Genomic DNA, 230,686 nt, shown 5'->3' on the forward strand with positions numbered 1-230,686 from the left:
AGCCGTGATGAAAACGCTGATGGTTGAAATTGAAATACACACAAAGCATAAGGCTCAATTCAAACTCGGTTTCCTCCGTGAAACTCCTTGTTCTCTGTGCCCTCCGTGGTTCAAGATCTGGGTTTTACCATCCACCTAAACAGCATGATGCCTCGCTTTGCGGCGGATAAATAAGCCGAAGGGGGCGAAGAGCAGCGACAGGCAGTACAGCCCGCCAGCAATTAAAACAATGGCGGGGCCTGAGGGTAAATCCCATTGGTAAGACGCGACTAGCCCTGCGACGCAGGCAAAGAGGGCGATCAGCCAAGATACGGCAAACAGCATCGACAAGCGTTCCACCCAGAGGCGGGCGGTGGCGGCGGGTAGCATCATCAGGCCTACGGCCATCAGCGTGCCCATCGCTTGAAATGCGGCCACAAAATTAAGCACAGCAATCACCATAAAGCCAATATGAAAGCGCATGCCGTTGCCGCTGGTGGCGGCGATAAAGCCAGAATCGGCGCATTCCAGCACAATGCCGCGATATTCAATCGCCAGCCAAAGCAGGGTAATGCTGGCCACGGAGCTAACAATCAAGAGCGATGGATCATCAATCGCCAATACTGAGCCAAATAAAAGATGAATCAGATCGACGCTGCTGCCCCATTTAGAAACAATCAGCACACCAATGGCGAGGGCCAATAAATAAAACCCGGCAAAGCTGGCATCTTCATTTAAACGCGATTTTCTAGCCACCACACTGGCAGCAAGGGCAACGAGCAGGCCAGCGATCAAGCCGCCTCCGGCCAGCCAGGGTAAGGTGAGCCCGCCGAGTAAAAAACCAATGGCCGCACCGGGTAAAACGGCGTGCGATAGCGCATCGCCAAATAAAGACATGCGGCGTAGTAGTAATAAAACGCCGACAGGGGCGCAGCCGATAGCCAGCGCCATGCTGCCGATCAGGGCGCGGCGCATAAATGCAAATTCGCTGACCGCGCTGATGATTTCAAATTGAGCCATTATTCGCATACCTCGCACCAAGCGGCATCATTACGCCAGTGCTGGGCGCGACGATTGGCCTCGGCCAGCAGCGATTCGGTCAGTACATCTGAAGTGTTGCCCCATGCGATGGCCGATTGGGCCAGTAGCAGCGTTTGTGGATAATGCGCCCGTACTTGCGAAATATCGTGCAAAACGGTGATCTGTGTTTTACCCATGCGATGCCAGTTGTGTTGCACTTCTAAAAGCTTATCGATGGTGGTGCTATCTACATTGGCAAAGGGCTCGTCTAGCAGCAGCACATCGGCGTCTTCTACAATCAGCCGTGCAAAACGCGCTCTTTGCAGCTGCCCGCCCGATAGATTGCTGATGGGGGCATTGGCAAAGTCACTTAAGCCGACTTGCTCTAAAGCACTATCGGCTTGCTCACGATCTTGCTTAGACAAGCCACGCCAAGCGCCGCGCCGGGACCAAGCACCCGCCAAGGCCAATTCTCTGACCATTAAGGGAAATTGTTTATCCAGTGTTGAAAGCTGTGCTAAATACGCCACCTTGCCGTGGGCATGGATATGGCCTTCATCCGGCGTTTTGATGCCCGCCAAGGCAGAGAGCAGCGTTGATTTACCCGCGCCATTGGGGCCGACAATCGCGGTGTGGCTGCCGGTTTCAAAGCGGCCAGATAGCGAGTGAACAGCAGCCCTGTCGCGATAGCACAGGGTAAGGTGGTGGACTTCCATCATGCTTGCAAAGCCCAATCAGTGAGTGCCCAGAGTAGTAATAATAAGGGCAGCACACACAGCACCCGCTGCCACGCTGCCATTTCAAATAAACCTTTCACTTGCTTTTTCCTTTTTGCGGAACGCTGTTTCTTTTTTACAATAGCAATTTATTGCCCGTTTGTGCAAGTCAGTTGCATTTGACGTGAATATTGTAGATGCATAGGGTGGGTAAGTTGGGTGCGTAGTATGCGTGAGAGGTTTACTAAGCTTAGATATATCGCGTAACCCAACATTCTTTTATGCCTAAATGTTGGGTTACGCAGGTTTGTTTGTCTCAAATCGGCGAACAAACCCGCTAACCCAACCTACAGGAACATCACTCCGGTGGATTTTACCTCGTGAGATTCCTTACAATCTAGCTCAAACGATAGCGGTTTACTTCGTTTTGCATGGTGTTTGCCAGTTTACGTAATTGCTTGGCCGAATCGGCTTCGTGTTTGGCGGCGGCGTGGGCTTCTTCGGCCATGCTGGCGGTGCGTTCTACTTGCAAGGCCATGGCGTGGCTGGCCGCGCTTTGCTCGTTAATGGCCAGAGAAATATCGCTGACTTGCGCCACCACATGATGCGATGCGCTGCGAATTTCCCGCATGGATTTTCCTGCGTCGCCCACCATGGCCACGCCTTGATCGACTCGGCCCACTACATCCAGCATGCGTTCTGCCGCGCGGTTTGCGCCCTGATGGATGCGCTCTACCGAGCCTACAATCTGCTGGGTAGAGCGGGCCGTGCGTTCGGCAAGCTTACGTACTTCATCGGCTACCACGGCAAAACCACGGCCTTCTTCACCGGCGCGGGCGGCTTCGATGGCGGCATTGAGCGCCAGCAAGCTGGTTTGATCGGCGATTTCTTTAATGATTTGCACCATGTTCTGGATTTCTTTATTGCTGTCTTGCAGCTCGCCAAGCTCTCTGGACGCTTCGTCTACTTGGGCGGCAATGCCGTAAATCTGCTCCACCGTATTATCAATCACAGTAATGCCCAGCTCGGCCTGCATGTGTGCCGCTTGGCTGATCTTACGGGTATCCTGGCTGCGCTCGGCGATCAGGCTAATGCTGCTGCTGACTTCTTCTACTGTGGCCGCCATGGCCGAGGCCGTTTCACTGGCGATTTCGGCATTAATCGATTGTTGTTCGGCCATTTGGGCCAGCCCTGTTGCTGCTTGATGAACATCGCTGCTGTTTTTTTGAATTTGCTGAAGAGAGCCTTGAATATGCGCCAGCACCTGATTAATGGTTTGCACCATCTGGCCAATTTCGTCCTTGCTGGTGTGCGGAATGCGTAAGGAAAGATCCAGTTTGTCAGCAATGCTTTGCATGGTATTGACGGTATCTTGTAAAGGCTTACGTATTTGTTTGTAGATATAGCTGCCAAGGCTGAGTAGCAGCAGGCAGCTCAGTAGCACAATGCTTAAGAAAACCAGCTTGGCTTGCTGTTGATCGGTATTAAATTGCTCGCGGGCCTGATTAATGGTGCGCGTGTTGTCATCGGCTAATTTTTTTAGCGCGGTATTGACTTGCATGCCCACTACAGTGCCGTACTGCTGCACATAAGTTTGGGCTTCTTCTTCATTGTTTTCTCTGGAAAGTTTGAGCACTTCAGTGAAAACAGGATCGTATGCGGCTAGTGCGGCGGATAGCTCGCTGCTGCTTATCCATTTGCTGGTATTGAGCTTTTGTACGGCGTCGTTAATTTCTTGTGATAGTGCTTGAATACGCGGCTCGTACTTCTTTTTGCCTTCTGCATCGTGGGCCATGATGTGCTGATAAAGCTGCACGCGGCGCTCTTTAAAAGAGAGGCTGATTTGATTGAGGGTATGAATAGCAGGGATATTTTGTTCAGTGATTGTTTGCAGAGATTCATTTGCACTATTTAATTGCTGCCAAGCAATGCTGGCAATAAGTAATGAAGATGTAAGTGAAAGTGCAATCAGGAAAATAAGTCGTTTAGAAATCGTCATGATAGGGTTTTTATGGTTTTAGTGCCAAACAAGGGGTGGATCATAGCGTTTTATTTATAAATATGTCATATGTTTAATAATGACAATTGTTATCATCTTGATTTTGATCGCTATTTAAGTTTGTAATAACAGTAAACTAGTAAGTATTTTGATTTATGTGGTGGGTGTTCAATTTCCGGAAAATGCTTGGAATTTATGGTGGGATTGTTTTGTTGTGTAAATTAATTGAAAGAATATCAATCATTAGCTTTTGTTAGTATTTATTCTTGTGTTTTTAATGGCGGTGTTTGCCAGATTGAAGCCGCAGCATAGCCGCGTAAAAATGCCCTTGGCTATATAAGCACAAGTGCCGGGCAGGTGAAGATTCGATTGATTCAATTCCGCTATTCCCGAGCTGTCGGGAGCTTGATATTGGCGCTTAATCGCTAGCAAAAACATGCGGGGGTGGCGACAGGAAGGGGCTTTTTTTGTAGCAGCAGTTTTAGCCGCGAAAGCCTCTGCTATTAAAAGTATTCGCGGCTAAAGCGCATCACTTCAATGGATAGGATGAAGCGGATGCGCTGCAAGGGCCTAAGCCTTAGACAATTTTGGCCGAGTAAAAGCATTTGGCACACATGGCTTGGTATCTGGAATTGCCGCCAATCAAGATTTGCTCGCCCGAGCCTTCACGGCAGCCTTGCGCATTAACGCGTGGATTCATAGTGGCTTTCTTGCCGCACTGACAAATGGTTTTCATTTCTTCCAAATCATCGGCCAGCGCTAATAAATAGGTGGAGCCTGGAAATGGCTCGCCTGAGAAATCAGTGCGAAGACCATAGCAAATCACCGGAAAATTGCTTTGGTGGGCCAGAATATGCAGCTGTTTGACTTGTTCCGGGCTAAGAAACTGCGCTTCATCAATTAAAATACAGGCGACTTTTCTGCTGGCAAATAGCTGGTTAAAATCGGTATCCGCATTAAAAATCTCTGCTTGCCGGGTCATGCCAAGGCGGGAAGCCACGGTACCTACGCTATGCCTGTCGTCAATCGCTGCGGTAAACAGGGCAATTTGCATATCGCGTTCTTCGTAATTATGGGCAACTTGCAGCATGGCCGTAGATTTACCCGCATTCATTGCGGAATAGCGAAAATAGAGTTTGGCCATGGTAGCTCCCGACGAAAAGTGCCGCATTCTACGCTGCAATAAGCGTGTTTGCGAGCGGCAGTGTTTAGCGCACGGTTTGCATTGTCTGTTGCGCGGGCAATCACATCATTGATATGCGCCGTAAACTAGCTTGCAGCAAACGCAGCTCTTACGTCGGCAAAGGGGTAATCCGCCAGTTTGCCAAAATAGGCCATTTTACTGGCGCGATATTTGGTGAGTAGTGGCAAGGTGATGCCGCACAGAAAACAGCTGAGCAAATGGGCGCTGAGTGGCTTGCCTGCCTTGATAAGCAGATCGGCACACATGGCTTCTAAGTCTAAATCATCAACCGGCACAAGTGCTGGTGGGGCGGGTAGCGTGGCTGGCTTGCCGTGGCATACGCTGCAATGACCACAGGCGGCAGGGGCGGCTTCGTCACCAAAGTAAACGGCTAAGGTATGGCTCAGGCATTGCGTGCTTTCAAAGAGCGCCAGCATTTGGGCGAGGCGGCCAATTTCTTTTTGCTCTTTGGCATTAAATTGCTGGTAAAAGCTGAGCGATAATTCATCCGGATTAATCGGCGTTAATACTTGATAAACGTCGGTCATTTGCTTGGTTTCCAGGCGCAAATAGCCGCTCTCATCCAGATACTCTAAGGCTGCAACGGCACGCTGGCGTTGAGCGGGGAATTCGCCGAGGAAAGAATCAAAATCAAAGCTATACCATGTGCGGGCGAGCTTGGAATGCTTGAGTAAAGATGTAATAAAGTCGCGGCGCTCTTCTTTAAAATTCCCCAAAAGATCGGCTTCGCTCATTTGTAATACAAAACGGTATTCGCTGTAATAGCTATATAGGGGCTGGATTTTTCCCTGCATATTTAAATAAACCAACAGCGTTTTTAATGGCAATTGGCGAATATTGCTTTGCGAGGATAAATCGTACAGCGTCATTTCCCACTGGCCGTTTTCTGTGTTGCTCACAATATTTTGCAATACTTTGGCAATCGATGCCTGCTCTGGCGTATCGCCATACACAAAGTTTTGCAGTAGATTCAGGCCATCCTGGCTGCCCAGTAAAGTACAGAGCGATTTTTCACCATCACGCCCGGCGCGGCCAATTTCCTGGCTGTAGTTTTCTACCGATTTAGGTAAGTCGTAGTGAATCACCTGACGGATATCGCTTTTATCGATGCCCATGCCAAAGGCAATCGTCGCTACAATCACTTGTGACTCGCCTCGCATAAAATCGTCTTGAATCTGCTGGCGGACCACATTATCCAGCCCCGCATGGTAGGCGGTGGCGTGAATGCCCTTGCTCTGTAACATGGTCGCGACCACTTCGGCGGTATTTTGCTGGGTAACATACACCACACAGGGCGCATTGGGTGTTTTGCCAAGCACATGAATCAGCGTGGCGTCTTTATGGGTGCTTTCTGTGGGGCGAATATGCAGATGCAAATTAGAGCGATAAAAGCCGGTAACGGTAATGTGCTCGTCCTGAATAGCAAATTTGGCCGCCATATCTTTAATCACCGCCGGGGTGGCCGTTGCAGTCAGCAACAGCGCCTGCGGGATGTTTAATTCGCGTTTGTAATCAGGTAGCTTCAGATAATCGGGGCGGAAGTTATGGCCCCATTCAGAAATACAGTGCGCCTCGTCGATCACCAAAAGCGAGACGGGGATTTGCGCAATAAAGCGCCGGAATCGCTCATTTTTTAAACGCTCTACCGACACCATCAAAATCTTAAGCTTGCCTTCCTGCGCATCTTTCATAACCTGCTGGGTTTCTTCGCGGCTTTGGCTGGAATCAATGGCGGCCGAGGCGATGTCCTTACTTTGCAGAAAAGCCAGCTGATCGCGGATTAAAGCCAAAAGCGGGGAAATAACCAGAGTGAGATGGGGCATTTGTAAGGCAGCAAGCTGATAACAGAGCGATTTTCCTGATCCAGTCGGAAAAATCGCCATCGCCGAATGCCCGTCCACTAGTGCTTCAACGACTTCACGCTGACCATTACGAAACTGGCTAAAGCCAAAATAGTGTTGAAGTTGTTCAGAAAGCGGTACGGCGTTAAGCATAAGACTTTGATTCCAGAGTGCAAGATAACAAGCTAAAACGATAAGCGTAATGGGAGCGAATATTAACAGAGTTGTAAGATTTTTGCCGAGTTATTGATGGCTTGTTGGGCCTATTCAATGGCGATGGCAGGATTGGATTTAAGAGGCTCCCGTGCTAGCCATCTGTATTGATCGCTGCCGAGTATAAAAATCGCCATTCCTGCTTGATTTCTGGGGAGTTTAAACAGTAGCTCACCTGTCGCAGAGATGACTGCACTTTCGCCAAGATAACAAGCGTCTGGCGTATTGAGCGAGTTAGGCCAGTTACATTGAATAAGATGGGCTGCTGATTGCTTTGCAAGCTGCTGAGCCATAGGCAGGTAATCTATTTCAAAAGGATCTGGCGGATTGCTGGGGGCGTGTCCAATGAGACTAGGCCAAAAAATAATATCGCAAATGCCTGGAGTGAGTTGCGTGCTGATGGACTCTAAATCCTCTACTTCACGGCAAAGCACTGATGTGCAGCGAGTTTGGTGTAAATGAGCAATAGTGCGGCTTGATCCCGCAGCAAAAAAGCTAGCTTCGCTAGCTGTAAGGCCGATTTTGCTGATCACAGCAGCGATTTCACCAAACTCGTTAATATGAATATGGCTGTTAAATGGCGGCTTATCCTGAGTAAAAGTCGGGGTGCCAACCACGCAAGCAATTGATTTTTCATTACAAAGGTTGCGTATCTGGCGTAAGGCGTGCTCGACACGAAGCGGCTCTGCTTCTGTTTTAATCAAGCGGTGAAAACCCGTGATCGCCAGTTCCGGAAAAACACATATGTGCGCCCCTGCCTCTGCCGCTTGGGCTAAATTTTCCAGAATAGCAATTGTGTTTTCTTCGCAGCGCCAATGCATTTTGGATTGAACGATGGCAATGCGGGGAGAACGATGGGCTCTATTCATATTCATTTTTTGCATATTAAGGGGCTAAGAAGGTTGCTTGCAGGGAGGGTAAAGCCTCATGTGCGCTAACTAAAATACAACTGGGCTGCACCCTCCCTGAATATTGGCGTAATTAAACTAGCGAAGTGCGCTGTTCCGCACGCTTAATCATGCCTCTGAGCAAAAGCGCCTGCACAATGGTCGCGGCATTTGAGCTGGCCCAATAAACACCGATCGCGGCGGGTAAGGAGAGGAGGGCGATGATGGAAATAATCACCGGAATCATCAGCATTAGCATGCTGCTAGTGTCGCTCGTTGCGCCAGGCATGAGGATCAAGCCGAGGAACATCAGAGCACCCACTAAAATGTTCAGTACAAAATTGGGCTTGGTTAAGCTGGCAATCCATAGAAACTTTGAGGTAATACTCATGCGGCTTAAAGCATGGAAAAACCCTATGCCAAACACAGTACGTGAAGTCAGGTTGACCAGCATGGCCTTACTAAAAAAAGAAATGCCATGCTCGCGATACAGCGCCATAGTTTGCTTTATGAGTTCGCGTGGGTTGCTCTTGTGTCGCTCGCTGAGCTTGGCCTGCATGGGCTTTAGCTTAGCTATTGCTAATTTGTTTTTATGCATTTGATGCGCTGAGGCGAGCGATAGCGGCATCATGGCGGCGCGAACGCAGAGCGTGAGCAGTATAATGGCGAGCGCTTCAGATAGGCCCAGATGGGATGTCAGCATGCTGATACTTACTGTAAATACATTTGTCCATAAGGCCCACAGCTCCATTGCATATCTCCATCGTGTTTGAGCCCTGCAAGCAGTGGCTGGTTTTAACTGCGGCTAAATAAGGCGAGTTTGATGCCGAAAGAAATAAAAATCGCGCCGATCGCTCTATTCATCCAGCTAGAAAAAGCGCTGCTGATTTGAATGCGCTGGCTGATTCTTGCCGATGAGATGGCTAAAAAATGACACCATAGCATGCCATTGGCATTGAATATGCAGCCAAGTAAGATAAATGCAAGAGCTTTGGAAGGAGAATCGTTGGAAATAAATTGCGGTACAAAGGCGAGAAAAAAGAGGGCTACTTTGGGATTAAGTAAATTACAGAAGAAGCCTTGCAGAAAAACCGCCCGGTAAGCGAGTGTTTGCACTGGCTGGCTAATGGCAGGTGCTGATGCCCGGCTCAATAAAAGCGTGCAGCCCATATAAAGTAAATAAGCTGCGCCTATATATTTCACAAGCGTAAATGCCATTGCCGAAGTGGCTAAGAGGGTTGACAAGCCCAAAGCCGCGGCAAAAACATGCACCAAAGTGCCGCTGCCTATCCCCAGCGCTGCGGCCGAGCCAGATCGCCAGCCTTGCGCAGCACTACGGGAAACAATCAACAAAGAATCCGGCCCCGGCGCCATATTGAGTAGCAGACCAGAAATAACAAACAAGCCTAAATCATGAATGCCAAACATATGCGCGCCTTAATTTATAAAATTAAGGCGCGCATTTTAGCATTTTGCTTGCGTTAATGTTGCGTTTGACGACAGTTTTGCCTGTGTTTCAATCGTTACTTTTTTTCCTCAATTCTAAAACTTCCTCCATCGCGATCGCTAATCGCCTCTTTCTCGCCCCTGCCACCACCACATAATTTGCACCGCTGGCTTTTAAATCTGCTTCGTAAAGATCAAATAAATAGTCTCTGTCGTTGGGGTTTTCGCGCAGGGGGTCGGGCTCCCATGGGAGGTCCGGGCGGGTGAGCAGGTGGAGGGCGTAGTCTTGGGGGTGGTAGAGGGCAGTGAGTGCGTCGGGGCAGTGGCCGTAGCGCACTTGTGCCCATATTTTGCACACGAGTGCGGTGGTGTCACAGATCAGTAGCGGGGCATTGTGGGCCGCCTCGGCTGCAAGCTGGCCTTGGGCGATGGCGATGATGTCGCTTAGCTGGTAATCATTTGTGCCTTTTTGGGCGAAGTACTCACGCACGTATTCGGCCACCCACGGTGCATTGAGCGCCGCGGACAGATCTTGCGCCAAGGTGGATTTGCCGCAGGATTCCGGGCCGACGATGGCGATTTTCATACCTTGGGCATCTCTTTTGCGATCTCTTTGCGCCAGCTTATCCAGCCGGAGATGGCCAGTGCGGTCAGGATGATGTAGAGCACGGCAGTCAGGTGCAGACCTTTATAGGCGTAAACGCCGGAGGCAATCAGATCGAGGGCAATCCAGTAGGGCCAGTTTTCGATTTTTTTGCGCGCTTGCATCCATTGGGCGATCAGGCCAAATACAAAAATGCCTGAATCAAGCAAGGGCAGATCGGTGGGTAAAAACTGTACTTGAAAACGGGTAACAAGCAGGGTGAGCAGCAGGCCGCCGCCATTAATCAGTAACCATTCGCGGCGGCTGAGTTTGCTGATTGGCAGTGAGTGATCCGTGGCGCTACGCTTCCACATCCACCAGCCATAAATAGCAAGTGCGGCGTAGACAAATTGCAGCAGGCTTTCACCAAACAGCTTTGCATCAAAAAATAGCCATACATACAGTAAGCTAGCGATCAGTTGCAGCGGCCAGGTGAGCACATGGCTACGTGTTGCAAGCCAGATTCCCAGTAAGGAAGCGATAAAACCAATGATTTCTAATATAGACACAGACAATAGGCTCCTGATTTAAGCGCGCTAAGGCTATATTGCTAAGAAGAAAAAGGAAAGCGTCGTTATGAAAGAATTTGGAGGTGGCCGGTTTAAAGTCGTCAAGGAACTAGGGCAGGGTGCGCAGGGCTTGGTATTTCTTGCGAATGATACGCAGTTGGATCGGTTGGTGGCGATTAAGGTGTTGCACAGTCATTCGGCAGAGTGCGCACATGAGGCCAAAGTGGTTAGCCAACTGCAGCACCCCAATATCGTGGCGCTTCATGATACATTGGTCAGCAATGGCCATCCTTGTTTGATCTTTGAATATGTAAAAGGCCAGACACTGGCGCAATACCTAGATACCAAAGGCGCGATGCAGCCTGTGCGCGCGGTAGAAATCATTTGCGGCGTGCTTGAGGGGCTGGCCTATGCGCACAGCCAAGGGCTGATTCACCGCGATATCAAGCCGCACAATGTGATGCTCGACGAGCAAGATCGTCCCCGGCTGATGGATTTTGGGATTGCCGCTAAACGGGGCAGCAAAGAGCCGGGCGAGATGATTGGCACTGCGGGCTATATGGCGCCCGAAATGATGCAAAATCTGCCGGTGGATGCCGAAGCAGATGTCTTTGCGGTGGGTATGACGCTGTATCAGATGCTAACCGGCCGGCCCGCTGCCGAGGGTGAATCGGTTTATACCCTTTTGCACCGTGTAGCCAACGAGCCTTTTGTGCCGCCTTCCAGCTTAAAAGAATGTGTGGACGAGAAGCTCGATCATTTGGTGATGGTGGCGCTCTTCAAAAATCCGCAAGAGCGCTATAACGATGCGCATTCTATGCTGCTGGCGCTACGTGACTGGCTGGGCGGCCAGCACGCTCAGGAAGGCGGCGAGGGCAGCGGCAATAGCACGCTGGATTTCTTGCTGAGGCGAATGCGGCATACGGCGGATTTCCCTGCCTTATCGCAAGCCGTAACCGCCATTAATAAAATCAGCGAGGGCGATGCCGAGCGCTTGCAAGTGTTATCCGAAGTGATTTTGCAAGATTTCTCGCTGACCAATAAATTATTGCGGATTGTAAACTCCGCCAGTTATGGTCATTTTGGCGGCACGATCAGTACGATTTCCAGAGCGATTGTGATTTTGGGTTTTGATGCGATTCGCAATTTGGCGATTACCCTGCTGCTATTTGAGCATATGCATAATAAGGCGCAGGCCTCGGCATTGAGGGATGCCGTATTGAGCGCGTTTTTTGGTGGCATTTTATCGCGGGAGTTGGGCAAAAAAAGCGGCGCGCGTGATGTGGAGGAAGGCTTGATCTGCGGCATGTTTACCGCGCTGGGTAAATTACTCACGGTGTATTATTTTCATGAAGAAAATATTGAAATTAATAAACGGCTGCAAGCAGGAAGCAATGAAGATGTCGCTTCGGTGCAAGTGCTGGGCTTAAGCTTTAGAGAATTAGGCATAGGCGTGGCGCAAAGCTGGAATTTTCCTGAGCGTATTATTGCCAGCATGCGTCATTTGCCGGAAGGCGCAATTAAGCCGCCGCAAAATCAAACTGAGCGTTTGCGCTTATTTGCTAATATGGGGGCCGATTTAGTGCCCCTTGCGCAAATGCCCAAACCCGATGCTGGGCGGGTATTGATCGAGATGGAGAAAAAACTGAAGCCCGCCTATGCCTGGAGCGCGCGTGAATTGGGTGATTTATTAAAAGAAGCGGCACAAATGTATTTAAGCTATCTGGGTATTTTGGGTGTGGATACGCGGCAGAGTGATTTTGCCAATCAATTGCGTGTATTAACCGGTGTATTAGGCGAAAAAGCCAATGCACCGCAAGTAGCCGATACCATAGACAGAGCCCAATTGCACACCCGGCAGTTTGATCTGGAATCAGAAGTCGTGCCGCCCGACGAGGCTTTGGTGCCTGCCGCAGAATCACTTGCGGCAGGGGTGCAGGATATTACTAATACGCTGGTGACTTCTTTTAAATTGAATGATTTACTTAGAATTATTTTAGAAACCATGTATCGCAGTATGGGTTTTGAGCATGTGTTAATTGCTACGCGTGATCCAAAGAAAAATCAAATTGTAGGGCGCTTTGGCTTTGGTGCAGATATTGGCGAAATTATTCCGCGCTTTCAAATTAGCTTGGATAAAGCAGTGGATGTATTTCAGGTGGCAATGGAAAGAAACGCTGATATTTTTATCGAAGATATCAATGTGGAATCGATTAAATCCCGAGTTCCCAACTGGTATCGAAGCGCACTGACATCACAAACCTTTATTATTTTTCCACTGGTTTTAGAAAAACGCACCATCGGCCTGCTTTATGCCGATAAAACCAAGGCTGGAGATTTAAAAATAGCAGGTAAAGAATTAAACCTGCTTAAAACGCTGAGGAATCAAGCGCTGTTGGCGATCAGGCAAAAACAGATGGGGCTGTAGGGCTGCTGAGTGGGCACAAATGCGTGCCCACCCTACATTTCTAAGCCACTAACTTGCCCGTAAACCGATCCCGATTCGCCCAATAGGCACACTTCGGGCATTTCTCGCCAATAGGATAATCGCTGCCTTCTTCGTGCGGACAGCCTAAAATGCGCTCGGGTGAAATCACTGAAAACGTGCTGTGCTTAGCAATAAACGCCAAGACTTCAGCAATAACAGGCCCATTTTTACGAATATCACCGACCTCATCCAGCCAGCGTTCCAGCGCAGTCACTTCGCCGTTTTCTTCCTGAATGATCCCTACAGATACTTTGCTCGCCAGCTGATCGTTCGGCCCATAAAAAGTAACGGTTGCGATTGGATAGCCTTGAAAGCCGCGTTTGGCTTTTTTCTTTAGCTTGTCCTGATACCACGTGGCTTTGAGCGACATATTTAACTCCCAGTTTTGAGCTGCGCAGTTTACTCAGCTTGGGGTGAGGCGTCACCTTTCAGGCCGTGAGCACCTCGCCTCGTGAGCTGACAGGGCGAATCTCGGTGGCCTGAGACCAGACCACTTGCCAGATATCATCGCGCATCTCGTAAAAATCGGTATGCCAATACTGAGCGGGCGGCACGGTATAGCCACCAAAGATCACAGAAAGGCTTGAGCGATAGCGGATGATGGCGGCAGAGCCAAATACGCGCACCTCAATTGTGGCAGGCTCCCAACTTAAATACTTAATATGCCCTGCAGCAATTGCCCCTAAATACTGGGCTTTGCTCAATGTATCGCCAATCGGGGTGATAAGCTGAAAGTCTGGCGCGTGTAGAGCGCTGGCGGTTTCGATATGGCCCTGAACCAGTGCAGATAATCGGGCATGTTCTGTTTCGCGGATGAGGTTGGCAACGCTATGTGTCATGAAAAGGCTCCAAGGGTCTTTAGCTTTGGGGCTATAGCTTAGATCTGTAAATGTTGCGCTGATGCTATTGTAATAAAAATGATTGCTTTGCGCAGTACAGACCTATGCTCACCTTGCGACATCTATGTATTCCTTCGCCCTTAGCCCGTGAGTGGGTGTAAGCTTTGTGCTTGGCTTGGGGGTGTTTATGCAAAATTTTAGTTTCTACGCGCCGACGCGCATTCATTTCGGGCAGGGGCAGGTAGCGCAATTGGCGGCAGAGATTCCTGCGGCTAGTCGTGTGCTCCTAGTTTATGGTGGCGGTAGTATTAAGCAAAATGGCGTTTATCAGCAGGTGATGGCCGCTCTATCACAGCATGAAGTTTGTGAATTTGCAGGTATTGAGGCTAATCCCGAGTATGAAACGCTGCTGCTTGCCGTTGCACAGGCCAAAACCGCCAAGGTGGATTGGGTGCTGGCCGTGGGCGGTGGATCTGTGATTGATGGGGCTAAATTTATTGCCGCTGCAGCGCTGCTCGATGAGAAGATTGATCCTTGGCTGATTGTGGGTAATCGCACGCCTATCAAGCGCGCCTTGCCGATTGCTGTGGTGCTGACCTTACCCGCAACAGGGGCGGAGAGTAATTTTGCATCGGTGATTTCCCGCCGCGCTACCCAAGACAAAATGTCGTTTAAAAACGCCATGGTATTCCCACGCTGTGCCGTGCTCGATCCTCTGCTGACACAAAGTTTGCCAGCGCGGCAGATTAGCAATGGCGTGGTTGATGCGTTTATTCATACCACCGAGCAATATCTCACCTATCCCGCCGAAGCGCGCTTACAAGACCGATTGGCCGAGGGGATTTTATCGACCTTGATTGAGGTCGGGCCGACTACGCTGGCAAGCCCAAACGATATCGACGCTCGGGCTAACTATATGTGGTGCGCCAATCAGGCGCTGTTTGGCTTGGTGGGGGCTGGGCAACCGCAGGATTGGGTCAGCCACGCCATCGGCCATGAGCTGACCACGCTTTATAATCTGGATCATGCGCAGACACTGGCCGTGGTGCTGCCAAGCTTACTGCGCTATTGCTTTGACGATAAATTGCTCAAGCTTGCTCAATATGGTCGGCGTGTGTGGGGCTTGTCAGGCAGCGATAGCGAAGTGGCCCATGCGGCCATCGATGCAACGGTGGATTTTTTTGAGCGAATGGGCTTGCCAACGTATCTGGCTGCTTATGGCTTAAATGCCGATGAAGTGGCGCTGGCCGTTGGCGATTTATTACCCAAGCACAAGGCTTTTCCACTTGGGGAGCGCGGCAAGCTGACATTGGCGGATTGTATGGCGATTGTGCGGATGGCGGGGTAGAGAGTGGGATGCGACGCGGAGCTAAATCTTTAAGCACAGAGGGCGCAGAGTTCCACATTTATTTTGGGCTTGCTTCAGCCGGAATTGCAACGGGTATCGAAGCGGGATCGGCTTCAGGCTGTTGATTGCTTGCGGCACTGACTCCCGTGCTTTTTTCAAATAGGCCAGTAAAGTGAGCTAAACCTTGGTAACCCATAATCATCATGCCAATCAGCAGAATGGTGCCAAAGTTGACGGCCAGATTGCCGCCCACATCCCGTACCCAGCCCCAGAAGCCTTTTTTACCATTTAATTCTGAAGCCACAGCATCTAGCTTGCTTTCTAGCACCTGTTTTGCGTTATTTACTTCTCTGCTGGTATCCAGCGCGGCTCTTTTGACTTCCTCAACCGTGACCGATTGGCGGAGTAAGGTTTCAGCCTGTTGTAATTTAGTCGCGAGGGCAATTTCAAGGAACTGATCGGCAAGCGCTTCTGCCCTGTCGGTAAAGCCTTGCAGCGTTTCAGGAAGCAGGGTGTAGGTATGAAAGCTGCGCAGCTCGTCCTCGCTCGGTTCACGGTTTAAATCCGTGTTGATTTTTTCAAGAAACGCGATTTTTTGTTGTTTGTAGAGCACATAAGCCAAAGCCCCGACAACATCATCGGGGCCTTGTACGAGTTCTTTGTATACCCAACTGTACTGGTCTTGGCTCACTTCGATCCTTCAAGGCGCTGATGGGCTTGCCGAAACGCGGAGTTGATCTCACTGCGGGAAAATGAAGTCTCTCGTATTATTTTTCGGCTAGTCGCAGACAGTCCCTCATCTGCTGCTTTGCCGCCTGAGGCCATCATTCTTTGGTTGATCTGCCGAACGTCTGCACGATTAAAGAATTTCATCGTTATTTCCTCCTTGGGCAATTGACGAATTAAATCAGAAATAAATTCATTGAACAATAGTTCAGATTATATGCCCTTGCCGCGGTGCTTGATCGCAATTTTATTTGCTTTAGGGGCAATCTAGTTACTTGCTTTATCGCATAGCTCCCCTATTTCCCCTGATTATAAAGCGGCTTTAGTTTTAAGCTCAGTGAAAAATATCGCCCCCTTGGATCCCTAAGCATTTCACAGAAAAAACGATAGATTTGATGGTTTTCTCTACGCCTTCTGTGCTCTCGTTTTACTCTGTGCTTCAAGGTTTAGCGCTCTGGCAAACTTCTGGAAAAGCGTTATAAGCTTGTCTTTTGCATATTACTTCGCCAAATAACGCTTTCTGGTAGCAACGGCTGTATCGCTAAAGTCAGAGAATACGCCATCTACCCCCAATGCGAAGTAGGTAAGGTATTCTGCCTCCGGGCTGCCTTTAAAATCAGCGGCAAGCAATTTGGCTTCGTTGCGGAAAGTAAACGGATGCACCAGTAGGCCTGCTTTGTGTGCATCTTGCACCACACTGGATGGGGGCAGGAGGGTAGCGTCGCGCTGGTCGATTTCTTTATCACCGTTAACGTCGATCTTTTTGCCATCCGCATCAGTTTTAAACTTCCAGCTGATCAAATAAGGCTTCCACGGGCCGATGCCATCCGCAAATTGCTTGATTTCTTTGAGGCCTGCTGGGCTTAGCATATCGGCAAAGCCGCGCGGGTCGTCGTTTACTACAAAATCGTAAGGTTTGCCCGAATCAATGCTGCCATCGGCACGCACATCGTTGCCATCAATTAAAAACACCAGTTTTACAGGTGTGAGCTTACGCAGTGTTTTAAGGTTGCTGGTTTCAAAAGACTGAATAAAAACAGGGGCATTTTTGCGGTTTAAATTGTATTTCTTAAGCGCGGCAATCAGTTTTTCTTCCAGTGGCAGGCCCAGTTGCTGATGCAGGGTGGGATGCTTGGTTTCCGGGTAAACCCCGATCTCACGGCCTGTTTCTTTTGATTTTGCTGCGCGTAAGGCCAGCACTTCATCAAAAGTCACAATTTCAAACTGCCCGTTATAGGCGGCAGAGCGATCAGCGCGGGGCTGAATGGCTTTGAGTGTTTTGATTTCGGCTAGGGTAAAGTCAAACGCAAACCAGCCTTCTTCTTCTACGCCATCAATTTTAAATTTACGTTTGCGTTCAGCAAATTCGGGGTGAGATGCAATATCGCTGGTGTCTTTAATATTGGGCTCGTGGCGCACGATCAGCACGCCATCTTTAGTGGAGACCAAATCAGGTTCAATATAATCAGCGCCCATTTCAATCGCTTTGCTGTACCCGGCCAGCGTATGGTCGGGTAAATATCCTGCAGCGCCACGATGCCCAAGTACCAAGGGTGGTTGACCCGTTAAAGTAGGCGCTGCCAACGCTTGCCCCGCGCCCATTGCCGCGATGATTGCCGCTAATACTGACCATTTTTTCATAACACGCCTCATTAAAAAAATAATAAATCAACAAAAAACAACGCAAAGCAACAGTGTTATGTTTTTTATAAAAGGATGCTATTGCTTTAAACCACAATGCGGATGGCGTGTTTGTGCGACGTGAGCCGTGCTCATAGATTTTGATGCGTTTAAAAGAAGCCCTTTCGTATTTATGACAATTGCGACTTATCACTCAGATGATCAGGATCAAGAAAGCTTTAAGTCAATGGCCCTACATTGATTGCTTCTGATTTGATTCGCCAAGCATGGCGTAGGCGTTGAGGTATGCGGGTATTTAAAGCGGATGTGGTGATTGTAGGGGCGGGCGGTGCGGGTTTGCGAGCGGCGATTGCCGCGGCCGAGGCCGACCCGACTCAAACGGTGGCGCTGTTATCCAAGGTTTATCCAATGCGCAGCCACACGGTGGCGGCAGAGGGTGGCTCAGCGGGGGTGGTGCAGGCGCACGATAGCCTAGAGCATCATTTTAATGACACGGTCTCTGGCGGCGATTGGCTGTGCGAGCAGGATGTAGTCGACTATTTTGTTGGCGAATGCACACGTGAAATGGTGCAGCTAGAGCATTGGGGTTGCCCGTGGAGCCGTAAGGAAGACGGCCATATCAATGTGCGCCCCTTTGGCGGCATGAAAATCGAGCGCACATGGTTTGCTGCAGATAAAACTGGCTTTCATATGCTGCACACGCTATTCCAAACCTCGATGAAATACCCTTCAATTACGCGTTTTGATGAGTATTTTCTGGTCGATTTAATCGTGGCCGATGGCCGCGTGCAGGGCATCTTGGCGATTGAAATTGCCAGCGGCGAATTTATTCTGATCGAAGCGGGCGCGGTGGTGATGGCCACCGGTGGTGCTGGGCGGGTGTTCCGCGAAAACACCAATGGCGGGATTGTCACAGGCGACGGCATGGCGGTTGCTTATCGCCATGGTGTGCCGCTGCGCGATATGGAGTTCGTGCAATACCATCCCACCTGTATGCCCGGTACGGGTCTGTTGTTTACCGAGGCTTGTCGTGGCGAAGGCGGCTTACTGGTGAATAAAGATGGCTATCGCTATCTGCAAGATTATGGCCTAGGCCCTGCCGAAGATAAGCCGCGCAATAAGGCGATGGAACTTGGCCCGCGCGACAGACTATCGCAAGCGTTCTGGCATGAAATGCAAAAAAATCGCACGATCGAGGGCCGCTATGGCGCGGTAGTGCATTTAGATTTACGTCACTTGGGCGCAAAAACACTGCACGAACGTCTGCCACAAATTTGCGAGCTGGCCCGCGAATTTATGGATATCGATCCGGTAACCCAGCCGATTCCTGTACGCCCTGCGGTGCATTACACCATGGGTGGCATTCCTGTTGATATCCACTGTGCGGCATCACTACCTGGGCTATTTGCCGCAGGTGAATGCTCCAGCGTGGGGATTCATGGCGCGAATCGTCTGGGTTCAAATTCACTTGCCGAACTTTCAGTGTTTGGCAAAGTAGCGGGCGAATCGGCCACGCGCTATGCCAAAAATGCCGCGCCTAAAAATAGCGATGCATTATTGAAATTGGCCGAAGCCGCGACCTTGCCTGCATTGCAAATCCGTCAGCAGGCGGGCAGCGAGCGTGCGGCCGATATCCGCCGCGAAATGGCGCAAACCATGGAAGACGGCTGCGGTATTTATCGCTTAGAAGCCAGCATGCAAGCCACTTGCCACAAATTAGCCGAGCTAAAACAGCGTTATCAAAATATCCGTGTTGAAGATAAATCCACCGTGTGGAATAGCGAATGGCTACTGGCCATCGAGCTGGGTTATCAGCTGGATGTGGCCGAGGCCATGGCGCACTCTGCGCTGCACCGGCGAGAATCACGCGGCGCGCATCAGCGCCTCGATGGCTTTGAAGAGCGCGACGATGTGAATTTCCTTAAACACTCCCTGGCGCATTACCAGGGCAGCGCAGCACCAACGCTCACTTACGGCGATGTAAAAATCACCCGCTCAGCACCCAAAGTGCGTGCCTATGGCGCGGCAGGGGAAGCCGCCGAAAAGATGGAGAAAAACGCATGAATACCAAAGTAACTGTATCCATCCTTCGCTACCGCCCCGAGCAAGACGAGCATCCGGTCTGGCAGGATTATGCTGTGCCCTTTAGCGATGATTTATCCGTGCTGGGCGCGCTGAACTATATCAAGGACGAGCTGGATGGCACATTAAGCTTTCGCTGGTCTTGCAGGCAAGCCATTTGCGGCAGCTGCGGCATGATGGTGGATGGTAAGCCCGCCTTGGCGTGTAAAACCTTTCTGAGGGATTACCCAAAGGGCGTAAAAATCGAAGCGCTGGCGCATTTTCCGATCGAGCGTGATTTGGTGGTGGTGATGGACAGCTTTATCGAAAAGCTGGAAAGCGTGAAGCCCTACCTCATCCCGAAAGAAGCCAAATCTTTGCAGGAAGGAGAATACTTACAAACACCTGCCGAAATGGATGTGTACTCGCAATTTGCAGGCTGTATTAACTGCATGCTGTGCTACGCCGCCTGCCCACAGGTGGGCTTAAACCCCGACTTTATCGGCCCCGGCGCAATTGCACTTTTACAGCGCTACAACCTTGATTCCAGAGATGGCGGGGCGGACGAGCGCAAGGCTTTGATTAACTCGCAAGTCGGCGTATTTAACTGCACCGCCGTGGGTTATTGCTCTGAAGTTTGCCCAAAAATGGTCGACCCGGCCAATGCGGTGAATATCAATAAGATGGCGAGCGCGCGCGACTTTTTCTTTCGCTTCTTACCCTCCCCAGATCAAAAAGGCGGCTGCAAATGAATGCCAGGAAACCCTATATCCGCCCTATGGCTGGCTGGTGGCGGCACAATCCTTTTTTCCTTGAATATATGGTGCACGAAGGCACGGCCTTTTTTGTGCTGGCTTACGCGCTGGAGTTGCTCGCCGGGCTGATTTGCCTTACTCAGGGTGAAGCAGCATGGAATAGCTACCGAGCCTTCGTTGCCAGCGGGCCAATACTGATCATCAATCTGGCGATCTTTGCCGCAATGCTTTACCACGGCTACACATGGTTCAAAATCATGCCGCGCACCTTGCCGCCTATGATAATTGGCGGACAAAAAGTCGCCGCAGCGACCATTACCACGGTAGGTATTGCTGCAGCGGTGGGTGCGAGTGCACTGGTGTTTATCGCGCTGTGGTTTATTGCGAGGGGATTGTGATGAAAACGAGTTTAAAGCGTTCTAACGAGCCGATCTTTTGGTTGCTCTTTGGAGCAGGTGGCATGTTGTCTGCACTGATCGGGGCCATGCTGGTCTTGATCACCAGCTTCGCCGCGCCCTTAGGCCTGCTGCCTGCCGAGCTATTTTCTTACGCCAATATGCAGGGTTTTGCTCAGCATATCGTCGGCAAGGCTTTGATCTTGGCGATCATCGCGCTGTTTATGTGGCACGCGGTGCATCGTATTTTTCATAGCCTGCACGATGTTGGCATTCACGCTGGCCCTGTGGCGCGGCTGCTTTGCTATGGCATTGCCATGGTTGGCTCGCTAGCCACGCTTTGGGGGGTATTAGTCATCGGTTTTTGATGGCATTGGCCTTGTTACAGATGTGCTCTTCTGCTGGAGCTTGAAATGCAGCCTTTTTCCCTATGATTTACGGGGTAAATAGTGCCATGTGTGAGCTATGCTTCCTGTAAAGTATATTTTTATCTGGCGTTAAATCTGGGGTTTATTTTATCAATAAGGTGAGGTATTTATTTTCAAGGTAAGTCATAGATAATACAGGGGCATGGCAAGGTAAAGATTCGTGTAATATTATGAGCTTCATGTAAGTCCTTGAGTTTGTTATGAATCTAAACGATTTGCTCGCTTCTTTTGCCGCAGCTTTTTCACAAAATCAGCGGCTTATTTCTCTGCAACTTGGCGATGGCGGGGCGTGGGGCGAGCAGTTGTTGCCGCAACGAGTGGAGGGCAGCGAGGGGATTAATCAGGCTTACCGCTATCAGATCGATTGCTTATCCCCCGATGGCGCTCTAGAGCTTAAATCCTTACTTGGTCTGCCAGTTGTTTTAGCGGTCGCTGATGCGAATGGTAGTGAAATTGAGCGCTGCGGTGTCGTCTCGCAAGCCCAGTTACTCGGCTCTGACGGTGGCTTTGCCAAATATGCGCTGACGGTAGAACCTCCATTTGCCTTACTCAGATACCGTCGCACCTCACGCGTGTTTCAGGATTTATCCATTCCGGACATCGTGAAGCAAGTCTTGGCCGAACATCAGGCCAAAAACCCTGTTTTTGCCGCCGTGCAAACGCTAGATTTCAAGCTATCCGGCACGCATGGCCCGCGCTCCTACTGCCTGCAATACCGCGAATCAGATTTTGATTTTCTGACGCGATTACTAGCTGAGGAAGGTTTAGCCTGGCGATTTGAACATTTAGCAGGAGATAACCCGCAAGTTCAGCTGGTGATTTTCGACGACGCCTTTGCGCTTCCTGAAGCACAGGAAATGCAGGTGCGTTTCCACCGCGCTGACGCCACCGAAGAGAGTGATTCACTGACCGAGTGGCATAGCCAGCGTCAGGTGGGCAGCAGCTCGGTCTCTTTGGCGAGTTTTGATTACAAAGCCACCAGTACTCAACAAAGCTTTGATGAGAGCCGGATCGACCAAGGTGACGGCGGCCAACAGCTGCAGGCTAGCTTCGAAGATTACGACCCGCAAGCCCTTTATTACGCCAGCGATGCTGAGGGCCTAAGCCACTACGCACAGCTGCGTCAGCAAGCATCGGATGCAAAAAAGAAATCGTTCATCGGCTCTGGCACTTTACGTGCCCTGCAAGCTGGGCAGTGGTTCCGCCTAGAAGATCACCCCGCACACGAATGGGATTCTGCCGAGCAACGCGAATTCGCCGTAACCGAGCTAAAATTCACAGCGAACAATAATTTACCAGCGGATTTAACCCAGCAACTTGGCTTGGTTGCCCCCAGCTTGCTGGCATTCACTTCCGCGGCCGTAGGTTGGGCTGAGCCTGCGAAGCCCAACACTGCGCCTTACCAAGTTCAATTCACAGCCCAAAGACGCGGCCAGCCGATTACGCCTAACTTTGCTCATTCAGAACACAGCAAACCCAAAAGCCGCGGCGTACAAACCGCCACCGTGGTGGGCCCTGCCGGATCAGAAGTCCACACCGACGAGCAAGGCCGGATCAAGGTGCAGTTCCACTGGCAGCGTGCCGCCGAGCATCCAGAATTTGGCGCAAACCTGGATGACAAATCATCTTGCTGGATACGCGTTGCCTATCCATCGGCAGGCGCAGGCTTTGGGCATCAGTTTATTCCGCGCATCGGCCAGGAAGTTTTGGTGAATTTCCTCGAAAGCGATATAGACCGCCCCATCGTCACTGGGGTGGTCTATAACGGCAGCCATCCAGTGCCGGCGTTCAGCGGCTCAGGCGCATTGCCCGCCAATAAAACCCTATCTGGGATCAAAACCAAAGAGCATGAAGGCGGCCAATACGGCGAGCTGCTGTTTGACGACAGCAAAGGCGAAGTTCGCACAAAATTATCCAGCGAGCACGGTAAAACCCAGCTTAATCTGGGCTATTTAATCCACCCAAGGACCGATGGCAAAGGCGAGCCACGCGGTGAAGGCTTTGAGCTACGCAGCGACAAACAAGGTGCGATTCGCGCCAACGGCCTGCTGATCAGCACCGAAGCCAAAAACGGCGCAAGCGGCAAGCAACTCGACCATAGCCCCGCCCAAAGCCAACTCGAATCAGCGCTTGCACTGGCCCAAAGCCTTGGTGAAACCGCCACTAATCAGCTTGCCGATACCATAGAAACTGGCGAAGGCGATAAAACCGTCAAGCCCGACAATAGTGCAGGTGAGAAAGCCGCTACAGGCCATCTGCACCACCACGTGCATGCCAGCAAAAGCCTAGAAGCAAGCAGCAACACAGACAAAGACGGCAAGAGCAAATCTAAAGATCAATCCGGCCAGCAAAAAATCATCCTGCTACACGGCGAAGATGGTGTGGCCATCACCAGCCCGCAAAGCCAAACGATTACCGCAGGCACCAACCTTGATCTGGTTGCGCAGCGTGACACAAATCAAACCTCCGGCCGCCGCTGGATACATAACGTCGGATCACACATCAGCCTATTTGTGGCCGGGGTAAAAGATAAAGTCGCGCTAAAACTGATCGCAGCCAAAGGCAAAATACAACTACAAGCGCAAAGTGACGATATCGAAATCACCGCCGACAAAAACGTCAAAATCACCGCCTGCAAAGAAAGCATCACCGTAACGGCTAAAGACGAAATTTTGATGACGGCGGGTGGCGGCTATATCCGCTTAAAAGGCGGCAATATCGAGATTCATTGCCCGGGAACGGTGAGCATTAAAGGGGCGAGCCATGAGTTAAGTGGGCCTGCAAGCATGAACCCGCTCTTGCCGCAATTTCCTAATTCGGTTTGTATTCCATGTTTATTAGCAGCGATGAAATCAGGTAGCCCTTTTATCGCTTAAGGAGTATTACAAGCATGACTAATTTAGTTGAAGTCATTCATGATTCTGCCGTGCTTTATGAAGATATTGACGCTAGTGTGGGGTATGGCGCACTTTATGCAATTGTGGATTCTGCATTTGATTTGAAAATAATCAAGAAATTAAAAAAATGGCCGTCCATTGCGCTTTATCAAAATACCGAGCTGGCTGAATTAGGCCCCTATTCACCTACTTTATATTTAATTGGTGAAGATAATTGTGCCGCGCATATCGCTAAATTGATAGAGCTATGCGAGGGGCAACCCATGCTGAGCTTTATTCGTAGCGCATGTGATTTGGCCGGATTAAAGCAGCATTTAGAGTGTTTATTAAAAGTGTATTGCGAAGACAATACAGAGTGGCCATTGCGCTACGCTGATATACGCATTTTAGTGCCACTGTTTGATGTATTGACTGTAGGGCAAAAAAAGATATTGCTCGGGCCTATCCATAGCTGGTTGATTCCAGATCGATTTGGAAAAATACAAAATCAGTTTGGAGAGAATAAAAACACTGCACTTTGGAATTTTGAAGCGGGTGTATTGAAAATGGATGAAAAGCAATTTGCTGAAATGATTGATGCAGCAGTGCCAGATTCTATTTTAGCCACAGTGCGGGATCAATACAGCAGCATTTTATTACCCTATACCAGCGGTGAGCAATTCAAACGGGTTGAGCAAGGGGTAAAAGATGCAAAAGAGCTGCAGCTTAATGGCGCTCAAGAAATACTGCAAATTGCCCTGCTGCAATTAATGGCGGCAGAAACCACGAATCAGTCCGTGGATTACGCGATGTTCAAAAAAAGAATACACGATGGGCAAGAGCTAGCCGATGCAATTAATCACCTGCCCGCTGCTTTTTGGCGATAAGTGTATGTTATTTATTGATGGCAACGAGATATGAAAATTAAACACTATTTTTTACCTAGGGCGGCGATTGCAGTCATTGCCCTGCTAATAATTAGCGCTTGTAGTAGTTATGAGCGCTTTCCTGGGCAGAATCAGATCGCTGAAAATAAAGCGCGGGCTGCGGCTGAGTTAGATAAGGAAATACCGATGTTGGGCGTGGGGACCATGTGTATTGAACACCCTAATACTGATTATATTCATACATATTATGTGCAAGAACCATTTAGCAGCAATATGGAAGGGGGGGAACTGCGGGAAATTGGTGGCAGCTGGCTATAGATTGCCAGAAAAATGGCAACCCGGTATGAAGGTAAAAGTGCGCTGGAATCGCCCAATAAAAGGTAAAGATAATTGGATAGAAAAATATACGACAATACTACACCTTACAATGAAGCAGGCCTTTTATACGTTCATTTCTTTGAAAATGACCAAGTCCGTGTAGTTTCTTCGGCAAACTATAGGCCTTCAAGTCCGAATCACCCCATTCCAAGAAATACCATTACGCCTCCGCCTGAAGAGGAGTAACACTAAATATGCCTTTTTCAACAATTAGACTGGATACTTTATATGTTACGTAGAAAAAATTTATTACCCCGTGCTTTGTTGATGATCTTTACCCTATTTACAATTAGCGCTTGCAGTAGTTATGAGCGCTTTCCTGGGCAAAACCAAATTGCCGAGTATAAAGTAAGGGCTGCGGATGAGTTGGAGAAGGAAATACCGATGCTGGGTGTATCGATGATGTGTATTGAACACCCAAATACTAGTTACATTTATTCTTACTATATCAAGGAGCCGTTCAGCTCTCGCATGGCAGGCGGAGGGAGTTGTGGCGGGTTGGTAGCGGGGGGGTATGATTTACCAAGAAAGTGGCAGCCAGGTATGAAGGTAAAAGTACGTTGGAATCGCCCAATAAAAGGTAAGGATAATTGGATAGAAAAATATACGACTATTATGCCTTATGAAAAAGCTGGGACTTTATATGTGCATTTCTTTGAGAATGACCAAGTACGTGTTGTATCTTCGCCATATGATAGGCCGTCGAGCCCGGATCATCCTATTCCAAGAAATGCCATCACACCACCACCGGAGGTGGAATAATGGCTTTAATTCATTCTGCTCCAAAGGTTATTGAAGACAGCGCTGAAAAAGAGTTAGCTTTACCAACGAGTGAAATTATAAAAAGAGTTTGCTCCTCAGAGCCTGCCTCTCCAACCTCATGCAAACTAGATGTAGCAATTAGTCTTTTTTTTGACGGTACAAATAATAATATGGAACGTGATGAAGCTGATTTGTCACATAGTAATATTGTTCGTTTGTATAAAGTACATAAAGCAAGCGATAGAGTAAGTGCATTATTTAAATCTGGATGTTATGCCATCTATATTCCTGGCGTAGGGACACGTTTTAAGGCAAATGATGAGCTAAGAGAAACCGCTGATGGTAAGGCAATGGCCAAAGGTGGGCAAGCGCGTATTTTATATGCACTCCTCCATACCTATAATGCTGTATACGATGCAATTGTCGGTGGCAAAGATTGGCTTAATGAAGATGATATCGCCGAAAAAATAAAAGCCTATAAACGCGATGTAGAACAACAGAATAATTACGATCCGCAAATGCGCCAACCTAGGCCGAATCGCAAGAGCTGGTTTGCCGATTTACGAGAGGAATTAAATAAAAAGCTGGAAGAAGCGCGGCAAGCTAAGCCTAAGCCGATGATTCCGGCCATTAAGGTGGCGGTATTTGGTTTCTCTCGCGGGGCGATTGAGGCGCGGGCTTTTTGTTATTGGCTGGATGCCGCTTTGGATCATGGCCGCATTTGCGGTATTCCGGTGGAAATCAATTTTTTGGGTTTGTTTGATTCGGTGGCGTCGGTTGGCTTGGCTAATTCTGCCTCTGAAACCACAATACTTTGGTTTGCCAATGGCCACTTTGATTGGGCAGCAGAAACGCTGAAACCATTGCCGGGCTTAGTTAAAAAAACCGTGCACTATATTGCTGCGCACGAGCAACGGATGAATTTCCCGATTACCCGTGTATTGGGCGGCAATGTTAGCGAGTATATCTACCCCGGCGTGCATTCGGATATTGGCGGGGGCTACGGCATGAAGGATCAGGGGCGCGCGGGCAGTATAGGCAAGATGCTCTCTCAAGTGCCTTTATTGCATATGTATAAGGCGGCGGTAATGGCGGGTGTGCCGCTGGCGCTGTATCAGGAAATGGACGACAGGCTAAAAGTTGATTTTGAACTCGATGCCGAATTAGCAAAGCGCTGGAATTTATATATGGCAGCCGATGCATGGTCGGGCAGTTATGAAGAATTAATCAATGCCAATATGCGTTTGTATTATCGCTACCGTCGGTTTTATTTAAATGGCTTTGAAAGCTCGAAAGCATTTCAGGGCGCAAGCGCACAGGATCAAGAAGATTTACGCAGCTATAACGCACTCTTGCTGGGCGATTTAAAGTTATTAAAAGAGCGTGAAAAAGGCGGCAGGCCAAGGCCGCCTGAGCGTGATCGTTTTCCAATCAATGACAATATTGATTTTCAGGCAAATGCCAAATTGGCAAATAAGCGGGCCTTGTCCAGATCAGATCATCGCAGCAAACCTGATGCGATAGAAAATATAGCATTAAAAGTATTTGATGCCCCAGCTGATGCCACATTGCCACCCGAATTGCAATTATTGGATGAGCATGTGCATGATTCTTTGGCAGGTTTTTATTTGGCGGGTTATGTAACTAAAGAAGAGAAGGCCGATCGTTTATTAGAAATGCAAAAAAAACCACCTTCAACTAATGATCCTTATGATAGAAAAGTATACGAAAATGCTCAGGCTGATGCAGAAGTCAGCGCTTTGTTGAAAACAAAAGGAGCGTTTAGAAAAGATCGTGAACGGGTTTTTTCGCCTGGAGAGCAGGATAAATTAAAAACCGACAAGGTCTTTCCGGTGCTCACCGATGCGGATGCGCCTGAATTAAGGAATCGACTGATTACTTCTCAAACCTGGACGCGGCGTGAAGGAGGTGGGTATTTGAAGGAAAGATACGTTTTTCCTGATTAATGTCTTCTGTTCTTGCAATAATACATAATTGCGATGACATGTTTTTCAGAAACAAGGCATTTTTTGATTGTTTTTGTGTTTTTATTAAATATATATTAAATATTACTTATTCTGTTGTGGCCCAATGCGAAAGAAAACACAATCTAAATCTGTATTTGTGCAAGCAAATACGCCAATTCGAAGTCTAAATGTAATTCAAACGAATCATGTTCTGACCTGGGGAGAGAAAATCACACAATGGTTGGGTGTTTCACTGCTGTTTTTAAGTGTTCTCTCTTTATTACTGGGTTTGGCTGGTCTGGGGATGATCTTGATTCAGCTGGATTGGTTGCAGTGGTATGCGCCGGGTGATTGGCTAAAATATCAAGTGATCAGTATTTTTGTTTTAATGCTGGGAGGCTGGTTTTTTCTTGCATATTCTGAGCGAAAATTGATTTTTCGTTTTAATAAAAGTGGCTGCTGGTTTAATTATCATAGTGATCCGCTTGTCTGGTCTGATTTAGAAATATCGTTTCTGATGAGAAATCTCATTCAGGCGCAAACCACGCAATCGGAGCAGGCTAATACATTTGAGCTTAAAATTGGCTCGCCGGATCATGGTGTATTTCATTATTCTGGTAGGGGGGCAGATGTTGCTGTTTTAAAAGAACTGCTTCAATTTTTGCCCCAAGGTGCATTGAGCTGCCCGACTACAAATTGGACTACGCCTGCTTCGGAGAATAATCGATGGCGCGCGCATAGTGTGGCCAATAAAAGCAGAAAGTATGCAGCCATTTTTGGATTTATATCCTTATTTTTATGGATGATGGCAAGCATTGTTTTTATGCCGGATTTAATTAATAGTGAAAAACTGGCATTTATTCCCTATTTCCCACCGCCTGATTTATCTGCCCGTTCTGATGAATATATGGGCTATAGCATGGCTTTAATATTAACGGGAAGCGCTTTAGGTGCATGGCTAATAAATTGGGGGCTAAAATTTACGCGGGATAATTTATCTGCTGATCCAAATGGCCTGTATAGCAAGCAGCATGGTCTGATTCCATGGGGAAGGATTACTTTTATAAAAAGCTTTGGTTTAAGTAATCGCAATGGGGAAGAGCTGCAAATCTCATTCTTGAATCATGATTCAGTATTGATCACTCACCGATGGCAAGTCGGTTTGTTCAGCAGTGTGGCTAAGTTCGCAGAAATTTGCGAAGCGGGTTGCATTGAGTTTGGTCAGTTAAGGCCTGATTGATGCCAGTCAGGCCGGTCTTTCACTGGTGATTGTTTGTTTGTTCAGGGGAGGAGGGCGTCTCTGCCAAATCCCGTTTCGCCCTTCTTTCCGTCATCTTGTTGTCGTAAGCGCTTTTATGGGCGATGTATAAGACGCGCTCTACTTCGGCGCAGACATAGCCTTTTTGATCAATGAGTTGCACGGGGTAAACGCGGTCTATTTCTGGGGTGAGGGCGAGCAGGTCGCGGATTTCGGTGAGCTCGGATTCGTCTACTTTAAATTCGGCCACTAGCGTGCCACGGCCTGGGCGCTTAAAGCGGATGGTGCCGCCTTTATCCCACACTACATAATCGTCCCCCAAATTAAAATACAAGATGCTCATATAAAACGGGTCGGTGGCAGCAAACATGCTGCCACCAAAAATCGTGCCATTGATATTGCGCGTCTTCCAATTAAGCGGCAGCTCCACGCGGATATAGCGCACATCGGGGGATACGGCGGTCACTTTGCAGCCGGTGCGGCGAATGGCAGGGAACCAATTCAAGCCAAATTTCATCAGCTTTGCAACAAGGCACGGGCGGGCGACGATATAGAGGACGATTTTTCTGAAGAAAGGCGACATGCACAAGTCCGATGGGTGAGGTATGCGAAAAAAACCCAAATCTTAAAGCACGGAAGGCTCAGAGCTACACGGAGAAAATCGGTAAACCGGCTTGGTTTTGTTCGCGATTTTCATGGGCGCCGGCTTTGGGCCTTGAGTGCGATGAGGTACTAGCCTAAATGAGTATGCCGCTCCGGGGTATTGCTGACTTCCATATTGTTTAAGCCTTGCACAATCCCGCAGTCTTGTACTGCTTGCTCGCTCTGGCACTGCTGTCTGAGCGTTTTAAGCTGTATTTCTAGCTTTAGTAGCTCTTGAATTCGGATGCTGACATGCTCGATATGCGCGTCGAGCAGGGTGTTTACCGAGTGGCAGTTGTCTTCGGGTTGATCCATGAGTTGCAACAGCGCACGGATTTCCTGATGTGTCATATCGAGCGCACGGCAGTTACGGATAAAACTTAAGCGCTCCAGATGCAGCTCACTGTAATCACGGTAATTGCCACTGGTGCGGGCGGGCTCGGGCAGTAGCGATTCCTTTTCATAATATCTGATGGTTTCCACCGTACATTGTGCCGCTTGGGCGAGTTCACCAATTTTCATTGCGTTCTCTGTGCTGGGTTTTGTATGGCGAGGTACTTTTTAAAAGGCAGGCCCGATTTCTGTTCTTTTATATGGGGCTATTTATCAGAAGTTAAATAGGGTTGCACTCAAAGACTTGCCTGTTCCTTGAGTGCGGAGATGGTATGAGGATGATTTTGTTGATGTTATATATGCAGATATGCAGCGGCGGCTAGTACGCCGCGCAGGGTGGGACGGGACTTTAGTGCCGCTTGCCGAAAAGGATTCGGTTTATCGATCCTGAATACGGTAAACATTGGATGACAATTGCAAAGTAGCATCAAAGCTAACGGGGGGGCGGTGTGGGTGTACTTTGAGCACGGCATCTACCCTAAAGCGTAAGTGTCGCTCTAATTCACGTGGCGCATCCAGACTGATTTTTACGCGCGTTAAGCGTGGCTCATGCCGCTCGATGGCGCGGCGCAGACGATCGCGCAGCATTTCTCTATCGTCCGGGTTGAGTAAGCTAATGCCGGATAAATCGGGAATACCAAATTGCAGCATCGAATCGTTGGCGAGCGGATAGGGCTCAAATAATTCCGGCATATCCATAATGCGCGTATTGAGCAATGCTTCTAAATCACGCGCCAGAGCGCGGCGAAATTGTGGCAGCTCGAATAGCATCGCAGACGATGCGTGGCTGATATCTGGCTCGTTATCCAGTAGCCGGTCAAGTACAGAGGGTAGGGTAAGGGTCTGGCGGCGGGGCGTGCTCATAATGGCCTATCTAATTCCTATGTGTTTTGCAGGAGCGATCGGGCAAAACGGGAACTGTAAATGCAAAAAAGGGCGGGTTTAAGCCGCCCTGTCTGTGGTGGGGCTTAGCCAATCACTTTGCCGAGCTCTTGGGCTAGCAACAAGCGATAGGCAATAAAAATCCCTGCACCTACTAGAGCCAATAGTGCGAAATACAGCCAAAGCGGCAATTCATGGCGTACAAAGGCTTGAAAGCGCTGTGGCAGCTTCCAGTTAGGGGCGAAATCAGCTTTGCCGCCCCTGACTTGCTGAATTTCTTGGCCTACACGGGCGGTTAAGTAGCCGAGTTTTTCCTGGCCTTCGAGCAGGTATTTACCTTGGAAACCCAATAAAAGGCAGGTGTGGAACACTTCCATGGCCTCGAAATTATTATTGGGATCGCGGCGTAATACTTCCAAGCGATCAAAGAAACCTTCACCCGCCAAATGCTCGCCAAAAATGCGTAGTTGCAATGGCATGCGTTCCCATTCTTCGCGCAGGCTAAATTCTGATGAAAGAATAATTTCATCCATCAAAGCACAAAAAGCATATTTTGCTTCGTTGATGCCGGGTACTTCTTTGCCAAAGTTGCGGGCATTTTTTTCAAACTGGGCGAGGAAATGATCGACGCGGCGGTTGAATTCAGCGGCGCTGCTCGGGGCGTTGCCGTCTCTGAGTAAAAACAGCAGATAAACACCGTCTTCTAGTAACTCACGCAGGCTGGGGGCGGATGGCTTGGCAACGGCCAGCGGATGCGCTTCTGTAGTAGCAGTTTGACTCATTTTTTAATCTCAGCGAAAGACAGCAATTAGCTCAATTTTTAAATCCGACAACGATTGCGGAACATAAATACAAATGCTGCGTGATTGCAACATGCGTTGATAAATATCGCCCCTAGGCTCAAAAGCGAAATATTGATTACCCACGCGAATAGGAATGGCAGAAGGCGTTTGAGCTGCGTAAGAAATGCTTACACCGCGCATGGCCGAGTTCAAAATCTTATCCACATCATCTGGCGCGCCAATTTTGAATTTAAGCGGCACGGTTTCGATGATGTTGACTGCTGATTGTTCGCTCTGGATCGATAGATAGAAATCGACATTCTCAAGGAAACGATCGCTCTCGAGTCGGCCGATATGGAAGGAAGGCTTCGGTGATGTGAGCGGGATCACAGCATAACGCGCTGAAATCACGGTATCGAGCAGCTCACGAATCTGTACATCCAGCACCAGCAGGCTTTCGTGCAAGGCGTCGTGACGATAGATCGGAATATCGGCCAGCGTATAAACCGATGAGAATGTTTGTAATTCGCCACAAAATTCGGCCAAGGCACGATAAAGCTCTTCAGGGTGAAGTGGCTCACATTTTACTAAGTGATTGATACGGGCAAAGTTGCGGTTCACCGTATGTAGCAGCCAGAAAGAAGCGATATCGGTGGTGCCATATTCCATCACATTCTTGGCGCGCTCGCGGTGAGCACCGGCCAGGGCCTGGCTTTTCACCAGCAAAATATCTAATAGGCGGCGCAGATTCTGGCTGAGCTCGGGAATGGCGCTGACGGTGGTGGCAGGCGGGTAAAAGCCTGCGCCTAAGGACCACTGGCCGGTGGCGTCTTTTACTAAACGCCCGAGTGGCACAGCTTCATAACCATCGCGGTTTTCTTCTTCCACCATCAGGCGGACATCCAGCTCCAGCGTGGTGAGATCTGCTTCTAAGGCCTGCGTAAATAAATCGGCCACACCTTGGTGAGCGCTACGGTAGCGGGTAGAGCGCGAGGCGGTGTTTTCGTTGGTTTGTGTGTTGCCACCATAGGGTTGCAGCTCGGCAAGGCAAGCATAAAGCGTGGTGCTTACTCCGACTTGCGGCAAGTCATTCAGGTTGCGTGATAGTGGCAGTGGCTCGGATTGCGGAGCCTGGAATAAGCTGCCGTCTCTGAATAGCAGCGAGAGCGAATCTAAACGAACTTGCCCGCCACGCAGGGCGACTTCATCAATCTGAAACTTCTGCAAACCCCAGCTATGGCGGCTGAGCAAATTACGGATTTCGGCTTGTTGGTAATCTTGTAGTAAAGATTGCTGCTGGAAATGCTGCGGGCGAAGGAACATTCCTTCGCCCCATAAAACACGTTTTGCTTTCAACATAGGGTAATACTCCGGCAAGCCGCTGCCTCAGTGCAAACGGCTGACCTCAATAGATAGAAATTTACTTGGTTTTTGGCGCTGGTTTTTTGTGGCTAAAGCCGCAGTCTGCTTTAAATGAAGCAGATTGACCTGGGATCAGCTGAGCCTTAGGGCGGATCACTTGCAAGTAGCAATCTTGAGCCTTAAAGCTAAATTCTTTCTCGTCACGCACATCTTCTGCATTCACTAGTACGCGCCAGAACTGGGAATCAGGCTTGCGGAAAAACCCAACCACGCCGATGTATTTGGCTTCTTCTAAAATTTTGTCGTCCAGAGTAACGGTTTTGCCTGGCAGCAAAACAAATTCATTTTGCGAAATAAGCGAGCTGCCAAGTAACTCAGCATCTGTTTTGCCGCTGGCCAAAGAATCAAAAGTGAGCCGGTTGAATTCTTCAAGTCCTTTAAGCTGATACAGCCTAAGTACCAAAGATAAAGGTCGGCCGCTGGAATCACGGTTGAGTGATGGCTCTGCTTCGCCCTGAATCTTGAATGGCTTAGGTCCACTGCTGGCGCAAGCAGTAAAGAGAAGCAGGCAAGACATCATCAATATGATTTTGGCGTGTTTTTTGATTGAATTAATTGGCATCATCTTTTGTTTTTTGACTAAAAATGTTTAAAAAATGGCGAGATCAGCGGGGCCGAAAATTAAGTCATTACCACTTGAGGATGCAGATATATAACACGAGAACGCATAGCGTGCATGGGCAATAAGAACCATTGGTAAAATAAGTTGATGAGTTATGCTTTTGCTTTGCTTAAGGGTAGAATAACGCCTCAGTAAGTATCCGAGGTTCTGGTTTTGTTTGCTATCTTTATGATTTTAATAGTAATATTTTTCGTATTGGCTTGGGTTGGCTGGTATTTTTTTGTGCGTGATCCGGGCAGAAAAATAGTATTGAAAGAAAATAAGGTAAAACCCGCGGGTTGTGAGGATGCAACAAAAAAGAAGAGAAAAGATGTTGTAAGTATTTCACCCGATGTGCCTGAACGTAAAGAATCTTTATTAAGTCGGTATTTCCTGCATAGAAAAATGAAATTAAGTCTGCTGCCTCTGGCCAGTCTTGTTTTGGTTCTACTGGTTGTTGGTATCACATTACGTTTTAACTCACGGCATGCCATTGCGCCTTTTTTGCCTCAGGAATATAGCCAGGTTGCTCATATACAAGGGACGTTTACAGAAGCAAAACTTGAGCCGCCTCCTGCTTTGCCTCCCGAAGTGTTTATTAATGCAGCCGCTGCAGCTGCCCGCCCCGGTATTGCTACCGCAGACCGAGATTGGAGCAAGCTGGATCCTCATTTTGTGCAGACGGTTTTGCAGATTATGAAAAAGATGGCGGAGCGGGGTTATCCAATGGCGCTGCTTGAAGGCTATCGCAGCCCGGAGCGCCAGGATGGTTTGGCTACTCAGGCAACGGTGGTTACCAAGGCAAAAGGCGGGCAAAGCAAGCATCAATATGGTTTGGCGGTGGATTTAGCGCCAATGAAAGATGGAAAAATTATTATTTCAGAGCGTGATAAGTGGGCTTTTGAGGCTTATCAGGCGCTGGGTGAAGAAGCCGTTGCTGCGGGGCTGACGTGGGGCGGAGTTTGGTCATTTAAAGACTATGGGCATATCGAAAAGGCGGGCTCTTTAGCCGCTTTAATGCGAAATAAGTAATTCTTGTAGTTCATTTTGTATGGAGATTCATGTTCATGAAGCATTGGCTGCGTAACGCCAAAGTCACGTCAGCAATCGGGTTTTTAATCTTGATTGGTTTGATCTGGTTTTTAGGTCCATGGTTTGGATTGAAAACAGCAGAAGTTCGTTTTGGCTGGATCTTCGCTGTGATGTTGCTGTGGGTCTTTACCCTGCTGGTTGGCAAATTAATTGCGAATCGTGCCGGGGGCCTGATCGAAAAAATGCTGCTCAAACAAGCAGATGACGCTGTGATTGGCGCCAGCGTGGATAAGCGGGCCGAGGTTAATCTCTTGCGCCAGCGCATGCTGGGCGCGATTGATACACTCAAAACCTCGCAACTGGGCAAATCGCGTGGCAATGCGGCACTGTATGAATTGCCGTGGTACATGATTATTGGCCATCCTGCTGCCGGTAAAAGCTCGGCTATTTTGCAATCCGGCCTGACATTCCCATTTAGCGATAAAGGCGGTGTGCAAGGGGTAGGCGGCACGCGCAATTGTGATTGGTTCTTTTCTACCGAAGGCGTGTTGCTCGATACCGCGGGGCGCTATGCCACGCAGACCGAAGATCGCGTGGAATGGCTGGAATTTTTAAAATTACTGAAACGCCATCGCTCTAAAGCGCCGGTGAACGGTATTTTGGTGACGATCAGCCTGCCAGAGTTGGCTCAACATCATTCCGAAGGCTTTGCGCTGTACGCTCGCCAGATTCGTGAACGTATTCATGAAATTGAAGCCACTTTTGGCCTGCAAGTACCGATTTATCTGATTTTTACCAAGCTCGATTTACTGGGTGGCTTTTCGCAGTTTTTTGAAGAAATGGCTGAAGAAGAGCGCCATCGGGTATGGGGCGCAACGCTGAGCGCAGAGCAAGGCTCGGGCTTTGATGCCAGCCATGTGGTGAGCATGCAGTTTGATGCCATGTACCGTGGTTTGGTGCAAATTGGCGAAGAAAAGCTCGCTGCGCATCGCGGTAATCAGAATAAACCCGCTTTCTTTGCGTTTCCGATTGAGTTTCATGCTTTGAAAGAAGCGGTGACTAAGTTTGTTAAGCTGCTGCAAGAAGAAGACCCTTACCATGCACGCCCTTTGCTGCGCGGCTTTTATTTCTCCAGCGCTTTGCAAGAGGGAATTCCGCGTATCGGTGCGGCAACCCATGTATCTAATCAGTTCGATTTAAGCCGTCAGGGCTTTGATGCACGCCAGGTGCCTGCGTCATACAGCTATTTCCTGCGTGATCTATTCAGAGAAGTGGTTTTCCCGGATCAGCATTTGGTTTCGCGCCAGACGCGTCCGGCGGGTAGCCGTTGGCGCATGGTGGGCATGGTGTCTGGCCTATCTGCACTGGCGCTTTGTGCTGGGCTTTGGACTTGGTCGTATATCGGCAATCAGAAGCTGATGGCGACGGTAGCAAGTGACCGGATTGCCGCACAAAAGCTGGCATCGTCCGGCCAGCTCTACGATAAGTTGATGTCGCTGGGTATTTTACAAAAGCGGATTGAAGAATTGCAGTCGTATCGCAAAGAAGGTCATCCGTGGCAGGTTGGTTTAGGGCTGTATCAGGGTAAGGAATTAGAAGCAGCACTGCGCAAAGAGTATTTTGCGGGTTTAAAGGAGTCGATGCTGGTTCCGGTGAAAAAGAATCTTGAGTTGTCGCTTGAGCAGCTGGCTTCAAACCAGCCTGCAGAGCCTGCTCCTGCACCCGCTGTTGTTGCGCCAACGCCTACACCAACGCCCACTCCCACACCTGCGCCTGTAGCGCCTAAGCCCGCAGAGCCTACACCACCTAAAGAGCCAGTAAAAAAACGTGCACCTGCGCCGCATAAAAAAGGCCTGCCGAATATCCAGCTAAGTGCTTGGCATATTCCGCAGCGTGCAACGGCTTTAACCGTAAAAGAAACACCACCGGAAGCCAGCCCAGCCGTGCAGCCTAAGCTGGATCAGGGTTATAACGCGCTGAAAACCTATCTGATGTTGCATGATCGGTCCCGTATGGACGAAGCCCATCTGACCGATCAGATTCCGCGTTACTGGCGCAGTTGGCTAGAGGCAAATAAAGGCAATCGTAGCAATGAAGAAGTGATTGCTGCGGCAGAGCGTTTGGTGGCGTTTTATGTCAGCCAGATCAAAGAGCCGGATTTACCTTTAATTAGCAACGATGAAAAAACGGTTGCCGCTGCGCGTGAAGTATTACGTGCCTCGCTGAAGCGTTTAAGTGCCACAGAGCGTGTTTATAACGAAATTAAAGCACGTGCTAATACCCGCTTTGCCCCGTTGACTGTGCCGCGCATTTTGAATAATAAAAATGGCGATGTGATTGCGGGTAGCCAGATGGTGGCAGGTGCATTTACCCGTGAAGCCTGGGATAACTTTATCCGTAATTCGATTGACGAAGCCAGCAAGGGCGAAGTGAAGAGCGATGACTGGGTATTGGCGTCTTCGGTACAGGATAACTTGGGCCGGGATGGCAATATCGAGAAAAACAGGGCCGATCTGGAAGCGCTTTACCGGCTTGAATATGCCGCAGAGTGGAAGAAATTCTTGCAAGGCATTGTGATTCGCGATTTCAACGATCTGCCTTTCGCAGGGAATGCAATCGGTCAATTAGCTGATATGCAGAACTCCCCTGTGAAGCTTATTCTGGCACGCGCTGCATTTGAAACTGCTTGGGATAATCCATCCGAGCTTTCACGCAAGCTGGAAAACGCCAAGCAATCGGTATTGGAAAAAACCACTGCACTACTTAAAGGGACTAATCAGCCTGCTGTTGCAAATGCCGCAGAATTAGGCGAAGTGGGTAAGCAGTTTGCTGGCATTACCCGTTTAGTTCAGGCCGATAGTGCAGGAGCTGCGCCGATTAATAGTTACCTGGAGCAACTGGGTAAGCTCAAAGGCAAAATGAATCAGATTGCCAGCAGCGATGAGCCCGGTGCGCAAGCGCGTCCTTTAGTGCAAGCCACCCTGAATGGCAGCGGTTCGGAGCTAGCAGACACCTTGCAGCAGGTGGATAACGCATTGTTGACCCCCCTTTCACAAGAAACGCGTGAAATGGTAAGGCCAATGCTGGTGCGTCCTTTAATCCAGACCTATGCCGTGTTGCTTGGGCCGGTAGAGAATGACCTGAATCAGGCTTGGCAAAAAGAAGTGTACGGGCAGTGGAAAGTGCTTTCGGCTAAATATCCATTTAGTGATTCAGCCAATGAAGCACCGATGGCCGATATCGCTAAATTTGTAAAACCTAAAGAAGGCACGGTCGATAAGTTTACTGAAAAGTATCTCAATGGCTTGGTCACACAAAAGGGCGACAGCCTGACTCCGCGTACCTGGGCTAATTTGGGGATTCGTTTTAACCCTGCGTTTTTGGCAGGAATGGGCCGCTTAAGCAGTATGGCTTCCAGCCAGATGGCGGATTCCTCTAGCGCTAAGTTTGAGTTGCAAGCGATTCCTACGTCAGGTTTATCAGAGATTTTGATTGAAGTGGATGGTCAGGAAATGCGTTATCGCAATGGGCCTCAGCCTTGGCAATCATTTAACTGGCCTGGCACGGGTAATGCGCAGGGCGCCAGAATTCAGGTGGTGGCATTTAGTGGTGTAAGCGCCGTGGTCAGCAATCAGCAGGGTCGTATGGGCTGGATGCGTTTGCTTGCTCAAGCGCAAGTTGAGCAACAGGATGCGGATTCGGCAACGCTCACTTGGAAGATTCGTCGGGGAGATGCAGGTGATGCGGATGTCGTTCGTTTTAATTTCCGTGCAGTAAGTGGTGTCAACCCTCTGCAACTCTCTGGTTTACGTAAGCTGTCATTGCCAGACCGCGTGACAATGTAAGGTGTGCCATGCTAAATAATTTTAAACGGGCTCAGGATTTGCCGATGCAATACGCTATTTTTGGCAAGTTACCACGGCGTGCCGATTTTATTCGTATCAATGCCAGCCATCCTGTTGCTCTGGGCGTGGATCAATCGCTTGCGGATAGTTTAAAAGCGATTGCTCTACAGCCAGATTGGCAGACAAGGTATATGCAAGCGCCTGCCAGTGAGTTTTTGTTTCATAGCAGCGATTTGCGGGGCGCCTTTTTAGGTGTCACCTTGCCTAGCCATGACGAGGCTCAGCGCTACTACCCACTGGTGGCCGGGATCTGCATTCCCAGCGACATTCTGATGGGAAATGAAGCTGAGTTTTTATTGGCGAATGAGTTGTTTTTTTCTGGTTTAAAAGATCAGCTCAAAAGCGCGGTAGATAACTCGGTAGAAATGATTGCCTGCCGCCAGTTTATGGAAGAGCAGATGTCATTTGGCAGCCGGGCTGCTGCTGATCTGGGATTGGCAGCACAATTGCTCGAGCGGCATATGGCCAATACCCCTGCTGCAGTGCTTGAGCAGGCGTTATTGAGGACTGAACGCGGCGATCTGGAATCAACGCTGCTCGCTTTTGCTTTTTACTTGCAGCTATCGCGTCGATACGGCAGCAGCATGGCTTCGCAAGTCTTTTTATTGCCGCTTCCTTCTGGTGCAGGCGAAGAAATCCTGGGTGCAGCGGTGTGGTTGTCCTTATGTCGTGCCGCTATTCAAGCTCAGGGTGTAAGTCAGATTAATTTTGCCTTTATTGAGCAATCAGGCTGCCGTTATTTAGCTTTAGCGCTTAACCCGATGACAGAACGGCAATTGACTATGCTTTGGGGGGATAAAGCGGATCCTCTTCAGTTAGTGAATGTGTGTGATTTGCATTCTCCTTGGCGTAGTCATCAATCCTATGCTGAAGCGTCGTACATTTTAGGGAGGCAATTGAGTGATCCGACGTTGTCGCTATTAAAATTGCGTGAAATTGTCGTTAAAATTACTTACGGAATCAGTTAGTTCCGTGTTTTAATTATGCAACTTATTTTATTTAGGAATGGCAATGGCTAAGGAAAGCACACAGAAAAAACTATCGCGCGTTCGTCCTCCTCGCGTTCAGATTACTTATGACGTTGAAATTGGCGATGCAATTGAAAACAAAGAACTCCCTTTTGTTTTAGGCGTAGTGGGGGATTACACCGGCAATACACCGCAAGTCAAATTGAAAGAACGCAAGTTTATTCAAATTGATCGCGATAATTTTGACGATGTATTGAAAGGCATGGCACCCAGCCTTGCAATGAAAGTTGAAAACAAATTAAAAGACGACGATTCGCAAATGTCGGTTTCTTTGCAATTTGAATCTTTGGCTGATTTCGAACCACAAAACGTGGTGAATCAAGTTGAGCCATTGAAAAAACTGCTGGACGCACGCAGACGCCTTTCTGATTTGCGTAATAAAGTGGTTGGCAATGACAAATTAGAAGAGCTGCTGGATGAAGTGGTTCGCGATACCGAAAAATTACATCAGATTAGCCAGGCTAGACCAGCCTCTGCAGAGGAGTAACCGTTATGTCAGATCTACAGAAGCTTGATGCCAGCACCGTTGAGCATAGCGAAGCCAGCAGCTTGCTTGATTCGATTATTGATAACAGCCGTATCGCCAATAATGAACAGGAAAAAGACCGTACCCGTGATTTGATCAGCGAATTAGTGGATCAGGTTTTGGCAGGTACAGTGACTATTTCCCGCGATTTAAGTGCCAGCATGGACGTGCGGATTGCCGAAATTGACGCGCTGATTTCAGAGCAGCTTAATGAAATTATGCACCATGCTGATTTCCAGAAGCTGGAATCCTCATGGCGTGGTCTGAAATACCTGACCGCCGAATCTGAAACCAGCACCATGCTTAAAATTAAGGTGCTGAACGCGTCGAAAAAAGATCTGTTAAAAGACTTTAAAGCGTCGGCCGAGTTTGACCAAAGCGCCTTATTTAAAAAGATTTACGAAGAAGAATACGGCACCTTTGGTGGCGCACCTTATGCAGGTCTTGTGGGTGATTTCGAGTTTGGTCGCCACCCGGAAGACTTCTATTTGCTGGAAGAATTATCCCATGTGGCTGCTGCTTCACACGCGCCGCTGATTACTTCGGCAGGTGCAGGTCTATTTGGCCTAGAAAGCTTTACCGATATCGGCAAGCCTAGGGACTTGGCCAAGATTTTTGATACGGTTGAATACACCAAGTGGAAATCATTCCGTGAATCTGATGATTCCCGCTATGTGGGCATGGTCTTGCCGCATGTATTGGGCCGCCTGCCCTATGGCCGCGAAACGGTGCCGGTTGAAGATTTTGATTTTGAAGAAAACGTCGATGGCACCGATCACAGCAAATATCTGTGGACCAATGCGTCTTATGCCTATGCCGCGCGTTTAACCGCTGCATTTGCAGAATACGGCTGGTTGGCAGCGATTCGCGGTGTAGAGGGCGGTGGCTTGGTAGAAGGCTTACCAGCGCACACCTTTAAAACCGACGATGGCGAAGTGGCTCTGAAATGCCCTACCGAAGTGGCGGTAACAGATCGCACAGAAAAACTGCTGTCTGATCTGGGCTTTATTTCTTTGGTGCATTGTAAAAACACCGATTACGCGGCTTTCTTTAGCGGCCAGTCATCGCAAAAAGCCAAGACCTATAACACTGATTCGGCCAATGCCAATGCGCGTTTGTCTACTCAGCTGCCTTATATTTTCTCGGTTTCGCGCATTGCGCATTACATGAAATCAATTATGCGCGACAAGATCGGTAGCTTTGCTTCCCGTCAGAATGTGCAAGATTTCTTAAATACATGGCTTGCGCAATATGTGCTGCTGGATGATTCGGCTAGCCAGGAAGCAAAAGCGAAATACCCATTGCGTGAAGCACGTGTTGACGTGGTTGAAGTACCTGGTAAGCCAGGTGTGTACCGCGCAGCAGCGTTCTTGCGCCCACACTTTCAGCTCGATGAGCTAACTATTTCCTTGCGTCTTGTGGCTGAGTTACCTAAACCAACCCGTTGATGCAGTGAAGCGTAGAAGTAACTTTTATTAACTGTAAGGAGTTTTGCAAATGGCTTTTGATGCATTCTTGAAAATTGATGGTATTCCTGGCGAATCAACTGATGACAAGCATAAAGACTGGATTGAAATCCAATCTTTCTCGCACAAAATTGAGCAGCCAGCTCAAGCTACTGCCAGCTCTGCTGGTGGTGCAACGGCTGAACGTGTAAACCACGCTCAGTACGTTATTACTCACTTCTTGGATAAAGCCAGCCCAAAGATCTACGAAGCATGCTGCACTGGTAAGCACATCAAAGAAATCACTATCGAACTTTGCCGTTCAGGTGGCGATAAAGTGAAGTATATGGAAATCAAAATGGAACAAGTTTTGATTTCTAAAGCAGAGCCACATGGTTCAGCCCAAGACGAAGGCTTCCCAAGCGAATTGGTTAGCTTTAGCTACGGCAAAATCAAATGGACTTACACTCAGCAAAAACGTACTGATGGCGCCGGTGGCGGTAATGTTAGCGCAGGCTGGGATTTAACAGCCAATAAAACGATTGCCTAAATGATTTAGATATCACCATTCGGGTGATGGGCAATAAGTAGCAAACTGATCTGCTGAAAGGCAGATCAGTTGTTTTAAAAAAAGGGATTTAATAATGAAACGTTCAGGATTTGTTTGTGCCGCATTACTTGTAATTGCCGCTGGTGTGACCGGCTGCGCAGAGAACCCAACTGCACAGAGCACGGCCCCTGCGACTACTTCTTGGAAAAATGCGCCAGCAGTTGCTACATCAACAGCGACAAAAGCTGCAGAAACTGCCGCAGCAGCAGCGGCCGCACAAGTCGCAGTTGATCCGTCTTTTCTAAAGTTTGACAAAATGTCAGCCAAGCTGACCGCTGAGCATGAGCTGCAAATTATGAGCCAGCTGCCAAAATTAAAAGAAGCCAAGGTGATTACCTTGCGCGGCTATTGCTACAAGAAAGATATTGGCAATGCTAAATCAGCTGCCTTGGCACGGGCCATTAATGTAGAAAAATTCCTTGTTAAACAAGGGATCTCAAAAAAGAAAATGAATCGCCGCTTTAATATTGAAGATGCAGAGCACGCAGTGCGCATTGAGATCGGCAACTAATCTACTTCCCCTTTGCTATTCACTCGTTTTTCCTGGACTACTCATGATTTCCCCCATGCCCCTGTCGCAACTACTGAGCAGCTTTGCTGCTGCATTTAATCAAGACCAGCGCTTGATCTCTTTACAGTTAGGCGATGGCGGGGCGTGGGGCGAGCAGTTATTACCGCAACGAGTGGAGGGCAGCGAGGGGATTAATCAGGCTTACCGCTATCAGATCGATTGCTTATCCCCCGATGGCGCTTTAGAGCTTAAATCCTTACTTGGCCTGCCAGTTGTTTTGGTGGTCGCTGATGCAAATGGTAGTGAAATTGAGCGCTGCGGTGTCGTCTCGCAAGCACAATTACTAGGCTCTGATGGTGGTTTTGCCAAGTATGCGCTGACGGTGGAGCCACCGTTTGCCTTGCTTAGATACCGGCGCACTTCACGGGTCTTTCAGGATTTATCCATTCCGGACATCGTGAAGCAAGTCTTGGCCAAGCATCAAGCCAAAAATCCCGTCTTTGCCGCAGTGCAAACGTTGGATTTCAAACTATCCGGCACACACTCACCGCGTTCCTACTGCTTACAATATCGCGAATCAGATTTTGATTTTCTGACGCGATTATTAGCCGAGGAAGGTTTAGCGTGGCGATTTGAACATTTGGCAGGAGATAACCCGCAAGTTCAGCTGGTGATTTTCGACGACGCCTTTGCGATTCCTGAAGCACAGGAAATGCAGGTGAGGTTTCACCGTGCGGATGCGACTGAAGAGAGCGATTCATTGACCGAGTGGCATAGCCAGCGTCAGGTGGGCAGCAGCTCGGTGTCGCTCGCTAGCTTTGATTATAAAGCCACCAGCACTCAACAAAGTTTTGATGATAGCCGTATCGATCAAGGTGATGGCGGGCAACAGCTACAAGCCAGCTTTGAAGATTACGACCCGCAAGCGCTGTATTACGCTAGCGATGTGGGAGGCCTCAGCCACTACGCACAATTACGTCAGCAAGCATCGGATGCAAAAAAGAAATCCTTTACCGGCTCCGGCACATTACGCAGCTTGCAGGCAGGGCAGTGGTTCAGATTAGAAGATCACCCCGCTCACGAATGGGATTCAGCCGAGCAGCGCGAATTTGCCGTCACCGAGCTGAAATTCACTGCCAATAATAATTTACCAGCGGATTTAACCCAGCAACTTGGCTTGGTTGCGCCTAGCCTACTCGTAGGAGCGGCTTCAGCGGCGAAGAACACCCCTTATCAAACTAGCTTCACCGCCCAGCGACGTGGCCAGCCAATCACGCCTGATTTTGCCCATGTGGAACACAGCAAGCCCAAAAGCCGAGGCGTACAAACCGCCACGGTAGTGGGCCCTGCCGGATCAGAAGTCCACACCGATGAGCAAGGCCGGATCAAGGTGCAGTTCCACTGGCAGCGTGCCAGCGAACACCCCGAGTTTGGTGCAAACCTTGATGACAAATCATCCTGCTGGATCCGCGTGGCCTATCCATCGGCGGGCGCAGGCTTTGGGCATCAGTTTATCCCGCGTATCGGCCAGGAAGTGCTGGTGGACTTTATCGAAGGCGATATCGACCGTCCGATCATCACTGGCGTGGTCTATAACGGCAGCCACCCTGTGCCAGCGTTCAGCGGCGCAGGTGCATTGCCCGCCAATAAAACGCTATCCGGTATCAAAACCAAAGAGCATGAAGGCGGCCAATACGGCGAGCTGCTGTTTGACGATACAAAAGGCGAAGTCCGCACTAAATTATCTAGCGAGCACGGCAAAACCCAGCTTAACCTTGGCTATTTAATCCACCCAAGAACTGATGGCAAGGGCGAGCCGCGCGGCGAAGGCTTCGAGCTGCGCACCGACAAGCAAGGCGCAATTCGCGCTAATGGTTTGCTGATCAGCACCGAAAGCAAAAGCGGCGCAAGCGGCAAGCAGCTAGACCACAGCCCCGCCCAAAGCCAGCTTGAATCAGCGCTTGCACTTGCCCAAAGCTTGGGTGAAACCGCCACCAACCAGCTCGCCGATACCATCGAAACCGGCGAAGGCGATAAAACCGTTAAGCCCGACAATAGCGCAGGCGAAAAAGCCTCCACCGGCCATCTGCACCACCATGTGCATGCCAGCAAAAGCCTGGAAGCGGGCAGCAATACCGACAAAGACGGCAAGAGCAAATCAAAAGATCAAGCAGGACAGCAAAAAATCATCCTGCTGCACGGGGAAGACGGCGTAGCCATCACCAGCCCGCAAAGCCAAACGATTGCCGCAGGCACCAATCTAGATTTGATCGCTCAAAGAGACAGCAACCAAACCTCCGGCCGCCGCTGGATTCATAATGTCGGCCAACACATCAGCCTATTTGTGGCAGGGGTAAAAGACAAAGTCGCGCTGAAACTGATCGCAGCTAAAGGCAAAATCCAGCTGCAGGCGCAAAGCGACGACGTAGAAATCACCGCAGACAAAAACGTAAAAATCACTGCCTGCAAAGAAAAAGTAGAAATCGCCGCAGGCGACGAAGTGCTCCTCACCTCCGGCGGCGGCTATATTCGCTTAAAAGGCGGCAATATAGAGATTCATTGCCCGGGGGAAGTGAGTATTAAGGGGGCGAGCCATGAGTTGAGTGGGGGGACTAGCCTTGGTAAAACATTTAATGCAATGCCAAATACCAAATTCAATGATAAGTTTTTATTGAGAGATCAAGCGACAGGAGAAGTCCTGCCTAATAAGAAATATATGATTCAGCGTGGGTTTGGAGAGAAAGAATATGGGATTACTGATGCAAGTGGTTATACCCATGAAGTTAAAAACCCTGATTCAACGGAAAAAGTTGAAATATATTTGAAGGATTAGTATGGGTAAGTCACAGAGTAGTTTATGTAAAGTTGGTGAAAAAACACTCACAGGCGAAGCTAATAAAAAAGATAAGGAAATAGAAGTACCCTCGAAGAGGTTTATAGCATTTTTTATTGGAGGGGCTGCGGATAAAAAGTCATATTATGGGCAGGGACCAACGGAATTAGTTAATTATGCTCGACTTTCATTTGTATACAAAATGGAGTCGCTGGGCTTTGATCAAAGTGATCTTAGAAGTAAACTTACACATCATATTGGTTATGATGACGCAAAAGGCGAGGAAGATATTAAATCTTCTATTTTAAATAAAATTGAAGATAAAGATAATACTTACATTTATTTGATAGGCCATAGTTTAGGAGCATGGAATGCTGCCCATTTATCCTCTTATCTGATGAGTGAAGGATATAAGGTTGAATATTTGGTTACTTTAGATCCTGTTGGTGAAGGTGTTCTTGTTGGGATGTTTTCAGATATATACTGGGGAAAACCGGAACCCAAGTATGCAGAAAAAAACTGGATTAATATTAGGGCTGAATTTACATCAGGTGACTTAGATGTATCAGATAAAGTTGCTGATTTTGGTGAGCAATGGAATGTCATTAGTGGCCCAAATATCAATGAAACTATAAATATACATCACGCCAATGCGGATTTGATGTTTAGCACAGCTTTGTCGGGTGGTCGGTCTGCTTTAGATTTTATTTCTGCTAATATTTCAAAAAAGGTAAAGGTAAAAAATATTGCAGATGAAAAATGTAACGATGAAAAAAGACCCAATATAGAATTTTAATTTAATGATGAGTTAAAGTGTATGAAAATAATTAATTCTTTCTTGGTTGTGCTGTGCTTAGCTTTGAATGCATGTGCAAGTCAAAATGTGCAGGAAGCTAATTTGATGTACGTATCCTTAAATAAAAATAGAAGCATGGCTAGATTGTTTTTTAAAAGTGATGTGGACTTTTCTAAAGTTATTGATGAGAAAAAAGGTCAATCTATTGGTTCAAGGACGGTGCAATGTTCGTTGACTGATGATGTGGATTTTACCCCCGGGCATTCGCTTCAGTATTTTTTAGAAGGAAAGTTAAGTGGAAATGAGGGGCAGGACAGTGTTGGATTTATCTATTTCAGTGATCTTTTGTTTGCACTGTCTGATGAGGAAAATGAGAAATATAGAGTTAATAAAAAAATACATGGAATGGTTTTGAAAGATGCATTCAAGGCTATGATTGTTAATAGAGAAAAAATACCTTGCAAGGTTGTTGTTACAGTCGTATATGGTCCTCCATATATGTCAAAGATTATGTATGTTCCTAGCAAAGATCTTATCGATTCATTTTTTAATAAATAATGCGCAAATGAAAACTGGGTCAAAAATACAGAGTCAGTTCTGGAAAACTGGGGATAGACCACGGTTTGTTGTTGATATCTACTTATTATGTTGACGCTCTTTAAAAATACATAGTTAAAATTTCAAATGAGCCTTTTGGGGTCAGGTCTTTTATTTTGAATCAAAACAAAAGACATGCCCCCAATTAATGATGGCGAATTGATCAGGGTCGTAGCAGCCTGTTCGGAATTGCCGCACTTTATTGTGTCACTATCAAAAGATTGCCCAAGACTTGCATCGCATGGGTGAATGCACCATCGATGGATTTTGAATAAAACCCTCAGCCAAAATGTATGAAATTGATCCCGCAGATCATGATGGGTACAAGCGGATGAGAATGTGGGAAGTGGATTGGATTGTGCTCGCTGGAACGCGCAGTTCGGAGAGCGATTTAGGCTATCACGGGCTGGAATCGGGTAGCTGGGATCAATATGCCGCCATCAATTGGCCAGGAATGATGGACAATTTGGTCAAAAAAATTGGCGGATTTAAACAAACTAAAAGCGTGAATGTTGGCTTGGCAACACCACTTTTTCAAAACCTATTTCTTAGTAAGAGTCATGATCCTGTAGAAGATTTGCTCAAGCTGGATGAAATGGACAAGAGCTATCGCGAGGGAAAGCAAATATTAATGATGATCGATGCGAATATGCTGTCTGACACTCCAGGCTACAAACTAGGCGATATTGCTCAATCACACTGGATTGTTTATGAAGGGTCTTTATCTAAAGATGAGATAAAAAATACTTTATCTTTTGAAGTATATACATGGGGGTTCGACCCAAAAACGCTGAAGAAATATAGTATTCGCGGCGGGAAAATATTAGAGCCAGATTTATATGCGGTAAAAACAAAGCAAGGTATAAGCAAATTATCATTCGGGAGTAATCATTATGGTCATATTGAAGCAAGTAATTAAAGTAGTATCATTCTGGGTGGTTTTTAGTTCATTGGCTACAGCGGATGACAATAGATGCTCCAATGTGTCCAATGAAATAATGATATTTGACTGGGTAGCTTCTCCTCCTAAATCCTTGACCCTCTTCAGATATGAGAGAAATACAAACTACAAGAATATTTTACAAGTCAGTAGTGATAATTATTCTAAAGAATTACGCCATAATGTAGAAAATAAGACACCGACTCTTTTAGTTAGGTTCTCAGACTACTTGCCGTTGGGTATGCCAATTAAAAATGATTATAAACTAGTAATTGATGAGAAGATCGAAGTGATATTTTCTAATGTTCAAAATTCTCGCCCAAATACAGGTTGTCAAATTATGAGTGGGAAAGCAAACCAGTGTGAAATAGACTTCGGAGGAAGTCGATTAAGTACTGACATGAAGTGTTTGAGTGTTAAATGAAAATTACCCATGGAAAGTAGTGTATGTACATGCATATAAATGGGGTTATAAATGGGGTCAGAGCAAACTTAAATCCTGCTATTCTTTTATGCTCAAATAAACTGGGAGCAGGCCACAGTTTGTTTTTATTTCTACGTATTAGATTTATGCTCTTTAAAATACAAAATTAAAATTTCAAATAAAGGCAAGAGAACCGTGTAAGGTGGCTCTTGATCCGAGCTTAATTGTCGGTGAATCAAGGGCTGATTCTACTACTTGGAAAAATCCATACTCAGTGATACTGAGGTTGGTAAAGATATGACAAAGAATGCTTGGAATTCTGCAAAAGTTGCATTTGATAAGGTATTAAACCGGTTGATGGAGCTGTTTAAATGAAACTGATTTCAATAATGATGATGAAGTTAGTTAAATGGCTGGTATTGGGTTTTTTTTGTTTGGTGGTTTTAATTGCGTCTATTTATGGCTTATACAAGGCATTTTCTATATGGACGTTTGAAAAAGAAATTATGCGCAATGACAAACCATATGGTGGTGGTGATTTGCGTGTCAAGAATAGAGATTTGCTGGTATTTAAGCCAATTGAACCGCTGACAAAAATTAAAGAAGTTAAAGACTGGAAAGACCCCAATGTTGCAGAATTTGCAGAGCCTTGGATGTATGATGTTAAAGAAGTTAGTAATCGTTCAAGTGTACGTTTATTACGAGGCGCAATTGAAAATGATGTAAAGAGAATTTTTGAGCAGCGTGGTCAAAATGGTGGGTGGTGGGTTTCTCCTGATTGGAAAACTATTTATGTAACAACAGAGTGGATGAATTATAAGTTGCCAAATGGTCCCGATGGTTACGGGCAGGCTTGGCATACGCTGTGGAGATCTCAAGATGGTGGTGATAATTGGCAACAATTGAAATGGCCGGAATTGATTAATGCAGGTCAGCCTTTGTTTTTGGCAGATGGAAAGCGTGGTTATTTAATTGCTTGGGATATGCGTGTATGGCGCACTCAGGATAGTGGAGATCATTGGGAAGAATTGAAGCTACCTGCATGGGCGAATCAACAATTACACCCTAATCCTGACGGAAATGGGTTTTCTCCTTGGGTAAAAGATACACGTGCTCGGTTTGATGCCTTCGATTTAGCGTCCAATGGTACTTTGAGGTTGTCTTTTTTCGTAAAGAAGGCACAATTAGGTAAACAACTAATTAATAATTCAAGCTTGGTCTATGCATTGCCGTGGGGTATCTCTGAAAATGATTTATTTAATAAATGGATAAATCCAGAAACTATTTTACCAATGGAAGTTGTTCGGGATATAAAGTCTGATAAGCAAGAAGGTCAGCACCTTATTACTTTACAGGGCATGCCGATTGACTGGCAAAAAACAGGGGACGTTCAACGTATTCGTTTAGCTAATTATGTCTATTTAAATAAAGGGAAAGAAGTGTTGCGACATGTTTTTCCTGAGTACGTTAAACCAGGAGCATTGTTTATTGGTAATAAAAACGAGCTTGTTTTGGCTGCAGATAAAAAGAAAAAAGGACAAATTATGAGTGATTCCATGACGATGGTGAGTAAAGATATGGGGAAAAGCTGGGATGAATTTGTCGATGGGTCTGCTTACGCTTGGTATTATGAGGCAGAAGTTAATCGGATATGGAAGTATGAAACCTATTCCTTATATCGCCGTGATTTATAATCAAATGAGCCGTTTTTAGTTTTTTGTAATTTATGCCTAGGTTGAAATATAGCCGCGTTAGGGTGGGTCTTGACCCGCGCAGAGTTGCTGCGGTTCAATCTCGTTCGCGAAAACGGGGTCAGATCTAACATTCCAATGTTTTTGTTGGAATGTTAGATCTGACCCCCCGCGATTTTTTAACGGTGGTTGATTGAAATGAAATATATACTAATATTTTCTTATATGTTGTCGGGTTTTGCTTGTGCAGAACCAGCCGTTGGTGTGTTTGCATATTTACCTTACTATCCAAATCTCAGAATTAATAAGCTGCCCACAGTAATTGAAATGCTTTTTTTATGGCGTTAAAGTTAGAGAAGCCAATAGTACTTTATTTTTTAGGACTGTAGCCCGAGAAACATTTGATCCCGCATACTGTGTTGAGGTTGTCGATCTTAATCAGGTATCTATTGATGAATTAGTTAATAAATATGCAGCAGATCGAGAATTTGTTGATTTATTAAAGGGGGTTAAGGGGTATCAATTTGTATGTCGGGTAAAAGTATTGGATGCAGGGGAAAATAAGGCGCAAAAATTATTATTAACAAATGAAGACTCAATGTAGTCTGACTTGATTTAATTGCTCGAAACCCGGCAGTTCGGTAAATAGATTAAATTATTGCTTGCTGTTTCTAATCTGTGTATTTATTACTGTAATTAATTTTAGACTCCTATAACTCTTCGGGACCCATCCCATGTCTACCCCCCTTAAAGCTCTTATCTCCCGTCTTACTCCTACAGCCCGTCGTGCGGTAGAGGAGGCGGCTAGTCGTGCTTTGTCGCGCACTCATTTTGAGATTGAAATTGAACACGTTGTGCTGGCGATTCTGGCTCAGGACGATAATGCGGGGGTGGCGGCTTTGCATTCCTTGGGTTTGAGCCTAGATCAGCTGGAAAAAGAGCTGGATGCGGCGCTAGATCGCTTTCGCACCGGCAATACGCGTAATCCGGTGTTGTCTACTTGGCTGCCAAAGTGGTTAGAAAAAGCATGGATGCTGGCGAGTGTAGAGCTAGGGCAGGATTCGGTTTCTACTTTGGATTTGCTGCTGGCGCTGGTGCAGGATGATGCTTTGCGCGCCACCTTACAGGGCAGCTCGGCCACGCTGGCTAAGATGGATGGCAAGCGCGCTTTGCAGGGCTATGTGGCTTTGCGTCAGCATGGCAATGAGGCGGCGACTAGTTCAGAGAACCTGCCTTCTGATGAAGCGCCAGATATGAATCTGGATCAGCCTGCGCCGCGCCGTGGTAGCCCGGGGCTGGATAAATATACGATTGATTTAACTGCGCAAGCGCGTTTGGGCAAGATTGATCCGGTGCTGGGGCGTGAGACCGAGATTCGCCAGATGATCGATATTCTGCAACGCCGCCGCCAAAACAACCCGATTTTAACCGGCGAGCCGGGCGTGGGTAAAACCGCCGTGGTGGAAGGCCTGGCGCTTAAAATTGTGAGCGGTGAAGTACCACCGGTGCTGAGCGGTGTGACTTTACGTACCTTGGATTTGGGCTTGCTGCAAGCGGGTGCTTCGGTAAAAGGCGAGTTTGAAAACCGCTTACGTCAGGTGATTGATGAAGTTAAAGCCAGCCCTGTGCCGATTATTCTATTTATTGATGAGGCGCATACGCTGATTGGTGCGGGCGGTGCGGCCGGGCAAAATGATGCGGCTAATCTGTTAAAGCCTGCCTTGGCACGTGGTGAATTACGCACGATTGCGGCCACTACATGGGCAGAATATAAAAAATACTTTGAAAAAGACGCCGCGCTGGCGCGACGTTTTCAAGTGGTAAAAGTGGACGAACCCGCACCAGAAATTGCGGTGCAAATGGTGCGCGGCCTGACCGATGCGATGGCTACGCACCACGAAGTGGTGATTATGAATGAGGCGGTGGTGGCCGCGGTGCATCTATCTAGCCGCTATATCACGGGCCGTCAGTTGCCGGATAAGGCCATCAGCGTGCTCGATACCGCCTGCGCCCGCGTGGCTTTGTCGCGCTCTGGCCGCCCAGCGCCGATCGAAAATGTGGAAGTGCTGATCGCCAATATCGAACGTGAAATCAAGGCGCTTCAAACCGAAGAAGGCCATGGCGAAAGAATTGCCGAGCTGACTGGTCAGCGTGAAATCTTAGAAGGTGATTTACAGCAGTTGCAATCTGCATGGGCGGTGCAACAGCAGGTGATTAATGAAATTGAAGCACTAAAAGCTGCGGCGGCCGATGCAAAGCCTGCCAAGGGCAAGAAAGTCAGCCCGCTGCAAGCCAAGCGCACCTCGCTGCGCGAGCTGCAAAAGCAGCATCAGCTGGCTTACGAATGCGTGGATGAAAGCGTGATTGCCGATGTGATTTCCGGCTGGACGGGCATCCCATTGGGCCGCATGGTCAGCAATGAATTGGTGCAGGTGCAAAAGCTGGCGAGCTTGCTGGCGGAAAGGGTGATCGGTCAGGATCATGCCTTAGAGCAAATCGCCGAGCGCGTGCAAATTGCCAAGGCCAATCTGGATGATCCAAGCAAGCCTAAGGGCGTGTTTATGCTGGTTGGCCCTTCTGGCGTGGGTAAAACTGAAACGGCGCTGGCTTTGGCTGAATCTTTATACGGTGGTGAGCGTAATCTGATTACGATTAATATGTCAGAATACCAAGAGGCGCATAGTGTGTCGGGCCTGAAAGGCTCGCCTCCGGGTTATGTGGGTTATGGCGAGGGCGGTGTGCTGACTGAAGCGGTGCGTCGTAAGCCTTATTCGGTGGTGTTGCTGGATGAAGTCGAAAAAGCCCACCCTGATGTGATGGAGTTGTTTTTCCAAGTGTTTGATAAGGGCCTGCTGGAAGACAGCGAAGGGCGCGAAGTCGATTTTAAAAACACCATCATTCTACTGACATCCAATACTGGCACCGATCTGCTGATGCGCGCTTGCGAGCATGGCGTCACAGTTGAAGATGTAACGCGTGACCCAACGGCTGATGATCTGATTGAAATTCTGCGCCCAACCTTACAAAAAGCCTTTAAGCCGGCGTTTCTTGGCCGCCTGACGATCGTGCCTTACTTCCCGATTTCGGATGAAGTATTACGTAAGATTGTGGCGCTGAAGCTGGCAAAAATCGCCCGCCGTATCGCGCAAAACCACGGCGCTGTATTGGAGTATCCAAGCGAGCTGGTTGAATCCATTGCCAACCGCTGCATGGATGTAGACAGCGGCGCACGCGATGCCGATGCGATTCTGACTCGCACCGTGCTGGCGCAGATTTCTACAGATTTGCTGGCCAGAATGTCGGTAGGCAAGCCGGTGAAAAAGATTGTGCTTTCACTGAAAAATGATGAAGTAAAAGTAAAAATTAGTTAATAACGCAAGACAGGGGCAGGTGGCATCAGCGGCTTGCTCTTGATGGCGTTTCATTTGTTTAAGGAATTCAATATGTTGGGAACACTGGGGCTGTTTGGCGGGCTCTTTGCTGGCTGGTGGCTATTGCTGTGGTGGGGTTTACCTATTAGCTTTCAGAAAATGAGCCCAACGGCCATGTTGCTTACCCATCTGGCCCCGCCCGTGATATTTGGTATGGCTTGGCGTATCTGGCAAAGGGTGCGTGAATCACGGCTTGTTCAGGCGCAAACGGCAGGGCAGGAAGCGGCGGAAGCAGACCGGCAGGCCCAGCGTGAGGCGGCCCGGCAGCAGCATTATGCCGCACTGGCAGAAAGACAAATAAAAGTGCTGTGCCGCGGCGTGTGGGCGCAGGCTTTGCCGGTAAAAGACGTGCCCGCGTGGCTGGAGGAAATGCCGGGCGGTGCTTACTGGACGGCATTAGGGCGGGATGAGGTCGCTACTGATGCAGAATCTACCGAGCAAGTTCAGCAAGCCTTGCAGCAGCTATTAAGTGATGTTTACTCCGCAGCGCCGGGGGCGGCTTGGTTGCCGCATTACTTTGAAGCCAATCCGGAGCTGGAAGGGCGTGAGCAGCTGGAAATGCTGAAACAGGCTCAGTTGCAAGCGATTGCAAACCAGAGCTTTGAAGAAAGCTCGCCCAATCCGGAGCCACGTTTTTTTCCTGGCTCTGGCGCTTTAATGAGCCGGGTGCAGCAACTTTTCCAGCAAGACCCTAGCTTGCCCGGCATGGTGATCTATGCAGCCGATGCGCCGCTCTTAACACGTGGCATGTTAGAAGATGAGTGGGATGAGCCGGGGCCAGAGCAGGGCTCCATGGATAAATGGCGAGGGATGCCGGGCTATGCGGCGGCGGCCATGATCTTTTTGCGCGATAATTTGCCCGTGCCTGAACCGGCGAGCACGCAAGAAGCCAGTCAAGATGCTTACACGCCTTATTGGGAAAAGCAGCAGCACTACGGTGATGAGCGCTGGGGCCGTGTGCCTTTGCAATGGCAGGATACGCTGGCGCAACTGCCGGTACTGGCCGAGCTGCGCCTTGCTGAGCAAGCCATTATTGAGCAAAAACAATTGCTTCCTATGGCAAGGCAAATCCATACCTTATTTGATAATGCACTGGTGAATGCTGGTTTGCGCGATTACCCTTTTAGCAGCGAGGATAAAGACGAGGCTAAAGATCAGGCAGGAAGCATTTTGTGGCTGGTTCATAATAGCGGCGATGTAGATGTGGGGGCGACTCGTCTTGCTGCTGTTTCTACTGCATTGCAGCAGTATGCGGTGCCTTTGAATCCGATTGATGATGCCAGTAATTCTATTCGCGAATGGGGCGATGTGGGCTCGGCCCGTTCTGTGTTGCAAACGGTCATTGCCGTGGTACACAGCGCCCGTTTATCCGCACCTACCGTATTAATTGAGTTTGATCGTCGTGGTGAAACAGAGCATTTTAGCGTGGCAATGATCAAGCCTCAGGAGCAGTCAGCATGAAAAAAGTGATTCGCATCGGCGATCAGAGCAGCCATGGCGGCGTGGTGATTAGTGGTGCATCCAAAACCGTGCTGTTTGGCAAGGTCGTTGCACTATTAGGGGATAAAGTAAGCTGCCCTATTCCGGGGCACGGTGTATGCCCGATTATTGAGGGCGATTCCAGCTGGCTAGTAGATGGCAAGCCTGTGGCGCTGGAAGGCCATAAAACAGCATGTGGCGCGGCATTGATTTCATCGATGCCAGAAGTGGGAAAAGGCTAGCGGTGTACACCGCTTGGCTGCAAAATTATCTGAGTGTCCGTTATACTTTAGTGTTGCTGACAAGATGAATCTTGTTAGTATTTAAATCATCGCTTAAATGTTTTAAATATCACTAATTCGGGTGATAAGCGATGAGTACTAAACTGAGCTGCTGAAAGGCAGCTCGCTTGCTTTAAATAAGGGATTTAACGATGAAAAACTCAGGGATTATTTTGGCTTGCTCCGCTGTACTTGCAGCGGCTGTCATGACAGGGTGTGCAGAGAACCCACCTGCTGCAACTGATTCTGCATCAGCTACATCATGGGCAAAGCCCCCCGTTATTGTGGCGATAGGCAAGCCATATATGCTTCAGTTTGAAAAAATGGCTGCCAAGCTAACGCCACAGCAAGAAGAGCAGCTGATGGCGCTGTTACCTCAGCTTAAAGACGTTAAAAGCATTATTTTGCGCGGGTACTGCAATAAAAAAGACATTGGCAACGCTAAAGATTCTGCCTTGGCTCGTGCCGTTAATGTAGAAAAATTCCTGGTAAGCCAAGGCGTTCCAGATCACAAAATGAGCTTGCGTTACAACACCGATGATGCAGAGCATGCTGTTGAGCTGGAAATCGGCGGTTAATTTTACTAAGTATTCCCTTGCTCGCTCTTTTTGACTCTTAATGAGTGCCCCCATGCCCCTGTCGCAACTACTGAGCAGCTTTGCTGCTGCATTTAATCAAGACCAGCGCTTGATCTCTTTACAGTTAGGCGATGGCGGGGCACGGGGCGAGCAGTTGCTGCCGCAACGAGTGAGGGCAGCGAGGGGATTAATCAGGCTTGCCGCTATCAGATCGATTGCTTATCCCCCGATGGTGCTCTAGAGCTTAAATCCTTGCTTGTTCTGCCAGTGGTTTTATCGGTCGCTGATGCGAATGGTAGTGAAATTGAGCGCTGCGGTGTCGTCTCGCAAGCATAATTACTAGGTTCTGATGGTGGCTTTGCCAAGTATGCGCTGACGGTGGAGCCACCGTTTGCCTTACTCAGATACCGCCGCACTTCACGCGTGTTTCAGGATTTATCCATTCCGATATCGTGAAGCAAGTCTTGGCCGAGCATCAAGCCAAAAATCCCGTCTTTGCAAACAAGATGAGGTAAACATCTCGGCAGGGAATCAAAGGGGAGGTGGATTTAGCCAATCCCATACTCAAAAGCTTAAAGAATTAGAGGTAGCAAGGCAGAATTTAGCGAAGGCAGAAAAAGGGCTTTGATTTAAATAAAGGCTTGCCGTGCCACAGCACCGCAAGCCTCTGTTGTTTTAATCGCGCTTAATATCTAGTAATTCATTGAGCTGGCCTAGCGTTGCGTCGTCTTTGATCACCGAGCCTAGCCATTCTTCCAGGCTCATTTCTGCCCACTTGGCGGCGCGTTCGGCAAGGAGAGCTACGGGGCTGTGGGGCTCGTGCTGGCGGAAGTAGCGGGCTACTTCTACCAATTGGCGCACGGCGTCTGTGCGGCTTTGTAGCGGACCTTGGCGGGCTGGGCTAGATGATTGGCCGCTGTGGGGTGTGGCGGCATGGTGGTGGCTGGCTGGTGCTTCATGGCTGGTCATCATGGGCGTTAGCTCTGGGCTATGTGCGGGGGCGTGGTGTGTGCTTGGTTCGCCCCATTGCAGGCGCAGGCGGTTGACGACTTCGAGGCAAGCGTTGAGTGCGTTTCGTAGCTCGGCAAAGTTGGGCGCGGCAAAGCCAAAGCGGGCATCAATGCGGCTATCCAGAGCCTGATAGGCCTGCTGGGTGTGTTCCAGCTGTGTATGTAGCTGCTTAAACCAGCTGGCACCGCTGGCATTTACGCTTTTATCAAAGACGTCCCCAGCCAGCTTGCCTTCGGCCAGTGCCGCTTCTTTGGCTTGGCTATCTTTTAATCCCATGTTTTCTACTTCGCGGGATTCTTGCCATTGTTGCCAGTTATAGCCGCCGTGCAGCGGATCGGTCAGCGGTACTTCGCGCAGTGCAATGCCCATCTGATTGTTAAACCATTCCAGCTTGCCCACTCGCTCGTCTAAGTCGTTGGCATCGTACTCCGGGTAGCCAGTTTCCCAGTAATTCTCAAGTAGCCCGTCCAGTACCTGCAAAGCCAATTGAGCTCCTGCAAAGCCGCGCGTTTTTACCAAGGCTTCGCCATACCATGCGGCCAACTGTAAATCTTTACTTTGTTGGCTGAGGGCTTGCTTGCAGAGCTGGATTACTTTGCCCCAGTCGGCACTTTTTAATTGCTGGCCCCAGTCGCCTTGAGAAAGGCTGGGATCATCCGCCCGGCGTGCTTCACGGATTTGATCGAAGAGGGTTGAATAGCCTAGATCTTCGCCTGCAGGTTGATCCGGGCTAATGGGGGCCAGTAATGTGGCCAGTTTTTCTTGGGTCGTCATGGCGTTTAAAGGGCTCTCGGTGATAATAAATTAATCTGTCAATATGGTATTTTAATTACTTGAACTTGTCGTGAAACGAATGCTTTAAAAAGTAACAAGGTTAACAATTGCTTTCATTATTACTCAGTATTGCCTGATAATGTCAGCTTAATGCAGGCCGCTAAGCTATTTATTGGTGCAGGATCTGCTGGTTCTACTTATTCACTCCAGAAAGACAGTGTCCGCATGCTAGATTCATTATTGCCTTATTACGAGCGCGAGCTCAGTTTACTACGCGAATTGTCGGGTGAGTTTGCCCGCCGCTACCCCAAAATTGCCGGTCGCCTGCAATTGGAAGGGGATCAGTGCGAGGATCCGCATACCGAGCGTCTGATCGAATCATTTGCCTTTCTGGCGTCACGTATCCATAAAAAACTCGATGATGAATATCCGGAAATCGCATCCAGTTTTCTGGACGTGCTTTATCCGCATTATTTGCGGCCTATTCCATCGTCTAGCATCGTGCAGTTTGAGTGCGATCCGCTGCGCCCTGAAATCGCCAAGCGCTATGTAATTGAGCGCGGTCAGCCGGTGCATGCGCCCGCTATTCAGGGGGTGACATGTAAATTCAGAACGTGCTATCCGGTTGATCTTTATCCGCTGTCTTTATCAGATGCCAAGCTGGAGCTGAGCAGTAGCTCGCCTAGCTTGCGCCGTATCGCACCCGATGCTGCCGCAGTATTAACGCTGGAATTCAACACCCACGGCAATTTACCGATCAGCGGGATTAATTTGCAGTCGCTGCGTTTATTTCTGGATGGCGAGCCCGCCTTAATGCATCTGGTGTATGAGCTCTTGCTATCAGGCACAACGCGTTTGCGCGTGGGTGACGGAAGCGATGATCCTGCGTGCACCCGATCATTGCCTGCTGCTGCGATTGCGCCGGTGGGTTTTGGCCGGGATGAGGGCGTGCTGGAATACGATGAGCGCTCTTTTCTGGGGTATCGCTTGCTCACTGAGTATTTTAGCTGCCCGGATAAATTTCTATTTGTTGATATCCAGCAGCTGGGCGATGTGGCGCTTAAAATTCAGGGCAGCAAATTGGTTATTCAGTGCCTGATTCAACGCTGGCCAGATACCGAGCGCCATGCGCGCTTGCTGCATCATTTACAAGCCTCGCACTTTAAGCTGGGTTGCACGCCGATTGTTAATCTGTTTGTGCAGGCGGGCGAGCCGATTCGGGTGACTCATCAAAAAGCAAGCTACCCTGTTGTGGCCGATGCGCGCAAGCAACATGCTTTTGAGGTGATGCAGCTCAGGCGTGTAGTGAGGGTGGAAAAAACCGGCAGCCAGGAAAGTAGCGAAGAAGTCTTGCCGTTTTATGCAATCCGGCATGGTGTAAATAAAGATGGGCCAAAGTTTTATTGGCATGCCAGTCGCGAAGCCTCGCCCCGTCAGGATGATAAGGGTACAGATTTAGAGCTGCATCTGGTTGATCTTGATTTTAATGCCGTGCGGCCGGGGGCCGAGGTGTTGAGCTTGGAATTACTTTGCAGCAATCGAGATTTACCCGAGCTCATCCCTTTTGGGGGGAGCCAGTCCGGCCAGCATATCGATTTCAGCTTGCCGGGGCATTCGGTGGTTAAACGTGTGAAGCTATTGCGTAAACCGAGCAACAGCTTACGTCCGCCGCAAAAACGTGGCTTGCAATGGCGTCTGGTTTCGCACCTGTCGCTTAATTATTTGTCTTTGATTGAGTCTGGCCGCTCAGCCTTGCAAGAAATGCTGGTGCTCTATAACCAAACTGATTCGCCGGTGAATACAAGGCAGATTCAGGGGATTAGCGCCATTAGCAGCGCACCCGCCGTTACCCGTGTATTGGGTCGTGATTTTGCGGGCTTTGTACGCGGTACCGAAATCACCCTGACGTTGGATGAGGAGTACTACGTGGGCGGCAGTATTTATCTGTTTGCTAGCGTTTTAGAGCGCTTCTTTGCGCTTTATTGCTCGCCCAATAGTTTTACCCGTTTACGGGTTAAAACCAAGCATGAAGAGCTGGCTGCATGGCCGGCCCGTGCGGGTGAGGCCTTGGTGATTTAATCATCTGCCTCGCTGAATTACGGTGCTTCTTTTGCATCGTGCTGTGGCGAGGCGGATGTTGTCTGCTCAGCGGTTTGCGGCTTTTCTTGCCTGCGCCGCGCTGGATAAAACAAATAATAAGGAATTAGCTGCATGGCCAGCTCTAAACTGCCTCGTCATTTAGATGAGGAGCTGTTAGCCAATCCTACAGGCTACGGTTTTTTTCAGGCCGTCAGGCTGTTGGGTCTTGCGGCCAGAAAGCGGGGCGATCGACGTGGCCCTTTGCCTGCCGGTTTGCGATTTCGTACTTTAGCTAATTTGTCTTTCCCTGCCAGTGAAATGACGCGTTATACCGCCGTGCAAACTGAAGATGGCGAGCTGCATGAGCTGGAAGTCGCTTTTATGGGCTTAACGGGGCCGAGCGGTGTTTTGCCCACCAGCTATACCGAGCTACTGATCGAGCGCCGCCAGCAGTTTCGTGACCCTACCCTACATGCTTTTTTAGATATTTTTAGCCATCGCTCGATTGCTTTGTTTTATGGCGCTTGGAAAAAATATCGCTTCTGGCTGCAAGTGGAAGGGGGCGAGCAAGATGGCTTTAGCCGCAACCTGCTTGATTTGGGCGGAATGGGGCTGAGCGCACTACGGGCACAAATGGGGCAGGGCGCGCTGCATAATGAAAACCTGTTTATTTATTATGCAGGGCTATTAAGCCAGAAGCCGATGTCCAGCCAAGCCTTGGTGACGCTGATTGAGGGCTTTTTTGGCTTCAGGGCCGAGCTGGTGCAGTTTACTGGGCAGTGGATGAATTTACCGGAAGAAGAGCAAAGCCAGCTGGGTGGTGCTTCTTGCGAGTTAGGTGTTTCCGCGTTTGCGGGTGATCGGGTGTGGGATAGGCAGACTAAGCTTAATTTGCGCTTGGGGCCGCTACGCTGGTCACAGTTTTCTGCTTTGCAGCCCAATGCGGCCGCTGCACATTCGCTTAGGGATCTGCTTAAGTTTGCGCTGGGGCATAGCCTAGCGTGTGATGTGACTCTGATTCTGGATCAGCGTGATGTCCCCGATGCAGAGCTTGCTGAAGAGCCTGTGGTTCAGCTAGGGGGGAGCTGCTGGCTGGGTAAGCTGGATCATGATCCGAGTGATATGACGTTTTGTTTATTGCACTAGCAAATAAAATGGCCCGGATAATTATCCGGGCCATTTTTTAATTCAGGGCGGGCGCTGTTTGCTGTCTGGATTTCGGCGCGCTATGCGCCTTATTCCCTAGCTCATTCAGTAAGGCAATCACCATGAGTGCTGAGTGGTAGCCCGCCTTGATAATGTATTGATCAAAATCGACCGGTGAATCGTTGTTTGCATTATCTGATAGCGATCTGATAATCACAAAAGGCAGATCGTGCTGATGGCAAACTTGCGCAATGGCTGCGGCTTCCATTTCGCAGGCTGCCATGGTTGGGAAGTTTTTGAGCATGGCGGCGGTGCGGGTGCTGTCGCAAATAAAGCTATCACCAGTGCAAATCAAGCCATCGATGGCACGCACCTGGCCAAGGCTGGCTACGGCGCGGTGTGCGGCGGCTACCAAGCTCGCATCCGGCGTAAAGGCGGCAGGTTGCTGGGCCATCTGGCCGATTTCATAACCAAAAGCGGTGACATCCACGTCGTGGTGGCGCACTTCGGATGAAATCACAATGTCGCCAATCGATAAGTGATCAACAAAACCGCCCGCGGAGCCTGTATTGATAATGGCTTCGGGCTGATATTTAGCGATTAAAAGCGTGGTGGCGATGCTGGCTGCGACTTTGCCAATGCCAGAGCGGGTGACGATCACTTGGTGGTTCGCTAGAGTGCCGCTGTAAAAATCGATACCGGCGACTGTTTCCTTGCTGCTGTTTTCCATAGTGGCAATCAGGTGGGCCACTTCAGGCTCCATCGCTCCGATAATTCCGATTTTCATTTTTTTCCTAGCTTACAAAGTGTACAGGGTAAGGTGGCGGATAATGCCTTAGCTGAGGCGCTATGCCAAATGAAATAATCACTTTTCAGGGCTTAATAAGAAATACTTCTAAGTGAAGGTGCTGATGTATAAATTTAGCGGTCACTTTCTTGTCATCTAAGGGTTTTAGTCTGAATGATTTAAGGATCGTTAACGCTTATGGCTCAGCCCTTTTTAAAAATAGTCGTCGTTTTTTGTGCTTCATGGCTGGTGAGTACCGCTTATGCCGCACCCCAGCTGGTTGCGCATCGGGGCGGTACGGCAGATGCGCCAGAAAACACCCTACTGGCTTTGCAGAGCGCGTTGGAAAACGGCGCGGATATGCTGTGGATTACAGTGCAAATCTCAAGCGATGGCGTGCCTGTGCTCTATCGCCCTGCTGATGCATCCACACTGACTGATGGCCGCGGGCCGTTGAATTCTTTGAGTGCAGCTCAGTTGGCGGGTTTAAATGCGGGCTATGCCTTTAGTCAGAGTGACGCTTCGGGTAATAAAATATTTCCCTATCGCCTACAGCCCCTACGTATTCCTACGCTTAAAGAGGCATTGCACGTTATTCCAAAATCAGTGCCTATCTTGCTGGATATGAAGCAATTGCCCGCTGCGCCCTTGGTGGCTAGCGTGGCAAAAGTACTGGATGAGGAAAAAGCATGGCAGCGAGTGCGTATTTACTCGACGGAGAAAGATGTTTTAACCCTGCTCGCCGATTATCGTGAAGCAAAGGTGTTTGAATCCAGAGATGCAACACGGCAGCGCTTGAGTGGCGTGGCATTAAGCGGCAGCTGCGATGCCCCGCCGGCGGCAGGCGCATGGGTAGGGATGGAATTAGAGCGAACGGTAACGGTAGTAGAGAAATTTACTTTAGGCGAGGGGCGCTCAGAAGTGAAGGCGCGCTGGTGGACGCCTGCAGCGGTGAGCTGCTTTAAAACCAATCCTGATGTAAAAATTGTTGTCTTTGGTGTGGATACACCGGCCGCCTATCAGGCAGCAGAAAAACTAGGTGTCGATCATGTGATGAGCGATTCGCCAATCAAAATGAAGGCAATTCGCCTGAGTGTTAAGCCTTAGTGATATTGCCAGCTCAGGCTTAAGGCTTGAGCTGGCGCTCGTCTTACCCTAGGCGCTGGCGAATAAACTGCCCGATGGCCTGGATTTCCGGCATGCAAACTGAATGCTGCATCGGCCATGTTTGCCAGCTAATGGTGAAACCTAGCTCGCTCAGCTTGTCTTTTGCGGCTTCGCCAAGGGAAAGGCCAACAACAGGGTCGGCGCTGCCGTGTGCGGCAAAGATGGGGGTGTCTTGGTTGCTTAGTCCTGCCTGAATCAACTCAGGCGCAGGCAGGTAAGTCGATAGCGCCACAATCCCGGCTAGTTTTTCCGGGTGCAGCGTACCTGCCGTATAGGCAATCGCGCCGCCTTGTGAAAAGCCAGCCAGAATAATGCGATTACTCGGTACACCGCGCTGGTTTTCACGCGCAATCAGGGTGCGGATCATGTCTACCGAGGCCTTTACACCCGCCACATCGGCCTGACGGCTAATTTGATCGAAATGCAAAATATCGTACCAAGCCCGCATCACATAGCCGTTGTTGCAGCTGATGGGCATATTCGGTGCGTGCGGGAAGACAAAACGCACTGCTAATTGTGCCGGTAGCTGCAAATCAGGAACAATGCCCGCAAAATCATTGCCGTCCGCGCCAAGGCCATGCAGCCAGATTACGCTGGCGTTTGGCTGATCGGCGGTTTCAATTTCTACGCATTGCAGTAATTCGGCGGTGCTCATGGTTTATTCCTGATGGGTTTAACGTTGGGTGCATTGCACCTTTAGATGAGGCGTTAACTTTTAATGGCTAGGTTCAACGTCGGGTTCATGACGTCGCCAATGGCCTTAGTTCTTAATGGCAGATTTAGGTCTGAAACTCGCAACGATGGCGGCGTGGGTTTCGATATATGGGCCGTCTAATAGCTGAATGCAGTAGGGTACGGCGGCAAAGATGCCGTTGACCAAGACTTTGCCGTCTTCATCTTTTACGCCTTCCAGCGTTTCTTTGATCGATTTAGGCTGGCCGGGCAGATTTAAAATCAAACACTGCTTACGAATTGCGCCGACCTGACGGCTAAGAATCGCCGTGGGTACATAATGCAGGCTGATCTGGCGCATTTGCTCGCCAAAGCCAGGCATCACGCGATCTGCAATAGCTAGTGTGGCATCCGGCGTAACATCACGCAGCGCAGGGCCAGTGCCGCCGGTGGTCAGAATAAGGTGACAGCCTTCTGTATCGACCAAGTCCTTTAGTGTGGCTTCGATTAGCGCTTGCTCGTCGGGGATCAGGCGGCTAATGGTGTGATGCGGGCTGCTTAGCGCGCGTCCCAGCCATTCTTCTAAGGCGGGAATGCCTAAGTCTTGATAGACACCGCTTGAGGCACGATCAGAAATAGAAACAAGGCCAATTTTTAGCGTATTCATCGCTGGGCAAGTCCTGAGATCACAATGCGCTCGCCTACTTTAAGGGTGAGCGAGTGGTAATTAGTAATGATGTGCTCAGCATGACTGAGTTCTTGGGCGGAGTGCGATGAGGTGAGCGCAATCACGGGAATGCCCGCTGTTTGCGCCGATTGCACGCCGCTGAGCGCATCTTCAAAGGCCACGCATTGCTGTGGGTCTAAGCCAAACAGCGCCGCGCCTTTTAAAAAAGCTTCGGGGTGCGGCTTGCCTTGGCTTACATCGTCTGCCGAAATCAGCCTTGTTGGCGCAGGCAGGCCCGCATAAGCTAATTTAGCTAAGGCGATGTCGCGTGGAGCAGAGGTGACAACGGCCCATTGATCTGGGCGCAGCTGAGCTAGGAAATCCGCCGCACCATCAATGGCCACTGTGCCGTCTAATTTACGGGCTTCTTCTTGTAGTAATACGGCCACTTCGGCCGCGGCATCAAGGTGCGGGGCGACGAGGGCAATGGTTTCTATGCCGCGCCGTCCATGCACATGCTGCATCACAAAGTCTGGATCTAAATGTTGGCGAACAGCCCATCGTCGCCATAGCCCTTCGATACAAGGGGTTGAATCAACTAAGGTGCCGTCCATATCGAACAGCAGTGCAGTGCATTCGATTTGCCAAGTCATTTATTCTTCGTCTTCTTCTTCAGGGGCAGATACTTCAAGGCCGGGTAAGGCTGGCTCTGGAATATATTGCTTAATGAGCTTAAATAATTCGCGGAACGCTTTGGCTGGTTTTTGTAGCTCACGCTCTTTTAATGCATTACGAACCAGCTGGCGCAATTGCTGAATTTCTACCGTTGGATGATCGGTAACGAAATTTTCAACAGTTTTAGGGTCGGTCAGCATGCTTTCACGTAAACGCTCTAAGCGATGCAACCAAGCGCTGTGCTTGTCAGAAAGGCCTGCTAATTTAGCCAGTAGCTCGTTAATTGGCTCTGGATCGACATCGCGCATTAGCTTGCCGATAAATTGCTTTTGTCTGGCCGTCGCACCATTTGCGGTGATTTTTTTCGCTGCAATAATGGCGTCATAAAGCCGTTCTGGTAGCTTGAGCGTGGCCAGTTGCTTTTTATCGAGCGGGATCAGTTTTTCGCCAAGTTTTTGCAGGGCGGTCATTTCTGACTTCATTTCTGTTTTGCTGACGTACTCGATATCGTCGTCAGGAAGGTCGTGTTTTGGTCTTGCCATGATAGGGCTACTTGCTTGCAAAACCGGTATGATACCAAAGACTGCCTCTTTTTCTGCCATAGAGTGCATAGAAAAAAGAACAGAGGCTAAAGCTTAGTGTGTAAAAGTGGTTTGCTAGCCTACTCAAAATATATATTTCGACGCCCCTCGCGTCGTCGATGTGCTTTATAAACAACGAATCGCTAAACAGGGAATCAAAGTGTCCGAATTTAGTTTTGATCAGCAAGAATTATGTGATTTAGCCGCTATGGTGCTTGAGCAGGCAAAAAATCAGGGCGCAACAGCCTGCGATGTGGATGTGTCTGAAGGCTACGGGCAAAATGTGTCGGTGCGTTTGGGTGAAGTGGAAACCATCGAATACAACCGCGATAAAGGCGTCGGCGTCACTGTTTATCTTGGTCAGCAAAAAGGCCATGCCAGCAGTAGCGATTTTTCACCCAATGCGATTAAAGAAACCGTAAAAGCCGCGCTGGCGATTGCCCGTTTTACTGCTGCCGATTCTTTTGCGGGCTTGCCGGATGCAGATCGATTAGCCACTTCTTTCCCTGATTTTGATTTGTACCATCCCTGGGATTTATCAGTAGAGGGCGCCATTGCCTTGGCTACTGAATGCGAAGACGCGGCTCGCGGCGTGGATAAGCGCATTACTAACTCGGAAGGGGCGTCGGTTTCGACCGGCGCGAGTCGCTTTGTGTATGCCAATTCCTTGGGCTTTATGGGGGCGGAGTGCAGCTCGCGCTATAGCCTGTCTGCTGCGGTGATTGCCGAGGATGAATCGGGCATGCAGCGCGATTACTGGTATAGCTCGGCCAGATCTCACTTAGATTTAGATTCGGCTGCCGCCGTGGGCCAGCGAGCAGGCGAGCGATCCTTACGCCGTCTTGGCGCGCGCCGCGTTAAAACCGGTGAGTATCCGGTGTTGTTTGAAGCGCCGGTTGCTTCGGGTTTGATCGGCACCTTTGTGCAGGCCGTTAGCGGTAGCAGCCTTTACCGCAAATCAAGCTTTTTGCCAGATAGCCTAGGACAAACTATTTTTGCGCCTTGTGTCAGCATTAAAGAAGACCCATTCCTGAAAAAAGGCATGAGCAGCGGCGCATTTGATGCCGAAGGCGTAGCCACCGTGGCGCGTGATGTGGTCAGCCAAGGCGTGCTCAATGGTTATTTCTTATCCAGCTATTCCGCACGTAAATTAGGCATGAGTACTACCGGCAATGCAGGCGGCTCGCATAATCTGATCGTTGCGCCGACTCATACCTTTGCTCAATTGCTTGCAGAATTGGGTACAGGCTTATTTGTTACCGAATTGCTTGGCCACGGCACTAATATGGTCACGGGTGATTATTCCCGTGGTGCTGCAGGCTTTTGGGTAAAAAACGGCGTGATTCAATACGCAGTAGAAGAAATCACCATTGCCGGTAATTTGCGTGACATCTTTAAAAATATCGTCGGCATCGGCGACGACAGCCAGCCTTGGTCTAGCCGCAAGGTCGGTTCGATTTTAGTGAGCAAGATGACGGTTGCTGGCGAGTAATTTGCTGATGTAAGGCGGAAGGGGGGCGAAGCTTACACCCCTTCTTCCGCCATTTTTTTGCCCGCTGGATAAGTTTCTGCTTTGCAATGGCATGGCTAAGAGAGAATCAAATGAGCGCTATTTACGGAAAGCCTGCATATTGGGACCAAGCCACTGCGGCGCTGGCTGCTGCCGATCCTGTGATGGCCGGTTTAATTGCCAGCTATCCCGATATCAGCCTGGAAGGGCGAGGTGAGGTGTTTCATACACTGGCCCGCGCCATCGTCGGCCAGCAAATCTCTGTAAAAGCTGCCGATTCGGTATGGGCTCGCTTTGCCGCGCATCTACAAAAGATTGAAGCTGCGCGCGTATTGGAAAGCAGCGTAGAAGAATTACGCACCTGCGGCTTATCGGCCCGTAAAGTGGAATATCTCTACGATTTGGCTAAGCACCAGCAGGCTGGCCTATTGGATGTAGCGCTTTGGCATGATTTGGATGACGAGGCTGTGATAGTCAAACTGGTGGATATTCGCGGTATAGGCCGCTGGACCGCCGAGATGTTTTTAATCTTCTACCTGCTCCGCCCCAATGTGCTGCCACTGGATGATATCGGCTTACTCAAAGCCATTGCGCTGCTCTACCACGATGGAGAGCGCCTACCACGAGGGGATATTAGTGACTTGGCGCATAATTGGCAACCTTGGTGCACTGTCGCCACATGGTATCTATGGCGCAGCTTGGATCCGGTGCCGGTGGAGTATTAGATGGATGGCTAAAAAGATCTGTGGACACAGAGGCCGGTGAGAGCACCGAGCTCACAGAGAAAAGAAAAAGAGGAAAGGCGAGTTACCCATGATAGCCATGCAGAGGTCTGAGTTGATTGTCATAAGAATCTTTATAGGAGATAACTGTGAGCAACGTAGTATCTGTGTTGAAAGATAAGCACGGCCAGCAACCGGTTCCATCTGCATGGAGGAATACCTTTTCTGAAATCGTGGAGGCATTTAAGGATAAAGACTTTACACTTGCACGAGGGATAGCATGTGTGCGCCCGATTTCAGTAGAGGATGCGGAGGGAATCGCTGACAATATCCAGAATTATGGCGCTCTATTAATCAGCTTGCCAGAAGAAGCATGGCAGACATCTGTATGCCAATGGCAAGAGGGTCATTGGAGCGTTATGGTTGATCTGTTTACGGAGAGTGAGGGCGCTAGTGACTTGGTTCTGCATGTTCGAGTTTATGAGAATGGCTCGGCTTTTGTTTTTGAGGTTCACTTAGTGTATGTACCATGACTGGCATTGAGCTTGTAACTTTTGGCAATCAATTGGAACCCTTGATGTGAGATTTACTCGAGGAAAGGCATTTACACCATCTTAGTTAAATGCTCATTGCAGACCTGTATACAGAAAGATTTACAGGTTTTCGTTTTTTTCTCAAGGGTTTTTCGGTGCTCTGCTTTTAACCTCCGTGTTCTCTGTGTCTACAGATCTTTCTATCTTTATCTAAAAAACCTCACTCAAACGGCAAATCAAGCGATAGCGAGATGAGGTTTGATTCGATCAGCTCATCCAATAAGAAAGTGAAATCAGCCGCTGCGCCAGAAGTAGGGGCGAAGTCGAAGATGTTTGCGCCGCTGCCCACCGCTGCCGAGAGCGCTTCTTGTTCTCTGATCCGTGTTTTAAGCACTTCGCCCGGGAAATGCTTGGTGAGCTGGCCCGCTACCGTTTCGGCGGTGATTTGCCCCGGTGTGTAGCGGTTAATTAAAAAGCGTCTTGGTTTTCTGGCTTGAAACTTCTCGAGCCCTTTTAGTGTTTGCGCCAGTTGTAATGCGCCGTTCAGCGCAAGGTATTCAGCGGCAACGGGGGCTAAGATGATGTCGGCGGCAAACATGGCCGAAAATGACAACACGCCCAATGTGGGAGTGCAGTCGATAATAATCGGCAGGCCAAAGCCAGAGAGCATTTCTGCTGTGAGTGCCAGCTTCAGCCGCCATACATGATCTTTGTGGCGTGTAAGCTGCGCGTCTACTTTTCCAAGCTCTAAATGCGAAGGCACAAAATTGATGCCGTCATCTCTGCTAATAATAAGGTCAGATAAAGAACTGGCGCCCTGAAAGAAGCGATAAATACTTTGGCTGCTTTTGGGTTTAATGCCGTAGAGCGAGGTGAGATGGGCTTGCGGGTCTAAATCAATAAGCAGCGGCTCTACGCCATTTTTGGCGATGGCGGCGGCTAGGTTGGCGCTGACTGTGGTTTTGCCTACGCCACCTTTTTGATTAAAAACGACAATAACCGTCATAAATCTCACCGGGCTGATTGATTGAAGGACTGATTAGTCGACTAGGCGACTGTTGCGCTAAATGGTGCTATGCGATTCTAACTCGAATCTTTGTTTTAAAGCAGGGTGACAGGGTTACTTAAGTTTTTGCTAAGCTTTCTTCGTGCCGGAGTGCGCTGCTAAGGTACGGCTGTTTTTACACGAAGGGCTGCTAAACTCATCAGACGGCCATAGGTTTCTCTTCATTTAAGCAAATTTAGGTGCGTTGCAGCATTTTTTTATGACATGGAACAAAGTTCGTGCTTGAGGTGTGAAAGTTGCCGACCTAAAAGCGACGCTTTGTTCTACATTGACGGCCTTTGCGGGCATTACAGTCTGTTGCCATGCGCCGCCAGTCTTTTTTCTTATTGGATTTGTTTTTTTTAGTAGCAAAGTTTGTTACGTGCTGAGGATGATCTATGCAAACCTTTTTTGTGGCTCCAACCCGACAAAATGTCGGCCTTACTTCGGTTTCTTTGGGTGTGGTTCGTGCCCTGCAACATCAAGGCTTAAAAGTAGGCTTTGTAAAGCCGGTATCCCAAGAGCCGCAGGGTATTGAGCGCTCCACGCATTTTGCCGCACAAATTTGCCAGATTGAATGCCCACAATCCTTATCGATTGCGCAAGTGATTGCCCGCGTGTCTGCCGGGCAGAATGATGAACTGCTGGAAGATATTGTCAGCCTTTGCATGGGCGCTGCTCACGATGTAGATGTGTTGGTTGTGGAGGGGATGCACCTTGATCCAAGCAATTCTTTTACAGCAAGGCTAAATAATGAAGTAGCGCGTAGCTTACAGGCAGAAGTCATTCTGGTGGCCAATGCTCGTGCCACAGGTGCCATTGCAGAGTCCCGTCTTGCCGCAAGCCAGCTTAAAAATGAAGGCTGCAAAGTGGCAGGGGTGATTTTTAATAAAGCACCAGCGCAATTTGATGCGGCATCTGTGCAGTATGAGCTGGATGGTATCCCGCTCTGGGGCGTGATTAAATTTGATCCCGCTTTGCTCGCCCCACGCACCCTAGATATTGCTCGCCATCTAAATGCTGAAATCCTGATCGAAGGCGATATCGCTAATCGCCGTGTATTAGAGACTGTGATTGCTGCGCGCTCTGTGCCTGAAGTGATTGAGCGTCTAAAAGCGGGAGCCTTGGTGATTAGCGCAGGGGATAGGGACGATGTGATGCTGGCAACGGCCTTGGCCGCGAGTACGGGCGTGCAATTGGCCGGCTTGCTGCTTACGCATTCGAGTAAGCCTGATGATCGTATTTTAGAGCTGGCCCGTCAGGCATTAACCAGTGGTATTCCGGTACTGCGTACCGATAGTGATAGTTTTAATACGGCGATTCGTATTACCCAGCTACCGCCTGCTGTGGCCGAGGACGATAGCGAGCGCATGAATCTGGTGCTAGATGCGGTCGCTGAACAAATTGATATGAGTATGCTAATGAATGCGGTGCACGTGCCGCCATCGACTCGCATGTCACCACCGGCTTTCCGCTATCAGCTGATTCAAAAAGCGCGCTCTGTACGTAAAACCGTAGTCTTGCCCGAGGGTGAAGAGCCGCGCACTATTCGTGCTGCCATTATTTGTGAAGAAAAAGGCATTGCCCACTGCGTATTGCTCGGTAAGCGCGCCACCATCGAAGCCATTGCTGCGGCACAAGGTGTAGTGCTGCCTGCTAGCTTGGAAATTCTTGATCCCGATGTGGTGCGCCATGAGTATGTGGCGCCGATGGTTGAGTTGCGTAAGAGCAAAGGCTTGACCGCAGGGCAGGCTTTGCAGCAGCTTGAAGATACCGTGGTGCTGGGCACAATGATGTTGGCCGTAAATAAGGTTGATGGCTTGGTGTCTGGTGCCATTCACACTACCGCCAGCACCGTGCGCCCAGCCTTGCAGCTAATTAAAACAGCGCCGGGCTCGTCGATTGTATCGTCGGTATTCTTTATGCTGATGCCAGAGCAAGTCTTGGTTTACGGCGATTGCGCGATCAACCCTAATCCAAATGCCACACAACTGGCAGAAATCGCCAAGCAAAGCGCCGATAGCGCCCGTGCTTTTGGTGTAGATCCTAAAGTGGCGATGATCAGCTACAGTACCGGTATCTCAGGCGCTGGGGCGGATGTTGATAAGGTGCGTGAAGCCACTGCACTGGCGCATAGCCTTTATCCTGATCTGGTCTTGGATGGCCCATTGCAGTATGACGCGGCATCGGTATCCGAAGTGGCCGCTCAAAAAGCGCCAAGCAGTGCGGTGGCAGGTAAAGCGACAGTCTTTGTGTTCCCAGACCTGAATACCGGCAATACCACTTACAAGGCCGTACAGCGTAGCGCCCATGTGGTGAGCGTTGGCCCGATGTTGCAGGGCTTGCGTAAACCGGTAAATGATCTGTCGCGCGGCGCTTTGGTCGACGATATTGTCTTTACCATTGCCTTGACCGCTATTCAGGCTCAGGATTTGGCTGCGTAATTGTGCTTTTCCAAAAAAGCCGAGCTTTTGCTCGGTTTTTTTTGGTCTAAATAGGGCGGCCTGCTTCAATCCTATCAACTTAAGGTAAAAAATAGGGCAAGGTTTCGCTTCGGGTGTGCAAGTCGTTTTTCTTGCGCACCACTCTCGGTGCGCAACGACTACGTTGTTGTACATCCTACGAAATCCCGATTCATCTTAAGACAAAAGCTGAAGTTGATAGGATTGGACCTTGCTTGGGCTGCAGGCCTATTTTTTGGATTCAATTGAACTGCTTGCATAGGATTAAGTCAGAGCCTTGAATTTCAATAAAAGAAGATAAATGTAATCTACTTAAAAGTAGAATAGGCCGACTAGAAAGATTTGTTCGTCTGGTACTTTCAATGAAAAAAAGCTGGAGACGCCCCAATGAGCCGTCGACGTATGCCTTATCTACCTGAATTTATTGCCCCGACCCGCCATACAGATCCACGCGATGCCCTTGCGCAGGTGCGCTTGATTTATGAAAGCAGTGTGGCGCATTTGCGCGATGCCATGCAGCGTTTTGTGGCGGGGGAAGCCTTGCCCGGCCATGTTCGAGCCTATTATCCATTTGTAAGAATTCAAACCGATACCGTTGCAAGGCTCACTAATGAAAGTGCGCATCTAAGCTATGGCTTTGTGGCGGGGCCGGGGAGTTTTGAAACCAGCTTAACCCGCCCTGATCTTTACGATAGATATTATCTTGAGCAATTTACTCTGCTCTTACAAAGCCATCAGAACGAGCTGGAAGTTGGCGTAAGTACCCAGCCCATGCCAGTGCATTTTTCTTTTGCCGAGCACGATCATATTGAAGGCACACTCACCGCCGAGCGCCGCCAGCTGATGCGCGATATGTTTGATTTGCCTGATTTGTCGGCGATGGATGATGGCATTGCCAACGGCACTTACGAGCCTAAGCCGGGCGAGCCGGAGCCGCTGTCTTTGTTTACTGCAGCGCGGGTTGATTACTCCCTGCACCGCTTGCGTCATTACACGGGCACCGTGCCCGAGCATTTTCAGAATTTTGTGCTGTTCACCAATTACCAGTTCTATATCGATGAGTTTGTGCGCCTTGGCCATGAATGCATGCAAGACGCGAATAGCGAATATGTTGCCTTTGTAGAGCCGGGTAATGTGATTACTCGCCGTGTGGGGCTGAGTGCCGAGGTGATTGATGCGCTGGGTGCGGCACCACCGCGCCTGCCGCAAATGCCTGCTTATCATTTGATTCGCCGCGACAATACCGGCATTAGCATGGTGAATATCGGCGTTGGTCCCGCTAATGCCAAGACCATCACCGACCATATCGCCGTCTTGCGTCCTCATGCGTGGATCATGCTCGGCCATTGCGCTGGCCTACGTAATTCGCAGCAAATGGGTGATTACGTACTGGCGCACGGCTATGTGCGTGAAGATCATGTGCTCGACGAAGATTTGCCACTCTGGGTGCCGGTGCCCGCTCTGGCAGAAATTCAGCTCGCATTAGAAGCCGCCGTATCGCAAATCACCGAAATGAAAGGGGCTGAGCTCAAACGCATTATGCGCACCGGCACCGTGGCGAGTACCGATAACCGCAATTGGGAATTGCTTCCTGACAATCGTCCACAAAGACGCTTTAGCCAAAGCCGTGCCATTGCGCTAGATATGGAAAGCGCCACCATTGCCGCCAACGGTTTCAGATTCCGCGTGCCTTACGGTACTTTGCTTTGCGTCAGCGACAAACCGCTGCATGGTGAAATCAAACTCCCCGGCATGGCGAATCACTTCTACCGCGAGCGGGTCGATCAGCATTTACGAATTGGCATTAGAGCGATGGAATTGCTGCGCGATCAAGGCGAAGGCCAGCTGCATAGCCGTAAGCTAAGAAGTTTTGCTGAGGTGGCGTTTCAGTAAAGCGAATGTAGGGTGGTGCCTGTGGGGTTTGTGTTGGGTGTGTGAGCTTGAAGCGAAGCATAGTGCGCCGCTGATGGGCAATAAAAAACCGGTGCCGGATTATCCCGCACCGGTTTTTTATTGCCCACACCCTAGATGCCAACGGGCATATCTGGCAGCAAAGTCGGGATGGCAAAGTACAGCGCTATTTCTATGTACTTGATGATCAGGGGCTGTCGATCTGGCTTCGGCTTTTGCCCACGACTTTCACGTGGAACTCCTCAAAGATTGCGAGAAAATTCTACTTAAAAATGAGCTGGTTTTGTGGGGGATTACCTAACAATAGTCGTCCCCGGTAGGTCCCCCTTATCTGGAAGCAAAATTTTATGAAAAATCATGATGTTTGGCATACTATTAATGACAGCTAGGTGTTAGCGTCCTGAAATTTAGGTCGTGTAGCCACTACGATCAATCACACATCGCCAAATGGAGTGACATGAGTCATGCGATCTTCCCTGAGAACAAAAATTGCCTTGATTTCTCATGGCATCGACTTCGATATTGACATGTTCGCCGCTACCAGCCGGCGCTATTACGAAAATACATACGGCTACTGCATCACTAACCGCAACGTCAAACGTGAGCATCGCATTCCACAGGTGCTGTTGCTGGGGGACGAACTTGTGGTTTCCGTTTTACGTCGCGAAGGCTCACCTTGGCGCCTTCGCTTCGAGGGAGACCGGCTGGCGCTTTACTACGAGGATGAGTATCGTCAGGATGTCGATTTGCCCGAGGCCCTGCCATTTTTCGGAAAAACACTCAAGGATGGTGCACGAACCGACGATGTGATCTCCGCCTATGGCGCCGTGACGCCGGGATTTTTTCTTTATCCGGATTGCCACTATTTCGACAAGGGAAAACCCTGCGGTTTCTGCTCGTTGCGCAAGGCTCGCCACACAGTTGGGAAACCACTGGTCACGGAGCTCAGTCGTGAACGGGTGATGGAGACGACTCAGATAATCCAGAATTCCGGCTGGAATATCCCAATGATTACCAATACCTGCGGTACACCACCTGACGACGAAGGCACTCGGCGCGCGATTCTCGAACCGCTGCAGGCAATACGCGATGCACGCGCCCCTGGTATTCGCATGCACGTCCTAGCTCATCCTCCCAATGACTTTCATCTGATCGACGAATACAAAGCAGCTGGCGTCACTTCAATCGCATTCAATCTCGAAGTGTATGGGCGCGAAGACTTCGCCCGTATTTGCCCAGGAAAAGATCAACACTACGGTTATGACCGCTGGTGGGATGCGCTGGAATATGCGAAGGATGTCTTCGGCCCCTACGAAGTCTATTGCGGGTTGGTATGGGGCGTAGAGCCGATTCAAAGTAGCATGGAAGGGATGGAAGCGATTTTATCCCGCGGCATTGGACTTGCCACCAATGTGTTTCATGCTGACCCAGGTTCTGTCATGGCAAAACACCCGCACCCCTCTGAGGACGACATTATCGCGTTGGCACAATGGGAGGAAAAGCTGTACCAGAAGTACCCCAAGGCAAACACCATTTACGACATTAGCATGAGAAATACCATCGATTGGGAAATCCACAATCACTATATGGAGTCAGCGAAATGAAGAAAATTGACCACTACAGCTGGGAAACGATCGACCTTTTGACGCGACAGCTTGCATCAAGCATCAAAGAGCCGTTTGACGCAATGGTGTGCGTGCTACGTGGTGGCGCCGTTCCGGGCGCGATACTCGCCAACGAACTGGGTATCGACTTGATGATGGGCATGAAGGTTGTTCAGAACGGCCAAATTAGCGGTGTTAACAAGGCTGGAATGGCTTACGAGGCAGAAAAAGCCGTAATCCGGGTCCCGTTGAACGATGTCAGCCTTGCTGGCAAGCGTGTGCTTGTTGTTGACGACGTGCTGGACTCTGGTGAGACCGCGGCATTGGTAGTCGAGGAAGTGCGACGGCGCGGCGCGGTGGTCGTCAAGCTTGCGACATTGCAAGTCAAGACCTACTCGCGCTTCAAGCCAGATTATTTCGTTGAGGAAACCTGCAATTGGATTTTCTACCCATGGATGTCCATGCGTGAGCTCGGAGAGATGGAGGAGCGCTTGCAGGCGCCGTTACGGGAGAATCGGGAGTGATAACTCTTCTGTTCTCAATGCTATTCGCGGCCATCCTGTTGATCGGATTCTTCCAGGCGTTCTATCTGATACATTCAACTTTCTTGCGACCATCGCCCCCTCATTCCGAAATCTCGAACACAGTTCACAGGCAGGGGCCGGTGTCCATCCTGATTCCATTGTTCAATGCAGCATCCACAATCGAACGATGCCTAGAAGGAATTCTATCGAACGATCTTGGCCAGGTTACTCAGGTCGTGCTGGTGCTTGATCGTTGCACAGATGACAGCGAACAAGTGGCGCGTCGTTTTGAGGCTAGGCTTGCACAGTTTGAAGTGTCATTATGCATCGTTTCGCTGCCTGAGTTCCAGGCCGGAAAAGTTGCGGCGATCTTATATGGGGGGCAATTTCTGACCGCGCAAACGGTATTGCTGTTGGACGCCGACATCGTGCTAGCGCCAAGTGCGCTGGCAGAGCTGTTTGAATTTCATTCACGATCAACAGCGCCATTCAGCTCCTGCTTGATCTATCCACTCCAAGAACCGGGTCAGAGGCAGACGCTCTCGTCGCATATCGTTTGCAATAATCGTCTATATAGACAAAGCGTTCTGCAATGGGTCAAGAACGAAAACTCGGTCGCGAACTTTCCTGGTGGTTTGCATCTGATTGATTTTGCCAGTTACCGTGAACTCCTTGTGGAGGGGTTTCTTGAAGATCTGAGCGCGACATACCAAGTACTCAGTTCCGGCGGGAGTATTCCAATATTACCGCGTGTACTGGCTTGGGAGATCGAAAGACAGACGATCCGTGGTCTATTTCTACAGCGTCTACGCTGGACCATCGGAGCGATCCAACATTTGCCCGTACAAATGCGTACCGCGCGGATGCAGCCCACGCTGAAGCGTAGAATTCTCGTGAACTCTTATCATGTTATGTGGGAATTTCAGCACTATGTGATTGCCGTGGCAACTTTCGCAGCGCCGTTTTCTGGTCGTTTATGGCCTGTCATGTTGCTGCCGCTAGCATTGTATTCGTTGCAAATAGCACGTTCGGTCTATCTGACGCGTAACGACTACAGAAACTCGCTTGTCGGCATTGCGCTGCATTGTATTGTATTTCCGATGGTGATCTCGGCGGCTTTGCTTGGGTCCGCCTTATTACTCCTAAAAACGCGACGCTTCTTCTTCGACACGTCATTGCTTTTTCGCCGCGACTGAACGTCAATGGCTGTTGTTTTGCCTAGCATCCGGTTAGCCAGAGAGCAAGGCAAGGCACCACTGAGGTAGCCCGAAATCTGTAGATATACCTCTTTGGTAAATTTGAACCAACAGGAGTGTGAGATGAGTGGGAGGGTAACGCAAAGCTATGTCTCAGAATTTCGGGAAGAGGCGATCAAGCTGGTGCTTGAATAAGGGATGCCACCCTTGAGGCGGCCTCCCGTCGCGCTTTGGCAATTTGTCACCTGCAGTATTTGCGCAAAAATTTAGCAAAAAAGCGGTGTGTATTTGAAGTGGGTGTGTCTATGGCGGTAAGGACAGGTCAGTGCTTCGTATGTAGTAAATCGAAAAGCCGGTGTTGGATTATTCCGTACCGGCTTTTTATCGCCTTCACTAATATCATAATATCGCCTATGTTTTTGTCAGGCCATAGGCGTTTGCTCAGGCGATACATTGGTTATTGGCCTTGTAAAGCTGGCATGGTGCGAAGCGTTTTGCATAGGCAAGAAGAAGGGCCTGCAGCGCAGGCCCTTCTTCTTTGTCCCACTTGCTACAGAGCCTCTGCCGCGTAATCCGCCAGTCTGGATCTCTCACCTCGGGTGAGGGTGATGTGGCCGGAGTGCTCCCACGTTTTAAAGCGATCGACCACGTAAGTCAGTCCCGAGCTGCCTTCGGTGAGGTAGGGCGTATCGATCTGGCTGATGTTGCCTAAGCACACCACCTTGGTGCCGGGGCCGGCGCGGGTGATGAGGGTTTTCATTTGCTTAGGGGTTAAGTTTTGCGCCTCGTCGATAATCAGGAATTTCTTGAGGAAGGTACGGCCGCGCATAAAGTTGAGCGATTTCACTTTGATGCGTGAGCGAATTAAATCGCGCGTGGCGGCGCGGCCCCAGTCCCCAGCTTCTGCATCAGATTGGTTGAGTACATCCAGATTGTCTTCGAGTGCGCCCATCCACGGCATCATTTTCTCTTCTTCGGTGCCGGGTAGGAAGCCAATGTCTTCGCCTACAGGCACAGTGACGCGAGTCATGATGATTTCACTGTAAATCTTGGATTCCAGCGTTTGCGCAAGGCTGGCGGCCAGTGTCAGTAGCGTCTTACCCGTGCCTGCCTGCCCAAGTAGCGAGACAAAATCGACATCGGGGTTCATAAGCAGGTTGAGTGCGAAGTTTTGCTCGCGATTGCGGGCGACGATGCCCCAGATGGCATTTTTGTGGTGGCTGTAGTCTTTTAGGCTTTCGATGAGTGCTGTTTTACCTTCCACATTGACGACGCGGGCAGATAAGGGCGTGTCGCCCGCCTGATAAAGGAGCTGGTTGACGTAAAGCTCGCTGCAATCTGGTCCTTTGATTTTCCAGTAGCTGCGGCCGCCTTCTTGCCAGCTTTGTAGGTCTTTGCCGTTGCGCTCCCAGAACTTCTGGTTGATTTCGCGCATGCCGGTGTAAAGCAGATCGGTATCTTCTAAAACTTTATCGTTAAAGTAATCTTCCGCCGCCAAACCCATCGCCCGCGCTTTGATGCGCATATTGATGTCTTTGGAAACCAAGATCACTTGGCGGGCGGTGTGCATTTGTTGCAGGTGGTGAACGACGCCCAGAATCTGGTTGTCGGCTTTGCCCATAGGGAGTTGGGCTGGCAGGACGCTGGTAATGGCTTCGGTCTGCATAAACAGCCGTCCTAGCGCTTGCCCTTTGCTGGCTAGGTTGAGTAAAACACCGCCATGCAGATCAAGTTCTTTGCCGGAAATGAGTTCTTCCAGAAAACGGCTGGCTTGCCGAGCATTGCGGGCGACTTCGGATGTGCCTTTTTTGTTGTTGTCGAGCTCTTCTAAAGTCATCATCGGTAGAAAGAGATCGTGCTCCTCAAAGCGGAATAAGGAGGTGGGGTCGTGCATTAAAACATTGGTATCCAGAACGAAGAGCTTGGTGACACTCGCGGCTTTTGTCTTGCGGCTTGCCATGATGAAACTCCTAGAACGGAAGAGTGGATGTGTTGTTGCCCGCGTGGCAAGTACAGGATGATGTGTTTGATAACAACAGCCTGCCTTGCTCTGCATTTCAACTTACAACGTTTTTACAAACTCCAGTACTTCTGCTACATGACCCGGCACTTTGACGCCGCGCCATTCTTTGGCGATTTCTCCTTCCTTGTTAATCACAAAGGTACTGCGCTCAATTCCCCTTACATCTTTACCATACATCTTCTTTTGCTTCATGACATCAAAAGCGAGGCAAGCTGTCTCTTCCGGGTCAGAAACCAGCTCGAAAGGATATTCTTGTTTGGCTTTGAAGTTTTCGTGGCTCTTAAGGCTGTCTCTGGAAATGCCGAAAATGGTGCATTGGGCGGCAAGGAACTCGGCATGATGATCGCGAAAATCACCGCCTTCGGTGGTGCAGCCTGGGGTGCTGTCCTTGGGGTAGAAATAGAGCACAAAGGCCTGGCCTTTCAGTGCGGTGGTATCAAAGTGCAGATTGGATGTGGTGGCGAGTTTTAATTCTGGACAAAGCTTGTTTGGCATCAAGAGAATCTCCGTTGTTGTGATGATTATAGATGCGTGGCTGATGCTCCGCAGCTACAATACCCCCAAATATGTGAAGGGGATGTGACAGTAATGAGTATCAAATCTGATAAGTGGATTCGCCGCATGGCCAGCGAGCACGGCATGATCGAGCCGTTTGTGCCCGGCCAGGTTAAAGAAGTGAATGGCGAACGTATTGTTTCTTATGGTACTTCCAGCTACGGCTACGATATTCGCTGTGCCGATGAGTTTAAGGTTTTTACCAATATTAACTCGACGATTGTTGACCCAAAAAACTTTGATGAAGGCAGCTTTGTGAATGTTTCTGGTAAGGGATATTGCATTATCCCGCCAAATTCTTTCGCATTGGCACGCACTGTGGAATATTTCCGTATTCCGCGTAATGCCTTGACTGTGTGTTTGGGTAAATCCACTTACGCGCGTTGCGGCATTATTGTGAATGTCACCCCGTTTGAGCCGGAGTGGGAAGGTTATGTGACGCTGGAATTCTCTAACACCACGCCGCTCCCTGCCAAAATTTACGCTAACGAAGGCGTGGCGCAGGTCTTGTTCTTTGAGGCGGACGCAGATGATGTATGCGAAACTTCCTACCGCGATCGCGGCGGTAAATATCAGGGCCAAAGTGGCGTAACGCTGCCTAAGACCTAAGCTTTATGATTCTTTTCTGCAGGCCCGTATTCGTACGGGCCTGTTTTTTGATTAATACCCCAAGGATTGCTGATGACTCCGCTTATTTCTGCTTTGCAATTACAGGAACAACTGGCCGATGTGCTGCTGATCGATTGCCGTCATGATCTGGCTAATCCAGAGGCGGGACGCTTGGCCTATGCAGAGGGCCATTTGCCGGGCGCGTATTTTTTGCACCTGGATGACGATCTTTCCGGCCTTAAAACAGGGGCGAATGGCCGTCATCCTTTGCCTGATCCGCAGGTCTTGGCGGATAAGCTGGCAGATATGGGGATGAGTCGTTCGCGCCGTGTGGTGGCATATGATGCACAGGGTGGTATGTATGCAGCCAGATTGTGGTGGCTGCTGCGCTGGTTGGGGCACGATCACGTGCAGGTTTTGGATGGCGGAATGGCCGCATGGCAGGGGGCGCTGGTCAAAGACTTGCCAAAACCAGTAGTGGCGGAGTTTGTTGCAGAGCTGCGCCCCGCGCTGATGGTGGGTGTGGAGGAGGTGCTGGCGAATATCAAACTGCCGATTTTTACGGTGGTGGACGCTCGTTCTCCTTCCCGTTTTATGGGCGAAGGTGAAACGATGGACCCGGTAGGCGGGCATATCCCCGGCGCGATTAATCGTTTTTTTCAGAATAATTTGCAGGAAGACGGCCGTTTTAAATCTGCTGAAGTTCTGAAGGCTGAGTGGCAGCAACGGCTGGCCGGCTTTGATGCAAGCCATACCGTACAGCAATGCGGCTCGGGCGTAACAGCCTGTCATAATTTGCTGGCACTGGAAGTGGCTGGCTTAAGCGGGGCCAGACTTTATGCTGGCTCATGGAGTGAGTGGTGCGCGGATGCGGCAAGACCTGTTGCCTGATCTGTTGCTTAAGTGTTGACGCTGGGTTTGTGGGCGAATACCCGCTGGTAAAAAACCAGCGGGTTTTTTCTTGTTGTTTTATACATAAATATACATTATGTATTTATGTTATGTATTTATGTATTTTAAAAAAAGAAGAAATGAGTCACTGCTACAAAGAAGTCGTTAATGACATCAGCGCTCAGCTTGCCCAAATGAATAAAGCGATTCCGGCAACTATGGCGGGGTTTGGTCAAATGGCCAAAGCCACCCATAGCGATGGTGCGCTGGATAAAAAAACAAAAGAACTGATCGCAATAGCCATTGGTATTGCCGCCCATTGTCAGGGCTGTTTAGGTTTTCATGCCAAGGCGTGTGTCAGTATGGGCGTGACCCGTGCGGAGTTTATGGAAATGCTGCAAGTCGCTATCTATATGGGCGGCGGCCCCAGTGTAATGACGGGGACAGAGGCTTTGCAGGCTTATGAGGAGTTTGACGGGGAAAAGGCGGCTTAAGCGGTGAAGTGATGTTGATTAAAAACGGCTTTGAATTCATTCAAAGCCGTTTTTTGTGCCCGGTTTATTTCGGTGGCTTCAGCCATCTTTCCGTGGTGGTGGTCGCACGTAACCAACCACGCAAAATATCGACTTCTTCGCGCTCCAGGTTGGCGCGGGTAAACATGCGGCGCATTCTGGGCATGAGGCGCTGGGGGGCGTCTGGTTTAAGAAAACCAATCGTAGTCAGTGTTTCTTCTAGGTGAGTGAAGAAATGTTCCAGTGCATCGTGCGTGGCGCTGTCACGGCTTTCGGCAAGATAGGACACATCGTCAGCCAGGGTGGCGAAGATTTCGTAGGCAAATACTTGCACGGCTTGCGCTAGATTCAGGCTGGAGTAATCCGGATTAGTGGGAATGGTCGCCATGCGGTTACAAAGCAGCACTTCGTCAATGGTCAGGCCAGACATTTCTGTGCCAAACACCAGCGCAATATCGTGGCCCGCCTGGATGGCCTGAATAATTTCTGGGGCGAGCTGTCTTGGGGTTTGCAGTGGATGGGCGAGTTCTCTGCGGCGTGCGGTTAGTGCGATTTGCAAAGTGGTGCCCGCTAAGGCTTCTTCCATGCTGCTCACAACGACAGCGGTATTAAGTACATCGTCGGCATTACTGGCTAAAGCGGTGGCAGTGTCCGAAGGAAACTCCTTGGGATTGATCAGGTAGAGCTTGTTGATTCCCATGGTTTTCATGGCACGGGCGGTAGAGCCGATATTGCCAGGGTGGGAGGTATGAGAAAGCACAATCCGAATGCGGGAGAGACATTCGGCGGAAGAAATATTGATAGTTTGTTTATTCATTTTGAGAGCACAGGTAGAATAGCGGCCAATCTTATATCGGGTAGCCCTGTGATGGGCTTGGGATGCGATTTTGATTCGCACGAATATATACTGTGATTCATGCTGTGTCGCGTTTTTTAAGCCCTTTTGCGCTGCCCCGTTGGTCGATCTTTTACTTTTAATCAGGAATTCGCCATGCATCCAATGCTCAATACCGCTGTGCGCGCTGCGCGCCGTGCTGCTTCTATCATCCAACGTGCTTCCAGTAATCTGGACCATTTAGCCGTTGAGAAAAAAGGTCATAACGACTTTGTATCCGAAGTAGACCGCGCAGCTGAACAAGCGATTATTGATACCATCCTCGAAGCGTATCCAACGCACGCCATCATGGCCGAAGAGTCGGGAAACCGTGGTCAGTCAGAATACACATGGATTATTGACCCATTGGATGGCACCACCAATTTCTTGCATGGCGTTCCTCAGTACGCCGTATCGATTGCGCTGGAACATAAAGGCGTGATTACCCAAGCCGTGGTTTATGATCCTTGCCGCAATGATTTGTTTACCGCAACGCGTGGTGTAGGCGCTTACCTGAATGATCGCCGTATCCGTGTTTCTAAAGTACGTGAATTAACCGATGGCCTGATTGCTACTGGTTTTCCGTACACCCGTTTTGACAATCTTGAAAACTACATCAATATTTTCCGCGATATGACGCAAAAGTCCGCTGGCTTGCGTCGTCCGGGCGCTGCCGCCTTGGATCTAGCCTATGTGGCTTGCGGTCGTTATGATGGTTTCTTTGAATTTGATCTTAAAACAGTCGATATCGCTGCTGGCTCCTTGTTGGTGCAAGAAGCGGGTGGTTTGGTGACTGATTTGAATGGCGAAGAAGGCTTCTTGCAATCTGGCGATATTCTGTGTGGAACACCGCGTGTATTCGGCCAGATGTTGTCGGTAATTCGTCAGCACAATAAATAATTAACGCTTTATCTTAGCGTTTTTAAAAAAGCGTCATCTCGGGTGGCGCTTTTTTTATGGTTGGCGGTTATTTTGCCGCTAGCCTTCGTGGACTTGCCGCTGCCCTGATTGGATAATGGCGGCCATATATAGAAATGTTTTTTTGAATTAATATTTCAGCAAGGAAATACAAAAATGGCGGAAAAAAAACCAAGCGCTAGCGCCAAACCAACGCACACGCCATTTATGCAGCAATACCTGCGTTTAAAAAGCGATCATCCAGATAAGCTGCTTTTTTATCGCATGGGCGATTTCTATGAGTTGTTTTTTGATGATGCAGTTCGCGCGGCCAAATTACTCGATATCACACTGACCACCCGTGGCCAGACGGCGGGAGAGCCGATTCGCATGGCAGGTGTGCCTTATCACGCCGCCGAGCAATATCTGGCCCGCCTCGTCAAGATGGGTGAATCGGTGGCGATTTGCGAACAGGTTGGCGAGGTTACGGGTAAGGGGCCGGTTGATCGTAAGGTGATGCGCGTGGTGACGCCGGGTACGCTCACAGATACCGCTTTACTCGATGTAAAAACCGAGAATCGGCTGCTGGCGCTGAGTTTCTCGCGTGGCAAGATGGGGATGGCGTGGTTGTCCCTCGCATCAGGTGATTTTGCCCTGATGGACACGACGGCGGATAAGCTGGCTTCAGAATTAGAGCGTTTACGCCCAGCCGAAATTCTGGTGGCCGACGATGCAGGTTTGGCCTTGTTTGATCAGGCCTCCGCCGTGGTGCGTAAATTGCCGCCTTGGCAATTTGAAAGCGCCGCTGCCGTACGTAATTTGTCCCGCCATTTTGAAACCCACGATTTAGCAGGTTTTGGTGTGAGTGAGGGCATGCTGGCACTTGGCCCTGCTGGGGCTTTGCTGGAGTATGTTCGCAGCACGCAAGGCGGCGCATTGCCCGTGTTGGCTGGGCTGCGTTGTGAATCGCAAAGCCAATATATCGAGCTGGATGCGGCTACTCGCCGCAATCTGGAAATCACTGAAACTATTCGTGGTGAAAGCTCACCCACTTTATTCTCCTTACTGGATCAATGTGCCACTGGCATGGGTTCGCGCTTGCTGCGCCACTGGCTGCATCACCCGCTCAGATCTAGCGGCAAAATTATGCAGCGGCAAAATGCCATCGCGGCGCTGCTGGCAACGGCCTCGTTTGCTCCAATTCATTCGGCTTTGGATTGTGTGGCAGATGTAGAGCGGATTACCGCGCGTATTGCTTTATCCAGCGCAAGGCCGCGTGATTTATCCAGCCTGAGGGATAGTCTCGCTGCGCTGCCTGCCTTGATTGCGGTATTGCCGCAGGATGATTTCTTTGCCTCGCTGGCTAAGGCTTTGTCGCCTGATGCGCAAATTCTTGCCTTGCTGAGTGCGGCGATCAAGATCGAGCCTTCTGTGGTGCTGCGCGAAGGTGGGGTGATTGCCGATGGTTATAGTAGTGAGCTGGATGAGCTGCGTACCATTCAAACGCATGGCGGTGAATTCTTACTGGAGCTTGAAGCGCGCGAGCGTGAGCGCACCGGCATTCCTACGCTAAGGGTCGAATACAACCGCGTTGCGGGCTATTTTATCGAGATTACTAATTCCTACGCAGGGGCGGTGCCGGACGATTATCGCCGTCGTCAAACCATGAAAAACGCCGAGCGCTATATTACGCCCGAGCTGAAATTGTTTGAAGACAAAGCCTTAAGTGCCAAAGAGCGATCCTTGGTCTTGGAAAAAGCGCTTTATGATGATTTGCTGCAGCGTTTGCAGCCCTTTCTGGGTGCTTTGCGTTTAGCGGCGCAAGCACTGGCAACGGCCGATGTATTGGCTAGCCTTGCCGATCGAGCCGAACGGGGTAACTATGTTGCGCCACAATTTGTGGATAAAGATCTGCTGCAAATCGAGGCGGGTCGCCACCCGGTGGTTGAGGCGCAGATTGATGACTTTATTCCTAATAACGTGGATTTCTCGGTGGCGCGCAAGCTGCTATTGATTACCGGCCCCAATATGGGCGGTAAATCGACTTATATGCGGCAGGTGGCCTTAATTGTGCTGCTGGCACATGTGGGGAGCTTTGTTCCGGCACAAAGTGCCACGATAGGCAGGCTGGACCGTATCTTTACTCGTATTGGGGCATCGGATGATTTGGCCGGTGGGCGTTCGACCTTTATGGTGGAGATGACCGAGACCGCCAATATTCTCAACAACGCTTCAGAGCATTCATTGGTCTTGATGGATGAAGTAGGGCGCGGTACGTCTACTTTTGATGGCTTGGCGCTGGCTTGGTCGATTGCGAAAGCATTAATCGAAAAAAATCGTGCTTACACACTGTTTGCAACCCATTATTTTGAACTGACACGCTTGGCGCAAGAATATCCTGTGGTTGCTAATGTGCATCTGGATGCCGTTGAGCATAAAGATCGCATTGTATTTTTGCATGCTGTACAGGAAGGCCCTGCCTCGCAAAGCTATGGCGTGGCGGTGGCCCAGCTGGCGGGCGTGCCAAAAGATGTTGTACGTCAAGCCAGAAAAAAATTGCTCGAGCTAGAATCCAATAGTGTGCAAGGCGGTATGCAGGGTGATTTGTTTGCAACTGCGCCGATTTTGCATGTGGAGGCAGAATCGCACCCCTTGCTTGATGCCCTGGCAGAGGTGGATCCGGATGGCTTAAGTGCAAGAGAAGCGCACGATTTGCTCTACCGTCTTTGCGCGATGCTATAGGTTTAACTGGCACATAGTGCAGAGTAAGGGGAATGGTTTTGAGTATCATGCGCAAAAAATTAGGTTTTTTCGTGTGATTTTCTATAATCAGAATACCTTACTTTGTGCGAGGTTTTTTTGCCGGTTGTAAGCGGCTTCCGGGGGTGGATTGAATTTTTACGCATAATTTTTTCTGTTTTAATCAGTGCAACGAAAAAATTTAGTAAGAATGTAAATTTTACCGATTAGAATGCAATGCTGTTTGCTAATATTAATTGCTAAGCCAATGTGCTTTTCCAATGGGGAGTGGCTGTGAATACGGTGTCTGATCTTGCTGCAGTGAGTGGTGATCTACAGGGAAGTACCCTGCTCGAGATTGCTTCATTTTTATCGGATGGTTCGCCAGAAGAGGGGTTTTCTTTAACGGAATTAAACGCTAAAGCGGCTTCAGAGCTCAAGCGATTTGGCGTGGATTTGCAATCACACTTAGGCCTGATTGGCGTGACGATTCCTCCTGCTTTGCAATTGAGGGGCGACAATGTTGGCGCGTTGCATGTTATTGGTGAGCATGCTTTAAAAGCCGAGATTGAAGCTTTTTTAAATGACAACACACGGCTTTTGAAGTGGTATAAAGAAATCGAAGTGATGTATGAAATTTTACGCCGCACCGAGCTCGCCCCGGGGCAGGGCCTGGAGGGGCAAGTCTTTAATTTGGGTTTGACCAGTTTGGGTTGTGTTGCTTTCTTTTCAGTGCTGTAGCTGGCGTTGCTTAGCTAAAGCATGAATAGCTAAATCAAAGTTATTTTTTTGTGCTCGTTTTATGCCGCTTAATGTTTGAAATATTGTCAATATAATCCCTGCAGCCGCCGATCAAGCTATCGGCGGTTTGCTATTGTGAGGGATGAATATGCTGTAAGACGCGTATTCAGGTTATAATCCTCTGTTTTTTTGGAAAGAAACGCACATGAAAACCACCCGATCACGTCGCCCCCAGCCCGCCATAGCAGAACGTAAGGCGAGCGAGCGCAGCGCGCAGGCTGCTGGTGCTGGCAAACGTACGGGTGGCAAAGCCACTGCTGAGGAATTCTCTACCCGTAATCCTGCTTATGAAAAGCCTTCAGCAGCAGGTGCAAAACCACGCGGTGGCAAAGCCACTGGTGAAGTGATCTCTGCTCGTAACCCCGCTTATGAAAAGCCTTCTGCCGCGGGTGCAAAACCACGGAGTGGCAAAACCACTGGCGAAGTTTCTGCCCGTAATCCTGCCTATGGCAAGCCTGCTGTAACAGGTGCTAAGCCACGCGGCCGCAATGCTGCTAGTGGTTTTGCTGAAGCGATGCCTGTGCAAAGCCGTGGTGGTCGTAGCGGTCGTGGTGCACCAAGCCCCGCCGCGCCAGAAGCGCGTGTACCACGCGCTCCACGCTCTAGGCCAAACCCTCAGGGTGGTAAGGCAGAACGCCCAACATTTGAAGCCTATAAAGCCGTTGCCGCTGCGGGTGGCCTTGTTGCTGCCGATGGCGATAGCCGTAAAATTAAATACAAAACGGTAAGCCGTGCTCGCCGTATGCAATTGCGTCAAGGCTCAGTACGTGAGTTGCAAATGCAAAAAGAATTGCGTGAGCGCCGCGTTGCCACTACAGAAATCCCTGCTGAACGCTTACAAAAAGCCCTTGCCTTTACTGGCTACGGCTCACGTCGTGCGATGGAAGACGCGATTGCTGCCGGTAAAGTATCAGTCAATGGCAAAATCGCTGCTTTAGGCAGCAAGGTAAGCCTTGGTGATGATGTTCGTTTTGATGGCAAAAAAGTGGTACTGAAATGGCCGGATCGTTTGCCGCGCATTGTGATGTATCACAAACAAGAAGGCGAATTGGTTAGCCGTGATGATCCGGAAGGCCGCGTCACCGTATTTGATCGTTTGCCGCGCCTGAAGTCCAGTAAATGGGTCGCAGTGGGTCGTTTGGATTACAACACCAGTGGTTTATTGCTGTTTACCACGTCAGGTGAATTAGCTAACCGTATGATGCACCCAAGCTTTGAAGTGGAGCGCGAATACGCGGTGCGTGTGTTTGGTGAGCTGACGCAAGAACAAATCAGCACCATGCTCAGCGGGATTGAGCTTGAAGACGGCAACGCTCACTTCGCACGCTTAGAGCGTCGTGGGGGGGAAGGCTTCAATCACTGGTATCACGTGGTACTCAAAGAAGGCCGTAATCGTGAAGTGCGCCGGATGTTTGAGTACTTCGGTCTGATCGTTAGTCGTTTGATTCGTGTTCGCTTTGGTTCAATGACGCTGCCTGGCCGCTTGCGTCGTGGTCAGTTCCATGAGCTGACCGAGTTGGAAATCTTGGGCATTATGCGCTGGGCGGGCCTGAAAATTAATGGTCGCCAAGCGGACGAATAGGTTGTAAGTGATGAGTAAAGCGTTTGTTCGTGAGTCCGAGACCGATGATGATGAAATCCCTGCCGAGCTACGCGTTCCGGCCGGGAGTAAAAATTATATGACTCCGGGTGGCTGGCGAAAAATGAAAGCAGAATTCGCCCAGCTGGTGCAAAAAGAGCGCCCCGAACTCACGCTGATGATCAACTGGGCGGCCTCCAACGGAGATCGCTCAGAAAATGGCGATTATATTTATGGCAAAAGACGTTTGCGCGAGATTGATCGGCGCATTCGTTTTTTGACCAAACGCCTTGAATTGGCCGAAGTCATCGACCCCGAATTACGCGAAGCCACCGATCAAATTTTCTTTAGTGCAACAGTCAGTTATCTGCGTGAAGATGGCCGCACTGAAACGGTAGCGATTGTGGGCGTTGATGAGACGGATATGAAACGCCACCATATTAGTTGGACTTCCCCGGTTGCTCGGGCGCTCATTAAGGCCAGAGAAGGGGATGTGGTACTCCTACGTACTCCCGCAGGCACAGAGGAGCTAGAGATTACTGACGTTGTATATCAGGCTCTAGACACCGAGCTACCTAGCTTTTAAGTCATCTTGCTGAATTGGTACTTTGCACATTTCCTTGTGTGCGGTATCTTTCTGGCATGGATCCCTTACATCAACCCCGTGATAGTCTTTTTCGCCGCGTTTTTCGCAATATGGTTCTGCGTATTGCCATTGCAGGCGTATTTGTTTCTGCACTGAGCTATTACTGGAGTTATGTTAATTTTCAAGAAGAAGCGCTTGCCAATTTAGCGCAGTACATCACGGCCCGTAGTCAGCTAGAAAGTGAATTATTTGTACAGGCCGAGGGCAATACCAAGATAGTTCGTGATGAATTTCTGCGCCGCTATGTTTTATTGGGTGAAGAAGACCCGAGCCCCGCTTTTCATTCCCTGATTGCTCAGGACAAAGATGGAATGTGGCGGGTAAGAGTGCAAAAAGATGATTTCGAACGTAAGGCAATGATCGCCATATTGCCTGATGCAAAGCAAACGCTTGTCTTTATGCGACAAGTCTTATTGGGCTATGAAGTATTGTCGCAATATGGCCCTGCATTTAGAAATCGTTATTACGATACTTTTATTGATTTAAATGTATCGGATGCCAGCTTGATGTATCTGCCCGATTTAAATTATGCCCGTAACGGGTCAGTTGCTGATTTTGAAATGGATTTAGAAGTAGAACTGGGTGCAACGCCTGCTCGCAATCCTGAACGAAAAACATTCTGGACTGGAATATATTTTGACCGGCAAGCCTTGCATTGGATGGTTTCTGTCGTCACGCCGCTTGATTATCTGGGCCAATATATTGGCGGCATCGGGCAGGATGTTTTATTAGATCAGCTTATAGAGCGCAATAATAAAGTTAATATCCCCGGTACTTATAATATAACGATGACACGGCAAGGGGTGCTTATTGCCCATCCCGATAAAATGGATAGAATTCATGCGAGTAAAGGCCAGTATCGCGTTCAACAAGACCCGGCATTAAAAGGGATTTACGAGGCAACGCTCACGGCCACACGTGATCGGCGTTTTGTAGAAACACCAGACGGATTAAACTGGCTGGGGGTTGCGCCTATTGAGGGGGCAAACTGGCTGTTTGTGACGGTGTACCCTAAGCAATTGCTGCAGGATAAAGCGGCTAAAACCACCAGTGTTGTTCTTTTACTGGGGATGCTGGCCTTGGTGCTGGAATTGTTTTTAATGGCGTGGGTATTAAAGAGAGATGTAGCCTTGCCTTTAAGGCGGCTTAAAAATGCAATGAATGCAGTGGCTGATGGAAAGTCGAGTAATGAGTTAGATATTACTCGTAATGATGAACTCGGTGATCTGGCGCGTAATTTCTTAGATATGTCGCAAACTGTTCGGCTGCATCGCCAACATTTGGAAGCGTTAGTTGATGTTCGTACTGCCGAGCTGGCTACACGTAATGGACAATTAGAAGTCTTAAATGATTCATTAAGGCATCTTAATACCGAGAAAAATGAATTACTGGCTATTGCTGCTCATGATTTAAAAAACCCGGTGGCAAGTATTCAGGGTATGGCGCATTTAATTGCGCTGCGTTTGGATGACTGGCCAAGAGAGCGGGTGCTGGACAGGCTTTCTGGTATTGGTTTATTGGCAGATCGCACGCAATGTATTTTAAGTAATTTACTTGATCATGAGGCTTTAGAAAGTGGCTCGGTGCAAATTCATATTGAGTCACTTTGTTTGAATGATTTATTAAAAGAATTATTGTCCAGCTGGGAAGAGCGTTTGGCCGCAAAACAGCAGATTTGTCAGCTCTCTATAAGCGGGACTGCTGTGCAGGCAGACAGGCAAGCTTTATGGCAGGTCTTGGATAATTTACTTTCTAATGCCTCTAAATACGCACCACATGGCAGTACGATTGTGCTCAGCAGTCAGCAAGAAGGGTCTTTGCTGCGCATTATGGTGACAGATCAGGGGCCCGGTGTGGCGCCACATGAGATGTCTAAGCTATTTTTGAAGTTTAGCCGGCTTTCTGCGCTGCCTACTGGAGGTGAGCACACCACTGGCTTGGGCTTGTCGATTGTGAAGCGGCTGGTTGAGGCGATGCATGGTCGTGTTTATTGCCAAAGCCAATTTGGAAGCGGGGCGACCTTTGTGCTTGAACTGCCTTCTTCGGGCTGATCCGATCTGATAAACTTCGTCCCTTGTTTAAAATAATCTTGGTTCCTTCTTATGCGTCAATATCTTGATCTTCTGCAACATGTTTTAGATCATGGGGTCAGGAAAGAAGATCGCACCGGCACCGGCACGATCAGCGTATTCGGGCATCAGATGCGCTTTAATCTGGCGGATGGTTTTCCGCTGGTCACAACAAAAAAAACGCATTTAAAATCGATTACTTACGAGTTGCTGTGGTTTTTGCGTGGCGAGACTAATGTAAAGTGGTTGCAAGATCGTGGTGTGCGTATCTGGAATGAATGGGCTGCAGCGGATGGCGAATTAGGCCCTATTTATGGCTCGCAATGGCGCAGCTGGCCAACGCATGATGGCCGTCATATTGATCAGATCAGCCAAGTGGTTCAGCAGCTAAAAAACAATCCGGATTCACGCCGTATTATTGTTTCTGCTTGGAATGTGGGCGAAATCGAAAACATGGCCTTGCCGCCTTGCCATGCGTTTTTCCAATTTTATGTGGCCCCAGCCGCCGCAGATGATCTTGATCAGCGCGGCAAGCTCTCTTGCCAGCTTTATCAGCGCAGCGCGGATATCTTTTTGGGTGTGCCCTTTAATATTGCTTCTTATGCCATGCTGGTGATGATGTTGGCACAGGTTTGCGATTTGCAATTAGGTGATTTTGTTTGGACGGGCGGCGATTGCCATATTTACAGCAATCACTTAGATCAAGTACACGAGCAATTATCCCGTACGCCGCGTGCCTTGCCGGTGCTCAAGCTTAATTCGCTCAAAAAAGATATTTTTGATTTCGAATACGAAGACTTTACATTGGAAGCTTACGACCCTTATCCGGGAATCAAAGCGCCGATTGCGGTTTAATCTGGGGTAAATATAGATATTGCAATTATTGCAGTTGTCGGGAAAAACGGCGTGATCGGTATATAAAACGGCTTGCCTTATGACCCTTACCTTGAGATTAAAGCGCCAATTAAAGTTTGATGAGTGAGATGAAAGTGGATATTGCAATTATTGCGGCAGTTGGGCAAAACGGCGTGATCGGCATAGAAAACCGCTTGCCGTGGTCCTTGCCTGAAGATTTAAAAAACTTCAAAGCGCTGACTATGGGCTCGCCCATGCTGATGGGGCGTAAAACCTTTGAGTCGCTACCTGGTTTATTGCCAGGCCGGCCGCATTGGGTGATCACGCGTAATAAAGAATGGCAGGCGGCAGGTACTACGGCATTTTTAAGCGTTGAAGCGGCTTTGGAAGCGGCGGCTGAGGCGGGTTTGGAAAAATTATTTATTATCGGCGGCGGCGAGATTTACAGCCGTTCTTTGCCTTTAGTAAATACCCTGTATTTAACCGAGGTGAGCTTAAGCCCTGAGGGAGATGCCTATTTCCCCGCCTTTGATCGCTCTGAATGGCAAGAGGTGGCAAGAGTGCCTCAGCTAAGCGCCAAGGGGATTGAATTCTCTTATGTAGAATATCGGCGGATCTAACCGTCGCCCCAAACCCACTACTCAAAAAGTAGTGGGTTTTTTCTTGCTTGCGTAATTGCTTAATCCTGCGCTTCCAGCCAGTTCATCAGCTCATCAAAGCGCGCCAGCGTGACATCGGCTTCCGGGATGGTTTCTGCCGCGCCGTAGCCGTAGTTTACAAAGGCCACTTTGCAGCCTGCGGCACGGGCTGCCAGAATGTCGTTCTTTGAATCGCCGACCATTAAAAATTCATTTGCGCTTACGCCCAGCTTGTCCATTACATGCTGCAATGGCTCGGCGTTTGGCTTGCGGCTGGCGAGGGAATCACCGCTGACAATCACTTCAAATAGATTGCCAATACCCAGCTCTTTTAAGAGTGGCAAGGTAAAGCGTTCTGGCTTATTGGTCACAATAGCAAGGCGATAGCCGCAATCGTGCAATTCATTCAGGGTATTGGCCACACTAGGGTAGAGCTTGGTCTTGAGGGTGAGGCCTTCAAGGTAATGCTGATCAAAGCGGGCCAGTGCTTCTGTTTGCTTGGCGGTACCAGTAAAGCTGGCGGCCATATCGGCGGCCATCGCGCGTGCGACGAGGCTTTCTGTGCCATCGCCTACATAGCTTTCAATCAGCGCTTCTTCAAGCTGGGCAAGGCCTGCATCGCGGCGGGCGGCATTGGCTGCGTGGGCGAGATCGGGAATTGAATCGGCAAGGGTGCCGTCTAAATCAAAAGCAAAGGCTCTGATGCTCATGCGGGTGTATCCAATAGGGTCAGAATATTTTCAAGTGGTCTGCCAATCGCTGCCCGGTTCTGGTGAATGAGAATCGGGCGTTCAATCAGCTTGGGGTGCGCCGCTAAAGCGGCAATGATGGCATTGTCGTCTAAAGGAGCTAGGGAAAATTGCGCCTGCCATAGCGCTTCTTTAGTGCGAACAAGCGCTAATGGTGCAATGCCCAGTTGAGCAAGGAGGGTGCGAATGGCTGCTTCATCCAGTGGATGGGCTAGATAATCAATGATTTCTGGCTGCAAGCCTTTTGCCATCAGCGCAGCAAGAGCTTCGCGGCTTTTGGAACAGCGTGGGTTATGCAGTAGCTTCATGCCTTAACCTTGGCTAGCTCAAGACGCATCTGATCAATCACCGCTTTGTAATCGGGTTTGCCAAAGATGGCAGACCCAGCCACAAAGGTATCTACACCCGTTGCGGCGATTTCGGCGATATTGTTAGCGTTTACGCCACCATCAATTTCCAGCCAGATCTCACGTCCAGTTTTGGCGGTATAAGCATCAATGCGGGCACGCGCTTCTTTGGCTTTTGCTAATACGCCAGGAATAAAACTTTGCCCGCCGTAGCCCGGGTTGACCGACATCAGCAAAATCATGTCGATTTTATCCATGACATAATCTAAATAATGTAGAGGTGTGGCCGGATTAAACACGAGGCCCGCTTTACAGCCGTGCTCTTTAATCAGCCCCAAGGATCGATCAATATGTTCGGATGCTTCTGGGTGAAAGGTGATGATATTGGCACCGGCCTTGGCAAAATCGGGAATGATGCGGTCAACCGGCTTTACCATTAAATGCACATCAATTGGCGCGGTGGTGTAAGGGCGGATGGCCTCACAAAACATCGGGCCCATAGTCAGGTTCGGGACGTAATGGTTGTCCATTACATCAAAGTGGATAATATCCGCGCCTGCTGCGATGACATTTTTAACTTCTTCGCCCAAACGGGCAAAGTCAGCGGCAAGAATGCTGGGTGCAATGCGAAAATTTGACATAACAGCCTCTAAAGTCAGGGTATATAACTCATTTTAACGGATACCTTACCTCTATAGCCTCTGGCTTGGTAATATTGTCTTCATCAATGACAAAAAGAACCGCTAAGAATGAGTGATTCCCCTGTTTATAGCGTGCTCGTTCACGCCGAAGCCTTTTATCTTCCAGAGCAATCTGATGAAGTCGCTGATCGATATGCTTTTGCCTACCGTATTACCATCACCAACACGGGCACCGCTGCAGCGCAGCTATTGAGTCGCCATTGGGTGATTCGGGATATGGAAGACCGTGTGCAGGAGGTGCGCGGCGATGGTGTGGTGGGGGAGCAGCCGGTGCTTGAGCCGGGTCAGCATTTTGAATATATGAGCAGCGCCAGCATTGCAACGCCCGTGGGCTCTATGCAAGGAAACTATCGAATGCAAGCGGCAGATGGTAGCCAGTTTGATGCAGAAATTCCCTCGTTTGTTTTGGCAATGCCGCGTATCTTGCATTAATTGCCGTAGCTGCTTGTAAGTGGCATCGATGGGCGTTGAGTCTTGATCAACGCCCTTTTTTATTTTTACTTATTAATGGATTTTCATGAGCGAAACCCGCCGCAACGATTGGCAGACGCTGTCTACGCTGCTGCCTTATCTTTGGCAGTATAAGAACCGTGTTATTTTGGCGTTATCGCTGCTTATTCTGGCTAAATTTGCCAATGTTTCTGTCCCTCTGATCCTAAAAGACATTGTCGATAGCTTGGATCCTAAGCACATGCCATTAGTGCTGCCGCTTAGTCTGGTGCTGAGCTATGGCGCGCTGCGCCTCTGTGCTTCTGTTTTTGGCGAAATGCGCGATGCCGTGTTTGCCAAGGTGACGCAAGGTGCTATCCGCAAAGTAGCCATGCAGGTGTTTGAACATTTGCACCGCCTTAGTTTGCGCTTTCATCTGGAGCGGCAAACAGGCGGGATGAGCCGGGATATCGATCGCGGCACCAAGGGTATTTCATTCTTACTCAACTTTACCCTTTTTAATATCTTGCCCACTTTGGTTGAGATTTTGCTTGTTGCCGGTATTTTATTAAAAAAATACGATATTTGGTTTTCGTTGATTACGTTTGGCACGATTGTTTTATATATCGCATTTACGCTGGGCATTACCGAATGGCGTATGAGCTTTCGCCGCACCATGAATGATATGGATTCAAAAGCCAATACGCGTGCAGTAGACAGCTTATTAAACTATGAAACGGTTAAATATTTTAATAATGAGCGCTGGGAAGCGGCTCGTTATGATGCCAGCCTTAAGGTGTGGGAAGAGGCCGCAGTTAAAAATCAGGTTTCACTTTCATTTTTAAATGCAGGGCAAGCGATTATTATAGCCTTTGGTGTCACACTCTTAGTGGGGCTGGCTGCGGATGGCGTAGTAAAAGGCACAATGACATTGGGTGATTTGGTCTTAGTGAATGCTTTTCTTTTGCAGCTGTATGCACCGCTTAATTTCTTAGGTTTTGTTTATCGTGAAATCAAACATTCTTTAGCCGATATGGAAAAGATGTTTACTTTGATGGGGCAAAGCGCAGAAGTAAAAGATGCAGATAAGGCTATTGTTCTTGCTACGAATTCAGCCTCTATTCATTTTAAGCAGGTTGATTTCTCGTATGAAGCAAATCGGCAAATTCTGCATCATGTGGATTTTGAGATTACAGCGGGTAAGACTGTGGCAGTGGTCGGCAGCTCAGGAGCAGGTAAGTCGACTTTATCTCGTTTGCTTTACCGTTTTTATGATGTGAGCCAAGGCTGTATTACCATTAATGGCGTAGATTTACGCCAGCTTAATCAAGTGAGCTTACGAGCGCATATTGGCATTGTGCCGCAAGATACGGTGCTGTTTAACGATAGCATTTATTACAATATCGCTTATGGTCAACCCGATGCCACGCGGGATGAGGTGATTCAAGCAGCAAAGTCAGCGCATATTTACGAGTTTATTCAATCTTTGCCAGAGGGCTTTGAAACTTTAGTGGGTGAGCGTGGGCTTAAATTATCGGGCGGGGAAAAACAGCGTGTGGCTATTGCACGCACTATTCTAAAAAACCCGCCTATTTTAATTTTTGATGAAGCAACTTCAGCACTTGACTCGCGCACAGAAAAAGCCATTCAAGCTGAGCTTAAAGAAATCTCAGCAAATCGTACAACTTTAATTGTGGCTCATCGTTTATCCACAGTGGCGGATGCTGATGAGATCCTTGTGATGGAGCAAGGACTTATCATAGAGCGTGGCCGACATCGTGATCTATTGGAGCTGGGGGCAAACTATGCACGCATGTGGCAGCTGCAGCAGGGCGATGAAGAAAACAATTAATTAAATAGGCGCTTAAAACGCAGACCAAGGAAATTGTTGCTGGGTTTGCGTTTTAAGTGCCGCCTGTTCTACCACCCATTCATATAAATCATCAGCATCAAGGGAGAGTTGAACGGCTCTGCTGCTGATTTTTTCCCATACTTCACGCCTTAGCTGTTGGCGGGCCAGTTTCTTGGCCAGAGCGGATTCATCCGTTTGGCGCATGACATGCCAGGCTTCTGGTTCTGGACGTTCTTCGTCGGGGCTGTAAAAAAGAACAGATGGGTGTGGAAGAACTTTCTTCTGATTTAAGTCTTTCAAATTACTGAATGCCTTTGTAGTGCTATACGCAAAAAAAATCGGCTTTAGAAGCATCGAATAAAAGATCGGAAATGAAAGGAGCTTGCCTTTTGATCTTAGGGTTTTCTTGCGATGGCGAATTGAAAACAATGTAGCTAAAAATAGCGCATTAAACGGGCTGATGCTTGGCTGGCTATGATGAGCTGCGGGTGATTCATTTATATATAAGCGCTAAGCGCTCATTTTGGAATTTTTTTTAGCAAGGATTGATCAAAAGGTTGATTAGGGCTGGCGGATACAATGCTGACGTCTATCAAGGGGGCTTTTGATGTCCTTAGTATGAGCATATTGCCCATCATTGAACAGTAGATTTTTAATCCGAGCTGTTCCTTTAAATTGGGGGCGATTGTATAAGGCTCTTTCACTTACTGCATCAACTCAATGTCTTTCTTGGTAAAAAAACCAAAAAAACATCAGTTTTTGTATCCTATTTGTTGAAAGAAATGCTTTCTTTTTTGTAAGAAATTAATTGATTGTCATTAGCCTAGAGGGTGCAGGGTTTTGAAGTATCGCCAGTTTGGCGATTTAGCTATTTATCCCTAGTGAAGCTTAATGCTCTAAAATGCAAAAAAGCCACGATCTTGATCGTGGCTTTTGTATAGTCCGTGTATAAATTAATACACGGTAAAGTGCGGCAAATTAAACAGCAGCAGCGCTGCTTGCACCGTTGGTTTTTTTCGCTGCGGTTTTTACTGCATCAGCAGTGGCAGTACCTGCTGCTTTTACTGAAGCATCTGCAAAGTCAGCAACTTGCTTAGCCGCTTTAGTTAAGCTGTCTACCGCAGCTGCAGTTGCTTGCAGTGTTGATTTAACAGCAGCAACAGCAACATCAGTACCAGCAGGTGCTGATTTAACAAATTGATCTAAGCCAGATACAACGTGCTTGTTAAAAGCTGTTGTGCGTTCTTCAATCAGTTGTGATGTTTCAGCTTGTGCTTGCGAAGTGATTTCGTACAGGCTGCGGGAATAGTTAGTTGCTTGTTCGATAGAGGCTTCTGTGAGCTTCTGACGCAGTGTCAGTGCTTCTTGTGCGTCTTTAACTGCAACCAGTGCATTAGCGTTTTTTGCACCAGTTTCAAGATTGTTCTTTGCGATTTCAACTTGCAGCTTCATGATCCGTTCGGCAGAATCGATGGAAATGCGTGCGAAACGCAATGCCACTTCAACTTGCTCGGTAGCGAACGCGGAGAATTGTTGTTGTGCAGTAGTCATTTTCAAGGATCCTTTCTGTTGATCAGTTTAATTTAAAGTATTGCCAACGAGTTGTACGCCGTCATAGTTATGATGCAGTGCACAATCAGCGCTTATTCTGGAAGAGGATTATTCGCTTGTCAAATAAATTGTGCATCGCAACATGTTGCATGAAAAGATAGTCCAGACTATCCTCATCCCACAACAATTATATATACACACGAGGCAGCAAAATGAGCGTGGAAAAACGCGTGATCAAGAAGTATCCGAATCGCCGTCTGTACGACACGGCCACCAGCTGTTACATCACGCTTGTGGATGTGAAACAGCTGGTTTTGGATAATATTGATATCCAGATCGTGGATGCTAAAGGGGGAGAAGACATCACCCGCAGTGTGCTGCTACAAGTCATTATGGAAGAGGAAGCTGGCGGAATGCCTATGTTTTCTTATGATGTGCTGACGCAAATCATTAGGTTCTACGGAAACGCCATGCAAGGTGTGATGGGGAATTACCTAGATAAAAACATGCAATTGTTTGCAGAAATGCAAGGTCGCTTACAGACGCAGGCTAAGTCGGTGATGACGGGTGAAAACCCGATGCTTTCGAATGCTAACCTTTGGGGCGACTTTATGAAGTTTCAGGGCCCTGGTATGCAAAGCATGATGAATAATTATCTTGAAAGCAGTACCTCGATGTTTGTGGATATGCAGCAACAGTTGCAAGATCGCGCCCGACATTTATTCACAGGCATGGGAATGCCCGGTTATGGAAAAGAAGGTTCGGTTTTATCTGAAGATGAATTACAACCGACTGATCCGCCCGCTTCAAAAGAGCCGCCCGAGCCTGAAGTTGCCGTCAGTAAGCCCGCACCACGGCGGCGTGCAACTAAAGGCTAAACTTATTTATCCGATTTAAAGAGCGCCCTGAGGGGCGCTTTTGTATTTGGCTCAGGTAAAATAGCGGCTGTTATGTAAAAGGCTGAATTTTGGATACTTCTTTTGAACGTCGTTTTGGCGGTATTGCCCGTTTGTATGGATTGCCCGCATTAGAGCGCTTCCGGCAGGCTCATGTTTGTGTGGTTGGGGTGGGTGGTGTGGGATCTTGGGCTGCCGAGGCCTTGGCGCGCTCGGGCATTGGCCGTATCACGCTGATTGATCTGGATGATATCTGTGTATCCAATACCAATCGTCAACTGCCTGCGCTGGAAGGCAATTATGGGCGAATGAAAGTGGCGGCACTGGCGGAGCGAATTGCCCAGATTAATCCAGAATGTGTCGTGGATAGGATTGAAGATTTTGTCAGTATTGATAATTTTGAAGAAACATTAGGCCGAGGCTACGACGCGATTATTGACGCGATTGATTCGGTTAAAACCAAGGCGGCGATGATTGCCTGGTGCAAACGTCGCAAAATTCGCCTCGTGACGACCGGTGGCGCGGGCGGGCAAACGGATCCGACGCAAATTGCCGTCGTCGATTTATCCAAAACCATTAATGACCCGCTGGCATCTAAAGTGCGCTCGATCCTGCGCCGCGAATATGGCTTTGCTCAGCAGGGCAAAAAAATGGGCGTGGAATGCGTGTATTCTACCGAGCAGCTTGTCTATCCCCAGCCCGATGGCAGCGTATGTGGTCAAAAGCCTGATAGCAGCGAGGCGCCGCTGGGCTTGGGTTGTGAAGGCGGTTTTGGGGCCTCGGTGGCGGTCACTGGCTGCTTTGGTTTTGTTGCGGCAGCGCAGGTGTTAAAGCATTTGGCTAAGTCTGTTGTCGTGACGACAGAATAAAAAGGGGGCGTATCGTTGCTATGCTTTTATAGCGAAATTTGCATCGCGCTAAACCCCAGCTGCTGACTACTGCTACGGCTGATGCACCCCATCGCTCGGTAAAATAAAATCGCATTCGGGGCGGCATTGAGCCAGATGGCCTGCTTTTCACTTTTGCCTTTGCATTGATCGATCGCTGCAAGCATCAAGGCTTGGCCTAAGCCTTGGCCTTGGTATTCGGGGGAGACAAATAGGCTGCAAAGATTCCAGAATTTTTTAACCAGAATCACGCCAACAATTTCCCCGTCTAGGGTGCACTTTAGATGGCAGCCTTGATCTGGATTGGCATTCCACCAGTGCAAATTATCTGCAACATTGCTGATGAATTCTTGCTGCATCTCTTGCGAAAAATCTAATGTTGCAATGGTTGCAGACATCAAAAATAAAAGCGCCTTGCTGTCGTCTGCGTGGATGGTTTCGATTTTCATATTGCGCTCTCATCGCCTTGGCTAAAGCTGGATCCCCGATAAAAGCCCTCGAGGATGACGGTAGATATTGTTTCAGACTAGCCAGCTTAGTCATTCACCTTGCCCCGCAAGGCCTTAATACTTCCTCGCTTATTTTTACTATCTAGCCGCCTTGTTTGCGAGCCCTTGGTGGGGCGGGTGGCTTTGCGTGGCGCTGTGACGGTGGCGACGCTTTCTACTAATTCAAATAAACGCAAAATACCATCGGCGCGGTTTTGTTCCTGGCTGCGGTATTGCTGCGCCTTAATCACCACCACGCCTTCTTTATTGATGCGCTGATCGCCAAGCGCTAACAGCCGCTCTTTTAGCGGCAGGGGCAGGGATGAGGCGGTGATATCAAAGCGCAAATGCACTGCACTCGATACCTTGTTCACATTCTGCCCACCCGAGCCTTGAGCACGGATGGCGGAGAACTCCATCTCGGCTTCGGGAATGTTAAAACGGATTGTCAGCATATTGAATGACTACTCATAAAAAACGACAGCTTATGCCACGGAAAAACAGGGATGTGAGCAGGGAAATACATTGGTTTTCGGTAACTCAAAAGAAATAACGCGCTTGTAGGGTGGGCAAGTTTTTATGCCCACGCGGCAGTGCTACCGCGTGGGCACGATAAAGCGCTGTGCCCACCCTACGTTTTGTATGATCACGATTCCATCGCTGGTGGGGCTAATACCGTGCGATTGCCATTACTTTCCATCTGACTGACGATGCCGGCGTTTTCCATTTGGTCGATCAATCTTGCTGCGCGGTTATAGCCGATTCTAAGCTGGCGCTGTACTGCTGATATTGATGCGCGGCGGCTTTTTAGCACCAAGGCCACGGCTTCGTCGTAAAGCGGATCGCTTTCGCTGCCTTCATTATTGTTATTGATATTGGATGCGCTGGCTTCGGCATCAAAGCCGCCATTTAAGACGCCATCAATATAATTTGGTTCGCCAAATTGCTTGAGATGCTCCACCACGCGGTGTACTTCATTGTCGTCAACAAAAGCGCCGTGAATGCGCTGTGGATAGCCAGAGCCGGGGGGCAAGAACAGCATATCGCCTTGCCCAAGCAGCGCTTCTGCGCCCATTTGATCGAGAATGGTGCGGCTATCGATCTTGCTGGAGACTTGAAACGCTAAACGCGTTGGGATATTGGCTTTAATCAGGCCAGTAATCACATCCACTGAGGGGCGTTGCGTCGCCAAGATCAGATGAATCCCTGCGGCGCGGGCCTTTTGCGCTAGGCGGGCAATCAGCTCTTCAATTTTTTTGCCGGCCACCATCATCAGGTCGGCAAATTCATCGACTACCACCACAATAAACGGCAGATGCTCAAGCGCTTCTGGCTCGTCGGGTGTTAATGAGAATGGATTAGTCAACCGCTCACCACGTTGCTCGGCTTCGCGAATCTTTTGGTTGAAACCTGCCAGATTGCGTACGCCAAAAGTGCTGAGTAAGCGATAGCGTTTTTCCATTTCGGCCACGCACCAGTTCAAGGCATTGGCGGCCAGCTTCATATCGGTGACCACCGGCGCAAGCAGGTGAGGGATGCCATCGTAAACCGATAATTCCAACATCTTTGGGTCGACCATAATAAAGCGCACTTCTTCGGGGGTGGCCTTATACAGCAGCGATAAAATCATCGCATTCACGCCAACTGATTTACCCGAGCCAGTCGTACCTGCCACCAACATATGCGGCGCTTTGGCGAGATCAGTGACCACGGGTGCGCCGGTAATATCTTTGCCCAGTGCAATGGTCAGCTTGCTTTGATTTTGCAGATAAACATCGGAGGATAAAATCTCGGATAAGCGAATCATTTGCCGTGTGGGATTGGGTAATTCCAGCCCCATGCAGGTTTTGCCCGGAATGGTTTCGACCACACGGATGGAAACGAGGCCCAAGGCACGCGCCAAATCTTTCATTAAATTGACAATCTGCGCGCCACGCACCCCAACGGCAGGCTCGATCTCGTAGCGGGTAATCACGGGCCCAGCGTAAGCATCGAGCACCGAGGCTTTTACTCGAAACTCGGCCAGTTTTTCTTCAATCAAAATGCCACGGTCTAAAAGATCGTCCTGGCTGATGGTTTCAATCGCAGGGTCTGGCGGGTGCAATAGGCTAAGGGACGGCATAAAGTCGTCGCTATAGTGCACAGGCTCGGCAGGGGGTAGTGGAGCGGGTGTAGGCGGCTTAGACCAAGTGAGCGCATTCTCTGGTGTACTAGAGAGTGTTGCTTGAACTGTTGCTGCAACGATAGGGGCAGGCGTGTTGGCTGGAATAGGCGCTGGAATGGCTGCCGCTTCCGGTGGCTCTGGAATCGTGCTTGTTGCTACATCAGGCTCGATCAGCAATGACGCCATTGTTGGTGCTAAAGGGGCTTGGTAAAGCTCAGGCGGCGGGCTGATGGCCTCTGGTTCTTCTTCTAGCAAGAAAACGGCTGCCGGAGTCGGGCTGGGTAGAGGTTCTGGCTCAATAATGGCTTGCAGCGTAATGGTTTCGCTAGGCTCCCAGTGAAGCGGCACAGGCGCTGTTATCGTGTCGGCGGGCGGAGCGACCGATAATGCGCTGGTCAGAGCAATTTCTTGCTCGGCTATGTTTGCAAGCGGCGGGGAGAGGGGTAAATCACTGAACGTGGGCTCAGTGCGTGTCACAAGGGGCGGGGCGATTTTTGGCTCAAGCTGAAATAGGCGCGGGCTGGCTTTAATGGGTGTGCTAACTTTTGGGCTGCGGCTCGGAAGCGGTGCAGGCTCTGCTGTTTTGCCGTGTATGGCAGACAAGCGCTGATGAATTTCTTCACTCGCAATCAGCGGTAAGGCAGCAGGCGCACTTGGGCGAGGCCGTTCGATATGGCTCTTTACCCGATGATCACTTTGTAAATGTTGCCGGATTTGGGATAAATCAATCAATGGAAGCGGGTTGGCTGCTGGCGCAGCCGTTGGTGTTGTGTTTTTAAAGTGCTGAAATAGCTCGTCCTTATGGATGGGCGGCTGACTATTGAGCGTAATAGGGCTGGCTGGCTGTGCATGTGGTGGCAATGGAGTGGGCACAGCAGTTGCTGCACCGCGCTGAGCACGATGCGGGCTTGGGCTTGTAGAGGGGGCAGTAGGCTCTGCAATGGCGGCTTCTTTGATCTCTTCATCATCCCAGCCTGCTTCGCTTTCTTCTTCACTTGCTTCAGGCGCGTCAAAATCATCGTGATGGTTCGGGTCAAATTGCGCTTTAATCCCTTCAATGATTGCTTGCCAGCCTGTTTCAATGGCGAGGCCCGTACGCTCAAGGATGTCGCTCCATGGTTTATGTCGCCATAGCGGTACACCTAAGCCCAGCCCGACTGAAAAAAGCAGCGCTGATAAAATAGCCGAATAGCCCAATAAGCTTTGCCCGCCCGCCAGCGTGGCAAGGGTGATGGCAAAGCCGATATATTCAATTGTGGATTGTTTTTGTGGCTTCCATACCCGCTCTAATGCAAAAAATGCGCAAAGCCAGGCGGCGAGGCCAATATGCGGATTGAACCCAAGTAGCACGATTAAAATAAAAGCAGGGCAAAGCCAGGCTAAACGGGCCGTTTGCAATAGGTGGTTGATTCGGGAAATGAATCGAATAGGCATGTTTTTACAAATCCAAGACAGCAGAAATAGGCAGAACCGGCATTATCCACTTCCTCAGGGATAACGCCAATCAGCAAAAAGGCCAGAGCTTACTGCACTTGTTTTTGTGGGGCGAGCTAAAAAACAGATCAACGCTTTTTTATAGGGCATTCAGGCGCAAAAGCGCCCAAATTCCTCGTGTTTTTATACGCAGCTGAGAAATTATGCGCTCTTTTGTAAATCCAGTTTTTCTGCCACGACTAAATCAAATAGCTCGGGATGTTGTGTGGCGTACCAGTTTTTTACTTCGTGGTGATCTAAGGCTAAAAAGGCCCGGACATTAGGCAGTAAGGGGAAGGTGATCGCGACTAAAAAAATACCGAGGCCAAATGTGGCATAAACCGCATCAATATCAACTATGCCAAGCGCGATGCCTGCAATAGCTGGCCCTAGCATGCTTGCCAGATTCATTACCATAAAGTTAACCGAAGAAAACCGGGCGCGAAAATGGTCCGGTACAGCGAGTTGTCGATGGGTTTGGCCAACAAGCTGGCTGATGGATAAAGCAAAGCCTGTTATGCCAAAGCTTAAAACCAGCATCCAGCCTTGGTTGCTGAAGGCGGTGGCGCAGATGCCTAGTGCCAAGGTGAGGATAGCTGCAAGCGCCGCGCGAAATCGCCCCTGCCACTCGATTACTTTAGCCGCTCCCCATAAAGCACCGAGTAACATCCCCATGCCTAGTGCGGCTTCGGTACCACCTAGCCACTGGGCGCCTAGCTGCAAAGAATGGATTTTTAGCGGCAGTAACATGCCGATGGCCGGGGAAAAAAACAGCATGGTAAAAAAGCCAAAAATCGTCCAGCTGCGATCAATGGGGATTTTCCATTTTGCATGTAAACCAGCGCGAACTTCGGCACTCCAATGGCTTTGCATCGCTTTATTTGAGGGCGTGATGGCAGGAATGGCAAAGGCCGAGAGGGCTGCAATGAACAGCGTGGCCGTATAAACCCATAAAGCGAAAGAAATGCTACTGAAGGCCACGACCAGCCCGCCCACTACTGGCCCGGCTAGCCGCCCGAGTGATTGCGCACTTTTTTGCAGGCTTAAAGCATCTGCTAAGCGCTTGGCGCTGACTAAATCGGCGGCGATGCTGGATACGGCAGGCAAGACCATTGCGAATGCAATGACGTCAAACGAGTAAATAAAAATAATCAGCCCAATATGATACAAGCCCAAGCTTGCCATTACAGCCAAGCCAAGTGCGGTTATCACAGCGGCAAGCAGGCCCCAGGCAATGATGCGGGATTTAGGCAGGCGATCTCCGTGAGCAGAAAGCAGCGGCAGGGCAACCAGCATGGTGAGTGCGGCTGTTACGCCAAAAATCGATAAATCGGCCGCACCACCATGCGTCACGATCCACCAGCTAATTGCCACACTACCTGTGGTGAGCGAGAGCACCGCTAATACATCACATAGCAAAAGAAAAGGAAAAGCATGGCCCAGGCCTTGCCATTTATTGCGAAAAGAAGCGGGCATAGGAATCACGTCTGAAAGTGGAAATTGATTCTAACAGCTTACTGTACGATGACAAATTACTTTATTTGTTTGGCATTTTTTGCTGGGTGGATAGAAATTGTTGTGGTTGTTCAGCATTTATAAAGAGACTTTAGGAGGGTGTTATCACTGCGTTTTACACCAAACACCCCTCTGTCATGCGTCATGTCTTATACGGCTTGTCTTCCCCCCCTCTGTGGCATTTGCTCAACTACAGCCTGCTGGAGTGCGCATGATGGATACGGAATACAGAATAAAGCGCATTGCTTTTTGGATGTTGCTGGCAAGCCAGTTTTTATATGCAGTTTTCTTTATCTGGATGTGTGTTCGTTGGGGGCCGCTAGAGCAGCATAAGGCGATTGCGGATGTTTTATTTACTCTTCCCTTAGTGCCGGCTTGCGTGGTGGTTTGGTGTGTTTTTGTGTTGCGCCCAAGCCAGCGCAGTATTCTGTTTATTGGGCTTGCGGTGAGTAGTTATTTGCTGGCGTCGGTGATTTGGGATTTTATTGAAATTGTTTTGAATGAAAAGCCTTTTCCATCGGTAGCCGATGTGTTTTACCTGATGAGCAATGTATTTATCATTTTTGCGATAGCATCTTTGCCACAAAAAAGCCGGCAGGATACGGGGCATCAGCTGCTGGATGTGGCAATTGTTGTGGCAGTAGCGATTATTTTTTCTTGGCACTTTATCTTGCGACCGACGTTTACGACCTTGGGCGGGGAGATGCTGTCTGTCTCGGTGGCGCTTGCTTATCCGGTGATTGATCTGGTGTTTTTTGCGCTGCTTTTACGTCATCTTGCCTTGCAGTCATCTCCTCTTACCCTCGATCAACTGCTACTTAGTGCTGCTGTCGGCATGGCGATTGTTGGTGATGCTTGTTACTACCTTTTGGTGGCTTCTGCTACAGATGTCACGATTTCCTGGGCTAATTTATTACTCGCTGGGTTTAATTGTCTGCTGGCGGCAGCATGCTATACCAGCCTGTCGCCGCGTAAGCTCTGGCAGCGCACCTTTGTTTTGGCTGCGCCGGTCAAGCGTACCTTGCCTTATCTTGCCGTGCTGGCGTGCTATAGCTTGCTTTTGTGGCTGGGGCCGCAGGCCAGTGATGTGCAGTGGGGAACCGCGCTCGTCACTTTACTTGTGGTCATACGGCAAATCATCACTCTGGATGCCAATGCTAAGCTTAATCAGGCTTTACAGCAGGCGATGGAGCAGGCTGAAGTGGCCAATGAGGCTAAGGGGCGCTTTCTGGCTAATGTAAGCCATGAACTACGCACGCCGCTGACTTTGATTCTGGCTCCTTTGGAATCCTTACTTTGCGCCTTGCCGCCATCAGAGCGTGGTCAATTTGAGCGGGTAAAGCGTAATGCGCTGCTGCTTATGAACCGGGTCAATGATTTATTGGATTACTCCAGATTAGATGCCGGGGCTTTTGTGCCGCGCTTTGAGAAAATTAATTTGCAGGAGATGCTGTTTAATCTTACTGATTCGGCGAAAGAATTAGCCAAAAGCAAGGCTTGTACTTTAAATGTGAAGCTTGATCCTGCTTTAGAAATCGTGGTGGCTGATCGCAGTGCCTTAGAAAAAATACTACTGAATTTATTAAGTAACGCCCTGAAATTTACCCCCGATGGCGGTGAAATCAATATCACGGGCAAAGTAATCAATGATGCTGCTTTTCAATTACAGGTTGCAGACAACGGAATGGGTATTTCCAGTGAGCAACAGGTACTGTTATTTAAGCGCTTTCAGCAGCTAGATGCCGGGGAAAATCGTCGTTATCACGGGACGGGCATCGGGCTTGCTTTGGTTAAAGAGCTGGCAGAGCAAATGGGCGGAAGCGTGGCATTGGTCAGCCAGTTAGGGGAAGGCGCTTGTTTTAGTGTGAATTTGCCTCGCAATGTAGAAGCCTCGGCCGCATCTGCTCCCTTGCCAGATACAGATACTTTGCGCCGCGCGCGGTTTCAGGTGCTGGCACCATTGGTGGGCAATAAGCTCCGGCAGGCTAGTCCTGATCGCGTGTTGGTCATCGATGATAATCCCGATATGTGCGCCTATATCGCTGATTTACTTCGTGATGATTGCACGGTATTTGTGGCAGCTAATGGCCGTGATGCATGGGGTATTTTGCAGCATCAGGCGCTTGATCTGGTGCTCTCCGATGTGATGATGCCCGAAGTAGATGGCATTGCTTTGCTGGCCAGAATTAAAAACACGCCTGCTTTAGCACATCTGCCTGTTATTTTATTAACAGCAAGAGGCGGAGACGAGGCACGGGTATCTGGCTTAGCCAGCGGGGCCGATGATTATATTTCCAAGCCTTTTTCTGCTGAGGAGCTGCGGGCGCGGGTTCGGGCTGCTTTGCGTACCTGCCATATGCATCAGCAATTGCAGCAGGCGGCTCACGATGGCGGTGTAAGGATGCTGGCTTCAGGTATGTTGCATGATTTGGGCAACGCCCTGAATGGCGTAACGGTGACGACCAGTGGGTTGCAGGATTATGTAAGTAGCTCAAAGCTGCAATTGCTGCATCAACTGGCCGATTTATTAGATCAAAACAGTGAAAATCTGGCTGAGTTTTTGCAAAACGATGAGCGTGGTAAGGCCATCCCTGCTTTTATCCGGCAGCTTTCCCAGCAATTAACGCTGGAGCATCAATATATCGAGCATAAATTAGGCGTATTAGCCCGCAGCGCTAATCATGCAAGCAAAGTCATCACTGATCAAAGAAATGGCATGGTGAAATCAGGCAGCCATTTGTGCGAATTTATCCCGCTTGATGCTTTGCTTGAACATGCCATTTTGCTGGCAGATTCCTTGTTTGATTTTAAAGACGTGCAGATTGAAAGGGATTATCAAGATGCGGTAGCCGTACTGGCTGATCGGCATAAATTATTGCAATTATTAATTAATTTATTGCATAACGCCTTACAGGCTTTAGAGCTGTCTGCAGCCAGCCCCAAAAAAATTATTCTGCGTACGTGCAGCGATGGCGGGCGGGTTAGCCTGCGTATTCAGGATAACGGTGTAGGAATGAGCGTTGATCAGCTAGCTACACTCTTTGATCAAGGGAGTAGCAGCAAGGGAGAAGGTCATGGCTGGGGCCTGCATAGTGCCGCTAATTGGTCGCTGGAGATGGGAGGTAAATTGCGGGTAGAGAGTGCAGGTATTGGCTTGGGAGCGTGCTTTACGCTGGAGTTATCGGCTTGTTTGGATGAAGTAATCAAACAGCCGCAGGGAGTGGTCGATGTCTGAGATTCGTATTTTAGTAGTGGATGATAATCAAGATAATCTGGCGCTGTACCGGGATATTCTGGTGCCTGATTTGCCTGTGGTGAGTGAACGTCTATCTGCTTTGGAAGCCACACTCTTTGCGACTGTTGAGCTCACTGTGAATGCACCACAGTTTGTACTTGATTTAGAATCCGATGGGGAAACCGCTTGCCAGCGTGTGCAGTATGCGTGGCGCTGTGGCTGGTTTTATGACCTGGCTTTTGTCGATATGCGTATGCCTGGCGGCTGGAGCGGGCTGGAAACCATTACACAATTATGGCGGCAAGACCCGCGTTTGCCGGTGGTGATTTGTAGTGCTTATAGCGATTACTCATGGGAAGATATTACTCAGCTTTTGGGGCATGCCGGCCAGTTAAAAATGCTCAGAAAACCATTTGAACGCCAGCAGGTGCTGGAGCTAGCTTTAGATGCAAGCAAATAATAAAAGCCGCTTGCGCGGCTTTTATTATGGGTGAAGACGGTTAATTAATTAACCAGTTCACGCGCTGCAGCCACTTGATCTTTATAAGCATCAAAGATGCCACGCAAAGAGTCTTCCATAGACGTGCTTGGTGCCCAGTTCAGGTCAGCCTTGGTATTGTCGATTTTAGGTACGCGGTTTTGTACGTCTTGGTAACCCTTGCCGTAATACTCGCCAGAAGTGGTTTCCAGAACGGTTACTTTGGCTGCCATTTCTGCGTATTCAGGATAGGTTTTAGCCAGATCCAGCATCATGGTTGAAAGCTCACGTACCGAATAGTTATTCACTGGATTGCCGATGTTATAAATCTGGCGAGTGGCTTTGCCGTCTTTATTGTCGATAATCTTAACCAGCGCTTCGATGCCGTCGGTGATGTAAGTGAACGCACGTTTTTGCGCGCCGCCATCCACCAATTTAATTGGCTCGCCACGAACGATATGGCCTAGGAATTGGGTAATCACACGGCTAGAGCCTTCTTTTGGTGTGTGGATGCTATCCAGACCCGCACCAATCCAGTTAAATGGACGGAATAGGGTGTAATCCAAGCCTTCTTGCTGGCCGTAAGCGGCAATCACACGATCCATCAGTTGCTTAGAGCATGCGTAAATCCAACGTGGCTTGCTGATCGGGCCATAAACCATATTGGATTCTTCTGGATCAAATGCTTCGTCTTCACACATGCCATACACTTCGGATGTAGAAGGGAAGATCACGCGTTTTTTGTATTTAACGCACCATTTGATAATCGGCAGATTGGCTTCAAAATCCAGCTCAAATACACGCAGCGGCGCTTGTACATAAGTCGCCGGTGTTGCGATCGCAACCAGTGGTAATACCACATCACATTTCTTAACGTGATATTCAATCCACTCTTGATTAATGGTGATATCGCCTTCAAAAAAGTGAAAGCGTTTGTTATCCATAAATTCAGAAACTTTATCGCTATACATATCCATGCCGAAAATTTCCCAATCGGTATTTTCGAGGATGTGTTTGGATAAATGATGGCCAATAAAGCCATTAACGCCAAGGATCAGAACTTTTTTCATTGTGTTTTCCCGAAGGTACTAATTAATGTAAATCTATTGAGGACGCGCCAAAGTGGCGAGTAAAATCGTTGCCATTGAGCGTTTCCCCTGCGAATTCTGCATGCAGTACTAAAAGTGCCGCACCATCACTGCAAAGCAGGATGATTCTATTGCCATCAGCATACATGAGCGGTGTAATCGGCTCGATCGCTGTTGTTTGGCTGGTAAATATTTGCCGTGTACGCCAGATAATCAAACGTTTACCGTCAATGTCACTAAATGCGCCCGGATAAGGCACGGTGACTGCGCGTACCAAATTATGGATGTCTTTTGCACTTTGTTGCCAGTTTATCTGGCCGTCTTTTGCTGTACGGCCGCCATAATAAGCGCCCTGACTTAAATCTTGCTGAGTAAAATCAGTTTTTCCTGCAATTAAACGCGGCAAGGCCGCGCTTAAACACAATTCTGCCGCAACGGTGACTTTTTCAAACACTTCTTGTGCGGTGTCGTCCGGAAAAATAGGTACGGCTTGCTGCGCCACAATTGGGCCATTATCCGGCTTAATATTCATCACATGCAAGGTGGCGCCGGTTTCGGTTTCGCCCTTGATAATCGCCCAATTGATCGGCACGCGGCCACGGTATTGTGGCAATAAAGAGCCATGCATATTAAATGCACCCTGCTCTGGCGCACTTAATAACGGCGCCTTCAGCATATTGCGATAATAAAACGAGAATAGAAAATCCACATTGAGCGCGGCAATCTGTGCTTCAATTTCAGGCGTATTGGGATTTTCCGGCGTCATACACGGGATTTCATAATCGCTAGCTAATTGGGCAACCGAGCCAAACCAGATGTTCTCGCTCGGATTGTCTTCGTGCGTCACAATCAGCTTAATCTCAATGCCCGCAGCCAGTAGCGCTTTAATGCATCGCACGCCTACATTATGGTAGGCAAAAACAACGGCTGATTTCACGCGCCATCCTTTTTATGTTGATCTGGGTTGGCTTGTAAAATATTGGCAATTAAATAACGTGGGCGTTGGCGTACTTCATGATAAATACGGCCGATATATTCCCCTAAAAGGCCAATGCCAAATAGCGCAATCCCGATCAGGAAGAAGACGATGGCGAATAAGGTAAATAGCCCGCCAACTTCTGGCCCCATAAAGATACGGCGTAAGACCAGTAATAAGAATAAAGCGCCTGAGCCTAAGGAGACAAAAATCCCCAGCATAGAAAACAATTGCAAAGGCAAAATCGAAAAACCGGTCATTAAATCAAAGTTAAGGCGAATCAGGCTATAGAGCGAATACTTGGATTCACCAGCAAAGCGTTCTTCGTGGCCCACCACCACTTCGCTTGGATTTTGCGAGAAAGAATAAGCCAGTGCAGGGATAAAAGTGTGCATTTCCTGACACTGATTAATGGTGTCGATAATACGGCGGCTATAGGCACGCAGCATGCAGCCTTGATCGGTCATTTTGATCTTGGTGAGTTTTTCACGCAGATTATTCATGCTGCGGCTGGCGATATGTCGCCACCAGCTGTCATTGCGCTGACGGCGAATCGAGCCTACATAGTCGTGGCCCTTATCCATTTCTGCCAGCAGCGTAGCAATGTCTTCGGGTGGGTTTTGTAAATCTGCATCAAGGGTCACGATGCGTGAGCCTTTGGAGTGCTCAAACCCTGCCAAAATGGCGCGGTGCTGACCAAAGTTGCCGTTGAACAAAATCACTCGTGTTACATCAGGGCGCTTTTCGTACTGGGCGCTTAATAGGCCTGCCGAGCGATCACGGCTCCCATCATTAATAAACAGAATCTCGTAAGGCGTATTTAAAGCATCGAGCGCAGGATAAAGGCGATCAAACAGAGCTTGTAAGCCGTCTTCTTCGTTATAAACCGGTACGACTACTGAAACGATGGGGGTCATTGATATCTCTTTTTTAAAACCTGATACATAAGTGCGGCAAGATGGGATGCATTGCATCACTTGTAGGGCGGGTGAAACCCGCCAGATTTATATCTTAATAAAAGTACATAAACGGCGGGTTTCACCTGCCCTATGCGATTTTTTAGCTCAAGCTAGCAGAAATCACTTCGCATAAAGCAGTACAAACGCGCTCTACATCAGCCACTTCCATTGCAGGGAAGAGTGGCAGGGTAATCGTGCTTGCACCAATATGCTCTGCATGCGGGTACATGCCTTCCGTATAGCCCAGCTGACGATAATAAGTAAACAAATGCAGCACGGGGTAATGCACGCCAATGCCTATGCCTTTTTCTTTCATTTGCGCGATAAACTCGCCGCGGCTGATTTTCATCCTTGAAAGCGGTAATAGCGGCTGGAACATATGCCAATTGCTATTTGTAAAATCAGCGGGCGGCAATTCTAAGCCTAAATCGGCATCTAGCAAACGGAAATAAGCCTGAGCGAGTTCTTTTCGCTTGGCGTTAAAGCCGTCTAGTTGCTTGAGTTGCCCCAGACCAATGGCCGCAGCCACATCGGTCATATTGAATTTGCCGCCGGGTAAATCGACATCCATGCTGCCATCGGGGAAGCGCGTTACGCCTTGTAAGCGCCACTTTTCAAATAACGCTGCCTCGGCTTCGTTATTCATCACCAGCGCGCCGCCTTCGGTGGTGGTCATGTTTTTATTGGCGTGAAAAGAAATCGAACACAGATCACCAAAACTGCCGATCTTTTGCCCATTCCAAGTTGCACCTTGTGCTTGTGCTGCATCTTCAATGACACGCAAACCGTGTTTTTTAGCAATGGCATAAAGGCGATCGCGATCGACCGGCAGACCAGCCAGATCAATCGGGATAATGGCCTTGGTGCGCGGCGTAATCGCGGCTTCGACTAAATCTAAATCAATATTGCGCGTTACCGGATCGACATCAACCAGTACCAGCTTGCCGCCTGCATTGAGCACCACATTGGTGGTCGAGACCCAAGTCATCGGTGTGGTAATGACTTCGTCGCCCGCTTGCAAATCAATGAGGTGCAAGGCAATTTCTTGGCCGCCCGTTGCGGAGTTCACTACGCGCACAGGGCGGCCGCCAAAATAACTGGAAAGCGCCGCTTCAAAGGCTTTTACTTTAGGGCCGCTGGTGATCCAACCGGAGCGCAGTACATTAGCCACATCATTAATGGTTTCTTCGTCAATGCTTGGGCGGGTAAAAGGGAGAAAGTCGCTCATGATTTGTCCGTTTGAATTCTTAAGGAATGAGGCAGCCATTGCAGCAGGGCTACAGCGAGAAGCGTGCCGATCAGTGCGCCACAGGCGTTGGCTAGCATGTCGTGGGTGTCAAAACTACGATAGGGCGTGAGCGCCTGCGCAAACTCGATGGCCACGCCCATCAGGCTGGCCAGTAGCCAGATATGAGGCAGTTTTTTTTGGCGAGCAAGGCTAAACCAAAGCGCCAGCAAGCCGTAGCTCAAAAAGTGGCCGATTTTGTCGCTGTTTGGCATGGCGGGCATGGAGAGTGGAATCAAAGACATGACCCAGATAAATGCCACATAGGCCCAGGCCAGTCTTTCAAAGGCAATCCGAGTCATTAGCTTTTTGCCACCAGTAATACGCCCAGCATAATAATGCCAATGCCCACTAAGCGCATTGGTGTGACCGCTTCGCCAAATAACCACCAAGCCAAGCCTGCATTGACGACATAGCCAATAGATAGCATCGGGTAGGCGATACTGACTTCTACTCGAGATAGCGCCAAAATCCACACCACCACACTAATTACGTAGCAGGAGAGCCCGCCAATAATATGCGGGTTGCTGGCGACTTTTAGACCAATTGGCCATGCGTTGGCCATGGAAAAATCGAATTGTCCAATGGCGCGTGTGCCCGCTTTTAATAAAAGCTGAGCACCCGCATTGAGCAATACGCCAAATAAAATCAATCCGAATTCAAGGGCTTTCATGGTTTTGCAATCACGAGTCGACGAGCATCAGTGGCAATTGTTTTCATTTTTAAACCACGTGTTTGTAATTCATTAAATGTTTCTTTTTGCAAAAAGGCGATAGGCTGGGTGTCGCTATTCCAGCGGGCAATAAAATCATCGAGCGAGATGCGTTTATCCGGTTCTGATTTTTGGCCCATTTCAAATTCATCAATATATTCAACAAATTGCAAGGTTCGCTTTAGATAAAAAGGCAGTGACTGATCGTAATAGCGTACTGCATAGAGCGTGCTTTGTGCCGTGAGCTGAGGCTTGACGGCTTCAACGATGTGGTAGCTGGAATTCGTATAGGCGTAAGACTCGTGCCCAACCATCGGTAGTTGCCCACCCACTAATCCTGCAAGGGCCATCGTGGCAATCGCCGCTTCTTTTTTGCCTTTTCCGGCAAGGATAAAGCTGGCAATGGCACCTGCCGCAAGCACTGCACCTGCCGCCACCAGCCATCCTGCATAGGCCGCGTTATAGATTTGCGGGGTGTGCTCGCTCGCCATCGTGCTGACATAAGGATACGCGCCGATTAGCACAAGGCCCGGCACGGCAATCCATGCAAAGTGCCAGCGCAGCGCTTTGCCGCTGATATCCATCAGCGTTTGCGCCATTAACATGGCGAGCGCAGGGAAAATCGGCAGAATGTAAGAAGGCAGTTTGGAGCCTGATTTAGAGAAGAAAGCAAAAATAAATACCGACCAGATCAACAGAAAACGGTTGGTTTTAAATTGCTCATTGCTTTGCCAGCTTTTCTTTAATGCTTGCGGCAATAGGCTGGTCCAAGGCAATAGGCCGACGGCAAGAATCGGGAAGAAATACCAAAGCGGGCCTTCACGGCGATGCTCGGTACTTAAAAAGCGCTCGAAATGCTCATGGATAAAGAAAAACTGAGCGAATTCAGGATTGGCTTTGGATACGGTTAAAAACCAAGGTACGGTGATGAGTAAGGCCAGTGCCAAGCCTTTAAATAAGTGGAGCTTGGTCCAAAGCTTAAGGTCTCGGCAAATAATGGAATACGCCACAATCGCGATGCCGGGTAACACCAATCCGATCAAGCCCTTAGATAAAACGGCCAGACCAATCGCGCCCCAAGCCACGAGCATGCCATTGCGGCTTTCTTTAGCGCTCGCACCATCTCTTTGCGCGAGCAAGAAGCCGCACAGGCTAAATGTTAGGAATGCGCTGACACCCATATCGAGCGTTAAAAAGTGGCCATTGCCTATCCACCAGGCGCTACTCGCTAAAATGCCACTGGCGAGCCAAGCCGTGGCTTCACCCCAGAGTTTTCGGCTAGTAAAAAATACCGCCAGCAAACCCAGAAAACCGGTCAGCGCGGGCCATAACCTTGCCGCAAAGTCTGATTCGCCTAGTACTTCAAAACTCGCCGCCGTTGCCCAGTATTGCAAAGCGGGTTTTTCAAAATATTTAATACCATTCAGGCGCGGCGTATTCCAATCGCCACTCACGACCATTTCTCTGGCGATTTCCGCATAGCGGCCTTCATCAGGGGTAATGAGTTTACGGTAGCCTAAGGTGCCAAACCAGAGGACGGCCAAGAGGAGAAGCACCAGCCACTTGGCGGCGGGGCGATTAATCAGACTATTCATGGGTTTTCATTGGGGTTGAGCGGTGCGGCATTGTACCTGAAGCCGCATGGATGGGTGAAACGCTGCGGTGTATAGAATTTGTAGGCGGTCTTATTCTCTGCGTGTTCGAATTAGAACCAAAACGGCGCCACCTCCACCCTCATGTTGCGGAGCTTGGCAAAAAGCCAGTACTTCATCTCTTTGTGCCAGCCAGTTTTTGAGCTTTTGTTTTAAAATCGGCTCGCCATTTTTTGATCCCATCCCTTTGCCATGCACAATACGTACGCAGCGCAGACCGGCTGCGTTGGCGCTTTGCAAGAAGCGCGTCACGCTGATTCTGGCTTCATCACTGCTTAAGCCGTGCAAGTCTAAATGGGCAGTAGTGGGCCACTGCCCTTTGCGCAGCCGCTTTAGGGTGTCGAGCTTTTGACCTGGCTTGCTATATAGCAGCTCTTCACCGGGCGCTAGTTCATCCCATGGCCAAAAATCGGTCATATCATCGAGCGGGCTGAGGTGCTCGGCATGTTGCTTGCGTGGCCAAGGGCTGATTTCAGGCTTCGGGTGCTGGTATTGCATGTTTTTAAGTGGGGTAACGCCTTGCACCGAGCGCATAAAAAGCGCGTGATCGTCCAGCGCTTCAATGGGCTTCTGGTGAGCTTTGATGGCAGCCTGTGGTTTAGCGCGTAACGCTTTTCTAAGCTGGCGAAGCTTGGGGTTGTCCATGTAAATCCAATGCAAAAGGGGCGCTAAGCGCCCCTTGGGTCATCTTAAAATATTAATTAACGTAATGAATCCAAATATTTATCTGCATCCAGTGCCGCTTGGCAGCCCGACGCGGCTGACGTTACAGCCTGGCGGTAAATATGGTCTTGCACGTCACCAGCGGCAAATACACCAGCAATGCTGGTGCCTGTTGCGCCGCCATCACGACCACCCTTGGTGATGATATAGCCTGTTGCATCCATTTCAAGCTGGCCTTTGAATATATCTGTATTTGGCTTGTGGCCAATCGCAATAAATACCCCAGTTAATTCAAGATCACGCGTGCTGCCGTCTACGGTAGATTTAAGACGGGCGCCAGTTACACCTGTGGCATCGCCTAGCACTTCATCGAGTGTGCTGTTGGTTGCGAGAGTGATCTTGCCTGCTTCCACTTTTTCCATCAGATGGTTGATCAGGATTTTTTCTGAGCGGAAAGTATCACGGCGGTGAACCAAAGTGACGTGGGATGCAATATTAGAGAGATAAAGCGCTTCTTCAACCGCAGTGTTACCGCCACCCACCACTGCGACTTGCTGGTTGCGATAGAAAAAACCATCGCAGGTTGCGCAGGCAGAAACACCGCGACCAGCAAAGGTTTCTTCGCTAGGTAAACCAATATATTGAGCTGATGCGCCCGTTGCAATAATCAGGGCATCGCAAGTGTATTCACCAGAATCACCCACGAGGCGGATTGGTTTTTCATTTAAATAGGTGGTGTGAATGTGATCAAAGATCATTTCAGTACCAAAACGCTCGGCGTGTTTTTGAAAGCGCGCCATCAGCTCAGGGCCTTGCACACCATCTGCATCTGCTGGCCAGTTATCCACATCCGTTGTGGTCATCAGCTGCCCGCCCTGTGCCAGGCCCGTCACCATGACTGGGTTTAGGTTGGCACGAGCCGCATAAACGGCTGCGGTATAACCAGCGGGGCCAGAGCCAAGAATAAGTAAACGAGCGTGTTGCGTAGCCATAAATCAGCGTCCTGTGTTTGGGATGAGTGAGGTGTGATTAATTGATTCAGGCAAAGTTTACGACTTTAGCGGCATGCTTTCTAATCAAAAATGCCTATGACCCTGATTAGTAATGGGATCCCCCCTTGTTTTTCGTCCAAAAAGCTCAGAAATCATATTAAGGGCGATGCTTGGGTTTTTTGTTGGTGGTTAAAAAAGTGGCATTTCAGCCTAGATAAAATAGCCTGCGTTAATTTAAATGCTATTGGTATTTTTGTAGGGAGGGTGGCGGCTTTAATCTCACCTGCGGATGGCTAATTTTACAGCAAACCGTACTTTTTCTTGAGTAACAGGGCATGAAGTGACTATAATCCTGTGTTCTGTGGGCATGGTGCCTGCAGATAATTTTGGCGCTCACCCCGTTAAGGGTGCTCTGAATTATGGATTTGGGGTGTCGTGTGAGCGCTAGATGTAACCCTTAGCTTGGAGTTTTACTATGTCCGTTAGCATGCGCGATATGCTTGAAGCCGGTGTCCACTTCGGTCACCAAACTCGTTACTGGCACCCAAAAATGGGTCAATACATTTTTGGCGCACGTAACAAGATTCATATTATCAACCTCGAAAAAACACTGCCATTGTTTGAAGAAGCGGTTAAGTACGCTCGTCGTATTGCTGCAAACAAAGGAACTGTTCTGTTCGTAGGTACTAAGCGTCAAGCTCGTGAAATCGTTGCTGAAGAAGCAGCGCGTTGCGGCATGCCTTTCGTTGATCACCGCTGGTTAGGCGGTATGCTGACTAACTATAAAACAGTTAAGCAGTCGATCAAACGTCTGGAAGAGTTGCAAGTTATCGTTGCTAATGAAAACAGCGGCTACGGTAAGAAAGAATTGCTAGACATGAATCGTGAAGTTGAAAAACTCAATCGTAGCCTAGGCGGTATCAAGGATATGAAGGGTCTGCCAGACGCGATTTTCGTGATCGACACGGGTTACCAGAAGGGTACTTTGGTTGAAGCCAAGAAACTGGGTATCCCGGTTATTGGTGTAGTTGATACCAACAACAACCCGGAAGGTATTGATTTCGTTATCCCTGGTAACGATGATTCAAGCCGCGCAATTCGTTTGTACGCTCAAGGTATGGCTGATGCCGTGCTTGAAGGTAAAAACCAATCAGCACAAGAACTTGTCGAAGCAGCTGCTGCAGCCACTGCACAGTAATATCGTAAAGTTAATATGCGAAAAAGGGGCGTTTCGCCCCTTTTTTGTAAATGACAGATAAGTAGCTTTGTATTTATTTGCGGGCAAGCGTTTTTATGCGCCGAATGCCCCATTTATAAATGCTCTACTCTTTACCCGGTTTCAGGAGAAATAATCATGGCGGAAATTACCGCGAAGATGGTTGCCCAGCTGCGCGAGCTGACTGGCCTTGGCATGATGGAATGCAAAAAAGCTTTAGTTGAAGCCGATGGCGATATCAAAAAAGCTGAAGAAGTAATGCGAATCAAGTCTGGCAATAAAGCATCCAAGCTGGCTGGCCGTACTGCTGCTGAAGGTATTATTGCTGCATTTATCTCTGACGATAAAAAAATCGGCGCGGTGCTTGAAGTAAACTGTGAAACAGACTTCCTAGCTAAAGACGAAGGTTTTATCGCTTTCGCTAAGCTGGCTGCTCAAGCTGTTGCTGATGCAAACCCGGCTGATGTTGATGCATTGTCGCAAGTCGTAGTGAATGGCAAAACAGTTGAAGAAATCCGTAAAGATGCTGTTGCTAAACTGGGCGAAAATGTAACATTGCGCCGCTTTGCACGCTATGAAACAGCGGGTCAGGTTGCAGCTTATCTGCACGGCAACAAGCTTGGTGTTTTGCTCGACATCGTTGGCGGTGATGAGCAATTAGGTAAGCAAATTGCGATGCACATTGCAGCAACAAAGCCAAAATCACTTGATGCAAGTGGTGTACCTGCTGAATTGATCGAAACTGAACGCCGTGTTGCAACTGAGCGCGCTAAAGAAGCGGGCAAGCCAGAAGCAATGCTGGAAAAAATCGTTGAAGGCACTGTTCAAAAGTACCTGAAAGATGTTGTTCTGCTGAGCCAGCCATTTGTAATGGATGACAAAGTAACGATCGAACAATTGCTGAAAACTAATGCTGCAACAGTGAATGCATTTAATCTGTTTGTAGTGGGTGAAGGCATTGAAAAAGCAGTGGTTGATTACGCTGCTGAAGTGGCTGCTGCTGCAAAGATTTAAGTCTATTTAATTAGATTGTTGTTCTATGCGCCGCGCGGTAACGTGCGGCGTTTCCACAATTCGCCCTCCATGGATAAGGAAGCTTCAAATGAGCCAAGCACCCAAATATAAACGCATTTTGCTGAAACTCTCCGGCGAAGCCCTCATGGGTGAGGATAGCTATGGCATTAATCGCGTTACGATTGATCGTATTGTTGGTGAAATCAAAGCGGTATTAGATCTTGGTGTTCAGGTTGGCGTAGTGATCGGTGGGGGTAATATCTTTCGTGGCGTAGCACCTGCTGCTGCTGGGATGGATCGGGCCACTGCGGATTATATGGGGATGCTGGCTACAGTGATGAATGCACTGGCCTTGCAAGATGCAATGAAGCGCGCTGGTATTGTCAGCCGTGTTCAATCTGCACTGACCATTCAGCAAGTGGCTGAGCCGTATGTTCGTGGCAAAGCCATTCGTTATCTTGAAGAAAATAAAGTCGTTATTTTTGGCGCAGGAACGGGTAATCCTTTCTTTACTACCGATACTGCCGCAGCCTTGCGCGGCATGGAAGTAGGTGCCGATATTGTACTGAAGGCCACTAAGGTCGATGGCGTTTACACCGATGATCCGAAGAAAAATCCAGATGCCGTACGTTATCAAACCCTGACTTTCGATGAGGCCATTGGCCGTAATCTGAAAGTGATGGATGCCACAGCTTTCGCGCTTTGCCGCGATCAAAATATGAATTTAAGCGTGTTCAGTATCTTCAAAGCAGGCGCATTAAAGCGCGTAGTTCTTGGGGAAGATGAAGGGACGCTGGTACACTGCTAAGCCATTTTAAATGGGCGGCCAGGCTTTAAGCGGCGCTTTGCGTGATAAGTTGGCCATGGCTACAAATGATTACTTATTAGAATAGAGTAAATAAGGGAATACATTATGATTGCAGATATTAAAAGCAATACCGATACTAAAATGCAAAAATCAGTCGAGGCTTTGCGTGTTAATCTGGCAAAAGTTCGCACGGGTCGCGCGCACGTTGGTTTATTGGATCATATCAATGTTGATTACTATGGCGCTCCTACTGCAATTAATCAGGTAGCCAATGTTACTTTGATTGATTCACGTACTATTGGTGTTCAGGCTTGGGAAAAAACCATGATTTCCAAGATTGAAAAAGCAATTCGTGATGGTGATTTAGGCTTGAATCCGTCAACCAATGGCGATGTAATTCGTGTTCCGATGCCTGCCCTGACCGAAGAGCGCCGTAAGGATTTAACAAAGGTTGTTCGTAACGAGGCAGATGATGCTAAGGTTGCGGTGCGTAATATTCGCCGCGATGCCAATGAGCAACTAAAGCGTCTGGTGAAAGATAAAGACATTTCTGAAGATGATGAGCGTCGTGGAAGTGATGATGTTCAGAAATTAACAGATAAATATGTAATTGAAATTGATAAGTTGTTGGCAGAAAAAGAAAAAGAATTAATGACAATGTAATCATTTGCTGGCCGGTGCAATCTATTGTGCCGGCCAGCAAACGTAAGGGGTTTGGTGTGGCCATATTCAGTAGTTCTACTAAAGAAGTACCGCAAGATATTGCAGCTGTTCCTCGTCATATTGCAGTGATTATGGATGGCAATGGCCGTTGGGCAAAAAAGCGCATGATGCCTCGTGTTTTTGGACACAAGCGTGGTGTAGAGGCCTTGCGTGATACGGTTCGAGCTTGCGATGCCTTGGGCGTAGGCTATCTCACTGTATTTGCATTTAGTAATGAAAACTGGCGTCGTCCGCAGGATGAAGTCTCCTTTTTGATGGGGCTTTTTCTGAAAGTGTTAAGCGGTGAAATCAGCCGTATGCACGAAAAAAATATTCGCCTAAAAATTGTGGGTAATCGTGAACATTTCGGCCCTGAATTAGTAGCTTTAATCGATGCGGCAGAAGAAAAAACTGCGGCCAATACCGGTTTAACGCTTTCAATTGCTGCGGATTACGGCGGCCGCTGGGATGTCATCAATGCCACACATAAAATGCTGGCTGAACACCCGGAATTAAGCACTTGTTTTACCGAGGATGATTTATCACCTTATCTGGCGATGGCTTATGCGCCTGAGCCGGATTTATTTATCCGCACAGGTGGCGAGCAACGAATCAGCAATTTTCTTTTATGGCAGCTTGCCTATACCGAGCTCTATTTTAGCGACATGCTTTGGCCGGATTTCGATCGCAAGGCATTAGAAGCGGCAATTGATTGGTATCACGGCCGCGAGCGTCGCTTTGGCCGCATTAGCGAGCAACTTCAATCCTCATGTTAAAAACCCGTATTCTTACTGCTCTGTTGCTGCTACCGATTGTGCTGGCGGCTATTTTCTTGTTGCCGCAAATGGGCGTCATCGGCTCATTTGCATGGATTGCCTTTTGCGGCTTAGTGGTTGTGGTTGCATCTTGGGAGTGGCAACGTTTATCCGGCATGCAAGGCTGGGTGGCTAAAGCTTATCCATTGCTGAGCGCACTTTTATTTGCCGCACTCAGTCAGCTTATTTATAAGCCCTCTTTATTACTTGGCTTGATGCTGGGGGCCAGTCTTTTTTGGCTATTGGTTACGCCTTGCTGGCTATCAAAAAAATGGAAGCTGGCGAATGCAGGCAATTTAAATATTTTGCTTGGCTGGGCTTTGCTGATGCCTGCAGGGCTGGCGCTGATTGTTTTACGCACCGCAGGCCCTTGGGCCTTGCTGGCTGTTTTGGCGATTGCTTGGGTTGCTGATTCGGCGGCTTATTTTTTCGGAAAAGCATTTGGTAAGCGCAAGCTAGCCCCGCAAATCAGCCCTGGTAAAAGCTGGGAAGGTGCAATAGGCGGCTTGTTTGGCGTGTTGGTTTATACCTTTTTTCTTCCTAAGCACCTGTTTTTTCATGGCGAGTTATTAGCCTTGTCTGCGTGGCTGGCCATTGCTGCAGTGCTGACTGCCGTTAGCGTGATGGGTGATTTGCTGGAATCCTTATTTAAACGACAAGCAGGAATCAAAGACAGTAGCCATTTATTGCCGGGGCATGGTGGCGTACTGGATAGAATTGATAGTTTGCTGGCGATATTGCCTATCGCTGCTGCGATCTATCTTGGTTTCTTGTTATTCTAAATTCAAACTGCGTACATCAATTGTCTGTTGCAAGATAAACGAACAATTCTTATTGCTTGAGTGGCAAGCTTTAAAATCGCAGTGCAGATAAGACAATCGCTTGAAAATCATGCCTGATGAAAATAAATTACCAATATCAGGCATGATTTAAACAGGTATTTGTGTCCTCGATTTTATTGTTTGTTTCAAATAGGCTGTGTTTTGTTGTTGTCTTTTCAGGCATATTAAAGCGCAAGGCCATATCATCATGTCCTCTATACAAAAAATCACTATTCTTGGCTCCACTGGCAGCATTGGCGTTAATACGCTTGATGTAATTGCCCGATATCCTGAGCGTTATCAAGTCTTTGCATTAAGCGGAGCCAGTCAGTTAGAAAAGCTGGCTCAGCAATGCGTGCAATTTAAGCCGCGCTTTGCCGTTGTTTTGGATGCGATTTCTGCTCAAACTTTAGCAGTGCTTTTAAAAGAAAAAGGCTCTGCTACGGAAGTTTTGTGGGGGGCGTCGGCGCTGAGCGATGTTTCTTGTGCTACTGAAGTGGATGCGGTGATGGCGGCTATTGTAGGAGCGGCAGGTATGCAGCCTACTTTGGACGCGGCACGTGCAGGCAAACGCATTTTGCTTGCGAATAAAGAGACGCTGGTGCTTGCGGGTGCCTTATTTATGGATGCCGTGCGTGAATCGGGTGCGGCGTTATTGCCCATTGATAGTGAACACAATGCGATTTTTCAGGTTTTACCCCCGTTTTATCGAGAAAACCCTTACGCAGCAAATTTACAGGCGGCAGGCGTTAAACGTATTTTACTCACCGCCTCAGGTGGGCCGTTTCGCACTATGCCTCAGGCCGAATTGCAGCATGTCACACCGGACCAGGCTTGTAAGCATCCTAACTGGTCGATGGGGCGCAAGATCTCGGTCGATTCTGCTTCTTTGATGAATAAGGGTTTGGAGGTCATTGAGGCGCGTTGGTTATTTAATGCCCCCGAAAAAAGCGATATTTCGGTGATTGTGCACCCACAAAGCGTGGTGCATTCGATGGTCGAATATATGGATGGCTCCGTCCTTGCTCAGTTGGGTAATCCCGATATGCGTACGCCAATTGCATACGGCATGGCTTACCCGGAGCGCGTGGATGCAGGCGTGAAATCACTCGATTTCTTTAGTGTAGGGCGTTTAGATTTTGAAGCGCCCGATTTGCAACGTTTCCCTTGTCTGCAACTGGCGTTCGATGCACTTGCCGCAGGTGGGGCTGCCCCTGCCATTTTAAATGCAGCAAATGAAATTGCCGTTGAAGGGTTTTTGAATAAATCCCTGTGTTTTACGAATATTCCACGTTTGATTGATGCTGTGCTCAATGAGTGCACTCACCGAGCAACGGCCGAATCATTAGGTGCGCTGCTAGCGGCGGATCAATCCGCTCGGGTTGCTGCACGGGCATGGCTGCAGGCGCACCCTCTATGCTGACGTCTATGCTGGCGTTTGTGATTGCAATTGGTATTTTGGTGTCTATCCATGAGTATGGGCATTACCGTGTTGCAAAAAGCTGTGGTGTAAAAGTATTGGTCTTCTCGATTGGCTTTGGCAAGCCACTCTGGCAGTGGCAGCGTGGTGAAACGCTGTGGCAGGTCTGCTCGATTCCTCTGGGCGGCTATGTCAGTATGCTGGATGAGCGAGAGGGTGATCCGATTGCCGAGGCTGATTTGCCAAGGGCATTTAATCGCCAACCCCCCTTAGCAAAAATGGCGATTGTTGTGGCAGGGCCGCTGGCCAATTTTCTACTGGCTATTTTGCTTTACTGGGGTTTATCTTTGTCTGGCGTTGAGGCTTTGCGCCCCCTTGTTTCTTTCGTAAGCCCCGGCTCTGCGGCAGAAAAATCAGGGATAAGACCCGGTGATGAAGTATTGTCTGTATCAGGCGCAGCGATTTCCAGTTGGGATGAGCTGCAATTAGGGTTGTTAGAGCAGAGTGGTGGCGCGGTAACAGTAGCCTTGCAGCTTAGATCAATTACTGGTTCAGAACGTGTAGCCCATTTGGATTTAAGTCATTTAAGCCGTGATGAAATCGACCAACAACTTCTGTCTCGTCTTGGGGGTTCCCCTGTCCCTTTGAGCCTGCGCATTGCGCAAGTTGCACCTAAAAGTGCGGCGTCCAAGGCGGGGGTAATGGTGGGCGATCAGTTGCTGATGATTAATGGCGTATCCCTGTATGGCTGGCAGGATGTACAGCAGAAAGTCTCCTCTTCAGCGTCGCAACCCCTGCTTTTAAGCTGGAAGCGAAATGGGCAAGTCATTGAACGCACAGTTATTCCTGATGCGGTAGAAGAAAACGGCAAGAAAATAGGCAAGCTTGGCCTCGCTCCGGAAGTAGACGTGGCTGCTTGGAAAAATCAACGATTTGTGCGTGATTTTGGCTTTTTTGAAGGCTTGCAATATGGCCTTCAAAAAACATGGCAGGGTAGTCGTCTTACTTTGGTGATGTTTTGGAAAATGCTGACAGGTCATGTGTCAATTAAGCAAGTAAGCGGGCCAATTACGATTGCAACTTTTGCGGGGGAAAGTGCCCGATTGGGGTTGAATGCATTTCTTGAATATCTTTGTGTAATTAGTATTAGTTTGGGGGTTTTAAACCTGCTACCCTTGCCGGTGCTGGATGGCGGGCATTTGATGTATCATACGGTAGAATTTTTGACGGGGCGGCGTCTGCCGCCTGAGGCCGAAGCATTTGGCCAGCGCGTTGGCATTATTTTATTGTTGGGACTGATGTCCCTCGCGTTTTATAACGATATCCATCGACTGTTTCTTGGCTAGCTGTTTGCCAAGAAATTCAAGGCCAGGGTTTACCGCTGTAATTAAGGGTTTTGGGCCGTTTTTTAACGCAGTGTGGGCTTTGCGGTTGTTTCGCTATGGCCTGCTAACTCATTAGTGACTCTTCAGAATAATGAAATTAAAATCGATAAACTTGTTGTTAGCAGCGGCCCTCGCCGGTATTGCCTTACCTGGTTGGGCGGTTGAGCCATTCGTGATTCGCGATATTCGCGTTGAGGGGCTGCAACGTACCGATGCCGGAACGATTTTTAATTATTTGCCGGTCAAAGTCGGCGATCGTTTTGATGATGATCGTGCACAAGAAGCGATTAAGGCCTTGTTTGCAACTGGCTTTTTTAACGATGTGCGGGTTGAATCAAATGGCAGTGTCTTGATTGTAACCGTTGACGAGCGCCCGACGATTGCGCAGATCAATGTCAATGGCTCCAAAATGCTGGAGAAAGATCAAATTAAAAGCGCGCTGAAAGGCCAGAGTTTTGCAGAGGGGCGTATTTTTGATCAGAGCGTTTTAGACGCTGCAGTACAAGAAATCAAACAGCAATATTATTCACGTGGCCGATACTCTGTGGTCGTTAAGTCGGAAGTCACCAAATTAGAGCGCAACCGTGTGGGTGTGCAGCTGGATATTTCCGAAGGCGAAGTTGCGCGTATTCAGCAGATTAATATCGTTGGCAACAAAGCTTATTCAGAAGATGATTTGCTCGATATGCTAAGCCAGACTACCGGAGGCTGGATGACTTGGTATACCAAGGCTGACCAGTATTCAAAACAAAAGTTATCTGCCGATTTAGAAAAATTGCGGTCTTGGTATATGGATCGCGGCTATATTGAATTTAATGTGGAATCCACACAAGTTGCTATTTCGGAAGATCGTGAAGGCATTTTCTTAACGCTCAATGTAACTGAAGGCAAGCAATTTAAAGTAAGTGACGTTAAATTGCTCGGCGATACGGTTATTGATCCCGCTATTTTAAAGAAGCTCATTACTCTCAATACGGGTGAAGTGTTTTCGCGTGAAAGCTTAAATAAATCAACCGCTGCCATTACAGAAGCATTGGGTGAAGTGGGTTATGCGTTTGCTAATGTGAATGCAGTACCTGAGATCGATCAGAAAAACAATACAGTTGCTTTTACCTTTTATGTTGATCCGGGTAAAAAAACCTATGTAAGGCGGATTAATGTAAATGGTAATTCACAAACGCGCGATGTGGTGATTCGCCGCGAATTGCGCCAGCTAGAATCTGCCGCTTACGATGGTGCCAAAATCAAGCGTTCTAAACAGCGTTTAGAGCAACTCGATTACTTTAGTGAAATTGTCGTTGATACCCCTCTTGTGCCAGACACGGCCGATCAGGTGGATATGAATGTCACCGTTACTGAAAAGAAATCAGGCAGTTTCAATATTGGCGCAGGGTACGGGCAAAGTGAAGGGATTGTTTTAGTATTATCTCTTTCGCAAAATAACTTCTTAGGTAGTGGTAAACAGTTTGCGGTAGAAGTGAACTCTAGCTCATCTAATAAAGTTTACTCCCTTGGCGTGACCAATCCTTATGCCACGCCGGATGGCGTGTCGGTGGGCTGGAATATTTATCGCCGGGATACCGATCCTTCCCGCGTGGATTTGGGCCAGTACACTACATCATCTTATGGCTTTAGCTCTAACTTTAGCTTGCCATTAACAGAATCGAACCGTATTGGTTTTGGCCTGGGATTTGAGAGTCTTGCCATTCAGGCTGATGCTTCTGCGCCTAAACATGTGCTGGATTTTGTGAATAGCCAAGGCTCTAGAAACAAAACCTATCCTGTAAGTATTAACTGGGGTCGTGATACGCGGAATAGTGGCTCGTACCCGACATCAGGCTGGTTATTAAGCTTAAATGGCGAAGTAACTGCACCATTCTCGGATATCGACTATTACAAGCTCTCAACACGAAGCCAATACTTTATTCCATTTGGCAAAGAAATGAGCTTAATGTGGAATGTGGAAGGCGGCTATGGCCACACCTATGGCGATAGCATTTATCCGTTCTATAAAAACTTTTACGCCGGTGGTGTAGGTTCTATTCGTGGCTTCAGATCCGGATCGGTTGGGCCCGTTGATAGCCGTGGCGACGGGATGGGGGGGGATAAACGGGTTGTTAATAACTTTGAATTCTTCTTCCCGATTCCAGGTTTGAAAAATGATCGTTCAACACGTTTAAGTGTTTTTGCAGATTCAGGTGCAGTATGGGGTGCAGGATCAAGACCTAATGTGAGTGAAATGCGCTATTCCGCCGGGGTGGCCTTTACTTGGGTTTCACCTGTAGGGCCGATTAAATTAAGCTGGGCCGCACCATTTAATGCTCAGCCAAACGATAGAGTTGAACGCGGTCTTCAATTCCAATTGGGTCAAGTATTCTGATTTTAAGGAGCCACTATCTATGTTGAAATGGCCACGTGCAATATTGCTGGCAATGGGTGTTGTACTGTCTTCCAGTACATTTGCAGCGGATATGCGAATTGGTTTTGTAGATACCGAGCGCATTTTGCGTGAGGCGTCTCCCGCCGTCAGGGCGGCCAAAAAGATAGAGCGTGAGTTCGATGCACGTAAGTCTGATTTGCAAAAAATATCAGCGCAAGGTAAGGCGTTGCAGCAGCTATTGGATAGGGGCACGCTTGCTGAGGCAGATCGGCGCATTAAAGAGCGTGAGCTCATTAAAATGAATCAAGACTTTCAACGTATGCAGCGTGAATTCAATGAAGATATGAATACACGCCGTAACGAGGAATTATCGGGCCTGCAAGAGCGTGTAAATAGCGCAATTGCACAAATTGCGACCAGCGAAAAGTACGATTTAATTTTGCAAGAAGTGGCATGGCGCAGCCCGCGGATTGATATTACAGACAAAGTATTAAAGCTTTTAATGGATAAATAAACGCATGGCTTTATCTTTTACTTTATCCGGATTTGTGGAGTTGCTAGGCGGGGAGCGCCATGGTGATGACGTACTGATTACAGGTGTTTCTGCTTTAGAGAATGCAGCGGAAGGTGAAATTGGCTTTTTGGCCAACCCTCGTTTGCGTGCGCAATTGCAAAGCAGCAAGGCGGCGGCCTTTATTGTACGCCCAGCTGAAAGTGCGAGTTTAGATCGCCCGCATATTGTAACGCGGGATCCGCAGCTTTATTTTGCACAGGTAGCGCAGTTACTACATCCAAGGCCGGCTGCACGGGCGGGCATCCACCCCCGTGCGGTAGTTGATTCTTTGGCATTTGTGGCAGAAAGCGCGCAAATTGGCCCCGGCGCAGTGGTTGAGGCCGGTGCACGGATTGGCGAGCGTACGATTGTGATGGCCAACGCTTATATCGGTGAGCAGGTTGAGATTGGGGCGGATTGCTTGATTCACCCTAACACCAGCGTGCATCGCGGGGCGTTTATTGGTGATCGCGTTATTTTGCATAGCAATGCAGTGATTGCCGGCGATGGCTTTGGTAATGCTTGGGCGATAGACCATTGGGAAAAAATCCCTCAGCTTGGCCGCGTATTGATCGGTCATGATGTTGAGATAGGCTCGTGTACGACGGTAGATCGGGGCGCACTTAACGATACCATTATTGGCAATGGTGCCCGAATTGATAACCTGATCCAGGTGGCGCATAACGTACAAATTGGTGAGCACACTGCGATGGCGGCCTGTGTCGGCATTGCGGGCTCGACCAAAATTGGTGCGCGTTGTCAGATTGGTGGCGCTGTAATGATTTCCGGTCATCTGGAAATCTGTGATGGCGTGACGGTTTTAGGCGGTACGCTGGTTGGCAAGACAATTCGTGAAGCAGGCGTGTACTCAGGCTCTTACCCGATGCAAACGCATGATGATTGGCGGCACAATGCCGCTCATTTACGGCACCTGGATGAATTAGCCAAGCGGGTTAAACAGCTTGAAAAAGAAATCCTAGTGCTGAGAAATCCCGCAGAAAAGCTTGAGGAATAAATCAAATAGCACCTTATTTGATTGATGAAAGATGCGAAATAATTCCCCTTCTACGGCATGCCGAAGCTGGGGTTTTTTGCTGAGTCATTGGCCTTATGAATTAAGCAATTTACAAAAAAGAAATTATGGTGCCTACAGCACCGGTTGGAGAATAAGAGTAATGAATCAGATTATGGATGTTTTAGAAATCGCCAAATGCTTACCGCATCGCTATCCGTTTTTATTAATTGATCGCGTTGTAGAGATGGAGCCCGGTGTTTCAATTAAAGCCATTAAAAATGTCTCGATTAATGAGCCATTTTTTCAAGGGCATTTCCCGACTTATCCGGTGATGCCAGGTGTGCTGATTCTGGAAGCGCTGGCTCAGGCTGCGGGCGTCCTGTCTTATAAGAGTCTGGAAGTCGCCCCTTCAGAAGATTCACTTTATTTCTTTGCGGGTATTGATAATGCGCGCTTTAAGCGCCAGGTTGTGCCGGGTGATCAGCTGACTTTATGCGTGCAAATTACAGCCAATAAGCGTGGTATTTGGAAATACAAAGCGCAGGCTTTTGTAGGAACTGAATTGGCCGCCGAAGCGGATTTGATGTGCGCGCAACGCGAAATTAAGCGCTAATTGCCTGAGTAATCTATATGTCTAAAATTCACCCTTCTGCCATTATTCATGACGGAGCCGAGCTTGCTGCGGATGTAGAAGTTGGCCCTTTTTGTGTGATTGGGGAGCATGTATCCATTGGCTCTGGTACCCGATTAGAAGCCCATGTGGTGGTTGACGGGCATACTCAAATTGGCAGCAATAATCGCATTTATTCCTTTTCAAGTATTGGCTGTGCACCGCAAGATAAAAAATATGCCGGCGAGCCAACACGGCTTGTGATTGGCGACGGAAATACCATTTTTCAGAATGTCACGATTTCTACGGGTACGGCGCAGGATGATGGCGTCACTATGATGGGTGACGATAACTGGATTATGGCCTATGTGCATATTGCACATGATTGCAAAATTGGCAGCCATACCATTTTTGCCAATAACACTACGCTCGCTGGGCATGTTCATATTGGCGATTGGGTGATTCTGGGTGGGTTTACTACTGTGCACCAGTTTTGCAAAATTGCACCTCATGCAATGACCGCTTTTACTGCTGCTGTGGCGCAAGATGTGCCGCCGTTTGTGATGGCGGCGGGTAATCGTGCCGTGCCCAATGGCATTAATAGTGAAGGATTAAAACGCCGTGGTTTTAGTAGCGATGAAATTACCCATATCAAACGCGCTTATAAAGCACTCTACCGCCAAGGCCTGCCTTTCGCTGAGGCGTGCGCCGTGATTGAAGAGCAATGCACTACTCAGCCAGAGCTGCAGGCTTTCCTCGACTTTTTTGCACAATCAACGCGCGGAATCATTCGTTAATATGCAACGCATATTGAATACCCATGGCCGTCTACGTATTGCCGTAGTGGCTGGTGAATCTTCGGGCGATTTATTAGGGAGCCAGCTTATTCTGGCCCTGAAACAGCGCTTGCCTCATGCCGAATTCTTTGGAATTGCCGGGCCAAAAATGCAAGCCGCCGGTTGCACCTCGTTTGTGCCTATGGAAAAACTCGCGGTGCGCGGTTATTTGGAAGTGATTCGTCATTTGCCCGAATTATTACGTATCCGCAGGCAATTAAAACGACAATTGCTCGCCGATAAGCCTGATTTATTTATTGGGATTGACGCGCCTGATTTTAATTTTGGCTTAGAAAAAGCATTAAAGCAGGCAGGTATTCCAACGATTCATTATGTTGGGCCTTCTGTTTGGGCCTGGCGTTCGGAACGGCTTAAAAAAATCGGCCAATGCGTTTCGCATATGTTGCTGCTTTTTCCTTTCGAAGAAAAAATCTATCAGGAAGCGTCTATTCCCGCTACATATGTGGGGCACCCTTTGGCGGAGATTTTTCCTGCGGTGCCAGATCAGCCTGCTGTACGCGAAGTGCTGGAAATTCCAGCACAAAAAGCAGTGTTTACTTTGTTGCCGGGTAGCCGCCAAAGCGAAGTAGAAATGCTGGCTGCTTTATTTGTGGAAACAGCAAGAAAGCTGCTTGAGCGCTATCCAAATGCCTTGTTTTTAGTGCCTTTTGTGACGCGCGAAACGCGCTTGTTATTTGAGCAGGAAATCTGGAAGCAGGGCGCACAAGCGCTGCCGTTTCGCTTGATGTTTGGCCATGCGCATGAAGCCATGCAAGCGGCAGATGTGATTTTACTGGCGTCTGGCACGGCAACGCTTGAAGCGATGATGTCGCGTCAGCCTATGGTGGTGACTTATCGCCTGTCGTCGCTGACTTATCGCATGGTCAAGAGAAAGCTGCGCTTGCCTTATGTCAGTCTGCCTAATGTATTGGCAGGGCAATTTATTGTGCCCGAGCTGCTGCAAGACGATGCAACAGCAGATAACTTGGTGCAGGCCATCAGTAATTTATATGATGACAAGCGACTTGCTACGCGTTTAAGCCAACGCTTTGCTGATTTGCATCTGAGCCTGCGCTGCGGTGCTGCTGAACGAGCGGCAGATGCGGTGTGCTCGGTATTGGGAATGAGGGCGTGAGTTTGATTTGTGGTGTTGATGAGGCAGGCAGAGGTCCTTTGGCGGGCGCGGTGTATGCGGCTGCAGTGATTCTGCCCGCCCATTATGATTTGCCTGGGTTAAATGATTCAAAAAAACTCACGGCACGCCGCCGTGATGTGTTGTTTGATTTAATTCAGTCTTGCGCCGTGTCTTGGTCTGTTGCGACGGCCTCGATCGAAGAAATTGACGAGCTTAATATTCTACACGCCACCATGCTGGCGATGCAGCGCGCCGTTGCTGGCCTATCCCTTGTGCCCGAAGAAGCCTTGATTGATGGCAATCGTGTGCCTAAGGGTTTAACTGTGCCAGGGCGCGCGATTGTTGGGGGGGACGCCTTAGAAGCGTGCATCTCTGCTGCATCGATTTTGGCCAAAGTCAGCCGGGATAGAGATGTAGAAACCTTTGAGGTTTTATATCCCGGCTATGGCTTTGCCCAACATAAAGGCTATCCCACTGCTCAGCACTTAGAGGCGTTAAAGCGCCTTGGACCTTGCCCTGTGCATAGAAAAAGCTTTGGTCCGGTGATCAAGGCTTATGCACAAGCGTCTCTTTGGTAAATCAGACTTTTCTGTTTAATTCGCTTTGATTAGTTGTGGCGTTCTATTCAATATTCTAATATGCAGTCAGAGTAAGTTATTTTATATAGTTATCACAGGGAAGCTGACGCATGTTCGTCATTATTGGCTATATTTTTATGTGTGTTTGTATTTTGGGCGCTTACGCCGCTCACGGCGGGCATTTGGCCGTATTTTGGCAGCCATCAGAAATTGTTATTATTTTCGGTGGTGCTATCGGTGCGATGATTGCTGCTCAGGGTGGAAAGGGGATGAAGCAAACCGTCGCAGCCCTGCCTTTGCTGTTTAAAAACACGCCGTATACCAAGCCTTTCTTCATGGATTTATTTGCCATGATGTTTGAGATTCTCTCAAAAGTGAGAAAAGAAGGTTTGATGTCGATTGAAACCGATATTGAAGACCCACATTCCAGCCCGATTATTTCTAAATACCCCTCAATTGAAAAAGATCATCATCTCACTGAGTTTCTCTGCGATTACCTGCGATTAATGGTGGGGGGGAATCTTAATTCCATGGAAATTGAAAACCTAATGGATGTAGAGCTAGAAGCCCACCATGCAGATGCGCATGTAGCCGTTGATGCGATTACTAAACTAGCCGATGGTTTACCCGCTTTTGGTATTGTGGCTGCGGTCATGGGCGTGGTTCACGTGATGGGCTCTTTACACTTGCCGCCTCCTGCCTTGGGCGAGTTGATTGGTGCCGCGCTGGTGGGGACATTTATGGGGATTTGGTTGGCTTACGGTTTTTTTGGTCCTTTGGCAACGGTGCTAGAAAAACAAGGCGCGGCGACCAATATTGCGTTTCAAGCGGTGAAAGTCACTTTATTAGCCAGCTTAAATGGTTACGCACCACAAGTAGCAGTGGAGTTTGGCCGTAAAGCACTGAGCGGCAGCGATAGGCCAAGCTTTAAAGAGTTGGAAGAACACGTAAAGAGCGCCAAAGGTAAGTAAAACCGTATTGATTTAAAGGTAGTCCAAAATGAGCGATGATTCACAACGCCCCATAGTTGTAAAACGCATCAAAAAAGGCGGGCATGGCCATCATGGTGGCGCTTGGAAAATTGCTTATGCCGACTTTGTAACGGCGATGATGGCCTTCTTTTTATTGATGTGGCTATTAGGCTCGGTCTCTAAGGGGACCATGAAGGGGATTACCAGTTATTTTGCTAACCCGCTTAAAGTGTCGATGTCGGGTGGGGATGGTGCGGGCGACGCTACGTCTTTAATTAAGGGCGGCGGGAATGATTTAACCAAGCAAACGGGGCAGGTTAAAAAAGGTGATCCTCCTTCAGAAGCGGTTAAAGACAAAAAACGTCTATCAGAGTTAAAACAAAAATTTGAAGCTTTGATGGATAACAAAATTAAAGAAAACTCGAAGCTTGCTCAATTTAAAAACCAATTAAAACTGGATATGGTTGCGGAAGGCTTAAGAATTCAAATTGTAGACGAGCAGAATCGGCCGATGTTTAAATCTGGCAGCTCGGATTTGGAGTCTTTTAGCCGGGATATGTTGCGGGAAATTGCAGAATTTTTAAATGAAGTCCCTAATGCTGTTTCATTATCGGGGCATACCGATTCTTCCCGTTTTGCAGGCGGAGATGAAGGCTATAGCAACTGGGAGTTGTCTGCGGATCGTGCAAATGCCTCCCGCCGTGAATTGGTAGTGGGTGGTTTGTCAGATAAAAAAATATTACGCGTGAATGGCTTTGGCGATGTTGTGCCGCTTGATAAGAGCAATATCTACAACCCCGTTAATCGGCGGATTAGTATTGTGGTGTTAAACCATGACGCGGAAGACAATATTCGGCAGCAGGCAGGAAAGGGTCAGGAAGAAATTGCTCCAGTGAAAAAGACAGATCAATGACGCAGGCATTGCGTTTTGCCATCATTCAATTATGCGCAATGATGATGGCTGCGCTGATGGTCAGTGTTTTTAAATGGCCCGCATTGCATTGGGCCATTTTGGTTGCTCTTTTGTCTTTATTTGGGTCTTTACGCTGGCATGATGGAAAATGGTGGTGCTTTATTCATTTGGCATTTCCGTTTTTGTTGTTGCTGGGCTTTCATTTCTTGATTGATCCGCTTTGGTATCTGGCGGCACTTCTATTGTGCTGGATGATTTTTGGCGGCGTATTGCGTAATCGGGTTCCTCTTTATTTAAGCAATGCACGCGCATTAGAGCAATTGGCGGAGCAGGTTCCAAAAGGCGCGCGTTTACTGGATTTAGGCGCTGGAACCGGCACGGTACTGGCTTGGTTTGTTCGCCACCGGCCTGACGTGCAAGTCGATGGAATTGAGTTTTCATGGCTTCCCTGGTTGCTTGGCCGCATTCGTTTAGCCAATAGCAAAGCGGGCTGGCGACATGGCGATGCGTTTGCCGCCGATTTAGCACTTTATGATGTGGTTTACGCTTATTTATCCCCTGAACCCATGAGCTTGCTTTGGACAAAGGCGCAAAAAGAAATGCGTCCGGGCAGCCTGTTAATTAGCAATAGCTTTGATATTCCCAATGTGCCACCTGAGCGCGTATGTAATATTGGAGATTGGAAAGGCAGCCGACTTTTAGTATGGAAAATCTAGCCCAAACTGCAGCAACAAGTAATGTCGCCTGGCTTGCCTATTGGGCGCGGCGTGGCCTGCCTATTTTGCAATCCAGCCGTGAGCAATTGCTGGCAGCTCTGCGTCGTGCAGATCGTCTGCATCCTTCTGATTTAGCCGATATCGTTTTAAAAGACCCGCTGCTTACCGCGCAAGCACTGCGTTATATTAATCAGCGGCAAAAAAGCAGCTTAGCGGCCGATATCACCACGATTAATGGCATTGTGATGCTGATGGGCATCGCTCCCTTTATCGAGCACTTTGCCCGAATGCCTGTGCTGGAAGAGGTTTTGCAAAGCCACCCCCGAACCATTGCCCGCATTCATAAGCACATTGCGGATAGTCGTTTTGCTGCAAAAATGGCGCGTGAGTTTGCTGGTGAGCGTTACGATGCACATTTGGACGAGGTTTTTGTTTCTGCTTTGTTTAGCCACGTGCCAGAAATACTTGAGCTATTAGCGCACGATACAGATCTTTCCGCGCCACTTGGCCGGGATCAGCCCCACTCCTTACTGGCCGCTTGGTCGTTGCCGCCATCTTTAAGTGCATTGCTCACCAATACGGGCGGTGAAGTCTTGCCTAGACAGGCTTTGCAGCATGCTACATTGCAGCTGGCTCATTTGCTTGACCGAGGCTGGTGGCAGCCAGATGTAAGTAGCGCGCTACAAATCATGGCAGAAATACTGGGCACTAGCGTTGATGATGTTTGGCAGCGAACGAACCGCCTAATGTTGCAATACGCCCGCACTGAGCCGCAAAAACAAGGCTGGCCTGCTGCGCGCTGGTTGCCCATGTTGCCGGGCGAATGGCCACAGCCTGTTGTGGCCACACCGGCATCAGCGCCTGCGGCGCCAGCAAAACCTGAAGTTATCCGGCCTGAAGCAGATGTTCTTGCCGAGCGGATGCAGGCCTTGCATCTGGCAGGAGCGCAAGGTGCGCCAGCTAATCAGATCATGGGCTTGGCTGTGCGTGCTTTGGCCGAAGGGCTGGGAATGAGGCGTATTTTATTTGCCTTGCTGGTTGCCGGAGAAAACGCCATCAAAGCGCGTTTTGCCCACGGTATTGAGGCGAGCGATCCTGCGCGGCAGCTCCATGTCAAGTTGGATGAGCCGCATCTGCTGACAAAGCTGATGCTCAAGCAGCAAAGCATTTGGCTGAACTCTGGTAATGCCGCGAGTTTAGAACCCATATTGCCTACTGGGTTCCGGGCCCAAATTGGGCAGGAAGATTTTTGTGCCATGTCGATTTTTGTAGGCGATAAAGCGGTCGGCATTATTTATGCAGACCGGCGAGGAGGGGATCGCCTTGCGGATGCACACTATCAACATTTCAAGCAGATTGGCTTGCTAACCAGCCGCGCTTTATCTCATCACCCCGCTCAGCCTCGCTGATTGTTTTAGGTTATTTATGCTTGTTATTTCTTCACGTCAGAATCCTTTTTTTAAATCTTTATTAAAACTGTCTTCCAGCCGTCGTGAACGACGTAAAACAGGGCAAACCCTACTGGATGGCACGCACCTTTTACTTGCGCTGGCCGATGTAGGCGGTGAAGTTGAAAAAATTATTCTGACGCCTGCTGCGCTAGATAATCCGGAAGTGATCGCCGTATTGCAGCGCTTTACGGCCGCACAATGCGTTATGGATGAAGCGTTGTTTGCCGAGCTAAGCGATTTGCCCAGCACCACCGGCATTATGGCGCTCTACCGTATCCCTGCTGTAGCTGCGGCTAAGACCAACGGTTTTTGCGTGTTGCTGGACGGAGTGCAAGATCCCGGTAACGTAGGGACGATTTTGCGCACCGCAGCGGCTTTTGGTGTTGATCAGGTGCTGCTGGCCGATGAATGCGCCGATATCTGGTCACCTAAGGTGTTGCGTGCAGGGATGGGTGCTCATTTTGTTTTAGAAATGCTTGAACACACAAACTTGCCTGCTTTTGCGGTTAAGTTTGATGGTGATTTAGCCGTTACCGTGCTTGAGCAAGCGATTGCCCCGTACCAAGCGAATTTGGCGGGTGATTTAGCCTTGGTTTTAGGCTCTGAAGGTGCGGGTGTCTCGCAAGAGATGCAAGATTTGGCCCGCTTACGTCTCACCATCCCGATGGGGGGGCAGATTGAATCTTTAAATGTTGCAGCAGCTGCCGCCATTCTTTGCTACGAGCGGCAAAGACAGCTCAGTGCTTAATAGGGCGTGATTACATGCCTTCCATGACATTGCGTGCGTTAATGGCCTGAATGGGCCTTGCATTCATTGGGAATTCTTTCTGAAATCGGGCAATTTGCCTTGCTGAAATGCTAAGCGGGTTTTTCATCACCAGCCAGCGCACGCCTTCAGAGCAGGGTGGAGTGGTCAGAGAGCCCATAAAAGTATAAAAAGACTGGTCGAGCGGAAGTAAGGCGGCGGGGCTGTAAGTTAGCTTGTCAAAAGTACGTGTCTCATTATGGCCACTAGGCATTTTGTCCCAGAATGCTTCGATCAGCGGGTTGTCTTGCGCGCCTTGCTGGATAAGCGCGGCAACTACGGCGAGTTTCCCTTCCTCACTTTTATGGACTAAATGCGCCACCATTGGATAGCGAAGGCCACCAATGGCTTCTTCACTTGGCGTGTGAAAGTGAAATTGCAAAAGCTGATATTTGCTGCCTAATGCTTCAATAAAGCTGCCAGGGTCGATATTCAGTTGTATTGTATGGCCATTATTAACTACCGTTATTTTTGTCATGCCGTAGCTGAATTTAATCTTATCCATTTCTTGCGCATAACTGGTGGTGATATTAATGGGGGATTGCTCTTTTCCTTCAGTACACAAGGCGAAAGAAGGGCTCATGCTTCCCCAGTTGTTGGGGCCTGTACTGCCCCCTTCATAACCCCAATGGCCGCCTGCATGCGGTGCAGCGTGGTTTGCGGCTGCTGTGCCGTGCCCTGCGATGGGGACTTTGTGTTTTTTAGCAGTAGGACGAGGTGCGCTTACGCGGGGAGGAATGCCGTGCTTGCCTGCGGGTGCAGCCTGCGGAATAGGCGTGGCATTGCTTACAGGCTCCTCATGACTGGCAGCTGGGGCATCATGATTGGCTTTAGGTGTGTCAGGGCTCGCCTTTGCAGGGGGTTTGGCAGGCGCATCATGACTTGGCTCGCTGGCTGCCGCGAGGGTAAAGCTTAAGCTCATCATGAGGAAAAGATAGCGCATGGTGTAAGTTCCAATTCAAGATTATTACGTGTCTTTTTGAAAGCTTAGCTGTCATCAGCGAAAAGACAACGTTGTCGCGGTATAATTTATAAAAACAACCTAGGTTAAGCCCTATGAATCAGCTTCCTATTCCTGATGGTGTGCATTTCTCAGCCCATTTACCTTTGGTATGGCACAGCGTGTGGCAGCAAAGTGCCTTTGAGGCAACGCGCTACCTTGCCGTTTTGGCCGAGTTTGAGTCCACAAGTGATGAGCGCAGCCATGCGCAAGATGCCTTGCATGCAAAGCTGGACTTGATGCTACTCTGGACGGCTAAAAATGCCAGTCATAATCTGCCTGCAGCTAAAGAAGTAGTGGTTGGTTTAGAAACGATCTCCTGGCGTGATGTGGCTGCCTTGCCTGTGGGGGCGCATGGTGCCCTAGCAATCAGTCTTTCGCAGGTATTGCCTTTTCCCTTGCAATTGCCTGCTGAAATTGTTTCATGCGTAGGGGCTGATCAAGCGTATACAGTAACGGCCCGTTTGCTATTAAAAGAAGAAGCTTTACGGGATTGGTTTGAGCGCACGGTATTTAGGAATCATCGTCACATAGTGCATGCCGAGCGCGGAGCACAAGCGTGATGACGTTGCCTGCCGCATGGCAGCCTTTAGTGAGTGATGTATTGCAAAGTGCAAAGTGGCAGCAGTTGAGTGCATTTTTAGATGCTGAGCTTGCTGCAGGTAAGCTGATTTATCCTAAACCATCACAATGGTTTGCTGCGCTTGAATATATGAAGCCAGAGCAGGTCAGGGTGGTTGTGCTTGGACAAGACCCTTATCATGGCGCGGGCCAGGCGCATGGCTTGAGCTTTTCTGTGCCCATCGGCGTTAAACCGCCGCCATCCTTAGTCAATATCTTTAAAGAAGTTGCGCGCGATTTGGGCCACAGCCCACCTCAGCATGGCAATCTGGAGCCTTGGGCGGCGCAGGGTGTTTTGTTGCTCAATTGTGTGCTAACCGTTGAGGCCGATAAGGCCGCTTCGCACGCCAGGCAGGGCTGGGAAGCGCTGACCGATGCTTTAATTAAATCACTAGCCGAACAGCACAGCCATATCGTATTTATGCTTTGGGGCGCTTATGCGCAAAAGAAGCAAGCCTTGATTGATGCCAATCGGCATTGCATCTTGTGTTCAGCTCATCCTTCGCCGTTATCTGTCTATCGCGGTTTTATTGGCAATGGGCATTTTTCCGCTGCAAACCGCTATCTACTCGCTCAGGGCAAATCGGCTATTTTGTGGGAAATTAGCGAGTGAGCCATCTCTTAGTCTTTGATATTGGCGGTACACAAATTAAATACGGCATCGTCAGCGATACGGGTGAAGTGCGCCATGCTGAAGTTCAAAACACTTGCGCGGCAGATGGCGGGCCTGCTTTATTGGAGAGGTTGCGGTTCCTCGCCCAGCCTTTGATTAAGCAATATCAGCCTATTGGCATTGCAATAAGCAGCCTTGGTCTGATCGAGCCTCTTCGTGGCACGGTACTTGGCGCTGCCGAAGCCGTGCCGGATTACCCCGGAATAGCGCTGATCCCTGCTTTTGAAACCGCTTTTGGCTTGCCCACGACCGCAGAAAATGATGTGAACTGCGTGGCCTTGGCCGAAGGCTGGACGGGTGCAGCACAGGGTGTAGGCGATTATCTTGCGATTGCCATTGGCACAGGCATTGGCGGTGGCATTGTTTTGGGTGGGCGCTTACATCGTGGACATCGCGCCGCAGCTGGTGAATGGGGCTATATGAAGATCGGCGGGCAAGTCTGGGAATCGCAAGCGTCGATGTCAGGCTTAGTACGTCTCTCAGAAGCAGCAACAGGTGAGGCTGAGTTAAATGGAAAAATAATCTTTGCTCGCCTAGATGTAGGGGATGCCCTGATGCAAAAGGTGGTGGCTGAGTGGCTGGATTTACTGGCCATGGGGATTGCCAATTTAATCTACGCCTTCAATCCGGAAAAAATCGTGCTAGGCGGTGGCATTGCCGGAAGGGGCGAGGTTTTTTTGAAAGCCATTCGCAATGCTGTTGATCAACAACTTTTACCTGATTTTAAAACAATGACTGAGCTGGTGCTCGCAACCGCAGGCAATCATGCGGGTATGTTGGGTGCTGTACGTAACTGGCTGATGACACATAGGGGCGCATAAATGAAAATATTATTGAATCACCTTGGTTTTGAATTGGCAGGGCAAAAAGTCGCCATTATTGATGCGCCCACTGATTTTGCAGCGCGCCATTTTAGTGTTTATCACGCAGAGAGCCGCGAGCTGGCTTTTGCGGGCGAGATCAAGCAAAGCGGTAGCGTAGATCATTGGGGCGAGGGCAAGTGGCATTACTGGACGGCTGATTTCACTGCTCTGGATGCTGAGGGCGAGTATTTTCTGGTAGTCGATGGTATCAACCCTCCTTTTACCTCGCACACTTTTAGCATTGCGAAAAAACTATTTTCTGAGCAAATCCTGTCGGATATCGTGCATTACATCAAAGGCCAGCGTTGCACCGGCCTATACGATGAAGCCGATCGCAGTCGCCTCAAATGGGGTAGTGAAGAGCGCCGCGATGTGCATGGCGGTTGGTATGATGCTTCGGGAGATTGCTCTAAATACCTGAGCCATTTGTCGTTTGCTAATTTTATGAATCCACAGCAAACGCCGCAAGTGGTGTGGAATTTGCTCGACGGCTTGGCGCAATTGCCGCCGCAATCCAAATGGTTTAATGAAAGAATCGTCGACGAAGCCTTGCACGGTGCTGATTACCTGCTGCGTATGCAAGATCCGGCGGGTTATTTTTATATCACTGTATTTGATCAATGGTCTAAAGACGAAAATCGCCGTGATATTTGCGCTTATGAAACGCAAAAAGGCGAGAAGTTTGCCAACTATCAAGCCGCCTATCGTCAGGGCGGCGGCGTAGCGATTGCCGCTTTGGCGCGCGCATCGGTTTTGCAGCGAGATGGCGAGTTTAGCCGCGCTCAATATCTGCAAGCAGCGCAGCGTGGTTTTGCCCATCTTGAGCAGTACAATCTTGAATACTTAGATAATGGCGTTGAAAATATTATCGACGATTACTGTGCCTTGCTAGCGGCTTGCGAGTTACTGGCAGTGAGTGGCGAAGGGGTTTATGCAGATGCCGCTGCACGGCGTGTTTTAAATCTGTTGGAACGACAAACGGCGGATGGTTGGTTTAAAGCCGATACCGCGGGCGAGCGTAGTTATTTTCATGCAAGCGACGCGGGCCTGCCTTATATCGCATTGATGCGCTTTGTTGAAGTTGTGCCAGGCTCACCTTTAGTTGGGCGAATTCGTGAAGTGCTGCGTTGTGCTTTTAAGTATGAATTCAAGATCACTTTTGCTAGCGTAAACAATCCCTTTGGCTATCCGCGCCAGTTTGTTAAACAAGCTGGCGACGTAGGACGCGAGCAGTTTTTTATTCCACATGACAATGGCACTGGCTATTGGTGGCAGGGCGAGAACGCTAGGCTAGGCTCGATTGCGGCAGCCAGCTCACGCGCACAAACGCTGTTTGCCGAAGAATCGTCCCTAGTCACACAATTGGCAAAATACGAGCAAGCCGTGCTAGATTGGCTGCTGGGTGCAAACCCATTTGATGCCTGCATGCTGCAAGGCTGGGGTCGCAATAACCCACGCTATGAAGTCGGCTTTTATAATGCGCCGGGTGGAGTGTGCAATGGCATTACGAGTGGCTTGAATGATGAGAACGATATCGACTTTAAAAAGTCTGAAATAGCCACGATGGCCAATAGCTGGCGCTGGACAGAGCAATGGATGCCACACGGTGCCTGGCTATTCTTGGCGCTCAGCACGAGAATTGGCACAAACTAATGTAGGGTGGGTAAATGTTTTATTTTACCCACGCGCTAATAGCGATGATTTAAAAGGAAAACAAAATGGCAATTGTAGTTACCGGAGCTGCCGGTTTTATCGGCTCAAATATTATTAAGGGCCTGAATGCGCGCGGCGAAACCGACATTATTGCGGTGGATGATTTAGCCTTACCAGATCAATTTAAAAATCTGGTTGATTGCCAGATTAGTCATTACGCGGATAAAGAAGATTTTATTGCCGATTTAAGCGAAGGCCATTATGACGGTGAAATTACCGCCATTTTCCACGAAGGCGCTTGTTCGGATACGATGGAACATAACGGCAAGTATATGATGGATAACAACTATCAATATACTTTGGCCCTATTTGATTGGTGCCAAGCCGAAGAAGTACAGTTTTTATATGCATCCAGCGCGGCAACTTATGGCAATGGTGACAATGGCTTTATTGAAAGCCCAGATTGCGAAGCGCCGTTAAATGTATATGGCTATTCCAAGCTTTTATTCGATCAAGTGCTGCGCCAGCGTATGAATGAGATTACTGCGCAAGTTGTGGGCTTTCGCTACTTCAATGTCTATGGCCCACGCGAGCAGCATAAAGGCCGTATGGCTTCGGTGGCTTTCCATCATTTCAATCAATATCGTGAACATGGCAAAGTAAAATTATTTGGCGAATATGGTGGCTACGGCAATGGCGGCCATACCCGTGATTTTATTTCGGTAGAAGACGTCGTTAAAGCCAATCTATGGTTCTTAGATAATCCCGATGTATGCGGGATTTATAATCTGGGCACAGGAAAATCACAGCCATTTAATGATGTGGCACTGGCGGTGGTCAATACCTGCCGTGAGCATGAAGGCAAGTTGGCGCTGACTCTGGAAGAAATGATTGCACAAGGCGTGCTGGAATATATTGATTTTCCAGATTCACTTAAAGGCAAGTACCAAAGCTTTACCGAGGCCGATACCACCTTGCTACGGGAGTCTGGTTACGACGAAGACTTCTTAACGGTAGAAGAAGGCGTGCGCCGTTATGTTGAAGTATTGCTAAGCAAGTAGGCAAAAAGCCGGGCAGGAGCCCGGCTTTTTTGGCGCATCCCTTTGTTTATAGCACTTCAGCAGGCATTTTTTGCAGTTCACGCCAAGTTTTTAGCAGCTTATCGCTTACACCTATCTACTCGCAATTTGACCCATTACAGTGAGCTTATCGACAGCACTAAATGGAGTCACCATCATGAAAACCACCGCTCACTTACTGGTTCTTTTCTTTGTTGCTTTTGTGCATATTGCGCTTTATCTGATTATTGTGAATGCACACGAAGAAAGCATAAGAGATTCGCAGGTTTCTACGCTTTCGGCTCCAGTGGCCGTGCAGCAAGCCGCTGACTTAACTTGATGCGGCACTATATTTGCAAGAATGAAACAATGTCAGCGTGTGCTTTTTTGCGAAATACTAGGATCTTGGTCGCTGTCGCTGGATATGCCACTATCAATAAAAAGCATGCGTTGTGGGGAGGCTTGCCATTAGGTGCTGGTTAAATCAAGCTAGCCCGGTGAGTTGATATTAAGGGTGTGAGCGTGCGTAATAGGATGCTAAAGGAAAAGATAAGGTTATCGCGCGTAAATCAGACCCATCCATTTTTCTACTTATTCAGTTGTTTAAATGAAAGTGGTTTTTTATTTTATTTGCATATTAATTACATCGCTATAGCTATATGGTAGATATTTTCTATAAATATTATCGATGGTTTTGTCTTTAATCATTTCTCCAATTGTTTTATCGAATCGTTTCATGGTTTCGCTTTTTTTCTTATTAAACACTAGGTGGAGCTTGGTCGAGCCAATAAGAGGGCGCAGCATTTTTATTTCTACACCTACTTTGTCTGCTAATAAGGGGGCGGAGAAAATATCAAGCAGCACATAATCGTAACGCTGCCCTTTTAGTTTTCTGAGCATGGTTTCATCATCCTGTGCCAAATCAACTTGCCAGCCTTTAAAGTTTTTAATTTGCTCCGTGTAGTCATACCCTCGTACCATGCCTACTTTTTTGCCCTTCATTTCTTCCCATGAAAACACCTCCTGAGTCATGTTCTTTCTAACGAAAATAGCCAGTTGGTACATGCTGGTAAGAAAGTGGCCGCTGATAAAGGGATTAAGTGCGGCATTGTCGATGACCGCATCGTAGCTGCCTGTTTTTACATTGTTAATGCAGCGCGGCCAGGGCAATTCATCCGCAGTAAAGTCAATTTTGAGTCGCTTGAAGGCTTCTTGATAAATTTCAATTGAAATGCCCTTGTTGAGCTGGCCTTGCTGGCTATAGGTAAACGGGGGCCAGTAGACGCCGCAAATTTTTAATTTTTCGGCAAAAGAAGGTGAAGAAAAAAGAAGTGATAATAAAATAAGGCCATCTTTTGTCATTGCATTTCGCCTACTTGATCCTGACTGATGCACTGGTTCGTGGGTGACGCACTTTGACTGTAAGCGATAAAAACAGGGGAGTCGCCTGATTGTTTGTTCTGCACGTATGGGCGGTGCTGCGATTGGTATAAGCATGGCTTTGTTACATCAATAATCTACTTTTTGCTGTTGCGAAGGTGGGGGAATTCAAGGAAGCCGCGTAGAATGCCCGCACCTGCCGCTCATCTTTTTTCTTATGCCCGAATCTACATCCCCTGACGATATGCAATTACAGCCACTGCTTGAGCAAGTAAAAAACTTGCCGAGCCAGCCGGGGGTGTACCGTTTTATCGGTGCAGATGGCAAGGTGCTCTATGTGGGCAAGGCCATTAGCCTTAAAAAACGCGTCGGCTCTTATTTTCAGAAAAATGACCATAGCCCGCGTATTCGTTTAATGTTGGCGCAGGTAGTGGGTCTCGAAACAACCGTTGTTCGCTCTGAGGGCGAAGCGCTGGTTTTAGAAAACAATCTGATTAAAGCATTAAGCCCGCGCTATAACATTTTGTTTCGCGATGATAAAAGCTATCCCTATGTAGTGATTACCGGGCATGCCTCGCCCAGATTGGCTTATTACCGTGGTGCATTAGATAAGCGCCATCAATACTTCGGCCCTTTTCCAAATGGCTATGTGGTCAAAGAAAGTATTCAACTGCTGCAAAAAGTTTTTAAGCTACGCACCTGCGAAGACACCGTATTTGCCAATCGCTCCCGCCCCTGCCTATTGCACCAAATCAAACGCTGCTCGGCCCCCTGTGTGGATTTAATTACTGCTGACGACTATCTCGCTGATGTAAATAACGCGGTGCGCTTTTTAAATGGCAAGGCCAGCGAAGTATTGGGCGAATTAGAAGCGCGCATGCAGGCAGCATCTGAAGCTTGGCTATTCGAAGAGGCCGCCGCTATCCGAGATCAGATCAGTGCGCTATCGCGGATTCAGGATAAGCAATTTGTCTCTAGCAATAGTAGCGAAGTGGATGCCGACATTGTGGTTTGCGTGATTAGCAGCGGTATGATTTGTGTGAATCTGGCCATGGTGCGTGGTGGTCGACATGTGGGGGATAAAAATCTATTTCCATCTCATGCCGATGGTTACGATGCGCCTGCCGCACTGGAGGCATTTTTAGCTCAGCATTATTTAGACCGCAATGCACCATCGGTGATTTTTTGCCAGCCAGAGCCTGAAAATGCAGCCGTGCTGGCCGATTTGCTAAGCCAGCAAGCCGAACATAAAGTGGTGCTCAATAGCAATCCCAATGGCGAACGACGGGTTTGGCTAGATATGGCAATTAAAAATGCCGAGTTGGCGATTTTGCAACGCAGCAGCCAAACTGCCACGCAACACGCGCGCCTAGGGTCTTTGATTGAGGCGATGAATTGGCCTGATACAGTGGCGCGGATCGAGTGTTTTGATATTTCGCACACCATGGGCGAGGCCACCGTTGCTTCTTGTGTGGTGTACGATCGTTTTGATATGCAGCCCAAAGAATACCGTCGCTACAATATTGAAGGCATTACGCCGGGTGATGATTATGCCGCGATGCGGCAAGCCTTGATTCGGCGCTACGGAAAAATTGCTGCGGGCGAGGGTATCGTGCCCGATGTGGTGTTGATTGATGGTGGCAAAGGCCAACTCTCGATGGCGACCGAAGCCATGGCCGAAGTCGGAATGAGTAGCCCTATTTTGCTAGGCGTGGCCAAGGGTGAAACACGCAAAGCAGGTTTGGAACAGTTGATTTTAAATGATAGGCCTGCGCCCATTTTGCTCAAGCGCGACCACCCCGCATTGCATCTCATCCAGCAAATTCGCGATGAAGCACACCGCTTTGCCATTACTGGCCACCGTGCACGGCGAGCAAAGGCGAGAGTGACTTCTTCATTAGAAGACGTGGAAGGAATCGGGCCTAAGCGTCGTCAAAAGTTGCTGGCGAGTTTTGGTGGTTTGCAGGGTGTAAAGGCGGCGACATTAGATGAGTTAAAACAAGTTGAGGGGATTAATTCTGCATTGGCAGAGAAAATCTACGCGGTTTTACATGCTTGATTTCAAAGTGGCTGGTTTTTTGTGGTTTTTAAATCCCTGTTGCAGATTCTTTACGAATGCGCGCAATAAAATACCCTTGACAGCTAATATGCCGGTGCATGCTGGTAGAATGCGGTTTTCTTGCAATATTTGCCATTGGGTTCCGTATTCGCATGCCTTTTAATTTGCCGATTTTTCTGACTTGGTTGCGCGTGGCGCTGATCCCTATTTTTGTGGGCGTTTTTTACCTGCCAGCTACCGTAATGCCGGTGACGATGCAAAATATGGTAGGGGGCTCTTTATTTTTTCTAGCGGCCATTACCGATTGGTTTGATGGCTATTTAGCACGCCGCTGGAATCAAACATCCAGCTTTGGTGCATTTTTAGACCCTGTTGCCGATAAATTGATGGTAGCCGCAGCGCTCATTCTATTGGTTGAGCTGGCTCGCGCGCCAGCATGGCTGGCGGTGATTATTATTGGTCGGGAAATCACCATTTCAGCACTGCGCGAATGGATGGCTCAGCTGGGTAAATCCAAAAATACGGCGGTTGCTTATATCGGTAAATTAAAAACCGGTGCGCAGATGGTTGCTATTTTATTATTGCTTTGGTCTGGTCCCTTGTTGCCCGGAATTTCCACTCAGTTTGTGGGGGAGCTGGCACTTTATGTGGCGGGTATATTGACGATAGTTTCAATGTTTTATTATCTGGAACTGGCCGCGAAGCAATTTAAAGAAGAATAAGTGACTGCAGTCTTTCGATAAAAACCTGCAGCAATCTGCAGGTTTTTTATGGGCCGCATTAAAAGGCGATCGTATGATTATTGTGATGAAGTACGGCGCAAGTGAAGCGCAGATCGACGCGGTAGTGCATAAGATTCATCAATCTGGTTTAAAAGAACATCTTTCGCGCGGCGCAGAGCTGACAATCATTGGCGTGATTGGTGATGAGGAAAGGCTGGAGCCTTCCCGTTTTGCGATTTTACCTGGGGTCGATCGAGTCAATCGCGTTGCCAAGCAATACAAAATTGTTTCTCGCAGCACGCACCCTCATGGCACCACGATTAAAGTGCGCGGCATTGAAATTGGTGGCGTACAGATTCAAATCATTGCCGGGCCTTATGCCGCCGAATCGGCGCAGCAAATGGATTTAACCGCCGACGCGCTAGCCGCAGCATCTTGCCGCATGATGCGTTGCGGCGCATTTCATGCCGAAGCTTATGCCGCGCCGCGAAAAGAGCGCGAAGCCTTGGCTTGGCTCAAAGACGCTGCCGCACGACATCAATTGCCCGTGGTCGCCGAGTTGCCCGATGTGCGTATGCTCGATGCTTTTATGGAATACGATATTGAAATGATTCAGATTGGCGAGCGCAATATGCAAAATCTGGATTTACTCAGGGAAGTGGGGCGAATTAATAAGCCAATCATCCTAAAGCGCGGTGTATCTGCCACGATAGGTGAATGGCTGATGGCCGCGGAATCAATTGCAGCTGGTGGCAATCATAATATTATTTTTTGCGAACATGGTATTCGTACTTTTGAAAATGCCTATCGCAATGTATTGGATATCAGCGCAATTGCTGTATTAAAACAAGAAACTCATTTGCCAGTCATGGTCGACCCAAGCGATGCCTGCGGTAAATCATGGATGGTGCCTGCTTTAACGCAAGCTGCAATTGCTGCAGGGGCCGATGGGGTATTGCTGGATGTGCACCCAAATCCTGCTGAAGCACGCTATGCGGCAGATCAAGCTTTGAGTCCGGCGGATTTAATGCAGTTAATGGCGGGGCTAAAGCCCTTGGCTGCGGCGCTAGGGCGTTCCTTATAAACATGCAGGGGCTTGATATGAAAACATTTAGAAACACAGTGCTGATCGCATTGCTGTCTTTGTCGGTGGCCGCAGAGGCGCGTTCTTTGCTCGATGGTGATTATGTTTTAAGTGAGTGGCGGCATGCAGGGGCCTCATTTCGACCGCATGAAAAAGCGCCTACCTTAACAATTCAAGGCGATCGCCTGAGTGGTTTTGCCGGATGCAATCGCTACTCAGGCTCAATCAGCACCGTGCCTAAGTTTAAAGTGGGTCCACTTGCAACAACACGCATGGCCTGCTTGGGGGATGTTGCGCAGCGTAATGAATCTGCGGTACTGGCTGTGTTTGAAGGCGCTAAGCGCTTTAAATTAAAGCAGCCAAATCGTCTGGAATTTAGCGGTGCTAAGGGGCAGCGTTTGATTTTTATTCGCCAGTCTGATGCCATTGAGCAAGTGCTCTATATTGCGCCAGAAACAAAGACTTGCTCTGCGGGTGTGGCTCAAATGGAGTGCATGCAAACGCGTGAAGCGCCTTCTGGGCAATGGACTCTTTTTTATAGCCAAATCGAAGGCTTCGATTATGTAGCAGGCAAAAGCTACAAAATTAAAGTGCGGCGTGAAAAAGTAGCTAATCCGCCTGCGGATGCTTCCGCATTTAAATATGTATTACTCGAAGTTTTGGGTGACTGATGCGCAAGCTTAAAAAGCTGGTTCTGCTTGGAACGGGCCTGATTGGAGGCTCGTTTTCTTTGGCGCTAAAGCGGGCGAAGTGCGTCGAGCATGTGGTGGGGGTAGGGCGAAACCCTGACAATCTGGCGCGCGCGCTTGAGCTAAAAGTGATTGATGAAGCCAGTAATGATGCGGCTTTAGCGGTTCAAGGTGCCGATTTGGTTTTGCTTAGTGCCCCAGTTGGCCAGATGGCGGCGCTTTTGCAGCAAATTGCACCGCATCTGCCTCTGCATTGCATAGTGAGTGATGCTGGCTCTACCAAGCAGGATGTATGCGCGCTCTATCGGCAATACTTGCCGCAGCACTTAAGTCGTTGCGTGCCGGGGCACCCCATTGCGGGTTCTGAACTATCAGGCGCCGCCGCTGCACAATATGGTTTGTATGAGGGGAGGCGGGTGGTATTGACGCCACTGACCGAAAGCGCACCGGAGTCGATCGAGTTATTAAAATCCTTGTGGCAGGCCTGCGGTGCGCAAGTGTTTGAAATGAGCGCAGCTGAGCACGACGGTGTTTTTTCAGCGGTCAGCCACGTGCCGCATTTGCTGGCGTTTAGCTATATGAATGCCGTACTCGATCGCCACAATGCAGCGCTTTGTTTTGATTTTGCGGCTACAGGATTTCGGGACTTTACGCGTATCGCGGCATCTCACCCTGAAATGTGGCGAGATATCACTTTGGCCAATAAAGAAGCCATTTTGCTGGATTTAAAAGCCAATGCGGCACAATTACTGGCATTAATAGACTGCATTGAAAACCACGATGCTTTAGGCTTGAACGAGCAGATTGTTCGTGCCAGCACGGCGCGCAATCAATGGGGTCGTCGGTCTCGGTCGTAGTGAGTTTTGCTTGAGTGGGCGTTTTTCGTGCGCCCTAAAGGGAGTGAAAATGAATTATATCGCCAGTGAAACGCGTTATCAGGACATGCCTTATCGCCGAGTGGGTCGTAGTGGCTTGAAGTTGCCCGCTATTTCTTTGGGTTTGTGGCATAACTTTGGTGAAAATCGCGCTTACGAAACCAGTCGCAGCATGGTTTTGTCGGCCTTTGATGCGGGGATTACTCATTTTGATTTGGCTAATAATTATGGCCCGCCACCGGGCGCGGCTGAATCTACTTTTGGCCGTGTTCTGGCAAAAGATCTCAAATCTTATCGTGATGAAATCATTGTCTCTAGTAAGGCCGGTTGGGAAATGTGGCCCGGCCCTTATGGTGAGTGGGGGAGTCGTAAATATTTAATGGCAAGCCTCGATCAAAGCTTGCAGCGCATGGGTTTGGATTATGTAGATATTTTCTACTCGCATCGCCCTGATCCAGAAACGCCGCTTGAAGAAACTATGTCGGCGCTGGATGCGATGGTGCGGCAAGGCAAAGCATTATATGTGGGGATTTCATCTTATTCTGCCGAGCAAACGAAGGAAGCAAGTCGCATCTTAAAAGCGCTGGGTACGCCCTGCTTAATTCACCAGCCTTCCTATTCGATGTTTGATCGCTGGATTGAAGATGGCTTGTGCGATGTATTAGCAGAAGAAGGGGTAGGCTCGATTGCTTTTTGCCCCTTGGCGCAGGGCTTACTGACCTCACGTTATTTAAATGGTGTTCCGGCCGATTCGCGTGCGGCGGCATCCGACAATCCTTTTTTAACAGTAGATAAAGTGGAATTGCGTATTGCTCAGGTCAAAGCTTTAAATCATATTGCACAATCACGCGGGCAAACCTTGGCACAAATGGCTTTGGCTTGGGCGTTGCTTAAAGTGACATCGGTGATTATTGGTGCCAGCCAAGTAGCACAAATACAAGAAAATATTTTAGCAGTGCAAAACTTGGCCTTCGATGCGGCCGAGTTGCAAGCGATTGAATTAATTTTAAAAGAGTAGCGGCGGCATGAGTCGCTAAAAAGGAAAATATGTCGGGTATTGCTATTTTGGCTATAGATGGCCCCTCTGCTTCGGGTAAGGGCTCGGTGGCACAGCGCGTGGCAGAGGTACTGGGGTTTGCCTATCTGGATTCGGGGGCTTTGTATCGTCTGACTGCTTTGGCGGCTCAGCAGGCGGGTGTGGATTGGAATGATGAGCAAGGCGTCGCGCAAGTCGCTCAATCTTTAGACGTGCGTTTTGAAAATAAGCTGGTTTTACTGGCTGGGCAGGATGTAGGTGCTGTGATTCGCAGTGAGTCGATTGGAGTAGGGGCTTCACAAGTGGCTGCTTTTGCTGCGGTGAGGCAGGCTTTGTTGGCGCGGCAGCGTGCATTTGCCACTAAACAAGGCCTGGTTGCCGATGGTCGGGATATGGGCTCGGTGGTGTTTCCTGATGCACAGCTCAAGATTTTCCTTACCGCTACCGCAGAAGTTCGGGCTGAGCGCCGTTATCAGCAATTGATTGCCCGAGGTGAGTCGGCGGATTTAGCTGCAATTACACGTGATTTGCAATCGAGGGACGAGCGTGATGCTGCAAGGATAGAGGCCCCGTTACGTCAATGGCATGACGCTTTGTTGCTGGAAACCTCGGAATTAAACTTGGATCAGGTGGTTGAATGCGTTTTATCCTCGTGGAAAACACGTATGCAATCGCTTTAAATGTGGCTTTTCTTGTTATAAATCACACCTTTTGTCTCCAAGTACTTGAACTATAACAGAGAAATCTTTAGAATCGCCCCACTAAGCCGTGGCCCTAGGTCATGGCTTTTGCCCTTTTGGGTATTTGTCGTGTTAGCAGGGCGCAAAGCCGTGCAACATTTGTTTAACTAACTTATTTTTGGCATTCCGCCAAAAATGCTTGGAAATTTCCATTTATATGACTACTGCTACTCTGTCCGGCTCCATGGAAAGCTTTGCCGCTCTGTTCGAAGAAAGCCTAACGCGTCAGGAAATGCGCGCTGGTGAAGTGATCACTGCTGAAGTGGTTGCTATCGACCATAACTTCGTGACTGTGAATGCCGGCCTGAAGTCCGAGTCGCTCATCCCGCTCGAAGAATTTAAAAACGACAACGGTGACCTTGATGTTAAGGTTGGCGATTTCGTTCCTGTTGCGATTGATAGCCTTGAAAACGGCTATGGCGAAACTAAACTCTCCCGCGAAAAAGCAAAACGCTTGGCTGCGTGGATTGAGCTTGAAGACTGCCTCGAAAAAGCCATGGTAATGACCGGCGTTATTTCCGGTAAGGTTAAGGGTGGTCTGACTGTTATGGTTAACGGTCTGCGCGCATTCTTGCCAGGTTCTTTGGTTGATATTCGTCCGGTTAAAGACACCACCCCATTCGAAGGCAAGCAAATCGAATTCAAGGTGATCAAGCTTGACCGTAAGCGTAACAACGTTGTTGTTTCGCGTCGTGCTGTGCTTGAAGAGTCCTTGGGCGAAGAGCGTCAAAAACTCCTTGAAACACTCAAGGAAGGCGCAATCATCAAGGGTATCGTTAAAAACATCACAGACTACGGCGCGTTCGTTGATCTGGGTGGTATTGACGGTCTGCTGCACATCACTGACTTGGCTTGGCGTCGTGTGAAACACCCATCCGAAGTTCTGGCTGTTGGCGATGAAGTTGAAGCTAAGGTTCTGAAATTCGATCAAGAGAAGAACCGCGTATCTCTGGGTCTGAAGCAATTGGGCGAAGATCCTTGGGTTGGTTTGTCACGTCGTTACCCATCGGGTACACGTATGTTCGGTAAGGTTACTAACCTTACCGACTACGGCGCATTCGTTGAAATCGAACAAGGCATCGAAGGTCTGGTTCACGTTTCAGAAATGGATTGGACTAACAAAAACGTTCATCCATCCAAGGTTGTTCAGCTTGGCGATGAAGTAGAAGTAATGATTCTGGATATAGACGAAGAAAAACGTCGTATCTCACTGGGTATGAAACAGTGCATGGCTAACCCATGGGATGATTTCGCTGAAAACTTCAAGAAGGGCGACAAGATCAAGGGCGCTATCAAGTCTATTACTGACTTCGGTGTGTTCGTTGGTCTGGCTGGCGGTATCGACGGTCTGGTTCACTTGTCTGATCTTTCTTGGAACGTGGCTGGCGAAGAAGCTGTTCGCAACTACAAGAAAGGCGATGAAGTTGAAGCGATGGTTCTGTCTATCGACACTGAAAAAGAACGCATCAGCCTTGGCATCAAGCAAATGGAAGGTGATCCTTTCAACAACTACGTTTCCACTTTCGACAAAGGTTCCCTTGTTAAGGGTACTGTGAAATCTTTGGATGCTAAGGGCGCGATCATTGCTCTGTCTGAAGAAATCGAAGGTTACCTGCGCTCTACAGAAGTTTCACGCGATCGCGTTGAAGACATCCGTACTGTGCTGAAAGAAGGCGACGAAGTTGAAGCCATGATCATCAACGTTGATCGTAAGAACCGTTCGATCAACCTGTCGATCAAAGCGAAAGATTCCGCTGATGAAACAGAAGTAATGAGCAAGCTGTCTACAGAAAGCACAGGCACTGCAGGTACAACTAGCCTTGGCGCTCTGCTGAAAGCTAAGATGTCCGGCGCTGAGTAATATGGATCAAGGTGGGATGACCAAGTCCGAGCTTATTGCAAAGCTCGCCCAGCGTTATCCGCAGCTGGTTGCGAAGGATGCAGAGCTGGCTGTGAAAACCATCTTAGATGCAATGGCCAAGAGCTTGTCTCAAGGCCAGCGCATCGAGATTCGTGGCTTTGGCAGTTTTGATCTGAATTACCGCCCGCCACGAGTGGGGCGCAATCCGAAATCAGGTACGAAAGTATCGGTTCCGGAAAAATTTGTCCCCCACTTTAAAGCGGGTAAAGAGCTGAGAGAAAGGGTTGATGCCCTGATTTGATGTTCTGCTTCAAGGCGACACCTCAGGGTGTCGCCTTTTTGCATAAAAGCGCGGTGTACTTCATTCTTACTTAATACCAAGTGATTGCTGATCGTTTGGATTGCGCTTAATCGGTTACAATACGGTCTAGCTTATTTCTATGGTTTAGACCAATGCGCTATTTGTTCTGGCTTATCAAATTCTTTCTATTTGTCATTATGTTTGGTTTTGCCATGCATAATGCCGAACCTGTAGTGCTTAAATTCTTTTTAGGCTATTTCTGGCAGGCACCCCTTGCTTTGCTGCTACTGGTTTTCTTTGTGATTGGTGCTGTGTTTGGTCTATTGGCCGCTTTTTCTAAAATTATTCGCTTGCGTCGTGAAGTCGTTAGCTTAAAAAAAGAATTACGCACCAAACAAACCATCGCAGATTCAGCGCCAGATCTTTTTGTTGAACAACCTCGTGATGCGTTGTAAATCCCTTTATGCTTGAAATTGAATATTGGTGGTTAATTGCCCTGCCGGCATTTTTTGCGTTGGGCTGGTTAGCTGCGCGCGTAGATATTAAACATGTCTTGTCTGAAACACGCTCCTTGCCGGTGGCGTATTTCAAAGGGCTCAATTACTTATTGAATGGCGAAACCAATCGGGCTGTTGATGTCTATGTGGATATTGCACGTCACCATGCAGAAACGATTGAATTGCAATTTACCCTAGGGCATTTATTCCGCCGCCGTGGGGAATTGGAACGCGCTATTCGTATGCACCAAAAATTATTGGTGCGTCGTGAGCTGACTGTGGCACAGAGGCAAACTGCACAATTTGAATTGGCCTTAGACTTTATGCAGGCGGGCCTGTTTGATCGGGCTGAAAGCTTGCTGACTGAGCTGGCAGATACCGATTATGCCCGTCAGGCACGTGTTGAATTGCTGGGCGTTTATCAGCAGGAAAAAGCATGGGCGAAAGCGATTGAAACAGCACAGCAATTGCGCGATGAGCGTCATACCTATCAACATGAAATTGCGCAGTTTTATTGTGAGTTAGCATCGCAAGGTGCTTTACGATCCGAGCCTGCTGCTGCCAGAGTCTATTTGCAAAAAGCCATAGCAGAACACCGTAAATGCGCCCGGGCAAATATGCTGCTTGCCGAGCTGGAGATTGCCGCTGGCAATGTTGATGCAGCCATCGAAGCATGGTTAAGAATTGAATCACAAGAGCCTCTATATATCGCACTAGCTGCAAGAGGCTTGTTGGCGGCCTACGATGCACAAGGCCGGACCAGCGAGGGCACTCAGCTTCTGCTTGGTTTGTTGCGGCAATATCCTGAGCTGGATGTGCTGGATCTGGCTTATGAGCGGCTGCTCACCGAGCAAGGCCTGCTGGCCACGCATGAGTTTGTTCGCGAGCGTCTTAAAGCGCATCCAACTATGCCCAGTTTGCGCAAAGTACTGGAAGCGCACCTTTTGGTGGCTCCAGACGATCAAAAAGTCGAGTTGGAGCTGATTGTGAAGCTGATTCACGATGCAACACGCGAGCAAACCATGTATCGCTGCACGCATTGTGGCTTTAAAGCAAAGCAATATTTCTGGCATTGCCCTGCATGCACCGAGTGGGAAACATTTCCGCCTGTGCGCGGCGCGCAAAAATCCAGCTGATTGATATTTTAGAATTTGAAGCTATTTAAAAATACAGGATCTTGTATGTCTTCCTCATCCAAAGTGGTCGTTGCCCTTGATTATGCAAGTGCTGCTGAAGCATTGGCGTTTGCTGATCGTGTTAACCCAGCGCTTTGTCGTTTAAAGGTGGGTAAGGAGTTGTTCACTCGTTGCGGCCCTCAATTGATTGAGCAGTTGGTTGCCCGTGGTTTTGATGTTTTCTTAGATCTTAAATTTCATGACATCCCGAATACCGTCGCGCAGGCCTGCAAGGCAGCTGCTGAGCTGGGTGTGTGGATGGTGAATGTGCATGCGAGCGGCGGCCGCCGCATGATGGAAGCCACGCGTGATGCTTTAGAAGCATTGCCACAGCGCCCTTTATTGATTGCTGTTACGGTGTTGACCAGCATGAATAGCAGTGACCTAGCCGAGTTAATGCTGCCAGAGCCTGCCAAGCAAGTCGAAATGCTGGCACGCCTGACGTATAGCTGCGGCCTGGATGGCGTGGTTTGCTCTGCCCATGAAGCGGGTTTAGTACGCTCATTAAGTAGCCCTGAGTTCAAATTAGTGACACCGGGAATCCGTCCGGCCAACACGGCGGTAAATGATCAATCCCGTATTATGACGCCTCAGGAGGCGATTGCAGCAGGCTCCAATTACCTTGTGATTGGCCGCCCAATTACTCAAAGTGAAGATCCTGCTGCAACACTGGCTGCAATTAACGCCAGCTTGGCGGGGTAGGCGATGCTCTCTCCTGAAGGCAAAAAAATGCTGCAACGCGCCGTTGCAAAGGCGCGTGTGATGGTGGTGGGCGATGTAATGCTTGATCGCTATTGGTTTGGCGATGTAGAGCGTATCTCGCCTGAGGCACCTGTACCGGTGGCGAGAATTCGTCGTACTGAAGAGCGTGCAGGAGGCGCCGCCAACGTGGCGCGTAATATTGCGGCACTCGGCGGGCAGGCTTATCTTTTGGCTGTGATTGGCGATGATGAGGCAGGGCGCAGCTTAGAGGATTTATTGCTTACTGATAAAGTAAATACCTATTTTCACCGTGATTTGAATATTGATACCACAGTGAAGCTGCGTGTACTGGCAAGGCAGCAACAGTTATTGCGGATTGATTTTGAAAGCGAGCCAAGCCATGAAGTTTTGGCAGCGAAACTGGATGATTTTAAAGCGCTCTTGCCGAATGTTGATGTGGTGATTTTGTCTGACTATGGCAAAGGTGGTTTGCGCCATGTGCAGATGATGATTGAAATTGCCCGTGCCGCAGGCAAAACCGTGCTGGTTGATCCTAAGGGCGATGAGTACGAACGCTACCGCGGTGCGACTTTGCTAACGCCTAATCGTAGCGAGTTTAAACAGGTCGCCGGAAAGTGGAGTAGTGATGATGAGCTGGCAGAAAAAGCCGAGGCCTTGCGTGCTTCTTTAGATTTAGATGCACTACTTGTTACCCGTAGCGAAGAGGGTATGACTCTGTTTCGCAAACAAGGCGTCGTGCATAAGCCAACTCATGCGCATGAAGTGTTTGATGTGTCAGGAGCTGGGGATACTGTAATTGCCACTTTAGGTTTAATGTTAGCAGCGGGTTTAGAAATGCCAGAGGCCATGGATTGGTCGAATCGTGCTGCCGGTGTAGTAGTGGCTAAATTGGGTACAGCGGTGGTGCACCCTGATGAGCTATTTGCTTAAATAAGGCTGGGGTTGATCTCATTGCCATAAAAAATGCCGCCATGGCTATGGCGGCATTTTTTATGGCAATGCGGGCTATCTTAAGGCTACACCAGTAGGTGTTTCGGCGATTTCTACGCGATTTTTGCCTAGTTTTTTTGCCTGATACATGGCTTGATCTGCACGCTCGATAACTTGATCCCTTACTTCGCCGGGTAGAACCAGCGCAACACCCGCGCTAAATGTAATAAGCAATTTTTCATTATTATTCAGGAAAAAGCGTTTGGTGAGTTCGCGTTGTAAGCGTTGCACTACGCTCACCGCTTCATCAATGCCTGTTTCCGGCAGAATCAATACAAATTCTTCACCGCCATAGCGAGCTACAGAATCGCTGGGGCGCAAAAGATCTTTCACTACAGAAACCAAGTGTACAAGCGCAGCATCACCGGCGGCATGCCCTTGGCTATCGTTTAATTTTTTAAAATTGTCGATGTCTAATAAGCCAATGCTGAGCGGGCTTTCGCTCCGTAAGGCTCTTGCCAGCTCTACATCAAACATTTCTTCTAAGCCGCGGCGGTTCAATGCGCCTGTTAGCTGATCGGTGCGTACTTTCTGGCTAACGTGAGTGAGCTCTTGTTCAAGCTCAATAATGCGATGCTGGGCATTATCGGCCTGAGCACGGGCTTCGATCAGATCGTCCCGTGAGCGGCGCACATCAAGCTGCATGCTGCGTGTGTCGCCAAGCAAAGACTCCAGCACATCTTTGATACTGTTTAGATTGTTGGCCTGTTGAATTTGCTCGGTATACTCACTGATTTTGCTGTGATATTGATCGGTGCTATCAGACATCACACTTAAGCGATCAATAAATGTGGCAATCATGTTTTTAAGGACGGTTTGCGTTTCTACAAGGTTGTGTTTAATTTGTCCTTGTTTGAATAAGACTTCTTTTAGCCCTGCCTCAGCATCATAAATCACTCGCATATCCAAGGGCTGCGCCATAATGGCTTGTACAACGGCCACTTGCCCGCGCACCCACTCATCTTCAATAACAACTTCCGCCATATTGTCGGTTAATAAACGCAGCAAGCCCATTAAGCCGTCGCAAAGCCGTATTTCCTGATCATTTTGCAGTTCTAACCGCAACCAAAACTTGCGTAGTCGCGGCATGAGTTTTTGGGTGCCTGCCTGATTATTTACCGTGGCCACTTCGGTGGCCAGATTGGCAGCCTCTTCTTGTAAGTCAACGTTATGAGTTAGGCGGGCTTCAATGCCTACGGTGAGTGCAAGGGTGAGTGCATCTCGCCAATCCCGCCAATCTCCATCTTCTGCCGAGGGAGAGGTGTTTGCAGCTGCGCTGTTGGTTGGGTCGGAATTGCTGTCTGATAAGGCTTCGGGGCTTTCTCCGCTTTCTACACTGGCACCGGCCCATGCTTTGATCAGTGCGGATAGCTTTTCATTAAGGGAGCTGGCGTCACTGCCAAAGTTAATCAGTACTTTTTCCAGTGATTCTTGCTTGCGGCTCGGGGTGTAAACAGGGTTGCGTAATTCCCATTGACGGATAAGATCACGAATTAAATCTGCCCAGCTGCGGCTTAGGCCGGTTTGCCCGCCCTGGCTTTCAATGCTGCGAATAATTAAGGCAGGCATATTTGCCCAGTTGGATTGACTGGCGTGTTTTTGTATCTGTTCAATATTGCGGTGTAATTCAGGGGTTTGTCTTGGAAAGGCCCCCATGCTGGCGATCAGTCCTTTAATTGCAGGATGTAATCTGTCGCGTTCAGTGGTCCCGGCAATTTCATGATAAATCGACTCATAATGATCGGGTGTTGGCGGAACACGGCGCGTTGTGAGCTGCTTGAGCGTTTCACGAGCAATATCAGTGGGATTGCTGAGCTTTTGCATGGCAGGTCATTTCAGTTAAGTGGCGCAGTAATTATAGTCTATCAAGATCGGGTGTGTGGCTTGCGTTGCAGTGGCGGGCTTGCCGCTCGCCACTGTTGTTTGCTTTTAGTGCAGGTGAGGCGAAGGCGTGTCGTTGTTCTCTGGTGTTTCTATATGTAATAGATCGCCATCTAAGTTCGGGAACAGCGGGTTGCCGCAATCATCGCATTGATCCATGGGGAAAGTGTGCTCGTGAATCACGATATCGGTGATGCCTGATTCACGTAAAATGGTCTCAATTTCGGCGATGCATTCGGTGTGCTCGTCTTCTCCGTCAAGCAGTGGCCAGACCACGCCGTGCAGCATGGGCTCTTCATTGCGTCTTATAAACCCAACCCGGTATTCTTCTAGGCGTTTGCCGTGGCATGCGGCAATGATGCAGGTGAGCTGCCGTGCTTCAATATTGAGTAGTAATTGTAGAAATGACACTGTGGCGCGAAGCGAATAGCCTCTAGAGGCACGATCAGATTCCCGCCAGGCGGCAAAGTAGGAGACGGGTAGGAGTGATTCCATTGCGCAGCCGGCAAATAAGGACTGCAGTGAGCTTAGCCCTTGCTTTTGCCATTGAGCCAATACTTCTTTGCGCGTGCTGCCCTCGTCCTCTTGCCAGCGAAACAGGGCTTGCCCCTTGGGTGCAGCAATGGCCCCTAATAAATAACGAGTATCAGTTAAAAAGGCGGCGGGTTCTGCACTACTGGCTTGCTCGCATGCCAGTGTGCCATTTTCTGCAGTTAGCTTGGCTAGCATTTTGCTCAGCTTTGCGGTGTTGCAATAGCCCTGGGGGAGCTGATCGGGGCTAAATAAAAAATCGGCCAAAGATAAATGAACGCCTTTGGCAAAGACTTGCTCACTTAAGTGTTGGCGTAAATGCTGTGCACGCTCATCGCCGAGTGGGCCGGAAGGGATATTAAATCGTGACCAAGCTAATAGAGGCACAGCAAACAACACCGTTTGGCATTCTTGTTTGTTGATAATGACGCTCTGAGTTTCTGTGCATGCCTCAACGAGGTCGGCTAGCTCATTCCATGCTTGTGGATCTGTTTTGGACAAAGTATCCAGAGCACTGTTGAGCGTGTCTTCATCTTCGTCAGCAATGATCTCTTCGAGTAAATCGACGAGCTTATCTTGCCAGAAGCGATCTTCTGCAAGGGTGCATGACAGGGATAGGCTGCTGGCAATGTGGATTAGTTCATCAACTTCAGCTGCACCACGGCTACGGCGAACGGTGCGAGGGCGTTTAGTCATTTTCTCGTTTGATCGTGGTTTATTTAATTGGAATGAATATGCGTTTGATTTTTTTATAGAAAATTGAGTGCTAAGCCAAGCTGGCTGGTTTTTTTGTGCGTTTATGGCGATATTTTATGGGCGGAATAAAGGCTTGCTTCAAGATAGTGCGTATCAGGCCCGTAGCGATTGAGCTTGTTTATTATTTTGTTATCAAGCGGCTCAATGGGGGTGAATCCTTGTTTTAGCCAAAAATACTTTGCGCCCGCAACTGCAATCAGTCGCAGGTGGGTAAAGGGTTGTTGCTGTGACCAGGATAAAGCGCTATCCATTAATAAACGGGCTAATCCAGCTCCTTGTGCCTTGGGGTGAACAGCTAAGTCGTGAATAAAATGAATATTGCAGTGAGCGCTGGCAGGAGGGAGTGGTGCGTTTAAATCAGGAGGGGTATCGCCAGACCATGGGTGGGTCAGTAAATAGGCGGATACTTCTTCTTGGATGGTTGCAACCCAGCAGCTTGCAGGGGATTGCTGATGCTTTGCGAGCAAGTGGGTGGCATCTTCGAGTAGCTCGGCTGGGTAGCAGGCGCTCTGGATCTCCATGATTGCGGGGATGTCGCTAGGGCTGAGGTGACGAATGCGTGTTGTATGTTTTATTTTCACGGCTTAGCTCATAAGTAAAAACAGCCCATCGAGAGGATGGGCTGTTCATTTAATCTAAAAACACTGATTTGACGGCTTGCATTGCAAGTGGCAAATTAAGAGTTAGATTCAATGGCTAGATATGCTTACCAGCTAGCGCGGCGCTGGCGTGTTTCACCATTGCCGGCCGGGCGTTCTGCACGTGGCGCACCGCGGTCGCTGCTACCATTGCGGAAGCTGCCTGGGTTGCTGTTGGTGTTGCCAGCGCCGCCGCCGAAGCTGCCACGCGCTTCACGTGATTCGCTGCCTGCATGGCCGCCAAAGCTGCTGCGCTCGCCTGCGCCACGGCTATCTGCACCGCGTGATTCATTGCGACGCTTGTCGCCGTAACCACCGCCATTGCCTGCACCGTAGCCGCCGCCATTGCCAGCGCTTGAGCCCGCATAGCCGCCACCACCTTGTGGACGCTTACCTTTGTAGCCACCGGAAGGCTTACGATCGCCGTAGCCACCGCCTGCATTGCCGCCTTGACCTGGCTTGAAGCGTGCTTCAAGACCTGGCATAGAAACAGTGCCGAAATCGATGTTGTAACGACGACGAATGCGTGTCAGCAACATGAAGTCGTTTTTAGTTACCAGTGAAATGGCTTTACCAGTACGGCCAGCACGACCAGTACGACCTACGCGGTGAATATAATCTTCAGCAAAGCGTGGCAGGTCAAAATTTAGAACCAGGCCAATACCGGCAACGTCAATACCACGAGCAGCAACATCAGTTGCAACCAAGATATCGATTTCAGCACGGCGCAAACGATCCAATGTGCGGCGACGATCGCGTTGAGCCAAGTCACCGTGCATTGCTGCAGCGCGGAAGCCTTCCAGCTTCAGCCATTCAGCTAAGCCATCAGCGTCTGCTTTAGTTGCAGTAAATACAATTGATTGTGTTTCGCTGGCTTCTTTTAATAAAGCAGCAACCAGTTTTTGCTTGTGCTCGTAACCGTCAGCGTAATGAACAGCTTGTTCGATTTGTGGCTGAGCGTTAGCGGTTACTTCCATTTCAACTAAGCGTGGGTCACGCAGCATTGGGCCGGCAAAGCGCTGTACTGTTTCTGAAAGTGTTGCAGAGAACAGGGCGGTTTGACGATCTTTTGGCATTGCAGAAACAATTGCTTCAACTTCGTCAATGAAACCCATGTCTAACATACGATCCGCTTCGTCCAGAACCAGCATATCTAAACGACCAAAGTCGATACGGCCGCCGCGCATCAGGTCAGATAAGCGACCTGGTGTAGCAACAAGTACATCGTAAGGCTGGGCTAACATACGGTTTTGTACTGGATAAGGAACACCGCCCACTACGCAAGCAACCTTGCAACGTGGGATGAGTTTGCAGTAATCTGTAGCAACTTTAGCAACTTGTTCAGCAAGTTCACGTGTTGGTGTAAGAACAAGAACGCGGGGGCCGCGTGCATTGTGCTTAGCCGGTTTAAACAGCTTGTGCAGTGCTGGCAATAAGAATGCAGCAGTCTTACCTGTACCTGTTTGAGCTGATGCCATCACATCATGGCCAGCCATCAATAATGGAACTGCAGCAGCTTGTACTGGAGTCGGTGTGGTGATACCAAGCTTAATCAACTCTTGCACTAATTCAGTGGCAAGGCCCATTTCGGCAAAAGCGTTAGGCGTAGTTTCAGAATGAGTTTCGCGATGTGGCATGAATATTCCTTTGAATATATCCCGCGGCGAGCGGGAAGACGGGCGCATTCCGGAAGTAAATACGGAAACCGGCCGTCAGCGTTACATCGACGCTAACCGGTCAATCCGCATCTCATACAGCACAGGCGGGGGAAGGTCAGGGTACGATGGGGATTTGTGCTAAAGCACAAAGAAGGTTGCGGATCATACCGATAGACAAGCGATTGTGCAAGCTAAATCGTCTTAGCCCTCATGGTCGCCTGCTCGGCGGCGGCGCAATTAGCGCTGCTTATCTATTGTAGTGCAACAAAAGTCGTTACACTTTGATTCACATCTAAAAGCCAGACAGGTAAAATGTCACTAGTCTGAGTTTTTCTCGACACTATCCCATCATCACTTGAAAGGTCCAACCGTGCTAGAAGTCTATCGTCAGCATGTTGCAGAGCGCGCAGCACAGGGTATCCCAGCGCTTCCACTGAATGTGTCGCAAACAGTCGATCTGATCGAGCTGTTGAAAAACCCGCCCTTGGGAGAAGAGGCCTTTCTTGTCGATCTGATTACTTACCGTGTGCCTGCCGGTGTAGATAATGCAGCCAAGGTAAAAGCATCCTACTTAGCTGCCGTCGCGCATGGTAGCGAAGTATGCAGCTTAATCAGCCGCGCCAAAGCCACAGAATTATTAGGTACCATGTTGGGCGGTTTTAATATTACGCCACTGGTTGATTTGTTAGATGACGAGAGTGTTGCCGCAATTGCCGCTGCCGCACTTTCTAAAACATTGCTTATGTTTGATGCATTTCACGATGTAAAAACGAAAGCCGATGCAGGTAATGCCTTCGCCAAGCAAGTTTTACAATCCTGGGCTGATGCGGAATGGTTTACCAGCCGCCCGGCTGTGCCGGAAAAAGTAACGCTGACCGTATTTAAAGTTTCTGGCGAAACCAATACCGACGATTTATCCCCGGCCCCGGATGCATGGTCCCGCCCTGATATCCCATTGCATGCACTGGCCATGCTAAAAAACCCGCGTCCGGGAATTGTGGCCGACCAGCCAGGCAGTGTTGGCCCGATCAAACAGCTGGATGTGCTCAAAAACAAAGGCCACAAAATCGCTTATGTTGGCGATGTAGTGGGTACAGGTTCTTCACGTAAATCAGCGACCAACTCAGTACTATGGTTTACAGGGGACGATATTCCTTATGTGCCTAATAAGCGCTTTGGTGGTTTTTGCTTAGGTACAAAAATTGCGCCTATCTTCTTTAATACCATGGAAGATGCAGGCGCTTTACCGATTGAAGTGGATGTTTCTACGCTTGAAACCGGTGATGTGATCGATGTTTACCCACTAAAAGGCAAAATCGAGAAAAATGGCGTTGTTGTTTCTACATTCAGCCTAAAAACCGATGTACTGCTTGATGAAGTCCGTGCTGGCGGTCGTATTCCCTTAATTATTGGCCGTGGCTTAACCGACAAAGCGCGCGAAGCCTTGGGCCTAGTGCCGTCTACCGTATTCAAACGCCCAATTGCTCCTGCTGATTCTGGCAAAGGCTTTAGCCTGGCGCAAAAAATGGTCGGTAAGGCCTGTGGCGTAACCGGCGTTCGTCCGGGCACGTATTGCGAGCCACGCATGACTTCGGTGGGCTCCCAAGATACCACCGGCCCGATGACGCGTGACGAGTTAAAAGACTTAGCTTGCCTTGGCTTCTCCGCCGATCTAGTCATGCAATCGTTCTGTCACACTGCGGCTTATCCAAAGCCTGTTGACGTCAAAATGCATCACGAATTGCCAGAATTCATCTCAACTCGTGGCGGTGTATCGCTGCGTCCGGGTGATGGTGTCATTCACTCCTGGCTCAATCGCTTATTGCTGCCAGATACAGTCGGCACCGGTGGCGACAGCCATACTCGTTTCCCGATTGGGATTTCTTTCCCTGCGGGCTCTGGCTTAGTAGCTTTTGCTGCGGCAACGGGTGTGATGCCGCTGGATATGCCTGAATCTGTGCTGGTGCGCTTTAAAGGCGAAATGCAGCCGGGCATTACACTGCGTGATTTGGTGAACGCCATTCCTCTGTATGCCATCAAGCAAGGTTTGCTCACGGTAGAAAAGAAAGGCAAACAAAATATTTTCTCCGGCCGCATCCTTGAAATCGAAGGCCTGCCTAAGCTGAAAGTTGAGCAAGCCTTTGAATTGTCTGATGCATCTGCTGAGCGTTCCGCTGCGGGTTGTTCTGTGCAACTTGATAAAGAGCCGATCGCTGAATACCTCACTTCAAACATTACTCTGATGAAGTGGATGATTGCTGAAGGCTATGCCGATGCCCGCACCTTGGCGCGTCGTATTGCTGCAATGGAAGAATGGCTGGCTAACCCTGTGCTGATGCAGCCAGATGCGGATGCTGAATACGCCACGATTATTGAAATTGATCTGGCCGATATTAAAGAGCCGATTGTGGCGTGTCCGAATGATCCGGATGACGTGAAGTTCTTGTCTGAAGTGGCTGGCGACACCATTGATGAAGTGTTTATCGGCTCTTGCATGACCAATATTGGTCACTTCCGTGCCGCTTCCAAACTGCTGGAAGGCAAAAGCGATATCCCGGTTCGTTTGTGGATTGCGCCGCCAACCAAGATGGATGCGCAGCAGCTGACAGAAGAAGGCCATTACGGCGTATTAGGCCGCACTGGCGCGCGTATGGAAATGCCAGGCTGCTCATTATGTATGGGCAACCAAGCACAGGTACGTAAGGGCTCGACTGCGTTCTCCACCTCAACACGTAATTTCCCGAACCGTTTAGGGATTGATACTCGTGTTTATCTGGGCTCCGCTGAGCTGGCTTCAGTTTGCGCGATGTTGGGTAAGATTCCAACGCATGCAGAATACCTCGCAAATATTGGCATTCTTGAGCAAAAATCGGACGAAGTGTACCGTTATCTGAATTTTGATCAAATCAAGCGCTATAGCGATATTGCAGCAGAAGTGAAGTAAAAAGACGAAGCCACCACTTGCTCTGTGAAGTGGTGGCTTTTTAGATGATTGCACTAGATAACTTGCCTAAAGTGGCTTGTTTCGGCGAAAATCACGATCCTTTGCGAGTCGGGCGCCATGCCCGGCTTTTTTATTGATGGCTTGCCCACCCATCTGATGTTCGCTGTGGATACAGCGGCAGTGGCAAGACCTCTTAGACCTTCTCTTTTTGGGGGTGTGGGATATGTCCAACTTGGCAAATATTGCCGTTGTGCAAGACACAATCGATTCACAATTACCGGTAAGTGCTTATTTTGACGAGTCGCTTTACCAGGTAGAACAAGACCGCTTATTTGCCCGCGGCCCGCGTTATATCGGCCATGAATTGATGGTGCCCGAAATCGGCGATTATCATGTGCTAGAGGCAGATCATCACGCACGATATTTAAAGCGCAGTGAAGAAGGTGTGAGCCTGCTTTCCAATGTATGCCGTCATCGCCAAGCCTTAATGCTGGAAGGACGGGGCAATCAATCACATACAGTCTGCCCCATTCATCGCTGGACTTACGATGCAAAAGGGACGCTATTAGGTGCGCCACACTTTAAAAAAAATCCTTGCCTGCATTTACCCAATACACCCATACAAGCATGGAATGGCTTATTGTTTGAATCTGGGCGGGATATTGAAGGTGATTTAAAAAACCTGGGCGTTGCTAAAGATTTAGATTTCTCTAAATATGTATTTCATAGCGTAGTGGTCGATGAATATGAAGGCAATTGGAAAACATTTATTGAAGTTTATTTAGAAGATTATCACGTAGATCCCTTTCACCCCGGTCTTGGGCGCTTTGTAGAATGCGCTGATTTAGCTTGGGAGTTTGGTGATTGGTATTCGGTTCAAACGGTGGGTGTGCATAATGCATTAGGCCGGCCCGGCTCTCAGGTTTATTCAAATTGGCATGCCGAATTAATGCGTTATGACCAGGGCAAAGCGCTAAAGCATGGTGCAATCTGGCTCACCTATTACCCCAATATTATGGTGGAGTGGTATCCGCATACGCTGGTGATTTCAACCATTATTCCAACGGGGCCACGCAGCTATAAAAATGTGGTTGAATTTTATTACCCAGAGGATATTGCATGGTTTGAGCCTGAGTTATTAGCCGCAGAACAGGCTGCTTATGCAGAAACCGCTGTTGAGGATCAGGATATTATCCGTAGAATGGAAGCGGGCCGTAGTGCGCTATATGCAGCGGGGCGTAATGAAACCGGGCCATATCAAAGCCCAATGGAAGATGGTATGCGCCATTTTCATGCGTTTTTACGGCGGGAATTAGGCAGCACAATTCGTTAAGCGCAATTATTTTTAAAATGGCAGCCTAGTGCTGCCATTTTTTATGAACGTAGAAAGCATAAGGAAAGATAGTGTATTTGCTGTGTAATTATGCGGTAGAATAAATGCCACGTAATTAAATAAATACACTTTCTGTTTAAGGAATATGATGCGATTACTGAGTGCGCTACTTTGTTTGTTGATTGCAGGTCATGCCCAGGCCGAGATTAAACCCGGCGTAATGATTGATTTTGCAGCAGGAAGATCGCAGCACTCCAATAGCCGCACATCAGAATACGATGCGGCTTTTTCCGGGCAAATTGCCTATCAAATTAATCCATATTTCGCAATTGAAGGGCAGTTTGTTGCACTTGGTATTGTCAGCCCCTTATTTGATAGCCTGACAACGATGTTTGATAAAGAAGCTTATTACACGCCCAGTGCCAATTATGGTGTTTCTGCTATTGGCAGCCTACCGATTAATGAGCGCTTCGATTTACAGGCAAAATTAGGCATTGGTCGGACACGTTTTGAAAGCGGACGCTTAGGCGCCAAAGATTATTATAAAACCGATAGCAATGTGGGCCTTGCATTACGCATGGCATTAGGCAGTCATTGGGCTTTAAAGATTGAACATCAATATTTTAATCAGGCAAAAGTAAATACCACACTTTTGGGTGGTCAATACCATTTTTAAGCAAATATAGATGAGGGTTTGATGCCCTCATCTATAAATATGCAAAAAATATCAGATTGTTTTTAAGATGCGGCTATTAATTCGCCGCAGGCAGGGGGTGATGATTGGGCCAAAGCAGCCAAAGTTGCCCACTTTGTTTCATTTTTCCAGCCAGCTCACCCGCAGCATCGCCAGTACCCCAAAAAAAATCAGCGCGTACCGTGCCATGGATTGCTCCACCCGTATCTTGGGCTGCAACCAGCCGGTGAATGCCTCCACCGTTATCCGGTCTGTCCGTTGCAATAAAGGCCATACTTCCCAAAGGAATCATTTTCTTATCAACGGCAATGCTAAAGCCTGCGGTTAAAGGTATATTTTGCGCACCAACTGGGCCGTCATTCGAGGGAGGGAGGGTGCGAAAGAAAACATAGCTGGGGTTGCTATCAAGCAGTGTTTCTATTTGCGCAGGATTTGCATCTGCCCAGCTTCTGATCGTTTGCATCGATACATCGGCCGCTTTTAATTTTCCTTGCTCAACCAGCCAGCGCCCAACGGGTTTGTAAGGGTGCCCGTTCTGATCTGCATAACCTAAGCGCAACTGCTTGCCATCTGCTAAACGTACACGGCCAGAGCCCTGTATTTGCAAAAACTGCACATCCATAGGGCTTTCCAACCAAGCCAAAACGGGTGCATCAATATTGTTTTTTACGATATCGGCACGATTGAAATAAGGGACTAATTTATTGGCGATTACCCGGCCACGCACCCGTTTGCCTTTTAGCTCGGGGTAAAGCTCCGCCAGCTCCACCGTAATCATATCTTTAGGAGGTGCGTACACGGGGTAGGGAGCGAGCGTGGTTTTTTGTAAACTGCCTGGGTAGACTGGCTCGTAATAGCCAGTAATCAGGCCCGTTTGGCTACCATCAGCATTAGTCAGCTGATAAGGGCTAAAGCGCGATTCAATAAATTGTTGCGCGCTGTGAGCCGGTATGTTCTTGGCCTCACTGCATAATTTAAGCCAAGGCTCTTGTTTTAATTTTGGGCAAGATTTTTGCCAAGCTGCAAAACTAGCGCTTAAATCGTCCCCTGGCCAGTTAGGCAGTTTTTGCCAAGTGCTGGACTGATAAACAGCGTGAGCAGGTTGAGACGCTGTTTGCTTTGGTAAAGAAGGTGGTGAAGGAGGCGTGGCACAGGCAGTAAAAAGCCCCGCAGCAAGGGCGGCGAGGCTGAGGGAGCGACTAGAGCGAATATCAATCATGGGTCCTTTGGGTCGAGTCCTTGTTTGAAAGCAGCAATTCCTGCTTTTTGCATTTCTAAGGTTTTAACCGTGATTTGCAGCATGCCTACCTGCATGGAGAGCCATTGCTCTACCGTGCGGCATTCTGCAATTTTACGATCAATTTCTTCGATCGTCATGGGCGGAGTAAATGGGCTTCCCGCCGCAGGCTTAAAAAATTGGGTAAACAAGCCGAATGGATCATTAGGGTTGTAGTCACTCATATCGTTCCCTTCGCTGGCAAATAAAAAACCCGGCATCTGACAAGCAGAAATGCCGGGCTTACTTTACAACTAGTCTCTGGCTGCAGCTTCTACTGCGGCCAAAGCCGACATATTGACAATGCGGCGTACTGAAGCCGTTGGCGTCAGAATATGCACTGGCGCAGCCAAGCCCATTAACATCGGGCCAATCGTTACGCCATCACCGCTAGTCATCTTCAATAAATTGAAGGAGATATTGGCAGAATCCAGGTTAGGCATAATCAACAGGTTTGCCTCACCTTTCAGTGTGGATGTTGGAAATACTTGCTGACGTACTGCGGCAGACAAAGCGGCATCGCCGTGCATTTCACCATCGACCTCCAGATCTGGCGCGCGTTCACGCAAGATGGCCAACGTAGCGCGCATTTTACGTGATGATGGCGTATCCATACTGCCAAAATTAGAATGGCTCAGTAAGGCAACCTTAGGCTGAATACCAAATTTACGCACGGTATCGGCGGCCATCAGGGTAATCTCGGCCAATTCTTCAGGATTTGGATCGTGATTAACGTAAGTATCTGTAATAAACACATTGCCCGTTGGTAAGAGCAAGGCATTCATTGCCGCAGTGACTTTGGCACCTTCACGTAAGCCCAGAACATTGTTGACATACCAGTGGTGCCGCTGATACTGACCATAAGTACCGCAAATCATGGCATCCGCTTCGCCACGTTTCAGCATTAAAGCACCGATCAACGTTGTTTTACGGCGGACTTCGGCTTTAGCTAGCTCTTCTGCTACACCGCGACGCTTCATAATGTCGTGGTATTCCATCCAGTATTCGCGGAAACGCGGGTCGTCTTCCTGATTGCACAGCTGAAAATCTACACCTGCTTTAATTCGCAAGCCGAGCTTTTCGATGCGATTTTCAATAATGGCAGGGCGGCCAATAATAATCGGCTGGCAAATGCCCATATCAACCACTTCTTGCACCGCATGCAAGACGCGCTCGTCTTCACCTTCGCAGAAAATCACCCGTTTATTGGCTTTTTTCGCGGCAGTAAAGACTGGGCGCATAAATAAATTCGATTTATATACGAATTGCGTCAGCTCTTCGATATACACGCCCCAGTCTTCAATTGGGCGGGTTGCAACGCCCGATTCCATTGCCGCACGTGCTACAGCAGGGGCAATTTTGATAATCAGACGTGGATCAAAGGGTTTTGGAATCAGGTAATCAGGGCCAAAGCTTAAATTCTGGCCACCGTATGCATCGGCAACGACATCGGATTGCTCAGCATGCGCCAATTCAGCAATCGCATTCACCGCAGCATGCTTCATCGCTTCATTAATCGTGGTGGCGCCAACATCCAGCGCACCACGGAAAATAAACGGGAAGCAAAGTACATTATTAACTTGGTTTGGGTAATCCGAGCGGCCTGTGCAAACAATCGCATCGCTGCGTGCGGCACGCGCATCCGGCGGAGTGATTTCCGGATCAGGATTCGCCAGTGCCAAAATCAGCGGGGTAGCTGACATCAGCTGAATCATATCGCCGGTAACAAGGCCCGCACCTGACAGCCCCAAGAAGATATCTGCTCCCACCAGTGCGTCTTTAAGCGTGCGTGATTCTGTGGTTTGCGCGTAGCGCTGTTTGGTTTCATCCAGCGGGCCACGGCCTACAAAAATCACGCCTTTGGAATCGCAAACGGTCACGTTTTCACGTTTTACACCTAAGGATACCAGTAAGTCTAAACAAGCAATGGCCGCCGCACCTGCGCCTGAGGCCACTAGTTTTACTTCGTCAATTTTTTTGCCGATCAAACGTAAGCCATTTTTAACGGCAGCACCCACAATAATCGCAGTGCCATGCTGGTCGTCGTGAAAGACGGGGATTTTCATCCGCTCACGCAGCATTTTTTCAACGTAGAAGCATTCTGGCGCTTTAATGTCTTCTAAGTTAATCCCGCCGAAAGTGGGCTCAAGCGAGGCAATGATTTCAACGAGCTTTACAGGGTCTTTTTCTTCGATTTCGATATCGAATACATCAATTCCGGCGAATTTTTTAAATAAAACGCCTTTCCCTTCCATGACCGGCTTGCTCGCTAACGGGCCGATATCGCCCAAGCCAAGTACTGCAGTGCCATTGGTGATGACCGCGACTAAATTGCCTCGCGCAGTAAGGTTGCGCGCTTCGTTAGGATCTTCAACGATGGCATCGCATGCAGCCGCAACGCCTGGAGAGTAAGCCAGCGCTAAATCGCGTTGGCTTGATAAAGCCTTAGTAGGCATAACCTGAATTTTACCTGGCTTAGGAAAGCGGTGATATTCGAGGGCTTTCTTGCGAATTTCTTCGTCCATATTTGTATCCCTTGTCAAAAACTGATGTTCGGCTTAGATGCTGTGCTTTCTTTAAGCATGTTGTAATCAGGTGTTTCAGTAGTTGTTAAAATTGTGTTTAAAACTTAACGGAAACTGATTCACTTCCCAGCCAGCTTTTTAATTCTGCCAGCAATTCATCGTGCAATGTAATTCTCCAGCTTTCACCCAAAGAAAGAGTGCAGGCTGCGTCTGTATTTTGGTAATCCACTTCAACGGGGCACTCTCCGCCACGGTGCAGTGCCAGTAAGCTTTTAAGACGCTGGGCATCCATGCCTTGGCGCATTCCCAATGTCATGCTGCGCGCAAAACGGCTGCGGGCTTCTGCAACATCATAAATGGTATCTGCAATAATGCGTAAGCCTCCTGAAAACCGATCTTCGGAAACCTTGCCTTCAATCACTAAGAGCGTGTCTTCTTTAATTTTGTTCCGATTAGCTTCAAATACTTCGGAATAAACCGTGACATCACGGCGTGATTTGCCATCATCCAAGGTCACAAAAGCCATTCGGCCACGATCGCCGTTTTTAATTCTTAAACCACTTACAATGCCGGTCATCATTTGTGGTGTGCGGCTTGGCTCTAAGCGTTCTAAGGACGATTTAATAAATTGGCGAATGCCTTTTGCATGGGCATCAAAAGGGTGGCCGGAAATATAAAAACCAACTGCGTTTTTTTCTTCGGCCAGCTTTACCCGCTCATCCCAATAGGGCGCTTCAATAATGGCCACTTGGGGCACATCAACCGCCTCAAGCATATCAAATAGGCTGGATTGATTTTTATTGGCTGATTCGCTTTCAGCCAAAGCCATCGCCTGCTCTACATTGGCCAAAAGGCGAGCGCGATGATCGTCGATCTGATCAAATGCCCCCGCACGAATCAAGGCTTCTAACGTACGTTTATTGACTTCACGTTTTTCGGTACGGCGGCAAAAATCGTATAAATCCGTAAACGGACCGTGGGTTTCTCGTTCGCGCACAATCATTTGCACGGCAGATTCACCTACGCCCTTGATGGCACCTAGGGCGTAACGAATTTCTCTGCGTGAAACGGGCACGAATTTATGAAAGCTGTAATTCACGTCGGGTGGCAATAAAATCAGCTTATTGGTTTCGACACTATCGTCATAAAACACTTTGAGCTGATCGGTGTTGTCGAGCTCCGAGCTCATGGTGGCAGCCATAAACGCTGCGCAGTGATGCGCTTTTAGCCAGGCCGTATGGTAGGAAACTACCGCGTAAGCTGCTGTGTGCGATTTATTAAAACCGTACTCGGCAAACTTCGCCATCAAGTCAAATAGCTGCTCAGCAAGCTTGGGGTTGTAGCCTTTTAGTGCTGCACCTTCGGCGATTTTTTCGCGGTGCTTGGCCATTTCATCGGCGTTTTTCTTTCCCATGGCGCGGCGCAACATATCCGCACCACCGAGGGTATAGCCACCGATAATTTGCGAAATCTGCATTACCTGCTCTTGATAGACGATCACACCGTAAGTGGGATCGAGGCAAGCAGTCAGGTCAGGGTGAAAGTAATCGACTTCTTCTAACTTGTTTTTACGATTAATAAAGGTATCCACCATCCCCGAGCCTAATGGTCCAGGACGATAGAGCGCCAATACCGCAATAATATCTTCAAAACGGTCCGGTTTTAGCTTGGCCAGTAGCCGCTTCATTCCGTCCGATTCCACCTGAAATACGGCGGTGGTGTTGGCATCCCTAAAGATTTTATAGGCGGCTGGGTCTTCAAAACCGAGCAGCATTAAATCGGGAGCGCTGCCTTCCATGTCACGGATATAACTTAATGCCAGCTCAATAATGGTTAAGTTGCGCAGCCCCAAAAAGTCGAATTTAACCAAGCCAATTTTTTCAACGTCGTCTTTATCTAGCATCGAAACCGGTGCCGAATCCGCACCAGAAGCTAAGTAAATCGGGCAAAAGTCGGTGATTTTGCCAGGCGCAATTAAGACGCCCCCTGCATGCATGCCGATATTGCGCGTAATTCCTTCCAGCTTTTTAGCCAGTACCCACAGCTCTTTCACTTCGTCTTCATTTTCAACGCGCTGCTTTAAAATGGGCTCCATTTCCAGCGCGTCATCTAGGCTATATTGCTTGCCGGGTGCAGCAGGGATCAGCTTGGATAAGCCATCACAAAACATATAGGGCAGATCAAGCACACGGCCCACATCGCGTACCACAGCCTTGGCTGCCATCGTACCAAAAGTAGCAATCTGGCTGACCGCCTCAACGCCATACTTTTCGCGCACATATTCAATGACCCGCCAGCGGTTTTCCTGACAAAAGTCGATATCGAAGTCGGGCATGGAAACGCGTTCAGGGTTCAGAAAGCGCTCGAACAGCAGGGCGTAAGCTGTAGGGTCGATATCGGTAATGCCCATGCTGTAAGCAACTAAGGACCCTGCTCCCGAGCCACGGCCGGGGCCAACAGGACAGCCATTGTGCTTGGCCCAGATAATAAAGTCGGCAACGATCAGGAAGTAACCTGGGAAGCCCATTTGCACAATGGTGTCGGTTTCAAACTTGAGTCGATCTAAATAACGCGGGCGCTCGGCATCACGCTTGGCTTCATCCGGATAAAGCAGTTGCAATCGTGTTTCTAAACCGCGTTTAGCTTCAAAAACCAGAAAATCATCCAGCGTCATGCCGTCAGGCGTAGGGAAATCCGGCAAGTAGTTTTTGCCAAGCGTAACTGACAAATTACAGCGTTCGGCAATCGCCACACTATTGGCGAGGGCTTGCGGCACATCGGCAAACAGCTCGGCCATCTCGGCCGTGGATTTAAAATATTGCTCTTCGGTAAAGAGGCGAGGGCGGCGCTTATCCGACACCATATTGCCTTCGGCAATACAAACACGCGCTTCGTGTGCCTTGTAATCATCCCTATCCATAAACTGCACAGGATGAGTGGCCACAACGGGTAAATCCAGATCCGATGCTAAATCCAAGTGTCCTTGCACGCTAGGCTCGCACGTTGGAAAGCCCGTGCGTTGCAGCTCCAGATAGAAACGATCAGGAAAGGTGTCCGCCCACCAGCGCGTGGCCGTCAGAGCCGCATCGTATTGCCCGGCAATCAGGAGTTGGCCAATTTCACCTAATCCTGCGCCTGATAGACAAATTAGCTCGCTATTGTCGCCATTTGTGAGCCATTCTTTTTTTAGCTCAGCACGACCACGATATTGGTTATTACGAAAAGCATTCGATAGCAGATCGCAAAGGCGGCCATAGCCTGCTCGGCTTTTGCAAATCAGCAGGATACGAAAGGGGGTGTCCCGGTCGTCTGGATTCTCTACCCAAGCATCAATACCGACGATGGGTTTAATTCCAGCCTCGCGACAGGCTTTATAGTGTTTCACCATGCCGAAAAGGTTCATTAAATCCGAAACGCCAAGTGCAGGCATACCGCCTGACTTGGCCGCTTTCACCGCATCATTAAGGCGGACGATGCCATCGGTGACTGAAAACTCGGAGTGGAGGCGTAAATGGATAAAGGAGGGCGAATTCATGCGCGCATTTTATCACTCATAAGCCGCGAAGCGGCTCAAAGATGGAGTAGATAATTTCACGCAGTAAATAAAGCGGCTCAATGCTAGAATGGGAGTTAACAAATCCTTGCTTAGAGGTGATTTATGGATGTTTCCGCAGCAAGTGCCAGTGGCGCTGCAACCGTGCAAAGCACCGCAGCCCTCATGGTGATGAAAAAAACCATGGATATTCAAGCACAATCAGCGCTTAGCTTGCTTGATGCCGTGCCAGCAGCACCTAAATACAACAACCCGGCCGGGCTTGGAAGCGGTGTAGATACAAGGGCTTAGCTCTGTTTTTATGTTGGAATTTGAATATTTTGTTGCACTGCACAAAATTGTTTGACTCCCCTGAATGGTGCATTCATAATGAATTGCATTGTTGCACTGCACAACCGGAGAAAAACCATGTTCAAAGACCTATTCAAAGCCCCACAATTCAATACCACACAATTTGCTGACCTAAGCCAGGCCAATCTGGACAAAACACTACGCCTGACCAATATTGCATTGAGCAGCGTAGAGCGCTTAGTTAATCTGCAAATTGGTATCACTCGTGATTTGATGGCAGAGCACGCAGAAACAACGAAAGCGCTTTCAAGCGTAAAAGATGTACAAGGCTTGGTGGCATTCCAGCGCCAACTTGCTCAGCCATCCGTAGAAAAAAGCATGTCTGTGGCTCGTAATGTATTTGATGCGGCAAGTGCCACTCAGCAAGAACTCAATAGCCTGATCGAAGAACAAGTTTTAGAATTCAACAAAAACCTGCTGGCTACTTTAGATAAAGCCACTGAAAACGCACCAGCAGGCTCAGGCGTTGCTGTAAACGCACTGCGTAATGTCGTTGAAACTGCTAGCAATACCTATGATGCAGTAAGCAAAACAGGTCAAAAAATTGCATCTGAACTGGTAAGCGCAACTGTAAATGCAGCTGAAGCAGGCGCAAAAGTTGTGGCAACAAAAGCAGCCGCATAATTTATCTGCTTTAGCCGTAAAAAAAGACACCGCTGGTGTCTTTTTTTGCATTCAATTTACTTAAAGTTGCTCAATCAATCGATCTAGCAGCTGGCCCATTGTCAGGCCTTGTTCCGCGGCAACCCGTTTTAATTTTTCACGCGTTGCAATATCTACCATTGCATTAAATTGCACTGGTGTCGTTAAACTCATATTTTTTAAACCCGCTTGGAAGCGCGCTTTTCTACTGGCTCTCTGGCGCTCGGCAGCCGTCATCGCCCGCTCACCAAGAGGAGGGCGGCCACGTCGCTTGGCCGTTGGCATACCAGGAAGTTCAGCTGTTTTAGTATCTTCGATCTGACGCATATTACTTTGTGATCATTTAAGGCGGACGCCATTTTAGTGACTGATTGTATCTCTTGTCACGTTTTGAATGTGTGGCTTTTACCTTAGGCAATAGATTGACAAGTGTAAACGCCAATAGAACAAAGGCATGGCGAGCACCTTGACCCAAGTAATCATTCTTAAAAAAACCAAACTCGTGTTATAAAATAATCAAATACGCTTGTTTTTCTCACTAAAAAACAAGGAAAACCACTATGCAAACACGCACTCGCTCAATTTATACCGCAAATATGGCTGATAAATATTGCAGTTTAAAGTCCATAAACAAACTGAGCATTGGCGTGGTTTTTTACGTGCTTAAAGATAATCCCAATAGGTGCCTCGGCAAGGCTCTGTTCCTCCTAACGAGGAAGAAAAACGCTTGATTTTACGGGGATTTTAGAGATGGGTAGATCGGGGAAATAGTAAGCATCAACTTTACATAATATACATTGTGGGTGTCATATATTTGTAAGAAATTGCTTTATTCTGCCCTAACTCAAGCTTACAATCCGCACTTGAAAAGATAAAGCCACAAGCAATAATGGTGATCAATTCTTTCTTGCTGCTAGAAAATCTTTCCTTCATTTTTTCCCAATACTCTTGCTTTTGTTCACTTTTTGCGTGTTCTGCTTCGACAATTGCAAGTAGTTCGCGCGCATCAATTCTTAAAATATCTGAAAGCTGCATTAGTGCAAAAAGGTCTGGCCTTGACCCTCGGTTGTGCCAGTTGCTAATGGTGCTAGGTGTAATTCCAATTACTCTTGCAAGCTCTTTATCTTCAGTTGTGTTCAGTACTTTTTTGGCTTCATTAATGATGTCGATTAACGTATTCATTTTTATCCCTTGAACGAATCACACCTGTGAGTTTAAATTGGCCTTAATTATTCACAGGTGTGATTCTGATTATGGCACGCAAGAAAGCACTCTCAATAGATATCGCAGAAATTACTGCTAGTGCGTCGCTTAAAGCTGACGATTACGCGGCGATTGATGCCACCTTGTTGGCCTCTGCTGATCGTCGTGCTTGTGTTGATCGTTTTCTTGCTGCTGGCTATACGCCATCCTTGGCATTCCTTGCCGAATTGAATTCCGAATCTATTGCTATCTATCTTTCATTAAACCCTAGCGCCATGCGCGGGGCGGTGCAACGTCTGGCCCGTAAAAAGCTTTTGGTGAAGTCAGAGGCGGCGAATCAGACGGCGGGAGGCGGCTTGCCGACTCTGCCGGCTGAGGCGCAGCCGATTGAGACCCCCCCTAGTAACACGGGGGTCACTGCTACGAAGTGCGATATCTCCAAATCCTCCGACTTGGACTTGCAGCCTTTAAAACTCGTCGTTACCAACACGGGCGATATTGTTGAATTTCCTCAACGTCGCGGCTGGGGTGGCGATCATGCTTTTGTAGATTGGCTCAATATCACGGTGCATAAATCGACAGCGGATCAGTACGCGGATTACTGCGTAACACCTGAGGATTACATTTTAGCGGTTTCAATGCGTATTGAGTCACTTCTGGGCTTCGGTGTTACCAGTAAGTGCACAAATGGCCGCAATTTCTATCATCACGCCTATGAGTTGGGTGATAAATGGGGCTATCTCTGTATTGGCGGCCAGCGCGACACCATCTTGATTATGTTGAATGGCACGGGGTGTACGGCGGCAAAGGCCGGTTGGGAAGGGCGCGTGCATGATTGGCTGGTTAATGAGGCTGAAAGCCCACGCATTACCCGTGTTGATTGCGCTTACGACGATTACATGGGCGAAAACTACTCTGTTGATCGTGCTGAGCAGGATTTTGATGCTGATTTATTTCAGTGCTATCGCGGCACTGCGCCTGAATGCGAGCAGATAGGTAATTGGAAGCGCCCGAACGGGAAAGGGCGGACTTTTGCCACTGGTCTACGCCGTTCTGGCAAGTATTCACGCACGTATGAACGCGGCAAGAAATTTGGCTGCAAAGAGTCGCCATGGGTGCGGATTGAGGTTGAATTTAAATCGGTCGATCGCGTAATCCCTTTTGATATTTTGTTGGTGGCCGGTGAGTACCTTGCGGCTAGTTATCCGGCTTTTGCTTGGATCAATGAAAAACAATCGCGGATTGAATCGGCGCGTATTGAAACCGTTATCAATTACGACCGTGCTTTGGAGATTATCAAACGTCAATACGGGCATTACTTCGGCATTCTTGTTGATGTTGAAGGCTCTGCTGATGCGCTTATTCAAAAAATCAGCAGAGAGGGTGATCCGAAGCGTTTGAAAATAAATGATCACCGTTTTTCACCTGAGCCCATGCGCTTGGGCTCTATTACTAAAGATCCAATCATTGCTGCTGCAATGACCTTTATGTGACTTTTTAACTCTTTGAGGTGAGCTATGAAATTCAAAATGAATGTAACGGTAACGGGTGCAAAGTTTTTCAATGATTCTATTGAAGGCAAGCACTACGACACAACAACAATCTTTGTTTTGCTGGATTTGGATGAATCGCAAGGCAGGGCTAAAGGGCTTGCCGCTGCTGAATATCGTTTCCCGTCTTCGTCTTTATTTGAATCAATTAAGAATTTACCATTTCCTCACGAAGCGGAATTGATTTTGAATCAAGTAACAAGCGGTAAGGTTGTTAAGACGACTTTAGAGGGGCATCGGATGCTGCCGTCTGTAAATCGTCAAACTGGTGAAGTCGCAAAGGTCTAATTCAAAATGAAATTAAAACCTGTCTGGATAGTTCAAAGTTTAGAAGATGGCTTTTTCTTAATGCCGCTGAATGGCGATGTTGGGTATACGCAATGGCTATCTGAGGCGGGTTTGTTTGAAGATAAACAGGCCGCAATAGATACGGCGGTTGATTTGCTAGATGGTCAATTCAGCATATATGCCCATTATGTTATGGCTGATTAACATTTTCATTAAATTGGTGAATGGGTGATATATGTCAAACAATAAAATTCATAATATTTATATGCAGCATGATGACTTGATTCACATGTTGAACATTGTTAGAAACAGAATACATTCCAACAAAGAAGCGATTGCATTATTTTTGTCGTTTGAAGCTAATGATTCTGGATCTATTGAAATGTATAAAAATCGCTTGGTTACATTAGAGCGGATTCAATTTAATTTAATGGAATCGTTAAATTAAATGATTCAACAATGCGTTTCAATTCGCCCCGATGGGTTATTACAAGTGGCTTCCAATGTGGTGGGTGCTTGTGATTACGTTATTACGTCGGGTGGCGTATTAGATTGGACGATTGCAGATGCGCAACCTGTTTTAGCAAGTGTTTTAATCTTGTGGGCAATTGCCTACACAATTCGCGTTTTAATAAAAACGCTAAATTCTGGAGAAGTAAATCATGATTAAATTTTTAAAAAAAGTCGCTCTTGGTCTTTCCGTTGCTGTTGTGACTTCCCCTGTATTTGCTGCTGTTGATACTTCAGTCGTGACTGGTGAATTGGCTGAGGCGGGTAAAGCGGTCGGCGTTGTTGGCGGTGCGATTTTAAGTGTTTATATTGGTATTAAAGTTTATTCATTTATTAAGAAAGCTATGGCTTAATTTTTAATTAATTAAATAGGGCGGCAATTGTCGCCCTTTTTTTATCGCGGGGGATATATGAATGGAAGGGCTCTTTTATTTAGTCGTTGTCTTATTGGCCTTCTGGCTTATTTTTTCTGCGGATTAGCTTATTCTACTGTTTTTATTAATTCAGTTACTGGTAAAAAGACTTCTGATCCTGTTGGTGATACTTATGCATATGCTGCAACTGCTAATTACACAGTTCCTAAAAACATTATGTCTAATAATTGTGAATTGGTTGAAGTTGGTAAAACATGCACGGTAAAAGTTTGGGCTGCAACTGTTGCAAAGCCTCCTGCTGAATTTGGTACTGGCAATTCATTCTCTGTTAATTTTACGCGATTAAAAGAAGACCCTTGTTCTAATAAGGCGGGTCAAAGTGCTGGTGAATTATTAGTACCTTTGCCTTATTCGTCTGTTGATGGGAATGGGAAGCCTATTATTACTTCTGTTGATTCTTTGTCTTCTTTTTTTCGTAGTAGGGCATCTTCTTGTGATGGTACTTGTGAATTAATTATGTCCGGCTCATTTGGTAATGGCGATAAATTATTTGCTATTGCTGGAGATAAAGCCTCTGCTTATGCGTTATTGAAAATGCAATATTCTGGTGAGCAATGCACGTTATCTGATGACAAGAAACCGCCTAAACCGCCTGCAGGAGATAAACCGCCTGCACCTAATAAAGCTCCAAAATTCCCAGGGGATTGTCCGGCGAATTCAACTTTTGGTCAGGTTAGTGGTGTGAATGTATGTGCAAAAAATCCACCTAAGCCGACAGATCCGGATCCGCCTCCAAAGCCTACTGATAAAGACCAATGTGTAAGTAATTGTGATGAATGGGATCCTAATAAGGATACAAAGCCGACCGGCCCTAAGCCAACTGATCCTAAGCCTGGCCCCGGTGGTACTACACCTCCTAAAAAAGGGCCTCATAGTGGTGATGCTAGTAAGCCAGCTTCTGAAAATGCGTCTGGCCCAGGTGATTCTTCCCTGGCTGCTTCATGTACTGACTTTAAATGTAAAAACAAAGATCCAGCGACTTGTGAAATAGCTCGTTTGTCTTGGAATAATAAATGTAATGAAGAAAAAGCGGTCGAGGATTTGATTAAATCTGATTTATATAAAAATGGTAATTCTGCAATGACGTCTGAAGGTTTAGATTCAATGAAAAAGGATTTAAATTTTGGCGAAAATGGCACGGTAGATATGGCGGGCGTAATTAAAAGAGATACGTTTTTAAATAAGGGCGGTTTGTCTGATGTTAGTTTCACGGTAATGGGTAAAGGTTTTTCGTTGCCATTTTCAAGTATGAATAAATATCTATCAATGATGGGTAAGATTGCTGTGGCTTTTTCTTTACTTGCTGCGGCTAGAATTCTTTCGTCTGCTGTTTAATTGGGGGTTATATGCCATTACTTGCTATTCCTTGGATTGCTGCATTAATTGGTGGTCTTGTTTCTGCTGCTGCTACTTTTGCTGGTCGTGCTTTAATTGGTCTTGGTGTTGGGGTCGTAACCTATACCGGTTTTAAAATGGTATTAGAAAAATTACATAGCGATGTGATTTCTAGTTTTCAGGGTTTGCCAGTTACGGTAATTGAAGTTTTGGGGCTTTTAGAAGTTGATACTTGCGTTTCTATTTTGTTTTCTGCGTTTTTGGGAAAAATGGTTGTTAGTGGTTTAACGTCTGGTTCTGTTAAAAAATGGGTGACTAAATGATTAACCTTGTTACCGGCCAGCCAGGTGCAGGAAAAACATTACGCACTTTGCACGAAGTAAAAGCCCTTTCAGAAAAAGATAATCGTCAGGTTTTTTATTCTGGCATTAATGATTTGAAATTGCCTTGGATAGAGATTGATCCTGAAAAATGGTTCGAATGTCCGACGGGTGCAATTATTGTTATTGATGAATGTCAGCGGATTTTTAGAACGCGCTCTAATGGTTCGGCGGTGCCTAAGCATGTCAGCGAATTGGAAACGCATAGGCATAAGGGTTTAGACATTTATTTGGTTACCCAGCATCCGATGCTTGTGGATGGCAATGTACGGCGGTTGGTTGGGCGTCATTTACATGTTTTGAGGGCTTGGGGGTTTCAAAAAGCGGCTGTTCATGAATGGCAGGGGATTAAAGAAAATTGTGATAAATCGCGTGCTGATTCTGTCTTACATACTTGGTCTTATCCAAAAGAAGTATTTGATTATTATAAGTCTGCTGAATTACACACGGTTAAAAGGCGGTTGCCTGCTAAGTTGATTTGGTTGTTTGTTGTCATGCCGGTTATGGTTATTTTTGCGTTTTATTATGTTTATACGAATGTTGTTCATAAGAAGTCGGCTTTGCCTGATGCTGTTGCATCTTCAGCTTCAATGCCTGCAGGGTATGTGCCTTATAGCCCGCAAGCGGTAGATAAAAAGAAAACCACGGCGCAATGGATTGAAGAACAGACGCCTAGGGTTCCCACCTTGGCCTATACCGCGCCGGTATACGACAAGCTCACTGAGCCGGTCAGTGTGCCAGCACCGCAAGCGTGTATTAAATCGAAGAGCAAAGGGTGCTCTTGTTTTACCGATCAAGGGACGCCGCTTTATATGCCTGTAGAGCTTTGCGAAAACATTGTAAAGAGCGGGGTGTATATGGCGTTTTTGGGCAATAAGGCCAAATATGAAAAATCAGACATTTAAGAAATGCGTAAATACTTAGTAATCTTTGTTTGTATTTTGTCAGGTTGTGCATCATGTACTTTGCCTGATCGTAGGGACTTCTTGGATTTTTGGAGCAAAAGGTCTGTAGTGGATAGTGCTTGATGGATCTTTCTCCTTGTGTATGCTGCTGCGCAAGGAGGGTGTAAACAATGCGCTATGTTTTAATGTGCTGGCTTTTTATTTCTTTTGGTGTGTCGGCGGAGGTGTTTAAGTGCTTTGATGGTGTTCGCCCTAAGTACACCTATCAAAATATGCCTTGTGAGGATGTGGGCTTAAAGACAGCGAAAAAGATTACTGACAAAGATGCTGTAATTGGTAGTGCTGATTTTTCAGGGTATCGAAGAGAGGCAAGGGAAAGGGCTGATATTTCTAGGACTGTCGATCGTGATTTTAATGAGCGGCGTAATATTGAATATCAGCGTTCAGGTGCTGGCCAGCGTCAAAGTACAGCGGCTGAGTGTGCGTCATTAATTGAAGAAAAACGCTCCATTGTTAGCATGCAAAGGCAAAAGTCTACTGCATGGCTTCATCAACTTTATGCGGAAAATAGAAAGCGAATGCAAGCGATTGATTGCCAGGGGTTGTAATCACGAAAGCCAGCTCAATGCTGGCTTTTTTCATTAAGAATTAAGGCTGATTCAAATTAAGCTGTAAAACTATTGCTATGGTGCGCGATGCGTCGTGCTCAGGTTTCACGCACTTGTGCGTGCAAGCTGGGCTATTAGATTTCATGTAATAAAAGGTGACGACTTATTTTATGAAGACGGGTTTTAGTAAGACTGTGTCATTGGGGTGGGCGGGTCTTTTTCTCTGAATACGGTTGCAAGCATAAGGCCATACTTTGCTTCTAAGCCGCATTGATTTTTATAAAAGTTGCGTTGTTTTATTAAGGACTCAATCAAGGTGTATTGGCTGTTGCATAGCATGCGATCTTTTCTGTAGTGGTCGATAAACAAAACCTCTTCCATGCGGGCGCATGCTTTTTTATTGCCGTGGGGCGGGATGATGCTTTGTTCTGCAAGCGTCCAGTCTTTCCATTCGCCAAATGGAACGATGCCGTTAACGTAAAAGCGAGCTAGTAAGTAGATTGATCGTGGGATTGGTTCAAGGCCGGTTTGCCATTTGTTAATTTGGCGTGGGTTTGTGCCTAATATTTCGGCCAATTCTGACTCAGGCTTTGTGGATATTGCAAAGATAAGGTCAGCAGTACTTACTTTGAAGTTGGCATAAGGCATGTTGCGCATTCTGTTTTCTCATAAGGATAAGGCGCGTAACGATTGTTACGCGCCTTATCCTTGTTGCATGTATCCTTGATTGTGTTGTATTTTCGCTACGTGTAAATATTTACTCACGGTGCGTTTATGGGTGAAATTAGCCTTGTAAGCTTTCGTTTTATTCGCCTGTAGCTTGACATAATATACAATATACGAATATGTAAAAACCGTCAAAGTAAGGTTGCTTACTTTTTGTAATTTTTATATAAATACCGTAAGAATGTGGTGTTTTCCACGTAACTCTTACTAACCAAGCCCAAGCTTTTGTTCTGTTGGTCAATATAAAGGTGTATTTATCTTTGTATACACTTGTTACGGCAGCAGAATTCATTGCCTCGTCACACTTCTTACTCAGGATATGCTTTTTAGCGCTAGAGAGCACAGCATGTCTCACTTTCTTTGTAGTAAACATTTATTCATTTTGGCAATCGCAATAAGCGCCTTGCCGCTCCGTGCCCAAACTGAATTTCCTGCCACATTAGCTGGGCATATTGTGATGCCCGCTCAATCCTTTATTGCTACGCCTAAGAATGCACCGGTCGACTTAAAAGTGAGCGGCAAGTTTACGACGGGCAAGCGGGTAGAGGCGCTCGGCTCTGTTCTTGGCGTGTCATTTGGTCGGCCTACCGGCGTATCTTTACCTTTTAATGGGCAAGCATTGCAGGGGCACTCTGGCATTAAGAAAATGCCTGACGGAAGCTTCTGGGTTTTAACGGATAACGGTTTTGGTTCAAAAGTTAATTCGCCCGATGCCATGTTGTATTTGAACCGCTACACACTGGATTTTAAAAACGGTAAAACACAACACATAGAAACTATTTTTTTGCATGATCCAGATAAAAAAGTGCCGTTTCGTATTGTGCACGAGGGCAGCAAGCAGCGTTATCTAACGGGCGGCGATTTTGACACGGAAAGCTTTCAGTTTGCTGGTGGCGCGCTGTGGATTGGTGAAGAGCTAGGCCCTTTTTTAATCAAGGCCGATCTAAAGGGTAAAGTGCTAGCCGTCTTTGATACCCTGATCGATGGCAAAATTGTTCGTTCGCCCGATCATCCGGCAATCACCACGCCTGCAATGCCATCAGGCACAGTCGATTTTCAGATCCGCCGTTCTAAAGGCTTTGAAGGCATGGCCGCTTCAAAAGATGGCAGCAAGCTTTATGCTCTGCTGGAAGGCGCCGTCTGGAATGGCAAAGCCAATGAAAACCTGGAAGGCAAGGATTATTTGCGCGTTTTAGAGTTCGATGTCAAAAAAGAAGCGTGGACAGGCCGTCACTGGAAATACCTGTTAGAAAATAATGGCAATGCGATTGGCGATTTTAATATGATTAACGAGGCACAAGGCCTGATTATTGAGCGCGACAATGGTGAAGGCACGGCAGATAAGGCTTGCCCCACAGGAGAAAAGCGGGGTGATTGCTTTCATGATCTTGCGCAGTTTAAACGCGTTTATAAAGTCGAGTTTAACGATGCTAATGTCGGTGGCCCGCTAAATAAAATGGCTTATATCGATTTAATGAAGATCGCAGATCCAGCCAGATTGGCTAGGAAGCCTTTAAACAACGGCGTACTGACTTTTCCGTTTTTTACCATAGAAAATGTAGACGTTGTTGACTCGCGCCATATTGTGGTGGGCAATGATAATAATCTGCCGTTTTCTAGTAGCCGCGAACCCAATCAAGCAGATGATAATGAATTTATTTTGCTAGAGGCAAATGCGTTTTTGAGCGCCAATTAAGCGCCGTATTAAAAGACGGCTTCGGCCGTCTTTTATATAAAAACCCACAAACCCCCTCGCTTTGCTAGGCCGACTGTATTTACCAAGGCGTTTATTCGCAAATTCCAGATCAGCAGGCTTTGAAGCCGCTTTTAAATCTGGCTTTATTAATCTGACAAAATTACAAACCCACCCCATACGCTAGACAGTCTGCATTCAGCGGCGTATGGTTTAGCCTTCATTATTTTACGGAGGTCCCTCGTGGACAGTTCTAGTAGTCGATCTTATATCGATCGCTAGCGGCAAGGTTGCAGGGGTCTTTTCTTCTGCCGTTACCTTGCCGACCTGGCGGGTAACGGTGTCTGTAGAGCATCCATACTTGGATTGCTTGCGTACGCCATTCCCATTTTTTGCGCTTAGCACGACGCCCTTTGGGCGTCCGTGATGCTATGCACTGCTGATGCTTGTTTCGCAAACGTTGTTATGACGTGAAATAAACATCAACAGCGTGTCATTACTGCTTGCGTAATGGATTTGTCCTCAACGTCGCCGCTTTGCTGCGACGAAGGAATGCATATGCACCTGTTTAAAAGTCGTTTATTAAATTTCATTCAAAAAGGCCTGTCGGCCCGTCAGTTTCGCCGTGTAGCCAGCTTAGAGCAGCTTCGTGGCATGAATCGTGGACGGGAGATGAGTAAGTCTCTGGGGCAGCGTTTATTAACCCTGTCCAAACTGGAAACCAGCACTGCCTTGCATCGCCTTGGTTCTTGCGCAGAAGGCTTAAGCCATGCCGAAGCCGATAGCAAACGCCTGCAAACCGGCCCGAATGAAGTCGAGCACGAAAAACTGATGTCATGGAGCGAGCACCTGTGGCTCTGCTATCGCAATCCTTTTAATGTTTTGCTCACGCTCTTGGCCGTAATTTCCTTTGTCACCGAGGATGCCACCGCGGCAGTGATTATCTCGGCCATGGTGGCGATTTCTACTTTTCTGCGCTTTGTGCAGGAGAAACGCTCCAATAAGGCCGCTGACCAGCTCAAAGAAATGGTCAGCAACACCGCTACCGTATTGCGGCGGGATCCAAGCAAAGTCATGGCAGCCGAGGCTGAAAAATACTTTGGCGTGCAGCTTCAACCCAAGCCGGCAGAGCAAATAGAGCTACCGATCGAGCAACTGGTGCCGGGCGATATTGTGGTGCTTTCGGCTGGCGACATGATTCCTGCTGATTTGCGATTATTTGCCACCAAAGATTTATTTATTAGCCAGGCCGCACTCACCGGTGAATCCATGCCGGTGGAGAAATTCGCCGAACATAAAGATGTGTCGATCAGCAATCCATTAGAGCGCGACAATCTGTGCTTTATGGGCACCAATGTGGTGAGTGGTGCAGCAACGGCCGTGGTAATTGGCACTGGCAATCAAACCTATTTTGGCTCTTTGGCTGAACGGGTGTGCGCCAGTGATAGAACGCTCACTCAATTCCAGCTGGGTGTAAATAAAATCAGCTGGTTATTGATCCGCTTTATGTTTGTTATGGCGCCTCTAGTGCTCTTTATTAATGGCTTCACTAAAGGTGATTGGCCTGAGGCGGCGCTGTTTGCATTGTCGATTGCCGTGGGCCTGACGCCAGAAATGCTGCCGATGATTGTGACTGCGGCGCTGGCCAAAGGTGCGGTGATTCTTAGCCGCAAAAAAGTGGTGGTCAAGCGCCTCGATGCAATCCAGAACTTTGGTGCAATGGATATTCTGTGCACAGATAAAACCGGCACGCTGACGCAGGATAAAATCGTACTGGAGCGCCACACCGATGTATTTGGCTGCGCCAGCGATGAAGTGCTGGCGATGGCGTATTTAAACAGCTATTACCAGACGGGCCTCAAAAACCTGCTCGATGTGGCGGTGCTTGAGCACGCCAATTTAAATGCTGAGCTGGGTGTGACGCAAAACTATCGCAAAGTGGATGAAATTCCTTTCGATTTTAATCGCCGCCGGATGTCGGTTGTGGTTAGCGAGCAGGAAGACCATCACGAGCTGATTTGCAAAGGCGCTTTAGAAGAAGTGCTAGCGGTTTGCTCGCATGTTCGACACGGCACACAGATTGAGCTACTCAGCACCGAGCTATTGCAAGATATTCGCCGCATTACTGCCGCACTGAATCAAGATGGTTTACGCGTGGTGGCGGTGGCCAGCAAGGAAATGCCGATTGATCGTGAGGCCTATAGTGTGAGCGATGAGCGTGATCTGGTGCTAGTGGGGTATATCGCGTTTCTGGATCCGCCCAAAGAAAGCACAGCGCCTGCGCTTAAAGCACTCAAGGCCAATGGCATTACTGTAAAAGTACTTACGGGCGACAATGATTTGGTTACACTAAAAGTCTGCAAAGAAGTTGGCTTGCAGGTGGGTAGTGTATTGCTTGGGCCACAAATTGAAGCGATGAGCGACCAGCTACTCGCTGCAAAAGCCGAAACAACCACGGTGTTTGCCAAGCTCACGCCGCTACATAAAGAGCGCATTGTGCGTTTGCTTCGTGGCAACGGCCATGTGGTCGGCTTTATGGGCGACGGGATTAATGATGCACCGGCATTGCGTGCGGCAGATATTGGTATTTCAGTTGATTCGGCAGTAGATATTGCTAAAGAAGCGGCCGATATTATTCTGCTGGAAAAAAGCTTAATGGTATTGGAAGAAGGCGTAATTGAAGGCCGTAAAACCTTTGCCAATATGCTGAAATATATCAAGATGACGGCTAGCTCTAATTTTGGCAATGTATTTTCGGTATTGATTGCCTCGGCATTTATTCCATTTCTGCCAATGCTGCCCCTGCATTTATTGATTCAAAACTTGCTTTACGATATCTCTCAAACCACCATTCCTTTTGATAATGTGGATAAAGAATCGCTGAGCAAGCCACAAAAATGGAATCCTGATGAATTAGGTCGCTTTATGATTTTCTTTGGCCCGATTAGCTCGATCTTTGATATCACTACTTTTGCCGTAATGTGGTATGTTTTCAAGGCCAATACCGAATCGGCACAGTCTTTGTTTCAATCCGGCTGGTTTATTGAAGGCTTATTGTCACAAACACTGGTGGTGCATTTATTGCGTACGCGTAAATTGCCCTTTATTCAAAGCCGTGCAGCATGGCCTTTATTGGCCATGACAGCACTCATTATCAGCATCGGCATCTTTTTGCCAATGGGGCCATGGGCGCATTACTTTAAGTTGCAGGTATTGCCTCTGACATACTTCCCTTGGTTAATGGGGATTTTGCTGTGCTATATCACGCTCACGCAAATCATGAAGGGTATTTACGCAAGGCGTTATGGCTGGCAGTAATTTTTAAATTAAATAAGGGCAAGAAAATGCCTGCCCTTATTAATCCACCTTAAAGGAGGCACGCATGCACTTTTCGCAAGGATTTGATCTTAATCTATTATTTAATTCCTTTATCAATCTGAGTACGGCTTTTATTCTTGGCTCAATTATTGGCTACGAGCGGCAATACCGGCAGCGCACGGCAGGTTTGCGTACCAATACCCTAGTTTCACTGGCGGCGGCTGTGTTTGTGGGGCTTGCTTATCGCTTGAACGGCCCGGGTAGCGCGGCACATGTCGCGGCCTATGTGGTTTCTGGTGTCGGCTTTTTAGGTGCAGGCACCATTATGAAAGAAGGCCTGAATGTGCGTGGCCTTAACACGGCAGCCACCCTTTGGGGCTCTGCGGCGGTGGGGGCCTGCGCAGGAGCGGGCATGATTGTGGATGCGCTGATGGCGGCGGTGTTTGTATTGGCGGCTAATACTTTATTGCGCCCGGTGGTCAACGCGATTAATCGCACGCCGATTAATGATCAAACAGGTGAAGTGAGTTATCAGATTTGTATGATTGTGGATGGCGGCAGGCAAAAGCATGCTTTAAGTGCTTTGGAATCTTTATTGGAGCAAGCCCAATATCCCTTGGGTGATTTGGACGTAGAGCCTTTTGGTGATGAGGATGTGGAAATCACGGCGACCCTGCTGTCTACTTCGGTGGACTCAGGCAAGCTTGATGCCTTGATCGCTCAAATGACGAAGCGCCCTTATGTAAAACAAGTTTTCTGGAATCTATCAGCGGCAGAATAAGCAAACCCGCAGGCAAAAACAAACCCCATGCTCGATGGGGTTTGTTTTTATCAGAAGCTTATTTTGCTTCGATGACTTCTTCACGCAAATGGCTTTCTACATAGTTGCGGCCGTAGTAGCTATCTAGCAAGAGTTGTCTTAATTCTGAAATCAATGGGTAGCGCGGATTGGCACCAGTACATTGATCGTCAAACGCTTCTTCAGCCAGTTGGTCTACTTTAGAGAGGAACAGCGCTTCAGGCACGCCTGCTTCTTTGATCGAGGCAGGGATTTGAATCGTTGTTTTCAGCTCTTCAATCCAAGCAATCAAGTTCACCACTTTTTGCTCATCGTTCTTGCCGCCAAGGCCCAAATGCTCGGCAATATCAGCATAACGGCAACGCGCTTGCGGTCTATCGTATTGGCTAAATGCAGTTTGCTTGGTCGGGATATCTGCCGAATTAAAACGAATCACGTTAGAAATTAGCAAGGCGTTCGCAAGACCGTGCGCAAGGTGGAATTCAGCGCCCAGCTTGTGCGCCATGGAGTGACAAACCCCCAAGAATGCATTGGCAAATGCAATACCGGCGATGGTTGATGCGTTGTGCACCAATTCACGCGCTTTAGGATCTTTCGCGCCATTAAGGAAGGACGAAGGCAAGTTTTCTTTAAGCAATTTCAGTGCTTGCAAAGCTTGCGGGTCAGAATATTCATTCGCCAGTACCGATACATACGCTTCTAAAGCGTGCGTTACCGCATCAATCCCACCGAATGCAGTCAGGCTTTTTGGCATATTCATCACTAAATCGGCATCAATAATCGCCATATTCGGTGTGAGTTCATAGTCGGCAATCGGGTATTTCATGCCGGTTTTTTCATCGGTCACTACCGCAAATGGGGTAACTTCCGAGCCTGTGCCAGATGTGGTTGGAATCGCAACTAATTCAGCTTTAATCCCCATCTTAGGGAACTTGTAAATACGCTTAGTGATATCCATAAAGCGCAGTGCAAGGTCTTCAAAGTGGACTTCTGGATGTTCGTACATTACCCACATAATCTTAGCGGCATCCATTGGCGAACCACCACCCAGCGCAACAATCACGTCAGGTTTGAACAGATTTAAGGAATGCACGCCTTTACGAACTACTTCTAGCGTTGGATCGGCTTCAACTTCGTGGAACACTTCGACTTCCATACCCATTTGTTTCAGCACTTTGATGGTTTCATCGCAGTAGCCATTGGCAAATAGATAAGGGCCAGTCACGATGGTTGCGCGTTTCTTGTTAGCAAGGTCAGCCAAGGCAAATGGTAAGCAACCACGACGGAAATAGATGTTCTTAGGAAGTTTATGCCACAACATGTTTTCAGCCCGTTTAGCAACCGTTTTAGTGTTGATCAGGTGTTTTGGACCCACGTTTTCAGAGATTGAATTACCGCCCCATGAACCACAACCCAGCGTTAAGGACGGAGCCAATTTAAAGTTGTAAAGGTCGCCAATCCCGCCTTGTGAAGCAGGGGAGTTGATCAAGATGCGCGCGGTTTTCATCTTGTCGCCAAAGTAGGCGATTTTTTCGTGTTGCTGATCCTGGTCGATATATAGCGCAGAGGTGTGGCCAATCCCGCCGAGAGCAACCAAGGCTTCAGCCTTAGTTACAGCGTCGTAAAAGTCTTTAGCGCGATACATGGCCAATGTTGGCGATAGTTTTTCGTGAGCAAAAGCTTCTTCTTCACCAGTAGATGACACTTCAGCGATCAGAATCTTTGTGTAACTAGGCACTTTAATGCCAGCCATATCAGCGATCTTCACCGCAGCTTGGCCAACAACGCCCGCATTTAAGTTGCCGTCAATCAAGATCACCTTACGTACGGCTTCGGTTTCTTTCTTGCTTAAGATATGGGCGCCGCTTTGAGCAAAACGGGCTTTCATAGATTCATAGATGCTGTCAACTACGATGACGGACTGCTCTGAAGCGCAAACTACACCGTTATCAAATGTTTTTGACATCAAAATAGAGGCAACAGCGCGTTTAACATCAGCAGTTTCATCGACTACAACTGGCGTATTACCTGCGCCCACACCAATTGCAGGCTTGCCTGAAGAGTAGGCGGCACGAACCATGCCAGGGCCACCAGTGGCCAAAATCAAATTAATGTCTTTGTGTTTCATGAGCTGATTAGAAAGCTCAACGGTTGGCTGATCAATCCAGCCAATAATATCGCGCGGCGCACCAGCGGCAACGGCGGCATCCAATACGATACGGGCGGCTTCACAGGTGGAGTTCTTAGCACGTGGATGTGGGCTAAAAACAATACCATTACGTGTTTTAAGTGCAATCAGCGCTTTAAAAATCGCTGTGGAAGTAGGGTTGGTCGTTGGCACAATCCCGCAGATAATTCCGATTGGCTCAGCAATGGTGATAATGCCGTAGGCGTCATCTTGCGTCAAAATGCCGCAGGTTTTTTCATCTTTGTACGCGTTATAAATATATTCAGAAGCAAAGTGATTTTTGATCACTTTATCTTCAAGCACGCCCATGCCTGTTTCAGCAACAGCCAACTTAGCCAGCGGCAAACGTGCATCAGCCGCAGCCAGCGCCGCAGCGCGGAAAATCTTGTCTACTTGTTCTTGTGTATAAGTTGCAAAAAGTAGCTGTGCTTTTTTAACCCGCGCCATCAGCGCATCGAGTTCTTGAATGTTAGAAACAGTCATTTTTAATCTCCAGAGAAACTTTATAAACGGCTTTGAAATCACAACTTAAATAAGACTCGTAAGCCTTGTTACTGATTCACGCTGCAAAGCGAATACCCACAGAATATACCCAGCAGCCCAAGGACCCTTGATTAATATCAAATTGCGTTTGATTGACTCATATTACTTCGCATAATGTATATTATGTCAAGTTGATGCTTACTATTTCCCCGATCTCCCCATCTCTAAAATCCCCGTAAAATCAAGCTTTTTTCGTAATAAAACTACGTACTCGTAACGGTTTGTAAATTCTAAAAATAGTTGATTTTATGCTCAAAAAACGTCTGCAAAAAGATACAAACTTCAAACTTCATATTGAACAAGCACGCATCAAAAGCCGCGCCTTGCAGCTTTCCTTCTCTCCGCCCACCGTCACAGACGCTGATCTTGTCTATTATTCTACCTTCATAATGGGCTTTGAGTGCTTCAATCAGACAGACCGCGCCAGCCGCTTCCTACAAGCCAGATACTACCGTAACGAGCTAAATCAATACGTCGCTAAGGGCCAATGGCCCAAACCAAGACAGCGCCTTGATTTGCTGCCTTGGTTTGCTTTGGCCTTCCCAGATTTTCCTTTGCCGGTCTCTGTGCCTAAAATCAGAGTGCCCCAGCTGCTCGCACTAGACACCAGTTATGAAGAGCGCGTTTTATTCGCTAATTCGCTGGAACTCATCCGCAAAACCCTTAGAAAAGCCGAACTCAAACGCCTACGCCTGCTGAAAAAGAAAAAAGCGGCCAAAGCCGCTTCAAATCCTGATCCAGAGCCAGACGCCTAAAGATTCCACGTAGGCGGCCCGTTCGTTTCCTTAATCCAACCCGTTCGACCTGGAGGCGCATTTTGCGCCGTTTTTGGTGCCAGATTTGGCCCCTTCATCCCCTTGACCTTTTCATAAATCATCATCGCCGCTACGCCCGCAATGGCCGCAAGTACTACGCCCTTGACGTCGTTCTTGCTCATCATTGCGCGGCTGCTTTTCGTTCAGGAAGAAAGACGCCCAGCAAAGCGGCCACCACAGGCCCAGCGACCCCCACAGATGACATTAAGGCTGGATCAACATGCGCCAGCGCACCCAAAGCGGCCACGCCTGCCCATGTTGACGGCTCCTTCAGTCTTTCAAATAGATATTTAAGCTTTTTCAATGTATTCCCCTTTTTTGTGACTTTAGAAAATGTCATACCAATGTTTAATGGGCGCTTTGCCCTTGTTTTGCCGGTAATCCTTAACCGCATTACCCGCCGCGTAGGCCTTGCCAGCAGCCCACAACCCCACAACCGGCATACCGTCCAAATCTTGAATCAAGTCATAAGGCATGTAGGACATGCAGAGCTTTTCCTCCTCTGCGCCCACCGGAATCACGCCGGTTAATGCCTTTACATTCATCAAAAATTGCACTTTGTAGCTGTCGATAATTTCTTTTTTCTTTGCCGTATCGAGCTGCTTAATCTTCTCGGGCAGCTTCGCCACTACATCAACCGCCCCGCCCACCGCGTCACTAATCTTGCGGCCTGCTAAATAAAGCAACAACGCCGCGCCGCCAGCTATCCAGAGCATTTGCTTATCCGTTAATATCGCCATGTATGCCCTTAACCCGCCTTTTTAGGTGCTGTAATGAAAATTATCTTATTTTTGTCCCTAGTCACTTTTAATGCATTGGCTTTTTCATCCTCTTTTGAGTCCTACGGAGCAAGAGAGGATTACGGCCCTGATGTTGCCGAGTGCCGTAAAATCAGCTTTACAATTGATCGCGATGAATGCCTGTTCAAAATCATCAATGAAAAACAAAAAAACCAGCCCATCACAAAAAGTAAAGCCGACTTCTCTTACTGCCAAAAGCTGGGCATGTCCTATCAAAAAAGAGAAAAAATCGTGTCTAGCTCAAGCATCGGCACGGGCATTGCCTTGTGCATACTTGATAAAACGGGCACTAGTCGAGACTAATATCAGCCATTACCTCAAGGGCATAAACTCTTTGTTCTTTTTGTGGCATTTTTTCCGGCACAAAACGGCCGCCATTTGCGGCCAAATGCTTATTAAGCGTCCCCGGCCCACAATTGTATGCAGCCACGGCCTTCGTCCAATCCCCATATTTTCTATACAGATAGGCCAGATATACGGCTGCAGCGTCCCCCGCCTGTTTCCAATTGTATGGATCAACCTTTGTGCCTAATTGCCGAGATAATTCAACTACGGTAATCGGGTTGATTTGGAACATGCCAGCGGCCTTGCTGCCGGTGTTGTATGCAGTTTCTTTGAATCGGCTCTCTTGGTACGCAATTCGAGAAAGTAAGTAATTCGGCAAGCCCCTGTTTCTTCCGATTTGCTCTAACTCCGTCACGTATTGATTACCGCGTCCTGAAGTAACTGATTTTTTAAAGTCCGAATTAATCAAATCAAATGCATCCTCTAAATATTCACCAGCATCACTGAGGCTGGCTTTCATAAACCCAAAAACATCCGGCAAGAAAAAGCCGCCCTCTTTCTGCGTCTCCCCTGCCTTCTGCGCTTTAGCCATCAACAGCCACAAGCCGCCCAGCCCAAGCGCGATGACTACAATGGCTTTTTTATTCATTCGGGCACTACCCGCAATTCCCACGCCGAGCCAGTCCAGCAAGGCCACTTATCGCCTATCGGGGCTTGTGGTTCTATAAATGTGGCGTTAGCCGGTAGCAGATAAACCCCGTCTTCAAGGGGGGATCGCTGTGCTAAGGTTGCGCCCAAATGTTCGCCCGTCAGTGGGTCGAATGAGTGTGCGGCTTTAAAGGCGGTCTGCTTTGCCATTGGTTTTTCTCGCTTTTTAGTAATAGATGCAGGGCAGTAAGGCGACGTTGCGGGGGCGAGTTTCTGTGCCGCCGACTATTCCCATCGAAGCCGACGAGTTAGAGGGGGACGTTGCAACATCACGACCCAATGGGAACTGCAACGTTCCCGCTGCGCCCTGTGCTGCGACCATATTTCCTGAAACTTGATTTCCATCAGTAAGCACAATTGGGTGCTTGTGAGATTGAATATCACCACCCTGCCCAGACCCCACTACCCGACCGGAATCAATGCCGCGCCCCTGATCGGCAAAACGCGGGAATTCACCGCGTAAATCGGGTAGTGCAAACGTGGTGTTGCCATCGCCTGCGCCGTACAAAATACCGATTGCCGCAAAAAGATTTGCGTAGGCTGTGCGGCTGATTAACGCGCCATTGCAAAGCAAAGCGCCTGCCGGTGGAGTTGCACCGGCATGTGTAAAGACTTCTCCCGCCATTTTTCGCCGTCCGTATGTATTGACCACGCCCACAGTCGATTTGTAGATACGACGTGTCAGGCGGCCCATTAGTAGAGAATTTCCTGAATTTTTAGCGGGGCATTTGCTGCGTCAGCAATGGCAACCCATGCCGCGCCCGCCGCTGTTTCTTCCACCCATAATTCACCCGGAGCCAATTTAATGGCGGCGTCTGTCAGGCTTAGGCCTGCGCCACCGATCCAGATGTTTGCCGTGCTGGCATTAAATAAGCGAAGCGAAGCGCGATTGATGTTCTGGCCAATCACGACGCTTTCAGCCACGCCCACCAGCAACATGGGTTTATTGAGCACAGATAGCGCGGGTGTCAGTCGGGAATCGACTTTCCCAGAGATACGGTCGTAACCGCCGCTGGAGTCGTTAGACATGGCGATTTCAACGCGACCCGCCGCATCGGTAATGATGTCAACGCGGTCGAATTGCTCATCATCGACTTTTAGCCAATAGCCGCCGAGCACGTCTTTTGCTTCACTGACTGCGCGGTTTTGCCGGAAAAATTGAATCGTTACCGGCCCGCCGCTGGTATCCAGCAGGCGAAAGTAGCGGCCTAAATAATTGATATTCCAAGTGCCAGCCGCTTGAAATACTTGTGACATTGTTTGCATGATTAGCCCTTTTTAAATGCCATTAATGCAAATACGCCGATTACGGCAATAGCAATCGGTTTCATATCGCCAAGCGATTTACCGTCTTGTGCATCTTTGGCATTTTTCCAAGCATCAGATACTTGGCTTCCTGCTTTGGCCGCGATTTCAGCCACCGAATTGCTTGTATATTTCGCCAATTCTTGCGCGTTTTTTACCAAGTCATCGGTGATATGCTGATTTTTACCGATTGCCTCAAATGCGCTATTGGTAATGCGCACACCGTAATCTAATGAATCACGGTTAATTTCAGCAGATTTAACGGCCAATATATTTAAGCCATTTGCACCGGCATTAATACTGTCTTTCGCAACACTTAACGCGCCGGATATAGCGCCTAAATCCGTCGAAGTAACATGATTCGTTGTATTGTTGGTAGATCGGTTGCTGGTATCTACGCTGGTATTTTGTGTGAAGCTGGACGTACTTCTATTGGATAAATCTAAATTAGTCGTGCTGTGATTTGAATAATCAAGCTGCTTTTGATCCCACGTTTGGTTATACGTATTTGTTGTATTTTTGACTTCATTATTTGTATCGCTATTGCCGCCCATTACTTTTCCTTTCTCAAAACGATTTCAGCATCGACAAAGCCCATGCCGCGCCAAATTCTGGCTAATGCCGGATTAGTCACATGAGTGCGGATTGAATCAAACGGCTCGCATAAAACAATTAATTCCCGCATAGCTTCGCGCAATTCGGCAAGGGTTAGCTTGCCACCGCATGCAACAATTACGGCTTCTTCTAACCCGTCGTCGAATTTTTCAACGCGCAATAAAACACACCCCGCAATTTCCCCATTTTCGCGGGCATACTCAAACAGCACCGCGTTGCCGGATTCAACCGCATTGCAATAGCTGTTTGAGTTTCCACGCGCACTACGCTGGAGCTGGCATAAATGCCAATTGTTTGGCTGTTTTACACGTCGTAATTTCATTTCTTTTTTAGTTTCTTAAGCAGCAGCACTAAAAGCAATAATCCACCGGCCAAAAGCAAATATTGCTGGGTGTTCCCCGCTGGCCCACTATTTACGCCCTGACTCATACTTGGCACCGAGTCTTGACTGGATCGTTGTGACTGATCTTTTTTAAGTGATGTGTATTGCGTACCTCCGCCCAAATTAACAATAAAATCCCCTGTTGCCAGACTGTTGTTGCCGCCGTAGCGGTAACTTTGATCTGCCATTGAGGAAAGCGCCGACTGGCGCATACTGTTGATGGATAAGGGCGCGCCCATTACTTCACCAGCAGAAAGACAATCACCACACCGACCGCCGCCATCATCAGCAGCCCCGTGTTACCACTTACCGCTGGTAACAAGGTTTGCTGATTTGTGGGTTGACCTGGCACATATGGTTGTCCCGTTCCCGGATCAACCATATAGGGCCGATTTGCTGTGCCGAACTCGCGCCCGATATAGCCTTTAGCCGCACTACCGACAATATCCTGAATAAAGCCCGTCCAATCACTGCCCGCACCAGCGGGCACTTCTGAATCTGACATATTGCGCCGCCTTATAGGTTGCCGAGCAGGTCGATATACTCAACATAAACGGTAATGGTTTCCGGCCCGCTAAACGTCGGGTTTACTTCAAACGACACGCAATCCGAAGTGCTCAGCATATCGGTTTGATTGTTGTCCACGATTGGATCGAAAATATAATAGCCAGCTTGCGGCGTCTTTTTATTTTCCTTTTGCCAAAATTCGTTTACTTCTTTGACCGATTCATGAATAACCGTGCCATTTTTTTTGATTTCAAGACCGTTTGCGGTATTGGATTTAATATAAATCCGCTTGATGATCGAACCGCCTTGATTTCCGTATGGCAAAGCAAGCGGCCATTTGCCCGCAGCCGCAATATTGAAATTGTATTTCAACATTTTATTGCAGACGGTTAATTGGCGCGGGCCACTGATAATTGACCAGCAAGTCAATTGTGGAGCAACGGCTGTTCCCGCAATATCCACTTCCACAACGGCCTGAGATACGCCATTTACCGTACCAAGCGCACCAATAGATTGGCCTACCTGATCGCGCGCAAATAGTTCTGTGAAATCAATTGTAATGAATTTTGAATCTGTCGCTAAACCGGAATAGGCATTGATTGATTCAAGATCAGCCGCATTGCATTGGTGAATGACCTTGCCATTTACACGCATACGAATATCCGTGATATGGGTTTTATTAAACGTTGTGCCGCCCATTTGCAGCATTAAGCGTTCATACGTCATGCCATTAGGCAAAGTCAGTGTTGCCGTGCTACCGGCAATCACATTAAAAAATGGTAATTCTTTTCGCTGCATTGTCATTATGCAAAGCCCTTTTTGTGTTTGGGTTATTTGCCGATTACAGCGTCTTTTAACGCGCCAACGCGATACACCACGGCCATTACACCGATGACCAGCAAAACGCTTTTAACTGTTGAATTCATTTTTATCAGCCCCTTGGGGTTAATTGATTAAAGAGACTTAATAATCTGATATTTTTTTAGAAAAGAAAATAGACGGACTTTTACCCTTTAAGGCGTCCTATATGCATCAAATACCCATCAAATACGCCCCCTATTTATTTTTAAATAGACGAAAAAAACGCCACATTTGTGGCGTTTTTTGCACGGTCAGATGTTATTTAATGGGTAAAACTCCCGCGCCCCATTGCATCAGTGATTAGCGAAAGGCGAGCTTGCCGCGTGTTATTTCGCGTAAGCGGGTGTTTTTTTCGATAAAGTGAAAGTCAGGCATATCCAGAATTTCTTGCGCTGGAACACCTAAAATGCCGGCCATCTTTTTGGCGTGGATCGGCTCATTTAACCGGCCGCACCGAATCAGCGTGGCGTTACCGAAAAACTTTTTATCAATATCGGCGGGCGTCTGGCTCAGGCCATAAATGGTTAAGCCTTGGGTGCGGCCTTGGGTGGTGCATTTTTTCCAACCGGCGACGGCAAAGGTCGGGCTTGTGACTTCGGCCAGTTCTTCCGCAACCAGCGTGAGCCGCCCGAGGTGGAACGCGGCCATGCAGAATAAGTCGAAAAGCTTCGCCATTTGCTTGCTGTTGCCATAAGGAACCAACGCCAATCTAAAAGATTCATTAGCTCGCGCCAACTTAACCATTTCTTCCAGCGAGTGCACGGCCTTGGCGTGCCCTTCTTCTGCAAATTCCCCTTTCGTATCCCACACCAATACGCGTGTGGGTTTGTGCTCGCGTAGCTGTTCCATGACATAGCTGGTTTTCCCTGAGCCGGACGCCCCTAAGACGGCCTGAATGTTGGCCTCATTCATGCGCCCAATGGTGGGCATGTTTGATGCCTGTTTGACGGGTGTTTTACGCGCTGGCTTGTTCATTCGCCGCCGCTGCTTTTTCTGCTGCTTCTTTGGCCGCTTTAGCCACGGCGCGGTCATGCTTTACGCCCTTAATGGTTTCTTGTGCAATGGGGTACACCACGACCGCAAAACCGATTTCTGCAGCCCATTTGTCCAAAATGCCGCCGCTGGTAATGTTGTACTTAGCCAAAAGCGGGCCAGCGGCTACCGCGATACGCTCAATTCGGTCATCGGTATAGATTGAATTAAGGCTTGGATAGAAACCGCCCAAGGCTTCACGCGCTACGTTTAAAAGTAATTTCGCCTCGTTTGCGTAGGTGTCATCCAGATGCACAACATCAGGCACACCACCAGCCCCCGACATTCCGCCGATTTCAGAATCTAGCGCACCGGCCTGTTGCTCAATATGGGCCAGCGCGTCATAGCCGCCGCTATATGCCGTTTCAATAGTTTGTTGTTCTGACATGGGTTTTCCTAATTAAAGAGTGAAAAAGCGGATTTTTTTTCTTGTACCGGTGCAACAACCGGTGCCAGTGTTGGAGCTGGTGCGGAATCGCTTGAAACTGGCGTCATTTTGGCTCGTATATGACTGTCAGCAGTCTGTCCAAATGCTTGTAGCTTATTGTCGCAGTAGTTACATGTTGCGATAGCAAAGCCATTGGCCTGCTGTTTGACAGGAATCACCTCGCCGCAGCAGGTGCAAGCCATGCGGCCGATTTTTTGCATAGGTTTAGCCATGGGTGAGAATCCCCATACGGCGTTCAAGCACTTCGAGACGCTCTTTCATGGCAAGTATTTCTGCCCCTCTTAATTCGTCCCTTTCCAATAGCTCCAAAATTGCTTGGTTATGGATCAAAATTTGATTGTGAGTAGCTAATGCAAAATCAATTGCACAATCTTTTGCTGCCATCATTCCTGCAGATTTGAGTTTCTTAAGTGTTCTTGCTAATTCATCCATGATTCAATCTCCGGTTAATTTCGAAACGATTTTTTTCCTTTAGCAGCCCGTTTTTAATGCCGGGCTTGCCGCTTTTGTCGCGGTTTTTCGCGTCTTGGGACTCTGACCACTTGGGGCCGTGTTCCCATTGATGGGGTTTTATCTGCTGAAGCTCTTTTTTGAATAAAAAGGCCTGCTGTTTCATCCAGCTTTCAATCGCTTGTACCTGGCATTTGGTAATTTCACGAACAGGCTCGTTTTCTAATTTAGGTATAGTTATTGCCACGGGTCCAAGGCTGCGCGCTCCGCTTGCCAAACCAAGGGCAAAATCAGAAGCCAAAGCTTCACGCTTTGCGCCCCAATTTACAGACCATGAATCGCGCACCTGCTTAAATTCTCCGGTTGCCGGATCTACTACTTCTTTGACTTCTCGCGTCAAAACCTGCGCACCAGTGCGAGTATTTTTAAGACCGATCAAGTCCTTGACCTCTTCACCGTAGCAATTGGCGCGCACCAGATTGACCGGCTCTAACTTGTCTTGGCGCACCGCACGGATAAACGCGGCATAGTCACCAACATCCGCAGCTAGAAAGGCCGCTTGATTGACTTTGCCGACGGCGATCAATTGCGCCGCCTCTTCACGTATGCCGGTTAATTTTGCGAACACATCAGCGCGGCCCGCTTTTCTTGCATCACATGCAGCCAGCGCCAAGGGGGCGGCATGGCCCGCAAGAATGGCCCGCGCTGGCCCGTCAGTGTCAGCGTGGTCGATCAGCGCTTCTACGGCCTTCTTTTGGCGATGAAACCGGCGCAATTCACGGTATTGGCCGATCTTCTCAGCGCCGAACAGTTGAAACTGACGAATACCCCACATTGACGCCCAAACTACGGCCCTAACCGCGCCCTCTTCTGCGCCGGTTTGGGCTTCCCAATCGCCGCCCTCTATGGCTGCGCCGTCTGATTTTTTACCATCAATATTTTTTGAGATATAAGCCGCTGCATAGGCCACCGCATCGCCGCGCTTTGGGTCGATTGGCTTGATATCTACACGGCGTTTTTTTGCGCCCTCTTCGTTCCGATCTTCGCGCATGGCTTCACGCCGAATAATGGCAAGCGTCTTTTTTACGTGCTCAGGCGCTATGAAAATAATCATGTGCCAGTGCGGCGTCCCGTCGTGGTGTGGCTCTGTTGCACGAAACCCGAATAAGGCCGGTAAGTATTTTTTGCTTAAGTAATTGCGCATCTTCTGGAAAATGCCGCCTAGGTATTGCGCGGTTTCCTTGGGGCTAGCCCCGTTCCATTTGTCGTTCTCAACAGCAAAGCCACGGCTAACTGTCATGCGGTGGTATTTGCTGGGCGCGGTAATCGCAATGGCAAAGCCAAGCATGTTTTGCTCAGCGGCCACCGCCTGAACTCCCTTTACTCGCGTAAAGAATTCACCGCGTTTAATGGTGGGATTGGATACGCTGGATGCGATCACCTGCGCTAAGTCGATTTCTTGCCCGCCACCGCTGCTAATGGTTGCGGCTTCAATGGCTTTTTGTGCGCGTTTACGGCGGCGCATCATGCGGCGTAGGCTTAATTCTGAGATATAAGGCGATATGCGAAGGCCGACGTTACCGGCCCGCAGCATTTCAAGCTCGCAATGGCGAATGCTCATTACCTGAAGCTGCCGACGCCACCACTTAGCCACCGGCAAGCGGCTTACCAGCTTAGCGGCTTCTTCTTTATCTTCAATATCAAAGCCCGCAAGGATGGCCGCTTCATTTAGCGCCACCTCTGGCCCCTGATTCTGTATTAGTCGGGCAAAGTCCTTTGCCAGTGTTTCGGCCTTGTGCGCAATCTCGTCATCTGAGTGCGGCAAGGCGGCGGCAAAGTGAGCACGAATTACAGAAAGGGGGAAGTCAGTCATGCGGCGCGGGACTTCACAAAACCAGCGGCGCGGGCGTGCCAGCTTTTCGCGTAAGCGTCTTCTAGGTTCTTAATCATCATGCCCATTTCCATGCGCATACGATCAAAGCCTGCAAAATCTACTGATAAGTGCTGACTGCCTGCGAATTCCTGACGTGCAATAATCGCCTTGTCTAGCCTTTCTAGATCTTCTTTAATCCGTAGAAGCGCATGCTCTTGTGAATCGCTTAACGCATCAACAGCAGAAAGCCCCGGCTTTTGCGCTGGTTTGAATGGTTTTTGTGTTTTCTTGATTGGGGTTTGTGTCGGGAAATGTGCGACCTTTGACAGCAATTCTGCCCTTGCAACTTGCCCTTCTGGAATATCGCGCAAATCCATCTAAATAAGCCTCGCCTGATGGTTACAATTAGTTGTCATATCATCAGTGAGTAGTCGGAACGCTTTCGCTATGCTTGCTATGTTTGATGCGTCACTTACGCGTCACTGATGCCCCTATATTAGCCAGCCTATGCCCGATGTGAAGACATCGCCCGTATGTTGGAAAAATCATTTTTTTATGCCAAAACTACAGAACATCCATCTTGGAAGCCCCGAAATGATAGATACCGCATTCTTACTTTCAGCAATAAAATCAAAGCATTGCGCCCCATCCGACTATCGCGTTGCAAAGATGCTCGATCTAAGCACGACTACAGTTTCCGGATACCGCTGTAAAGGCGAAACGCCCAGCGATATCACGCTATCAAAAATATCTGAGCTGCTTAAAGTGCCCCCGCACATTCTTTACGCTGCAATTCAGCACGAACGAGCGCGCGACCCATCGGCAAAGCGAGTGTGGGCAGAAACTTACCGGCTAATTGGTGGGGATGAGCTAGAAAAAAGACTTACAAAAGAATGCTTTAGCGAAGAGATAGAAAAAGCAGGGGCGTAAAAAAAGCCTACTCCTCTTAGTCTTGAGGGGTAAGCTTTCATGGGGTGTTTCAATTATTCCGTAAGCATATTGTATATTATGTCAAGTTACCTTAAGTTTACGCGCCGCAGAAAACGACCAACACGTAACATCCAGCAAACCAAAAACGCCAGCTTCCGAAACTGGCGTTTTTTTATGTGATTTCGATATGCGAATGTATCCCCGCGCCGGCTTTTACCCCAAACCGGCCACAGAAGCGCTTTTAAGCGCCCTCCTTGCACTTCCTGCCTCCGACATGTGCGACGCGCTCGGAATATCGCTAGAAACACACCTAGGCTATTTAACCGGCCAAATCCCCACACCTAAAATCGTTTTTCTGTTCGCTCAAGTCATCGCCGGTCAAGAGCTGGGCAAAGGCTGGGGTAAATTCTCAGGAATGCGTATCGAAGGCGACTGGCTCGTATTACCCGGATACGACAAAAAGGAAGGGATTCGGTACGAAGAACTTAAAAACCTCTGGCACACACGTCAAACCCTCGCACTAGCAAGCGGCTACACCCGAACCATTGAAAAACTCATGCTTGAGCGTGACTTCTACAAGCGCCAATGCCGCAAAGAAGCCCGCTTCGGCATGATGCTTAACCAGATCATTCCTTAACAGCGCCCTGCTGCTTGCTTCAGGCGCTAAAGGCGGGTTCTCGTGGGGTAATTCGTTGCTTCTTATTTCGAGCAGCTTAATAGCCTCAGGCGGGGCCGCCTTCAGCACGACGCATTGCACGCCGTGGCGACAGTTTTACAGCTAGATTTGATGTGGCGTTAATCCTTAATTCGTGACAGTCACGACAAGACCACTAAGAACCGATGCAATCGATTTTTTGCATTTTCTTTACAACCCAATTGTATTCATCCTGCAAGCTTTGGGTGGATCTGTGCCGCTGTTGGGACAAGATGCCGCGCTTTCGTAAAATTAACTGCGGGCATTCGTCAACATCCCATTGGTGAGATGAAACCACAGTGGATCGGGCTGCTTCTGCACTGCGCCGTTCTTGCTGGTTACGTTCAAGTTCGCGCTCAATGGCCTCTCGTGCCCTTGCCTCTTTAACGTAGCCAGACAAATCCGCACTACCAATGAGTGCATCTTTGTCGGTTATTTTCTTGGCCGTTTTTAAACCTGAATCCTCGCAAGGCATGTTTTGGTAGGTGTATTTTGGCCGTTTGCCGTCAAAACACTTAAACATTTCCGCTGAAGAATATGTGGAAGCAAAAGCAAACATCATGAGCAGGTATTTCATTGATGCAAGGACTCAAGCGCCAAGCTTGGCGACTTCGAAACAATTTGCAGCAATGCTGCTGCTGGGCCGGTCGGGTTACGCCGGTGCTGTTCCCAATTTTGAAGCGTCTTTACGCTTACACGCATCAGCCCCGCAAACTCGCCCTGAGACAATCCTGTCTGTGCTCTGATCGCTCGCACATCGGGCGGCAAAACCTCAAAACGACGTGCTGTTTGGTTCTCCCCGGATGCAATGCTTTTTGCTTCTTTAAGACTCTGCACCAAGTCCTCGAAAAGTGACGGTTCCATGTTAAAGCTCCTTTACTAAATCGTGCAAAATCGCGGTCTCAGCGTCAGTTAGCGTGTCTTTTTTAGACTTGGGGTAAATGAGTAACATGTAAATCTGATGGTCCTCCCTAACCCAGTAATAAATCGCCCTGACTCCACCACTTTTACCGCGGCCTGTGACGGCATAACGGATTTTACGAATACCTCCCCCGCCCTTAATAACATCGCCACGCGCGGGGTTTTCTACCAATTCATTTTGTAAGCCTCTGTATTCATCGTCTGTTAAAAGTGCTTTCAGCAAGCGGGTAAATGTTGGGGTTTCGATAAATTCCATGAGTAAAATACTATACGCCATTGGCGGACAAAACAAGGGGAAAATGTAGGGGTTTAGCGCGATAGTCAGGCTTGCTTACTGTGGGGCCAGCGATCTGAGTTCCAAAAATCAATAAAGTGCTTTTGCCTATCTGGCGGACTAGTGCAAGCCGAAAGCAATAAGGCCAGAAATATAAAATAAGCTTTAAATTTCATTGTTTGTATTCCGGCCACTTTCACCCCCCTGATTGCCACTTGGCAAGTAAGAAAGAAAAACGCCATTCTTAACAATGCTCTCGCACATACTTTGCGGGACATCTAAAGGCGTCGCCTGATTCGTGTAGCACTTACACCCCTTTGACGCGGTTTGCATACACACTTGAGGCGCAGGAACAGAAACAGGCTCAGTTAATTTATCGTAAACCGGTGCGGTATACGCCAGAGTGGGAATTCGCGGCTTTTGTTGTTCAATCCATTGCTCGCGCGTTAATTCGCCCTTAGAGCCCCCTGTAAAGCTTGACGTATTTAACGAAAAATGCGACGCCGGTGAAGACGCCGAAATATTAGGATCTGCTTTACTCTTTCCGACAATCATATTGTATGAATAATAAAAGCAGGAAATAACAAGAGCCAATAAAACAGGAATTAATAAAATCTTAGCGGGAATATTCCTTTTAACGGTATGTAATTCCGCACTTTTATAATAATCGTAAACCTCTTTCGGATAAGACCAAACGTGTTTAATAGAATCTTTGCGCGATTTATCGCAATTCTCACGAACGCCCTGAAACTCATGAATAGTCGCTCTTTTAAGACCACATGGGCGCATAACATGGAAATGCTTACCAACCAAACGCCTGACGTTGCCATCGACCAACATCGGATGCTGAGTAATTAAAAAAATATCATGCCCCTTGTGTCGATGGGTTTCCAGCTCGGAAACATGCTTAGGGACTGCTGAACCACTCGAACGAGTTCTAAACACGCGCTGACACTCATCAATCACAATGATCGCGCCTTTAGGGCACTCCGGCCACTTCTCGGGCTCGATTTCAACCCACGGTAATTTTAAATCGTTGATGCCCGAATAAAAAACCTCTCGATTGTCTTTTTCAGACAGTAATTTCACATCTTGCAAAGTACGCAAGGTTTTACCGGCACCTGGCATGCCTGTAATGAGCGTAATCATTTAGTCACCCACTTCCTGAGAACGCCACCGGTCAAACCTTTAATCACCAAGTTAACAGTAATAGCGGAAAGCAAAATAGAAATACAAACATCAATTTTTAATAAACCCATGATTTGTAAAATCTGTACCGGCACATCTTTGATGTTCTGAATAATATCCAGTTTAATGTTTTCTAATAACTTATGAATGCCGCCATAAGAAACAACACCCACACCAAAAGCAATTAAAGCCCGACCAAAAAATGACGCGGCCGCAGAAACCAAGCCCCCAATTAATGCAGCAATCCATGGTGCAGCAAACATAAAAAACCCCTATGCTAATGACGAAGAAACAATTTTAACCGCGGCTAATAAAGTAAATGCGACTGCTATATTGCCCATCGCCTCTAAAAACTTATTTAACTTTGAAATCGGGATTGGAACGGTTTGGCCCATTAAAACCACATTAAAATCAGACAACCCCCCTGAGCCTAAAAACCGAGTCTGTTTAATTGAGTCCTCTAAATCCATAGGGTTTTTAGAAAAACCAAGCTCAGCTCTTATCGAACTTGTACCCGAAGCATCCATGGCCGCAACACCGGACTTATAGAGAGCCGAGTCAAGCATTTCTTTACGGTCTTTTTCCTCTAAACACTTCTCATGCCATGCCAACCTTGCTATCTCGCACGTAGCAGGATCAGCATTCACGCATTTAAACGCTTCGCACGAAGCGGCTAAGCTCATAGGCCCACTGGCAGAGGCAGATGACGCAGAAGTACTGCTGGCGGGCAGACGTGTACCTGTACCGGTTCCTGTGCCGGTCCCTGAGGGGCCGGAAGGGTTTGGTTTTGGATCTTTGGGATCAGTTGGCTTATCGTCCGGCTTAGGGTCCCATTTATCGCAATTGCCAATGCAAGCATCTGGCGCAGGGAGATCACCGGGTTTAATTGGCGGAGGTACACTAGTGCTTAAACAGCGTTTAACCTCACCTGTGCCGTCACCCCAAGAAATCGTTCCAAAAGACGTACCTTCAGGACAATCTTGAGGGCCGTTCGGCTCCTTTGGCTTGGGCGCATCAGGCGGAAATGGTGATCCATTAGGCTTGGGTCCATTTTCTTTTACCGTACATTGTTCACCTGTAAACTTCATCTGCATTCGCATAAATGCATTACCAGCTGTATCTCCAACAACATTACCACCAATTGAATTTTTAATAGGCGGGCCATTTGCTACAGTTTCACAACCATCAATACACGTAGGAAAACCAGATTTTGAAAATGAATTAAAAGAACCGGAATCAAACAAAACAGCCGCCCCTCCACCAGACGGCATTTTAACGCCAGGGATAGGGATATTATATATGCCTGCACTTTGATTTTTTTTATCATCGCATAAAGAGGCTTTAATGCGAGTAAATCCGCGATTAATTCGAATACCGGTTGTAGACGTTTTAGCCCATATAGAAACAACACATCCAGCACCAATTGGAATGCCGGGGCATGTATTGCTTGATACGTCATGACCAACGCTGTAACCAACCGAAGTAGCATAAGAAATAGTAAACCCTAAAGGATCACTAGTAGTTTTACCAGTCTCATTATCTATATACAAAACTGCAGAATTAGCTAATCCGCAGAGAAAATAAGCCACAATGCCAATAAACAAACGACTATATAAAGTAATCCTTCCATTCATATCAACCCCTAATCATTTCGTATGAGCGCCCGTGCGCCGCAAGCGTCGCCCAGTCGCTCATCCAAAATTTAGGCGAAAAAAGAGCGGCAAAAAGCCGCCCATTGCTACAGGAAAAATTAAATAAGCGCGTTTTTTGCCCACTTATACACTTTAATACCAACATAAATAGAAAGTGCAGCTGTACCAATCAGGGCGATTGCTTTCTGAGCCTCACCCATTTCAGCAAGAACAGCAGAAACATCAACAGCTGCAAATGCAGGAGCAGCAATTAAAGTACCAGCAACAACTACAGCAACACGATAACCGCGCTTTAAAAATTTAGTCATTTGAATCTCCATCTTGGTTGATAGTCTTAATTAAGACACGAAAAAAATAGGCAGTTGCCCACAATAACGCAATGGCCGCTAAGACCGGCTTTGCATCCTCAATAGTCCAATCCATTACTGAACCAGACGTAATAACATATTGGCAGTTAGTCGCCACATTTGAAGCGATTTGCAATAGGCCATCAGGGCGAATTGAAACGCATTGTTGAATCATTTAATTAGCCATTCACTAATTTAAGCGTTTGCACATCATTAGCCGCGTATTGCGTCATACGGGCTTGATGATCCCAATACCAGCTCGGAGCCTCTGCCATAGGCTGTATGTCGATGACTTTAATCACCGTCGTAAATTTCTGCGTATTTTCTAATGGCTCAGAAATATCAATACCATAGTCACGTAATACCTTTGCATATCTATAAAACGTTCTAGTCGTTAAATGAGAACGCACATCCTCGCCACGCAAGTAAGCCAATGCGGCCATCTTGGGGCCTGAACCAATGTCTAGCGTATCAAAATCAATTCGGGTGATGTCTTCACGAACACGCCCCAAAATTGGGTTTACGTGCTCATCAAATAACGCATTTAATTTGGGCATGGTGATATCTCCAATAAATCGAAGTGATGAATCGCGCAATAACAAACGCCCTGCTTCCAGCTCGAAACGAATTACACCGTTTTTCAAACAAAATTGGTAAACGGGATCGTTTAAAACCTCTTCACGGGTGCGTCCATGCGCCTTTGCGTGGTCCAACATTTCGTTGGCTTTGATATAGCATTTCAAATAAACGCGACCGCCCTTCTTACCCCAAGCAATCGTTGATTCACCTGAACGGGAACGCTTTACGTGTGATTTTGATTGTGTGGCCAGCCAATCAATGGCGGCTTGTGCATTACCGGCCGAACCGGTGATGTAGTTTTTTGTTAAGTGCAGCATCGAAACCGTTGCGCCAGTCCACTCTTCCATTAAACCGTGCTTAAAATCGTACTCAGACGGGCGCATGTTTTCGTGATAGTCACCCGAATGGAACTTAGGCAGCCCGTATTCACTCAAAAATTCGTTAGCCTTGGCTAAGGTTTCGTCAAAGCTAAGGTTAAAAAGGTTGTCAGGGCGATCAAACCGGCCAACATTGCCAGAAAATTCGACGCGACTACCATCACAACGCAACATCAGACCGGATGAAAAAGAGCCTTCGTGGTGAACTCTCGAATGCGAAACCCACTCTTCATCATCATCGATCTGCATTGTGTCCAGGTCGCGGCCATACTTCACGACAAAACCGGAATCAACATATGGCAGCGAAAGATCACTTTTAGGGGGTAAGTTCTCATTGCCAAGCAATACCGAAAACGGGCCAACAAATTCCACATTCTTGGAAAAATCAGACTGCGACAGTGTGATCCAATCTACAAAAACACCTGACATTTTCCCACCTCAAAAACAGCCTAAAAATTGCAATGCAGTCTCAAATTGAGACAAAAGACGGGGGGGTCTTACGCGGTTAAAACGAGCGGTCAAAATTGGGGTTTTGTGCCAACTTGGCACAAAAGACGGGTATTACTAGAGACCCGTCTCCAAAACCGAACCCCCAGACCTACCCCGCCGAGGCGGTTTTTTGAGAAATTCCGACCACAACCGGAACCAAGCGACCGGCGAACTGAGTCATGTCCGTGACGAGCTCCAAAGTGGCCGGAAATTTGATACCTGCGAACTGGGCAACGCACTCGGCAGTCGCGCCGATTTGGACGATTTCAAAACCGTGACCAGTTTTCGAAAATGCATCGTTCGAAACGGTCTCAACCGGAACGAGCGTGTTGATGTTGCACATGTCGTAGGGCTTGCCCGTTTTCTTAGCGATGCCCTTCATACGTGAAATACCGGCGACGATTGCTTGCATGGTTTATTTCCTGTTGGTTTTGGTCGAAAGTGGTAAAGATGAATTCGGGGTTTTGTGGAATACCCAGTAAAATGGAATTCAGCTAATCGTTTGTTCTCAGCTGAGAACAGACAGAACGAATTGTTGTTCTCAGCGAAGAACATTGTCAACAGGAAAAATGATGAAGCTTGTAATCGACTACGCGGATGACGCGAAAGAAAAGCTAGGAATGACGACAGATTCAGACCTAAGCAAACACCTAGGCGGCAGTCGTGGCTTGGTTACACAGTGGAGAACAGAGGGGAAAGTGCCGGACGACTACTACTGCATTCGCATTGGACAAATACTTGGAATTGATCCGCTAATTGTGATCAGCGCCGCAAACTTTCAGCGCGAAAAATCGACTGAGCGAAAGGCGTTTTGGGAAAATTTCAATTCGGGCCGTACTGGAAAAATACTAGGAACGGCCCTGATAGCGGGGATGTTAGCGACGCCCTCCCCTGAAGGGGTGAAGGCTGAAACGAGTTTGTCTTACTCGGGACTGACTACAATAGTGTATATTATGTAAAGCTAATACTTAAAAACGCATGAACCTTACAAGTGCTTTTTGCTTTGCATTACATGGTTTAGGGCAAGAAGACTCAAGGTTTTGAACAAAAAAACGCCTGAATTGACGTGTTTCTTTAGTCAATTCAGGCGTTTAATTTTTTCTGTATTTTTAGCGTAAAGTTTCCAGCTCATCAGAAATCTCTAGCCATAGTGCTTCGAGTGGATCTAATTTGCTTTTTAGCTCGGTTTCTTTTGCACGGGCTGTTTTTAATTCTGCAGCTCTGGCAGGTAAATACAAGCTTTCTTCGGCCAGTAAAGTCGCCACTTTTTGCATTTCCGCAGTAAAGCCTGCCATGTCTTTTTCGACTTTAGCGAGCTTCTTTTCTACCGGTTTACGCAGTACAGCATTACGTTGGCGTGCGTCGGCCTCTAGTTTTTTCTGTGCTTTGCGATCAACCGCGCTGCTTGAATTACGCAGGGCGCTGTTTTCTTCGCTACGCTTTTGCTGGCTGTATTTGGTGTATTCATCCAAATCACCATCAAATGGGCGAACTGTGCCGTCTTCGATCAGCCAGAAATCATCTACCGTGGCGCGCAGCAAGTGCCTATCGTGCGAGACCACAATAATGGCCCCTTCAAAATCTTGCAGCGCCATCGTCAGCGCTTGGCGCATTTCGATGTCTAAGTGATTGGTTGGCTCGTCCAGCAACAATAGGTTTGGCTTTTGCCAAATCAACAGTGCTAAGGCCAAGCGTGCTTTTTCGCCGCCGGAGAATGGCTCAATCTTGCTGGTGGCCATCGTGCCGTTAAAATCAAAGCCGCCCAAGAAGTTACGGTGCTCTTGCTCGCGCGTTTGCGGATCAATTTTTTGCATGTGCCAGAGAGGGGATTCATCTAGGCGCAAATGCTCGAGTTGATGCTGGGCAAAGTAACCAATCTTCAGGCCCTTGCCTTCTTCGCGCTCACCCAGTAACAGTGGGTTTTCGCCGGCCAAAGCCTTGATAAAGGTCGACTTACCTGCGCCATTCACACCGAGCAAACCAAGACGCGCTTCGTTTTCTAAGCTCAACGTCAGGTTCTTTAAGATGGGGCGATTAATGTCGTAACCGGCTTGACCGTTTTCCAGCTTAACCAAAGGATTAGGACTGTTGTCTGGCTCGCGGAAGCTAAAGGTAAATGGTGAATCAACGTGCGCTGCAGAAATGCGCTCCATTTTCTCCAGTGCTTTCACACGGCTTTGTGCCTGACGCGCCTTGCTTGCTTTGGCTTTAAAACGGGTAATAAATGATTCTAAGTGGTTAATGGTGCGCTGTTGTTTATCAAAAGCCAGTTGTTGCAGCGACAAGCGCTCGGCGCGCTGGTTTTCAAAGTCTTCATAAGTACCGGTGTAAAGCGTCAACGTGCCGCCTTCCACATGCAAGATTTGCTTGATGGTGTTGTCAAGGAAATCGCGATCGTGCGAAATCACCAGCAACATGCCTTGGTAAGTTTTGAGCCATTGCTCAAGCCAAACCACGGTTTCTAGATCCAAGTGATTGGTTGGCTCATCCAGCAACAGCAAATCTGAACGACACATCAAAGCCTGTGCCAAATTCAGACGCATACGCCAGCCGCCAGAAAAACTGGAAACAGGGTGAGCAAGCTCTTCAGTAGAAAAGCCTAGGCCCGCTAGCAATTTAGACCCGCGTGATGCTGCGGTGTAGCCATCAATTGCATCAAATTCGCCGAGCAGCTCACCGTGGCGAATGCCATCATCGTGAGAAACGTTTTCTAATTCGTGCTCCAGGCGGCGTAATTCGCGATCGCCGTCGAGCACATAATCGAGTGCCGAGCACTCTAGCGCAGGGGTTTCCTGCGCCACATGACTAATGGTAATGCGTGGCGGCATTTCAATATCGCCACCATCCGGGTGTAATTCGCCGCGCATCAGCGCAAAGAAGCTGGATTTACCTGCGCCATTGGCCCCTACTACGCCGGTTTTGCTGCCGGGTTGCAGGGTAAGGTCCGCAGAATTAAGCAGCACCTTGGTGCCGCGTCTTAGTGTGAGGGATTTAAGTCGTATCATGGGGCAGGATTCTAACAGACTGACTCAGTTTCTTCTGCTGAGTTTGCTAGGTACAAGCCCCCTATTCACCCACAAAGGTAGATAGGGGGATTTTTTACGCGCTTAATCAGGAGAGGGGTCAAGGGCATTGCAATGTACGGACGGCTATCTTCCTGACTTCTGCATTGAATTGAGCAAGGGGCGACACCTCAGTTTGCAATAGGCGCTGCATATAGGGCTGGCACCTATCGGCTTCGACTTGCTTGATGGCGGTTAGTAATTGCGGGCTTAATGCATCTAAAACCGGCCGCACATCCCTGGCAAGATCTGGTGCAGGTGAGAATGGCGCTTGATTTTGCTGCTGCCATTCTTGATGAAGCTGCTGCTGTATAAGCTTGCCCGCATCAAATTGAGCTTGAAAAAAATCGGCGGCAAAACGCGGGTTAAGCCCAATCGCAAGGGCCTGTTTTTGCACTTCTTCTAATATGAATTGCTCACGTACCGGATCATTAATAGCGCCGCCAGAATTCCATTTGCTGCGGGCCACCAAGGGCGCAACCTCTAGGCGCTGCGCGATTAAGCGGAATAAATGGTGTACTTGCTGCTCTTTTGCCTGCGTTGCTACTGCCGGAGAATGCGTGCAGGCCACTACGAGGGTGCTTGCCCATAGGCAGATGAATAATTTTATAAGCGTCTGGCGCATAAGCCTTCCTAGTCTGATCAGGGGAGCCCGCTGGATTGCCCATTTTGCAATGCAGCGGGCGGTGATGTAAGTCGGCTTATTGGCCTGTTACACCGATATAAATATGCACTTCATTAGGCCCGATATACGATTCAAAATCAGTTTGGTAGCTGCGTTTGATTTGTGGGTTTTGCTCAAAATAAGCCCATACATTACCCCATGCCTGAATCACCGCAGCTGGCATCGCACCACGCGCTTCAAACACTAGGTAATCCCCTGCTTGAATATTGATCGTGCTGAAATCTGTGCTACTTTCACTAACTGACACACCAGCGGTTAGATCATAAAGGCCATTTGCATCACTCTCATAGCCAGCATAGACACCATAAACAGGCGAATTGGCCAGCCGATTAGGGATTTTATCAATCAAACCTTCAGTAAAAAACTGCCCCCACACTCGGGCGATTCTGGCTGTTGTCGGGTTGAATTCATCGCTATTTTTTGTTCTGACTGCAAGGCCAGCTACCGTAAAAGCACTGACTAGCTCGTGTTTAGGATTCATTTTTTTCTTTATGTGAGTTAAAAGGAAAATACAGCCTGATTTGCTGCCCTGCTTCCATTATTAACAGGGGGTATTTCGCTATCGATGCCTATTGCCTCGGTGATGATTTGCCTATCATGCTCGCTGATGGCAAATAAGCCAAAACGAAATGGCGCGCCCCAGTTGCGTATGCCTTTGGAAAAATCCAATTGCTCCAATAAAGGCTGAATCAGCGCTTGCTGGGAAGGCCACCAATCTACATTTTTACGGTAAGGAATAAAGCCGCCACCCATATCAAAAGGGTAAGGCTCCCCTGCCCTTACTACTCCGATGGCGGTAAATGCTTGTAGCTTATCTTTACCCCCCATCACGGTTGTGGGCGAGTAATACACCACCACATCCCCGCCCTGAATTCGTTTGAGTGGCCCGGCTTTGCCATGACAAACCTGCATAAAGCCACCTGCTTGCCCTCGCGCCACGTGCTCGGCACAGACTACAGCGATCCAACTTTTCATACTTACCTCGCTACCGGGCATCAAGTTCCACTGGAATTGTCTATTCGGCGTTTAGTGCATACACCCGCAAGCGGTGTTGGTCAGGATCGAGCGCCACAAAGGTATAGCCAAAATCCATCTCGGTGAGTTCTTGCTCAATAGAGACCCCCAATAAGCGCCAGCTAGCATATAGCGTTTGCACAGCGGTATGATCGGCTACGGTAAGCGCTAATTCCCCTCCTCCCCCTGTTGCTGCGGCACGGGGCTCAACCGTGTGTTTGGACCAAAAACCCAGCTTCAAGCCAGATTCAAGCTTAAATAATGCAAAAGTAGCAGACAGCTCCACAGGTGGGTGGCCGATTAGCTTTTCATAAAAGGCGGCGCTTGCTGCGGGGCGATCAACGTAAAGCAGGATCAGATTGGGATCAAACATGATGGCTCTCCTTGAGTTTTTTCTATGACTTGAGATCCAGTATCTTGCTCTATGCGAGTGTCAGTTTCTGTCAGCAGTCAATCTACGCGGGGCCGGCTTTAAATCGCACCCTAGCGGCTTCGGGCAGGAATTCCCTCGGCTTCGCGCCATGCTTTGAGCAAAGCCTGGCGTCGTTTTGGGTAGCGCACATCAATACAAGCCACCGATTGAATTCTATCCACCCGAAAGTGGCGAAACGCCTGCCGTGATTCGCACCATGCCACGACCACGCGTATCTGATCAAAAAAAGCCAGCGCGCAAGGCCAGATTACACGGCTGGATGCTTGCTCTCTGGCATCCAGATAGCGTAAATCCAGCTTTATTTCCTGGCGAATGGCGGCTCTGATCAAGCGCAGTGTTTCATCTGCAACACTAGGATGTGGGCTTGGCCCGATCAGTAATGCGGCGCTATCGAGCTCTAAACGCAGCTCTGCGGGCAAAACGGCGGCGATTTTACTCAGGGCATGATTCGCCGCAGCGCCTAAGCTAGAGTCGGCACGATCAGCCACCCACTTGGCACCTAGTGCAAGCGCTTCGATTTCTTCAACCGTAAACATCAGGGGCGGCAGTGTAAAACCCGGCCTTAAGACAAAGCCTAGCCCCGCTTCCCCTTCGATTTGCGCCCCCTGCGCTTGTAAGCTGGCAATATCCCGATACAGGGTGCGCAGGCTAACACCCAGCTCAGAGGCCAGTACGGCACCGCTTACTGGGTAGTGATAAAGCCGTAATTTTTGTATCAGATCTAATAAGCGTTCGGCTCTGGACACGTTTGAAACCTTTCTGGTATGTCAGTGACTAAATAAAAGTCCAGCCATGAAGCTTACAATAAAATAGATGCTGCCCTGCTCTTTTTGTAGTAAACAGCGCCGATTGCCTGCTCTTATCTCGCCATCTGTGCATCAAAGTAGCGATATAATTTTTTTGGCCTATTCTTGATTGGATTTAAGCACAAGGATAAGAGTAGTTTAAAACAATCGTTTATTTCTTAGAAATAAAAACGGTCATCAAGCCGCTATAGCATGGTTATTTGTAAGGCGCATTTTTGCTAGACAAAAAGCCAAGTAATAGGTGATTTTACTTATGAAACATGACTTGCTTTATATTTAATCCATCAAATACAAAATGCGTGGGCAGATTAACTATTCTGGAAGTTTACAATTTACCCTGTTGTTAAAAATAACATGTAGTCAGGCTTATTCATTAACAACAACAACTTGGCTGCAATATTCTTACTCTTCCAATCTTGCTATTAGTGAAAATCATGATGTGCCAAAGCTGGCAATGCCTGAAAGGTGGGTATAGAGTCAGGGCACACTGAACCGGAGCTTCTGTTATGACCGTTTTGTCCACACTCAAAGCACTAGGTGAACTTGCTGCGGCGAGTGACCAGCCGATCACCCAAGATTTTCTCTCTGCTTACTTCGCCCACATCTCCGAAGACGATTTAATAGAAAAAACACCGGAAGATTGGTTTGGCGCGGTGCTTGCGCATTGGCGTATGGCACGCACTCGCGTGGCGAACACGCGCAAAATACGCATTTATAATCCAAGCGTGCCTGATCACGGCTGGCAGAGCAGCCATACCGTGATTGAAATCGTCCAGTCAGATCGCCCCTTCCTAGTTGACACCATCGGCATGTCTGTTGCGCGATTAGGTTATGGCGTTCATCAGGTTGTTCACCCTGTATTGCAAGTTGCCCGTCAAGAAAATGGCGACTGGCAAGGTATGGATGAGCAAAGCCCTGCCGAATCTTGGATGCATATTGAAATTGATCGCATCACAGCGAGCGACGCACTGGCTCAACTCGAAAATGATCTGAACAACGCCCTTGATATGCTGGATGCTTGCGTCACCGACTGGCCTGCTATGGCAGATCGCGTCACGGCTGCACTTGAAGGCCTGCGCCATCGTCCGCCTCCGCTTGATATTGTTTTAGTCCGTGAAACCAGCGCATTTTTAGAATGGATGTTGGCTGGCCACTTTATTTTCCTGGGCGTGCGTGATTACCGCTTTGCAGAAGATGGCAACTTACATTTTGTGGGTGGCTCTGGTCACGGCTTACTACGCGATTCTGGCGATTCTGGCCTGTCACACACTTGGGCCGCCTTACCGCTTGATTTAAGAGAGCGTGCTTATTCTGCCGATCCATTGATTTTGATGACCAAGGCCGATACCCGTTCTTTAATTCACCGGCCTGCCTACCTCGATATGGTCAGCCTGCGTGAAGTGGATGCTAGCGGCAAAGTAATTGGTGAATTACGCATTCTTGGTCTTTACACTGCCAGCGCTTACACTACACCCCCACGCAATATTCCATTACTGCGCAAAAAAATTAATGCAGTCTTGCTCGCCAGCGACGCCGATGTAGGTGGCTACCGTGGCAAGGCCATGCTGAATGTAATCGACACTTATCCGCGCGATGAGCTACTAGAAATCGGCATCGATGATTTAGCCCGTATCGCCCAGGGCGTGGTCAGCCTGCACGAGCGTAGCCGCGTGCGCACTTTCTTCCGCGAAGATCTCTATCGCCGTTATGTATCCGTGATGCTGTTTGTGCCTCGTGATAACTACACCACCGAAGTGCGCGTTAAAGTCGAAAAAATCCTGATGGAGCGCTTGGGTGGCTACGAGGCTGAATTCAATGTCTTGCTGGCAGATAGCCCGCTGGCTCGCATTCACTTCCTGATTCACCTGCCGGTTGGCGAGCGTCTGGTTTACAACGTTAAAGAAATTGAAGACGAAATCGCCCGCGCCGCACAGCGCTGGCAAGATGATTTACGTAATCAGCTGACCCATGTACGCGGCGAAGAAGTGGGGGCTGCGCTGTATCAGCGCTATCAACGTGCTTTCTCCCCCGCTTACTGCGCAGATTTCACTGGACGCGTGGCGGTTTACGATATCGAAGCACTGGAAGCCAGCTTAAAGAATGACAAGATTGCCATTACCCTTTCACCGGGCAGTGTGGTTGATCCAACCCTGTGGCGCTTGAAGCTTTACCGTGGCAAGCCCATTGAATTGTCTGATTGCCTGCCTCTTTTAGAAAACCTTGGCGTGCGCGTGCTGGACGAGCGCCCCTACGCGCTGACTTTCGATCAAACCGAACATGCTTGGATTATTGATATTGGCCTGCGCTTACCTGTAGGCACTTCGCTAGAAAACAGCATCGATCGCGAACGTCTGATTGCCGCGTTTACCGCCATTTTTGAAGGCGCATGCGAAAATGATAGCTTTAACCGTTTGATCTTAGGTGCGGGCTTGGCTTGGCGTGAAGTGCTGATTCTGCGTGCTTACTCTTGCTATATGCGTCAGGTAAACCTCAAGTACGGCGTGGAAATTATCGCCGATTGCTTGCTGCGCCACGGCAAACTCAGCGGCCAGCTTGCGGCGCTGTTTGTGATGTCGCACGACCCGGTTACCAATTCACCGGGTGTAGCAGAAATCCTGGCAGAAGAAATTCGTCAAGCTTGCGCTAATCAATCCAGCGTAGACGACGAAAAAATCCTCTCCAGCCTGCTGGCCGCGATTCTGGCCACCGTGCGCACCAACTTCTTCCAGCTTGATAGCGATGGCAAGATCAAATCGTATATGTCGTTCAAGGTAGAGTCAGCGCGCATTCCAAATATGCCGCAGCCAGTGCCGCTGTTTGAAATCTTTGTCTACTCACCAGAAATGGAAGGCGTACATTTGCGCGGCGGTAAGGTTGCTCGTGGAGGTTTGCGCTGGTCTGATCGCCGTGAAGATTTCCGCACCGAAGTGTTGGGTCTTGTAAAAGCACAGATGGTGAAGAACACCGTGATTGTGCCGGTTGGCTCTAAAGGTGGCTTTGTAGTGAAAAACCCACCAAGCGATCGTGAAACGCTAATAGCGCGCGGCATTGAATGCTATAAAAACTTTATTCGTGGTCTGCTTGATCTGACCGACAATCTGGTGGCAGGCCAAGTGGTTCACCCATCGCAAGTACGCCGTCTAGACGAAGATGATCCTTATCTGGTGGTGGCAGCGGATAAAGGCACGGCTACTTTCTCTGATATCGCCAACGGTATTTCGCGCGATTATGGCTTCTGGTTGGACGATGCCTTTGCTTCAGGCGGTTCGGTAGGTTACGACCACAAGAAGATGGGCATTACCGCCAAGGGCGCATGGGTTTCGGTAGAGCGTCAGTTCCGCGAGCTGGGCATTAACACCCGTACCGATGAATTTACCGTCATCGGCGTGGGCGACATGTCTGGGGATGTGTTTGGTAATGGCTTGCTACGCAGCGAGCACACCAAACTCTTGGGCGCGTTTGATCACCGCCATATTTTCCTTGATCCAAACCCGGATCCTGCCGTGTCGTTTAAAGAGCGCGCGCGCTTATTTGATCTGCCCCGCTCTTCATGGGCCGATTACAATGCCGAGCTAATTTCTGCAGGCGGCGGTGTCTGGCCACGCAATGCCAAGACCATTCCATTGTCTGCCGAAGTAAAAGCGATTCTTGATGTAGAAGCCGATGAGCTAGAGCCAAGCGAGCTGATCCGCGCCATGCTAAAAGCACCGGTTGATCTGTTCTACAACGGCGGGATTGGTACATACGGCAAGGCATCAACCCAAACACCAGCCGAAGCCAACGATCGTGGCACCGATGCCGTGCGTATCGACGGTAAGGAATTCCGCTGCAAGGTAATTGCAGAAGGCGGCAATCTGGGCTTCACCCAGTTGGGCCGGATCGAATACGCTGCTCACGGTGGCCGCGTGCATACCGATGCAATTGATAACTCTGCCGGTGTGGATTGCTCCGACCACGAAGTGAATATCAAGATTTTGCTGGGCCGCATTATGGCCGGTGGCGATTTAACCATGAAGCAAAGAAATGACTTGCTGGCATCGATGACCGATGAAGTGGGCCATTTGGTGCTGCGTGATAACTATCTGCAAACCGAAGCCATCAGCCTTGAATACCAGCAAACTGCCTCGCTCCTGCCGGTACATCAGCGCTTTATGCAATCGCTGGAAAAAAATGGCCGTCTGTCCCGCCGCATTGAATTCTTGCCAACCGACACGCAAATCGCCGCGCGTCAGCAAGAAGGCAAAGGCTTGGAGCGTCCGGAACTGGCTGTATTGCTGGCTTACGCAAAAATGGCCCTGTTCCAGGACTTACTGGCTAGCGATTTGCCAGACAGCCTGGATTGGGATGGCCTACTCGCCGCTTACTTCCCTAAACCGCTGGTAGATCGCTTTGGTGATCGCCTTGGCGAGCACCCATTGCGCCGCGAAATTGTGGCCAATGAGCTAACCAACCGCACCATCAACCGCATGGGCATTAGCTTTGTTTTCCGTCTTTCCGAAGAAACCGAGCTACCTCCAGCCACGATTGTGCGCGCTTGGTACGATGCCACCGAGCTACTCGATAGCGAAGCCCGCTTTGTTGCCATCGAATCGCTCGACAACAGCATTCCGGCCATCATGCAGTACACCATGCTGCTGCGTGAACGTCGTCAGCTAGAGCATGCCACACGTTGGTTACTGCAAAACCAGGACACCTTGCCAGATTACGCAGAGCTGATTCGCGAGCTAAAAGGCAAGATCCCTGCCTTGCTGCCGCAATTGCCTGAATGGTATGCAGGCTCGGCCAGACAAACAGAAATCACCGAAAGCTGGTTGGCAGCAGGTGTACCTGCTGCTCTGGCGAAGCAAAGCGCTTGCCTTGATGGAGCTACGCAGCTACTTAACATCGCGCTGCTTACCCGCAAACAAGCCGCTGATGTGGATGCCGTAGCAACGATCCACTTTGCCTTGGGGGATGCGTTAGAGCTGGATTGGCTGCATGGCTTGATCGAGCAATTGCCACGCGCCAATCATTGGCAAACCCTAGCCCGCCTAGCTTGCCGCGACGATCTGCAACGCGCCCACATCGCGTTAACGAGTGCCGCACTCGAGCTAAGCCCGGGTGCTACGCCAAGTGTGCGGGTTGAATCATGGCTACAAAGCCAGGAAACAGCCATCGCCCACTGCCGCAGAATGTTTGAAGAAATGAAAACACTCGCGCCAGACTTAGCCATGATGTCGGCCGCCTTACGCGAAATTCGTCATCGTTTAGCGGTGTAAAGGTAAGAGGAGCTGAGCTTAGGCTCAGCCCATAGTAAATAAAAATGCGGCCCTGAGAGGGGTCGCATTTTTTGTATACGAAATCACCTACAAACCATTTGTGTTCTCTGTAGTTCAAGGTTTAGGGCTGTCAGCTTCAAATACCGAAATTAACTAGAAAGCCCTCCCAAAAGCCTTTCTCCGTGAAACTCCGTGTTTCAATATTTGGGTTTGTACCCACACAAACTAGCCCAGTTTAAAACTCACCAGCGATTGGTTTAAAGCCGCGGGGTGTTTTCTAAACTAACCGCTTCGGCAGAGGGTCGATCCGCTTCTTCGCAGTTTTGGCGCACATTGATTTCCAGCTCTTGCAGGTCGGTTTTCATGGTGTTGTTTGTAAATAACGCCTTGTAACACCACCAGTTAAGCGTTTATGTCATAAATAATATTAAAGATTTGTGAGATTTCTTCGATATATCTTTATCCAGACTGACTACTTGCTTCAAGCTTAAGGTTTGCCTCATGAAAATTGCCAACGAATCAATGCAAGCCACTATTCAAAACTTTACGCGGCAGCGTGTGAGCAATAACGGCGCGACGGAAGAAGACCCCACAAAAAGCGCTTCGTTTGAATTTAAAATACCAAAGTTCGATCTGGTTTCCAGCCGTAAAAGCGCGGCAAAGGGCCGCTTAGATATGCTGAAGCGGCAATTGGAAGGCATGTTGAAGTTTGCAGGCATAGGCAAAAGCAATGTTGCGGCCGCAGCACGGCTAGCCAAGCAAATTGCCGCGGCGGTGGCCGAATATGCAGGCGTTAGCGGCGGCGCAGTTCAACCGCCAACCATTGCGGGCACTACCACCACCACGGCGACTGCCCCTACTGAGGCCCCGGCAGTGGAGAACGCTGGCCAAGAGGCGCAGCAAGCAGTACAAAAAGCCGAGCAACAAGTGAAAGAGCAAGAAGAAAGGCAAGAGGAAAAACAAACATCAAACCCTCTCGCGCAAAAAAGTGGCATGAGCGCTGAAGATCGTGATTTTTTGGATGAAGCCAGGAAGATCATGCAAAAAGCAAAGCTACTGCTGGCCCTGGAAATACAAAACAGCAAGAAAGAGATAAAAACAGATAAAGCGCTTTATAAAGACGCCTTAAAAAGCATGGACGATGCGCTCAAAAATGCCACCATCGCTTTAGAGCAGGAAGGCAAGCAAGCTGCCGATACCCCCAGCGTGTACGCCGCAGATGGCCACACCAGCCCTATTCAAGTGAGCCTGCCGCAAATTTCAGTACAAGCATAATATCTACCTTAATTTGCAAAGCCTGCGCTGTAACACACCCGCACCCTATGCGGCTTGTGGCGGCTTTCTGACTGAATAAATTGTGCTTTTAGCAATTTTCCATCTGAGACTCCCCTTGAATGCCACTCTCACGGTATAATTTCGCGCTTTAGTGTCTGCAGCCTGCCAGACTTAAGACTGATCGTACTGCGGAAAAGCCGAGTTTGGCCACATTTCACGCATTTTTTCGTTGAATAGCCAGCTATTCGCCTCAAAAATCCGCGAAATGTGTCTTAAACCGAACTTCCCCTCGCAACGATTGCTTAAGTCCGACAGACTGCAAGCCGCCTTTATGGGACAAAGCCACAGGCATGGAAGCAGAACAGCTTAATCAGATCGAGAACCGGATTAATGATTTGGTCTCTCGCAGCGAAGAACTACGCAAATACTTAGATTATCCCGGCAAAAGCGATCGACTTGAAGAAGTTGTGCGCCTGATGGAAGACCCGGATATCTGGAACGATCAAAAGAAAGCGCAAGAATTAGGCCGCGAACGAAAAGCGCTTGAAGGCGTGGTTGTGGTGCTGGATGAAGTCTCCGCAGGCCTTGGCGATGCCAAAGATTTGTTCGACATGGGCAAGGAAGAAGGCGACTTCGATACTTTGCAAGCCGTGTCTGATGATGTGGATGCCATTTCTGCCCGCGTTGAAGAGCTGGAATTTCGCCGGATGTTTAATCACCCGATGGACCCAATGCCATGCTTTATCGACATTCAATCGGGCGCTGGCGGTACTGAGGCGCAAGACTGGGCGGGCATGTTGCTACGCATGTATGTTCGCTATGGCGAGCGCAAAGGCTTTACCGTTGAAGTGATGGAGCAATCGGACGGTGATATCGTGGGTATCAGCCAGGCGACGATCAAACTCACAGGCGATTACGCTTACGGCTTCTTACGCACAGAAACAGGCGTTCATCGCTTGGTTCGTTGCTCGCCTTACGATTCAAACAACCGCCGCCACACCTCGTTTGCCTCGGTGTTTGTTTACCCGGAAGTCGACGATAGTTTCGAGATTGAAATCAATCCGGCTGATGTGCGGACCGATACCTACCGTGCTTCTGGCGCGGGTGGTCAGCATATTAATAAAACCGACTCTGCGGTTCGATTGACGCACATCCCAACCAATACCGTTGTGCAATGCCAAAATGACCGCTCTCAACACAAAAATCGTGACGAAGCATGGAAAATGCTGCGCGCCAAATTGTATGAGTTGGAATTGCGTAAACGCATGGAAGCGCAGCAATCGCTTGAAGCGACCAAATCCGACATCGGCTGGGGCCATCAGATTCGCTCCTACGTATTCGACCAAAGCCGCATCAAAGACCTGCGTACTAGCTTTGAGGTTGGCAACATCAAGGGAGTGATGGACGGCGACCTAGAAGGATTCATCGCCGCCAGCTTGAAACACGGGGTTTAAGTTTTTTCAAACCCAAATCTTGAACCACAAAGGGCACAGAGAACACGGAGTTTTACGGAGAAAACCGTGAGGGCTTATTTAAATAAAGCAAGCTCTTTGTTTTTTGTTGCCTAGCGTCACTGCCGCATATAAACCCTCAAGAAAGAAACACATTTCATAGAGGCTTACGATGCAATTAAGCAAGTTAACTGACGACATTTTGGGCGCTGCCATTGAAGTGCATCGCCATCTTGGACCGGGCTTGCTTGAATCAGCGTATGAAGCATGTTTGATACACGAGCTATTCTTACGTGGACTGACTGCAGAACGACAAGTGGATTGCAAAATTCACTATAAGAACACCATTGTCGAGCACGCTTTTCGACTGGATTTACTAGTTGGCGGGCAAGTCATTGTTGAATTAAAAAGTTGTGATCATTTGTTAGCGATACATGAAGCACAGCTATTAACTTATTTAAGACTAAGTGGCCACAAAGTTGGCCTGTTGATTAACTTCAATACCACATTACTAAAGCACGGTATTAAACGTATCGTACTTTAAGGGTTTCCTCCGTGAACCTCCGTGTTCTCTGTGCCCTCTGTGGTTCAAGATTTGGATTTATATAAAAATGTCCGAAGAACAAATTATCCAGCAAGATGAAAACCAGATTATCGCGGAACGCCGCGCTAAGTTGACTGCCCTGCGCGCTGCTGGCGTGGCTTACCCGAATGATTTCAAACGGGAAAACATGGCGGGCGATTTGCAAGCCAAGTACGGCGAGTTTGAAAAAGCCGATATGGAGGCCGCTCAAGTCAGCGTAGCCGTTGCTGGCCGCATGATGCTCAAACGCGTGATGGGCAAGGCAAGCTTTGCTACTGTGCAAGACTCCACAGGCCGCATTCAGTTTTTTATCAGCAAAGATAAAGTGGGCGAAGATATTTACGACAGCTTCAAGACATGGGATATGGGCGATATTATTGCTGCCCGTGGCATGCTGATGAAAACCAATACCGGTGAGCTTTCGATCCAAGTTACCGAATTGCGTTTGCTGACTAAATCTTTACGCCCTCTTCCGGATAAGCATCATGGTCTTGCAGACCAAGAGCAGATTTATCGTCAGCGCCATCTGGATTTGATTACTAACGATCTAAGCCGCGCTACCTTTATCAAGCGCTCTAAAATCGTTCAGTGCATCCGCGATTACATGGTGGGCGAAAACTACCTAGAAGTTGAAACCCCGATGATGCACGGCATCCCCGGCGGTGCAACAGCCAAGCCGTTTGTAACGCATCACAATGCACTGGATATGCCACTTTACCTGCGCATCGCCCCAGAGCTTTACCTCAAACGCCTGATTGTTGGCGGTTTGGAGCGCGTGTTTGAAATTAACCGTTCTTTCCGCAACGAAGGCATGAGCACCCGCCACAACCCAGAATTCACCATGATCGAATTCTACGAAGCGTATTCTGACTACCAGCGCATGATGGAAATGTCCGAAGGCATCATCCGCGCTTGTGCCCTGCTTGCTACTGGCAGCACCGTCATTACATACCAAGGCAAAGAAGTCGATCTATCCAAGCCCTTTGCTCGCTACACCATCGCAGGCTCGATCAAAGCTTACAATCCGGAGTACACGGACGAGCAACTGAACGATCAAGCTTTCTTAGCGGCAGAAGTGGTTCGCTTGGGTGGCAAACCAATACCAAACGCAGGCGTTGGTGCATTGCAACTGGCCCTATTTGAAGAGAACACCGAAGCCAAGCTGTGGGAGCCAACCTTTATTATTGACTACCCAGCCGAAGTCTCCCCCCTGGCTCGTGCCAACGATAGCAAACCAGGCATTACCGAGCGCTTCGAGCTATTTATGGTTGGCCGTGAACACGCTAACGGTTACTCTGAGTTGAACGACCCGGAAGATCAAGCCGAACGCTTTATGGCCCAAGTTGAGCAAAAAGACGCCGGTGACGATGAAGCCATGCATTTCGACGCCGACTACATCCGCACCTTAGAATCCGGCATGCCCCCAACCGGCGGCTGCGGTATTGGTATCGATCGCTTAGTGATGCTACTGACCGACTCACCAAGCATTCGCGACGTTATCCTATTCCCGCAGATGCGTCCTGAGTAAGTTTTAGTAAGCGACTAAAACGACAAAACCCCACATCGGTTAATAGCTTATGCGGGGTTTTTGCTGTCTGTACGCTAAGCGCCAATCCGCATGAAAGGCAAAAGCACATTTATTTAACGTATTGAATTTGTTGATATTTTTCACACCAATAAGTACCAAATGTGCTTGTCGGCACACGTTTCAATCCGATTTTTAATCCTCGCCTCGTCGAACCTACCCCCCCCACGAGGCTCCGAACAAGGATTAAAATTTAAAACCCCTTAAAAAGGAATACCCTCAACATACCGAAAAACCCCCTCATACCTATATATTTCCCGTAATATTTTACTTGTATATCTCGAAACGCTATCGCTATTATTTAATATGGAAATTTCATCACTAGAAAATAAAACATTTATTTCAACACACTCATCTGATTTATTCCAATTTAGGTGTATTTCATTAATTTCCAAGTCCAAACTAACATTTCTCCTCCATAATGAGCTCCGAATAAACCATCTTATTCCATGAATAAAATCAGGAGTAAATAACTTTATTTTTTTATCGTCCTTAAAAATATCAACATAAAATAGTTCAATGTTTCTTTCGAATAAACTACAATTAGCTTTATGTAGGTGGCTATATTCATTTAGCATTTTTTCAAAACACCCCTCAGAAACAAAAAGAACTCTTGAAAAATCTTCTTTCTTATTGATTATATACCTGTAGATGTAGTGTGTACTATCTACCTTTACCTGCTTTATATCATCGCCATCAACATCAAGCCTGTACAAATCCGTTTCGGCAACTGAAATTAAATTAAACTGATAAACACATATATTTTTAGTTCTTTTATGTAATGCTCCAATCTCATACGATTGAGCTTTTATCAATGAATTAACGGAACCAAATATAGCCTTGTCATTTTTGGCGGCACCAGAAATACGATTCATTTGTTGAAAGGCAAAAACCTCATATTCTGGAAATTTTAAAATTTCATCTACACCAAATTCCTTTATATCTTGATGGTATTTCTTCTCAGCACCAACACTATCTATTAAATAGTTAATTGCTTTATTGTTACTCCAAATATGCAACGGCTCCCAATTTACATTGGGATTGTTTGCTGCAGTTTTTTTTGCAACAAAAGCCCAGACATTATCAGCATCTTTCTTGCAACTAATAATTAATACAGTATAGATATTAGTCCCCTTTACATCGGAAACCTTGTATGCCAAAAGATCAATTTCTCGAACGACCCCCTCCAGGTCATCTTCATAATATTTATTATTAATAATACTCCACCCCGTTTTTCTAAGGCGATCACCCACCCTACTCTCAAGGATAAAGCCAGTGCTTTTGATACCCTCTGCATATATATTATTTGCCATGAAAACCTCTCACCTAAAAAGTTAAATATTGATTTAATTATTTATGCATCTACTTAACCCAAAACATTGTTAGCACTGCAAATGAAGTTGTTTATCTATTGAGGGTGTGTCGCCAGCAACAGAGCTGCCACTAGTCGCTCCCCAATTAGTAATAGGCTCTTCCTACCTAAACAATCAAATCATCAAACCCATCAAAAACCCAGCCATCTTCATAAATCACTTCAAATAAATGCCCGTCTAAGTCACGAAAATAGCCTGCTATACCCCAAGCGTTTTTCGTGGCGGGCTTTACGATCGTTGCGCCTAGGCTGGCGGCTTTATCTAAAACGCGCGGCACATCTTCTGGGCTGCGGGCGATATAGGCTAATGCCATCCCTGAAAAGCCACTCCCCTCTGCCGTGGCAAAGTTGGCATCTATGGCAAAAGCTTCGCGGGATTGAATTGCCATCACAATACCGCCCAAATCAAACTTTACAAACTCCGCATGACTCGATTCAGCCTTGGGCCACCCTAGCGCTTCATAAAAGGCGGTGGATTTAGCGATATCGCTTACCCCGAGCAAGATTAAATTCAGGCGTTGTCGCATTAGCACTTTCCTTATAAGTATATAGAACGGTAGTTCTTTTTATTAATTGTGCCTTGTCGACTATCGCCAGGCAAGAAGTGATGCTCCATTCTTCTTGTTTTCTTTCTGATGACGCAAGATATCAAATTGGATAAAGTAGCGCACGCGCTAGCCCATCAAAAAAGATAGAAAACAAATGCCCATCACACTCCTCGCCCCAAACTTTGCCCTTCTACCCAGCTATATCGCCGCACTAGAGCGAAATTGGACTCGTGACGACGACCATGACCCTGCGGGTGCATCAGCCCAGTTGGCTCGCATTGACCAAAACGCTGACGCATTTCTCGCTTCGCTGTCAGATATGTACGGCAGCGGCCCACTTGTAGAGCTCAACGATGGCAGCAAAGTGCCCCGCCTACCTCGGGCTAGATACTGGATTTCTGATGGCGAGTTTGCAGGCGATTTAAGTTTGCGCTGGCAAAAAGGGACTTCGGAATTGCCTGCTTATTGCTTGGGGCATCTTGGCTATGCGGTGGTTCCGTGGAAGCGCGGGGGCAATTATGCATCACAAGCAATGATTCAATTGATGCCTTTAGCTAAAATCCTTGGTTTAAGCTGGATTGATATCGCCATAGGCATTGATAATGCAGCATGCGCGCCGCATTGCAGAAAAGGCAGGAGCGATGCTTTTGCGGCAATTTAATGCCGGCCCAGAAGCGGATAATCAAGAGGCGCTGCTGTTTAGGCTAGACCTTAGTACTTAAGCATTGCTTTAAAGTACTGCTTAAGTGTTTTTTACAAATAGAATTAAGTACTGGAATTAAGTGATGTTGCCAATTTCAACCCAAATGCTTTTGCTAAGAGACTTTACGCCTGCTGATTTAAATGCCTATAAATATCTGCGCAGCGATAAAAAATTTCAGCGCTTTTATAGCGAAGAAGATTCGTCACCTGAAAAATCTGAATTTCTGTTAAATCTATTTATTCAACAGGCAAAAGAGCAGCCAAGAAGCAAATACCAACTGGCTATTGTTTCTCACTCCGGCGAGCTAATGGGTTCTTGCGGTATTCGTATTGAAGCGCATGGCAATGCATCCATAGGCTGCGAGTTAGGAAGACACTGGCACGGCACAGGCGCGGCAAAACAAGCGGCGCAGGCAATCATTAATTTTGGCTTTAGAGAATTAAATGTGCAGCGAATCTATGCAGAGTCAATTACGAACAATAAAGCCGCAATCCGCCTTTGTGAGTCACTTGGAATGTATATAGAAGCTGAGCGTGTGAATGAGCAGTTTTTTAAAGGTAAATCGTGGAGTACTGTAGTGCTTGCTATGAGCAGAAAAATTTGGGGTGATAAACTGAATCACTGATAAGGATTATTGCAGAATTCTGGATAGTATTTTTTGTGTTAAATGCAATTTACGGTTGCAATTTTTATGTGAATACTGAGGTAAATTATGCGTTTCTTTTCTGCAATAAAGCCAAGTTTTCTAATGGTAATTAGTATTGTTTTTTTTAACACTTGGCTAATAGGCGCTACATTTAGTAGCATCCCTGAAAACAAAGCAACAACAACCGTTGTGTATGTAGTGTCAATGTGTTTTTTTCTTGCTGCGTTGAGTTTTTTTTCAAAAAAGTACCAATTTATTCGCACTTTTGTTTTTCATGATAAAGCGACTTTGTTCGACATCAATAAATATGGCCTAGGGATTGCCTTGTTTTGCATAGGGCTCTCATTCATTTTTTTACTTTGCATCTAAAATAATGCCACCCAAAA

Annotated in this window: 225 protein-coding genes and 2 pseudogenes; 129 read left to right on the forward strand and 98 right to left on the reverse strand. The window is 48.4% G+C overall.

The features are described 5' to 3' along the window. Positions 1–135: 135 nt before the first annotated feature. From VN23_RS05365 to pnuC, 10 genes are all read right to left on the reverse strand, one after another. Positions 136–999, reverse strand: a complete 864-nt coding sequence (locus tag VN23_RS05365) for a metal ABC transporter permease (protein ID WP_046350004.1) — start codon at positions 997–999, stop codon at positions 136–138. Continuing rightward, positions 999–1,718 carry a metal ABC transporter ATP-binding protein gene (locus tag VN23_RS05370; RefSeq protein WP_046350005.1) on the reverse strand — a complete coding sequence of 240 codons (720 nt, stop codon included), beginning with the start codon at positions 1,716–1,718 and terminating at the stop codon, positions 999–1,001. Before VN23_RS05370 ends, VN23_RS05365 begins: the two co-directional genes overlap by 1 nt. A 394-nt stretch (positions 1,719–2,112) precedes the next feature. Then, on the reverse strand, positions 2,113–3,714 hold the full coding sequence (locus VN23_RS05375) for a methyl-accepting chemotaxis protein (RefSeq protein ID WP_046350006.1): 1,602 nt from the start codon (positions 3,712–3,714) through the stop codon (positions 2,113–2,115). Between the two features lie 577 nt (positions 3,715–4,291). After that, the gene (locus VN23_RS05380) at positions 4,292–4,858 is read right to left on the reverse strand and encodes a thymidine kinase (protein WP_046350007.1); all 567 of its coding nucleotides are present in this window, start codon (positions 4,856–4,858) and stop codon (positions 4,292–4,294) included. A gap of 125 nt (positions 4,859–4,983) precedes the next feature. After that, positions 4,984–6,912, reverse strand: a complete 1,929-nt coding sequence (locus tag VN23_RS05385) for a RecQ family ATP-dependent DNA helicase (RefSeq protein WP_046350008.1) — start codon at positions 6,910–6,912, stop codon at positions 4,984–4,986. A 110-nt stretch (positions 6,913–7,022) separates the two neighbouring features. Beyond that, positions 7,023–7,841 carry a carbon-nitrogen hydrolase family protein gene (locus tag VN23_RS05390; RefSeq protein WP_197433029.1) on the reverse strand — a complete coding sequence of 273 codons (819 nt, stop codon included), beginning with the start codon at positions 7,839–7,841 and terminating at the stop codon, positions 7,023–7,025. 112 nt (positions 7,842–7,953) lie between these two features. Continuing rightward, positions 7,954–8,610 (reverse strand): YidC/Oxa1 family membrane protein insertase, encoded by a 657-nt coding sequence (locus VN23_RS05395; RefSeq protein WP_046350010.1) that lies wholly within the window; start codon positions 8,608–8,610, stop codon positions 7,954–7,956. A 44-nt stretch (positions 8,611–8,654) separates the two neighbouring features. Next, positions 8,655–9,287, reverse strand: a complete 633-nt coding sequence (locus VN23_RS05400; protein ID WP_046350011.1) for a LysE family translocator — start codon at positions 9,285–9,287, stop codon at positions 8,655–8,657. Positions 9,288–9,375: 88 nt separating this feature from the next. Continuing rightward, the gene (locus tag VN23_RS05405; protein WP_046350012.1) at positions 9,376–9,891 is read right to left on the reverse strand and encodes an AAA family ATPase; all 516 of its coding nucleotides are present in this window, start codon (positions 9,889–9,891) and stop codon (positions 9,376–9,378) included. Further along, positions 9,888–10,457, reverse strand: coding sequence for a nicotinamide riboside transporter PnuC (gene pnuC, locus VN23_RS05410; protein WP_046350013.1), 570 nt, complete (start codon positions 10,455–10,457; stop codon positions 9,888–9,890). The genes VN23_RS05405 and pnuC overlap by 4 nt, the downstream gene beginning before the upstream one ends. Positions 10,458–10,524: 67 nt before the next feature. Between pnuC and VN23_RS05415 the strand changes: the two genes are divergently transcribed. After that, on the forward strand, positions 10,525–12,885 hold the full coding sequence (locus VN23_RS05415; RefSeq protein ID WP_046350014.1) for a serine/threonine protein kinase: 2,361 nt from the start codon (positions 10,525–10,527) through the stop codon (positions 12,883–12,885). Positions 12,886–12,925: 40 nt separating this feature from the next. Here VN23_RS05415 and VN23_RS05420 read toward each other — a convergent pair whose 3' ends face one another. Then, on the reverse strand, positions 12,926–13,315 hold the full coding sequence (locus VN23_RS05420; RefSeq protein WP_046350015.1) for a hypothetical protein: 390 nt from the start codon (positions 13,313–13,315) through the stop codon (positions 12,926–12,928). A gap of 58 nt (positions 13,316–13,373) precedes the next feature. Then, entirely contained in the window at positions 13,374–13,784 is a 411-nt protein-coding gene (locus tag VN23_RS05425) for a nuclear transport factor 2 family protein (protein WP_046350016.1), read from the reverse strand. A gap of 187 nt (positions 13,785–13,971) precedes the next feature. On the opposite strand from VN23_RS05425, the gene VN23_RS05430 reads away from it, so the two are divergent. Further along, positions 13,972–15,132, forward strand: a complete 1,161-nt coding sequence (locus VN23_RS05430) for an iron-containing alcohol dehydrogenase (protein ID WP_046350017.1) — start codon at positions 13,972–13,974, stop codon at positions 15,130–15,132. A gap of 58 nt (positions 15,133–15,190) precedes the next feature. On the opposite strand, the gene VN23_RS05435 is transcribed toward VN23_RS05430, so the two are convergent. Together VN23_RS05435 and VN23_RS05445 are read right to left on the reverse strand one after the other, a co-directional pair. Then, a complete protein-coding gene (locus VN23_RS05435) occupies positions 15,191–15,823 on the reverse strand; it encodes a hypothetical protein (protein WP_046350018.1) in 633 nt (210 codons plus the stop codon). A 533-nt stretch (positions 15,824–16,356) separates the two neighbouring features. Then, the gene (locus tag VN23_RS05445) at positions 16,357–17,499 is read right to left on the reverse strand and encodes a glycerophosphodiester phosphodiesterase (RefSeq protein ID WP_052746366.1); all 1,143 of its coding nucleotides are present in this window, start codon (positions 17,497–17,499) and stop codon (positions 16,357–16,359) included. A 285-nt stretch (positions 17,500–17,784) separates the two neighbouring features. Between VN23_RS05445 and frdA the strand changes: the two genes are divergently transcribed. The 11 genes from frdA to VN23_RS05495 all read left to right on the forward strand — a co-directional run bounded on the left by frdA (position 17,785) and on the right by VN23_RS05495 (position 29,248). After that, on the forward strand, positions 17,785–19,563 hold the full coding sequence (gene frdA, locus VN23_RS05450) for a fumarate reductase (quinol) flavoprotein subunit (RefSeq protein WP_046350020.1): 1,779 nt from the start codon (positions 17,785–17,787) through the stop codon (positions 19,561–19,563). Beyond that, the gene (locus tag VN23_RS05455) at positions 19,560–20,312 is read left to right on the forward strand and encodes a succinate dehydrogenase/fumarate reductase iron-sulfur subunit (protein WP_046350021.1); all 753 of its coding nucleotides are present in this window, start codon (positions 19,560–19,562) and stop codon (positions 20,310–20,312) included. The genes frdA and VN23_RS05455 overlap by 4 nt, the downstream gene beginning before the upstream one ends. Beyond that, entirely contained in the window at positions 20,309–20,713 is a 405-nt protein-coding gene (locus tag VN23_RS05460; protein ID WP_046350022.1) for a fumarate reductase, read from the forward strand. The genes VN23_RS05455 and VN23_RS05460 overlap by 4 nt, the downstream gene beginning before the upstream one ends. Further along, on the forward strand, positions 20,713–21,078 hold the full coding sequence (frdD, locus tag VN23_RS05465; RefSeq protein WP_046350023.1) for a fumarate reductase subunit FrdD: 366 nt from the start codon (positions 20,713–20,715) through the stop codon (positions 21,076–21,078). The genes VN23_RS05460 and frdD overlap by 1 nt, the downstream gene beginning before the upstream one ends. Positions 21,079–21,338: 260 nt before the next feature. Further along, complete coding sequence (locus tag VN23_RS05470) at positions 21,339–24,014, forward strand: type VI secretion system Vgr family protein (protein WP_046350024.1); 2,676 nt, start codon at positions 21,339–21,341, stop codon at positions 24,012–24,014. A 14-nt stretch (positions 24,015–24,028) separates the two neighbouring features. Further along, a complete protein-coding gene (locus VN23_RS05475; protein WP_046350025.1) occupies positions 24,029–24,901 on the forward strand; it encodes a DUF4123 domain-containing protein in 873 nt (290 codons plus the stop codon). 30 nt (positions 24,902–24,931) lie between these two features. Further along, a complete protein-coding gene (locus tag VN23_RS21940; protein ID WP_046350026.1) occupies positions 24,932–25,219 on the forward strand; it encodes a hypothetical protein in 288 nt (95 codons plus the stop codon). Beyond that, positions 25,149–25,382 carry a DUF3304 domain-containing protein gene (locus VN23_RS22395; RefSeq protein ID WP_442905450.1) on the forward strand — a complete coding sequence of 78 codons (234 nt, stop codon included), beginning with the start codon at positions 25,149–25,151 and terminating at the stop codon, positions 25,380–25,382. The genes VN23_RS21940 and VN23_RS22395 overlap by 71 nt, the downstream gene beginning before the upstream one ends. A 125-nt stretch (positions 25,383–25,507) precedes the next feature. Beyond that, the gene (locus VN23_RS05485) at positions 25,508–26,041 is read left to right on the forward strand and encodes a DUF3304 domain-containing protein (RefSeq protein WP_046350027.1); all 534 of its coding nucleotides are present in this window, start codon (positions 25,508–25,510) and stop codon (positions 26,039–26,041) included. A 170-nt stretch (positions 26,042–26,211) separates the two neighbouring features. Then, positions 26,212–28,008 (forward strand): T6SS phospholipase effector Tle1-like catalytic domain-containing protein, encoded by a 1,797-nt coding sequence (locus VN23_RS05490; protein ID WP_231743360.1) that lies wholly within the window; start codon positions 26,212–26,214, stop codon positions 28,006–28,008. Positions 28,009–28,132: 124 nt separating this feature from the next. After that, on the forward strand, positions 28,133–29,248 hold the full coding sequence (locus tag VN23_RS05495) for a hypothetical protein (protein WP_046350028.1): 1,116 nt from the start codon (positions 28,133–28,135) through the stop codon (positions 29,246–29,248). Positions 29,249–29,267: 19 nt separating this feature from the next. Here the strand turns inward: VN23_RS05495 and VN23_RS05500 are convergent, their stop codons facing one another. The 6 genes from VN23_RS05500 to tssJ all read right to left on the reverse strand — a co-directional run bounded on the left by VN23_RS05500 (position 29,268) and on the right by tssJ (position 33,952). Continuing rightward, positions 29,268–29,849, reverse strand: coding sequence for a DUF4442 domain-containing protein (locus VN23_RS05500; RefSeq protein WP_082752623.1), 582 nt, complete (start codon positions 29,847–29,849; stop codon positions 29,268–29,270). A 149-nt stretch (positions 29,850–29,998) separates the two neighbouring features. Beyond that, positions 29,999–30,430, reverse strand: coding sequence for a Cd(II)/Pb(II)-responsive transcriptional regulator (gene cadR / locus VN23_RS05505; RefSeq protein ID WP_046350029.1), 432 nt, complete (start codon positions 30,428–30,430; stop codon positions 29,999–30,001). Between the two features lie 249 nt (positions 30,431–30,679). Further along, positions 30,680–31,165, reverse strand: a complete 486-nt coding sequence (gene tssE / locus VN23_RS05510; RefSeq protein ID WP_046350030.1) for a type VI secretion system baseplate subunit TssE — start codon at positions 31,163–31,165, stop codon at positions 30,680–30,682. Positions 31,166–31,269: 104 nt separating this feature from the next. Next, positions 31,270–31,965 carry a type IVB secretion system protein IcmH/DotU gene (gene icmH, locus VN23_RS05515; protein ID WP_046350031.1) on the reverse strand — a complete coding sequence of 232 codons (696 nt, stop codon included), beginning with the start codon at positions 31,963–31,965 and terminating at the stop codon, positions 31,270–31,272. A gap of 9 nt (positions 31,966–31,974) precedes the next feature. Further along, entirely contained in the window at positions 31,975–33,324 is a 1,350-nt protein-coding gene (tssK, locus tag VN23_RS05520; RefSeq protein WP_046350032.1) for a type VI secretion system baseplate subunit TssK, read from the reverse strand. 61 nt (positions 33,325–33,385) lie between these two features. After that, positions 33,386–33,952, reverse strand: coding sequence for a type VI secretion system lipoprotein TssJ (gene tssJ, locus VN23_RS05525; RefSeq protein WP_046350033.1), 567 nt, complete (start codon positions 33,950–33,952; stop codon positions 33,386–33,388). 441 nt (positions 33,953–34,393) lie between these two features. Between tssJ and VN23_RS05530 the strand changes: the two genes are divergently transcribed. From VN23_RS05530 to VN23_RS22400, 20 genes and pseudogenes are all read left to right on the forward strand, one after another. Continuing rightward, on the forward strand, positions 34,394–35,020 hold the full coding sequence (locus VN23_RS05530) for a M15 family metallopeptidase (RefSeq protein ID WP_082752897.1): 627 nt from the start codon (positions 34,394–34,396) through the stop codon (positions 35,018–35,020). Between the two features lie 35 nt (positions 35,021–35,055). After that, entirely contained in the window at positions 35,056–38,865 is a 3,810-nt protein-coding gene (gene tssM / locus VN23_RS05535) for a type VI secretion system membrane subunit TssM (protein WP_197433032.1), read from the forward strand. A gap of 8 nt (positions 38,866–38,873) precedes the next feature. Further along, positions 38,874–39,893: a type VI secretion system-associated protein TagF gene (gene tagF, locus VN23_RS05540; protein ID WP_046350035.1), complete on the forward strand. Its 1,020-nt coding sequence runs from the start codon at positions 38,874–38,876 to the stop codon at positions 39,891–39,893. A gap of 43 nt (positions 39,894–39,936) precedes the next feature. After that, positions 39,937–40,440: a type VI secretion system contractile sheath small subunit gene (tssB, locus tag VN23_RS05545; RefSeq protein ID WP_046350036.1), complete on the forward strand. Its 504-nt coding sequence runs from the start codon at positions 39,937–39,939 to the stop codon at positions 40,438–40,440. Positions 40,441–40,445: 5 nt separating this feature from the next. Continuing rightward, the gene (tssC, locus tag VN23_RS05550; RefSeq protein ID WP_046350037.1) at positions 40,446–41,927 is read left to right on the forward strand and encodes a type VI secretion system contractile sheath large subunit; all 1,482 of its coding nucleotides are present in this window, start codon (positions 40,446–40,448) and stop codon (positions 41,925–41,927) included. A gap of 49 nt (positions 41,928–41,976) precedes the next feature. Then, positions 41,977–42,474, forward strand: coding sequence for an Hcp family type VI secretion system effector (locus tag VN23_RS05555; protein WP_046350038.1), 498 nt, complete (start codon positions 41,977–41,979; stop codon positions 42,472–42,474). Positions 42,475–42,568: 94 nt separating this feature from the next. Next, entirely contained in the window at positions 42,569–43,045 is a 477-nt protein-coding gene (locus VN23_RS05560) for an OmpA family protein (protein WP_052746369.1), read from the forward strand. A gap of 55 nt (positions 43,046–43,100) precedes the next feature. After that, the gene (locus VN23_RS05565; RefSeq protein WP_082752898.1) at positions 43,101–45,878 is read left to right on the forward strand and encodes a type VI secretion system Vgr family protein; all 2,778 of its coding nucleotides are present in this window, start codon (positions 43,101–43,103) and stop codon (positions 45,876–45,878) included. Between the two features lies 1 nt (position 45,879). Then, positions 45,880–46,674 (forward strand): hypothetical protein, encoded by a 795-nt coding sequence (locus VN23_RS05570; RefSeq protein ID WP_052746371.1) that lies wholly within the window; start codon positions 45,880–45,882, stop codon positions 46,672–46,674. 21 nt (positions 46,675–46,695) lie between these two features. Next, a complete protein-coding gene (locus VN23_RS05575) occupies positions 46,696–47,232 on the forward strand; it encodes a hypothetical protein (RefSeq protein WP_156455121.1) in 537 nt (178 codons plus the stop codon). A gap of 328 nt (positions 47,233–47,560) precedes the next feature. Further along, entirely contained in the window at positions 47,561–48,190 is a 630-nt protein-coding gene (locus tag VN23_RS05580; RefSeq protein ID WP_046350040.1) for a hypothetical protein, read from the forward strand. A gap of 64 nt (positions 48,191–48,254) precedes the next feature. Further along, positions 48,255–48,635, forward strand: a complete 381-nt coding sequence (locus VN23_RS05585; RefSeq protein WP_156455122.1) for a hypothetical protein — start codon at positions 48,255–48,257, stop codon at positions 48,633–48,635. Between the two features lie 371 nt (positions 48,636–49,006). Beyond that, positions 49,007–50,329 carry a WD40/YVTN/BNR-like repeat-containing protein gene (locus VN23_RS05590; protein WP_052746372.1) on the forward strand — a complete coding sequence of 441 codons (1,323 nt, stop codon included), beginning with the start codon at positions 49,007–49,009 and terminating at the stop codon, positions 50,327–50,329. 319 nt (positions 50,330–50,648) lie between these two features. Further along, on the forward strand, positions 50,649–50,930 hold the full coding sequence (locus VN23_RS05595) for a hypothetical protein (protein ID WP_046350042.1): 282 nt from the start codon (positions 50,649–50,651) through the stop codon (positions 50,928–50,930). A 130-nt stretch (positions 50,931–51,060) separates the two neighbouring features. After that, positions 51,061–53,697, forward strand: coding sequence for a type VI secretion system ATPase TssH (gene tssH, locus VN23_RS05600; RefSeq protein WP_046350043.1), 2,637 nt, complete (start codon positions 51,061–51,063; stop codon positions 53,695–53,697). Positions 53,698–53,769: 72 nt separating this feature from the next. Further along, complete coding sequence (locus VN23_RS05605) at positions 53,770–55,218, forward strand: hypothetical protein (protein ID WP_046350044.1); 1,449 nt, start codon at positions 53,770–53,772, stop codon at positions 55,216–55,218. Then, on the forward strand, positions 55,215–55,478 hold the full coding sequence (locus tag VN23_RS05610) for a PAAR domain-containing protein (protein WP_046350045.1): 264 nt from the start codon (positions 55,215–55,217) through the stop codon (positions 55,476–55,478). The genes VN23_RS05605 and VN23_RS05610 overlap by 4 nt, the downstream gene beginning before the upstream one ends. A 191-nt stretch (positions 55,479–55,669) precedes the next feature. Continuing rightward, complete coding sequence (locus VN23_RS05615) at positions 55,670–56,095, forward strand: OmpA family protein (RefSeq protein WP_052746373.1); 426 nt, start codon at positions 55,670–55,672, stop codon at positions 56,093–56,095. 52 nt (positions 56,096–56,147) lie between these two features. Then, a complete protein-coding gene (locus tag VN23_RS21945; RefSeq protein ID WP_046350046.1) occupies positions 56,148–56,336 on the forward strand; it encodes a hypothetical protein in 189 nt (62 codons plus the stop codon). A gap of 110 nt (positions 56,337–56,446) precedes the next feature. Continuing rightward, positions 56,447–56,551: pseudogene (locus VN23_RS22400) on the forward strand (hypothetical protein); the annotation flags it as partial. Between the two features lie 219 nt (positions 56,552–56,770). On the opposite strand, the gene tssA reads toward VN23_RS22400, so the two are convergent. After that, positions 56,771–57,880: a type VI secretion system protein TssA gene (tssA, locus tag VN23_RS05625; protein ID WP_046350047.1), complete on the reverse strand. Its 1,110-nt coding sequence runs from the start codon at positions 57,878–57,880 to the stop codon at positions 56,771–56,773. Between the two features lie 225 nt (positions 57,881–58,105). Here tssA and tssF point away from each other — a divergent pair, with 225 nt between their 5' ends. Further along, the gene (gene tssF, locus VN23_RS05630; RefSeq protein ID WP_046350048.1) at positions 58,106–59,959 is read left to right on the forward strand and encodes a type VI secretion system baseplate subunit TssF; all 1,854 of its coding nucleotides are present in this window, start codon (positions 58,106–58,108) and stop codon (positions 59,957–59,959) included. A 132-nt stretch (positions 59,960–60,091) separates the two neighbouring features. Beyond that, positions 60,092–61,105, forward strand: a complete 1,014-nt coding sequence (gene tssG, locus VN23_RS05635) for a type VI secretion system baseplate subunit TssG (RefSeq protein ID WP_046350049.1) — start codon at positions 60,092–60,094, stop codon at positions 61,103–61,105. Positions 61,106–61,142: 37 nt separating this feature from the next. Here the strand turns inward: tssG and VN23_RS05640 are convergent, their stop codons facing one another. Beyond that, positions 61,143–61,892 (reverse strand): 5'-methylthioadenosine/adenosylhomocysteine nucleosidase, encoded by a 750-nt coding sequence (locus tag VN23_RS05640; protein WP_046350050.1) that lies wholly within the window; start codon positions 61,890–61,892, stop codon positions 61,143–61,145. Between the two features lie 198 nt (positions 61,893–62,090). Here VN23_RS05640 and VN23_RS05645 point away from each other — a divergent pair, with 198 nt between their 5' ends. Beyond that, complete coding sequence (locus VN23_RS05645; protein WP_052746374.1) at positions 62,091–62,999, forward strand: glycerophosphodiester phosphodiesterase family protein; 909 nt, start codon at positions 62,091–62,093, stop codon at positions 62,997–62,999. Between the two features lie 43 nt (positions 63,000–63,042). Here VN23_RS05645 and VN23_RS05650 read toward each other — a convergent pair whose 3' ends face one another. From VN23_RS05650 to yjgA, 4 genes are all read right to left on the reverse strand, one after another. After that, the gene (locus tag VN23_RS05650; protein WP_046350051.1) at positions 63,043–63,714 is read right to left on the reverse strand and encodes an alpha/beta hydrolase; all 672 of its coding nucleotides are present in this window, start codon (positions 63,712–63,714) and stop codon (positions 63,043–63,045) included. A gap of 105 nt (positions 63,715–63,819) precedes the next feature. Continuing rightward, positions 63,820–64,398, reverse strand: coding sequence for a molybdopterin adenylyltransferase (gene mog, locus VN23_RS05655; protein ID WP_046350052.1), 579 nt, complete (start codon positions 64,396–64,398; stop codon positions 63,820–63,822). After that, positions 64,395–65,051, reverse strand: coding sequence for an HAD-IA family hydrolase (locus VN23_RS05660; protein WP_046350053.1), 657 nt, complete (start codon positions 65,049–65,051; stop codon positions 64,395–64,397). The genes mog and VN23_RS05660 overlap by 4 nt, the downstream gene beginning before the upstream one ends. Beyond that, on the reverse strand, positions 65,052–65,615 hold the full coding sequence (yjgA, locus tag VN23_RS05665; protein ID WP_046350207.1) for a ribosome biogenesis factor YjgA: 564 nt from the start codon (positions 65,613–65,615) through the stop codon (positions 65,052–65,054). It lies immediately after the preceding gene. Positions 65,616–65,808: 193 nt separating this feature from the next. Here yjgA and pmbA point away from each other — a divergent pair, with 193 nt between their 5' ends. From pmbA to VN23_RS05680, 3 genes are all read left to right on the forward strand, one after another. After that, positions 65,809–67,146: a metalloprotease PmbA gene (gene pmbA, locus VN23_RS05670; RefSeq protein WP_156455249.1), complete on the forward strand. Its 1,338-nt coding sequence runs from the start codon at positions 65,809–65,811 to the stop codon at positions 67,144–67,146. A gap of 110 nt (positions 67,147–67,256) precedes the next feature. After that, positions 67,257–67,889 carry a DNA-3-methyladenine glycosylase family protein gene (locus VN23_RS05675; RefSeq protein WP_156455123.1) on the forward strand — a complete coding sequence of 211 codons (633 nt, stop codon included), beginning with the start codon at positions 67,257–67,259 and terminating at the stop codon, positions 67,887–67,889. Between the two features lie 146 nt (positions 67,890–68,035). Next, a complete protein-coding gene (locus VN23_RS05680) occupies positions 68,036–68,419 on the forward strand; it encodes a DUF7668 domain-containing protein (RefSeq protein WP_046350055.1) in 384 nt (127 codons plus the stop codon). A gap of 220 nt (positions 68,420–68,639) precedes the next feature. Here VN23_RS05680 and VN23_RS05685 read toward each other — a convergent pair whose 3' ends face one another. Next, positions 68,640–69,425: a ParA family protein gene (locus VN23_RS05685; protein ID WP_046350056.1), complete on the reverse strand. Its 786-nt coding sequence runs from the start codon at positions 69,423–69,425 to the stop codon at positions 68,640–68,642. A 437-nt stretch (positions 69,426–69,862) separates the two neighbouring features. On the opposite strand from VN23_RS05685, the gene pta reads away from it, so the two are divergent. The 5 genes from pta (at position 69,863) to VN23_RS05710 (ending at position 77,161) form a co-directional block, all read left to right on the forward strand. Beyond that, positions 69,863–71,908, forward strand: a complete 2,046-nt coding sequence (pta, locus tag VN23_RS05690; RefSeq protein WP_046350057.1) for a phosphate acetyltransferase — start codon at positions 69,863–69,865, stop codon at positions 71,906–71,908. 420 nt (positions 71,909–72,328) lie between these two features. Next, complete coding sequence (locus VN23_RS05695; RefSeq protein WP_046350209.1) at positions 72,329–73,819, forward strand: AMP nucleosidase; 1,491 nt, start codon at positions 72,329–72,331, stop codon at positions 73,817–73,819. A gap of 482 nt (positions 73,820–74,301) precedes the next feature. Beyond that, entirely contained in the window at positions 74,302–75,441 is a 1,140-nt protein-coding gene (locus VN23_RS05700; RefSeq protein WP_046350058.1) for a radical SAM protein, read from the forward strand. Further along, positions 75,438–75,965 (forward strand): phosphoribosyltransferase, encoded by a 528-nt coding sequence (locus VN23_RS05705; protein WP_052746375.1) that lies wholly within the window; start codon positions 75,438–75,440, stop codon positions 75,963–75,965. The genes VN23_RS05700 and VN23_RS05705 overlap by 4 nt, the downstream gene beginning before the upstream one ends. A 140-nt stretch (positions 75,966–76,105) precedes the next feature. After that, complete coding sequence (locus VN23_RS05710; protein ID WP_197433033.1) at positions 76,106–77,161, forward strand: glycosyltransferase; 1,056 nt, start codon at positions 76,106–76,108, stop codon at positions 77,159–77,161. Positions 77,162–77,711: 550 nt separating this feature from the next. Here the strand turns inward: VN23_RS05710 and VN23_RS05715 are convergent. Both VN23_RS05715 and VN23_RS05720 read right to left on the reverse strand, forming a co-directional pair. Beyond that, positions 77,712–79,217: a PhoH family protein gene (locus tag VN23_RS05715; protein WP_082752627.1), complete on the reverse strand. Its 1,506-nt coding sequence runs from the start codon at positions 79,215–79,217 to the stop codon at positions 77,712–77,714. 6 nt (positions 79,218–79,223) lie between these two features. After that, positions 79,224–79,679: a peroxiredoxin gene (locus VN23_RS05720; RefSeq protein ID WP_082752629.1), complete on the reverse strand. Its 456-nt coding sequence runs from the start codon at positions 79,677–79,679 to the stop codon at positions 79,224–79,226. A gap of 93 nt (positions 79,680–79,772) precedes the next feature. Between VN23_RS05720 and dcd the strand changes: the two genes are divergently transcribed. The 3 genes from dcd to VN23_RS05735 all read left to right on the forward strand — a co-directional run bounded on the left by dcd (position 79,773) and on the right by VN23_RS05735 (position 81,733). Beyond that, positions 79,773–80,348, forward strand: a complete 576-nt coding sequence (gene dcd, locus VN23_RS05725; protein WP_046350061.1) for a dCTP deaminase — start codon at positions 79,773–79,775, stop codon at positions 80,346–80,348. Between the two features lie 72 nt (positions 80,349–80,420). After that, positions 80,421–81,239 (forward strand): sulfurtransferase, encoded by an 819-nt coding sequence (locus VN23_RS05730; RefSeq protein ID WP_046350062.1) that lies wholly within the window; start codon positions 80,421–80,423, stop codon positions 81,237–81,239. A gap of 140 nt (positions 81,240–81,379) precedes the next feature. Beyond that, complete coding sequence (locus tag VN23_RS05735) at positions 81,380–81,733, forward strand: carboxymuconolactone decarboxylase family protein (protein WP_046350212.1); 354 nt, start codon at positions 81,380–81,382, stop codon at positions 81,731–81,733. A 64-nt stretch (positions 81,734–81,797) separates the two neighbouring features. Here VN23_RS05735 and VN23_RS05740 read toward each other — a convergent pair whose 3' ends face one another. Then, positions 81,798–82,568 carry an RNA methyltransferase gene (locus VN23_RS05740; RefSeq protein WP_062654951.1) on the reverse strand — a complete coding sequence of 257 codons (771 nt, stop codon included), beginning with the start codon at positions 82,566–82,568 and terminating at the stop codon, positions 81,798–81,800. Between the two features lie 174 nt (positions 82,569–82,742). On the opposite strand from VN23_RS05740, the gene VN23_RS05745 reads away from it, so the two are divergent. From VN23_RS05745 to VN23_RS05780, 8 genes are all read left to right on the forward strand, one after another. Continuing rightward, positions 82,743–83,525 carry an inositol monophosphatase family protein gene (locus VN23_RS05745; protein WP_046350063.1) on the forward strand — a complete coding sequence of 261 codons (783 nt, stop codon included), beginning with the start codon at positions 82,743–82,745 and terminating at the stop codon, positions 83,523–83,525. Positions 83,526–83,699: 174 nt separating this feature from the next. Continuing rightward, complete coding sequence (gene mutS / locus VN23_RS05750; protein WP_046350064.1) at positions 83,700–86,264, forward strand: DNA mismatch repair protein MutS; 2,565 nt, start codon at positions 83,700–83,702, stop codon at positions 86,262–86,264. Positions 86,265–86,555: 291 nt separating this feature from the next. Continuing rightward, positions 86,556–87,002 carry a hypothetical protein gene (locus tag VN23_RS05755; protein ID WP_046350065.1) on the forward strand — a complete coding sequence of 149 codons (447 nt, stop codon included), beginning with the start codon at positions 86,556–86,558 and terminating at the stop codon, positions 87,000–87,002. Positions 87,003–87,207: 205 nt separating this feature from the next. Continuing rightward, positions 87,208–88,644 (forward strand): 23S rRNA pseudouridine(2605) synthase RluB, encoded by a 1,437-nt coding sequence (gene rluB / locus VN23_RS05760; RefSeq protein ID WP_082752631.1) that lies wholly within the window; start codon positions 87,208–87,210, stop codon positions 88,642–88,644. 10 nt (positions 88,645–88,654) lie between these two features. Continuing rightward, positions 88,655–89,227: a transcription elongation factor GreB gene (greB, locus tag VN23_RS05765; protein WP_046350066.1), complete on the forward strand. Its 573-nt coding sequence runs from the start codon at positions 88,655–88,657 to the stop codon at positions 89,225–89,227. A gap of 56 nt (positions 89,228–89,283) precedes the next feature. Further along, the gene (locus tag VN23_RS05770) at positions 89,284–91,338 is read left to right on the forward strand and encodes an ATP-binding response regulator (protein WP_046350067.1); all 2,055 of its coding nucleotides are present in this window, start codon (positions 89,284–89,286) and stop codon (positions 91,336–91,338) included. Between the two features lie 51 nt (positions 91,339–91,389). Next, the gene (locus VN23_RS05775; protein ID WP_046350068.1) at positions 91,390–92,211 is read left to right on the forward strand and encodes a thymidylate synthase; all 822 of its coding nucleotides are present in this window, start codon (positions 91,390–91,392) and stop codon (positions 92,209–92,211) included. Between the two features lie 119 nt (positions 92,212–92,330). Then, positions 92,331–92,831 carry a dihydrofolate reductase gene (locus VN23_RS05780; RefSeq protein ID WP_197433034.1) on the forward strand — a complete coding sequence of 167 codons (501 nt, stop codon included), beginning with the start codon at positions 92,331–92,333 and terminating at the stop codon, positions 92,829–92,831. 59 nt (positions 92,832–92,890) lie between these two features. Here the strand turns inward: VN23_RS05780 and VN23_RS05785 are convergent, their stop codons facing one another. Genes VN23_RS05785 through rpe form a run of 3 tightly spaced genes read right to left on the reverse strand, consistent with a single transcriptional unit; the run spans position 92,891 to position 94,586 of the window. Continuing rightward, on the reverse strand, positions 92,891–93,559 hold the full coding sequence (locus VN23_RS05785; RefSeq protein WP_046350070.1) for a phosphoglycolate phosphatase: 669 nt from the start codon (positions 93,557–93,559) through the stop codon (positions 92,891–92,893). Next, the gene (gene arsC, locus VN23_RS05790; protein WP_046350071.1) at positions 93,556–93,906 is read right to left on the reverse strand and encodes an arsenate reductase (glutaredoxin); all 351 of its coding nucleotides are present in this window, start codon (positions 93,904–93,906) and stop codon (positions 93,556–93,558) included. Before arsC ends, VN23_RS05785 begins: the two co-directional genes overlap by 4 nt. Continuing rightward, a complete protein-coding gene (rpe, locus tag VN23_RS05795) occupies positions 93,903–94,586 on the reverse strand; it encodes a ribulose-phosphate 3-epimerase (protein ID WP_046350072.1) in 684 nt (227 codons plus the stop codon). The genes arsC and rpe overlap by 4 nt, the downstream gene beginning before the upstream one ends. A gap of 108 nt (positions 94,587–94,694) precedes the next feature. Between rpe and apaG the strand changes: the two genes are divergently transcribed. Both apaG and VN23_RS05805 read left to right on the forward strand, forming a co-directional pair. Then, positions 94,695–95,078, forward strand: coding sequence for a Co2+/Mg2+ efflux protein ApaG (apaG, locus tag VN23_RS05800; RefSeq protein WP_046350073.1), 384 nt, complete (start codon positions 94,695–94,697; stop codon positions 95,076–95,078). A gap of 85 nt (positions 95,079–95,163) precedes the next feature. Continuing rightward, positions 95,164–96,927, forward strand: a complete 1,764-nt coding sequence (locus VN23_RS05805) for an ABCB family ABC transporter ATP-binding protein/permease (RefSeq protein WP_046350074.1) — start codon at positions 95,164–95,166, stop codon at positions 96,925–96,927. A 12-nt stretch (positions 96,928–96,939) separates the two neighbouring features. Here the strand turns inward: VN23_RS05805 and VN23_RS05810 are convergent, their stop codons facing one another. Together VN23_RS05810 and VN23_RS05815 are read right to left on the reverse strand one after the other, a co-directional pair. Next, positions 96,940–97,227 carry a hypothetical protein gene (locus VN23_RS05810; protein WP_156455124.1) on the reverse strand — a complete coding sequence of 96 codons (288 nt, stop codon included), beginning with the start codon at positions 97,225–97,227 and terminating at the stop codon, positions 96,940–96,942. Between the two features lie 678 nt (positions 97,228–97,905). Beyond that, positions 97,906–98,478, reverse strand: a complete 573-nt coding sequence (locus VN23_RS05815) for a phasin family protein (RefSeq protein WP_046350076.1) — start codon at positions 98,476–98,478, stop codon at positions 97,906–97,908. 212 nt (positions 98,479–98,690) lie between these two features. On the opposite strand from VN23_RS05815, the gene phaR reads away from it, so the two are divergent. Next, a complete protein-coding gene (phaR, locus tag VN23_RS05820; protein WP_046350077.1) occupies positions 98,691–99,356 on the forward strand; it encodes a polyhydroxyalkanoate synthesis repressor PhaR in 666 nt (221 codons plus the stop codon). A gap of 89 nt (positions 99,357–99,445) precedes the next feature. Beyond that, on the forward strand, positions 99,446–100,243 hold the full coding sequence (gene tcdA, locus VN23_RS05825) for a tRNA cyclic N6-threonylcarbamoyladenosine(37) synthase TcdA (RefSeq protein WP_082752633.1): 798 nt from the start codon (positions 99,446–99,448) through the stop codon (positions 100,241–100,243). A 26-nt stretch (positions 100,244–100,269) separates the two neighbouring features. Here the strand turns inward: tcdA and VN23_RS05830 are convergent, their stop codons facing one another. The 4 genes and pseudogenes from VN23_RS05830 to VN23_RS05845 all read right to left on the reverse strand — a co-directional run bounded on the left by VN23_RS05830 (position 100,270) and on the right by VN23_RS05845 (position 105,862). Further along, complete coding sequence (locus VN23_RS05830) at positions 100,270–100,710, reverse strand: GNAT family N-acetyltransferase (protein WP_046350079.1); 441 nt, start codon at positions 100,708–100,710, stop codon at positions 100,270–100,272. An 86-nt stretch (positions 100,711–100,796) separates the two neighbouring features. Beyond that, complete coding sequence (gene arfB / locus VN23_RS05835) at positions 100,797–101,204, reverse strand: alternative ribosome rescue aminoacyl-tRNA hydrolase ArfB (protein ID WP_046350080.1); 408 nt, start codon at positions 101,202–101,204, stop codon at positions 100,797–100,799. Between the two features lie 191 nt (positions 101,205–101,395). Next, positions 101,396–103,285 (reverse strand): annotated as a pseudogene (locus VN23_RS22405) (DNA translocase FtsK); the annotation flags it as partial. 1,263 nt (positions 103,286–104,548) lie between these two features. Then, on the reverse strand, positions 104,549–105,862 hold the full coding sequence (locus tag VN23_RS05845) for an MFS transporter (RefSeq protein ID WP_052746377.1): 1,314 nt from the start codon (positions 105,860–105,862) through the stop codon (positions 104,549–104,551). Positions 105,863–106,112: 250 nt separating this feature from the next. Between VN23_RS05845 and VN23_RS05850 the strand changes: the two genes are divergently transcribed. After that, a complete protein-coding gene (locus VN23_RS05850; RefSeq protein WP_052746378.1) occupies positions 106,113–109,136 on the forward strand; it encodes an ATP-binding protein in 3,024 nt (1,007 codons plus the stop codon). Beyond that, the gene (locus VN23_RS05855) at positions 109,129–109,596 is read left to right on the forward strand and encodes a response regulator (RefSeq protein ID WP_046350081.1); all 468 of its coding nucleotides are present in this window, start codon (positions 109,129–109,131) and stop codon (positions 109,594–109,596) included. Before VN23_RS05850 ends, VN23_RS05855 begins: the two co-directional genes overlap by 8 nt. 44 nt (positions 109,597–109,640) lie before the next feature. On the opposite strand, the gene VN23_RS05860 is transcribed toward VN23_RS05855, so the two are convergent. From VN23_RS05860 to trxB, 9 genes are all read right to left on the reverse strand, one after another. After that, positions 109,641–110,684 (reverse strand): bifunctional UDP-4-keto-pentose/UDP-xylose synthase, encoded by a 1,044-nt coding sequence (locus tag VN23_RS05860; RefSeq protein ID WP_052746379.1) that lies wholly within the window; start codon positions 110,682–110,684, stop codon positions 109,641–109,643. A gap of 22 nt (positions 110,685–110,706) precedes the next feature. Beyond that, complete coding sequence (locus VN23_RS05865; RefSeq protein WP_046350082.1) at positions 110,707–111,639, reverse strand: formyltransferase; 933 nt, start codon at positions 111,637–111,639, stop codon at positions 110,707–110,709. Next, positions 111,636–112,595: a glycosyltransferase gene (locus VN23_RS05870; protein WP_046350083.1), complete on the reverse strand. Its 960-nt coding sequence runs from the start codon at positions 112,593–112,595 to the stop codon at positions 111,636–111,638. The genes VN23_RS05865 and VN23_RS05870 overlap by 4 nt, the downstream gene beginning before the upstream one ends. A gap of 142 nt (positions 112,596–112,737) precedes the next feature. Then, the gene (locus VN23_RS05875) at positions 112,738–113,904 is read right to left on the reverse strand and encodes an aminotransferase class I/II-fold pyridoxal phosphate-dependent enzyme (RefSeq protein ID WP_046350084.1); all 1,167 of its coding nucleotides are present in this window, start codon (positions 113,902–113,904) and stop codon (positions 112,738–112,740) included. Beyond that, entirely contained in the window at positions 113,862–114,224 is a 363-nt protein-coding gene (locus VN23_RS05880; RefSeq protein ID WP_046350085.1) for a VanZ family protein, read from the reverse strand. The genes VN23_RS05875 and VN23_RS05880 overlap by 43 nt, the downstream gene beginning before the upstream one ends. After that, entirely contained in the window at positions 114,224–114,595 is a 372-nt protein-coding gene (locus tag VN23_RS05885) for an SMR family transporter (protein WP_046350086.1), read from the reverse strand. Before VN23_RS05885 ends, VN23_RS05880 begins: the two co-directional genes overlap by 1 nt. Further along, positions 114,592–116,229, reverse strand: a complete 1,638-nt coding sequence (locus tag VN23_RS05890; RefSeq protein WP_046350087.1) for a phospholipid carrier-dependent glycosyltransferase — start codon at positions 116,227–116,229, stop codon at positions 114,592–114,594. The genes VN23_RS05885 and VN23_RS05890 overlap by 4 nt, the downstream gene beginning before the upstream one ends. A 90-nt stretch (positions 116,230–116,319) precedes the next feature. After that, complete coding sequence (locus VN23_RS05895) at positions 116,320–116,931, reverse strand: Smr/MutS family protein (protein WP_052746381.1); 612 nt, start codon at positions 116,929–116,931, stop codon at positions 116,320–116,322. A gap of 56 nt (positions 116,932–116,987) precedes the next feature. Continuing rightward, positions 116,988–117,941, reverse strand: a complete 954-nt coding sequence (gene trxB, locus VN23_RS05900; protein ID WP_046350088.1) for a thioredoxin-disulfide reductase — start codon at positions 117,939–117,941, stop codon at positions 116,988–116,990. A gap of 475 nt (positions 117,942–118,416) precedes the next feature. Here trxB and rpsB point away from each other — a divergent pair, with 475 nt between their 5' ends. The 20 genes from rpsB to VN23_RS06005 all read left to right on the forward strand — a co-directional run bounded on the left by rpsB (position 118,417) and on the right by VN23_RS06005 (position 138,028). Beyond that, a complete protein-coding gene (gene rpsB / locus VN23_RS05910) occupies positions 118,417–119,139 on the forward strand; it encodes a 30S ribosomal protein S2 (protein WP_046350090.1) in 723 nt (240 codons plus the stop codon). Positions 119,140–119,295: 156 nt separating this feature from the next. Beyond that, positions 119,296–120,171 (forward strand): translation elongation factor Ts, encoded by an 876-nt coding sequence (gene tsf, locus VN23_RS05915; RefSeq protein WP_046350091.1) that lies wholly within the window; start codon positions 119,296–119,298, stop codon positions 120,169–120,171. Positions 120,172–120,259: 88 nt separating this feature from the next. Further along, entirely contained in the window at positions 120,260–120,979 is a 720-nt protein-coding gene (gene pyrH / locus VN23_RS05920; protein ID WP_046350092.1) for a UMP kinase, read from the forward strand. Between the two features lie 102 nt (positions 120,980–121,081). Beyond that, entirely contained in the window at positions 121,082–121,642 is a 561-nt protein-coding gene (frr, locus tag VN23_RS05925; RefSeq protein ID WP_197433089.1) for a ribosome recycling factor, read from the forward strand. Between the two features lie 56 nt (positions 121,643–121,698). Beyond that, positions 121,699–122,457 (forward strand): polyprenyl diphosphate synthase, encoded by a 759-nt coding sequence (gene uppS / locus VN23_RS05930; RefSeq protein ID WP_046350220.1) that lies wholly within the window; start codon positions 121,699–121,701, stop codon positions 122,455–122,457. Continuing rightward, entirely contained in the window at positions 122,451–123,278 is an 828-nt protein-coding gene (locus VN23_RS05935; RefSeq protein WP_046350094.1) for a phosphatidate cytidylyltransferase, read from the forward strand. The genes uppS and VN23_RS05935 overlap by 7 nt, the downstream gene beginning before the upstream one ends. A 256-nt stretch (positions 123,279–123,534) precedes the next feature. Beyond that, complete coding sequence (gene ispC, locus VN23_RS05940; protein WP_197433090.1) at positions 123,535–124,740, forward strand: 1-deoxy-D-xylulose-5-phosphate reductoisomerase; 1,206 nt, start codon at positions 123,535–123,537, stop codon at positions 124,738–124,740. Next, complete coding sequence (gene rseP / locus VN23_RS05945; protein ID WP_062654831.1) at positions 124,734–126,083, forward strand: RIP metalloprotease RseP; 1,350 nt, start codon at positions 124,734–124,736, stop codon at positions 126,081–126,083. Before ispC ends, rseP begins: the two co-directional genes overlap by 7 nt. A 154-nt stretch (positions 126,084–126,237) precedes the next feature. Continuing rightward, positions 126,238–128,502, forward strand: coding sequence for an outer membrane protein assembly factor BamA (gene bamA / locus VN23_RS05950; protein ID WP_197433035.1), 2,265 nt, complete (start codon positions 126,238–126,240; stop codon positions 128,500–128,502). Positions 128,503–128,521: 19 nt separating this feature from the next. Further along, positions 128,522–129,016 carry an OmpH family outer membrane protein gene (locus VN23_RS05955; protein ID WP_046350097.1) on the forward strand — a complete coding sequence of 165 codons (495 nt, stop codon included), beginning with the start codon at positions 128,522–128,524 and terminating at the stop codon, positions 129,014–129,016. Positions 129,017–129,020: 4 nt separating this feature from the next. Continuing rightward, a complete protein-coding gene (gene lpxD, locus VN23_RS05960; protein ID WP_046350098.1) occupies positions 129,021–130,070 on the forward strand; it encodes a UDP-3-O-(3-hydroxymyristoyl)glucosamine N-acyltransferase in 1,050 nt (349 codons plus the stop codon). 160 nt (positions 130,071–130,230) lie between these two features. Continuing rightward, positions 130,231–130,683, forward strand: coding sequence for a 3-hydroxyacyl-ACP dehydratase FabZ (gene fabZ, locus VN23_RS05965; RefSeq protein WP_197433036.1), 453 nt, complete (start codon positions 130,231–130,233; stop codon positions 130,681–130,683). A 17-nt stretch (positions 130,684–130,700) separates the two neighbouring features. Next, a complete protein-coding gene (gene lpxA, locus VN23_RS05970; RefSeq protein WP_046350099.1) occupies positions 130,701–131,477 on the forward strand; it encodes an acyl-ACP--UDP-N-acetylglucosamine O-acyltransferase in 777 nt (258 codons plus the stop codon). Position 131,478: 1 nt separating this feature from the next. Continuing rightward, positions 131,479–132,651 (forward strand): lipid-A-disaccharide synthase, encoded by a 1,173-nt coding sequence (lpxB, locus tag VN23_RS05975; protein ID WP_046350100.1) that lies wholly within the window; start codon positions 131,479–131,481, stop codon positions 132,649–132,651. Then, positions 132,648–133,229, forward strand: coding sequence for a ribonuclease HII (gene rnhB / locus VN23_RS05980; RefSeq protein WP_231743362.1), 582 nt, complete (start codon positions 132,648–132,650; stop codon positions 133,227–133,229). The genes lpxB and rnhB overlap by 4 nt, the downstream gene beginning before the upstream one ends. A gap of 110 nt (positions 133,230–133,339) precedes the next feature. Next, positions 133,340–134,200: a flagellar motor stator protein MotA gene (motA, locus tag VN23_RS05985; protein WP_046350102.1), complete on the forward strand. Its 861-nt coding sequence runs from the start codon at positions 133,340–133,342 to the stop codon at positions 134,198–134,200. Between the two features lie 28 nt (positions 134,201–134,228). Further along, positions 134,229–135,113: a flagellar motor protein MotB gene (gene motB / locus VN23_RS05990; protein WP_046350103.1), complete on the forward strand. Its 885-nt coding sequence runs from the start codon at positions 134,229–134,231 to the stop codon at positions 135,111–135,113. Then, positions 135,110–135,829, forward strand: coding sequence for a class I SAM-dependent methyltransferase (locus VN23_RS05995; RefSeq protein WP_052746383.1), 720 nt, complete (start codon positions 135,110–135,112; stop codon positions 135,827–135,829). The genes motB and VN23_RS05995 overlap by 4 nt, the downstream gene beginning before the upstream one ends. Next, the gene (locus VN23_RS06000; protein WP_046350104.1) at positions 135,817–137,238 is read left to right on the forward strand and encodes an HDOD domain-containing protein; all 1,422 of its coding nucleotides are present in this window, start codon (positions 135,817–135,819) and stop codon (positions 137,236–137,238) included. Before VN23_RS05995 ends, VN23_RS06000 begins: the two co-directional genes overlap by 13 nt. Before the next feature lie 16 nt (positions 137,239–137,254). Next, positions 137,255–138,028, forward strand: coding sequence for a TrmH family RNA methyltransferase (locus tag VN23_RS06005; protein ID WP_046350105.1), 774 nt, complete (start codon positions 137,255–137,257; stop codon positions 138,026–138,028). A gap of 10 nt (positions 138,029–138,038) precedes the next feature. On the opposite strand, the gene VN23_RS06010 is transcribed toward VN23_RS06005, so the two are convergent. After that, positions 138,039–139,028, reverse strand: coding sequence for a carbonic anhydrase (locus VN23_RS06010; protein WP_046350106.1), 990 nt, complete (start codon positions 139,026–139,028; stop codon positions 138,039–138,041). Between the two features lie 113 nt (positions 139,029–139,141). On the opposite strand from VN23_RS06010, the gene VN23_RS06015 reads away from it, so the two are divergent. The 6 genes from VN23_RS06015 (at position 139,142) to VN23_RS21720 (ending at position 144,293) form a co-directional block, all read left to right on the forward strand. After that, a complete protein-coding gene (locus tag VN23_RS06015; protein ID WP_046350107.1) occupies positions 139,142–139,648 on the forward strand; it encodes a PilZ domain-containing protein in 507 nt (168 codons plus the stop codon). Further along, complete coding sequence (locus VN23_RS06020; RefSeq protein WP_046350108.1) at positions 139,648–140,319, forward strand: uracil-DNA glycosylase; 672 nt, start codon at positions 139,648–139,650, stop codon at positions 140,317–140,319. Before VN23_RS06015 ends, VN23_RS06020 begins: the two co-directional genes overlap by 1 nt. Next, positions 140,316–141,200 (forward strand): ROK family protein, encoded by an 885-nt coding sequence (locus tag VN23_RS06025; protein WP_046350109.1) that lies wholly within the window; start codon positions 140,316–140,318, stop codon positions 141,198–141,200. Before VN23_RS06020 ends, VN23_RS06025 begins: the two co-directional genes overlap by 4 nt. Continuing rightward, positions 141,201–142,895, forward strand: coding sequence for a glycoside hydrolase family 9 protein (locus VN23_RS06030; protein ID WP_046350110.1), 1,695 nt, complete (start codon positions 141,201–141,203; stop codon positions 142,893–142,895). It begins immediately after the preceding gene. Positions 142,896–142,960: 65 nt separating this feature from the next. Continuing rightward, positions 142,961–143,956: an ADP-glyceromanno-heptose 6-epimerase gene (rfaD, locus tag VN23_RS06035; protein ID WP_046350111.1), complete on the forward strand. Its 996-nt coding sequence runs from the start codon at positions 142,961–142,963 to the stop codon at positions 143,954–143,956. A 175-nt stretch (positions 143,957–144,131) separates the two neighbouring features. After that, a complete protein-coding gene (locus VN23_RS21720) occupies positions 144,132–144,293 on the forward strand; it encodes a hypothetical protein (protein ID WP_156455125.1) in 162 nt (53 codons plus the stop codon). Between the two features lie 281 nt (positions 144,294–144,574). On the opposite strand, the gene VN23_RS06040 is transcribed toward VN23_RS21720, so the two are convergent. After that, a complete protein-coding gene (locus VN23_RS06040; RefSeq protein ID WP_046350112.1) occupies positions 144,575–145,315 on the reverse strand; it encodes a substrate-binding periplasmic protein in 741 nt (246 codons plus the stop codon). A gap of 235 nt (positions 145,316–145,550) precedes the next feature. Between VN23_RS06040 and uvrC the strand changes: the two genes are divergently transcribed. The 13 genes from uvrC to rfaE1 all read left to right on the forward strand — a co-directional run bounded on the left by uvrC (position 145,551) and on the right by rfaE1 (position 158,025). Continuing rightward, a complete protein-coding gene (uvrC, locus tag VN23_RS06045; protein ID WP_046350113.1) occupies positions 145,551–147,392 on the forward strand; it encodes an excinuclease ABC subunit UvrC in 1,842 nt (613 codons plus the stop codon). A 152-nt stretch (positions 147,393–147,544) separates the two neighbouring features. Then, positions 147,545–148,114, forward strand: coding sequence for a CDP-diacylglycerol--glycerol-3-phosphate 3-phosphatidyltransferase (gene pgsA, locus VN23_RS06050; protein ID WP_046350224.1), 570 nt, complete (start codon positions 147,545–147,547; stop codon positions 148,112–148,114). 73 nt (positions 148,115–148,187) lie between these two features. Beyond that, positions 148,188–149,198 carry a 3-deoxy-7-phosphoheptulonate synthase gene (locus tag VN23_RS06055; protein WP_046350114.1) on the forward strand — a complete coding sequence of 337 codons (1,011 nt, stop codon included), beginning with the start codon at positions 148,188–148,190 and terminating at the stop codon, positions 149,196–149,198. Between the two features lie 17 nt (positions 149,199–149,215). Beyond that, positions 149,216–149,869, forward strand: a complete 654-nt coding sequence (locus tag VN23_RS06060; protein ID WP_046350115.1) for an META and DUF4377 domain-containing protein — start codon at positions 149,216–149,218, stop codon at positions 149,867–149,869. Beyond that, positions 149,869–150,744 carry a prephenate dehydrogenase gene (locus tag VN23_RS06065; protein ID WP_046350116.1) on the forward strand — a complete coding sequence of 292 codons (876 nt, stop codon included), beginning with the start codon at positions 149,869–149,871 and terminating at the stop codon, positions 150,742–150,744. Before VN23_RS06060 ends, VN23_RS06065 begins: the two co-directional genes overlap by 1 nt. 49 nt (positions 150,745–150,793) lie before the next feature. Further along, positions 150,794–151,780: an aldo/keto reductase gene (locus tag VN23_RS06070; protein ID WP_046350117.1), complete on the forward strand. Its 987-nt coding sequence runs from the start codon at positions 150,794–150,796 to the stop codon at positions 151,778–151,780. A 29-nt stretch (positions 151,781–151,809) separates the two neighbouring features. Further along, positions 151,810–152,478 carry a (d)CMP kinase gene (cmk, locus tag VN23_RS06075; protein WP_046350118.1) on the forward strand — a complete coding sequence of 223 codons (669 nt, stop codon included), beginning with the start codon at positions 151,810–151,812 and terminating at the stop codon, positions 152,476–152,478. A 217-nt stretch (positions 152,479–152,695) separates the two neighbouring features. Continuing rightward, positions 152,696–154,399 carry a 30S ribosomal protein S1 gene (gene rpsA, locus VN23_RS06080; protein WP_046350119.1) on the forward strand — a complete coding sequence of 568 codons (1,704 nt, stop codon included), beginning with the start codon at positions 152,696–152,698 and terminating at the stop codon, positions 154,397–154,399. Between the two features lie 16 nt (positions 154,400–154,415). Next, positions 154,416–154,700, forward strand: coding sequence for an integration host factor subunit beta (locus VN23_RS06085; protein WP_046350225.1), 285 nt, complete (start codon positions 154,416–154,418; stop codon positions 154,698–154,700). Positions 154,701–154,852: 152 nt separating this feature from the next. Then, positions 154,853–155,155, forward strand: a complete 303-nt coding sequence (locus VN23_RS06090) for a LapA family protein (protein WP_046350120.1) — start codon at positions 154,853–154,855, stop codon at positions 155,153–155,155. A gap of 8 nt (positions 155,156–155,163) precedes the next feature. Beyond that, positions 155,164–156,333: a lipopolysaccharide assembly protein LapB gene (gene lapB / locus VN23_RS06095; RefSeq protein WP_046350121.1), complete on the forward strand. Its 1,170-nt coding sequence runs from the start codon at positions 155,164–155,166 to the stop codon at positions 156,331–156,333. A 45-nt stretch (positions 156,334–156,378) separates the two neighbouring features. Continuing rightward, positions 156,379–157,074: an orotidine-5'-phosphate decarboxylase gene (gene pyrF, locus VN23_RS06100; protein ID WP_046350122.1), complete on the forward strand. Its 696-nt coding sequence runs from the start codon at positions 156,379–156,381 to the stop codon at positions 157,072–157,074. A 27-nt stretch (positions 157,075–157,101) separates the two neighbouring features. Beyond that, a complete protein-coding gene (gene rfaE1, locus VN23_RS06105) occupies positions 157,102–158,025 on the forward strand; it encodes a D-glycero-beta-D-manno-heptose-7-phosphate kinase (protein WP_197433037.1) in 924 nt (307 codons plus the stop codon). Between the two features lie 75 nt (positions 158,026–158,100). Here rfaE1 and VN23_RS06110 read toward each other — a convergent pair whose 3' ends face one another. The 4 genes from VN23_RS06110 to VN23_RS06125 form a co-directional block, all read right to left on the reverse strand. Continuing rightward, positions 158,101–159,909 carry a GGDEF domain-containing protein gene (locus VN23_RS06110; RefSeq protein WP_046350123.1) on the reverse strand — a complete coding sequence of 603 codons (1,809 nt, stop codon included), beginning with the start codon at positions 159,907–159,909 and terminating at the stop codon, positions 158,101–158,103. A gap of 105 nt (positions 159,910–160,014) precedes the next feature. Beyond that, complete coding sequence (locus VN23_RS06115; RefSeq protein WP_046350124.1) at positions 160,015–161,193, reverse strand: DUF2863 family protein; 1,179 nt, start codon at positions 161,191–161,193, stop codon at positions 160,015–160,017. Between the two features lie 101 nt (positions 161,194–161,294). Next, on the reverse strand, positions 161,295–161,834 hold the full coding sequence (locus VN23_RS06120; protein WP_156455126.1) for a GNAT family N-acetyltransferase: 540 nt from the start codon (positions 161,832–161,834) through the stop codon (positions 161,295–161,297). A 125-nt stretch (positions 161,835–161,959) separates the two neighbouring features. Further along, positions 161,960–163,528, reverse strand: a complete 1,569-nt coding sequence (locus VN23_RS06125; protein WP_046350125.1) for a DEAD/DEAH box helicase — start codon at positions 163,526–163,528, stop codon at positions 161,960–161,962. A 391-nt stretch (positions 163,529–163,919) separates the two neighbouring features. Here VN23_RS06125 and acnB point away from each other — a divergent pair, with 391 nt between their 5' ends. From acnB to VN23_RS06140, 3 genes are all read left to right on the forward strand, one after another. Then, complete coding sequence (gene acnB / locus VN23_RS06130; RefSeq protein WP_046350126.1) at positions 163,920–166,493, forward strand: bifunctional aconitate hydratase 2/2-methylisocitrate dehydratase; 2,574 nt, start codon at positions 163,920–163,922, stop codon at positions 166,491–166,493. Between the two features lie 223 nt (positions 166,494–166,716). Then, positions 166,717–167,826 (forward strand): aromatic ring-hydroxylating oxygenase subunit alpha, encoded by a 1,110-nt coding sequence (locus VN23_RS06135; protein ID WP_046350127.1) that lies wholly within the window; start codon positions 166,717–166,719, stop codon positions 167,824–167,826. Between the two features lie 145 nt (positions 167,827–167,971). Beyond that, positions 167,972–168,502: an outer membrane beta-barrel protein gene (locus tag VN23_RS06140; protein WP_082752642.1), complete on the forward strand. Its 531-nt coding sequence runs from the start codon at positions 167,972–167,974 to the stop codon at positions 168,500–168,502. A 76-nt stretch (positions 168,503–168,578) separates the two neighbouring features. On the opposite strand, the gene mltA is transcribed toward VN23_RS06140, so the two are convergent. The 4 genes from mltA to dnaE all read right to left on the reverse strand — a co-directional run bounded on the left by mltA (position 168,579) and on the right by dnaE (position 175,856). Then, positions 168,579–169,739 carry a murein transglycosylase A gene (gene mltA / locus VN23_RS06145; protein ID WP_046350129.1) on the reverse strand — a complete coding sequence of 387 codons (1,161 nt, stop codon included), beginning with the start codon at positions 169,737–169,739 and terminating at the stop codon, positions 168,579–168,581. Then, positions 169,736–169,981 carry a PhaM family polyhydroxyalkanoate granule multifunctional regulatory protein gene (locus VN23_RS06150; RefSeq protein WP_046350228.1) on the reverse strand — a complete coding sequence of 82 codons (246 nt, stop codon included), beginning with the start codon at positions 169,979–169,981 and terminating at the stop codon, positions 169,736–169,738. Before VN23_RS06150 ends, mltA begins: the two co-directional genes overlap by 4 nt. 69 nt (positions 169,982–170,050) lie before the next feature. Then, positions 170,051–172,321, reverse strand: a complete 2,271-nt coding sequence (locus VN23_RS06155; protein ID WP_046350130.1) for an NADP-dependent malic enzyme — start codon at positions 172,319–172,321, stop codon at positions 170,051–170,053. Positions 172,322–172,418: 97 nt separating this feature from the next. Next, complete coding sequence (gene dnaE, locus VN23_RS06160; RefSeq protein WP_046350131.1) at positions 172,419–175,856, reverse strand: DNA polymerase III subunit alpha; 3,438 nt, start codon at positions 175,854–175,856, stop codon at positions 172,419–172,421. Positions 175,857–175,979: 123 nt separating this feature from the next. On the opposite strand from dnaE, the gene VN23_RS06165 reads away from it, so the two are divergent. Together VN23_RS06165 and VN23_RS06170 are read left to right on the forward strand one after the other, a co-directional pair. After that, positions 175,980–176,165, forward strand: a complete 186-nt coding sequence (locus tag VN23_RS06165; RefSeq protein WP_046350132.1) for a YjfB family protein — start codon at positions 175,980–175,982, stop codon at positions 176,163–176,165. A gap of 117 nt (positions 176,166–176,282) precedes the next feature. Next, entirely contained in the window at positions 176,283–176,849 is a 567-nt protein-coding gene (locus VN23_RS06170; protein WP_046350133.1) for a phasin family protein, read from the forward strand. A 60-nt stretch (positions 176,850–176,909) separates the two neighbouring features. Here VN23_RS06170 and VN23_RS06175 read toward each other — a convergent pair whose 3' ends face one another. Beyond that, positions 176,910–177,194, reverse strand: coding sequence for a hypothetical protein (locus tag VN23_RS06175; protein ID WP_046350134.1), 285 nt, complete (start codon positions 177,192–177,194; stop codon positions 176,910–176,912). 456 nt (positions 177,195–177,650) lie between these two features. Next, a complete protein-coding gene (locus VN23_RS06180) occupies positions 177,651–178,049 on the reverse strand; it encodes a helix-turn-helix domain-containing protein (RefSeq protein ID WP_046350135.1) in 399 nt (132 codons plus the stop codon). Between the two features lie 71 nt (positions 178,050–178,120). Between VN23_RS06180 and VN23_RS06185 the strand changes: the two genes are divergently transcribed. The 9 genes from VN23_RS06185 (at position 178,121) to VN23_RS06230 (ending at position 184,080) form a co-directional block, all read left to right on the forward strand. After that, entirely contained in the window at positions 178,121–179,563 is a 1,443-nt protein-coding gene (locus VN23_RS06185; RefSeq protein WP_052746386.1) for a replication initiation factor domain-containing protein, read from the forward strand. 24 nt (positions 179,564–179,587) lie between these two features. Beyond that, complete coding sequence (locus tag VN23_RS06190) at positions 179,588–179,908, forward strand: hypothetical protein (RefSeq protein WP_046350136.1); 321 nt, start codon at positions 179,588–179,590, stop codon at positions 179,906–179,908. Positions 179,909–179,914: 6 nt separating this feature from the next. Then, positions 179,915–180,112 carry a hypothetical protein gene (locus VN23_RS06195; protein WP_046350137.1) on the forward strand — a complete coding sequence of 66 codons (198 nt, stop codon included), beginning with the start codon at positions 179,915–179,917 and terminating at the stop codon, positions 180,110–180,112. A 244-nt stretch (positions 180,113–180,356) separates the two neighbouring features. Then, complete coding sequence (locus VN23_RS06205) at positions 180,357–180,578, forward strand: hypothetical protein (RefSeq protein WP_046350139.1); 222 nt, start codon at positions 180,357–180,359, stop codon at positions 180,576–180,578. Beyond that, entirely contained in the window at positions 180,571–180,771 is a 201-nt protein-coding gene (locus tag VN23_RS06210; protein ID WP_046350140.1) for a major capsid protein, read from the forward strand. Before VN23_RS06205 ends, VN23_RS06210 begins: the two co-directional genes overlap by 8 nt. Positions 180,772–180,828: 57 nt before the next feature. Next, positions 180,829–182,187 (forward strand): hypothetical protein, encoded by a 1,359-nt coding sequence (locus tag VN23_RS06215; protein WP_156455127.1) that lies wholly within the window; start codon positions 180,829–180,831, stop codon positions 182,185–182,187. An 11-nt stretch (positions 182,188–182,198) separates the two neighbouring features. Continuing rightward, positions 182,199–182,510, forward strand: a complete 312-nt coding sequence (locus VN23_RS06220) for a DUF2523 family protein (protein ID WP_046350142.1) — start codon at positions 182,199–182,201, stop codon at positions 182,508–182,510. Next, positions 182,507–183,472, forward strand: a complete 966-nt coding sequence (locus VN23_RS06225; RefSeq protein WP_052746387.1) for a zonular occludens toxin domain-containing protein — start codon at positions 182,507–182,509, stop codon at positions 183,470–183,472. The genes VN23_RS06220 and VN23_RS06225 overlap by 4 nt, the downstream gene beginning before the upstream one ends. A gap of 170 nt (positions 183,473–183,642) precedes the next feature. Beyond that, complete coding sequence (locus VN23_RS06230; RefSeq protein WP_046350143.1) at positions 183,643–184,080, forward strand: hypothetical protein; 438 nt, start codon at positions 183,643–183,645, stop codon at positions 184,078–184,080. A gap of 183 nt (positions 184,081–184,263) precedes the next feature. On the opposite strand, the gene VN23_RS06235 is transcribed toward VN23_RS06230, so the two are convergent. Further along, positions 184,264–184,737: a hypothetical protein gene (locus VN23_RS06235; RefSeq protein WP_046350144.1), complete on the reverse strand. Its 474-nt coding sequence runs from the start codon at positions 184,735–184,737 to the stop codon at positions 184,264–184,266. 415 nt (positions 184,738–185,152) lie between these two features. Here VN23_RS06235 and VN23_RS06240 point away from each other — a divergent pair, with 415 nt between their 5' ends. The 3 genes from VN23_RS06240 to VN23_RS06250 all read left to right on the forward strand — a co-directional run bounded on the left by VN23_RS06240 (position 185,153) and on the right by VN23_RS06250 (position 190,598). Continuing rightward, entirely contained in the window at positions 185,153–186,502 is a 1,350-nt protein-coding gene (locus VN23_RS06240) for an esterase-like activity of phytase family protein (RefSeq protein ID WP_046352195.1), read from the forward strand. 549 nt (positions 186,503–187,051) lie between these two features. Further along, positions 187,052–189,817, forward strand: coding sequence for a magnesium-translocating P-type ATPase (gene mgtA, locus VN23_RS06245; protein ID WP_046352194.1), 2,766 nt, complete (start codon positions 187,052–187,054; stop codon positions 189,815–189,817). 64 nt (positions 189,818–189,881) lie between these two features. Beyond that, entirely contained in the window at positions 189,882–190,598 is a 717-nt protein-coding gene (locus VN23_RS06250) for an MgtC/SapB family protein (protein ID WP_046352193.1), read from the forward strand. 58 nt (positions 190,599–190,656) lie between these two features. Here the strand turns inward: VN23_RS06250 and adhE are convergent, their stop codons facing one another. After that, positions 190,657–193,287 (reverse strand): bifunctional acetaldehyde-CoA/alcohol dehydrogenase, encoded by a 2,631-nt coding sequence (gene adhE / locus VN23_RS06255; RefSeq protein ID WP_046352192.1) that lies wholly within the window; start codon positions 193,285–193,287, stop codon positions 190,657–190,659. A 308-nt stretch (positions 193,288–193,595) separates the two neighbouring features. On the opposite strand from adhE, the gene VN23_RS06260 reads away from it, so the two are divergent. Then, complete coding sequence (locus VN23_RS06260; RefSeq protein WP_046352043.1) at positions 193,596–194,102, forward strand: hypothetical protein; 507 nt, start codon at positions 193,596–193,598, stop codon at positions 194,100–194,102. Here VN23_RS06260 and VN23_RS06265 read toward each other — a convergent pair. The 3 genes from VN23_RS06265 to VN23_RS06275 are packed head-to-tail and all read right to left on the reverse strand — an operon-like array spanning position 194,099 to position 194,878. Then, entirely contained in the window at positions 194,099–194,287 is a 189-nt protein-coding gene (locus VN23_RS06265) for a hypothetical protein (protein WP_046352042.1), read from the reverse strand. The two genes, VN23_RS06260 and VN23_RS06265, sit on opposite strands and share 4 nt — an antisense overlap. After that, positions 194,284–194,466, reverse strand: coding sequence for a hypothetical protein (locus tag VN23_RS06270; protein ID WP_046352041.1), 183 nt, complete (start codon positions 194,464–194,466; stop codon positions 194,284–194,286). The genes VN23_RS06265 and VN23_RS06270 overlap by 4 nt, the downstream gene beginning before the upstream one ends. 22 nt (positions 194,467–194,488) lie before the next feature. Then, positions 194,489–194,878 carry a hypothetical protein gene (locus VN23_RS06275; protein ID WP_156455128.1) on the reverse strand — a complete coding sequence of 130 codons (390 nt, stop codon included), beginning with the start codon at positions 194,876–194,878 and terminating at the stop codon, positions 194,489–194,491. A gap of 57 nt (positions 194,879–194,935) precedes the next feature. Between VN23_RS06275 and VN23_RS06280 the strand changes: the two genes are divergently transcribed. After that, on the forward strand, positions 194,936–195,265 hold the full coding sequence (locus VN23_RS06280; protein ID WP_046352039.1) for a hypothetical protein: 330 nt from the start codon (positions 194,936–194,938) through the stop codon (positions 195,263–195,265). On the opposite strand, the gene VN23_RS06285 is transcribed toward VN23_RS06280, so the two are convergent. The 15 genes from VN23_RS06285 to VN23_RS06355 form a co-directional block, all read right to left on the reverse strand. After that, positions 195,252–195,896: a lytic transglycosylase domain-containing protein gene (locus VN23_RS06285; protein ID WP_052746597.1), complete on the reverse strand. Its 645-nt coding sequence runs from the start codon at positions 195,894–195,896 to the stop codon at positions 195,252–195,254. The two genes, VN23_RS06280 and VN23_RS06285, sit on opposite strands and share 14 nt — an antisense overlap. After that, positions 195,893–196,105 carry a hypothetical protein gene (locus tag VN23_RS06290; RefSeq protein ID WP_046352051.1) on the reverse strand — a complete coding sequence of 71 codons (213 nt, stop codon included), beginning with the start codon at positions 196,103–196,105 and terminating at the stop codon, positions 195,893–195,895. The genes VN23_RS06285 and VN23_RS06290 overlap by 4 nt, the downstream gene beginning before the upstream one ends. A 16-nt stretch (positions 196,106–196,121) precedes the next feature. Continuing rightward, positions 196,122–196,649: a phage tail protein gene (locus VN23_RS06295; RefSeq protein ID WP_052746596.1), complete on the reverse strand. Its 528-nt coding sequence runs from the start codon at positions 196,647–196,649 to the stop codon at positions 196,122–196,124. Beyond that, complete coding sequence (locus VN23_RS06300; RefSeq protein ID WP_046352038.1) at positions 196,649–197,221, reverse strand: hypothetical protein; 573 nt, start codon at positions 197,219–197,221, stop codon at positions 196,649–196,651. Before VN23_RS06300 ends, VN23_RS06295 begins: the two co-directional genes overlap by 1 nt. A gap of 2 nt (positions 197,222–197,223) precedes the next feature. After that, positions 197,224–197,814 (reverse strand): hypothetical protein, encoded by a 591-nt coding sequence (locus VN23_RS06305; RefSeq protein ID WP_046352037.1) that lies wholly within the window; start codon positions 197,812–197,814, stop codon positions 197,224–197,226. Continuing rightward, positions 197,814–198,197: a hypothetical protein gene (locus VN23_RS06310; protein ID WP_046352036.1), complete on the reverse strand. Its 384-nt coding sequence runs from the start codon at positions 198,195–198,197 to the stop codon at positions 197,814–197,816. The genes VN23_RS06305 and VN23_RS06310 overlap by 1 nt, the downstream gene beginning before the upstream one ends. Beyond that, on the reverse strand, positions 198,194–198,469 hold the full coding sequence (locus VN23_RS06315; RefSeq protein WP_197433038.1) for a hypothetical protein: 276 nt from the start codon (positions 198,467–198,469) through the stop codon (positions 198,194–198,196). Before VN23_RS06315 ends, VN23_RS06310 begins: the two co-directional genes overlap by 4 nt. Positions 198,470–198,495: 26 nt before the next feature. Next, a complete protein-coding gene (locus VN23_RS06320) occupies positions 198,496–198,762 on the reverse strand; it encodes a hypothetical protein (RefSeq protein WP_046352034.1) in 267 nt (88 codons plus the stop codon). An 11-nt stretch (positions 198,763–198,773) separates the two neighbouring features. Next, entirely contained in the window at positions 198,774–199,568 is a 795-nt protein-coding gene (locus VN23_RS06325) for a major capsid protein P2 (RefSeq protein WP_052746595.1), read from the reverse strand. Positions 199,569–199,925: 357 nt separating this feature from the next. After that, the gene (locus VN23_RS06330) at positions 199,926–200,657 is read right to left on the reverse strand and encodes a hypothetical protein (protein WP_197433039.1); all 732 of its coding nucleotides are present in this window, start codon (positions 200,655–200,657) and stop codon (positions 199,926–199,928) included. Then, positions 200,581–201,045, reverse strand: coding sequence for a hypothetical protein (locus tag VN23_RS06335; protein ID WP_046352033.1), 465 nt, complete (start codon positions 201,043–201,045; stop codon positions 200,581–200,583). Before VN23_RS06335 ends, VN23_RS06330 begins: the two co-directional genes overlap by 77 nt. Positions 201,046–201,053: 8 nt before the next feature. Then, a complete protein-coding gene (locus tag VN23_RS06340; RefSeq protein ID WP_156455130.1) occupies positions 201,054–201,305 on the reverse strand; it encodes a hypothetical protein in 252 nt (83 codons plus the stop codon). A gap of 4 nt (positions 201,306–201,309) precedes the next feature. Next, entirely contained in the window at positions 201,310–201,537 is a 228-nt protein-coding gene (locus VN23_RS06345) for a hypothetical protein (protein ID WP_046352031.1), read from the reverse strand. Further along, a complete protein-coding gene (locus VN23_RS06350) occupies positions 201,530–203,428 on the reverse strand; it encodes a replication endonuclease (RefSeq protein ID WP_046352030.1) in 1,899 nt (632 codons plus the stop codon). Before VN23_RS06350 ends, VN23_RS06345 begins: the two co-directional genes overlap by 8 nt. After that, a complete protein-coding gene (locus VN23_RS06355) occupies positions 203,425–203,805 on the reverse strand; it encodes a hypothetical protein (RefSeq protein ID WP_046352029.1) in 381 nt (126 codons plus the stop codon). The genes VN23_RS06350 and VN23_RS06355 overlap by 4 nt, the downstream gene beginning before the upstream one ends. A 130-nt stretch (positions 203,806–203,935) precedes the next feature. Here VN23_RS06355 and VN23_RS06360 point away from each other — a divergent pair, with 130 nt between their 5' ends. After that, positions 203,936–204,358: a helix-turn-helix domain-containing protein gene (locus VN23_RS06360; protein WP_156455131.1), complete on the forward strand. Its 423-nt coding sequence runs from the start codon at positions 203,936–203,938 to the stop codon at positions 204,356–204,358. 193 nt (positions 204,359–204,551) lie between these two features. Beyond that, positions 204,552–204,995, forward strand: coding sequence for a hypothetical protein (locus tag VN23_RS06365; RefSeq protein ID WP_046352027.1), 444 nt, complete (start codon positions 204,552–204,554; stop codon positions 204,993–204,995). Between the two features lie 193 nt (positions 204,996–205,188). On the opposite strand, the gene VN23_RS06370 is transcribed toward VN23_RS06365, so the two are convergent. The 10 genes from VN23_RS06370 to VN23_RS06415 all read right to left on the reverse strand — a co-directional run bounded on the left by VN23_RS06370 (position 205,189) and on the right by VN23_RS06415 (position 211,291). Continuing rightward, the gene (locus tag VN23_RS06370) at positions 205,189–205,629 is read right to left on the reverse strand and encodes a hypothetical protein (RefSeq protein ID WP_046352026.1); all 441 of its coding nucleotides are present in this window, start codon (positions 205,627–205,629) and stop codon (positions 205,189–205,191) included. Continuing rightward, the gene (nadS, locus tag VN23_RS06375; RefSeq protein ID WP_046352025.1) at positions 205,626–205,916 is read right to left on the reverse strand and encodes a NadS family protein; all 291 of its coding nucleotides are present in this window, start codon (positions 205,914–205,916) and stop codon (positions 205,626–205,628) included. Before nadS ends, VN23_RS06370 begins: the two co-directional genes overlap by 4 nt. Position 205,917: 1 nt before the next feature. Beyond that, positions 205,918–206,229 (reverse strand): type II toxin-antitoxin system RelE/ParE family toxin, encoded by a 312-nt coding sequence (locus VN23_RS06380; protein WP_046352024.1) that lies wholly within the window; start codon positions 206,227–206,229, stop codon positions 205,918–205,920. Positions 206,230–206,412: 183 nt separating this feature from the next. Further along, positions 206,413–207,396, reverse strand: a complete 984-nt coding sequence (locus VN23_RS06385) for a zonular occludens toxin domain-containing protein (RefSeq protein WP_052746593.1) — start codon at positions 207,394–207,396, stop codon at positions 206,413–206,415. Continuing rightward, the gene (locus VN23_RS06390; protein ID WP_046352023.1) at positions 207,393–207,698 is read right to left on the reverse strand and encodes a DUF2523 domain-containing protein; all 306 of its coding nucleotides are present in this window, start codon (positions 207,696–207,698) and stop codon (positions 207,393–207,395) included. Before VN23_RS06390 ends, VN23_RS06385 begins: the two co-directional genes overlap by 4 nt. 9 nt (positions 207,699–207,707) lie before the next feature. Then, a complete protein-coding gene (locus tag VN23_RS06395) occupies positions 207,708–209,069 on the reverse strand; it encodes a hypothetical protein (RefSeq protein WP_046352022.1) in 1,362 nt (453 codons plus the stop codon). Between the two features lie 116 nt (positions 209,070–209,185). Further along, complete coding sequence (locus VN23_RS06400; RefSeq protein WP_052746592.1) at positions 209,186–209,395, reverse strand: major capsid protein; 210 nt, start codon at positions 209,393–209,395, stop codon at positions 209,186–209,188. Then, on the reverse strand, positions 209,388–209,609 hold the full coding sequence (locus tag VN23_RS06405; protein WP_046352020.1) for a hypothetical protein: 222 nt from the start codon (positions 209,607–209,609) through the stop codon (positions 209,388–209,390). The genes VN23_RS06400 and VN23_RS06405 overlap by 8 nt, the downstream gene beginning before the upstream one ends. A 4-nt stretch (positions 209,610–209,613) precedes the next feature. Next, complete coding sequence (locus tag VN23_RS06410) at positions 209,614–210,819, reverse strand: phage/plasmid replication domain-containing protein (protein WP_046352019.1); 1,206 nt, start codon at positions 210,817–210,819, stop codon at positions 209,614–209,616. Positions 210,820–210,988: 169 nt separating this feature from the next. After that, on the reverse strand, positions 210,989–211,291 hold the full coding sequence (locus VN23_RS06415; RefSeq protein ID WP_046352018.1) for a hypothetical protein: 303 nt from the start codon (positions 211,289–211,291) through the stop codon (positions 210,989–210,991). 157 nt (positions 211,292–211,448) lie between these two features. Here VN23_RS06415 and VN23_RS06420 point away from each other — a divergent pair, with 157 nt between their 5' ends. Then, positions 211,449–211,838: a hypothetical protein gene (locus tag VN23_RS06420; protein WP_156455132.1), complete on the forward strand. Its 390-nt coding sequence runs from the start codon at positions 211,449–211,451 to the stop codon at positions 211,836–211,838. A 150-nt stretch (positions 211,839–211,988) separates the two neighbouring features. Here VN23_RS06420 and VN23_RS06425 read toward each other — a convergent pair whose 3' ends face one another. The 6 genes from VN23_RS06425 to VN23_RS06450 form a co-directional block, all read right to left on the reverse strand. Beyond that, the gene (locus tag VN23_RS06425; RefSeq protein ID WP_046352016.1) at positions 211,989–213,884 is read right to left on the reverse strand and encodes an ATP-binding cassette domain-containing protein; all 1,896 of its coding nucleotides are present in this window, start codon (positions 213,882–213,884) and stop codon (positions 211,989–211,991) included. A gap of 118 nt (positions 213,885–214,002) precedes the next feature. Then, positions 214,003–214,566: a gamma subclass chorismate mutase AroQ gene (aroQ, locus tag VN23_RS06430; protein WP_046352015.1), complete on the reverse strand. Its 564-nt coding sequence runs from the start codon at positions 214,564–214,566 to the stop codon at positions 214,003–214,005. A gap of 76 nt (positions 214,567–214,642) precedes the next feature. After that, positions 214,643–215,107 (reverse strand): GyrI-like domain-containing protein, encoded by a 465-nt coding sequence (locus VN23_RS06435; RefSeq protein WP_046352014.1) that lies wholly within the window; start codon positions 215,105–215,107, stop codon positions 214,643–214,645. A 17-nt stretch (positions 215,108–215,124) separates the two neighbouring features. After that, positions 215,125–215,601: an EVE domain-containing protein gene (locus VN23_RS06440; RefSeq protein ID WP_046352013.1), complete on the reverse strand. Its 477-nt coding sequence runs from the start codon at positions 215,599–215,601 to the stop codon at positions 215,125–215,127. Positions 215,602–215,641: 40 nt separating this feature from the next. After that, positions 215,642–216,013, reverse strand: a complete 372-nt coding sequence (locus VN23_RS06445; protein WP_046352012.1) for a VOC family protein — start codon at positions 216,011–216,013, stop codon at positions 215,642–215,644. Between the two features lie 110 nt (positions 216,014–216,123). Continuing rightward, positions 216,124–216,819, reverse strand: coding sequence for a helix-turn-helix transcriptional regulator (locus VN23_RS06450; protein WP_046352011.1), 696 nt, complete (start codon positions 216,817–216,819; stop codon positions 216,124–216,126). Between the two features lie 566 nt (positions 216,820–217,385). Here VN23_RS06450 and VN23_RS06455 point away from each other — a divergent pair. The 5 genes from VN23_RS06455 to lysS all read left to right on the forward strand — a co-directional run bounded on the left by VN23_RS06455 (position 217,386) and on the right by lysS (position 226,974). Further along, positions 217,386–222,137, forward strand: a complete 4,752-nt coding sequence (locus VN23_RS06455; RefSeq protein ID WP_046352010.1) for an NAD-glutamate dehydrogenase — start codon at positions 217,386–217,388, stop codon at positions 222,135–222,137. A 501-nt stretch (positions 222,138–222,638) separates the two neighbouring features. Next, positions 222,639–223,412, forward strand: coding sequence for a hypothetical protein (locus tag VN23_RS06460; RefSeq protein WP_046352009.1), 774 nt, complete (start codon positions 222,639–222,641; stop codon positions 223,410–223,412). A 350-nt stretch (positions 223,413–223,762) separates the two neighbouring features. Continuing rightward, the gene (gene prfB / locus VN23_RS06465; protein ID WP_046352008.1) at positions 223,763–224,866 is read left to right on the forward strand and encodes a peptide chain release factor 2; all 1,104 of its coding nucleotides are present in this window, start codon (positions 223,763–223,765) and stop codon (positions 224,864–224,866) included. Between the two features lie 169 nt (positions 224,867–225,035). After that, the gene (locus VN23_RS06470; protein WP_046352007.1) at positions 225,036–225,407 is read left to right on the forward strand and encodes a GxxExxY protein; all 372 of its coding nucleotides are present in this window, start codon (positions 225,036–225,038) and stop codon (positions 225,405–225,407) included. Between the two features lie 67 nt (positions 225,408–225,474). Next, positions 225,475–226,974, forward strand: a complete 1,500-nt coding sequence (gene lysS, locus VN23_RS06475; RefSeq protein WP_046352006.1) for a lysine--tRNA ligase — start codon at positions 225,475–225,477, stop codon at positions 226,972–226,974. Between the two features lie 260 nt (positions 226,975–227,234). On the opposite strand, the gene VN23_RS06480 is transcribed toward lysS, so the two are convergent. Together VN23_RS06480 and VN23_RS06485 are read right to left on the reverse strand one after the other, a co-directional pair. After that, positions 227,235–228,344, reverse strand: coding sequence for a hypothetical protein (locus tag VN23_RS06480; protein ID WP_046352005.1), 1,110 nt, complete (start codon positions 228,342–228,344; stop codon positions 227,235–227,237). A gap of 166 nt (positions 228,345–228,510) precedes the next feature. Further along, positions 228,511–228,930: a VOC family protein gene (locus VN23_RS06485; RefSeq protein WP_046352004.1), complete on the reverse strand. Its 420-nt coding sequence runs from the start codon at positions 228,928–228,930 to the stop codon at positions 228,511–228,513. Between the two features lie 175 nt (positions 228,931–229,105). Between VN23_RS06485 and VN23_RS06490 the strand changes: the two genes are divergently transcribed. Together VN23_RS06490 and VN23_RS06495 are read left to right on the forward strand one after the other, a co-directional pair. Continuing rightward, the gene (locus VN23_RS06490) at positions 229,106–229,612 is read left to right on the forward strand and encodes a GNAT family N-acetyltransferase (protein ID WP_052746591.1); all 507 of its coding nucleotides are present in this window, start codon (positions 229,106–229,108) and stop codon (positions 229,610–229,612) included. A 124-nt stretch (positions 229,613–229,736) separates the two neighbouring features. Beyond that, on the forward strand, positions 229,737–230,279 hold the full coding sequence (locus VN23_RS06495; protein WP_046352003.1) for a GNAT family N-acetyltransferase: 543 nt from the start codon (positions 229,737–229,739) through the stop codon (positions 230,277–230,279). Positions 230,280–230,686: the final 407 nt, after the last annotated feature.

The sequence above is a fragment of the Janthinobacterium sp. B9-8 genome (genome assembly GCF_000969645.2).
In the GTDB taxonomy this organism is placed as follows: Bacteria; Pseudomonadota; Gammaproteobacteria; order Burkholderiales; family Chitinibacteraceae; genus Iodobacter.

Bases quoted from the DNA above. Each gene is read 5' to 3' on its own strand.
- VN23_RS05365 (WP_046350004.1), bottom strand. From the start codon at position 999: ATGGCTCAATTTGAAATCATCAGCGCGGTCAGCGAATTTGCATTTATG.
- VN23_RS05370 (WP_046350005.1), bottom strand. From the start codon at position 1,718: ATGATGGAAGTCCACCACCTTACCCTGTGCTATCGCGACAGGGCTGCT.
- VN23_RS05375 (WP_046350006.1), bottom strand. From the start codon at position 3,714: ATGACGATTTCTAAACGACTTATTTTCCTGATTGCACTTTCACTTACA.
- VN23_RS05380 (WP_046350007.1), bottom strand. From the start codon at position 4,858: ATGGCCAAACTCTATTTTCGCTATTCCGCAATGAATGCGGGTAAATCT.
- VN23_RS05385 (WP_046350008.1), bottom strand. From the start codon at position 6,912: ATGCTTAACGCCGTACCGCTTTCTGAACAACTTCAACACTATTTTGGC.
- VN23_RS05390 (WP_197433029.1), bottom strand. From the start codon at position 7,841: ATGAATAGAGCCCATCGTTCTCCCCGCATTGCCATCGTTCAATCCAAA.
- VN23_RS05395 (WP_046350010.1), bottom strand. From the start codon at position 8,610: ATGGAGCTGTGGGCCTTATGGACAAATGTATTTACAGTAAGTATCAGC.
- VN23_RS05400 (WP_046350011.1), bottom strand. From the start codon at position 9,287: ATGTTTGGCATTCATGATTTAGGCTTGTTTGTTATTTCTGGTCTGCTA.
- VN23_RS05405 (WP_046350012.1), bottom strand. From the start codon at position 9,891: ATGAAAATCGCCATCGTCGGCCCGGAATCCTGCGGCAAATCCACCTTG.
- VN23_RS05415 (WP_046350014.1), top strand. From the start codon at position 10,525: ATGAAAGAATTTGGAGGTGGCCGGTTTAAAGTCGTCAAGGAACTAGGG.
- VN23_RS05420 (WP_046350015.1), bottom strand. From the start codon at position 13,315: ATGTCGCTCAAAGCCACGTGGTATCAGGACAAGCTAAAGAAAAAAGCC.
- VN23_RS05425 (WP_046350016.1), bottom strand. From the start codon at position 13,784: ATGACACATAGCGTTGCCAACCTCATCCGCGAAACAGAACATGCCCGA.
- VN23_RS05430 (WP_046350017.1), top strand. From the start codon at position 13,972: ATGCAAAATTTTAGTTTCTACGCGCCGACGCGCATTCATTTCGGGCAG.
- VN23_RS05445 (WP_052746366.1), bottom strand. From the start codon at position 17,499: ATGAAAAAATGGTCAGTATTAGCGGCAATCATCGCGGCAATGGGCGCG.
- frdA (WP_046350020.1), top strand. From the start codon at position 17,785: ATGCGGGTATTTAAAGCGGATGTGGTGATTGTAGGGGCGGGCGGTGCG.
- VN23_RS05455 (WP_046350021.1), top strand. From the start codon at position 19,560: ATGAATACCAAAGTAACTGTATCCATCCTTCGCTACCGCCCCGAGCAA.
- VN23_RS05460 (WP_046350022.1), top strand. From the start codon at position 20,309: ATGAATGCCAGGAAACCCTATATCCGCCCTATGGCTGGCTGGTGGCGG.
- frdD (WP_046350023.1), top strand. From the start codon at position 20,713: ATGAAAACGAGTTTAAAGCGTTCTAACGAGCCGATCTTTTGGTTGCTC.
- VN23_RS05470 (WP_046350024.1), top strand. From the start codon at position 21,339: ATGAATCTAAACGATTTGCTCGCTTCTTTTGCCGCAGCTTTTTCACAA.
- VN23_RS05475 (WP_046350025.1), top strand. From the start codon at position 24,029: ATGACTAATTTAGTTGAAGTCATTCATGATTCTGCCGTGCTTTATGAA.
- VN23_RS21940 (WP_046350026.1), top strand. From the start codon at position 24,932: ATGAAAATTAAACACTATTTTTTACCTAGGGCGGCGATTGCAGTCATT.
- VN23_RS22395 (WP_442905450.1), top strand. From the start codon at position 25,149: ATGTGCAAGAACCATTTAGCAGCAATATGGAAGGGGGGGAACTGCGGG.
- VN23_RS05485 (WP_046350027.1), top strand. From the start codon at position 25,508: ATGTTACGTAGAAAAAATTTATTACCCCGTGCTTTGTTGATGATCTTT.
- VN23_RS05490 (WP_231743360.1), top strand. From the start codon at position 26,212: ATGGAACGTGATGAAGCTGATTTGTCACATAGTAATATTGTTCGTTTG.
- VN23_RS05495 (WP_046350028.1), top strand. From the start codon at position 28,133: ATGCGAAAGAAAACACAATCTAAATCTGTATTTGTGCAAGCAAATACG.
- VN23_RS05500 (WP_082752623.1), bottom strand. From the start codon at position 29,849: ATGTCGCCTTTCTTCAGAAAAATCGTCCTCTATATCGTCGCCCGCCCG.
- cadR (WP_046350029.1), bottom strand. From the start codon at position 30,430: ATGAAAATTGGTGAACTCGCCCAAGCGGCACAATGTACGGTGGAAACC.
- tssE (WP_046350030.1), bottom strand. From the start codon at position 31,165: ATGAGCACGCCCCGCCGCCAGACCCTTACCCTACCCTCTGTACTTGAC.
- icmH (WP_046350031.1), bottom strand. From the start codon at position 31,965: ATGAGTCAAACTGCTACTACAGAAGCGCATCCGCTGGCCGTTGCCAAG.
- tssK (WP_046350032.1), bottom strand. From the start codon at position 33,324: ATGTTGAAAGCAAAACGTGTTTTATGGGGCGAAGGAATGTTCCTTCGC.
- tssJ (WP_046350033.1), bottom strand. From the start codon at position 33,952: ATGATGCCAATTAATTCAATCAAAAAACACGCCAAAATCATATTGATG.
- VN23_RS05530 (WP_082752897.1), top strand. From the start codon at position 34,394: ATGAAATTAAGTCTGCTGCCTCTGGCCAGTCTTGTTTTGGTTCTACTG.
- tssM (WP_197433032.1), top strand. From the start codon at position 35,056: ATGAAGCATTGGCTGCGTAACGCCAAAGTCACGTCAGCAATCGGGTTT.
- tagF (WP_046350035.1), top strand. From the start codon at position 38,874: ATGCTAAATAATTTTAAACGGGCTCAGGATTTGCCGATGCAATACGCT.
- tssB (WP_046350036.1), top strand. From the start codon at position 39,937: ATGGCTAAGGAAAGCACACAGAAAAAACTATCGCGCGTTCGTCCTCCT.
- tssC (WP_046350037.1), top strand. From the start codon at position 40,446: ATGTCAGATCTACAGAAGCTTGATGCCAGCACCGTTGAGCATAGCGAA.
- VN23_RS05555 (WP_046350038.1), top strand. From the start codon at position 41,977: ATGGCTTTTGATGCATTCTTGAAAATTGATGGTATTCCTGGCGAATCA.
- VN23_RS05560 (WP_052746369.1), top strand. From the start codon at position 42,569: ATGAAACGTTCAGGATTTGTTTGTGCCGCATTACTTGTAATTGCCGCT.
- VN23_RS05565 (WP_082752898.1), top strand. From the start codon at position 43,101: ATGCCCCTGTCGCAACTACTGAGCAGCTTTGCTGCTGCATTTAATCAA.
- VN23_RS05570 (WP_052746371.1), top strand. From the start codon at position 45,880: ATGGGTAAGTCACAGAGTAGTTTATGTAAAGTTGGTGAAAAAACACTC.
- VN23_RS05575 (WP_156455121.1), top strand. From the start codon at position 46,696: ATGAAAATAATTAATTCTTTCTTGGTTGTGCTGTGCTTAGCTTTGAAT.
- VN23_RS05580 (WP_046350040.1), top strand. From the start codon at position 47,561: ATGTATGAAATTGATCCCGCAGATCATGATGGGTACAAGCGGATGAGA.
- VN23_RS05590 (WP_052746372.1), top strand. From the start codon at position 49,007: ATGAAACTGATTTCAATAATGATGATGAAGTTAGTTAAATGGCTGGTA.
- tssH (WP_046350043.1), top strand. From the start codon at position 51,061: ATGTCTACCCCCCTTAAAGCTCTTATCTCCCGTCTTACTCCTACAGCC.
- VN23_RS05605 (WP_046350044.1), top strand. From the start codon at position 53,770: ATGTTGGGAACACTGGGGCTGTTTGGCGGGCTCTTTGCTGGCTGGTGG.
- VN23_RS05610 (WP_046350045.1), top strand. From the start codon at position 55,215: ATGAAAAAAGTGATTCGCATCGGCGATCAGAGCAGCCATGGCGGCGTG.
- VN23_RS05615 (WP_052746373.1), top strand. From the start codon at position 55,670: ATGAAAAACTCAGGGATTATTTTGGCTTGCTCCGCTGTACTTGCAGCG.
- VN23_RS21945 (WP_046350046.1), top strand. From the start codon at position 56,148: ATGCCCCTGTCGCAACTACTGAGCAGCTTTGCTGCTGCATTTAATCAA.
- tssA (WP_046350047.1), bottom strand. From the start codon at position 57,880: ATGACGACCCAAGAAAAACTGGCCACATTACTGGCCCCCATTAGCCCG.
- tssF (WP_046350048.1), top strand. From the start codon at position 58,106: ATGCTAGATTCATTATTGCCTTATTACGAGCGCGAGCTCAGTTTACTA.
- tssG (WP_046350049.1), top strand. From the start codon at position 60,092: ATGGCCAGCTCTAAACTGCCTCGTCATTTAGATGAGGAGCTGTTAGCC.
- VN23_RS05640 (WP_046350050.1), bottom strand. From the start codon at position 61,892: ATGAAAATCGGAATTATCGGAGCGATGGAGCCTGAAGTGGCCCACCTG.
- VN23_RS05645 (WP_052746374.1), top strand. From the start codon at position 62,091: ATGGCTCAGCCCTTTTTAAAAATAGTCGTCGTTTTTTGTGCTTCATGG.
- VN23_RS05650 (WP_046350051.1), bottom strand. From the start codon at position 63,714: ATGAGCACCGCCGAATTACTGCAATGCGTAGAAATTGAAACCGCCGAT.
- mog (WP_046350052.1), bottom strand. From the start codon at position 64,398: ATGAATACGCTAAAAATTGGCCTTGTTTCTATTTCTGATCGTGCCTCA.
- VN23_RS05660 (WP_046350053.1), bottom strand. From the start codon at position 65,051: ATGACTTGGCAAATCGAATGCACTGCACTGCTGTTCGATATGGACGGC.
- yjgA (WP_046350207.1), bottom strand. From the start codon at position 65,615: ATGGCAAGACCAAAACACGACCTTCCTGACGACGATATCGAGTACGTC.
- VN23_RS05675 (WP_156455123.1), top strand. From the start codon at position 67,257: ATGAGCGCTATTTACGGAAAGCCTGCATATTGGGACCAAGCCACTGCG.
- VN23_RS05685 (WP_046350056.1), bottom strand. From the start codon at position 69,425: ATGACGGTTATTGTCGTTTTTAATCAAAAAGGTGGCGTAGGCAAAACC.
- pta (WP_046350057.1), top strand. From the start codon at position 69,863: ATGCAAACCTTTTTTGTGGCTCCAACCCGACAAAATGTCGGCCTTACT.
- VN23_RS05695 (WP_046350209.1), top strand. From the start codon at position 72,329: ATGCCTTATCTACCTGAATTTATTGCCCCGACCCGCCATACAGATCCA.
- VN23_RS05700 (WP_046350058.1), top strand. From the start codon at position 74,302: ATGCGATCTTCCCTGAGAACAAAAATTGCCTTGATTTCTCATGGCATC.
- VN23_RS05705 (WP_052746375.1), top strand. From the start codon at position 75,438: ATGAAGAAAATTGACCACTACAGCTGGGAAACGATCGACCTTTTGACG.
- VN23_RS05715 (WP_082752627.1), bottom strand. From the start codon at position 79,217: ATGCAGAGCAAGGCAGGCTGTTGTTATCAAACACATCATCCTGTACTT.
- VN23_RS05720 (WP_082752629.1), bottom strand. From the start codon at position 79,679: ATGCCAAACAAGCTTTGTCCAGAATTAAAACTCGCCACCACATCCAAT.
- dcd (WP_046350061.1), top strand. From the start codon at position 79,773: ATGAGTATCAAATCTGATAAGTGGATTCGCCGCATGGCCAGCGAGCAC.
- VN23_RS05730 (WP_046350062.1), top strand. From the start codon at position 80,421: ATGACTCCGCTTATTTCTGCTTTGCAATTACAGGAACAACTGGCCGAT.
- VN23_RS05735 (WP_046350212.1), top strand. From the start codon at position 81,380: ATGAGTCACTGCTACAAAGAAGTCGTTAATGACATCAGCGCTCAGCTT.
- VN23_RS05740 (WP_062654951.1), bottom strand. From the start codon at position 82,568: ATGAATAAACAAACTATCAATATTTCTTCCGCCGAATGTCTCTCCCGC.
- VN23_RS05745 (WP_046350063.1), top strand. From the start codon at position 82,743: ATGCATCCAATGCTCAATACCGCTGTGCGCGCTGCGCGCCGTGCTGCT.
- mutS (WP_046350064.1), top strand. From the start codon at position 83,700: ATGGCGGAAAAAAAACCAAGCGCTAGCGCCAAACCAACGCACACGCCA.
- rluB (WP_082752631.1), top strand. From the start codon at position 87,208: ATGAAAACCACCCGATCACGTCGCCCCCAGCCCGCCATAGCAGAACGT.
- greB (WP_046350066.1), top strand. From the start codon at position 88,655: ATGAGTAAAGCGTTTGTTCGTGAGTCCGAGACCGATGATGATGAAATC.
- VN23_RS05770 (WP_046350067.1), top strand. From the start codon at position 89,284: ATGGATCCCTTACATCAACCCCGTGATAGTCTTTTTCGCCGCGTTTTT.
- VN23_RS05775 (WP_046350068.1), top strand. From the start codon at position 91,390: ATGCGTCAATATCTTGATCTTCTGCAACATGTTTTAGATCATGGGGTC.
- VN23_RS05780 (WP_197433034.1), top strand. From the start codon at position 92,331: ATGAGTGAGATGAAAGTGGATATTGCAATTATTGCGGCAGTTGGGCAA.
- VN23_RS05785 (WP_046350070.1), bottom strand. From the start codon at position 93,559: ATGAGCATCAGAGCCTTTGCTTTTGATTTAGACGGCACCCTTGCCGAT.
- arsC (WP_046350071.1), bottom strand. From the start codon at position 93,906: ATGAAGCTACTGCATAACCCACGCTGTTCCAAAAGCCGCGAAGCTCTT.
- rpe (WP_046350072.1), bottom strand. From the start codon at position 94,586: ATGTCAAATTTTCGCATTGCACCCAGCATTCTTGCCGCTGACTTTGCC.
- apaG (WP_046350073.1), top strand. From the start codon at position 94,695: ATGAGTGATTCCCCTGTTTATAGCGTGCTCGTTCACGCCGAAGCCTTT.
- VN23_RS05805 (WP_046350074.1), top strand. From the start codon at position 95,164: ATGAGCGAAACCCGCCGCAACGATTGGCAGACGCTGTCTACGCTGCTG.
- VN23_RS05815 (WP_046350076.1), bottom strand. From the start codon at position 98,478: ATGACTACTGCACAACAACAATTCTCCGCGTTCGCTACCGAGCAAGTT.
- phaR (WP_046350077.1), top strand. From the start codon at position 98,691: ATGAGCGTGGAAAAACGCGTGATCAAGAAGTATCCGAATCGCCGTCTG.
- VN23_RS05830 (WP_046350079.1), bottom strand. From the start codon at position 100,710: ATGAAAATCGAAACCATCCACGCAGACGACAGCAAGGCGCTTTTATTT.
- arfB (WP_046350080.1), bottom strand. From the start codon at position 101,204: ATGCTGACAATCCGTTTTAACATTCCCGAAGCCGAGATGGAGTTCTCC.
- VN23_RS05845 (WP_052746377.1), bottom strand. From the start codon at position 105,862: ATGCCCGCTTCTTTTCGCAATAAATGGCAAGGCCTGGGCCATGCTTTT.
- VN23_RS05850 (WP_052746378.1), top strand. From the start codon at position 106,113: ATGATGGATACGGAATACAGAATAAAGCGCATTGCTTTTTGGATGTTG.
- VN23_RS05855 (WP_046350081.1), top strand. From the start codon at position 109,129: ATGTCTGAGATTCGTATTTTAGTAGTGGATGATAATCAAGATAATCTG.
- VN23_RS05860 (WP_052746379.1), bottom strand. From the start codon at position 110,684: ATGAAAAAAGTTCTGATCCTTGGCGTTAATGGCTTTATTGGCCATCAT.
- VN23_RS05870 (WP_046350083.1), bottom strand. From the start codon at position 112,595: ATGACCCCCATCGTTTCAGTAGTCGTACCGGTTTATAACGAAGAAGAC.
- VN23_RS05875 (WP_046350084.1), bottom strand. From the start codon at position 113,904: ATGGCTGCCTCATTCCTTAAGAATTCAAACGGACAAATCATGAGCGAC.
- VN23_RS05880 (WP_046350085.1), bottom strand. From the start codon at position 114,224: ATGACTCGGATTGCCTTTGAAAGACTGGCCTGGGCCTATGTGGCATTT.
- VN23_RS05885 (WP_046350086.1), bottom strand. From the start codon at position 114,595: ATGAAAGCCCTTGAATTCGGATTGATTTTATTTGGCGTATTGCTCAAT.
- VN23_RS05890 (WP_046350087.1), bottom strand. From the start codon at position 116,229: ATGAATAGTCTGATTAATCGCCCCGCCGCCAAGTGGCTGGTGCTTCTC.
- VN23_RS05895 (WP_052746381.1), bottom strand. From the start codon at position 116,931: ATGGACAACCCCAAGCTTCGCCAGCTTAGAAAAGCGTTACGCGCTAAA.
- trxB (WP_046350088.1), bottom strand. From the start codon at position 117,941: ATGGCTACGCAACACGCTCGTTTACTTATTCTTGGCTCTGGCCCCGCT.
- rpsB (WP_046350090.1), top strand. From the start codon at position 118,417: ATGTCCGTTAGCATGCGCGATATGCTTGAAGCCGGTGTCCACTTCGGT.
- tsf (WP_046350091.1), top strand. From the start codon at position 119,296: ATGGCGGAAATTACCGCGAAGATGGTTGCCCAGCTGCGCGAGCTGACT.
- pyrH (WP_046350092.1), top strand. From the start codon at position 120,260: ATGAGCCAAGCACCCAAATATAAACGCATTTTGCTGAAACTCTCCGGC.
- VN23_RS05935 (WP_046350094.1), top strand. From the start codon at position 122,451: ATGTTAAAAACCCGTATTCTTACTGCTCTGTTGCTGCTACCGATTGTG.
- rseP (WP_062654831.1), top strand. From the start codon at position 124,734: ATGCTGACGTCTATGCTGGCGTTTGTGATTGCAATTGGTATTTTGGTG.
- VN23_RS05955 (WP_046350097.1), top strand. From the start codon at position 128,522: ATGTTGAAATGGCCACGTGCAATATTGCTGGCAATGGGTGTTGTACTG.
- lpxD (WP_046350098.1), top strand. From the start codon at position 129,021: ATGGCTTTATCTTTTACTTTATCCGGATTTGTGGAGTTGCTAGGCGGG.
- fabZ (WP_197433036.1), top strand. From the start codon at position 130,231: ATGAATCAGATTATGGATGTTTTAGAAATCGCCAAATGCTTACCGCAT.
- lpxA (WP_046350099.1), top strand. From the start codon at position 130,701: ATGTCTAAAATTCACCCTTCTGCCATTATTCATGACGGAGCCGAGCTT.
- lpxB (WP_046350100.1), top strand. From the start codon at position 131,479: ATGCAACGCATATTGAATACCCATGGCCGTCTACGTATTGCCGTAGTG.
- motA (WP_046350102.1), top strand. From the start codon at position 133,340: ATGTTCGTCATTATTGGCTATATTTTTATGTGTGTTTGTATTTTGGGC.
- motB (WP_046350103.1), top strand. From the start codon at position 134,229: ATGAGCGATGATTCACAACGCCCCATAGTTGTAAAACGCATCAAAAAA.
- VN23_RS05995 (WP_052746383.1), top strand. From the start codon at position 135,110: ATGACGCAGGCATTGCGTTTTGCCATCATTCAATTATGCGCAATGATG.
- VN23_RS06000 (WP_046350104.1), top strand. From the start codon at position 135,817: ATGGAAAATCTAGCCCAAACTGCAGCAACAAGTAATGTCGCCTGGCTT.
- VN23_RS06005 (WP_046350105.1), top strand. From the start codon at position 137,255: ATGCTTGTTATTTCTTCACGTCAGAATCCTTTTTTTAAATCTTTATTA.
- VN23_RS06010 (WP_046350106.1), bottom strand. From the start codon at position 139,028: ATGCGCTATCTTTTCCTCATGATGAGCTTAAGCTTTACCCTCGCGGCA.
- VN23_RS06015 (WP_046350107.1), top strand. From the start codon at position 139,142: ATGAATCAGCTTCCTATTCCTGATGGTGTGCATTTCTCAGCCCATTTA.
- VN23_RS06020 (WP_046350108.1), top strand. From the start codon at position 139,648: ATGACGTTGCCTGCCGCATGGCAGCCTTTAGTGAGTGATGTATTGCAA.
- VN23_RS06030 (WP_046350110.1), top strand. From the start codon at position 141,201: ATGAAAATATTATTGAATCACCTTGGTTTTGAATTGGCAGGGCAAAAA.
- rfaD (WP_046350111.1), top strand. From the start codon at position 142,961: ATGGCAATTGTAGTTACCGGAGCTGCCGGTTTTATCGGCTCAAATATT.
- VN23_RS21720 (WP_156455125.1), top strand. From the start codon at position 144,132: ATGAAAACCACCGCTCACTTACTGGTTCTTTTCTTTGTTGCTTTTGTG.
- VN23_RS06040 (WP_046350112.1), bottom strand. From the start codon at position 145,315: ATGACAAAAGATGGCCTTATTTTATTATCACTTCTTTTTTCTTCACCT.
- uvrC (WP_046350113.1), top strand. From the start codon at position 145,551: ATGCCCGAATCTACATCCCCTGACGATATGCAATTACAGCCACTGCTT.
- pgsA (WP_046350224.1), top strand. From the start codon at position 147,545: ATGCCTTTTAATTTGCCGATTTTTCTGACTTGGTTGCGCGTGGCGCTG.
- VN23_RS06055 (WP_046350114.1), top strand. From the start codon at position 148,188: ATGATTATTGTGATGAAGTACGGCGCAAGTGAAGCGCAGATCGACGCG.
- VN23_RS06060 (WP_046350115.1), top strand. From the start codon at position 149,216: ATGAAAACATTTAGAAACACAGTGCTGATCGCATTGCTGTCTTTGTCG.
- VN23_RS06065 (WP_046350116.1), top strand. From the start codon at position 149,869: ATGCGCAAGCTTAAAAAGCTGGTTCTGCTTGGAACGGGCCTGATTGGA.
- VN23_RS06070 (WP_046350117.1), top strand. From the start codon at position 150,794: ATGAATTATATCGCCAGTGAAACGCGTTATCAGGACATGCCTTATCGC.
- cmk (WP_046350118.1), top strand. From the start codon at position 151,810: ATGTCGGGTATTGCTATTTTGGCTATAGATGGCCCCTCTGCTTCGGGT.
- rpsA (WP_046350119.1), top strand. From the start codon at position 152,696: ATGACTACTGCTACTCTGTCCGGCTCCATGGAAAGCTTTGCCGCTCTG.
- VN23_RS06085 (WP_046350225.1), top strand. From the start codon at position 154,416: ATGACCAAGTCCGAGCTTATTGCAAAGCTCGCCCAGCGTTATCCGCAG.
- VN23_RS06090 (WP_046350120.1), top strand. From the start codon at position 154,853: ATGCGCTATTTGTTCTGGCTTATCAAATTCTTTCTATTTGTCATTATG.
- lapB (WP_046350121.1), top strand. From the start codon at position 155,164: ATGCTTGAAATTGAATATTGGTGGTTAATTGCCCTGCCGGCATTTTTT.
- pyrF (WP_046350122.1), top strand. From the start codon at position 156,379: ATGTCTTCCTCATCCAAAGTGGTCGTTGCCCTTGATTATGCAAGTGCT.
- rfaE1 (WP_197433037.1), top strand. From the start codon at position 157,102: ATGCTGCAACGCGCCGTTGCAAAGGCGCGTGTGATGGTGGTGGGCGAT.
- VN23_RS06110 (WP_046350123.1), bottom strand. From the start codon at position 159,909: ATGCAAAAGCTCAGCAATCCCACTGATATTGCTCGTGAAACGCTCAAG.
- VN23_RS06115 (WP_046350124.1), bottom strand. From the start codon at position 161,193: ATGACTAAACGCCCTCGCACCGTTCGCCGTAGCCGTGGTGCAGCTGAA.
- VN23_RS06125 (WP_046350125.1), bottom strand. From the start codon at position 163,528: ATGCCACATCGCGAAACTCATTCTGAAACTACGCCTAACGCTTTTGCC.
- VN23_RS06135 (WP_046350127.1), top strand. From the start codon at position 166,717: ATGTCCAACTTGGCAAATATTGCCGTTGTGCAAGACACAATCGATTCA.
- VN23_RS06140 (WP_082752642.1), top strand. From the start codon at position 167,972: ATGATGCGATTACTGAGTGCGCTACTTTGTTTGTTGATTGCAGGTCAT.
- mltA (WP_046350129.1), bottom strand. From the start codon at position 169,739: ATGATTGATATTCGCTCTAGTCGCTCCCTCAGCCTCGCCGCCCTTGCT.
- VN23_RS06150 (WP_046350228.1), bottom strand. From the start codon at position 169,981: ATGAGTGACTACAACCCTAATGATCCATTCGGCTTGTTTACCCAATTT.
- VN23_RS06155 (WP_046350130.1), bottom strand. From the start codon at position 172,321: ATGGACGAAGAAATTCGCAAGAAAGCCCTCGAATATCACCGCTTTCCT.
- dnaE (WP_046350131.1), bottom strand. From the start codon at position 175,856: ATGAATTCGCCCTCCTTTATCCATTTACGCCTCCACTCCGAGTTTTCA.
- VN23_RS06165 (WP_046350132.1), top strand. From the start codon at position 175,980: ATGGATGTTTCCGCAGCAAGTGCCAGTGGCGCTGCAACCGTGCAAAGC.
- VN23_RS06170 (WP_046350133.1), top strand. From the start codon at position 176,283: ATGTTCAAAGACCTATTCAAAGCCCCACAATTCAATACCACACAATTT.
- VN23_RS06175 (WP_046350134.1), bottom strand. From the start codon at position 177,194: ATGCGTCAGATCGAAGATACTAAAACAGCTGAACTTCCTGGTATGCCA.
- VN23_RS06180 (WP_046350135.1), bottom strand. From the start codon at position 178,049: ATGAATACGTTAATCGACATCATTAATGAAGCCAAAAAAGTACTGAAC.
- VN23_RS06185 (WP_052746386.1), top strand. From the start codon at position 178,121: ATGGCACGCAAGAAAGCACTCTCAATAGATATCGCAGAAATTACTGCT.
- VN23_RS06190 (WP_046350136.1), top strand. From the start codon at position 179,588: ATGAAATTCAAAATGAATGTAACGGTAACGGGTGCAAAGTTTTTCAAT.
- VN23_RS06195 (WP_046350137.1), top strand. From the start codon at position 179,915: ATGAAATTAAAACCTGTCTGGATAGTTCAAAGTTTAGAAGATGGCTTT.
- VN23_RS06205 (WP_046350139.1), top strand. From the start codon at position 180,357: ATGATTCAACAATGCGTTTCAATTCGCCCCGATGGGTTATTACAAGTG.
- VN23_RS06210 (WP_046350140.1), top strand. From the start codon at position 180,571: ATGATTAAATTTTTAAAAAAAGTCGCTCTTGGTCTTTCCGTTGCTGTT.
- VN23_RS06215 (WP_156455127.1), top strand. From the start codon at position 180,829: ATGAATGGAAGGGCTCTTTTATTTAGTCGTTGTCTTATTGGCCTTCTG.
- VN23_RS06220 (WP_046350142.1), top strand. From the start codon at position 182,199: ATGCCATTACTTGCTATTCCTTGGATTGCTGCATTAATTGGTGGTCTT.
- VN23_RS06225 (WP_052746387.1), top strand. From the start codon at position 182,507: ATGATTAACCTTGTTACCGGCCAGCCAGGTGCAGGAAAAACATTACGC.
- VN23_RS06230 (WP_046350143.1), top strand. From the start codon at position 183,643: ATGCGCTATGTTTTAATGTGCTGGCTTTTTATTTCTTTTGGTGTGTCG.
- VN23_RS06235 (WP_046350144.1), bottom strand. From the start codon at position 184,737: ATGCGCAACATGCCTTATGCCAACTTCAAAGTAAGTACTGCTGACCTT.
- VN23_RS06240 (WP_046352195.1), top strand. From the start codon at position 185,153: ATGTCTCACTTTCTTTGTAGTAAACATTTATTCATTTTGGCAATCGCA.
- mgtA (WP_046352194.1), top strand. From the start codon at position 187,052: ATGCATATGCACCTGTTTAAAAGTCGTTTATTAAATTTCATTCAAAAA.
- VN23_RS06250 (WP_046352193.1), top strand. From the start codon at position 189,882: ATGCACTTTTCGCAAGGATTTGATCTTAATCTATTATTTAATTCCTTT.
- adhE (WP_046352192.1), bottom strand. From the start codon at position 193,287: ATGACTGTTTCTAACATTCAAGAACTCGATGCGCTGATGGCGCGGGTT.
- VN23_RS06260 (WP_046352043.1), top strand. From the start codon at position 193,596: ATGCTCAAAAAACGTCTGCAAAAAGATACAAACTTCAAACTTCATATT.
- VN23_RS06265 (WP_046352042.1), bottom strand. From the start codon at position 194,287: ATGATGAGCAAGAACGACGTCAAGGGCGTAGTACTTGCGGCCATTGCG.
- VN23_RS06275 (WP_156455128.1), bottom strand. From the start codon at position 194,878: ATGCTCTGGATAGCTGGCGGCGCGGCGTTGTTGCTTTATTTAGCAGGC.
- VN23_RS06280 (WP_046352039.1), top strand. From the start codon at position 194,936: ATGAAAATTATCTTATTTTTGTCCCTAGTCACTTTTAATGCATTGGCT.
- VN23_RS06285 (WP_052746597.1), bottom strand. From the start codon at position 195,896: ATGAATAAAAAAGCCATTGTAGTCATCGCGCTTGGGCTGGGCGGCTTG.
- VN23_RS06290 (WP_046352051.1), bottom strand. From the start codon at position 196,105: ATGGCAAAGCAGACCGCCTTTAAAGCCGCACACTCATTCGACCCACTG.
- VN23_RS06295 (WP_052746596.1), bottom strand. From the start codon at position 196,649: ATGGGCCGCCTGACACGTCGTATCTACAAATCGACTGTGGGCGTGGTC.
- VN23_RS06300 (WP_046352038.1), bottom strand. From the start codon at position 197,221: ATGCAAACAATGTCACAAGTATTTCAAGCGGCTGGCACTTGGAATATC.
- VN23_RS06305 (WP_046352037.1), bottom strand. From the start codon at position 197,814: ATGGGCGGCAATAGCGATACAAATAATGAAGTCAAAAATACAACAAAT.
- VN23_RS06310 (WP_046352036.1), bottom strand. From the start codon at position 198,197: ATGAAATTACGACGTGTAAAACAGCCAAACAATTGGCATTTATGCCAG.
- VN23_RS06315 (WP_197433038.1), bottom strand. From the start codon at position 198,469: ATGCGCCAGTCGGCGCTTTCCTCAATGGCAGATCAAAGTTACCGCTAC.
- VN23_RS06320 (WP_046352034.1), bottom strand. From the start codon at position 198,762: ATGTCAGATTCAGAAGTGCCCGCTGGTGCGGGCAGTGATTGGACGGGC.
- VN23_RS06325 (WP_052746595.1), bottom strand. From the start codon at position 199,568: ATGACAATGCAGCGAAAAGAATTACCATTTTTTAATGTGATTGCCGGT.
- VN23_RS06330 (WP_197433039.1), bottom strand. From the start codon at position 200,657: ATGACCGCGCCGTGGCTAAAGCGGCCAAAGAAGCAGCAGAAAAAGCAG.
- VN23_RS06335 (WP_046352033.1), bottom strand. From the start codon at position 201,045: ATGTCAGAACAACAAACTATTGAAACGGCATATAGCGGCGGCTATGAC.
- VN23_RS06340 (WP_156455130.1), bottom strand. From the start codon at position 201,305: ATGCAAAAAATCGGCCGCATGGCTTGCACCTGCTGCGGCGAGGTGATT.
- VN23_RS06345 (WP_046352031.1), bottom strand. From the start codon at position 201,537: ATGGATGAATTAGCAAGAACACTTAAGAAACTCAAATCTGCAGGAATG.
- VN23_RS06350 (WP_046352030.1), bottom strand. From the start codon at position 203,428: ATGACTGACTTCCCCCTTTCTGTAATTCGTGCTCACTTTGCCGCCGCC.
- VN23_RS06355 (WP_046352029.1), bottom strand. From the start codon at position 203,805: ATGGATTTGCGCGATATTCCAGAAGGGCAAGTTGCAAGGGCAGAATTG.
- VN23_RS06360 (WP_156455131.1), top strand. From the start codon at position 203,936: ATGCCCGATGTGAAGACATCGCCCGTATGTTGGAAAAATCATTTTTTT.
- VN23_RS06365 (WP_046352027.1), top strand. From the start codon at position 204,552: ATGTATCCCCGCGCCGGCTTTTACCCCAAACCGGCCACAGAAGCGCTT.
- VN23_RS06370 (WP_046352026.1), bottom strand. From the start codon at position 205,629: ATGAAATACCTGCTCATGATGTTTGCTTTTGCTTCCACATATTCTTCA.
- nadS (WP_046352025.1), bottom strand. From the start codon at position 205,916: ATGGAACCGTCACTTTTCGAGGACTTGGTGCAGAGTCTTAAAGAAGCA.
- VN23_RS06380 (WP_046352024.1), bottom strand. From the start codon at position 206,229: ATGGAATTTATCGAAACCCCAACATTTACCCGCTTGCTGAAAGCACTT.
- VN23_RS06385 (WP_052746593.1), bottom strand. From the start codon at position 207,396: ATGATTACGCTCATTACAGGCATGCCAGGTGCCGGTAAAACCTTGCGT.
- VN23_RS06390 (WP_046352023.1), bottom strand. From the start codon at position 207,698: ATGTTTGCTGCACCATGGATTGCTGCATTAATTGGGGGCTTGGTTTCT.
- VN23_RS06395 (WP_046352022.1), bottom strand. From the start codon at position 209,069: ATGAATGGAAGGATTACTTTATATAGTCGTTTGTTTATTGGCATTGTG.
- VN23_RS06400 (WP_052746592.1), bottom strand. From the start codon at position 209,395: ATGACTAAATTTTTAAAGCGCGGTTATCGTGTTGCTGTAGTTGTTGCT.
- VN23_RS06405 (WP_046352020.1), bottom strand. From the start codon at position 209,609: ATGATTCAACAATGCGTTTCAATTCGCCCTGATGGCCTATTGCAAATC.
- VN23_RS06410 (WP_046352019.1), bottom strand. From the start codon at position 210,819: ATGTCAGGTGTTTTTGTAGATTGGATCACACTGTCGCAGTCTGATTTT.
- VN23_RS06415 (WP_046352018.1), bottom strand. From the start codon at position 211,291: ATGCAAGCAATCGTCGCCGGTATTTCACGTATGAAGGGCATCGCTAAG.
- VN23_RS06420 (WP_156455132.1), top strand. From the start codon at position 211,449: ATGATGAAGCTTGTAATCGACTACGCGGATGACGCGAAAGAAAAGCTA.
- VN23_RS06425 (WP_046352016.1), bottom strand. From the start codon at position 213,884: ATGATACGACTTAAATCCCTCACACTAAGACGCGGCACCAAGGTGCTG.
- aroQ (WP_046352015.1), bottom strand. From the start codon at position 214,566: ATGCGCCAGACGCTTATAAAATTATTCATCTGCCTATGGGCAAGCACC.
- VN23_RS06435 (WP_046352014.1), bottom strand. From the start codon at position 215,107: ATGAATCCTAAACACGAGCTAGTCAGTGCTTTTACGGTAGCTGGCCTT.
- VN23_RS06440 (WP_046352013.1), bottom strand. From the start codon at position 215,601: ATGAAAAGTTGGATCGCTGTAGTCTGTGCCGAGCACGTGGCGCGAGGG.
- VN23_RS06445 (WP_046352012.1), bottom strand. From the start codon at position 216,013: ATGTTTGATCCCAATCTGATCCTGCTTTACGTTGATCGCCCCGCAGCA.
- VN23_RS06455 (WP_046352010.1), top strand. From the start codon at position 217,386: ATGACCGTTTTGTCCACACTCAAAGCACTAGGTGAACTTGCTGCGGCG.
- VN23_RS06460 (WP_046352009.1), top strand. From the start codon at position 222,639: ATGAAAATTGCCAACGAATCAATGCAAGCCACTATTCAAAACTTTACG.
- prfB (WP_046352008.1), top strand. From the start codon at position 223,763: ATGGAAGCAGAACAGCTTAATCAGATCGAGAACCGGATTAATGATTTG.
- VN23_RS06470 (WP_046352007.1), top strand. From the start codon at position 225,036: ATGCAATTAAGCAAGTTAACTGACGACATTTTGGGCGCTGCCATTGAA.
- lysS (WP_046352006.1), top strand. From the start codon at position 225,475: ATGTCCGAAGAACAAATTATCCAGCAAGATGAAAACCAGATTATCGCG.
- VN23_RS06480 (WP_046352005.1), bottom strand. From the start codon at position 228,344: ATGGCAAATAATATATATGCAGAGGGTATCAAAAGCACTGGCTTTATC.
- VN23_RS06485 (WP_046352004.1), bottom strand. From the start codon at position 228,930: ATGCGACAACGCCTGAATTTAATCTTGCTCGGGGTAAGCGATATCGCT.
- VN23_RS06490 (WP_052746591.1), top strand. From the start codon at position 229,106: ATGCCCATCACACTCCTCGCCCCAAACTTTGCCCTTCTACCCAGCTAT.
- VN23_RS06495 (WP_046352003.1), top strand. From the start codon at position 229,737: ATGTTGCCAATTTCAACCCAAATGCTTTTGCTAAGAGACTTTACGCCT.